Source organism: Streptomyces sp. NBC_00386 (assembly GCF_036063235.1).
Classification (GTDB): domain Bacteria; phylum Actinomycetota; class Actinomycetes; order Streptomycetales; family Streptomycetaceae; genus Streptomyces.
This window is the reverse complement of sequence record NZ_CP107950.1, coordinates 5809906-6040591: the sequence shown is the minus strand read 5'-3', so window position 1 is coordinate 6040591 and position 230686 is coordinate 5809906. Positions and strand designations below refer to the sequence as shown.

Sequence of the window (230686 nt, the reverse complement as noted above, 5' to 3'; positions counted from 1 at the left end):
GAGACGGAACCGCTCGGCTCCCCAGGGGTCGTTCTGGCCGTAGACGAACAGCATGTGGTGCGCGTTCCGGCGGACCCAGCCGTCCACGTCACGCATCGCGGAGGGCTGGAACCTCATCGGGATGGAGCGCGGCACGAAGGTGCGCGGGGCCTGGTAGCCGTAGCGGACGTACTTCTTCTCGATGTGCGGGAAGTGGATGGTGGGCGCGCCCAGTTGGGTGCCCGCCTGGTAGTAGTACGGGGTGTACGGCTCCAGGCCCTGGTCGGTGTAGAACGAGAAGCCGGAGATCGCGTCGACGGAGTTCCAGATGTCGTCGTCGCTCGCGTGCGCGGCGTCCGCGGGGATCGTGTCGCAGTCCTTCAGCAGGCTGTACTGCCAGAAGCCCCACACGTAGTCGAGCACGACCGCCTCGTACGCCTTGTCGAGGCTGCCGACCGTGGTGAAGGTGTAGCCGTTCTCGGCGGCGTAGTCCGCGTACTTCTTCTCCAGCGGCTCGCGGCGCACGAGGGCCTCGCGCTGCACGGCGTTCAGCCTGTCGCGGCACTCCTTGGTGCCGACCGACGCGAAGAAGCGGTCGTACGCCGAGTCCTCGTCGTTCACGACGTCGTTGGGCGCGACATAGGCGACGACGCCGTCCATGTCGTGCGGGTAGAAGCGCTCGTAGTACGTGGCGGTCATGCCGCCCTTCGAGCCGCCGGTGGAGATCCACTTCTTGCCGTAGACCGGCTTGAGGGCCTCGAAGATGCGGTGCTGGTCACTCGCCGCCTGCCAGATGTCGAGCTTGGACCAGTCGGCCGGGTCGGGCCGGGACGGCGTGAAGTAGCGGTACTCCATGGAGACCTGGTTGCCGTCCACGATCTGGGTCGGCTCGCGTCGGCTCGGTGTGGTCGAGACGTTGTAGCCGCCGGTGTAGAAGACCGTCGGGCGCGAAGTGTCCTTGTGCAGCAAGGTGATCCGCTGCTGGAACGTGCCCTTGGACGGGTGCCGGTGGTCGACCGGCTGGGTGAAGTTCAGGACGAAGAACCGGTATCCGGTGTACGGCTTCTCCTGGACGAGGCTCATGCCCGGAATCGCGAGGAGCCGGTCCAGGATGTCCTTGCCCTCGTCGGCCGTGCTGGTTGCTCCTGTGGTGCCGTGGGCCTCCGGCTGGACAGCGGTGGCCGTCCCCGCCGTGCTCAGCGTGCCGATGAGCACCGTGAGCACGAGCAGCCCTCTGAGCGCCTTGCGCATGCACCCTCCCCTGGGAACACTCGGTTGTCCGCCGGAACCTAACGGAGCAACTCCCGTGACGCCAGGGGGTCTTGGGTCATCTGCGGTTCAGCACAGGATCCAGCCGGAACTCACCGATCCCGAGCCGACCGAGCCTTTGACCCGGACACAGCGATGGCCCGCGTACAGGGTCACCGGGCCCGCGTGATGCGCGAAGCGTCCGGAGTTCACCACCGGCCGGCCGCCGCGCGCCTGCACGCTGACGGACATCGGCTTGCGTGAGCCCCGCGCCCCGGGGAAGGTCACGGCGCAGACATAGCCGCTGCGCTTGTACACCTGGACGGAACCGGTCGTGAAGGGCAGCGTGCGGACCTTGCGGCCCGAGCAGGAGGAGGCGGCGGCCTGCGCGCTGCCCGCACCCGTGAAGGCGAGCAGTCCGGCCGCGGCCAGCACGGCCAGGCCGAGCGCCATCCGCCTGCGTATCGCACCACTGTCCACTGTCGTCCCTCCCGCGCGGCAATCAGCGTACTGGTGTACGGACGCAGGACGTACGGCGGATGGTTGCGTACCGCTACGGCCTCAAGGGCGGGCGCATCCCACCCTTGCGAGGTTTTTGCCTTTTTTGAAGACAACCGTGCCTGTTTCTCCCGGGTCCAACTGGCCAGGAAACGAAAGGCGGTTCTTCATGTCCGGCATCAAGTCCACTCTCACGCCCGGCCGCGCGGTCATCGCCGCGGCCCTTCTGATCGCCGCCGGCGCCTCGGTGCCGGCCGTCGCGAGTTCCACCGCCGCGCCGCCCGCGCGCAGCGGAAGCAACGGTCCCGCCTACGACCGCGTGGCCGACTTCTACGGCGCCTACGTGGACGCCGTGACCGACGAGGGTTCCGGCCGCCTCAGCACCCGGCTGCGGTCGTTCTACCTGACCCCTGGGCTGCGCACCCAGCTGGCCCGCTGGGAGAACCGTCAGCACGCGGACGGGGTGCTGCGCGCCCAGAACGTGCCGAGCGCCTGGAAGGTGACGGCGGGCGACAGCGGCGCCGGGCACACCTGGTCGACGGTCCGGCTCACCTGGGGCTCCGCCGCGCACCCGACGTACACCTATCTGACGGTGCAGTCGGATCTGGCGACGAAGAAGATCTCCGGCATCAAGCCGAGGAGCTGACCGGCTCCTCGGGCTCGGGAGCGCCCACGAAGGTCCGCCACAGTGCCGCGTAGCGGCCGTCCTGGCGGAGCAGTTCCTCGTGGGTGCCGTCCTCGGCGACCCGGCCGTGGTCCATCACCACGACCCGGTCCGCGCGGGCGGCCGTCGTCAGCCGGTGGGCGACCACCAGCGTCGTACGGCGGCCCGCGAGCCGGTCGGTGGCCTGGTTGACCAGGGCCTCGGTCGCCAGGTCCAGCGCCGCCGTCGCCTCGTCGAGCAGCAGCACGTCCGGGTCGACCAGCTCGGCGCGGGCCAGCGCGATGAGCTGGCGCTGGCCGGCGGAGAGATTGCGGCCACGCTCGGCGACCTCGTGGAGATAGCCGCCCTCCAGGGTGGCGATCATGTCGTGCGCTCCGACCGCGCGGGCGGCGGCCTCCACCTCGGCGTCGCCGGCGCCCGGACGGCCGTAGGCGATGGCGTCGCGGACGGTCCCCTGGAAGAGGTAGGCCTCCTGGGGGACGACACCGAGGCGGTGCCGGTAGGAGGTGATGTCCAGGTCGCGCAGATCCGTGCCGTCGACCGTCACCCGCCCGGCCGTCGGGTCGTAGAACCGGGCGACCAGCTTCACGAGCGTCGACTTGCCCGCGCCGGTCTCGCCGACGAAGGCGACGGTCTGCCCGGCGGGGATGCGCAGGGACACGGCGCTGAGCGCCTCTTCGGCCTCGCCCGCGCGGCCGTAGGCGAAACCGACGTCCTCGAACGCGATCTCGCCCCGCAGCGACGTGACGTCCTGCGGCACGTCGGCGGACTTCGTCGAGGTCGGCTCCCGGAGCAGTTCCTGGATGCGGCCGAGCGAGACGGTGGCCTGCTGGTAGCCGTCGAACACCTGGGAGAGCTGCTGCACGGGCGCGAAGAACAGGTCGATGTAGAGGAGATAGGCGACCAGCGCGCCGGTGGTGAGCGTGCCGGAGTCGATCCGGTGGGCGCCCACGATCAGCACGGCCGCCGCGGCCCCCGAGGCCAGCAGCTGGACGAACGGGAAGTAGACGGAGATCAGCCACTGTCCGCGGATCCGGGCCCTGCGGTAGCTGTCGCTGCCCTCCGCGAACCGCCGCCCGCTCGCGTCCTCGCGCCGGAACGCCTGGAGGATCCGCAGCCCGGACACCGACTCCTGGAGATCGGCGTTGACCACCGACACCCGCTCGCGGGCCAGTTCGTACGCCTTGACGCTCGCCCTGCGGAAGAAGAACGTGCCGACGACCAGCGGCGGCAGCGTCACGAAGACGACCATCGCGAGCTGTACGTCGATCACCAGCAGGGCGGCCATGATGCCGAAGAAGGTGACGACGGAGACGAACGCGGTGACGAGCCCGGTCTGCAGGAACGTCGACAGGGCGTCGACGTCGGTGGTCATCCGGGTCATGATCCGGCCCGTGAGCTCCCGCTCGTAGTAGTCGAGTCCCAGGCGCTGGAGCTGCGCGAAGATCTTCAGGCGCAGCGCGTACAGGACCCGCTCGCCGGTGCGGCCGGTCATCCGGGTCTCGCCGATCTGCGCGGCCCACTGCACGAGCACGGTGACCAGTCCGAGCGCGGCCGCCGCCCACACCGCGCCGAGCGCGAGCCGGGTGACGCCCTGGTCGATGCCGTGCCGGATCAGGATCGGCAGCAGCAGCGTCATCACCGCGTCGACGGCGACCAGGGCGAGGCTGATGAGCAGCGGGGCCCCGAAGCCGCGCAGCAGCCGGCGCAGTCCGTAGGAGTCCTCGGCCCGGACCGCGCGGGCCTCGTCGACGTCCGGGACGTCGGCGGCCGGGGGCAGCGCCTCGACCTGGGCGAGGAGTCCGGGGGTGGCGGGCATCCCTTCGAGCGCGTTGTCCCGGGGCTCGCGGTCACCGGTCCACAGGTGCGGGGTCACCCCGCGCTCGGCGTCGAACTCGGCGTCCAGCTCCTCGCGTACGGAGGTGTCCTCCCGCGGCGCGGCCGGCACGGCGTGTCCCGGGGAGACTCCGCCCAGCTCGTCGGGGTCGGTGAGCAGCCGCCGGTAGAGGGCGCAGCGGTCCTGGAGTTCCTCGTGGGTGCCGATGTCGGCGAGCCGGCCTCCGTCGAGGACGGCGATGCGGTCGGCGAGGTTGAGGGTGGAGCGGCGGTGCGCGATCAGCAGGGTCGTACGGCCCTGCATGACCTGCCCGAGCGCCTCGTGGATCTCGTGCTCGACCTGGGCGTCCACGGCGGAGGTGGCGTCGTCGAGAACGAGCAGCCGCGGGTCGGTGAGGATGGCGCGGGCGAGCGCGACGCGCTGGCGCTGGCCTCCGGAGAGGGTCAGGCCGTGCTCGCCGACCTTGGTGTCGTACCCGCCGGGCAGCTCGGCGATGAACCGGTGCGCCTGGGCGGCGCGGGCGGCGGTCTCGATCTCGTCCTGGGTGGCGTCCGGGCGGCCGTAGGCGATGTTGGCGCGAATGGTGTCGGAGAAGAGGAAGGAGTCCTCGGGGACGAGCCCGATCGCGGCGCGCAGGGACTCGGTCGTCAGCTCGCGGACGTCGTGCCCGCCGATCAGGACGGCGCCGTGCGTCACGTCGTAGAAGCGGGGCATCAGCAGCGAGACCGTCGACTTGCCCGAGCCGGAGGAGCCGACGACGGCGAGGGTCTCGCCGGGCCGGATCTCGAAGCTCAGCCCGTCCAGGACGGGCCGGTCCTTGGTGTACCCGAAGGACACGTCGTCGAACTCGACGGTGGCGGGCGCGTCGGCCGGCAGGGTCTTGGTGCCGTCCTTGATCGACGGCTCGGTGTCGATGAGCTCCAGCACGCGCTCGGCACCCGCGCGGGCCTGCTGTCCGACGGTCAGCACGACGGCCAGCATCCGTACCGGTCCGACGAGCTGCGCGAGGTAGGTGGAGAAGGCCACGAAGGTGCCCAGCGTGATCTGGCCGCGCACGGCCAGCCAGCCGCCGAGCGCGAGCATCGCGACCTGGCCGAGGGCGGGCACGGCCTGGAGGGCCGGGGTGTACCTGGCGTTGAGCCGGATGGTCCGCAGCCGGCCCGCGAAGAGCCTCCGCCCGACCTGGCGCAGTTTGCCGGTCTCCTGCTCCTCCTGTCCGAAGCCCTTCACCACACGGACGCCGCTGACGGCGCCGTCGACGACACCCGCCACGGCGGCGGCCTGCGCCTGCGCGTACCAGGTGGCGGGGTGCAGCCGGGAGCGGCTGCGCCTGGCGACGAACCACAGGGCCGGGGCGACGGCCAGCGCGACCAGGGTGAGCGGCAGGGACAGCGCGGCCATGATCCCGAGGGAGATCAGGAAGAGCAGGACGTTCCCGATGGTCATCGGGAGCATGAACAGCAGACCCTGGATGAGCTGGAGGTCGCTGGTCGCACGGCCCACGACCTGCCCGGTGGACAGCTCGTCCTGGCGCCGCCCGTCCAGCCGGGTGATCGTCCCGTACATGTCGGTCCGCAGATCGTGCTGGACGTCGAGGGCGAGCCGGCCGCCGTAGTAGCGGCGGATGAAGGTGAGGGCGTAGACGAGGACGGCGGCGCCGAGCAGTGCGCCCGCCCAGGGGGCCATGCCCCGGCTGTGGTCACCGATGACGTCGTCGATGATCACCTTGGTGATCAGCGGGACCACCGCCATCAGGGCCATGCCGCCCAGCGAGGAGCCGAGCGCGAGCACCACGTCCTTCGGGTACCGCCAGGCGTACCCGGCCAGCCGCCGCGCCCATCCCCGTTCCGTCGCCACTCCGGTGCCTTCCGTAGATCTCACTCCGCCGGAAGGAACCAACACCGAGCGAAGCGGATTTCATCCCTCCGCAACAATCGTCCGCCCGGCAGCGCGACAGACGTCCGCCCGCCGGGCACGGTGGCCGGGCGGGCGGACGACGGAGTACGGAGGTGACGGCGCGGGGTACGCGGCCCCGGTCAGCTCGCCGGGACGGCCGGGAAGGCTTCCGTCGGCTGCGAGGTCGGTGTGAACCGCTGGGGTGCGACGGTCGTCGGCACGAGGTCCTTGTGGATGACCTTGGCGACGGCCTGGATGGTGGCGACGCCGTAGTCCATGGTGCTGCTGCCGACGGTGAGCACCGACATCATGTAGTCGCGGCCGCCGCCGTTGAAGGTGCCGAGGCTGTGCACCCGCCACGCGTTCGAGGAACGCGAGAGCCAGCCGTTCTTGACGTGCACGGTGACCGTCGACGGCGCCCCGGCCGGTGTCCCCCAGCGCTGCGAGGAGACGACCTTGTTCATGAGCTTCAGGATGTAGGCGCGGGAGCTGTCGCTCAGAACCGTGTTCTTCGCCGTGACGAGTTTGAGCAGCTTCTGCTCGTCGGTGACGTTGATCTGCGTCAGACCCCAGTAGCCGCCGGTGCCGGGCGTGGTCTTCGTCATCCCCGCGGCGGTCAGGAAGCCCTTGATCTTCGTCAGACCGAGCTGGTTCCACAGCTTGGTGGTCGAGGCGTTGTCCGACTGGGTGATCATCTTGGTGGCGAGCGACGTCTCGGTGCTCGTCAGATAGCGGTTGTGCTTCTTCGCGTCCCACAGCAGCGCGGCGAGGACGGTGACCTTCACCGTGCTGGCCGAGTCGAACGAGGTGGTGGCGCGGAGTGTGCAGGTGGTGTTGGTCGAGCGGTCGTAGAGACCGACCGCGACCGTGCCCTTGCGGGTCGCGAGCGCCGCGGTGATGTCCTTCTGAAGCTTGGCGGCCAGACCGGCCTTGCCCGACGTACAGCTGACCGTCGGCGCCGGCGCGGCACCGGCGGGGGCTGCGGCGATCGCGATCGGCAGGATCACCGCGGCACCGAGGCTCGTTGCGAGCACACGGGCAGCCCGGGATATCCGGTGAGTCATGGAGGCTTCCCATCCCCTTGAAGCGATACGAACGCGCCCTGGGCGCGCTCGCATCGAATGACTCACAGGAACGCCCGATAGTTGTACGGGTGTTCTAGGGACTGGGATCCGGATCACCGGGGGTGCCGGAAGACCCTTCCTCACTCACAGGCCGCTCACGGGCCGCTCACAGGCTCGGCGCCGTCCGGCCGGAAGCCGCTCATGGCGTCAGGTGAGCCGTTCCGTCATGTCCCGCACGCGGCAGCGGAGTTGTTGAATCCCGACACAGAACCGACACCTTCCCTTAACCCCATTGACCGCATGTCCATGTCACCCTCCCGGTTATCCCGCTCCATTCAACCCGCGTAGAACGGACACCCCACGATGCCCGCCACGCACACAGGCCGCTGGAAGACCCTGGCGCTGAGTACCTCCGCGATCCTCATCGGCCTCACCCTGCCGACGATGACCGCGACCCCCGCGAGCGCCACCACCACCGCGTACGACAGCACGTACTACAAGAACGCGGTCGGCAAGTCCGGCACCAGCCTGAAGTCCTCGCTGCACACCATCATCAGCAGCCAGACCAAGATCTCGTACTCCGCGGTCTGGAACGCGCTGATGGCCACCGACCAGGACCCGAACAACAGCAGCAACGTGATCCTGCTGTACAGCGGTGTCTCGCGCGCCAAGTCCCTCAACGGCGGCGACGTCGGCGACTGGAACCGCGAGCACACCTGGGCCAAGTCGCACGGCGACTTCGGCGAGGTGACCGGCCCCGGCACCGACCTGCACCACCTGCGCCCGGCGGACGTCCAGGTCAACAGCATCCGGGGCAACCTGGACTTCGACAACGGCGGCAGCGCCGTCACCAACGGCGGCGGCAGCACCGTCGACTCCGACTCCTTCGCGCCTCGCGCGGCGGACCGGGGCGACGTGGCGCGCATGATCCTCTACATGGCCGTGCGCTACGAGGGCGACGACGGCTTCGCGAACCTGGAGCCCAACGAGAAGGTCGGCAACGGCAGCAACCCCTACATGGGCAAGCTCTCCGTCCTCAAGGCCTGGAACGAGGCGGACCCGCCGAGCGCCTTCGAGGAGAAGCGCAACCAGGTCATCTACGACACCTACCAGCACAACCGCAACCCGTTCATCGACCACCCGGAGTGGGTCGAGGCGATCTGGTAGACGGGCGGGCCCTGCCCTTCCCCGTGTCCCGGGGCCTCTTCCTGGAGGGAGAGGCCCCGGGGTGGCTCCCGGCCCCGGCGAGGGCCGGTCCTCAGTCCAGGTGGGTCGGCGCGAACATCCGCAGCAGCGCCGGGAGGACGACCACCGAGGGGCCGGGCGTGGCCAGGGCCTTGGCCAGATCCTCCTCCAGCGTCCCGGGGGTCGTCAGGACACCCGGGACGCCGAAGGACTCGGCGAGGGCCACGTAGTCCGGGCGGGACAGTTCCGTGGCGGTCGCCTGGCCGAAGGCGTCGGTCATGTACTCGCGCAGGATGCCGTAGCCGCCGTCGTCGACGATCAGCCAGGTGACGTCCAGGCCGTACTGCCGGGCCGTGGCGAGTTCGGCGATCGAGTACAGCGCGCCGCCGTCGCCGGAGACCGCGAGGACGGGGTGGGTGGGATCGGCCGCCGCCGCGCCCAGCGCCGCCGGGAATCCGTAGCCGAGACCGCCCGCGCCCTGGGCGGAGTGCATGGTGTTCTTCCCGCGCGGGTCGAAGGCCGACCACGCCCAGTACGCCAGGATCGTCATGTCCCAGAAGGACGGCGCGCCGGCCGGCAGGGCCCGGCGGACGGACGCCAGCACGTCCTGTTCCAGGGTGAGTTCCTGGGCGGCGATGCGCTCCGCCACCCGCGCCAGGACCGTGCTCACGCGCCCGGCCGCCGACGGGTCGGGGCGTTCCCCGACCGTCTCCAGCAGCGCGGACAGCGCGAGACGGGCGTCCGCGTGGATGCCCAGCGCCGGGTGGTTGGACTCCAGTTTGCCGAGGTCGGCCTCGATCTGGATCACCCGGCCGCGGGGCTTGAACGTGTGGTAGTTCGAGGACAGTTCACCGAGGCCGGAGCCGACGACCAGCAGGACGTCCGCGTCCTCCAGGAAGTCCGTGGTGTGCCGGTCCTCCAGCCAGGACTGGAGCGAGAGCGGGTGCGTCCAGGGGAAGGCGCCCTTGCCGCCGAACGTGGTGACGACCGGCGCGTTCAGCTTCTCCGCGAGGGACTTCAGCTTGCCGGACGCGTCCGACCGGACGACACCGCCGCCCGCGATGATCGCGGGACGGGCCGCCGAGGACAGCAAGTGGGCCGCCAGCGCGGTCAGTTCGGGGCGCGGGACGAGGTCCTCGGGGGTCGCGTCCATCGCCGTGACCTGGGGCAGAGAGGTCTCGGCGAGCAGGACGTCCTGCGGGATCTCCACCCACACCGGTCCGTGCGGGGCGGTCAGCGCCGACTCCCAGGCCGCCGCGACGGCGGAGGGGATCTGCGACTGCGTACGGACCGTGTGGACGGACTTGACGACACCCCTGAACGACGCCTGCTGGTCGGGGAGTTCGTGGAGATAGCCGTGGCGGCCGCCGCCGAGTCCCGCGGTCGGGACCTGGCTGCTGATGGCGAGGACGGGGGCCGAGGCGGCCCGCGCCTCCTGGAGCGCGGCGAGCGAGGTCAGCGCCCCGGGACCGGTGGACAGCAGCAGCGGCGCGGCCTCGCCGGTGATCCGGCCGTAGGCGTCCGCCGCGAATCCCGCGTTGTTCTCGACACGCAGCCCGATGTACCGGAGCGAGGAGCGGCGCAGCGCGTCGAACATGCCGAGCGCGTGCTGGCCCGGCAGTCCGAAGACGGTCGTCGCGCCGAGACCGGAGAGGGTCTCCACGACCAGGTCTCCGCCGTTGCGGCCGGGGGGCGGGTTGAGCGCGGCCTCCGTCTGCGCCGCCGAGGGACGGAGAACCAGGTCGTGGTCGTGGGTCACTTGTTCCGGGCCTCCGCGATCTGGCGGGACATGATGGTGGTCAGTTCGTACGCGGTGTGGGACGCGGCCACGGCGGTGATCTCGGCGTGGTCGTACGCCGGGGCGACCTCGACGACGTCGGCCGAGACCAGGTTGCAGGACGAGAGTCCGCGCAGGATCTCCAGGAGCTCGCGGGAGGTCATGCCGCCCGCCTCCGGGGTGCCGGTGCCGGGCGCGTGCGCCGGGTCGAGGCAGTCGATGTCGATGGAGATGTAGAGCGGGCGGTTCCCGATGCGCTGGCGGAGCTGGTCGGCGACCTCGTCGGCGCCACGGCGGTAGACGTCCGCCGAGGTGACGATGCCGAAGCCCATCTTCTCGTCGTCGGTGAGGTCCTGCTTGCCGTACAGCGGGCCGCGGATGCCGACGTGGGAGAGGGCCGAGGTGTCGAGGATGCCCTCCTCGACCGCGCGGCGGAACGGGGTGCCGTGGGTGTACTCGGCGCCGAAGTAGGTGTCCCAGGTGTCGAGGTGCGCGTCGAAGTGGAGCAGCGCGACCGGGCCGTGCTTCTTGGCGACCGAGCGCAGCAGGGGCAGCGCGATGGTGTGGTCGCCGCCGAGGGTCATCAGGCGGGCTCCGGTGCCGAGCAGTTCGTCGGCGGCGGCCTCGACCGTCTCCACGGCCTCGTTGATGTTGAACGGGTTCGCCGCGATGTCACCGGCGTCCGCGACCTGCGCGAGGGCGAACGGGGAAGCGTCCTGCGCCGGGTTGTAGGGGCGCAGCAGCCGGGACGCCTCGCGGATCGCGTTGCCGCCGAAGCGGGCGCCCGGCCGGTACGAGACGCCGGAGTCGAACGGCACACCGACGACGGCGACGTCGGTGGTGCCGACCTCGTCGAGGCGCGGCAGCCGGGCGAAAGTCGCGGGGCCGGCGTACCGCGGGACGCGGGACGAGTCGACGGGGCCGCGGGGCGTCTCGTTGCTGCTCATGAGGTATTGCCTTCTTTCCTACGCTTTGTCGCGTATGTACAACTAAGTACAAGTAACACGACTCTACTGGTGAACCGGGACCGGTTCGGACACGGGTTCGGCGTCGCGGCCCGCGAGCCGCTCCCGCCAGGTGGCCAGCACCGCGGCGTCGGTCGCCGGCGTGGCCAGCGAGACGATCACGTACGCGGCCAGGGAGAGGAGCAGTCCGTAGTAGACGGGCTGGTTCGCGAGGATGCCGTAGGCCGCCATCAGGCCGATGACCGCGAGACCGCCGACGACGACGGAGGCGAGGGCGCCGTGGACCGTGCCGCGCTTCCACAGCAGACCGCCGAGGATCGGGACGAGCAGACCGCCGACAAGCAGGTTGTAGGCGACGGTCAGCGCCTCGACGACGTTGTTCAGCGCGATCGCCGTGCAGATCACGGCGATGCCCATGACGAGGATGAAGACGCGGTTGCCCTTGACCTCGTCGCGCTCGCGTTCGTGCCCGTCCTCGGTGCGGCGCACCGCGCCGCGCAGCCGCGACCAGATGTCGTTGTTGGCGACGGTGGCACAGGCGATCAGGGCACCGGAGGAGGTGGACATCACGGCGGCGAGGGCCGCGGCGAGCACCAGTCCGCGCACACCGACCGGGAGTTCGTCCTTGACGATGGTCGCGAAGGCGGTGTCGGCACTGGGCAGCTTCGGGTAGAGGACCTTGGCCGCCGTGCCGATGACGGCGCCGGCCAGGGCGTACACCAGGCAGTAGGTACCGGCGACGGTGCCGCCCCACTTGGCGGTCCGGTCACCGCGCGCGGTGAACACGCGCTGCCAGATGTCCTGGCCGATCAGCATGCCGAACGTGTAGATCAGCACGTAGGTGAAGATCGTCTCGCCGCCGATGCCCAGCGGGTCGAAGTACTCGGTGGGCAGCTTGGCCTTCATCTCGGAGAAGCCGCCCGCCTTGACCACGGCTATGGGAAGCAGCAGGAGCAGCACGCCGATCGTCTTGACGACGAACTGCACCATGTCGGTGAGCGTGATCGACCACATGCCGCCGAGCGTCGAGTACGCGACGACGATCGAGCCGCCGAGGACGATCGCGAGCGTCCGGTTCATGTCGAAGAGGACGTCGAAGATCGTGGCGTACGCGATGGTCGAGGTGACCGCGAGCATCAGGGTGTACGCCCACATGACGACGCCGGAGATGACTCCGGCCCGGCCGCCGTAGCGCAGGTCGAGCATCTCGGAGACGGTGTAGACCTTCAGGCGCGCGATGCGGGCGGAGAAGAAGACGGACAGGGCCAGCAGGCCGAGGCCGATGGTGAAGACCATCCAGGCTCCGGAGAGGCCGTACTGGTAGCCGAGGCCGACACCGCCGATGGTGGACGCGCCGCCCAGGACGATCGCGGCCATGGTGCCGGAGTACATGACGGGCCCGAGCCGCCGCCCCGCGACGAGGAAGTCGCTCTTGGACTTGGCGCGGCGCATGCCCCACCAGCCCATGGCCAGCATGCCGGCCAGATAGACGACGATCACTGTGTAGTCGACGGCCATGGGTCTCCTTCAGGCATTCGGTGGCGTGTCGTGCTGGGATGTGGCGGACGAGCCGAACCGGCAACTGATCGCGGGGACATCCGCCCGTACCCGCGGCTGCCGGTCGGGACGACACTAGGTGGCCGGAAAGCGGCTGCGAAGTGTACGTTTCATCCATTCGATCCGAACGGGATGGAGGAATCGTCCATCGTGCCGGACTCACCGCCACCGTCCGTCCCGGCCGTGTCCGTCCCGGCCGTGCCGCCGACCCCTCCGGTGCCGCTGTCGGCGCTGCTGGCCCGCGAGGACCTGGCCCTGCGCCTGATCGCCGGGCCCGCGGAGCCCGACACGGTGATCCACTGGGCCCACACCTCGGAGATGGCCGACCCCTATCCGTACCTGCTGGGTGGCGAGCTGCTGCTGACAGCCGGGGTCCACGTGCCCGCCGCGGCCGGTCCCGGTGAGGACGCCCCCGGCCCCGAGGACTACTTCGACGGCTATGTCTCCCGGATCGTCGCGGCGGGCGGCGCGGCCCTGGGGTTCGGCCTGGCGCCGGTCCACGACACCGTCCCGCCCGCCCTCGTCACGGCCTGCGACACCTACGGGCTGCCGCTGCTGGAGGTCCCGCCCCGCACGACGTTCTCCGGCGTCGCCCGCGCGGTGTGGCAGCTCATGGCCCAGGCCCGGCTGGCCGAGCTGCGCCGGGTGACGGAGGCCCAGCAGAGTCTGGCGGCGGCCGCCGCCCGCCCGGATCCGGTGCCGGCGGTACTGCGGCAGCTCGCCCGGCGGGTGAACGGCTGGGCGGTGCTGTACGGCCCGGAGGGCACGGAGCTGGCCCGGGCCGGAACCGTCCCGCCGCCCCGCCCACCGGAGGCACCCCGGCCCGGCCCGGCCGCCCCCGCACCCCACCCGCCCCCGGGAAACCCGGCGCCTGCGCCTCCGGGAAACCTGGCGCCTCCCGACAGCCCGACGGCTTCCGCCCGACCGGCGGGTCCGGGAAACCCGGCGCCTCCCGACAGCCCGACAGCTCAGGCAGACTCGCCGACTCCCGACAGCCCTGCGGCTCCCGGCCGCCCGACGGCTCCGGCCGACCCGGCGGCTCGCGTCGGCCCTCTCCGTGGGGGGTCTCCCGAGGACGTGCTCGGCGAGCTCGCCGGTGTCGTGCGGCCGCGTAAGGCCCAGGGCCCGGCCCCGGCCTCGGCCACCGACACCGTGGACGGTGTCCATCTCACGGCGTACGCGCTCGGCAGCGGCCAGGGCTTCGTCCTGGGCGTCGCCTCGCCGCGCCGCGATCCCGGCGACCACACGATCGCCTCCGTCGCGTCCGTGCTGCTCTCCCTCCTCACCGGGGAGCACCAGAGCGCGAGCGGGGCCGCGCGGTCGGCGGCCCTGGTGCGGCTGCTGCTCGGGGCGGCACCCGAGGCGGTGGCCCCCCTTCTCGGCGGTGACCAGTGGGTGGTCGTGCACGCGCGCCCCGCCGGGGACGGCCCCGCCCCGGACGCCGTCTCCGCGTCCGCGCTGGCCGCCGCGCTGGGCTCCGCGCTGGTGGACGCCGGCGGCGACGTCGTCCGCGTCCTCGTCCCCGGTGACCGCGTGCCCGCCGCGCAGCCGGGCTGGACCTGTGGGATCAGCGCGCCCGCGAGCCCCCACGGATGGGCGGCCGCCGACACCCAGGCGGCCCGCGCGCTGGCCCGCGCCCGCGCCACCCGGGCGGCCCTGGTCCGGCACGGCGACCGTCCCGCGCTCGCCGACCTCGTCCCCCCGGCGGACGCCGAGGACCACGCCCAGGCCCTCCTCGCCCCCGTCGCCGGGACTCCGGCCCTGACCGAGACGCTGCGCACCTGGCTTTCCCTGCACGGCAGTTGGGACCGCACCGCGGTGGCCCTCTCCGTCCACCGCAACACCGTCCGCCAACGCATCGCCCGCTGCGCCGCGTTGCTGGACACGGACCTCGACGACCCGGACGTACGGATGGAGTTGTGGTTCGCGCTCAGGGAGGACGGAACGCGGGGCGCGCCGAACGGCCCCGCGGCCCGAACACCCGAGTGACGCACGTCCCAGCGACGGGGACGGCCGCACCCGGGGCCCGAGGGCACCGGCACAATGGTGGTATGCCGATACCCGGGACGCCCAGCCGCGCCGAACTCGTCGACCATCTCGTGAAGACCCGTATCGCGGGGGATGTCGCCACGCCCCGCGAGAACAACCTCTCCCACTACCGCAAGCTGGCGAACGGCGAGCGCAACTGGTGGCTCGGACTGGAACTCGGCGACCGCTGGGCCGACGAGCAGGACGTGCTCGCGGTGATGGCGGAGCGGGTCGGCGTCAACGACGACCCCGAGTACCGCTACGGCCAGGACACCATCGACCCCGAGCTGACCGTGGACGCGCTGGACCGTCTCGCGGGCCGGCTGCGCAAGGCGGCCGAGGACCGTCAGCGGGTGCTGTTCGCGACCGGTCACCCCGGCGGGCTGCTGGACGTGCACCGGGCCACGGCCGCCGCCCTGCGCACCGCCGGCTGCGAGATCGTGGTGATCCCGGACGGCCTCCAGACCGACGAGGGCTACGTCATGCAGTTCGCGGACGTGGCGGTGCTGGAGCACGGCGCCACGCTGTGGCACACGCACTCGGGCGAGCCGATGCGCGCGATCCTCAACGGCCTGGAGCGGGAGGGCCGTCCGCTGCCCGACCTGGTCGTGGCCGACCACGGCTGGGCCGGTTTCGCGGGCCAGCGGGGTCTGGACTCCGTCGGATACGCCGACAGCAACGACCCGGCGCTCTTCCTCGCCGAGTCGGAGGGCACGCTCCAGGTCGTGGTCCCGCTCGACGACCACGTCCTCAGCCCGCGCCACTACGACCCGATGACGGCGTATCTGCTCGGCGAGGCGGGCCTGGCCTGAGCCCGGAGCCCTCGGACACCGGCCCGGATCCCGGCGGCCGGCCCGGGGGCGCGCCCGGCGCGGGCGGGCTCCCGGACGGCGTTCGCCGTGCCGCGCCACCGGACCGCGCGGCGCGGGCCCCGCTCACGGCCAGGGGTTCAGCCCCTCGGACCGCCGCTGGGTGTGGCCCGGTGTCGGGTCCAGGTACACCCTGCTCACCGAGGGGAGCACCGACCGGATCCGCTCCTCGGCCCGCTCGCAGGCCCACTCGATCTGGGCCGCGGTCGACGCGTCCCGGAAGTCGACCTTGGCCGCGACGAGCGCCTCGCGCGGCCCCTGTACGAGCGTGATCAGCTCCAGTACGGCCTCCACGTGCTCCACGTCCAGCAGCTCCGCCCGGATCCGCTCCCGCATCGCCCGGGGCAGCGGCCGTCCGATCAGCAGCTCCGCGTTGGAACGGCCGAGCACCCAGGCGACGTAGAGCAGCAGGAGTCCGATGAGCAGCGAGGCGACGCCGTCCCAGACGCCCGATCCGGTGAGCTGGCCCCCGAGCAGGCCACCCGCGGCGAACACCAGGCCGACCAGCGCGGCCGAGTCCTCCATGACGACGGCCTTCACCGCGGTGTCGGGGGTGCGCCGGAGGTAGGTCCTGAAGGGGGCGTCGAGACGGGCGGCCTCACCGCGCGCCTGCCGCAGACCCGTCCGCAGGGAGAAGCCCTCCAGCAGGAAGGCGACGGCCAGCACGATGTACGACACGAGGGGGTCGCCGAGCTCCTCGCCCGCGACCAGCGTGTGGATGCCGTCGTAGATCGAGAAGACCGCGCCGCCGACGAAGGTGGCGACGGCGGCGAGCAGCGCCCAGATGTAGCGCTCGGGTCCGTAGCCGAGCGGATGGTCCTCGTCCGCCGGCTTCTCGCTCCGTTTCAGCGCCGTGAGCAGCAGCAGCTCCGTGACGGTGTCGGCGACGGAGTGGGCGGCCTCCGACAGCATCGCGCTGGAGCCGCTGATGACACCGGCGACCGCCTTGGCGATGGCGATCCCGAGATTGGCGGCCGCGGCGACGATCACCGTGAAGACGCTCTCGCCGCTGCCGGAGTCCTGCGCTGCGTCGGTCATGCCCCAGTCTTACCGGGCCACGCCTACCGGGGTACGCGGACCACGCCCTCCTGGATCACCGAGATGGCCAGCCGGCCGTCCTGGGTGTAGATGCGGGCCTGGCCCAGGCCCCGGCCGCCCGAGGCGGACGGCGACTCCTGGTCGTACAGCAGCCATTCGTCGGCGCGGAAGGGGCGGTGGAACCACATCGCGTGGTCGAGCGAGGCGCCGACGACGTCGCCGGTCACCCAGCCGCCGCGCCCGTGCGCGAGCAGGATGGAGTCGAGGAGCGTCATGTCCGAGACGTAGGTCGCGAGGACGACGTGCAGCAGCGGGTCGTCCGCGAGCTTGCCGTTGGTGCGGAACCACACCTGGGAGCGCGGCTCGCGGGCCTCGCCGACGGTGGCGTACGGCGGCGCGTCGACATAGCGCAGGTCGACGGACTCCCGGGCCTCCAGGATGCGCTCCACGACCTCGGCGTCGGTGAAGACGTCGGCGTACAGGGGAAGCAGTTCGGCGGCCGTGGGCAGCGTCTCCGGGTCGGGCGCGGGCGGCATCGGGGCCTGGTGCTCCATGCCCTCCTCGTACGTCTGGAAGGACGCGGAGAGGTGGAAGATCGGCTGTCCGTGCTGGACCGCGACCACCCTGCGGGTGGTGAAGGAGCGGCCGTCGCGGATGCGGTCCACGGAGTACACGATGGGTGCGCCGGGGTCGCCGATCCGCAGGAAGTACGCGTGCAGGGAGTGGGCGAGCCGGTCCTCGGGGACCGTGCGCCCGGCGGCCACGAGGGCCTGCGCCGCCACCTGCCCGCCGAAGACCCGGGGGACGACGGCGGACCGGGAACGGCCGCGGAAGATGTCCTCCTCGATCCGCTCGAGGTCGAGCAGATCGAGGAGGGACTGAAGTGCCTCGCTCATAAGGCAGTTGTACCGCGCAGTCTTTTCTCGGACCTTACAGGCCCATGTCCTTGGCGATGATCGTCTTCATGATCTCGCTGGTGCCGCCGTAGATGCGGTTGACCCGGTTGTCCGCGTACAGGCGGGCGATCGGGTACTCGTTCATGAAGCCGTAGCCGCCGTGGAGCTGGAGGCAGCGGTCGATGACGCGGTGCGCGACCTCGGTGCAGAACAGCTTGGCGCTGGCGGCCTCGGCCGGGGTCAGCTCACCCGCGTCGAGGGCCTCCAGGGCGCGGTCGGCGACGGCCTCGGCCGCGTCCACCTCGGCCTGGCAGGCGGCCAGCTCGAACTTGGTGTTCTGGAAGGAGGCGACCGACTTGCCGAAGACGGTGCGCTCCTGGACGTACTCCTTGGCGAACCGGACGGCGGCCTTGGCCTGCGCGTAGGCGCCGAAGGCGATGCCCCAGCGCTCGGAGGCGAGGTTGTGGCCGAGGTAGTAGAAGCCCTTGTTCTCCTCGCCGAGCAGGTCCTCGACGGGCACCTTCACGTCGACGAACGCCAGCTCGGCGGTGTCGGAGGTCCTCAGGCCGAGCTTGTCGAGCTTGCGGCCGATGGAGTAGCCCTCGGACTTGGTGTCCACGGCGAACAGGGAGATGCCGAAGCGGCGGTCCTCGGCGGTGGGCGCGGAGGTACGGGCACAGACGATCACGCGGTCGGCGTGGACGCCACCGGTGATGAAGGTCTTGGAGCCGTTGAGGACGTAGTGCGTGCCGTCCTCGGAGAGCTTGGCGGTGGTCTTCATGCCCGCGAGGTCGGAGCCGGTGCCCGGCTCGGTCATCGCGAGGGCCCACATCTCCTCGGCGCTGACGAACTTGGGCAGGAAGCGCTTCTTCTGCTCGTCGGTGGCGAGCGACTTGATGTAGGGCAGGCCGAGCAGCACGTGCACACCGGAGCCGCCGAACTGGACACCGGCGCGCGCGGTCTCCTCGTACATCACGGCCTCGAACTTGTACGAGTCGATGCCGGCGCCGCCGAACTCCTCGTCCACGCGGATGCCGAAGACGCCGAGCTCGGCGAGCTTGTAGTAGAAGTCGCGCGGCGCCTGGCCGGCGGCGAACCACTCGTCGTAGACCGGGACGACCTCGGCCTCGATGAAGGCGCGCAGGGTCTCCCGGAACGCCTCGTGGTCCTCGTTGAACACAGTACGGCGCACCGCCGCCACCTCCGCCTGGATACCTTGGGTTATTTCTAAGCGCTTGCTCAGATACGAGGTTACCCGTCGGTCACGAGCGCCGTCCAGGGGTCGCCCCCCGAGACGCTCGTCACGCCCCGGGAGCCACGGGAGCCTCGGAGACCACGATGGCCGCCTCGGGAACCGTGGCCGCCGCGCCGAAGGCCCCCCGCGCCATCCGGTGCAGCAGCTCGGCGGTCCCCGCGCGCCCCGGGAGCGCACCCGGCCGCCCCAGGTGGGGGGTCGAGTTCAGCAGACCGAAGACCGAGTGCACGGCCGAACGGGCCGCGGGCTCGGTGAGCTCCGGGTACACGTCACGGACCACCTCCACCCACAGCTCGACGTACTGGCGCTGGAGCTGGCGCACGAGCTTGCGGTCACTGTCCCGCAGGCGGTCCAGCTCGCGGTCGTGCAGGGTGATCAGAGGGCGGTCGTCGAGCGCGAAGTCGATGTGCCCCTCGATGAGCGAGTCGAGGAGCGTCTCCGCGCCCCCGCCGTCGGCCTCCGCCACCCGCAGCCTGCCACCCGTGAGCAGCTGCCCGCTGATCCCCACCAGCAGTTCGGCGAGCATCGCGTCCTTGCCGGCGAAGTGCCGGTAGAGACCGGGGCCGCTGATGCCGACCGCCGCTCCTATCTCATCCACTCCCACACCGTGGAAACCACGCTCGGCGAACAGCCGGGCCGCTTCCCTGAGGATCTGCTCGCGCCGGGTGGGGGCGTCGGTTCTGGTGGCCATGAAATCAATTCTAGACAGGCGGGTTAGCGGTCGTTAACCTGAAGGAGTTGCGTTAACGCTCATTAACTGGTCGACCACTGGTGAGGGGACCGCAGGATGCAAGAGGCACCGGAGCTGACGAGCGCGGCAGACCCCGCGTCGGAGGCCTGGAGGGCCAACGAGGCGGCACACCGCGCGCTGGGCGAGGAGCTGCGCCACAAGCTGGCCGCGGCGCGGCTCGGCGGCGGCGAGAAGGCACGCGCGCGGCACACCGCGCGCGGCAAGCTGCTGCCCCGCGACCGTGTGGACGCCCTGCTCGACCCCGGCTCCCCGTTCCTGGAGCTGGCGCCGCTCGCCGCCGACGGGATGTACGACGGGGCCGCCCCGGCCGCCGGTGTCATCGCCGGGATCGGCCGGGTGAGCGGGCGCGAGTGCGTGATCGTCGCCAACGACGCCACCGTCAAGGGCGGCACGTACTACCCGATGACCGTGAAGAAGCACCTGCGCGCCCAGGAGGTGGCGCTGGAGAACCGTCTGCCCTGTCTGTATCTCGTCGACTCCGGGGGTGCCTTCCTGCCCATGCAGGACGAGGTGTTCCCCGACCGCGACCACTTCGGGCGGATCTTCTACAACCAGGCGCGGATGTCCGGCGCCGGGATCCCGCAGATCGCGGCCGTCCTCGGCTCCTGCACGGCCGGCGGCGCGTACGTGCCGGCGATGAGCGACGAGGCCGTGATCGTCCGCAACCAGGGGACGATCTTCCTGGGCGGTCCCCCGCTGGTGAAGGCCGCCACCGGTGAGGTGGTGACCGCCGAGGAGCTGGGCGGCGGCGAGGTCCACTCCCGGATCTCCGGCGTCACCGACCACCTCGCCGAGGACGACGCGCACGCGCTGCGGATCGTGCGCACCATCGTCGCCACGCTCCCGGCGCGCGGGAAGCTCCCCTGGGAGGTCACCGCGGCGGCGGAGCCCAAGATCGACCCGTACGGGCTGTACGGCGCGGTGCCGGTCGACTCCCGCACCCCCTACGACGTGCGCGAGGTCATCGCGCGCGTGGTCGACGGTTCGCGCTTCGCCGAGTTCAAGGCCGAGTTCGGGCAGACCCTGGTCACCGGCTTCGCGCGGATCCACGGGCACCCGGTCGGGATCGTCGCCAACAACGGCATCCTGTTCTCCGAGTCGGCCCAGAAGGGCGCCCACTTCATCGAGCTGTGCGACCAGCGCGGCATCCCGCTGGTGTTCCTCCAGAACATCTCCGGGTTCATGGTGGGCCGCCAGTACGAGGCCGGCGGCATCGCCAAGCACGGCGCCAAGATGGTGACGGCCGTCGCCTGCACCCGCGTACCGAAGCTGACCGTCGTGATCGGCGGTTCGTACGGCGCGGGCAACTACTCGATGTGCGGCCGGGCGTACTCGCCGCGCTTCCTGTGGATGTGGCCCGGCGCCAAGATCTCCGTGATGGGCGGCGAGCAGGCCTCTTCGGTCCTCGCGACCGTCAAGCGCGACCAGATCGAGGCGCGCGGCGAGTCCTGGCCCGCCGCGGACGAAGAGGACTTCAAGGACCCGATCCGCCGGCAGTACGAGCAGCAGGGCAGCGCCTACTACGCGAGCGCCCGGCTCTGGGACGACGGAGTGATCGACCCGATGGAGACCCGGCAGGTCCTCGGACTCGCCTTGACCGCCTGCGCCAACGCGCCCCTGGGTGACCCCCAGTTCGGCGTCTTCCGGATGTGAGGGGACCCACCCATGTTTGACACGGTGCTTGTGGCCAACCGGGGCGAGATCGCCGTACGCGTCATCCGCACCCTGCGCGCGCTCGGCGTGCGCTCGGTGGCCGTCTTCTCGGACGCGGACGCGGACGCCCGGCACGTCCGGGAGGCCGACACGGCGGTGCGGATCGGACCGGCGCCCGCGTCGGAGAGCTATCTGTCGGTGGATCGGCTGCTGGAGGCGGCGGCCCGCACCGGCGCCCAGGCGGTGCACCCGGGGTACGGCTTCCTCGCCGAGAACGCCGCCTTCGCTCGGGCCTGCGCGGAGGCCGGACTGGTCTTCATCGGCCCGTCCGCCGAGGCGATCTCCCTGATGGGCGACAAGATCCGCGCCAAGGAGACGGTGAAGGCGGCCGGAGTCCCGGTCGTCCCCGGCTCCTCGGGCAGCGGTCTGACGGACGCGGAGCTGATCGCGGCCGCCCGCGAGATCGGCGTCCCGGTGCTCCTGAAGCCGAGCGCGGGCGGTGGCGGCAAGGGCATGCGCCTGGTGCGGGACATCGGGGTCCTGGCCGACGAGATCGCCGCCGCCCGGCGCGAGGCTCGGGCCTCCTTCGGCGACGACACGCTTCTCGTCGAGCGCTGGGTCGACCGGCCCCGGCACATCGAGATCCAGGTCCTGGCGGACGGGCACGGCAACGTCGTGCACCTGGGCGAGCGCGAGTGCTCCCTCCAGCGCCGCCACCAGAAGATCATCGAGGAGGCGCCCAGTGTGCTCCTCGACGACGCCACCCGGGCCGCGATGGGAGAGGCGGCCGTCCAGGCGGCCCGTTCCTGCGGCTACCGGGGCGCGGGCACGGTGGAGTTCATCGTCCCCGGCGGCGACCCGTCCTCGTACTACTTCATGGAGATGAACACCCGCCTCCAGGTGGAGCACCCGGTCACCGAGCTGGTCACCGGCCTCGACCTCGTCGAGTGGCAGCTCCGGGTCGCCGCCGGCGAGCACCTGCCGTACGCGCAGGAGGACATCAGCCTCACCGGGCACGCGGTGGAGGCCCGGATCTGCGCCGAGGACCCGGCGCGCGGCTTCCTCCCCTCCGGGGGCACCGTGCTCGCGCTGCACGAGCCGGGGGGCGACGGGGTGCGCACCGACTCGGGCCTCTCGGAGGGCACCGAGGTCGGCAGCCTCTACGACCCGATGCTCTCCAAGGTCATCGCGTACGGCCCCGACCGCCCGACGGCGCTGCGCAGGCTCCGGGCCGCCCTCGCCGACACGGTCACCCTCGGCGTCCAGACGAACGCGGGCTTCCTGCGCCGCCTGCTGGCCCACCCGGACGTGGTGGCCGGCGACCTGGACACCGGTCTGGTCGAGCGGGAGGCCGACGGACTGGTCCCGGACGGGGTGCCGGAGGAGGTGTACGAGGCGGCGGCGGCCGTCCGGCTCGCCGCCCTGGCCCCGGCGGGTGAGGGCTGGACCGACCCGTTCTCGGTGCCGAGCGGATGGCGGCTCGGCGGCACGCCGAAGCCGGTGGGCTTCTCCCTGCGCGTCCTCGACCCCGTGGAGTACACCCCGCGCGGCACCCACACGGTGACCGCCGACCGGGTCGCGGTGACGCTCGACGGGGTGCGGCACACCTTCCACCGCGCCGCCGACTGGATCGGCCGCGACGGCGACGCCTGGCACGTGCGCGACCACGACCCGGTGGCCGCCTCGCTCACCGGAGCCGCGCACGCCGGTGCCGACTCGCTGACCGCGCCCATGCCCGGCACGGTGACCGTCGTGAAGGTCGCCGTCGGCGACGAGGTGACCGCCGGACAGAGCCTGCTCGTGGTCGAGGCGATGAAGATGGAGCACGTCATCTCCGCGCCGCACGCCGGGACCGTCAGCGAGCTGGACGTCACACCGGGCACGACCGTCGCCATGGACCAGATCCTGGCGGTCATCACCCCCGTGGAGGAGGCGGAGACGGCATGAGCACTTCCGAACTTGGCCTGCCGATGGCCGTACCGGCGCAGGACCTGCCCGCGCGGGTGCGGATCTACGAGGTCGGCGCGCGCGACGGGCTCCAGAACGAGAAGGCGACCGTGCCCACCGAGGTGAAGGCGGAGTTCATCCGGCGCCTCGCGGACTCGGGGCTGACCACGATCGAGGCGACCAGCTTCGTCCACCCCAGGTGGGTTCCCCAACTGGCCGACGCGGAGCAGCTGTTCCCTCAGGTGGCCGACCTGCCGGTGGCGCTTCCGGTGCTGGTGCCGAACGAACGCGGGCTGGAGCGGGCGCTGGCGCTCGGCGCCCGGCACGTGGCGGTCTTCGCCAGCGCGACGGAGTCCTTCGCGAAGGCCAACCTCAACCGGACGGTCGACGAGTCGCTCGCCATGTTCGAGCCGGTGGTGAGCCGCGCGAAGGACGCCGGACGCGCGGTCCGCGGCTATGTCTCGATGTGCTTCGGCGACCCGTGGGAGGGACCCGTCCCGATCCATCAGGTCGTCCGCGTCTGCAAGGCGCTGAGGGACATGGGCTGTGACGAGCTGAGCCTCGGCGACACGATCGGCGTGGCGACGCCGGGCCATGTGCAGGCCCTGCTCGCCGAGCTGAACGAGGAGGGCGTGCCCACCAGCGCGCTCGGCGTGCACTTCCACGACACCTACGGCCAGGCGCTCTCCAACACCCTGGCCGCTCTCCAGCACGGCGTCGCCACCGTCGACGCCTCCGCGGGCGGCCTCGGCGGCTGCCCGTACGCGAAGTCCGCGACGGGCAACCTCGCGACGGAAGACCTCGTGTGGATGCTCCAGGGCCTCGGTATCGACACCGGGGTCGACCTCGGCCGCCTCACCGCCACAAGCGTGTGGATGGCCGGACAACTGGGCCGACCCAGCCCGTCCCGCACCGTCAAAGCACTCGGTAAAACGACTCAGTCCCACCAGGAGTGATCCGCATGTCTCTGGACCACCGCCTCTCCCCCGAGCTCGAAGAACTCCGCCGCACGGTCGAGGAGTTCGCCCACGACGTCGTGGCGCCGAAGATCGGCGACTTCTACGAGCGGCACGAGTTCCCCTACGAGATCGTGCGGGAGATGGGCCGCATGGGCCTGTTCGGGCTGCCGTTCCCCGAGGAGTACGGCGGCATGGGCGGCGACTACCTCGCGCTCGGCATCGCCCTGGAGGAACTGGCCCGGGTCGACTCCTCCGTGGCCATCACCCTGGAGGCGGGCGTCTCGCTGGGCGCCATGCCCATCCACCTCTTCGGCACCGATGAGCAGAAGCGGGAGTGGCTCCCGCGGCTGTGCTCCGGGGAGATCCTGGGCGCCTTCGGCCTGACCGAGCCGGACGGCGGCTCGGACGCGGGCGCGACCCGCACGACGGCACGCCTCGACCCCGAGACGAACGAGTGGGTCATCAACGGCAGCAAGTGCTTCATCACCAACTCCGGCACGGACATCACGGGCCTGGTGACGGTCACCGCGGTGACCGGCCGCAAGCCCGACGGCAAGCCGCTGATCTCCGCGATCATCGTCCCCTCCGGCACCCCGGGCTTCACGGTCGCGGCCCCGTACTCGAAGGTCGGCTGGAACGCCTCCGACACCCGTGAGCTGTCCTTCGCGGACGTGCGCGTCCCGGCGGCCAACCTGCTCGGCGAGGAGGGCCGCGGCTACGCGCAGTTCCTGCGCATCCTGGACGAGGGCCGCATCGCCATCGCGGCGCTGGCCACGGGTCTCGCGCAGGGCTGTGTCGACGAGTCGGTCAAGTACGCCAAGGAGCGGCACGCGTTCGGACGCCCGATCGGCGCCAACCAGGCGATCCAGTTCAAGATCGCCGACATGGAGATGAAGGCCCACATGGCCCGCGTGGGCTGGCGCGACGCCGCGTCCCGTCTCGTGGCGGGCGAGCCCTTCAAGAAGGAGGCGGCCATCGCCAAGCTGTACTCCTCCACGATCGCCGTCGACAACGCCCGTGACGCCACCCAGGTCCACGGCGGCTACGGCTTCATGAACGAGTACCCGGTCGCCCGCATGTGGCGCGACTCCAAGATCCTGGAGATCGGCGAGGGCACGAGCGAGGTCCAGCGGATGCTGATCGCCCGGGAGCTGGGGCTCACGGGCTGATCCCGGCACCGCGCCCGCGGCTCCCGGACACCACCGGGGGCCGCGAGGGGCGCGGGGCACGGGGCGCCCGGCCGGATGCCAGGTCTGGCCTGGTGCGGTCTGGCCTGGTGCGGTCTGGCCTGGTCCGGCCCGATCCCACGGTCGGCGCGGCCCCGTGACCGCCGGCGCGATCCCCTGCCCGTATCTGCCCGCGTTCGCCCTCCAGGACTTACGGCCGGTCAACTCTCACTGGTGCACGGGTTGTCGAGGAATCCGGCGAGACGGTGGAGGGAGCTCGACAACCGATATCGGCAGGCGCGCGCGCCTGCCTGCGACACGGCGGGTCCGGCACCCGGACCCGGTGGCGGAACCCGCCCTCTGGACATGAGCTGAGGTTAGGCTAACCTACCTTCGAACTGATCCGGCGGAGCTTCACCGCCCCATGTCGAAAGCAGCCACACTCATGCCCAACGCCCGTGCCACCCGCCTCTCCCGTCGCGGCGTCCTCGCCGCCGGCGGCGCCCTCGGCCTCGGTGCCGTCCTCGCCGCCTGTGGCGACGACGACGCTTCGAAAAACGGTGGCTCGGACGCGACGAAGGCTGCCGCGAAGTCCGGCCCGTGGACGTTCAAGGACGACCGCGGCACGACCGTGAAGCTGGACAGGACCCCGGCGAACATCGTCGCCTTCACCGGTGTCGCCGCCGCCCTGTTCGACTACGGCGTCGAGGTCAAGGGCGTCTTCGGCCCGACCACGACCAAGGACGGCAAGGCCGATGTCCAGGCCGGCGACATGGACGTCAGCAAGCTGACGGTCCTCGGCAACGAGTGGGGCCAGTTCAACATCGAGAAGTACGCGGGCCTCGCCCCCGACGTGCTGATCTCCACGATGTTCGACACCGCGGGCACCCTCTGGTACGTCCCCGAGGAGTCCAAGGACAAGATCCTCAAGCTCGCGCCGAGCGTCGGCATCTCCGTCTACGACCGCCAGATGCCGCAGTCCCTGGAGCGCATGTACGCGCTGGCTGAATCCCTCGGCGCCGACGTGAAGTCCGCGAAGACCGTCGAGGCGAAGAAGAAGTTCGAGGCGGCCGCCGAGCGGCTGCGCAAGGCCGCCAAGGCGCGCCCGGAGATCAAGGTGCTGGCCGGCTCCGCGAGCCAGGACATCTTCTACATCTCCGGCTCCAACCTCTCCATCGACCTGGAGTACTTCAAGGCGCTCGGCGTGAACATCGTCGAGCCCTCCGCCAAGGCCCTGAAGGCCAGTGGCGGCTGGTTCGAGAACCTGAGCTGGGAGAACGTCGACAAGTACCCGGCCGACATCATCATCATGGACGACCGCAGCGCGACCATCCAGCCGGCCGACATCACCGAGGCCACCTGGAAGAAGCTGCCCGCCGTCAAGGCCGGCCAGGTCATCGCCCGCACGCCCGAGGCGATCCTGTCGTACGACAAGTGCACCCCGATCATCGAGCGCCTCGCCGAAGCCATCGAGAACGCCAAGAAGGTCGCCTGACACCCTCCGCGGTGACCCCCTGACGATCACTCAGGAGCACACATGACGACGGCCGTAGCCGCCCCGTTCCGCTTCTTCACCCTCCGGGTCGTACGGACGAGGCGGCTCGGCCCGTCTCTGCTCCGGGTGACCTTCGGCGGACCGGACCTGGTGGACTTCCACTCCGACGGGCGCGACCAGTCCCTGTCGCTGTTCCTCCCGCACCCCGGTCAGGACGAGCCGGCCGTACCCATCGAGCTGGGCGACGGCTGGTGGCAGGCCTGGCGCGAACTGCCCGACGACGTACGGGCGGTGATGCGCTCGTACACCCTGCGCGAACTGCGCCGCGATCCCGACGAGATCGACATCGACTTCGCGCTGCACGGCCTGGAGCCGGGCGCGGCCGTCCCCGCCGGGCCCGCCGCGCGCTGGGCGTCCGGCGCGCGGGCCGGTGACCGTGTCGTGCTGCTCGGGCCCGCCATGGCGGACAACCGGGCCATCCGCTTCAGGCCGCCCGCGGACACCGACCTCGTGGTCCTGTGGGGCGACGAGACGGCCCTTCCCGCCGCCTCGGCCATCCTCGAATCACTGCCGGCGGGGCTGCGCGTCCTCGCCTGGCTTGAGGTCCACCACGCCGCCGACATCCAGGATCTGGCGACCTCGGCCGACGCCGAGATCACCTGGCTCGTACGGGACGAACTCACCGCCGGGAGTTCCCCGTTGGCCCTCGACGCACTGCGGAACACCCAACTTCCGCCGGCCCGGGCCCCGTACGCCTGGATCGCGGGCGAGTCCGGCCGCGTGAAGGAGCTGCGCCGCCATCTCGTGCGCGAGCGCGGCATCGACCGCAGGCGGGTCACCTTCGTGGGCTACTGGCGGCAGGGTCTGAGCGAGGAGCAACTGCGGGAGCAGGGCGAGTAGTTCGCGGGCACCCGCAGGCGCCTCCCGGCAGTCCGGACCGAGGCGTGCGTCACGAAAGACACAGGTGGGGCGGGGTCGCACGGTTAACTTAGGTTAGGCTAACCTTAGTTGAACGTCGCGACTCCGCCCTTCTCCTGTCCCGCTCGGACTCTCCCCCCGCACGGAGGACCCCCACATGCGCTCGCACCTGCTCAATGACACCACCGCGGACCGGTACCGCCGATCCGTGACCGAAGGGGTCGAGCGGGTGGCGGCCAGACTCGCCACCACCGACCGCCCGTTCACGGGTGTCACGGTCGACGACCTCGCTCCCCGCATCGAGCGGATCGACCTCGACAAGCCCCTGCACGACACCACGGCCGTCCTCGACGAGCTGGAAGAGGTCTACCTCCAGGACGCGATCTACTTCCACCACCCCCGCTACCTCGCCCACCTCAACTGCCCGGTCGTCATCCCGGCCGTGCTCGGCGAGGCCGTCCTGTCCGCCGTCAACTCCTCACTGGACACCTGGGACCAGTCGGCCGGCGGCACCCTCATCGAGCGCAAGCTCATCGACTGGACCAACGAGCGGATCGGCCTCGGCCCTGCCGCCGACGGTGTGTTCACCAGCGGCGGCAGCCAGTCCAACCTCCAGGCCCTGCTGCTGGCCCGCGAGGAGGCCAAGCCCGGCGGGGAGGGCTGGGAGGGCTGGGAGGGCGAGGGAACGAGGGCCGACCTCGGCAGACTGCGGATCTTCGCCTCCGAGGCCGGCCACTTCAGCGTCAAGAAATCGGCCAAACTCCTCGGCCTCGCCCCCGACGCCGTCGTCTCGATCCCCGTCGACCACGACAAGCGCATGCAGACCGTCGCCCTCGCCCACGAGCTGGAGCGCTGCCGGCAGGACGGCCTCGTCCCCATGGCCGTCGTCGCCACCGCGGGCACCACCGACTTCGGCTCCATCGACCCGCTGCCCGAGATCGCGGAGCTGTGCTCCCAGTTCGGCGCCTGGATGCACGTGGACGCGGCCTACGGCTGCGGACTGCTCACCTCGCTGAAGAACCGGGACCGCATCGACGGCATCGAACGGGCCGACTCCGTCACCGTCGACTACCACAAGTCCTTCTTCCAGCCCGTGAGTTCCTCGGCCGTACTGGTCCGCGACGCCACGACCCTGCGCCACGCGACCTACCACGCGGAGTACCTCAACCCGCGCCGCATGGTCCAGGAGCGCATCCCCAACCAGGTCGACAAGTCCCTCCAGACCACCCGCCGCTTCGACGCGCTGAAGCTGTGGATGACGCTGCGCGTCATGGGCGCCGACGGCATCGGCGAACTCTTCGACGAGGTCTGCGACCTGGCCGCCGAGGGCTGGAAACTGCTCGCCGCCGACCCGCGCTTCGACGTCGTCGTGCAGCCCTCGCTGTCCACCCTCGTCTACCGGTACATCCCGGCCGCCGTCACCGACCCCGCCGAGATCGACCGCGCCAACCTGTACGCCCGCAAAGCCCTGTTCGCCTCCGGTGACGCCGTCGTCGCGGGCACCAAGGTCGGCGGACGCCACTACCTGAAGTTCACGTTGCTCAACCCCGAGACCACGACGGACGACATCGCCGCCGTCCTCGACCTGATCGCCGGCCACGCCGAGCAGTACCTGGGAGAGTCCCTTGACCGCGCTTGCTGAATCCACGAACACGACCTACGACTTTGTGGGCATCGGGCTCGGGCCCTTCAACCTCGGCCTCGCCTGCCTGACCGAGCCGATCGCCGAACTCAGCGGCGTCTTCCTGGAGTCGAAGCCCCACTTCGAGTGGCACTCCGGCATGTTCCTGGAGGGTGCGCACCTCCAGACCCCGTTCATGTCTGACCTGGTCACCCTCGCCGACCCGACCTCCCCCTACTCCTTCCTCAACTACCTGAAGGAATCGGGCCGTCTGTACGCGTTCTACATCCGCGAGAACTTCTACCCGCTGCGGGTCGAGTACGACGACTACTGCCGCTGGGCCGCGGACAAGCTGAGCAGCGTCCGCTTCTCCACGACGGTCGCGGAGGTGACGTACGAGGACGAGGTGTACACCGTGCGGACCGAGGCCGGCGAGGTGTTCCGCGCCCGCCACCTGGTCCTCGGCACCGGCACCTCGCCCCATGTCCCGGACTCCTGCGCGGACCTCGGCGGCGACTTCATCCACAACTCCCGCTACACGCAGCACAAGCAAGAGCTCCAGGCCAAGGACTCGATCACCCTGATCGGCAGCGGCCAGTCCGCCGCCGAGATCTTCTACGACCTGCTCGGCGAGATCGACGTCCACGGCTACCGGCTGAACTGGGTGACCCGCTCGCCGCGCTTCTTCCCCCTCGAATACACCAAGCTCACCCTGGAGATGACCTCCCCGGAGTACATCGACTACTTCCACGCGCTGCCCGAGGCGACCCGCTACCGCCTCCAGTCGGAACAGAAGGGCCTGTTCAAGGGCATCGACGGCGAGCTGATCAACGAGATCTTCGACCTGCTCTACCAGAAGAACCTCGGCGGCCCGGTTCCCGCCCGGCTCCTCACCAACTCCTCGCTGGAGAGCGCGCGGTACGACCAGGGCACGTACACCCTCGGGTTCCGCCAGCGGGAGCAGGGCAAGGACTACGAGCTGAGCTCGGCGGGCCTGGTGCTGGCCACCGGCTACCGCTACACCGAGCCCGCGTTCCTCGCGCCGGTCCGCGACCGGCTCCGCTACGACACCCAGGGCAACTTCGACGTGGCCCGCAACTACGCCATCGACACCACCGGGCGCGGGATCTTCCTGCAGAACGCGGGCGTCCACACCCACTCGATCACCTCGCCGGACCTCGGCATGGGCCCGTACCGCAACGCGTCCATCATCCGTGAGCTGCTCGGCACCGAGTACTACCCGGTCGAGAAGACCATCGCGTTCCAGGAGTTCGCCATATGACCACCTCCACCGCCATCGGCACGTTCACCGTCCAGCCCCTCGACCCCGTCGAGGACGCGCCGGTGCTGCACCGGTGGGTGACCCACCCCAAGTCCGCCTTCTGGATGATGCAGGAGGCGAAACTGCACGACGTGGAGCGCGAGTACATGGCCATCGCGGCCGGCGAGCACCACGACGCCTACCTCGGACTGCTGGACGGCGAGCCCGTCTTCCTGATGGAGCGCTACGACCCCCGGTACGTCGAACTCGTCGGCCTGTACGAGCCGGAGCCGGGCGATGTCGGCATGCACTTCCTGGTCGCCCCGAGCGACACCCCCGTGCACGGCTTCACCCGGGCCGTGATCACCACGGTGATGGAGCACCTCTTCGCCGACCCGGCGACCGAGCGCGTCGTCGTCGAGCCCGATGTGAGCAACACGGCCGTGCATGCCCTCAACGAGGCCGTCGGCTTCGTGCCCGTGGGGGAGATCCAGAAGCCCGAGAAGAAGGCGCTGCTGAGCTTCTGCACCCGGGAGCAGTTCACGAAGGCGGTGGCCGCGTGAACCTCGCCGAGAGTGTCGCCCACCTGTCCCCCGAGCGCTGGGCCCTCGCCAACCGCCTCCTCGTCCGCAAGGCGCTCGCCGAGTTCGCCCACGAGCGGCTGATCGCCCCGCGGACCCTGCCGGACGGCCGGTACGAGGTCCGCGGCGACGACGGCCTGACGAGCTACCGGTTCACCGCGACCAGGTGGTCCCTCGACCACTGGCAGGTGGCCGCCGAGTCGATCACCCGGCACCGTGACGGCAACGAACTCCCGCTGTCCGCGATCGACTTCTTCGTCGAGCTGAGGAAGTCGCTCGGCCTGAGCGACGAGATCCTGCCCGTCTACCTGGAGGAGATCTCCTCCACCCTCGCGGGCACCTGCTACAAGCTCACCAAGCCGCGGATCCCCGTCCGAGAGCTGGCCGGCTCCGGATTCCAGGCCATCGAGACCGGCATGACCGAGGGGCACCCCTGCTTCGTCGCCAACAACGGGCGGCTGGGCTTCGGTGTGCACGACTACCTCGCCTACGCGCCCGAGACCGCGAGCCCGGTGCGGCTCGTGTGGCTGGCCGCCCACCGCTCACGGGCCGCCTTCACGGCGGGCGTCGGCATCGCGTACGAGTCCTTCATGCGCGACGAGCTGGGCGCGGAGACGGTCGAACGGTTCGACGGGATCCTGCGCGAGCGCGGGCTCGACCCCGAGGACTACCTCCTCATACCCGTCCACCCCTGGCAGTGGTGGAACAAACTGTCGGTGACGTTCGCCGCCGAGGTCGCCCAGCGACGCCTGGTCTGTCTCGGCGAGGGCGACGACGAGTACCTGGCCCAGCAGTCCATCCGGACGTTCTTCAACACGACCAGCCCCGAGAAGCACTATGTGAAGACGGCGCTGAGCGTGCTGAACATGGGCTTCATGCGGGGCCTGTCCGCCGCCTACATGGAGGCGACCCCGGCCATCAACGACTGGCTGGCCCAGCTCGTCGAGAACGACCCGGTGCTGAAGTCGACGGGTCTGTCGATCATCCGTGAGCGGGCGGCCGTCGGCTACCGGCACCTGGAGTACGAGGCGGCCACCGACCGGTACTCCCCGTACCGCAAGATGCTCGCCGCGCTGTGGCGCGAGAGCCCGGTCCCCTCGCTCCAGGAGGGCGAGTCCCTGGCGACGATGGCGTCCCTCGTCCATGTCGACCACGAGGGCGCCTCGTTCGCGGCCGCGCTGATCGAGCGGTCGGGCCTGACGCCGGTGGAGTGGCTGCGCGGCTATCTGCGCGCCTACCTCACCCCGCTCCTGCACAGCTTCTACGCGTACGACCTGGTCTACATGCCGCACGGCGAGAACGTCATCCTCGTCCTGAAGGACGGCGCCGTGCGGCGGGCGGTCTACAAGGACATCGCCGAGGAGATCGCGGTCATGGACCCGCAGGCGGTGCTGCCGCCCGCGGTGGAGCGGATCCGGGTCGAGGTCCCCGAGGACACGAAGCTGCTGTCCATCTTCACGGACGTCTTCGACTGCTTCTTCCGTTTCCTGGCGGCCCAGTTGGCGGACGAGGGCGTCCTCGGCGAGGAGGACTTCTGGCGGACGGTCGCCGAGTCGGTGCGCGCCTACCAGGAGGCGACGCCCGAACTCGAGGACAAGTTCCGGCAGTACGACCTGTTCGCGCCCGAGTTCGCGCTGTCCTGCCTCAACCGGCTCCAGCTGCGCGACAACCGGCAGATGGTCGACCTGGCGGACCCGTCGGGCGCGCTCCAGCTCATCGGCACCCTGAAGAACCCGATCGCCGGGTTCTGAGCACCGGGCTCCTGGTGCGTTCCAGGAGCCCCCGAGACGGGCGGGCGCCCCGGAGACGGTCCTCCGGGGCGCCCGTCGGCATTCCGTCTAGCCCGCGGGCCAGGGGACCTGGGGCGAGCGGTAGTAGCCGATGCCCAGGGCGTCCCAGCGGGGCGCCTGGGCGGCGAGGCGCACCTTGTAGGTGTCCCAGTCGTGCGTCGAGGCGGGGGACCAGCCGAGTTCGGCGGCCCCGGGCAGCCTCGGGAAGGCCATGACGTCGATGTCCGCGGAGCTCTGGATCGTCTCCGTCCACAGCGGCGCCTCGACGCCCCTGACGGCCGAGGCGGGCACCCCGGGAAGGTAGCTGCCCGGGTCCCAGTCGTAGGCCCGCCGCACCTCCACCAGACCGGCCCAGTCCTGGCCGAGCGGGGTGTCGGCGGTGTACTTCATGTCAAGGTAGAGCCGGTCCGCGGGCGACAGCACGAGCCCGGTCCCGTTCCGCGCGGCCTCGGCGACCTGCGCCTTCTCCTCGGCACCGGTGTCGTCGAGACCCCAGTACTGCGCGAGGGCGCCCGCCGCCGGGGTGGCCCCGGTCAGCTGGTGCCAGCCCATCACCTTCTTGCCGTACTTGGCGACCAGCGGCTGCACCTTGTCCATGAAGGTCACGTAGTCGGCGTGGCTGGTGGAGTGTGCCTCGTCGCCGCCGATGTGGAGGTACCCGCCGGGGGTGAGCGCGGCCAGCTCCCGGATCACGTCGTCCACGAAGGCGTACGTCAGCGGCTTGCCCACGCACAGCGAGCTGAAGCCGACCTCGGTACCGGTGTAGAGCGGCGGCGCGACCCCGTCGCAGTTCAGTTCGGCGTACGAGGCGAGGGCGGCGTTGGTGTGCCCGGGCATGTCGATCTCCGGGACGACCTCCAGATGGCGCGAGGCGGCGTACCGGACGATCTCGCGGTAGTCCGCCTTGGTGTAGAAGCCGCCCGGTCCGCCGCCGACCTCGGTGGAACCGCCGTGGGCCGCCAGCCTCGGCCAGGAGTCGACGGCGATGCGCCAGCCCTGGTCGTCGCTCAGGTGCAGATGCAGCTTGTTGACCTTGTAGAGCGCGAGTTCGTCGATGTAGCGCTCGACCTGGGCGACGGTGAAGAAGTGCCGGGAGACATCGAGCATGGCGCCGCGGTAGGCGTAGCGCGGGGTGTCCCTGATGGTGCCGCCGGCGATCAGCCAGGGGCCTCGCTGTACGGACTTCCTCTCGACGGCGGCGGGCAGCAGCTGACGCAGGGTCTGGACGCCGTGGAAGAGGCCCGCGGGCCTGCCGGCCGTGATGGTGACGCCCGAGGCGCCGCTGTCGAGCCGGTAGCCCTCGTCACCCAGTCCCTTGCCGCCGAGCCGGAGCCGGATCGCTCCCGCGCCGTGCGAGCCGACCGGCAGCCGGTAGCCGGTCGAGGGCCGCAGGATGCCGGCGAGGTACTCGCCGACAGCGCGGGCCGCGCGCGAGTCGTCGACGCGGATGCGGGTGTCACCGGTGATGCGGTACGGGGCTCCGCCCGGCTCGACGGAGGCGGGGGCCGGGACGACGCGGCCCAGCGGGGTGGCGGTCCCGGTGTGCGGTGCCGCGCCGACGAGGGAGAAGCCGGCCGTCGCCACGAGCAGCAGCGTACCGAGAAGGCGGGGCGTTCTGTGGTGCTGTCTCACATGCGCTCCCTTCGGTGCCCGGCGAAAATCCCGGCCCGTCCTCGGCCTCGTTCTTTCGCCGTGCCCTTCGATCTGGTCGAGACCTCTGATTGGTCGAGACCACTCTGCCGCAGACGGGGTGGAACAATCCCCCGCATGGCGGAAATCATCCAGCGGGACGGCACGTGGATCTTCGACGGCGACACTCTGCGACTGACGCCGGGGCGGGACAAGAACGTCAGCCTGCTGCGCCGGACCCTGGGTGAACTCACCGTGCCGCTCGGCGCGTTGGCGGGTGTCTCGCTGGAGCAGGGAAAGAAGGCCGGGCGGCTCAGGCTCCGGCTGCGCGACGGCGCCGACCCGCTGCTCCAGGCGACCGGCGGCAAGCTCGCGGAGCCGAACGACCCGTATCAGCTCACGGTGGAGGCCGATCGTCTCGGGGTCGCCGAGTACCTCGTGGACGAGGTGCGGGGCGCACTGCTCCTCGACCAGGTCCCGACCGGTCCGGTCGACGGCTATCTGGTGCCCGGCCCGGCGGTGCCGCTGTCCGCGTCCGCGGGTGACGGTACGGCGAGCTTCGACGGCGAGCGCGTACGTCTGGAGTGGAACTGGAAGACGGAGGAGGCGAAGTCCGCGGCGGGTGCCCGGACGCTCGCGCTCGTGGACATAACGGCCGTCGAGTGGCGGCCCGCGGCCGGGCTGGAGAACGGCTGTCTGCGCTTCACCGTGCGCGGCGCCGACACCAAGGCGCCGCCGAAGTACGACCCCAACTCCGTGGAGCTGTGGGGCTTCAAGCGGGACCCGCTGATGGCGCTGGTCGCGGCGGCCGTGCAGGCGAGGCTGCCGCATCCGGCGGCGGCGGTGGAGGACCGTCCCGCCGAGGAGCCGGACGGGGTCCCGGCCCTGGGGCCGGGGCCCGAGGCCGACCACGACGCCCTCCTGCGCAGGCTGCGCGAACTGGGCGAGCTGCACAAGGAGGGCGTCCTGACGGACGAGGAGTTCGCCCTGGCCAAGCAGGCGGTCCTCAAACGCCTGTAGAAACAGGCGGGCGAGGACCGCCGCGCGGGGGCCGGCCGCCGGTCAGGGAGGCGGTACGCCCCGCCTTCCGGGCGTACCTGGTTCCTGGGGGCCGGCGGTACCCGGCGCGTCCGGGCAGGGGCCCGGGGGCTACTTGGCCCGGCGCGCGATCGTGAAGTGGTCGACCTCCGCACCGGTCTCGGCGATACCGCGGACCTTCAGCGTGGCCAGGCGTCCCTTCGGGGCCGGCTGGACGTCGACGCGCAGGAACGAGTAGTTGAGGTAGCGCACGCGCGACCAGGCGACCGTCTCGTTCTGCCTGCCCTCCTTCAGGTTGACGAAGGAGGCGACGGACTCGACCTCGTTCTCCTTGCCCTCGTAGGACTCCGGGGCGCTGAACGCGTACAGGCTGCGGCCGGCCGCGCCCGCCGTCACGTACACGACACCGTCGGTCTCGGTGTACGCCGTGCCGCCGATCGGCAGCTTCTTGGTGACGGCGTTCGCCTTGATGACGTCCGTGCGCTCGTACTGGTGGTTGTGGCCGTTGATCACCAGGTCGACGGTGTACTTCTCGAACAGCGGCACCCACTCCTGTCGCACGCCCCCCTCCGAGGCGTGCGCCGTGGAGGTGCAGTACGCGCAGTGGTGGAAGAAGATCACGACGAAGTCGATGTCCCGCGCGGCGCGGTACTTCTTGAGCTGCGCCTCCAGCCACTTGGTCTGGGTGCCGCCCGAGATGCCGAGGTTGGCCGGGATCTCGAAGGACACGTCGTTGGCGTCGAGCGAGATGATCGCCGTGTTGCCGTGGACGAAGGAGTAGACGCCGGGCAGGTTGGCCTTGTCGGGGCCGTTGTCCGGAAGCGTCCAGCGGGCCTCCTCACCGCCGTAGCCGTTGGGCGAGTACCAGGCCTCCATGTCGTGGTTGCCGTACGCCGGCATCCACGGGACCTGCTTGGCGACCGTCTCGGTCTGGGCGAGGAACTGGTCCCAGATGCGCGAGTCGAAGCCGGTGTCGGCGGTCTTGCCCTGGCCCGCCGGGTCCGCGTACGCGATGTCGCCGGCGTGCAGGTGGAAGGCGGGGTTCTGGGCGAGCAGCAGGGCGTCGTTGGCGAGGCCGTGGTAGCCGACGCCCTCGTCGCCGAAGGCGGTGAAGGTGAAGGGCTCGGCGCGGTCGGGCGCGGTGGTGAAGGTGCCGAGCGTGCCGAGGAGGTGCGGCTGGGCGGGGTCGAAGCCCGCGTGGCCGACGCCGTAGTAGTACGTCTTCCCGGGGCGCAGGTGGGTGAGTTTGGCGTGCAGGTAGTACTGGGTGTGGTCGCCGCTCGCGCCCACGCCGGCCGGGGTGTAGAGGGTGCGGACCTCGGCGTCGATCTTGCGGGAGAGGTCCCAGGGGTGGGCCCCGATGCGGATGTAGGGCTTGGCGACCGCGGCCGGCACCTGCCAGGAGACGGTCATCTCGGTGCGCGGGTCGTTGCCGAAGGCGAGGTGGCGGCCGAAGGGGGCGACGAGCGCGCCGTCGACCTTCTCCGCCGAGGCCGGGGCGGAGGTCCGCTGCGCCGGGGCGGCGGCCTGTGCGACGCCGGGCACGAAGGCGCCGCCCGCGACGGCGCCGAGGGTCACGGCGCCGCCTCTGATCATGTTGCGCCGCGAGAACTTGGCGCGAAGGTACTCGTGCTGCTCGGCCATGGTCATCTTCTCGGCGAGCCGCTCGGGTACGCCCATGCGTGGAATGTCCATGGTTCCAGAAGTTGCTCCGGGCAATCGACGGGACGCAAGACGCCGGATGGACAGCCTGCAAACAGCACACCATGAGAGATTCAACAAGCACTTGCCCGATATCGGGCAGGATTCTTGCGAATCGTCTTCCGGTACCTCAGGATCAACGGGTGCACGACGAACTCGTTGATCATTTGACGCGGTCGACCCCCCTGAACCGGGGTGAGGCGCTGCGGGTGATCCAGGACGTTCTCGCCTATTTCGACGAGACGACCCAGGAGTTCGTCCGCCGCCGCCACCGCGAGCTCCAGGCCCAGGGCCTGGTGAACGAGTCGATCTTCGAACGGATCGAGGCGGACCTGAAATATCGCGCGGTCGCACCGCCGGAGCTCACGCTCAGGCAGCTCCGCCGCATCGTCTATGGCTGAGGGAATCTACCTGTATGTGCGGAATCGTCGGATACATCGGCAGGCGTGATGTGACCCCGCTGCTCCTCGAAGGCCTTCAGCGCCTGGAGTACCGCGGCTACGACTCGGCGGGCATAGTCGTGACCTCCCCCAAGTCGGCCGGCCTGAAGATGGTCAAGGCCAAGGGCCGGGTCCGCGATCTGGAGGCCAAGGTCCCCAAGCGCTTCGCCGGCACCACGGGCATCGCCCACACCCGCTGGGCCACGCACGGCGCCCCCTCCGACGAGAACGCGCACCCCCACATGTCCGCCGACAGCAAGGTCGCGGTCGTCCACAACGGCATCATCGACAACGCCTCCGACCTGCGCAAGAAGCTCGAGGCCGACGGCGTCGAGTTCCTCTCCGAGACCGACACCGAGGTCCTCACCCACCTCGTCGCCCGCTCCCAGCAGGAGAAGCTGGAGGACAAGGTCCGCGAGGCGCTGCGCGTCATCGAGGGCACCTACGGCATCGCGGTCATGCACGCCGACTTCCCCGACCGCATCGTGGTGGCGCGAAACGGCTCCCCCGTCGTGCTCGGCATCGGCGAGAAGGAGATGTTCGTCGCCTCGGACATCGCCGCCCTGGTCACCCACACCCGCCAGATCGTCACGCTGGACGACGGCGAGATGGCCACGCTCAAGGCCGACGACTTCCGTACGTACACCACCGAGGGCACGCGGACGACGTCCGAGCCCACCACCGTGGAGTGGGAGGCCGCGTCGTACGACATGGGCGGCCACGACACCTACATGCACAAGGAGATCCACGAGCAGGTCGAGGCCGTGGACCGCGTGCTGCGCGGCCGCATCGACGACCGGTTCTCGACGGTCCACCTCGGCGGCCTGAACCTGGACGCCCGCGACGCGCGCGCCGTGCGCCGCGTGAAGATCCTCGGCTGCGGCACCTCGTACCACGCGGGCATGATCGGTGCCCAGATGATCGAGGAGCTGGCCCGTATCCCCGCGGACGCCGAGCCGGCCTCCGAGTTCCGCTACCGCAACGCGGTCGTCGACCCCGACACCCTGTACATCGCGGTCTCCCAGTCCGGTGAGACGTACGACGTCCTCGCTGCCGTGCAGGAGCTCAAGCGCAAGGGCGCGCGGGTCCTCGGCGTGGTCAACGTCGTCGGTTCGGCGATCGCCCGCGAGGCGGACGGCGGCATGTACGTGCACGCGGGCCCCGAGGTCTGCGTCGTCTCGACGAAGTGCTTCACCAACACCACCGTCGCCTTCGCGCTGCTCGCCCTGCACCTCGGCCGCACCCGCGACCTGTCGGTCCGCGACGGCAAGCGGATCATCGAGGGCCTGCGCAAGCTCCCCGCCCAGATCGCCGAGATCCTGGAGCAGGAGGACGAGATCAAGAAGCTGGCCGAGCAGTACGCCGAGGCCCGCTCGATGCTCTTCATCGGCCGCGTCCGGGGCTACCCGGTGGCCCGCGAGGCCTCGCTGAAGCTCAAGGAGGTCTCGTACATCCACGCCGAGGCGTACCCGGCCTCCGAGCTCAAGCACGGTCCGCTGGCGCTCATCGAGCCGGCGCTCCCCACCGTCGCGATCGTCCCCGACGACGACCTGCTGGAGAAGAACCGCGCCGCCCTGGAGGAGATCAAGGCCCGCAGCGGCCAGATCCTCGCCGTCGCGCACCGGCACCAGGAGAAGGCCGACCAGACGATCGTCGTCCCGAAGAACGAGGACGAGCTCGACCCGATCCTGATGGGCATCCCGCTCCAACTCCTCGCCTACCACACGGCGCTGGCGCTCGGCCGGGACATCGACAAGCCGCGCAACCTCGCCAAGTCGGTCACCGTCGAGTAGTCACCACCGGGCGGCGGTCCGCCGCCCCTTCGTCGCCACGCAAGTCCCTTGCCGGCGGCCGGACATGAACGATCCCCGTGCGCACCACCCGCGCACGGGGATCGTTCTTCGAGGGGCCGGAGCCGCCCAATACCCCGGCCCGCGCCGAGGTCAGCCGGTGGCCGTCACCCCCCGGCCGGCGGCGCGTCGCGGAAGCGCGGTGGGCCAGTGGGCGAGAGCCGCGGTGGCCGCGTACCAGGCGACCGCGCCGGCCGCGACGGCGAACCAGCCGCCGGCCTTGCCCAGGCCGGTGCTGTCCGCGAAACGGCCGACGGCGAGGAGCAGCAGGGAGACGAAGAACAGTCCGTAGGTGCCCTGGCCGAGGGTGCCCCCGCCCGCGAGGGCGAGCGAGAGCACGACGAGTGCGAAGAGCAGCAGGAAGAGTCCCGCCGCGTTGTCGGAGACCTGGCCGCCGGCCGAGACGGCCCAGGTGAACCAGAGGGCCCCGAGTCCCGTGAAGGCCGTGCCGTCGGCCGTGTCACGGTCGCGGAAGGCGAGCAGACCGGCGACGAACAGTGCGACGCCGCCTACGTAGTGGGCCAGTGACACGGCGTCGGCCGCCGTCACCCCGTCGATCAAGTCGGTGTACCCGAGGCCGAAGGCCAGCAGGGTCACGCCGAGCGCGAGTCTTCCTACGATGGTGGTGGTGCTTCCCGCAGAGACGTCGTTGTCCACGGCGGGCTCCCTTCATGCCTGTGCAGTTGTGCTGCGCCGTACCGGTCGCCGCGTAGGACCGGCGTCCCGTATATGCCCTTCACAAAGGCACAAACACCTCTACGCGCCGGTAGGTTCACTCACCGCACAGAGAACGCCGCCGGTCGCGCGCGGCGCGGCCGGACCGCCCCGTAAGGGACGGGGCGTCAGGGAATGACGATGACAGGGCGCTTGGCGCGCTTGGCGAGCCGTCCCGCGACCGAGCCGAAGATGCGCCCGACGATGCCGTGCGTGGATCCCACGACTATCGCGTCCGCCTCGTACTCCCGGCCCACTTCCTCGAGTTCGTGGCAGATGTCGCCGCCGCGCTCGACCAGGATCCAGGGCACCTCGGAGAGGTATTCGGCGCAGGCGAGTTCGAGACCCAGCACCTCGGTGCGGTGGTCCGGGACGTCGACGAAGACAGGCGGCTCGCAGCCCGCCCACACCGTGGTGGGCAGCCGGTTGGCCACATGGACGATGATCAGGCCGGAGCCCGAGCGGTGCGCCATCCCGATCGCGTAGGCGAGGGCACGCTCGCTGGACGTCGAGCCGTCGAAACCGACGACGACGCCGTGCTTGAAAGCGGGATCGCAGGAGTGGCGGGGTTCTTCCGCCGCCAGGGGCTCGGCCGCCGTGGGATCGGCGAGCGGGCGCTTGCGGTCCGCGGGATCGAAGAATTCGTGACCGGCCATGGGTGTCTCGGCGTTTGGATCCTCGTGGTGGGGACGACAACGAACGGCAGAGCTGTGTCTGGGAAACATCTTCCCAACCCCATACCCCCAAGGGTACGGCGGCACGCCTCCTCTGCCCAGATCCCGCGCGCCTTACGCGGCATTCCAGGGAGCATGCACGAGAGGGTGCCCGTAACGCAATGGTTGCTGCCCTGTACAGGTGGTTTGCGCAGGGCCCCCTGTGAATTTGCACCGGCTCCCCGGGAACGGGGAGTCCGTCGGCGGACGGGGCCGGGCCGCCCCCTTCCGGACGCACACCCCCGCGGGCCGGGCAGTGACCGGCGGGTCGAACACGCGTTGAACCGGTCGCAGCCGCCGCGGAGAAGGCACGCCATGGAGATCACATGCCGTGCGGAGCGCGGAGAACACCGGAGCGCCAGGGAGCAGAACGTGTCCGGACCCGACACCGCCCCCCGCTCCTCCACACCCTTCGTACCCTCCGCCCCACCGGCCCGCCCCGCCCGTTCCGCGTCGCCCGCGGCACCCCCCGGAGCGCGACCCGGATCACACTCCGGATCGCGATCGGGAACATGCTCCGGTTCGCGCCCCCCGGCTCCTCCCGCGCCGGACCCGGTGAGCGACGTGGTCCGCTGGGCGGCCTTCAGCTGCGTCCTGGTCCCGGTGGTTCTCCTCTGGTGCGGCAGCTCGCTCGCCGGCGCGGCCGGTACGGCGCTGGGTCTCGCGGCCGTGACGGGAGTCTGTGTGATCCTGCTGCGCCAGTCCGAGCGGGGGGCGGCGCTCCTGGCCGACGAGCAGCGGAGCACGTCACGCCCGCGCCGACGCGTCCCGCGGCAGCGCGGACGGCACGGGAGGACCTGCACGGGGAGTACGGGAGCCACGGGGATCACGGGGTACGGGAGCGGAGCGGGCCCGAGGGTCGTCCCATGGGGCGGAAGCGGCACGGGAGTTCACCGAGGCGCTCGTCACACTGGGGGGAGCAAGTCGGTCGACTGACCGGTTTGCGCGTACACCTACGCTTCTTTTCAGCCAACTTCCGGCAGTGGCACATCCCTTGCTCGAACGACCCCCCAACCCCCGTTCGACCTGCACCTAAAGGGGTACGGAGGCCGCGCGCACCCTATGTGGATTGGCCACTGCCACGAGGCGCACTTCCCTGCGGCGCCCACGAGTGCAACGCTTCGTGATCGAATGCTTCACGCCAAGTTGCCATGTCGACATTCTGCGGAGTACCGAACTGGTCACCCTGGCGTGACGGGACACAGTAGATTCGATCTTGTCTTACGGCGGGGGACTCGTGCAGGACCGAGGGGAAACGTGCAGGAGCGACACAACCGAGGAGCCGCGACCACCGAGGGGGGCTTAGCAGGATGAGCCACGACTCCACTGCCGCGCCGGAAACCGCGGCCCGGAAACTGTCCGGGCGACGCCGCAAGGAGATCGTCGCGGTGCTGCTGTTCAGCGGCGGCCCCATTTTCGAGAGTTCCATTCCGCTGTCGGTGTTCGGGATTGACCGCCAGGACGCCGGCGTGCCGCGCTACCGCCTTTTGGTGTGTGCCGGCGAGGAAGGCCCGCTGCGGACCACAGGGGGCCTGGAACTCACCGCACCACATGGCCTGGAAGCGATCTCCAGGGCAGGCACGGTCGTCGTGCCCGCCTGGCGGTCGATCACCTCGCCACCACCGGAGGAGGCGCTCGACGCACTGCGCCGTGCCCATGAGGAAGGCGCCCGCATAGTCGGGCTGTGCACCGGCGCCTTCGTGCTCGCCGCGGCCGGCTTGCTGGACGGCCGTCCGGCGACCACCCACTGGATGTACGCGCCGACGCTGGCCAAACGCTATCCGTCGGTGCACGTCGACCCCCGCGAGCTCTTCGTGGACGACGGCGACGTCCTGACATCGGCGGGTACGGCGGCCGGAATCGATCTCTGTCTCCACATCGTGCGGACGGACCACGGCAACGAGGCGGCCGGCGCGCTCGCCCGGCGTCTGGTGGTCCCGCCGCGGCGCAGCGGAGGCCAGGAGCGCTATCTCGACCGGTCACTGCCGGAGGAGATCGGCGCCGACCCCCTCGCGGAGGTCGTCGCCTGGGCGCTGGAGCATCTCCACGAGCAGTTCGACGTCGAGACGCTGGCGGCTCGCGCCTACATGAGCCGCCGCACCTTCGACCGCCGGTTCCGCTCGCTCACGGGAAGCGCTCCCCTGCAGTGGCTGATCACTCAGCGCGTACTGCAGGCGCAGCGCCTCCTGGAGACGTCCGACTACTCGGTGGACGAGGTCGCGGGCCGCTGCGGCTTCCGTTCGCCGGTCGCGCTGCGGGGCCACTTCCGGCGGCAGCTGGGTTCGTCCCCGGCCGCGTACCGGGCGGCGTACCGCGCCCGCAGGCCGCAGGCCGAGCGGACCGCGGATCCGGACGGCCCTTCGGGTCCGGTCGGACCGCCGACGTCACTGCACCAGGAGCACTCGGGCCCGGTCCCGATGCAGACCCGCCGCACCGCGGCGGCCGGCCTGGGCGCGGCGGCGTCGCTCTCCGCGGAGGCGATGCGGGAACGGGCGGAGCTGTACGCCACGGGCAGGCCGAGCCTGCCCGGACAGCGCAGCGCGCCGTAGGTCCGGCGGCAGCCGGCAGGACACGCGGGGCCCGCACCTTCGGGTGCGGGCTCCTTCGCATGCGGACCTCTTCACCCGCGGGCCCGGACCCGGTGCGATGCGCCGCCCCGGCGGGGCGCACGGGCGGGTCCGCCGGAGGGAGGCTGGCCGTAGGGTGAGACGCATGAACGATCGCATGGTGTGGATCGACTGCGAGATGACAGGACTCTCGCTGTCGGAAGACGCGCTCATCGAAGTGGCCGCGCTGGTCACCGACTCTGAGCTGAACGTGCTCGGCGAAGGGGTGGACATCGTGATCCGCCCGCCGGACACGGCCCTGGAGACGATGCCGGACGTGGTGCGCCAGATGCACACGGCCTCCGGCCTGCTGGAGGAGCTCGCCGGGGGCACGACCCTGGCGGACGCCGAGGAGCAGGTCCTCTCCTACGTACGTGAACACGTCAAGGAGCCGGGCAAGGCCCCGCTCTGCGGGAACTCCGTCGGAACGGACCGCGGTTTCCTGCTGCGCGACATGCCGACGCTGGAGGACTACCTCCACTACCGCATCGTGGACGTGTCCTCCGTCAAGGAGCTGGCCCGCCGCTGGTACCCCCGGGCGTACTTCAACAGCCCGGAGAAGAACGGCAACCACCGCGCCCTGGCCGACATCCGCGAGTCCATCGCCGAGCTCCGCTACTACCGCGAGGCGATCTTCGTCCCGCAGCCCGGCCCGGACTCTGACACCGCCCGCACCATCGCGGCCAAGCACGTCCTGCCCACCGAATAGGCCTTTGACGGGGCCCGGATGGGCCCCGGAAAAAGCTGTGCGCGAGCACCCCTTCAGACCCTGTACACTTTTTCTCGGCCGGTCAGGAGAAACACGAAGACCGGACATGGTGGGTGTAGCTCAGTTGGTAGAGCACCTGGTTGTGGTCCAGGTGGCCGCGGGTTCAAGTCCCGTCACTCACCCTGAGCGATCAGCCGGTGACCTGTTGAACAGGTCACCGGCTGATTGCGTTCCCGGACCCCGCGGCCCGTACGCTCCCCTGGTGTCCCACCCCACGAAGCCCCTCGCCACCACCCGGCTCGATCTCCTCCCGTTGCGGGCCGAGCACGCCGAGGAGATGGCCGCGGTACTGGCCGATCCGGCGTTGCACGCGTTCATCGGCGGGACGCCGGACACTCCACAGGCGTTGCGGGTCCGGTACGAGCGCCTCGTCGCGGGCTCTCCGGATCCGGACGTCCTCTGGTGCAACTGGGTACTGCGGGAGCGGGCCCTGGGATGCCTGGTGGGGACGGTGCAGGCGACCGTCTCGAAAGAGACCGCGGAGGTCGCCTGGGTCGTGGGCACACCCTGGCAGGGCCGGGGATACGCGGTGGAGGCGGCGAGGTCACTGGTCCGGCATGCGGTCCGGGCGTTCCCCGTCCGCACGGTCGTGGCCCATGTGCACCCCGCTCACCACGCCTCGGCCGCCGTCGCCGCGGCCGCGGGACTCACCGCGACCGCCGAACTCCAGGACGGCGAGGTCCGCTGGGAGCTGACGGTACGACGGTGACCCCACCCGTTTCCGGGCCGGACGGCGAGGTCCGCCGGGAGCTGACGGTACGACGGTGACCCCACCCCGTCCCTGGCGTGAGGCACGGAACCGGAACGGTCCGACGGACGGCACCCCTGAGCCGCCGTCCGGCGTCGCGGGGCCTCCGTGCGGCACCGCGAGGGTGCCCTCCGGGCGAAGCCGCCCCGGAGGCCGGCTCCGAGAGCCGCCCCTCGCACGCCTCAGGACGAGGCCCGCACCACCAGTTCCGCGGGCAGCACCAGCTGACGCTTCTCCAGCCCCCGGGAGGCCACGGGCCGGCGGTCCGCGATCTCTCCGAGGAGGAGGTCGATCATGGCCCGGCCCATCTCCTCGATGGGCTGGCGGACGCTGGTCAGGGGCGGATCCATGTGACGGGCTATGGCGGAGTCGTCGTAGCCGATGAGCGCCACGTCGTCCGGGATGCGCCGGCCGCTCTCGCGCAGCACCTGCCGGGCACCCGCCGCCATGACGTCGGAGCCGGCGAAGACCGCGTCGAGGTCGGGGAAGCGCTCCAGCAGCAGGGTCATGGCGCGCCGGCCCCCTTCCTCGGTGAAGTCGCCGGGGACGATCAGCCGGTCGTCCACCTCGCGGCCGGCGTCCCGCAGACCCTGGCGGTAGCCGTCGACGCGTCGCTGGGCGCCGTAGACGTCCATACGGCCGGCGAGGTGGCCGATTCTGCCGCGGCCCCGGGAGACGAGATGTTCCACGGCCGCGCGCCCGCCGCCGTAGTTGTCGGAGTCCACCGACGGAAGCGTCTCCTCCGCCGAGCGCCGGCCGCTGATCACGGCCGGGATCTCCAACTGGGAGAGCAGGTCGGGGAGCGGGTCGTCGGCGTGCACCGAGACCAGCAGGACGCCGTCCACGCGGTGCGCCGCCAGATACTGGGCCAGGCGCTGCCGCTCCCGGTCGCTTCCCGCGAATATCAACAGCAACTGCATCTCGGTCTCGGAGAGTTCGGCACCGACACCGCGCAGCATGTCCGAGAAGTACGGTTCCGCGAAGAAACGCGTCTCCGGTTCGGGGACGACCAGGGCGATCGCGTCCGTGCGGTTGGCCGCGAGGGCGCGGGCCGCCGTGTTCGGAACATATCCGAGCTCCGCGACCGCCGCCTCGACCGCCGCCCGGGTCGCGTCGCTGACCCGCGGGGAGCCGTTGATCACCCGGGAGACCGTGCCACGGCCCACTCCCGCGCGCGCGGCCACCTCTTCGAGGGTCGGCCGCCCACCGCTGCGGCCCCGCGCTCCGTGGACTGCCATGGCCTCCGCCTCCCGTTGAAACCAAGTTGGCCTGGAATCTAACAGCCTCGTCCGGCGAGGCTCGCGCCGCTGGGCCGCCGCCCAGGAGGCGTCACCTCGCGAACCCGCCGCCCTTCGGGCACCGGACGCACCATGAGACGCTTCCGGCCATGTGGCGGAATGACATCTTCAGCTAACAGGCCGATAACTGAACGCATCTCTCCGCTCCTTCACCCTTGACACCCCCGCCGGAACCGACGACTCTTCAACACATCACCTGTGGGAGCGCTCCCACAGTACCTGACACATACACATCCCGCACGTTCCCCGCCCGAGCCGCAGCGAGAAACAACGGGCGCCACCAATGCAGTTGGCCGGGGGGTCGGCACGTCAGGCAACAGGAGGACGCAATGCGCACGAGTACCCGCCGGTCCCGCAGGCTGGGGGCCATCGCGGTCGTCGCCGCGCTGGCTACGGGACTGCTGGCCGGCTGTTCCAGCGACCCGGACAACGGCTCGTCGGACAACAACGGTGGAAGCGGCAAGGGCAAGACGACCCTGACCATAGGCACCTTCGGCGTCTTCGGATACAAGCAGGCCGGCCTCTACGACGAGTACATGAAGCAGCACCCCGACATCTCCATCAAGGAGAACGTCACCACCCGTACCGACGTCTACTGGCCCAAGACGCTCACGCGTCTCCAGGCCGGCTCCGGCACCGACGACATCCAGGCGATCGAGGTCGGCAACATCACCGAGGCCGTCCAGACCCAGGCCGACAAGTTCGTCGACCTCGGCAAGGAGGTCGACAAGTCGCAGTTCCTGCCCTGGAAGGTGTCCCAGGCCACCACCAAGGACGGCAAGACCATCGCGCTCGGCACCGACATCGGCCCGATGGCGATCTGCTACCGCAAGGACCTCTTCGAGAAGGCCGGTCTGGAGACCGACCGCACCAAGCTCGCCGAGCAGTGGAAGGGCGACTGGGCGAAGTACGTCGCGCTGGGCAAGGACTACATGAAGAAGGCGCCGAGCGGCACCAAGTTCGTGGACTCCGCCTCCTCGGTCTACAACGCGGCCCTCGGTGGCGAGAGCCAGCGGTACTACGACAAGGACGGCAACGTCATCTGGGACAAGTCCACGGGCGTGAAGAAGTCCTGGAACACCGCGATGACCGTGGCGACCAGCAACATGTCGGCGAAGCTGAAGCAGTTCGACCCGACGTGGGACCAGGGCTTCGCCAAGGGCTCGTTCGCGACCGTGGCCTGCCCCGCCTGGATGATGGGCTACATCCAGGAGAAGTCCGGTGACTCGGGCAAGGGCAAGTGGGACGTGGCCGCCGCGCCGACCGCGGCCAACTGGGGCGGCTCGTTCATCGGTGTGCCGGTGGCGGGCAAGCACCAGAAGGAGGCCATCGCGCTGGCCAAGTGGCTGACCGCGCCCGAGCAGCAGGCGAAGGTCTTCGCCAAGCAGGCGAGCTTCCCGTCGACCCCGTCGGCCTACTCGACCCTGACGCCGGCCGCCGCCACCACGGAGTACTTCTCCAACGCGCCGATCACGCAGATCTTCGGTGACTCGGCGAAGACCATCCCGGTCCAGTACTTCGGTACCAAGGACCAGCCGATCAACACCGCGATCTCCGACGTCGGCATCCTCCAGGTCGAGCAGAAGGGCAAGTCCCCCGACCAGGGCTGGAGCGCGGCAAAGGCTGAGATCAAGGACGTGCTCGGCCAGTGACCAGCTCCAAGCAGGCTCTCGCGCACCCCGCGACGAGCGCCGACGCCGCGCCCGGCTCTCAGCCGGGCGCGGCCCGGGGCGCTCAGGGTCGCGGTACGCCGCCGCAGGACCCGGGGTCCTGGCGCAGTCGGCTGTACCGCTGGGACATGAAGGCGTCGCCGTACGCATTCATCGCCCCCTTCTTCATCGTCTTCGGGGCCTTCGGGCTCGTACCGCTGCTCTACACGGCCTGGTACTCGCTGCACAATGTGCAGCTTTCCGGTCTCGACCACCAGACCTGGGCCGGTCTGGACAACTACAAGAACCTGCTGTCCTCGGAGTTCTTCTGGAACGCCCTGGGGAACACCTTCACCATCGGTGTGATCTCCACGGTGCCGCAGCTGCTGATGGCGATCGGCATCGCCCACCTGCTCAACTACCGGCTCCGCGGCTCGACCGTGTGGCGGGTCGTGATGCTCACCCCGTACGCCACCTCGGTGGCGGCGGCGACGCTGGTCTTCACGCTGCTGTACTCGTGGGACGGCGGCATGATCAACTGGCTGCTGCACTTCGTCGGGGTGGACCCGATCAACTGGCGCGAGTCCGACTGGGGCGGTCAGTTCGCCGTCTCCTCGATCGTGATCTGGCGGTGGACCGGCTACAACGCGCTGATCTATCTCGCGGCGATGCAGGCGATCCCCACGGACCTGTACGAGTCGGCCGCCCTCGACGGCGCCGGCCGCTGGCAGCAGTTCCGCCACGTGACGATCCCCATGCTGCGGCCGACGATCCTGTTCACGGTCGTCGTGTCCACGATCGGCGCGACCCAGCTCTTCGGTGAACCGCTCCTGTTCGGCGGGGTCAGCGGCTCGAAGGGCGGCTCCGCGCACCAGTACCAGACGCTCGGCCTGTACATGTACGACCAGGGCTGGAACATCGGCAACCTCGGCAAGGCGTCGGCGATCGCATGGACGATGTTCCTGATCCTGCTGATCATCGCCGCGATCAACCTGCTGATCACCCGACGGCTGAGGAAATCCCAATGACCACGACTGAACTGACCGCCTCCCCGGCAGACGCGAGGCCGACCCCGGACAAGCGCGAGCCCGGACGCCGCCGGGTGCTCGGCGCGGGCAAGCAGCTCCACGCGGGTCCGGTCACCTATCTCGTCCTGATCGTGTTCGCGCTGGTCTCGCTCGCACCGCTGGTCTGGACGGCCGTCGCGGCCTCGCGCAACAACACCCGGCTGGCGCAGTCTCCGCCGCCGCTGTGGTTCGGCGGGAACCTGTTCAAGAACCTCGAGGCCGCGTGGGAGCAGGCCGGGCTCGGCACCGCGATGGTCAACTCCACGATCGTCGCCGGGACCATCACCGTCGGCACGGTCGTGTTCTCCACGCTCGCCGGATTCGCCTTCGCCAAGCTGCGGTTCAAGTTCTCCGGACTTCTGCTGCTGCTGACCATCGGCACGATGATGATCCCGCCGCAGCTCGCCGTCGTGCCGCTGTATCTGTGGATGAGCGACCTGGGCTGGTCCAACCAGCTCCAGACGGTCATCCTGCCCACCCTGGTGAGCGCCTTCGGTACGTTCTTCATGCGCCAGTACCTGTTGCAGGCCCTGCCCTCCGAGCTCATCGAGGCGGCGCGGGTCGACGGCGCGAACAGTCTGCGCGTGGTGTGGCACGTCGTCTTCCCGGCGGCGCGCCCGGCGATGGCGGTGCTCGGCCTGCTGACGTTCGTGATGGCCTGGAACGACTTCCTGTGGCCGATCATCGCCCTGAACCAGCAGGAGCCGACCGTGCAGGTCGCCCTCAACGCGCTGGGCACCGGCTACATCCCCGACCAGGCCGTCATCATGGCTGGCGCGCTGCTCGGCACCCTGCCGCTGCTCATCGCCTTCCTCCTGTTCGGCAAGCAGATCGTGGGCGGGATCATGCAGGGCGCGATCAAGGGCTGACAGCCCTTCCAGGGGCCGGGCCAGCGCCGCCTCGGCCCCTTTGTCCCGCCTCTACTTCCCCACCTCCAACTCGTCGGTCTTCACGACCCCCTTGGGAGCGCTTCCATGCCTGAGTCCGCAACACCCGTGACTTTTCCTCCGGCCTTCCTCTGGGGTGCGGCGACCTCCGCCTACCAGATCGAGGGTGCGGTGCGGGAGGACGGCCGAACGCCGTCGATCTGGGACACCTTCAGCCATACACCTGGCAAGACGGCCGGCGGCGAGCACGGTGACATCGCTGTCGACCACTACCACCGCTACCGCGACGACGTGGCGATGATGGCGGACCTCGGACTGGGCGCGTACCGCTTCTCCGTCTCCTGGTCGCGGGTGCAGCCCACCGGCCGGGGCCCCGCCGTGCAGCGCGGCCTGGACTTCTACCGGCGTCTGGTCGACGAGCTGCTGTCACACGGCATCAAGCCGGCCGTCACCCTCTACCACTGGGACCTGCCGCAGGAGCTGGAGGACGCGGGCGGCTGGCCCGAGCGCGAGACGGCGCTGCGCTTCGCGGAGTACGCGCAGATCGTGGGCGAGGCGCTGGGTGACCGCGTCGAGCAGTGGATCACGCTGAACGAGCCCTGGTGCAGCGCCTTCCTGGGCTACGGCTCCGGTGTGCACGCCCCCGGCCGGACGGACCCGGCGGCTGCGCTGCGCGCGGCTCACCACCTGAACCTCGCGCACGGGCTCGGCACCTCGGCGCTCCGTTCCGTCATGCCGTCCCGCAACTCGGTCGCGGTGAGCCTCAACTCCTGCCCGATCCGGCCCCTTTCGCAGGACCCGGCGGACCTGGCCGCGGTCCAGCGCATCGACGACCTGGCCAACGGCGTCTTCCACGGCCCGATGCTGCACGGCGCCTACCCGGAGACCCTGATCACGGCCACCCGGTCGATCACCGACTGGTCGCACGTCCAGGACGGCGATCTCGCGCTGATCCACCAGCCGCTGGACGCCCTCGGCCTCAACTACTACACGCCGACGCTGGTTTCGGCCGCCGCGGCCGTCTCGGACGGTCCGCGCGCGGACGGTCACGGCTCCAGCTCGCACTCCCCCTGGCCGGGCGCGGACGACGTCGCGTTCCACCAGACCCCGGGCGAGCGCACGGAGATGGGCTGGACGATCGAACCGCAGGGACTGCACGAGCTGATCATGCGGTACACCCGTGAGGCTCCGGGCCTGCCCCTGTACATCACGGAGAACGGCGCGGCCTACGACGACAAGCCGGACCCGGACGGCCGCGTCCACGACCCCGAGCGCGTCTCCTACCTGCACGGCCACCTGTCCGCCGTGCACCGCGCGATCGCCGACGGGGCGGATGTCCGCGGCTACTACCTGTGGTCCCTGATGGACAACTTCGAGTGGGCCTACGGCTACGAGAAGCGCTTCGGCGCGGTCTACGTGGACTACGCGACCCAGGTCCGCACCCCGAAGACGAGCGCCCACTGGTACAGCCAGGCGGCCCGCACGGGAACGCTGGCACCGGTGACGCCCGCCGAGTAGGCCGGCACCCGAAGGACACGGGGGACACGGGGGACACGGGGGACACGGGGCGCGACACCCGAGGGGGGTGCCGCGCCCCGGCACGTTCCGGGGGCGTCCCGGCACCTTCGTGGGGCGTCCAGGACCCGGCTAGCGAATGAGTCCCGCGACGATCGTGGTCAGGGTCCGCTCGACCACCGCGTCGCGCTGGTCCGGGGGCAGGAGGGCCAGCGGGCCGTCGAGGATGAGCAGGGACAGGCCGTGCACGGTCGCCCAGGCGGCCGCCTCGGCGGCGGGGCGGTTCTCCGGTCGCATCCGGCCCGTCGCGACCAGCGCGTCGAGGGTGTCGGAGAGTTCCCTGAACGCGGCGAACTCGGCCCCGGCGTCCGGTGCTTCGATGCCGGTGAAGTCGTGTTCCGCCGCCGCCTCGGTGCGACAGAAGGCGGTGCGGTAGAGGCCGGGGTGCTCGATCGCGAAGCGGACGTAGCCGCGCCCGACGGCCTCGGTCCTGCGCACCGCCGCCTCGCCCGGGTCGTCGGACGCGGGCAGGGCGCGTACGGCCTCCATCATCGAGGCGGCGAGGGCCTGCTGGCCGTGGATCTTCACTTCCTCCAGCAGTTCCCCCTGGCCCCCGAAGTGGCGGTAGGCGGCGGTGGGCGACACCCCGACACTGCGGGCGGCCTCCCGCAGCACGACCCGCTCCGGGCCGCCCTCCGTCGCGAGTTCGACCGCGGCCTCGATCAGGGCGTTGCGCAGGTCGCCGTGGTGGTACCGGGACCGGCCGCCCGTCCGCGTGCGGGCACCCGCTGTCCGCCGCTCGTCCGCGCCCGCGTCGCCGCCGGTGTCCGCCGCGCCGTCCGTGATCGATTCCATGACTCCATCCTGCCCGAATCGGTGGTTCCACCCGCACCCCCGTTCCGGTCCTCCGGCCTACCTCTCCCTGTCCCCACGCTTTGAAGTTGACGCCGTTAACATCCTATGCCATCGTCGATGTTAACGGCGTAAACATTCGGAGGCGATCACCGTGTTCGACCGCATCGCACAACTGGCCCTCCATCGGAGCCGGCTTCTGCTCGCCCTCGCCGCGGTGGCCGTCGTCGCCATGGCCGCTGTCGGACTCGGAGCGTTCGGCAAGCTCCAGAGCGGCGGTTTCGAGGATCCGAGCACACCCTCGGCCCGCGCGCAAACCCTCATCGACCAGAAGTTCGGCGGCGAGAGCAACCTCGTCCTGCTCGCCCGGTCCGACGACGGCGGGGCCATCGGCTCCCCCGCCGCCGACCGCGCCGGGCGCGACCTGACCTCCCGGCTCAAGAACGAGCCCGCCCTGTCGAACGTGATCTCGTACTGGGACACCGGCGCCTCCGCGCTGACCTCCCGGGACGGCAAGCAGGCCCTCGTACTGGCGCACGTCAAGGGCGACGACACCCAGCGGGGCGACAACGCCTCGGCGGTCATCGGCCGGTACACCGGCGACCGGAACGGGCTCACCGTGCGGGCCGGTGGTGAGGCCGCGGTCGGCGACGAGGTGCCCACCCAGGTCGCCAAGGACCTGGCGGTGGCCGAGGCCATCGCCGTACCGCTGATCCTCGTCCTGCTGGTGATCGCCTTCGGCAGTTTCGTCGCGGCACTGCTGCCGCTGGTCATCGGGCTGATCGCGATCGTCGGCACCTTCGCCGAGCTCTACGTACTGGGCAGCCTCACGAACGTGTCGGTGTTCTCGATCAACCTCACCACCGCGCTGGGCCTGGGTCTCGGCATCGACTACGCCCTGCTCATGATCAGCCGGTTCCGTGAACACCTCGCGGAGGGCGCCGAGGTTCCCGAAGCCCTGCGGCACACGGTCCGCACCGCGGGACGCACCATCACCTTCTCCGCCGCGACCGTCGCCGCCGCACTCGCCGCGCTGCTGGTCTTCCCGCAGTTCTTCCTCCGCTCCTTCGCCTACGCGGGCATCGGCGTGGTGGCCATCGCCGCCCTGAGCGCGCTGCTGGTCATGCCGGCCCTGCTCGCCCTGCTGGGCCACCGCGTCAACAAGGGCCGGCTGCCCTGGGCGCAGACGGTCCGCAGCGCCGAGGCCCCGCTCTGGGCCAGGCTCTCCCGCACGGTGATGCGCAGGCCCGCCCTGACCGCGCTCCCGGTCCTGGCCGTCCTGCTGCTCGCGGCCTCCCCGCTGCTCGGCGTCGTCTTCGGCACACCCGACGAACGGGTCCTGCCCGAGAGCGCGCAGAGCCGGCAGGTCGCCACCGCCGTCCAGCACGACTTCACCGGCAGCGACGAGTCGGCGGTGCAGATCGTGACGACGGGCCCGGTGTCACCGGGCGCGCTGAGCACGTACGCGACCACGCTGTCGCGGCTCGACGGCGCGGCCCGCGTCGAGACCTCCGCCGGCACCTACACCGACGGCCGTTCCGGTCCGCCCGGACCGGCCGCCGCCTCGCTCGGCCGCCCCGACGCCCAGCGGATCAGCGTCGTCACGGGCCTCACCCCGAAGTCGGACCAGGCCCAGGGACTGGTCAAGGCCGTACGGGCGGTCGACGCGCCCGGCGGGACCGAGGCGCTGGTCGGCGGCACGGATGCCCGGCTGGTCGACTCCAAGTCCTCGATCGCGGACCGGCTCCCGGCCGCCATCGGCCTGGTGGCCGGCAGCACCTTCCTGATCCTGTTCCTCTTCACCGGAAGCGTGGTCCAGCCCCTGCGGGCCCTGGTCCTGAACGCCGTCAGCCTCACCGCGGCCATCGGTGTCATGGTGTGGATCTTCCAGGACGGTCATCTGTCCACCCTGCTCGGCTTCACGCCGCAGCCGATGGACACCTCGATGACCGTGCTGATGTTCTGCATCGCCTTCGGTCTGTCCATGGACTACGAGGTGTTCGTGACCAGCCGTATCAAGGAACTCCACGACGCGGGCGCCGACACCGAGACCGCGGTCACCAGCGGGCTCTCGCACACCGGACGGATCGTGACCATGGCCGCCGGGCTGCTCGCGGTCAGCTTCTTCGCCTTCGGCACGGCACACGTCAGCTTCATCCAGATGTTCGGTCTCGGCAGCGGTCTGGCGATCCTGATCGACGCGGTGGCCGTACGGGGAGTGCTCGTCCCGGCCGCCATGCGGCTGCTGGGCCCCGCGGCCTGGTACGCGCCGAAGCCCCTGCGCACGCTGCACGGACGGCTCGGACTCAGTGAGGGTTCGTCCCCCTCGGACGACTCCGCCGCCTCTCCCGGGCGGTCACCCGCGAAGGTCTGACCGTCCCAGCTCGAACCAGGTCGCCTTTGCCCCGCCCCGGCCCGTGCCCGCACACGCCCCAGGCGTCGGCGCCCCTGGAGATCAACTGCATCCCCCGGCCTCCCTCCTCATCGGGGCCGGGGGTACGGCAGTCGGGACGGCCCGGGGCCTCGTCGTGCACGAGGACACGCAGGCGGCGGGGGCCCGCCCAGCCGGCATGCAGCGTGACCGGGGCCGAACAGCCCTGACCAGTACAGGCGTTGACAGCATTGGTGACCGCCTCGGAGGTCAACAGCACCGCGATGTCGGTGAGTTCGGGCCGGTGGGACGCGGCAAGGAGGGTACGGACGGTCTCCCGGGCGGTGCGCACCCAGACGGGGAGCGGCGGAAAGACGAGGGAGACGTCGGTGGGGCGTGGGGGGTCCTCCATCGGAGGGGGCTCCTTCACGTTGCGCGCGACCGTGGTGACCAGGTCCGGGGGTCTCAACTCCGTTGAGGGTGGGGGTACTTACGCGGGCGCGGGGCGGATGGATCGCTTCGACGGTACGGTCATCCGTGATCTGAGTTCAATCGTGACCGCCACATATGACCCATGTGGGTGACCTCTGAGGCAACAGGGTGCCGCCGCCGATGTGATCGCGGCACACTGCGCACGGCTAAAGGGAGGGAACATGCCACCAAGGAGCAGGCCCAGCGAGCGCCAGCGGCGCTTGGGCGCCGAGCTGCGCAAACTCCGACTGCGCGCACGGATGTCGACCGATGACGCCGCCGAACTGCTGGAGGGCGAGCGCTCGCGGGTCAGCCACATCGAGGCCGGACGGCTGAACGTCTCCCACAACCGGTTGTACGGGCTGCTCCGCGAGTACGGCTGCCCGGCGGGGGCGCACTTCGACGAACTCATGAGCATGGCCCAGGCGAGCGGAAAGGGCTGGTGGGACGAGTTCGACGACACGATCGGCCCCGCGGCACGGAATCTGGCGGAACTCGAATCCCGTTCCGCCGTACTGCGCACACACGAACCGCTGTTCATCCCCGGGATGCTTCAGACCGAGGAGTATGCGTATGCGGTGCTCAGCGAGACCGAGGAGGACCCTCAACGAGCCGTCCGCTACGTCGAGTTCCGCCTCGCGCGGCAGCGGGCTCTGCTCGGCGACGATGCGGTGACGTACCGAGCGGTCATCCACGAAGCCGCGTTGCACGCCCAGGTCGGTGGCCCACAGGTCATGCGGCGCCAGCTCCTCCGCCTGATCGAGGTCTCCCGACTGCCCAACGTGACCGTGCAGATCTTCCCGTTCGCGGGCGGCGGGTACTCCGCGTACAGCCGCAGCTTCGCCATTTTCGGGGGCGTGGCACCGGAGCTGGACACGGTCTACTTGGAGCACCCGATGACTTCACTCTTCCTCAGCGATGGAGAACACCTCGCCGAGTACGCCAAGATGTTCGAGCGGCTCACCGAGTTGGCCCTCGCTCCGGTCGACCCGGAGTCGGCCCCGGAAAGCCACGCGTCGCGAGACTCGCTGAGCCTGCTGCAACACGTCATGTACGCCCTCTGAGAGGAACCGAGATGCCCCGACTCTCCTGGCAGAAGTCGTCCTTCAGCGGTGGCGGCGAGGGCGAGTGCGTGGAGCTGGCGGCGACCGCGGCCGGTCGCGTCCACCTCCGGGAGAGCGATCGGCCCGGTGACGTCGCCAGCTCCACCCCTCGCGCGCTGGCGAGCCTGCTCCTCGTACTCAAGGACGGCTCCTGGGGGCCGGGTCGAAGCCGGTGAGAAAGGAAAAGGGGCCTGGGCCGCGTCCGGAAGATCACCGGACACCGCCCAGGCCCTTTTCGTGGTCCGACTACGACGCCCCGGCCGGGTGGGGGGTGGAGAAGTCCGGCCGGGGCGCGCAACCCCCGTTCTCGTGATGGCTACTTGAGAGCGGCGAACGCCTTGGAGAAGGCGCCGTCGCTCTGGACGATGGAGCTGCAGACCGCGTCCGCGGTGTTCTTGGCCCCGCCGGCGCACTGCTTGTCACGGGCGGCGGACCACATCGAGAGCCAGCCGATGCCCTTGGACTGCGCGAAGGTCACGAGCTGCGAGGCGTCGTCGACCTTGAAGATCTCCGAGGACACGTCGTTGACGCCGATCATCGGGGTGATGGCGACCGTCTTCCACGCGGCACTGTCGGAGAGGCCGAGGACGCTCTTGATCTGCGCCTGCGTGGCCGTGGCGGCCTGCTGGGCGAGGTCGCCCATGTCACCGCTGAACGCGGGGCCGTAGTCCATCGCCATGATGTTCACGGTGTTGATCTTCACGCCGTTGGACTTGGCGTCGGAGAGCAGGTTGACGCCGTCCTGGGTGAGGCCCTGGGGCAGGACCGGCAGGGTGAAGGAGACGTCCAGGCCCGGGTGCTGCTGCTGGAGCTTGGCGATGGCCTTCGCGCGGTTGGAGTTCGCGGCCGTGTTGGGCAGCGCGCCGCCCTCGACGTCGAAGTCGACCTTCGTGAGCTTGTACGCGTCCACGGCCTTGCCGTACGCGGCCGCCAGCGCGTCGGCCGAGGAGCAGGTGGTGGCCAGCTCCGAGCCGGAGGCCCCGCCGAAGGAGACCCGGACGTCGCCGCCCTTGGCGCGCAGCGCGCCGATCTGCGCCGCCACCGCGTCACTGGCGAGGTCGCTCACGCCGCCCCACTTCGGCGTACAGCCGCCGCCGTCGGTGACGAACGCGAGGTTGTAGTTCTTCACTCCGGTGGCGTCGGCCGCCTTGAGCAGGTCGAAGGCCGGGAAGAGAGAGGTGTCGACGTAGGGCGCGAAGCCCGCGGTCGTCGTGGTGCCGCCGCCCGAGCTCTGGGTGGGGGACGGGGTGGCGGTGGCGGTGGCCGTCGGCTTCGGGGTCGCGGTCTGCGTCGCGCTCGCCGTCGGAGTGGGCGCGGCCGTGGGGGTCGCGGTCTGCGTGGGGCGGCCGCTCGGTTCGGGCGTCGCTCCGTCCACCGAGCACTTGGTGCCGTCGATGACACAGCCCGTCGGGTTCGCGGTGCCGTTCACGACGAAGCCGACGGTGACGGACTCACCGGCCGCCAGACCGTCCTTGTCCCAGGACGGCGGCGTCACGGTGACGTGCTGCCCGCTCACCGACGACGTCGCGTCCCACAGCGAGCTGAGCTTGGAGCCCGAGGGCAGGTCGAACTCCAGCTTCCAGTCGGGCTTCCGCTGGCCCGTGTCGTTGGAGACGACGTACTGCCCGGTGTACCCCGTGGACCACTCGCTGGTCCTGGTGTAGGCCGCGCCGACGCTCGACGCGTTCGCGATGCCGGTGAACACGAGGGCGCCACCACCGGCCACGGCTGCCGCGACGATGCCGCCTATCGCCTTGTTCCTGCCACTGACCTTGCGCCGGTGCGTGCTGCTCATCGCGTGTGCCTGCCTTCGCGGAATCACGGGGGTTCGCTGGGGGTCGTCCCAGGGAGGTGCGGGCATCACGCTAGCGATCCGGAATCGGTCAAACCGACTGTTCCGGACGGCGGTTGAGGATCTTAGGGTCCGCTTAAGGAAGGCATCGGGAGGCGTTAAAGGTCGAGACCAATGTGGGCGGTTTGGCACGTGCCGGGTGCCTTCTCGGCGCAGGCCCGCGGGCGTGCTCGGCGCAGGTCACGGATCCCGCTCGGCGCAACGGGCAAACCCGGCTCAGCGGGGTACGCAGGCCCAGTCAGAACACCAGATCGCCCATGGCGTGTCAGCGCACGCCCACGCCGCGCCTTCGGCGCCGTACGCTGCCGCGGTGTCCGCTGCGGACCGGCGCCCTGCCGTCCAGCTGGATCCAGATGCGCACCTCGGTTCCGCCCAGCACGGAGGAACCGATCCGTACGTCCCCGCCCGTCGACTCCGCGAGCCGTCGCACGATGTCGAGGCCGAGGCCCGTCGACCCGTCGTTGCCCGAGCCCCGTCCGCGGGCCATCGCCGCCTCCGGATCCACGATTCCGGCACCCGCGTCCGACACCAGCACGATCACGGCGTCCTCCGCGTTGTGCACGTCGACCGCGAAGGCCGTGCCCTCGGGGGTGTGCCGGAAGACGTTGCCGAGGAGGGCGTCGAGCGCGGCGGCGAGATCGGCGCGGGCCACGGGTATGCGGCACGGCCGGTCCACACCGGCCACCCGCACCTTGCGTCCCTCGTCCTCCGCGAGCGCCGACCAGAAGTCCATGCGCTCACGGACGACCTCGGACGCGTCGCACCCGGCTCCGGCGCCGATCGCCGCGGTCTGCGGCTTGGCCTCCCGGGCCGTTCTGATGATCGTGTCGACCTCGCGCTCCAGTTGCTCGACGGCGGCCCGGGTCTGCTCGGCGGCCGGCCCGTCGCCGAGCGAGGCGGTGTTGAGCCGGAGCACGGTCAGCGGGGTACGCAGGCGGTGCGAGAGGTCGGCGGCGAGTTCTCTTTCGTTGGCGAGCAGTTGGACGACCTGGTCGGCCATGGAGTTGAAGGCGACGGCGGCCTGCCGCAGTTCGGTCGGCCCTTCCTCGGGCACACGGGAGCCCAGCTTCCCCTCGCCCAGCTCGTGCGCGCTCTCGGCGAGGCGCTGTGCGGGCTGCACCATCCGCACGCCCAGCCGGTCGGCGACCGCGACCGAGCCGACGATGAGGGCGGCTCCGACCGCGGCGAGGACCGCCCAGGCCGTGCCGACACCGTTGCTGACCTCGGCCTCGGGGACGTACACCTCGATGACCGCGATCTCGCCGGAGCTGAGCGCGACGGGCTGGAGCAGCGCGGAGCCGCCGGGCACCTCCGCGGTGGAGGCCCGGCCCAGCCGCCGGGTCATGACAATGTCCTTGGCGACGGCGCGCCGCTCGCCGATCTCCACGGCCGGCTTGCCGTCGGCGGCGGGGATGTGCACGGCCATCTGCGCGTCCGATCCGGCAGAGGCGACGACGCGCTCCAGCTCGTCCCGGTCGGTGGTGATGGAGAGCGCGGGCGCGATGGCGGCGGCCTGCCGCTCGGCGTTCGAGAACGCCCGGTCGCGCGCCATCTCCTTGATCACCAGGCCGAGCGGGACCGCGAAGGCGACGACGACCATCGTCGTCACCGCCACACACACCTTGACCAGTGCCCACCTCACAGCGGACGCTCCGCTCTCGGCGGCTCCAGCTTCACGCCGACGCCCCGCAGGGTGTGGAGATAGCGCGGGCGTGCCGCCGTCTCCCCCAGCTTCCGGCGCAGCCACGAGAGATGGACGTCTATGGTCTGGTCGTCGCCGTAGGCCTGCTGCCACACCTCGGCGAGCAGTTCCTTGCGCGGCACGACGACACCGGGGCGGCCGGCCAGGAAGGCGAGCAGGTCGAACTCGCGCCGGGTCAGGTCGAGTCGTACGCCTTCCAGTTCCGCCTGGCGGCGCAGCGGGTCGATGGCGAGCCCGCCGACGCGGATGACCGTCGACACGGGGGCCTCGCCCACGGTGGTGCGCGAACGGCGCAGCACCGCCGCCATCCGCGCGGACAGGTGCTCGACCGAGAACGGCTTGGTCAGATAGTCGTCCGCGCCGGCGTTCAGGAGCCGGACGATCTCCGTCTCGTCGTCCCGCGCGGTGGCGATGATCACCGGGACGTCGGTGATACCGCGCAGCATCTTCAGTGCCTCGGACCCGTCCAGATCGGGCAGTCCGAGATCGAGGATCACGACGTCGAAGGAGAAATGGGCGACCTCGCGCAGCGCCTCCAGGGCGGTGCCGACGCTGCGCACGATGTGCGCGGCCTCGGTCAGATGCCGGATGAGCGCCGAGCGTACGAACTGATCGTCCTCGACGACGAGCACACTTGCCATGGGCGGCACCGTACGCCATCCGGGCGCGGCCGTCCGGAGCCTGTGGACAACCCCCGTGCGGCACTTGTGGACAATCCCGGACCGTTCCCCGGGACATTCCGGATCTTGGCAGGGCCGGGAGACACCCGTGGTGCTCGTGGTGCAGTATGGCCGCGATGCGCAGAGGACTCGTACACGTACTCGCGTGGTTGCTCGCCACGGGCGCGGCGGTCACGCTGTCGTGGTGGGGTGTCCACACCGTCATGACGGGGACGGCCTACGACCCGCCGCGCGCTCTGCCCATCACGGTGGCGGGCGCGACGGCGGAGGAGACGAGACCCCTGGCGTCCTCGACCCGGCGGGCCGAGCCGTCCAGGAGTGCTCCGAACAGGCCGTCCACGAGCCCGGAGCCGAGCTCGGCGCCCTCGAAGTCCCCGTCGGCGAGCGGCAGTCCGTCACCGGCCCCGTCGGCTTCGACGACGTCTCCGCCCGCCTCCGGACAGGTCAAGAGCTACGACTCCGACGGCGGCCGGGTGGTCTTCGACATCGCCGCCACGTACGGGACGCTGGTGTCCGCGACGCCGAAAGCCGGCTGGTCGATGCAGGTGTGGAAGTTTGACACCTATATTCGCGTGGAGTTCACCTCTGGCGCCGACCGGGTGTCGGTGTTCTGCGACTGGCACGACGGGCCTCCGCACGTGGACATCGGGACGTACTGAACCGACGCGTGCGGCGAGCGGGCGTCCGGGCGGCCCGCCGGGGCGCGCTGACGCCGGGTCAGCGGAACACGGACGGCGGCGGTGCCGGTGAGGCGACCGCCACCGCGTCCGTGACCGGTGCCGCGCCGCCCGTGAAGTCCAGGAGCTCCCTGCCGTGTTCGACCCGGGCGGGATGCGGGTCGGAGGCGGCGCGGCGGGTCAGTTCGGCGATGGGCAGGGGTCGGCCGGAGGCGACGAGGACGGCGTTCCCGAAGCGTTTGCCGCGCAGCACCGTCGGGTCGGCGACCAGGGCGAGCTCGGGGAAGACGGAGGCGACGGTGGCGATCTGGCCGCGGAGGTGCGCGAGCGGGGGTCCGTCGGCGAGGTTCGCGGCGTAGACCCCGGAGTCCTTCACGGCCCGGCGGACCTCCGTGACGAACTCGGCGGACGTCAGGTGGGCCGGGGTGCGCGCACCGCTGAAGACGTCGGCGATGACCAGGTCCGCCCAGCCGTCGGGCACCTTGGCGAGGCCTTCCCGCGCGTCCACGGAACGCACCCTGATCCGGGCGTTCGGGTCCAGTGGCAGTTCGCGGCGCACCAGTTGGACGAGGGCCGCGTCGCGCTCGACGACCTGCTGGGTGGACCGGGGACGCGTGGCGGCGGTGTAGCGGGCCAGACTGAGGGCGCCGCCGCCGAGGTGGACGACCTGCACGGGCCTGCCGGGCGGGGCGACGAGGTCGATGACATGGCCGAGGCGGCGCTGGTACTCGAAGCTCAGGTACGCGGGGTCGTCGAGGTCGACGTGGGACTGCGGGGCGCCGTCGATGAGCAGGGTCCAGCCGCGGGCCCGGTCGCGGTCGGGCAGCAGTTCGGCGAGCCCGCCGTCGACGGCCTCGACGACCGCCTCGGCCGGCCCGCGCCGTCCACCCCGTCCGGTGTCACTGCCGTCGTCCGCCCGCTGTTTCCTCGCCCTTGCCATCTGGCCATTATCGGGGCGCGGGGACGGGTCGGCTCAGCGACCGGTCCCCGGGGTGCGCGCCCGCTCACCGGCAGCCGTCGGCCGCCTCGATCAGCCGCGCGGCCTCGCCCAGCGCGGCCCGCAGCACCGCCGGATCGGTCGCGAGGTCCGCGTCACCGGGCGGGAGCAGCCAGTCCGAGCCCTCGACCGGAGGCTCGGGGGCCGGCCGCAGGCCGCGGCCGTCGGTCTGCGTACAGGTGCTGCCGGGCACGTCCCAGGCGTCGGCGGTGCCGGGCGGCACCAGGAAGCCGAGGGTGTCGCGGCCGCCGTCGTGCAGGACGGGCCCCACGAGGTCGGCCGCGCCCCGGCGCAGGATGTCGACCGCTTCCAGTCCCTGGCGGGCCGGAACGGTCACCAGGTCGCACTCGGCGGCCGGCCGCGGCGGGACGCCGCGCTCCGGGGACGGTCTGTGCTGCGCGGTCGACGGCGGCGTACGGAACTCGATGCTCTGCGTGATCTGCATCCCGGCCTCCAACGGAACCCCTCCTCATGACGAGTGGGTCGGGAGTTCGGGCGGCTCCCGGTCCACCCGGTTCAACGCGCCAGGACGTCAACGGCTACGGCGGAACTCCGCCACAAAGGATGGCAGTTCATGGCAGATCGTGGATGAGATATCCGGTTTGTAGCCAAACCCAGCGTGGCGGCGTTGTCACAGCAGGTACGTTCTTGCCCCGCCGGAAGCAGGCACCTACCGGGCACAACCCGGTCAAGTCAGTCTCGGTTCCGGCGTGGTTCACGGTTCGCAAGAGAGGGCCCGGCCATGGCGTCGTCATCGGTGACCTCGTCCCCGTCCCCCCGGCCACCACGGCCGAATCTCGCCTTCCGGAGGCTGCGCGGCCAGCGCTCCCCGGGCGAGTTCGCCGCGCTGGTGCGGAGGGCCGCGCGCGAGATCGGCGAGCGGGTCAGCTGCGACGCGCGCTACATCGGGCGCGTCGAGGCGGGAGAGATCCGCTGTCCCAACTACGCGTACGAGCGGGTGTTCCTGCACATGTTTCCCGGCCGCACGCTGACGGACCTCGGTTTCACGCCCCGCTCATGGGTACGCGGACGTGGGGCGCGCGACACCGGGGAGCCACCTCTCGCGCATTCCACGAACCTCCCGCACGCCCCGCACGAGGATGAGTCGGACGGGGCGCACGAGACGTATGAGACGTCGGGTCCGTTCCACGTCCCGGCTCCGTACGGCCCGCGCACCGCGCACCACACGGACAGCCCGCACGATCCGTACAGCCCGCACGATCCGTACGACCCGCACCACTTGTGCGATCCGTACGACCCGTACGACAAACGCGATCAGAACCACGAGGAGAGCGACGTGCAGCGTCGCGCATTCATGACCGGAGGCACCGCCACCGTGGCGGCGGCCTCACTGGGACCCTTCGGCGGCAGCGCATCGGCCGCCGAACGACGCGTCCACCGGGCCGGTACGTCCGAGGCGGGCGCCCTCGAAGAGGCCGTCCGCCGGATCCGGCTGCTCGACGACAGACACGGGGCCGACGGGCTCTACCGACGCGCGGCGGCCCCCCTGCGCACCGCGTACGAGCTGCTCGACGCGGGCACCACCCGGCAGACGACCGCCGACCGGCTGTACTCCGGAGCCGGCGAACTGGCCATCTCGGTGGGCTGGCTGGCACACGACTCCGGGCGCTTCGACGACGCGCGCTCGCACTACGCGGAAGCCCTCGCGACCGCCCGGATGGCGGGCGACGCGGGCCTGGAGGCCCACGCCTTCTGCAACACGGCGTTCCTCGCCCGCGACGCGGGACGCCCGCGCGAGGCCGTACGCGCGGCCCAGGCCGCCCAGCGCGCCGCACGTGCCCTCGGATCCCCCCGGCTGCTCTCCCTGCTCGCGCTGCGCGAGGCGGGCGGCTGGGCCGGACTCGCCGACCGCCGGGGATGCGAGCAGGCGATGGCCCGCGCACAGGCCCTCTACGGACGCGGCCCCTCGGAGACCGACCCCGAGTGGATGACCTTCTACGGAGAGGCCGAGCTGGAAGGGCTCGAGGCGCAGTGCTGGTCGACGCTGGGCGACTGGCCCCGGGCCGCCCGCCACGCACGCCGCGCCGCCCACCTGCAGGACCCGCACTTCACCCGCAACATCGCCCTCTACACCGCCGAACTCGCCGACGACCTCGCCCGCGGCGGCCGCCCCGACGAGGCCGCCGTCGCCGGTCTGCGCGTCCTGGACCTGCTGAACGAGGTCCAGTCCTCCCGCATCCAGACCATGCTGGCGGCAACGGCCCGCGTACTGCTGCCGCACCGCCGGGCCTCGGGCGTCTCGGCGTTCCTCGACCGGCACGCGAGCCTGCCCCGCACGGCGTGAGGACGGCCCGGGGCGCCGGTCAGGCGCTCAGGTGCCCGCAGTCGTTCCACACCTCGATCGCGGGTTCCCCGTAGGCCCAGCCGAGCACCGACAAAGAGGTCGGGTTGAGGCGGATACGGGCCGCGAAGTCCAGGGGAAGGCCCAGCCAGCGGGCGCCTATGGACCGCAGGATGTGGCCGTGGGCGAAGATCAGCACATCGCGGTCCGCGGAGCGGGCCCACGAGACGGCCTCGTCCGCGCGCGCGGTGACCTGCTCCAGGGTCTCCCCCTCGGGGACCCCGTCGCGCCAGATGAACCAGCCGGGGCGGATGTCCTGTATCTCGGCCGGGGTCATGCCCTCGTAGGCGCCGTAGTCCCACTCCATGAGCGCGTCCCAGGCCGTCGCCCGCTCCCCGAAGCCGGCGAGTTCGCACGTCTCGCTCGCGCGCGAGAGCGGGCTGGTCCGCACCTCGGCGGCGGGCAGCGAGTCGAACGGTGACCGGTGGAGCCGCTCGCCCAGCAGTTTGGCTCCGCGCCGCCCCTCCTCCAGGAGGGGGATGTCGGTCCTGCCGGTGTGCTTTCCGGACAGCGACCATTCGGTCTGTCCGTGCCGGGCCAGCAGGATGCGCGGTGCCATGACGAGGAGCCTTTCCGGGACGGGCGGCACGGACGAGGGGGTCGGCTCACCCGTGGACGACTGAGGAGTGGGTCACTCCATCATCGCTCACGTCCGCTCCGGGCAACCCGGAGGGCGATCTCCGCGTCTTTGACATCCGGGGCGCCCCTTCGGGGCATTCGCGTACATCGTAAAATCCCCGGGTGACCACGAACCGGGGTCACCGCGAACGAACAAGCACGAGCAGTTGGGGGAGGGCGATCGGATGCCGCAGACCGATGCACCGCGTACCGAAGCGGCACCGCGCGCCCGGTCGGGCCGGTGGGGCGCCCTGCGCGCGTCCACCGCGTCGCAGGCCCGTCTGCGCTGGTGGACCGAGGTGCCGCTGATCCTGCTCGTGTACGCGGCGTACACCGCGGGCCGGCTGCTCGCCCGGGGCAACACCTCCGGCGCGACAGACCACGGCCTGGAGATCCTGCGCCTCGAGAAGGCCCTCCACCTCAACGCCGAACATCCGCTGAACCGCCTGTTCACGCGGGAGGCCTGGCTCGGTGTGCCCGCCGACTTCGGGTACGCGTCGCTGCACTACGTGGTGACGCCGGCGATCCTGATATGGCTCTTCCGCTCCCGGTCCGTGCGCTACCGCGCGGCCCGCACCTGGCTCTGGACCTCCACGTTCATCGGTCTGATCGGCTTCACCCTGCTGCCGACCTGCCCGCCCCGGCTGCTGTCGCCCGAGCACGGCTTCGTCGACACGATGGCCCAGTACAGCGATTACGGCTGGTGGGGCGGCGAGGCGAGCGCGCCGCGCGGCATGGGCGGGATGACGAACCAGTACGCGGCGATGCCGAGCCTGCACGTGGGCTGGGCGCTGTGGTGCGGGGTGATGCTGTGGCGTCACGGCCGTACTCCCGCGGCCAAGGCCGCCGCCGTCATCTATCCGCTGTTCACCACGATCGTCGTGATGGGCACGGCCAACCACTACTTCCTGGACGCCGTCGCGGGCGTCGCCGTGATGGGGGCCGGCCTGCTGCTGACCCCGTTCGTGATGCGGGCGGCGGACCGTGTGCGGACGCTGCTGAACGTCGTCGTCCCGTGGGGCAAGGGTGCCTCGGGGGGCGAGGGTTCCGCGATTGTCAGTGCGGGGTGCCAGACTTCCCCGGGTGAACGAATTCCCCGACAGCGCGAGCCCCGTCCCGGGCCGGGAGCCGAGCCGGATTCCGCCGCCACGGACGCGGGCGACAGCGCTGCGACAGCAGCTCGCTGAGCTGCGCGGTCCGGACATCGCGCCGAAGGCGCTGGACGCGCGGGCCCTCGCGGCGCTCGCCGCCAACCCCGGCTGCGACCGGCGCGCGCTGCTGGACGGCGTGGGCGTCGACAAGGCGAAGCTGGCCGGCGCGCTCGGCGCGCCGTCCGCGTTCGGGATGTCGCAGTTCGCCTTCATGCGGGGCAACGCGTTCGAGGCGCGGGTCAAGGCCGACGGCGGCGCCGAGCTGCTGCGGCTGGTGCACGAGAAGCTGGACCCCGGGGCCGCGCCGCCCGGCGCCGGTGCCGTGCCCGACCTGAGCGCGATCGGCCCCGAGGGACGCACGGAACGCACGGCACGGGCGTTGCGCGAGGCCACCGGGACCGGCGCCTGGACCCTGCTCGACCACCCCATGCTCGCCCTGGACGTGGCGGGCTCCCCGGCCTTCCTGGAACCGGACGCCGTGGTCGTGCATCCCGACGGGGACTGGACGGTCGTCGAGATCAAGTCGTTCCCGATGCTCGACGGCTCGGCCGACCCCGCCAAGGTGGGCGCCGCCGCCCGGCAGTCCGCGGTGTACGTCCTGGCCCTGGAGGAGGTCGCGGCCGGCCTCGACCCCGCTCCCGAGGTCCACCACCGTGTCCTGCTGGTCTGCCCGAAGGACTTCTCCAACCTCCCTGCCGCCTCTGCCGTCGACGTGCGCAAGCAGCGCGCGGTCACCCGCCGCCAGCTCGCCCGGCTCACCCGGGTCGAGGACATCGCGGCCGCCCTCCCCGAGGGCACCTGTTTCTCCCCCGGCCTTCCCGCCGAGGAACTGATCACGGCCGTCGAGGCGCTCCCCGCCACCTACGCCCCCGAGTGCCTGTCCGCCTGCGAGCTGGCCTTCCACTGCCGGGCCCGCTCGCGCGCCGAGGGCGCGGTGACCTCGCTCGGCCGCTCGCTGCGCGCGGAGCTCGGCGCTCTGACGACCGTCCCGGACGTCCTGGCCGCGGCGCGCGGGAAGGCGGGCGACCCAGAGGACCCCGCCGTCGCGGCCCTCAGGAGAGCGGCACTGCTGCGGGCGGAGGCCCTGCGCGGGACGGCCGCGCAGACCCGTGCCCCGGCCGGGGAGGCCCGGGTGCCGGTCGCGGTGGCAACGCGGGCCCGGGTGCCGGAAGAGCTCGCGGCCACCGTGCCCGCCCCCGGCTCACCCGCCCCGCAAGCCGGCACCCCCGGGTCCGGCACACACGGGACGCCCGTGCCGGACCTCCCGGAAGGCCGGGAGGCGGGCGCATGTCGCTGATCACCGCCCTCGCCCGGCTGGAGGCCGTCGAGAGCGGCCGGGCGCAGCCCGCCGCCACCGTGCTCCACCGCCATCTCGTCGAACGGCCGCTGGTGTTCGTGCCGCTCACCACCGCGGGCGAGGCGGGAGCCCCGCTCGGCGCGCTCGTCGGCACGGACCGGGACGCGCCCCGGCTGCTGGTCGTGCCGCAGCCGCGCGACCGCGACCTGCGTTTCGCCTTCCTCGCCGAACTCGCGGACGTCGTCCTGCCCTACATCGACTCGTTCGCGGACGTGGTCGAGGCGGCCGAGCGCAGCGAGACCGACCCGGAGACCGGCAAGCGCGTCAAGGTCGAGGTCGAGCTGTGCGCGGACGCTCCGCAGCTGATCGTGCCGGGCCGGGCCGGCATCGAGTTCGTCCGCCTCCTCGGGCGCTCCACCCGCTTTCGCCGCACCGCCGAGCAGGATCCCGAGACTCCGCATCCGGCGCCTCCCCGGGTGCCGCTGTTCGGGCGCTGGCTGACCCACTTCGGGGAGCGCGCCCGGGTGCCCGGCTCCGCCCTGCTCCTCGCCCTCACCGACGTGCTGTCCCGGCACTGGGCCACCGGCCAGAGCAGCCTGGAGGACCAGCATCTGGGCGCGCTGCTCGCCTGGCTCGATCCGCCGGGCGGCGAGCCGGGCGCCGAGGCGGCGGTGCGGGCCGAGCTCCAGCGGGACGCGCGCGGTCAGCTCGTCTGCCCGCCCGCCGGACCGGCCACCGACCCCGCCTTCGACAACGAGCTGCTGGCCCCCGCGATCGAACGCTACGACCGCGCGCGTACGGCGCTGGCCGCCGCCGAGGACGGCATCGAGGCGGACGACCGGTTCGGTGAACTCACCGCGGCCGAGCGGAAGATCCGCGACCTGGTCGAGAGCGTCACCCGGCCCACCTGGGACGCGGTCTGGCACGGGCTCGACCTGCTGCGGGCGCTGCCGGAGGGGGCACATGCCGCCGACCGGTGGACCCGTGACCGCTGGTCGTTCACCGGACACCGCGGCCGGGTGGTGGCGGGCGAGCCGCCGCAGCCGCGCCGCGACGACGCGGTCACCGCCGCGAACAAGCTGGCCACGCGGGAGCGGGAGCAGGCCCGGCTGGAGGCGCAGGAGGCTCTCGACGACCCGCTGGTCATGGCCGGCCGGCGGCTCGCCGGAGAGGCGTTCGCCGGAGAGGTCACCGAGGTCGTGACGGCGTACAGCGAGGGCAAGCGACCCAGCCCCCGGCCACTGGTGACCGTCCGCACGGCCGACCGCCCGCACCTGGGGGAACGGGCCAGGGTGTACCGCTCTCTCGGCGGGAAGCCGCAGGCCGCGGAGTTCGTGGGGTACGACGACGAGGGCGCGGCCGTGGTGCTGCGGATCGTCGACAAGATGGGGCGCGGCAAGGAACCGGAGGCCGGGTCCGTGCCGGAGAAGGGGGATGCCGTCTGCTTCACGCTCTTCGAGCACGAGCAGCGCGGCGGTGCCAAGCTGCCCGACCCGGAGGAGACGCCGTGGACGCACGGAGGGCCGCCGGGTGAGCCCGACGCGCTGCCGCTGCCGGACCCGGTGACCGAGGAGGACGTCCTTTGACCACCGTCTTCGACCCGGGCGCCGAGGCCGCCCGCGCCACCGACGCGATCCTGCGCGACACCCTGCACGGCACCGACCGCGGAGTCGTGGTCGACTCCCCGCCGGGCGCCGGCAAGTCGACCCTCGTCGTCCGCGCCGCTCTCGAACTGGCCTCCGCCGGGCGCCCGTTGATGGTCATCGCGCAGACGAACGCCCAGGTCGACGATCTGGTGCTGCGGCTCGCGGAGAAGGCACCGGAACTGCCCGTGGGCCGGCTGCACAGCAGCGACTCCGACCCGTACGACAAGGCGCTCGACGGCCTGGACCAGGTCCGCAAGTCCGCGAAGGCGGCCGACCTGGCGGGCCTGGACGTCGTCGTCTCGACCGCCGCGAAGTGGGCCCACGTCAAGGGTGTCGAGCCCTGGCGGCACGCCATCGTCGACGAGGCGTACCAGATGCGCTCGGACGCGCTCCTCGCGGTCGCCGGGCTCTTCGAGCGGGCGCTGTTCGTGGGCGACCCGGGGCAGTTGGACCCGTTCGCGATCGTCGGTTCGGAGCAGTGGGCGGGACTGTCCTACGACCCGTCCGCGTCCGCGGTGTCCACGCTGCTCGCGCACAATCCGCAGTTGCCGCAGCACCGGCTGCCGGTGTCCTGGCGGCTGCCCGCGTCGGCCGCGCCCCTGGTCTCGGACGCCTTCTATCCGTACACGCCGTTCCACAGCGGCACCGGTCACGGCGACCGGCGGCTGAACTTCGGTGTCCCGTCGGACGGTTCGGGCACCGACCGGGTCATCGACGAGGCGGCCGAGTCCGGTTGGGGGTTGCTGGAGCTGCCGGCCCGGCACACTCCGCGCACGGACCCGGAGGCGGTCCACGCGGTGGCCGGGGTCGTGCGGCGGCTGCTCGACCGGGGCGGCGCGGCCACGTCGGAGCGGGCGGAGGATCCGGTGCCCCTGACGGCCGACCGGATCGCCGTCGGCACGGCGCACCGCGACCAGGCCGCGGCCGTGCGGGCGGCGCTGACCGGTCTCGGCGTCACGGACGTCACCGTGGACACGGCGAACCGGCTCCAGGGACGGGAGTTCGACGTCACGGTCGTCCTGCACCCGCTGTCGGGACGGCCCGACGCCACGGCCTTCCATCTGGAGACCGGACGTCTGTGCGTACTCGCTTCCCGGCACCGGCACGCGTGCATCGTGATCTGCCGGGAAGGAATCACGGAGTTGCTGGACGACCACCCGTCGACCGAGCCCGTACAGCTGGGGGTGACCGTGAAGTTTCCGGATGGCTGGGAGGCCAATCATTCGGTGCTGTCGCATCTGGCGGAACACCGGGTGACCTGGCGGCCCTGAGCCCGCGGGCGGCCCGCTCCGACGGCCCCGCGATCCGGCGAGGTCCGGGTCCCGCGGGGCGTGCTCGACCCTGCGGGCCCACTTGCGCGGGCGCGAGACAATGGACGGTGGCCCTTTGCCGAGAGGGGCCCCGAACCGTACGAGGAGGAAAAGACATGGCGGAGCCCACGCCGCGTCGGAACGAACCGCGGCTACGCCCCGCGCCCCTGCTCTTCGAGCCCGCGGAAGCCGCCGGGGATCCGGAGCATTTCTTCGACCTGGAGTCGATCGACGATCCGCGCGCGCTGCTGGACCGGTCCACGGAGCTGGCGCACGCGTTTCGCGCCGCCGCCGACCGGGCCGTCGAGTTCCAGGCCATCGCCGCCGCGCAGCTCGCCGATCCGCGCCGTTTCGACCGGCTGACCACCGCCTCGATCGCCGAGCGGGCCGAGTGGACCGAGGACTACGCGAAGAAGATGGTCGAGTTCGGCCAGGACCTGCTGCGGGGCACGGAGGGCAACGGACACGGTCACGGGGTGACCGACCCGCTCTGACGCGGACACCCGGGACGACCAGGACGCCCGGAACCAGGGCGGCCGGGACCAGGACCCTCGGAATCAGGGCGGTCGGAACCAGGGCGGTCGGCGACCCCCGTCAGAGCGGGCCGGTCACCCCTCCCTGGCATATGCCAGCCGGGCAAGATACTCCACCTCACCCCTGCCTGTCCCGGTTTCGGGCAACCCTCCGGAACGGGACGCTCACCGCCGGTAGATGTATGCGGCATGAGCAGCACACGGAACCCGCCGAGCAGCAGCCCGCACAGCCCCGGAGCGAGGTCGTCCGAGGGGCTGGACGTCTCCGGCGTCACGGCCGAGGGCGCCGCCTGGCTCGCCTCCGCCGGAACGTATCCGCGCAGCACGCTCGCCCTGTGGCGCGAACGGCCCGACGCCCCGGTCGTCCTGCTCTGCGGCAGCGCGTTCGACGTCGTCAGCGCCTCGGCCCTGTTCGGGCGGCGGATGCTCGACCGGCTCTGGGACGAGGGGCCGGGCTCGGGCCCGGTGGCGGCGTACCGCGGACGGATCCTGCTGTTCGCCGCGCCCGGCACCGCCCAGCGGCTCCCTTCGCTCATGGAGTGGGAGGAGTGGGGCGTCGGCACCTCCCCGGGACCTACGGGCACCTCGCCGGAACGTGCGGGTGCCCTGGAGCGGGGTGGGCGCCCGGCGACCGGAGCCGTCGCGGGGTCCGGCGGCCCCATCGACCCTCACGGCTCCGCGGGCCCGGGGCACGGCGTCCGGGCGGGGCGGTGCCGGGAGGTTCCACCGCTGCTCTGTCACGGCACGGGAGACGCGGTCACCGTGCCCCCGCTGGCCCCCGGGAGCGGCGGACCGGCGGCCGTCCGGACCGATTCCCGCTGGCTGGTCGCCCCCGACACGCGGCGGCCCTGGCTCCCCGGCCCCGAGATCCTGCTCTGGGCGGCCGTGCGGGCGGCCCGCGCGGCGGCGTCGGCGGCGGTACGGATATCGATTTTTCCTCGTGCCGATCAGGATGCTAAGGTCTACGACGTCAGCAGGCGCCGCTAGCTCAGTTGGTTAGAGCAGCTGACTCTTAATCAGCGGGTCCGGGGTTCGAGTCCCTGGCGGCGCACGCCAACGAGAGCGGGATGATTCGCGGAAACGCGAGCGTCCCGCTCTCGTCGTTTCCGCGATCGCGGAGCCGGCTCAGCCCGTTGTGATCCGCACCGTCCAGGCCCCCGAGGCGCTCCGGTCCTCCACCTGGACCCGGACGTCCGCGCCCGGCACCTTGAAGCTCTCCCCGAGGCGCACCGGGGCGTCCGCGAGCGGCGGGTACACCGAGTCCTCCCAGCAGGACTCGGAGCCGGGGTGCGCGTCGAGGACCTGGATGGGCCCGCTGCCCGACTCGGTCCGGCTGCGGACCCGGTAGACGAGGACGCCCCGCTCGCACGTCGACCTGTCGTTGCCCGCCGGCCCCCTGGCCTCGAAGGCGATCGCGCTGTCCGGGCCCGTGGGGACCACCGCCAGCTTGGTGCCCCGGCCGACGCCGACGGTCTGCGATCCGGGGGGCGCCGCCACACCCACCGCGTTCGCGGACGTGCCCGGCGCGCCCGGACCACGCACGGACGTCCGCAGCCCGCCCGAGGGCACCCGCGGCCCCTGCCACGCCACCCCCGCCCCACTCGCCCCGGTCCTCCCACTCGCCCCGCTCGTCCTGGTCCTCCCGCTCGCCCCGCTCGACGCGGCCGCACCACTCGCCGCCGACGCGGCCGGGCCGGTGGCCAGCACCCCGGCGCCGGCGGCTTCCCGGGCGCTCGCGCCGGCCGAACCGACCGTGGAGTGCGCGGGTCCGGCCTCCAGCGGCTCCAGCGTCAGCCGGGTGGTGCCGGAGCCCAGTACGCACGCCACCTGGTGCGGTTCCAGCCACCCCAGCCGCCACTTGTGCCAGCCGAAGAGGTCGGGGGCGAGGCCGAACTGGCTGCCCATGAGGTCCCAGTCGCCCACATAGGTGTCCCAGTCGCCCTTGCCGTCGGTGGGGCGGTGATAGAGGTCGGGCAGGTCGAAGACATGGCCGGTCTCGTGCGCGAGGACGAGACGGTCCGGCGGATGCTTCTCGAAGACCGTGACGACGCGCCGGATGTCCTTGCCGTCCGCGTGCAGAGGCGTGTCCAGGTTGACGACCTTCGTGGCGTCCGAGTCGACGCCCGGGGCGTCCGGGTCCGCGATGAAGTAGACGACGTCGTAGCGCGAGAAGTCGACCCGCGGGTCGGCCACGGCGAGGGCGTCGCGCAGATAGGCGGCACGGTCACCGGCGTTCCAGTCGCGCTGTATGGCGTACGAGGTGGAGGCGTGCGGCATCTGGATCCAGGTGCGCCGGGGATGCGGCCTAACCGTGAACTTTCCGTACGAGGCCTGCTCGAAGAAACGGCTGGTGGCCGGGAAGTAGTCGCCCGTCAGCTCGGCGGGCGTGGTGCGCGGGGCGGAGTCCGGGAAGGACAGGAAGACCATCACGGCGTCGAGGGGGCGGGTGGGCCGCTCATAGGCGGTGTTCCAGGTGTCGGCGCCCTCCGAGTGGTGCGCCCCTGTCCGCGTCAGGGCGCAGGGCGACGCGAGGGGTTCGGCGAGCGCGTGGCCCGGCCCCAGGGAGGTCGCCGCGAGCGCGGTCATCGAGGTGAACATGGCCGCGGTGCTGCGCCAGCGGGGCGCCCCGTCGCGGGCGGGACCACGCAGGAGCCCGCGAGCGAGAACCCTCAAGGGGAGCGGACGCGGCACGTCGACCTCCGGATGCGGTTGTGGGCCACCGCATCCAGCCTGATTGAATTTGTACTATTTCGCCCTGTTTGTCTGCACCGGAAGAGTGAGTGCCGGAGCGGTCCGACACCCCCGGACATGCACGGAACGTCACGTGCGGTCGACGGGACGGGGAACCGTCCCGATAACAGGCAGAAACGATCTGTCAGAACAGGTGGTTGTTCCTGGACACTGGACAGTGGCTGCACCGTTTCGGGGGCAGCCACTATGATCGGCACACTTTCCTGCACGGACACGGCTTGTGCGGCCGCCCATCACCGGCCGACCGCCCCGAAAGACCCATACGAAGAACGAGTGCACTGCGGGAGCGAGCGGTGAGCGGAACGTCCGAAGGGCCGGCGCCCGCGGGAGACCTCGTCCGGCCGGCCGTCACAGAACGTCACGTCGACACGTCTTCTCGTACGTCCGCCGGAACCTCTCCCGGCCCACCCGCCCCCTCCGTACCGTCCGTGGCGCCGGGGCCGCCTTCCGGGACGCCGGCACTCCTGGCGGTTCCCGACGGAACGTCACTCCGTACCTTCCACGCGGCCTTCGCCACCGCTCCCCTCGCGATGGCCGTCGTCGACCGCGAGGGTCTCGTCGTCACCGCCAACGAGGCACTGGGCACGCTGCTCGGCGCCGAGGCGCGGACGTTCACCGGGCGGGCCGCCGCCGACCTGGTGGACCTGGCCTCCGACGCCCGCACCTGGCACGCGTACCGCGAGATGCTGGGCGGCAGCCGGGCCCGGTTGCGCTGCACCCGCCGGCTCAAGCATCCAGACGGCCAGGTGATCTGGGCGCAGGTCACGATCGCGCCACTGCCCCCGCAGGAACGGGCGGTGCTGATCTCGATCACCGACATCGGCGCGCGGCGTGAACTCCAGGCGCGGCTGCGCCACTTGCAGATGCACGACCCGGTGACCCGGCTGCCCAACCGCACCCTGTTCTTCGAGCGCCTCTCGGCGGCGCTGGAGGCGGAGGCGTACGAGGAGTGCGGCACCGGCCGGATCGGGCTCTGCTATCTGGACCTGGACGGGTTCAAGGCCGTCAACGACACACTCGGCCACCGGGTCGGGGACCGGCTGCTCGCGGCGGTCGCGGAGCGTCTGACGCGCTGTGCCGAGGAGGCCGGCCTCACGCGGGCGGCCAGTCCCCTGGTGGCCCGGCTGGGAGGGGACGAGTTCGCGCTGCTCGTCGAGGACTCCACGGGCACCGACCAGCTCGCGGATCTCGCCGAGTCCGTGCTGAAGTCGCTCCAGGCACCGTTCGACCTGTCGGGGCAGCGGCTGTCCCTGTCGGCGTCGATCGGGGTCGTCGAGCGGCGCGCCACCGGCACCACGGCGACCGGTCTGATGCAGGCCGCGGACACCACGCTGTACTGGGCGAAGGCGGACGGCAAAGGCCGCTGGACGCTCTTCGACCCGGAGCGCAACGCGCACCGCATGACCCGCCAGGCCCTGTCGTCCACCCTGCGCGCGGCCGTCGAGCGGGGTGAATTCGCCCTGGAGTACCAGCCGTTGGTGGGGATGGAGGACGGCGGTGTGCACGGGGTCGAGGCGCTGGTGCGCTGGAACCACCCGAGGTTCGGGACGCTGACCCCGAACCGGTTCATCGGACTGGCCGAGGAGAACGGCTCGATCGTCCAGCTCGGCCGCTGGGTGCTGGCCACCGCCTGCCGCCAGGCACGCCGTTGGCAGCTCGACCGTCCGGACGCCCCGCCGATCTTCGTCAGCGTCAACGTCGCCGTGCGCCAGGTCTGGGACTCCGACCTGGTGGCGGACGTGGCGAAGATCCTGGCGGAGACCGGACTGGCCCCGCATCTGCTCCAGTTGGAACTGACGGAGTCGGCGGTGATGGGTTCGGCGGGCCGTCCGCTCCAGGCGTTGCAGGCACTCAGTGACATGGGGGTCCGCATCGCCATCGACGATTTCGGCACCGGCTACTCGAACCTCGCCTACCTGAGCAGGCTCCCGGTGTCGGTGCTGAAGCTGGACGGCTCGTTCGTCCGCGGCTTCCAGTACGAGAACGCCGACGGTTCGTCCGCCCACCCCAACCCGGCCGACGAGGTCATCGTCGAGGCGCTCATCCAGCTCGCCCATCGGCTCGGCCTGACGGTCACCGCCGAATGCGTGGAGACGGCCTCGCAGGCGTCACGGCTGCGCGGGATCGGCTGCGACACCGGCCAGGGCTGGCTGTACTCCCGGCCGGTGGCGCCGGAACGCATCTCGGCGCTCCTGATGTCGGCGACCTGTCCTCAGGCCTGAGCGGTCCGCGCCCCCGGCAACCCGTAGGCGTCCGCGATCAGTTCGTACGAGCGCAGCCGTACGTCGCCGCCGTGCGCGTTGCCCGTGATCATCAACTCGTCGGCGCCGGTGCGCTTCTGGAGGTCGTCGAGGCCGGCGCGCACCTCGTCGGCGGTGCCGTGGATGACGTTGGCGTTCCAGGATCCGATGAACTCCCGCTCCATCGGGCTGAATTCGTAGGCCTCCGCCTCCTCCGGGGTGGGCACGAGTCCGGGACGCCCGGTGCGCAGGCGGACCATGCTCAGCGCGGCCGACAGCACCTGGCGGCGGGCCTCCTTCTCCTCGTCCGCGGCGAGCGCGGAGACGCCGATGAGGGCGTAGGGGGCATCGAGGACCGCGCTCGGCCGGAAGGACTCGCGGTAGAGGTCGAGCGCCGGGACGGTGTTCTGCGCCGAGAAGTGGTGCGCGAAGGCGAACGGCAGACCGAGGGCCCCGGCGAGGCGGGCGCTGAAACCGGAGGAGCCGAGCAGCCAGACCGGAGGCCGGTGCGGGGACTGGACGCCGCCCGGTGAGGTCGCCTGGACGGGCCCGGGAACGGCGTGGATCCGGGCGTAGGGGTGGCCGTCGGGGAAGTCGTCGTCCAGGAAGCGGGTGAGTTCCGCGAGCTGTTCGGGGAAGTCGTCGGCGCCCTCGGCCGGCCGCTGGGTGCGGCGCAGCGCGGCGGCCGTCGCGCCGTCCGTGCCCGGGGCCCTGCCGAGGCCCAGGTCGATGCGGCGCGGGGCCATCGCCTCGAGGGTGCCGAACTGCTCCGCGATGACCAGCGGGGCGTGGTTGGGGAGCATCACTCCGCCGGAACCCAGGCGGATGCGGTCCGTGTGGGCGGCCAGGTGGGCGAGGATCACCGCGGGCGAGGAGCTGGCCACGCCGGGCATCGAGTGGTGTTCGGCCACCCAGTAGCGGTGGAAGCCGCGGGACTCCGCGAGGCGGGCGATCTCGACGCTGGTGCGCAGCGCGTCGGTCGCGGTGCGGCCCGCGCCCACGGTGACCAGGTCCAGTACGGACAGGGGCACGGGGGCGGTGCCCTGTGCCGTACCTCGGATCTCGTCCGTCTCGGCCGTCTCGTCCACCGGGGTGCCTCCTGTTGCGTACGCGATGGTGTCCTCGACGTACGAACAGGAGGCTGTCTCCGCTTATTCCCCCGGCCACCCGTCCCGTCCTCGGGGGCTCCGGACCCCCGCTCCTCGAACGCCGGAGGGGCTGGAGCTTTCACTCCGGAGGGGCTGGATCCTTCGGGACCGGATCCTCACGCCTGGACGATGGGTTCCCTGGTGAAGAGGGTGCCGAGGGCCGGGGCGTTCACGCGGCGGCCCGTCAGGCGCAGGGCCTCCCAGACCGTGACCTGGTTCGCGGTGAGGACCGGTTTGGCGAGCTCCTTCTCCAGGGCCGTGAGATGGGAGGCGGTGTGCAGGGCCGTGTCGGGGAGGAGGATCGCGTCGGCGTCCGGGTGGTCCGCCTCCCGGGCCAGCGTGAGGACCTCGCCGTAGTCCCAGCCGGCGGCCTCGGCGGCGGTGACGACACCGGAGCCGCGCACCGCGGCCACCTCCGTACCGGTCTCCTTCAGGAACCCGGCGAAGAGCGCGGCCACGTCGTCGGGGTAGGTCGCCCCGATCGCGACCCGCCGCGCCCCGAGCTCCCGCGCCGCGTGGGTGAAGGCGAAGGACGTCGAGGAGGCGGGCAGCCCGGCCGCCCTGGCGAGGCCGCGGACCTGCTCGTGGGCGCCCTGCACCCCGAACACGAAACTGCCGCTCGTACACGCCCAGACCACGGCCTCCGCGCCGGACAGGCGCAGCTCCTCGACGCCCGCCGCGAGGCGGTGTGCCGAGCCCGTTTCGAGGAGCGCGTCCACGCGGTGGGCGTCCTCCCCCATGTCCGTGTGGACGACGGTCAGGCGGATGTCGCTGCCGAGGAGCTGCTCGATGCGCGGGTAGTCGTCCTCGGCCGAGTGGCCCGGGTAGAGGAATCCGAGTGCGGTCATGCCCAACCTTCCTGTTTCTTCGGGAAGTACGGGTCCCCGGCGGGCGGCCTGATCAATCAGCCGCTGATAGGGGCCCACCGCCCGGGTACCCAGTTGGCGCAACGCCGCCCACATCGTCACCTGGTTGGCCGAGATCACCGGTATCCGCAGTTCCGCCTCCAGCTGGGGGATGACGTCGTACGTCGGGAGGTTGGTGCGGCTCACGAAGAGGGCCTCCGCCGCCCCGCGCGCGGCCCGGCGGGCCATGTCGGCCACCTCGCGGTACGGGACCTTCCAGATGTGCCTGGTCAGACCCATGAAGGCGCGTTCCGTGACGGTGATGCCGGCCTCCGCGAGGTACTCCTCCAGGGACCGGGTGACCGAGACCGGGTAGGGGGTGACCAGCGCGATCCGGCGGGCGCCGAGCTCCTCCAGCGCGGCGAGGAGGGCTCCGGAGGTGGTGAGCGGGGGCAGCGCGCCCGCCCGCGTCATCGCCTCGCGCATCGCCCGCTCCCCGGCGAGCCCGCCGACGAAGCTGCCGGACGTGCACGCCTACGCGACGACCTCGGGCGCGACCGCGTGCAGGGCGCGGACCGCGTCGGCGAGCGTCTCGTGCTCGGAGACCAGCCGGGCCAGCCGGGCCAGGTCCAGGCCGACCTCGACGGGCACGAACGGGGTGCGGGTCAGATGCGGGGAGACGTCGTCGGGCACCCATCGCCACAGCTCACGGTCGAGGGCGAGTCGAACGGCGCGACGACCCCGACCCCGCGCTGCGGATGCGGACCGCCGAGAAAGGAGACGTCCATGGCAGGCACCGGCCTCGAAGAGGGGAACGGGCGGCAACGGACCGTATGCGAGCCCGTGTTGACGAAGGTATGTTCGGGTGCGAGCGTGGTCAATCCGCCCATCTCGGACGGCTCGGATCCCGTTCGCCCGCACGTCTCCCCGGTCATTTCGCCCCAGGATCTCCCAGAGAAGCGGACTCCCCTTGCGAAACGGTTTCCTCCGATGAACGCCCGTGTGTCCCCCGGCGCGTCCGGCCCGTCGGACCGGACCACGCTGCTCGTCCTGGACGCCGACCCGCTCCCCCGGCTGGGCCGGCTCACCGGCCGGGTACGGATCGAGCACGCCGACGAGTCCACGCTCGCGGAGCGGCTGCCGCACGCGGACGTGCTGCTCGTGTGGGACTTCACCTCGGGGGCCGTACGCCGTGCCTGGCCGGGCGAGGGGCCCCGGCCGCGCTGGGTGCACACCGCGAGCGCGGGCGTGGACCATCTGATGTGTCCCGAGCTCGCCGCCTCCGACACGGTGGTGACCAACGCGCGCGGCGTCTTCGACCGGCCGATCGCCGAGTACGTGGCCGCTCTCGTCCTCGCCATGGCGAAGGACCTTCCGCGGACCTGGGACCTCCAGCGGCGGCACGAGTGGCGGCACCGCGAGTCGCAGCGAGTGGCCGGGACCCGCGCCTGTGTGGTGGGGTCGGGGCCGATCGGGCGGGCGATCGTGCGCACCCTCAAGGCGCTCGATGTCACCACGGCGCTGGTGGGACGCGTCCCGCGCACCGGCATCCACGGTCCCGGGGAGCTGGACCGGCTGATGGCGCGCGCCGACTGGGTGGTGTCGGCGGCGCCGCTCACCGCGGAGACACGCGGCATGTTCGACGCCCGGCGCTTCGGGATGATGCAGCCCTCGGCCCGCTTCGTCAATGTCGGGCGCGGGCAGCTCGTCGTCGAGGAGGCGCTCGCCGAGGCGCTGTCGAAACGGTGGATCGCGGGCGCGGCCCTCGATGTCTTCCAGCACGAACCGCTCGGCCGCGACAGTCCGTTGTGGGACGTCCCGGGTCTGATCGTGTCGCCGCACATGAGCGGGGACACGGCCGGCTGGCGCGACGAGCTGGGTGAACAGTTCGTGGAGCTGTACGAGCGCTGGGCGGCGGGCAGGCCGCTGTCGAACGTGGTCGACAAGAAGCGCGGGTACGTGCCCGGACACTGAACCGCCCCTGGGAGGGACCGATGCCGAACTCACCGAACTGACGGCCGTACAACTCGTCGACGGGTACCGCAAGGGCGAATTCGGCCCCGAGGACGCGACACGCGCGGCCCTGGAGAGAGCCGGCCGCGTGCAGCCCGCCGTGAGAACGCGTTCGTCGTTCTTCTCGCGGACGAGGCCCCGGCCCAGGCACGGGAGTCGGCGGACCGCCGGCGGCGGGGCGAGCCCGTGGGCCTGCTGGACGGCGTGCCCGTCACGGTGAAGGACATCCTGCCGCTGCGCGGGCACCCGACCCTGCGCGGCTCCAGGACCACGAGCGCGGGGGGCCGTTGGGAGGAGGACGCGCCGTCCGTGGCCCGGCCGCGCGAGCACGGCGCGGTGTTCCTGGGCAGGACGACGACGCCCGAGTTCGGCTGGAAGGGCGTCACGGACTCACCGCTGTCGGGGGTGACGCGCAATCCGTACGCCGTCACGCGCACCGCGCCCGACCAGCGAGACTTCGATGAATCGAGCAGCCATGCGTTCCATGGTCCCGCGGCGGTCAAGAGCCCCTCGGCCGCACGGGACCGGAACCGGCCCGCATACAACGCATGGTCTCGGGTAGCCGCGCGGCCATGGCTCCACCACTTGAGAACGCACGTGCGAACACAACGGGAAACGAGAGACATCCGTCCGGGACGACCCGCCGGTCGCTGCTCGCGGGGGTCGCGGCGCTCGGCGCGCTCGGCGCCGCCGGCTGCAGTCGCGTGGCCACGGCGTCGTCGAGGGACGGCGGAGATCTCCTCGACCGGCTGAAGGCGCAGGGCGTCGTCCGTCTCGGCATCGCGGGCGAGATCCCCTTCGGCTACATCGACCGGGACGGCGAACTGACCGGCGAGGCACCGGAACTCGCCAAGGCCGTCTTCGAACGGCTGGGCGTCGACCGGGTCCAGCCGGTGCCGACCGAGTTCGGATCCCTCATACCCGGGCTCAACTCCCAGCAGTTCGACGTCGTCTCCGCCGGGATGTACATCAACGCCGAACGCTGCGAACAGGTCATCTTCGCCGACCCCGACTACCGGATGCTCGACGCGTTCATCGTGCGCAAGGGCAACCCGAAGGGGCTGCACGACTACAAGGACGTCGTGGCGAAGAAGGCCAGGTTCGCGACGGGGACCGGCTACGCGGAGATCCAGTACGCGGTCGAGGCCGGGTACAAGGAGAGCGAGATCCTCATCGTGCCCGACCAGGTCGCCGGCCTGAACGCGATCGAGGCGGGGCGCGCCGACGTCTTCGCGGGGACCGCGCTGACCGTCCGCGAGGTGGTGAGGAAGTCCTCCGAGGCGGAGAGCACGAAGCCCTTCGCGCCGCTGGTCAAGGGCAAACCGCACGTCGACGGCGGCGGCTTCGCGTTCCGTTCGCCGGAGACGAAGCTGCGTGACGCCTTCAACGTCGAGCTGCGGAAGATGAAGGAGAGCGGCGAACTCTTCCGCATCCTGCGGCCGTTCGGCTTCACCAAGGCCGAGATGACCGACATGACCGCGAAGGAGCTGTGCCGCGGATGACATCGGGACTCTGGAAACTCGTCCTCGAAGGGATCTGGGTCACCGTCCAACTGCTTTTCTTCAGCGCCTTGTTGGCCGGAGCCATGTCCTTCCTGGCAGGAATCGCGCGTACGTCGAACCGGTGGGCCGTCCGCTTCCTCGCGGGCCTCTACACCGAGGTGTTCCGCGGCACCTCCGCGCTGATCATGATCTTCTGGGTGTACTTCGTGCTGCCCCTCGCCTTCGGCTGGCAGCTCGTCCCGCTGTGGGCGGGCACCCTGGCGCTGGGGCTGACCTACGGGGCGTACGGCTCCGAGATCGTGCGCGGCGCGCTGAACGCGGTCGACCCGGCCCAGCGCGAGGGCGGTATCGCGCTCAGCTTCACCCCCGGGCAGCGGATGCGGCTGATCCTGCTGCCGCAGGCTGTACCGGAGATGATCCCGCCCTTCTCCAACCTGCTGGTCGAACTGCTCAAGGGCACGGCTCTCGTCTCCGTGATGGGGATGGGCGACCTGACCTTCAGCGCCAACCTGGTGCGGCTCGCCCTCCAGCAGAGCGCGGAGGTCTACACGTACGTCCTGCTCATCTACTTCGTCATCGCCTTCCTGCTCACCCGGCTGATGCGCGGCCTGGAGAAGCGGCTGAAGGCCGGGGTCGGCAGGGCACCGGACAGCAGGCCGGCCCGCGAGGCGAAGCGGGCCGCGACGACCGGTGCGGGCGCCGGTGCAGGTGCCGCCGCGGGCGGAGGTGCCTCATGAGCGCCACGCCCCTCACCTCGACGCCCCTCAGCGCCACTTGCCTCAACGCCACACCCCTCAGCACCACGCCCCTCATCAAGACGCCCCTCATCAAGACGACGATCGGCGGTGCCTCGTGACCTGGGACTGGAACGCCGTCGGCGACTTCATGCCGCACTTCCGGGACGGTCTGCTGGTCACCCTTGAGGCGCTGGCCCTCGGCTCGGTGATCTCGTTCGTTCTCGGCCTGGTGTGGGCGCTGCTGATGCGGGCGCCGACGCGCTGGGTGCGCTGGCCGGTCGGGGTGGCCACCGAGTTCGTACGCAACACCCCGCTGCTGGTGCAGCTGTTCTTCCTCTTCTACGTGCTGCCCGAGTGGAACATCACGTTCTCCGCGCTGACCACCGGTGTGATCGCGATCGGGCTGCACTACTCGACGTACACGATGCAGGTCTACCGGGCCGGTATCGAGGGCGTGCCCGCCGGCCAGTGGGAGGCGGCCACGGCGCTCGGCCTGCCCGCGCGGCGCACCTGGACGGCGGTGATCCTGCCGCAGGCGGTCCGCCGTGTGGTGCCGGCGCTCGGCAACTACGTCATCGCGATGCTCAAGGACACCCCGATGCTGATGACGATCACCGTGCTGGAGATGCTGGGCGAGGCGCGGCTGTACTCGCAGCAGCACTTCCAGTTCACGGAGCCGCTCACGGTCATCGGCGTGGCCTTCATCCTCATTTCCTACCCGGCTTCCCTGCTGCTGCGAGCCCTGGAGCGACGCCTTGTCCGCTGACACGAACGCTGCCACGAACACCGGTCCGAACGCCGGACCCGACACCGGGGCTGCCCCCTTGAAGGACCTCGCCAACCCCCCGGTGGACGGCAGCGAGCTGATCCGCTTCGACAAGGTCACCAAGCGCTTCGGGGACAACACCGTCCTCGACGGGCTCGACTTCCGCGTCGACTCCGGCAAGCACGTCACGCTGATCGGCCCGTCCGGTTCCGGCAAGACGACGATCCTGCGGCTGCTGATGACCCTGGCCCGGCCGGACGAGGGCACGATCACGGTCGCCGGGGACCGGCTGTTCCCCGCGCAGGGGAAGCAGGTCCGCGAGGTCCGCAAGAAGATCGGGATGGTCTTCCAGCAGTTCAACCTGTTCCCGAACATGAGCGTGCTGCGCAACGTCACCGAGGCGCCCGTGACCGTGCTCGGCCTGTCCCGGGACGAGGCCGAGGAACGGGCCCGGGAACTGCTGGACCTGGTCGGTCTCGCGGACAAGTGCGACGAGCGGCCGGGCCGGCTGTCCGGTGGCCAGCAGCAGCGCGTGGCCATCGCCCGCGCGCTGGCGATGCGGCCGCAGATTCTGCTGCTGGACGAGGTGACGTCCGCGCTCGACCCCGAACTCGTCGCGGGCGTCCTCGACGTCCTGCGTGACATCGCTCACACCACGGACATCACGATGCTCTGTGTGACCCACGAGATGAATTTCGCCAGGGACATCTCGGACCAGGTGCTCATGTTCGATTCTGGCCATGTCATCGAATCCGGCCCGCCGGAGCGGATCTTCGGCGACCCGGAGCACGAGCGGACCAGGGAATTCCTCGGCGCGGTGCTCTGACGCCCGAGAGCGAACGAGGGGCGGAGGGACGGCGCGCACGGCAAGGCGCGAGGTCCGGCCGGTGGGGCATGCCCGAAGGTTCATGCCATTGGCATATGCCAGGGTGGTGCGCTCCTGCTGAGAGGCGTGGAGCGCGCCATCAATCTCGTCAACAGACCGCCACAGATGGCGTCTTGGCCGTTATCGTGTAGTGAGCCCAGGTGTCCGGGCCGACGTCATTTTTGAGCCGGACCATGAAGCGCAGGGGGAAACCGTGGCGCTGATGAACGAGCCGACCGCGCCGTACCACTCGGCCCAGGACGCGCTGCGCGTCCTGGAGACCGTGTCGCAGCACACGACCGGCGTCACCGCGAACGAACTCGCCCGCCAGGCCGGCCTCGGCGCCGACCGGCTGACCGCACTGCTGCGCATGCTGCGCCGGGAGGGCTACGTCGAGCAGGTCACGGACGGCGCGTACGTCACCGGCGCCGCCCTCGGCCGTCTCGGTTCCGCCCACGGCCGCGAACAGGCGCTGCGCGACAAACTCCAGCAGACGATCGACCGGCTCCGCGACTCGGTCGGCGCCGCGATCTACATCAGCCGCTACATCGACGGCGAGGTGCACGTCACCCAGTACGCGGAGAGCCCGTCCACCCCCGCGGTCAACGAATGGGTCGACTTCCGCTCCTCCGCCCACGCCAGCGCGGTCGGCAAGAGCCTTCTCGGCCAGCTCGACCACAACGGCCGCCGCGACCATCTCGCCCGCCACAAGATGGCCCGGCTCACCTCGCGGACCATCACCAGCGAGCGGCTCCTGCTGTCCCGTCTCGACTCCCAGCCGGCCACCGTGCCCGTCCTCGACCTCCAGGAGTACGCGATCGGCACGGTCTGCGCGGCGGTCCCGATCACCGCCGGCTCCTCCGTCGGCTGCCTCGCCCTCTCCCTGCCGGTCGAGCACGCCCATCGGCTCCGCCGCGCCGCGGACACGCTGAACCGCGGGGCGACCCCGGTGCTGCTCTCCCTCGCGATCTGACAGCCGTCACCGGGCCCGTACGAGGTCCGCACGCGTGGTCCGCGCGAGCGGTGCGCGCGGCTGGTCGGAAGCACCGCCGCGGACCAGGTAGTATTTCTTTCGTCGCCGACCGCGAAAGCGGAAGGCGAGAGTCATGCGCCGCTAGCTCAGTTGGTTAGAGCAGCTGACTCTTAATCAGCGGGTCCGGGGTTCGAGTCCCTGGCGGCGCACATCGGTGAAGGCCCTCCACTTCGGTGGGGGGCCTTTCACGCATGTCCGGACAACCTCAGGCGCCTCCGGTCACCCCGGTCCGCTCCGCCGTGACGAACTCGGTCAGCACCCGCGCCAGCAGCTCCGGGTCCCGTGCCCCGCACAGTTCACGCGCCGAGTGCATCGACAGCCCGGCCACCCCCACGTCGACGGTCGTCACGCCGAGGCGGGCCGCGGTGACCGGACCGATCGACGTCCCGCACGGCATCGCGTTGTGGGAGACGAAGGGCTGCCACGGCACCCCGGCCCGTTCGCACGCGGCGGCGAAAGCGGCGACACCGACGCCGTCGCTGGCGTACCGCTGATTGACGTTGACCTTGATCACGGGGCCGCCGTTGGGCAGCGGACGGTGGTCCGGATCGTGGCGTTCGGTGTAGTTGGGGTGGACCGCGTGGGTCATGTCGGAGGAGACGCACAGAGCGTCGGCGAGGGCACGGTCGAAGTCCTCCGGCCCGCCGCCCCTGGCGGTCACGGCGCGGCCGAGTACCCGTTCCAGGAAGGGGCCCTGGGCGCCGGACTCCGATCCGTTGCCGACCTCCTCGTGGTCGAAGGCGGCGAGCACCGGTATGAACGCGGGCGGCCGTTCCGAGCCGGCCGCGGCGACCAGGGCGGTGACACCCGCGTGCACCGAGATCTGGTTGTCGAGGCGCGGCGCGACGATGAACTCCTCGTCCGCCCCCAGATATCCGGGCGGCTGGATGTCGTGCAGCATGAGGTCCCAGCCGAGGACCTCCGCGGCATCGGCGCCCGCCTCGTCCGCGATCCGGCCGAGCAGGGCGCCGGGCGCGGAGCCACCGAGCCCCCACAGCGGGGTCATGTGCCGCTGCCGGTCCAGGGCGAGCCCCTCGTTCACGGCCCGGTCGAGGTGGATGGCGAGCTGCGGCACCCGCAGCAGCGGCTTGTCGACGCGGACCAGCCGGGTCGAACCGTCCCGCAGGGCCAGCCGCCCCGAGACACCCAGGTCCCGGTCGAGCCAGGTGTTGAGCGGCACTCCGCCGTAGATCTCCACGGCGATCTGCCGCCACCCCGCCGAGCCGGTGTCCGGCGTGGGCTTGACCCGCAGGTTCGGTGAGTCGGTGTGGGTGCCGACGATCCGGAACGGGGTACCGGCCGGGGCGCCCGGCGGGACGTACCAGGCCACCAGCGCTCCCCCGCGCACGACGTAACGGCCTCCCTCGGCTCCGGCCGTCCACTCGTCCCGCTCCCGCAACTCCGCGAAACCCGCCTTCTCCAGGCGCTGCGCCGCGCTCGCCACCACGTGGTACGGCGAGGGGCTGGCTCTGACGAAGCTGAACAGGTCGTCATTGTGTCCGCGGTCGAGCGTGTCATGCGTGGGGGACATGATTGCCTTTCGGGAGCCGTCGAGGGGGTGGGGGTGGGGGCGTCGGACCGCCCCGCCGGGCACGCGGTCCGACCGGGGCGACGGTCCTTGCCGGGGGCGGCCTGGGACCCAGGGGCATGACACCCTCCCGACCGGGTCCGGGCCTCGGGACACGCGGCACCGCCGAGGTCACGCACACCACCGAGGTCATGGACACCACCGACGTCACCGACGTCACCGGCGCGGACGTGGGCCGGGGCGGCAGCGCCCCGCGGCTTCCGTGTCCGCGACCCGGATCAGGCAACGCAACGCCCTTCTTCCCTCGGTTCGGGGCTCTGGCGCACAGACCCCTCGGCACACGTGCCCGGATATCCTCCCCGCGGAAAGCGGCCGGGATGCCTCATGTCCCGACCGTTCGCAAGACATCACCGGACACCACGCCCGCCCCGCGCCCGCCCCGCTGGAGTGGCGGTCTCCCGAACCGGCCCCGCGGTCAGCGCGTCAGCAGTTCCTCCCGCCCGTGCGCCCGGTACTGGGCCACCAGCCCGGCCACGTCCGCCGCCGTCAGTCTCCGGTAGGTCTCCTCGCCCGGAGGCCGCCACCACACCGGGTCGGCGCAGTGGAAGCCCTCGCGCCTCAGGGCCACTCGGTGGATCTTGTTGGTGGCGGTGACGGGCATCCGCTCCACGAGACGCAGGAACCGGGGTGCCATCTTCGTGCCCAGATCCGGCTGGGCGCGCAGGAACGCGGCGAAGGGCGGGGGACCGAAGCGCGCGCCGTCCTTGAGGGCCAGTGCCGCCATCACCTGGTCGCCCGCCACCGGATCCGGTACGGCGTACACCGCGACGGCGGCGGCATCCTCGTACCGGGCCAGGATGTTCTCGATCATCGCGGCGGCGAGGTTCTCGCTGTCGACGCGCAGCCGGTCGTCGGCCCGTCCGGCGAAGTAGAGGAAGCCGTCGGCGTCGCGGTAGAAGAGGTCACCGGTCCAGTACCAGCCCTCGCCCGCCTCACCGCTCCCTTTCCCCGCTTCCCCTGCCCCGCCGTGCCCCGCGCCCGCCTCCCCCGGCCCTGCTGACGCCCCCCGGCGCCGGGCCGTCTCGGCTCCGGGATTGCGCCAGTACCCCTCGAAGAGACTGGCGCCCCGGTTCACCAACTCCCCTATCGCGTGCTCGCCGTTGAGCAGACGCCCGTCCCCGGCGAAGACGGCAGGCGGGCACTCGCGCCGGGTGTCCGGGTCGAGCACCGCGAGGTCGTCGGCGGGCGCCGCCCGGCCGATCGCCCCGGCCGGGGTGCCGGGCGTGCGCTGGATGGCGGCGCCGCCCTCCGAGGAGCCGTACCCCTCGACGAGCCGTACCCCGAACCGCTTCTCGAAGGCGGCCGCGTCGACCGCTCCGGCCTCCGTCCCGAACCCCAGGCGCAGCGGGTTGTCGCGGTCGTCGGGGCGGGCGGGCGTGGCCAGCAGATACTGCACGGCACGGCCGACATAGGTGAAGTACGTGGCCCCGCAAGCCCGTACGTCGGGCAGGAACCCGGAGGCCGAGAAGCGGCGCCGCAGCGCGATCCCCGCGCCGGCCGCCAGCGCGGGAGCCCAGTCGGCGATCACCGCGTTGCCGTGGAACATCGGCATGCAGATGTAGTGGGTGTCGTCCGCGCGCACCCCGAAGTGGTCGACGAGCGACCGTCCTGCCGCGGCGATCCTGCCCTGGGTGCAGATCGCGGCCTTGGGCGCGCCGGTCGAACCGGACGTGAACAGCAGCAGGAAACGGCTGTCCGGACGCGCCCCGCCGTCGTCCGGACGCGCGCCCTCGTACGTCCTCAGGAGCTCGGCGTAGGCGTCCGTATCGGTCACCAGGACGTGCAGGCCGGGCAGTTCGAGTCCGTCGAGAAGCGGCAGACGGGCCCGCTCGGTGACCAGGACGCGGCACTCCGTGTGCCGGATGTCCCGGGCCAGTTCGGGTCCGCGCCGGGTCGGGTTGATCCCCGCGACGGCGGCACCGGCGAGGGCGGCCGCGCCCAACCACAGCGGATACTCGGGGGTGTTGTCGAGCAGCACTCCCACATGCGGTTCCGCGCCCGGCGGCAGCAGCTCGGCGAGCAGCGCCGCGCGCGCCGCCGCGCCCTCCGCGACCTGGTGATGACTGATGACCCGGCCCTCGAACCACAGTCCCGGCCGGTGGTCACCCCACCGCTCCCGCACGAGCTCCCCGACGGTACGCCTCCTGGACTCCATGGAGACGTAAGGTAATTGACGGTCCGTCAGATAGGGAGCCCCGTGCGCGGCGCGCACACCCGTGTCAGCTCCCGAAGAACGCGTCGCCGGCGAGCGCCTCGTGGTAGGTGATCATGAAGCCGACGCAGAAGCTGACTATCACGCCGTAGAACACCAGCATGCCGAGGGTGCCCGCGGCCACCTTCGCCCGGCTCGGAGGGTACGCCGTGGCCTTCTCGGGGTGACGGGCGGTGTAGTACGCCGGGACGATGTCGCCCTCGACGACCGTCGAGGGGCCGTTCGGCTCCTCGAAGCGGATCGTCCGGCCGTCGCGGGTCGTGAACTCGTAGACGTGGTGCATGGTCGTGGTGACGTGCGTGTCGTTGCCTCCGCCGCGGACCGTCGTGTACGAACGCAGACAGCGCGCCTCCGCGGTCAGTCCACTGTTCCAGGCGCTGCGCAGCTCCAGCGAGCGGCGCACGGTCCTGGCCGCCACGAACAGCACAAAGACGATCATCAGGCTGGGCAGGGCATAGAAGAAAGCACTCATGACGGTCCCCCGGTGTCGGATACTGTTCCCCGCACGTCGACCTGGTCATGTCGACGTGCGGGGACCATACCCGCACCGGCGCCGTCAGCGCCTCAAGGGAGGCTCAGAATTCGGGCCTCAGAACGTGACGTCCGCGCAGGAGTAGAACGCGTTCGTCGTGTCCGCGACCGTCCACACCCCGAGGATGACGTGGTGTCCGGTCCTGCCGCCGGGCAGGGTGCCGGTGTGCGAGAGCGTGGACGGGGGGCGCTGTCCGTTGTAGGGGACCGTCAGGAACGGGGTGGTCTCCAGGTCGGCGCGGGTCAGCGCGTGGTTCTGGTTCCAGCCGGTCTTGGTGATGAAGTACTTGAAGTCGGTCGTCGCGTGCATCGCGGTGAACTGCCAGCGGAAGGTGTAGGTCTGGCCCGCGGTCACCTTGGTCGTCGGCCAGGCCGTACCCGCGGGGGTCTTGGGCTGGTCGAGCTGGCCGAAGTTGGTGTGGTTCGCGGAACAGATCCGACCATCGGCCGGGCCCGCCGCCGGGAAGCCCTTGAGGCCCTCGACGCTCTGCGGCTCCCACTGGATGTCACCGCAGTTGGCCACGATGCCACCGTTCGCGGCGCACATCTTCTGCCGGCTGAGGGGCTGGTCGGTGTAGCCGTGGGCGTTGGCTCCGCCCGTGGAGAGCACGAAAGTACCCGCCGTGGCGAGACCGAGCGCCGCCGCGTACAACTTCACTTTCCCGCCGGTGCGGGACCGGCCGGTGAGGTTCTGGTTCGTCCGTTTGCGCATGCTGCCGCTCCTGGAGGACGTGGGGGATGTTCCCGTGAGCCGTGCGCGCGAGGTTCAGGTCTAGACCAAGTATCAGATTATTGCGGGTAGTTGAACATGTCCATACCAATGCCCGACCCGACCGGCCGGCCCGCCCGAGCCACGCGAGACGCCCGAGCCGCCTGAGCCACGCGAGACGCCCCCACGGTCCGCAAGGGCATGAGGAGTACGAGAAGTACGAGGATGGCAAGGCCTACGAAAGTGCGAGGCCTACGACGACACCTCCCCGCGCCCCGTGCAGAACGCCACCGTCAAGTCCTTCACCAACGCCTTGCGTTCGTAGTCGTCCAGTTCGACCAGCCCGCGCAGGGTCAGCCGGGTCACCGTGTCCTCGACCGAGTCGACGACCGAGCCGAGCACGCTGTCGCGGTGCTGGGCGTCCAGGGCCGCGATCCGGCGGCGCTGCATCACGGCGGCGATCTCCGGCGCGTACTCGATCCGGGTGGGCTGCGCGGAGAACACCTCCAGGCCGACGGGGGCCGTGTCCGCGGCCACCATCCGGGTCAGCGCCTCGCCGACCGCGTCCGTGTTGCGCAGGGTCAGATCCCTGATCACGGCGGGCGGCAGCTCGGCCGGCAGCTGGGAGAGCACCCGCGAGAGCGCCGCCTCCACGCATTCGCGCAGATACGTCCGGTGGTCGTCGACCGCGAGGGTGGCCCGCGCGGTGTCCTTGACGCGCCACACCACGAGCACGACCACCCGCAGCTCGACCCCGTTCGCGTCGACCACGGACATCGGCTCGCTGCGCCAGTGCCGCAGCCTCACATCGACCCGGCGGCGCAGCACCAGCGGGTTGACCCACATCAGACCGGTGCGCCGGACCGTACCGCGATAACGCCCGAACAGACCGAGCACCCAGGCCCGCCCGGTCCGGCCGCGCGCGAGACCGCCGAAGCCGAACAGACCCAGCGCGCCCGCCCCGGCGTACGCGGCCCATTGCGCGGGGCCGAGTCCGGTGCCCGCGTGGCCGTGCAGCTCCAGCGCCGCCAGCACGGAGGGCGGCAGCAGACCCGCCCACCAGGTGGTGAGGGCGCATCCGGCCGCACCACAGGCCCCGGCCAGCACACCCGCCGCGCCGGGCAGCACCCGTGCGGGCCGTTCGACCAGCTCGGGGTCGGCCTCCGGCACGGGGCGCGGAGGCCGGCCGGGCGTGGGCCGCCGGATTCTCGGCTGCTCCCCGGTACCGCGCCGACGGCCCACGACGGCGGGCGCGAGCGGCACGGACACCGGGTCGGGGTCGTCGCGGAAGAGCAGGTGAACGGGGATCTCGGTGGTGGCCTCGTTGTGGATGAGCCGGGCGGACCGGTGACTGCCGCCGCCCTCGGCCCCCGCACCGGACCGCTGGCCGCCGCCGTCGTCGGCCGCCGTGTCGGGCCGGGCTTCCCCCGGAGGTGCTCCCTCGGACTCCGGGGTGTCTGACGTCGTCGTACTCATAGCTGCCTCCATGCCTCCGCGCCTGGAAGTGTGTTCACGGGCCGTGGGGAACCCGGCCGCTCAGGAGAAGAGCCGCCGCCAGGTCTCCGGTCCCGGGTAACCGTCCGCCGCCCCGCCCCGCCAGCCCTGGGCCCGCTGGAACGCCTCGACGTTGCGCCGGTCCGCCTCGCCCCAGCGCGACCCCGGACCGGACGTGTAGTACGTGCCGAACCCCTTCTTGACCAGCTGCTTTCCCAGCGCGGTCACATGGGCGTCGTTCGCTCCGGGCCGGAACACCGCGCGTCCCGGATAGCCGGGCACGGTGTGCGGGGAACCCGGGCCGGCCGTCACGGCGGGGATGTTCCTGCCCTTCTTGCCCACCAGGTACGACCAGGTCGTCGGCCCCGGCAGCCCGTCCGCGTCGGCGCCCTTCCAGCCCTGCGCCCGCTGGAACGCCTGAGTGGCCCGCTTGTCCGCGGCCGACCAGCGCGGTCCCGGCCCCTTGGTGTAGAAGCGGCGCCCGCCCCGGTCCACCAGGAGCCGGCCGAGCTGGGTGACGTACGCGTTGTTCGCGCCGGTCCCGAAGTACGCGGCCCCCGGATAGCGGGTCGACGTGGACGGCGGCGAACCGCCCGCGCCCTCCGTGATCCCCCGGTAGCGATAGGGCACGTAGTGGTCCGAGTTCGTCCAGTACGCGTACGGGGTGGACTGCTTCCTGGCACGCGGCGGGCTCTGCTCGTAGGCGACGTACTGGGTGTGCGTGTAGTCCGTCCAGCCGCCGAAGATGACGACGTGCGAGCCCTTCTCGGGGCTGTCGGGGTTGTGGAAGAGCAGGATGTCGCCCGGCTGGAGCCGGTCCCGGGTGATCCGCACCCCGAAGCTGTCGAGGCTGCCGGTCCACTCGTTGCCCGGCAGGTTCCAGGCCATCGAGACGAAGCCCGAGCAGTCCTGCCGGTACCCGTCCCGCCAGTAGTCGTCCGTGCTGTACGGCACCTGCGCGTCGATCCATGCCGTGGCACGGCTGATGATCGCGGCCCGTGTGGTGGTGGGCGCCCGCACCGTCTGCCCCGGTCCGGCGGGCAGCGCGGGCTTCCCCGCCGGGCCGTGCAGCGGCGCCCGGCGGCCCTGGGGGGTGCCGTCGTGTCCGTCGGCCGGGGGTAGACCGGGCCTGACGGGTCCGTGCACGGCGGCGACCGCCGGGACCGCGCCGAGGGCGGTGCCCGCCGTGGCGGCCAGCGCGAGCGCCATGGGGGTTCGCGCGACCCCCGCCAGGCCGATGGCATGGGCACGGGCCGCCGGATGCCCCAGGGGGCCGGACGGCCCGAGCCGCGAGGAGAAGGGCAGGACCCGCCGCCGGTGAACGCATCCGGGGCAATCACAGTCACTCGCGGGATCGACCTCCTCGAACACCGGAGTCTTCATGCGACGCCCCTCACACTCCAGATTGAAATGTCCGCAGTTCTGCACATTCGTCAGTTTCTCAACTGACATCCGGCGCCGCACGCTGACGGTCCGAATGATGTACGGGACCGCCCCCACCTGCCCCGGAGCCACCCACCTGGTCGGGAGCACCCCCGAGGGTCGGGTAGAGTTTTCCCGTCAGCAGGCGCCGCTAGCTCAGTTGGTTAGAGCAGCTGACTCTTAATCAGCGGGTCCGGGGTTCGAGTCCCTGGCGGCGCACCGACCGGAGGGCCTCCTCGTGAGAACGAGGGGGCCCTTCGTCATGTCCTGAGACCGCGGTGCGGACGCCGCGAGGGGCAGGGGCCCGGCGCCGTCCGTCGCGGAATTGGCGTCAAACAGTCTAGGAACCGCGGCACTTACCCGTTCTAGGGTGACCTCAAGTGGCCTTCAGACCAGGTCAGTCGCTCCGGCCCGGCCGCGGCACTCCGGTGTGCGGGCCCCGAACCTCCCGCGCCGACGCCGGGCTACTCCCGCAGCCCGTGCGCGCGCGGTGGAGGACCAGCCCGGTCGGCGGCTTCGGGGGAGCCGGCCGTCGACCGGGCCCGGTACCACCCACGGGGCACGCCCCGCCTCACCACCCGACCCAACGAACACGCTCCGGCCCACAGCTGACCCCACGAGCGCGCTCCGGCTCACGGCCGACCCCGGCCGAACCCCCTCCGCCTCACACCCCGCTCCCCGTGAGGTACGCCGAGACGACCACGTTCGCCGTGTAGCTGCCGTCGGCCCGGTCGAAGGTTCCGCCGCAGGTGATCAGCCGCAGCTCGGCCCGCCCGGACTCCCGTACGCCGTAGGCCTGCCGGGCATCGAAATGGTCACGCGGCAGAACCTGGACGTCGTCCACGGTGAACTCGGCGACCGTCCCGTCGTCGCGCATGACCCGGACGGTGTCACCGGGCTTGACGGTGCTGAGCCGGTAGAAGACCGCGGGCCGGGTCTCGGTGTCGACGTGGCCGACCATCAGCGCCGTCCCCGCGGCCCCCGGCTTCGACCCCGACGCGTACCAGCCGACGACACCCGGCTGGTCGAACGGCGGCGGATCGATGGCACCCCGCCCGTCGAGCCCGCGGGCCACGACGGGCGCCTGCACGCCCATCGAGGGGATGTCGACGCGCTGCGGACGGGCGCTGCCGAGGGGCTTGAGCGCGGGGGGCAGCCGCACCTCCGGCGGCCGGCCGACGGCGGCGATGTCCCCCGTGGTCGGCGCCGACGTCCCCAGCCGCAGATCCGTCACCTCACGGCCCCACAGCCACAGCCCGAGCAGCAGGACCAGCCAGGCCACACCGGTCAGCAGACGGCCGGTGCCGGGGGAACGCTCCCGTTCGGACATGTCAGTCGCGGCCGTCGTTGCCCCGGCGCGTGCCGCGGACCGCCACGGCGATCGCGGCGACGCTCGCGAGGACCAGGCCGACCACGGCCTGCCTGGTGCCGGGTCCGGCCGCGTGGGCGTCGTCCGCCGCGGCGAGGCGGGCGGTTCCGCCACCGCCCGCGTTCACCGGCGCGACCGGCGAGGCGGGCGAGGCGGGCGAGGCGACGCTCGGGGAGGAGTCGCGCGCCGGGACGGTGAGCGTGCCCTTGACCCGCTCGTGGTGACCGTCGCAGTCGACCCGGATGCCGTAGTCGCCGGGCCGCAGCGCGGTACGGACGCGGGTGTCACCGACGAGTCCGCCACCGCCCCCGCCGGTCAGCCGCGCGTCCGAGACGAACGCGTCCGACGCCGCGGTGCCCGTCCGGCCCGCACAGCCCATGGCCCGCAGCCGGATGTCGCTGCCCGCGGCCGGGGACGCCGGGTTCACGGAGACACCGGCCGGTCCCGCGTCGGCCGCGTACGCGGCGGGCGTGAACGCCGCGGCGACCGCCGCCCCGGCACAGAGAGTGAGTCGCATCGAGCGCATCGTGAAACCTCCAGACAACTGGAGACTCCCCCTCGGAGCGGCGGCCCGCATCTTCAGGGGGCCGCCACTGCTCCGTACGGGTCTGTGCGCGGCGCCGGGGGTTTGGGACCGGCTCGGCGCGGTCCCGAACCCGGATCGCCTGCTCAGACGCGGTCGACGAGGTCCGCGATCGAGTCGACGATCTTCGACGGCCGGTACGGGTACCGCTCGATCTCCTCGGGCGTGGTCAGCCCGGTCAGGACGAGGAAGGTCTGCATCCCCGCCTCCAGACCGGCCAGCACGTCGGTGTCCATCCGGTCGCCGATCATCGCGCTGGACTCCGAGTGCGCGCCGATGGCGTTCAGGCCGGTCCTCATCATCAGCGGGTTCGGCTTGCCCGCGAAGTACGGCTGCTTGCCGCTGGCCTTGGTGATCAGCGCGGCGACCGCTCCGGTGGCCGGCAGCGGGCCCTCGGTGGACGGGCCGGTCTCGTCCGGGTTGGTGGCGATGAACCGGGCGCCACCCTTGATCAGCCGGACCGCCTTGGTCATGGCCTCGAAGGAATACGTACGGGTCTCGCCGAGGACCACGTAGTCCGGCTCGTGGTCGGTCAGGACGTACCCGATGTCGTGCAGCGCGGTGGTCAGGCCCGCCTCGCCGATGACGTACGCCGTGCCGCCGGGCCGCTGGTCGTCCAGGAACTTGGCGGTGGCGAGGGCGGAGGTCCAGATGTTCTCGACCGGCACGTCCAGGCCCATGCGGTTGAGCCTGGCGTGCAGGTCGCGCGCCGTGTAGATGGAGTTGTTCGTCAGGACCAGGAAGGGCTTCCCGGACTCCCGCAGTCTCTTGATGAAGGCGTCGGCGCCGGGGATGGGCACACCTTCGTGGATGAGGACGCCGTCCATGTCGGTGAGCCACGACTCGATCGGCTTGCGCTCTGACATGTGCTGGGTCTCCTGCCGTCCTGGCGTACGTACGCACTCCAACCGGGGCTGCCGGAACGACGCTGTGCCGACCCGCCCAGCCTAGTCAGGACGACACGCCCGCGGCCGGGGCTCCTTGACCACGCTCCTGACCATGGCTCGATGACCACGCTCCTGACCATGGCTCGATCACGCACGCTCCTTCGCACTCCGTGCCACGCCGTCGGCCACCGGAGCCGACCCGGCCCCCGGTCCCCGCCACCGGCTTCCCGGTTCCCGGTGTCAGCGCCGGACACCGCTGCCGCACGTCAGCACCGGCCACCGTTCCAGGAGTCAGCGCCGGCGCATCCGCCGGGCCAGGGCGAACAGTCCGGCTCCGAAGGCGACGAGGACGAGCGCGAGCGCGGCCAGTGCCGGCCGGTTCGCTCCGCCGGGTCCGGTGCTGGCGAGCTGGTCGGCGGACGGCGCCGTCGTGCCGGTCCCGGTGGTGGTCCCACTGTCCGTGTCCGTACGGGCCTCACCGGTACCGGTGGTCCCGGTACCGGTACCGGGACTCAGACCGGCGTCGGCACCGGTGTCCGCGGTGCCGTCCTGGTCCGCGCCCGTGCCGGTCTCCTCGCCCGACCCCGGGCCCTTGTCCCTGACGGCGCCCTCGATCCGGAAGCGGTAGGCGTTCGACTCTCCCACCCAGTCGCCGTCGTCGTCGTGCTTCTGCACGACGGCCGCGTTCGCGACGACGGAGTTCGGGGCGCTCGCGCCGGAAGCCAGGGAGAGTCGCACCTTCACCGTCAGGGTGCGGCCGGGGGCGACGGTGAAGCCGGGGAAGCCGTCGTCGAACGGTCCCACGTTCTCGGCCTCGTCGCTCCGCTCGAACCTCACCGCATGGGCCCGCTCCCCCTCGTAGAACTCCAGCCGCGCCTGCTCCGGCCGCAGCGTCCGCTTCTCGTCCACGAGGACGACGACCGGATGGATCGCGCCGCAGGGGTGCGCCGTGGTGTTGGTGAGGTCGATGTACCAGGTCCCGGAGCCGCCGCCCGCCTGGTAGGCGTCGGGGCCGCCGTGGATCCGGGTCTTGATCGGGAAGTCGTGGGTGTCGGACGAGACACAGTCCGGGCGGGGTTCCAGCACGTGCGCCGGGGCCGGAGTGAATGTCACGAACAGGGCGAGAGCGGTCGGGGCGAGGGCGGTCGGAGCGAGCGGATGAGACGTACGCAGTCGCATGAGGAGCCTTTGGCCGATCGGGAGGGGGCGGGGATCGGGAGGATCGAAAGCGTCAGTCGGTACCGGGCAATGGCCTCGCGACCCTGCCACGCCGCACCCCCGCCGCCGGACCGCCAATCGGGCAGTCACCCCCGTTCGGCCCCCGGAATCCCACCGTCCGGCGGCACCCCCACCGATCCGGACCCCCGCCGCCCCGGCGACCCTGCGGATCTCGATGAGCCCACGGATCTCGGCGACCCCGCGAACCTCGTTGAACCCACAGATCTCGTCGAGGCTGCGAACCTCGTTGAACCCACAGATCTCGGCGACCCCGCGAACCTCGTTGCGCCTGCGGATCTCGTCGAGGCTGCGGGAGGTGACGATCGAGGCCGTCCCGAGCACGGGCCGCCACAACCGAAGCAAGCCCCCGGCCTGCCTCCCCGCCCGCGCGTCCCCACCCACCCGAACAGCCGAGCCGGCCCGGGTCGGCCCGCCGCGGCCGGAGCACGCACCGCAAGCGGCCCCCCGCTCACCCCTCCCCGCGCCCGAACAGCGGAGCCAGCAGAAGTTGGGCCGCGCCCTCGGCCACCCCTCGTGCTCCGCCGGGGGCCACCCGGACCGGCACCGCCGGACCGCCTCCCTCGCGCCGGGCGCGTTCCGCCAGGACGGCCCCGACACCCTGGAGGAAGACCTCCTCGTGAGCCGCGACCGTGCGCCCTCCCAGCAGCACGAGGTCGATGTCGAGCAGCCCCACCAGATTCGCCGCTCCGGCGCCGAGCACCCGAGCGGCCTCGGCCACGGTCCCCCGCCCCACCGCGTCCAGGCACAGCACCTCGATGCAGCCACGGTTCCCGCACTCGCACATCGGCCCGTCCAGCTGGATGACCTGGTGCCCGAACTCCCCGGCCCCGGTACGGGCCCCCCGGTGCACGGCCCCGCCGATCACGAGCCCGGCGCCCAGACCCGTACCGAGATGGAGATACGCGAAGGACCCGCCGCCCCCGACGCCGGGGCCGGACCGGGCGCCGGCCCCCACCGCGACCCCGAGCGCCGCCGCGTTGGTGTCCTTGTCCACGACCACCGGCAGCCCGAGCCGCCCGGCCAGCGCGGCCCGCAGGGCGAACCCGTCCCACTCGGGGAAACCCGTCACCCGGTGCAGCACCCCCAGGCTGTGGTCGAGCGGCCCCGGGAGCGCGACCCCCACACCCAGCGGTGACACCCCGCCGAGCAGGGCGGAGACCTCGCCGGCCGCCCCCTCGACCACCGCGTCGGCCCCGGCCCCCAGATCGAGCGGGGCGTGCCGCTCGGCCACCACGGCCCCGGTGAGATCGCAGAGCACCGCGGTCAGCTCGTCCCGGTCGAGATGCAGCCCGACCGCGTGCCCGGCATCGGGCACGAGCCGCAGCACCGTACGGGGTTTGCCGCCCGTGGACGCGAGACGCCCCGCCTCTGTCGCCAGGCCGTCCGCCCGCAGCCGCGCGGTGATCTTGCTGACGGCCTGCGGGGTCAGCCCGGTCCGCTCGGCGAGTTCCAGACGGCTGATGCCGGAGGCCCCCGCCGTGCGCAGCAGATCGAGCACCAGCGCGGCGTTGTGACTGCGCAGGGCGGGCAGGTTCACCCCGGCCGCCCCGGTGCCCGCACCTCCGCCAGAACCCGGATTCCCGGGACCACCCTGGTTCACGAAGACGCCGGAAGCCCCGCCCGCGCCGTTCCGACCGGAAGCCCCGCCCACGCCCTGACGGCCAGAAGCCCCGCCCACGCCGTGACGGCCGGAGGCGCCGACCTCCCCGGCCTCGTCCTGATCCGCGCATTCTCCCGAGGTCCGGGGTACACCTGGATTCCCGGGCATCCCCTGCGTCCCGGCCCCACCCGCATTGGTCCTGTTCACATCACCCATTGTCCCCCGCGCTTGCACTTTGGCAACAGCGTTGCGAAAGTAGGACGCATGACAGGCATGACTGGTACTGGTACGCCCCTTCGCGTGGGTCTCGTCGGCTACGGCCTCGCGGGTTCCGTCTTCCACGCCCCGCTGATCGCCACGACCGAGGGGCTCGCCCTCGACACGGTCGTCACCTCGAACCCGGAGCGCCAGGCGCAGGCCCGCGCCGAGTTCGGCGACGGACTCCGCTTCGCCGCGACGCCCGACGAACTGCTGGACCGCGCCGACGAACTCGACCTGATCGTCATCGCGTCCCCGAACAAGACCCACGTCCCGATCGCGACCGCCGCCCTGAAGGCCGGCCTCCCCGTGGTCGTGGACAAGCCCATCGCCGGTACGGCGGCGGAGGCCCGCGAACTGGCCGCCCTGGCCGACGAACGCGGCCTGCTGCTCTCCGTCTTCCAGAACCGCCGCTGGGACAACGACTTCCTGACCCTGCGCAAGCTGTTCGCCGACGGGGAGCTGGGCGACGTCTGGCGCTTCGAGTCCCGTTTCGAGCGCTGGCGCCCGCAGCCGAAGGGCGGCTGGCGCGAGTCCGGCGACCCGGCGGAGATCGGCGGTCTGCTCTACGACCTCGGCAGCCACCTCGTCGACCAGGCGCTCGTCCTCTTCGGCCCCGCGGCCTCGGTGTACGCGGAGTCGGACGTCCGCCGTCCGGGCGCGCTGACCGACGACGACACGTTCATCGCGATCACGCACGAGAACGGGGTCCGCTCCCACCTCTACGTCTCCGCGACGACCGCCCAGCTCGGCCCGCGCTTCCGCGTCCTCGGCTCGCAGGCGGGCTACGTCAAGTACGGCCTCGACCCGCAGGAGGCCGACCTGCGCGACGGCAAGCGCCCCGGCGCCGGCGCCGAGTGGGGCGTCGAGCCGGAGGCCCTGTGGGGCCGCGTCGGCTCCGGCGAGTCCCCGCTGACCGGTGGCGGCCGTCCCGAGCCGACGGTTCCGGGCACGTACCCCGCGTACTACGCGGCCGTCGCCGCCGCCATCCGTGACGGCGGCCCGAACCCGGTCACCGCCCACGAGGCCGCCGCCGCCCTGGACGTCCTGGAAGCGGCCCGCCGCTCCGCCCGCGAGTCCGTGGTGGTGTCCCTGTGAACGCGCCCGTCGCACCGGAGATCGCCGAACTCATCGCCGAGCTGGAGGAGCAGGAGCGCCGGCTGACGCTCCCGGGCTTCACCCACGACGACGCCTGGACCCTCGGCACGCTCCTCGTCGGACTCGCCCGCGAGCGCGAAGCGCCGGTCGCCGTCGACATCCGACGCGGTGGCCAGCAGCTCTTCCACGCGGCGCTGCCGGGTTCCACCCCGGACAACGACGCCTGGATCGACCGCAAGCGCCGCGTCGTCGAGCGGTACGGATGCTCCTCGCTGCTGGTCGGCTCGCGCTTCCGCGCCAAGGGCACGACCTTCGAGGAGTCCTCGCGCCTCGACCCCGACACGTACGCGGCCCACGGGGGCGCGTTCCCGATCGCCGTGACGGGCGCGGGCGTCATCGGCACCGTGGTGGTCTCGGGCCTGCCCCAGGTCGAGGACCACAAGATGGTGGTGGAGGCCCTGGAGACACTCCTGGCCCAGTAGCGCATCGGTCCCCGCGCCCGTAAGAGGCGCGGGGAGCGAAGCCCCGTCAGGGACGCGGGGAACGGCGCGAGCAACCACAACGCACCGCCGGCGAACAACGCACAGCACAGCCCCGTCAGGGGCGCGAGGAACTGCGCGAGCAACCACAAGGCACCCGCGGCGAAGAACGCCCCCCGCCCCCAACGGACCCGAACCGCGAACCAAGCGGAGCGCTCACGCGTCGGCGAGCTCCTGTCGCTGCCGCCCCAGCCCGTCGATCTCCAGCTCGACGACGTCACCCGCCCGCAGGAACGGCTTCGGTTCGGGCCGGCCGAGCGCCACCCCGGCGGGCGTGCCGGTGTTGATGACGTCCCCCGGGTACAGGGTCATGAACTGGCTGACGTACCGGACGACCTCGGCGACCGGGAAGATCTGCTCGGCCGTCGTACCGTCCTGCTTGAGCTCCCCGTTCACCCAGAGCCGCAGCGACAGCGCCTGTGGGTCCGGGACCTCGTCGGCGGTCACCAGCCACGGCCCCAGCGGGTTGAACGTCTCGCAGTTCTTGCCCTTGTCCCAGGTGCCGCCGCGCTCGATCTGGAACTCTCGCTCGGAGACGTCGTGCGCCACCGCGTACCCGGCGACATGCGCGAGCGCCTCCTCCCCGGACTCCAGGTAGCGGGCGGTACGGCCGATGACGACGGCCAGCTCGACCTCCCAGTCGGTCTTCACCGACCCGCGCGGCACGAGCACCGTGTCGTTCGGCCCGACCACGGTGTCCGCGGCCTTGAAGAAGATCACCGGCTCGGTGGGCGGCTCGGCCCCGATCTCCCGGGCGTGGTCGTGGTAGTTCAGCCCGATGCACACGACCTTGCCGATCCGGGCCAGCGGCGGTCCCACGCGCAGTCCGTCCGCGTCCAGCGCGGGCAGCTCACCGACCGCCGCGGCGGACCGGATCCGGCCGAGCGCCGCGTCGTCGGCGAGCAGCGCCCCGTCGATGTCGGCAACCAGTCCCGACAGGTCCCGAAGGATCCCCTCGGCGTCGAGCAGCGCGGGCCGCTCCGCCCCGGCCGTACCGACTCGCAGCAGCTTCATGGTCACCGTCTCCCTCGGTCGCGGGCTGTCCGACCGACGGGTGCGGCCGTCGGAGGACCGTGCGATCCTCCAAGCTCACGGTCCAGTCCGCAAGACCCCGTTCACGGACTGGACCGACGACGGAAGGCTCCGTCAGGCGAGTACCGCGGCCGCGGGCGCCGCCCCCGGCATGTCCCGGTAGAGCACCGCCCGCTCCACCGCGCTCCAGGTCGCGCTGGTCACCACGTACAGCGCGGCCGCCAGCGGCACCACAGCCACGGTGAACAGCGTGAAGAAGGACATGAACGGCATGATCTTGGCGACCGAGGCGAGAGCGGCCGCCTGCTCGCTCCCGGCCTCACCCGCCGCGGGCGCGGCGACGACGGTCGTCCGCTTCGTGCGCACGTAGTTGAAACCGGCCACGGCCGTGACGACGGCGAAGAGGGCCAGGTAGACGAGGCCGGCCGGCCCGAAGAGCCCGCCGTCGCCGAGCGCGTCCGCCCACCGGTCCCCGAGCGGTGCGGCGAACAGCTTGTGCCCGAGCAGGGTGTTGGCCCCGCCGCCGATCGTCGAGCTGGAGAACAGGTGGTAGAGGAGGAAGAAGGCCGGCATCTGGAGCAGGCTGGGCAGGCATCCGGACAGCGGCGACACCTTCTCCTCGGCGTGCAGCTCCATCAGCGCCTTCTGGAACTTCTCGCGGTCCTTGCCGTGCTCCTTCTTCAGCTCGGCGATCCGCGGCCGGAGCGCCGCCTGCGCCCGCTGTCCGCGCGCCGCCGCCCGCGACAGGGGATGCACGAGCAGGCGTACGAGCGCGGTGAACAGGACGATCGCCGCGGCGGCCGCCGAGCCGTGGAACAGCGGCTGGAGCAGGTCGGCGATGTGCTCGACCAGGTGCGCGAAAACGGACATGAACGTGGACATGTGTGAGCCCTCCGGGGGTCTCGTCGTGCCGGGAGTACGGAATGCGGCATGACGACCCGCGCGGGTCACCCGTGACGGAGTACCACTCGGGGTGGACCACCGGAAGTCTCGGGGTGGGTCACCAGGAGCGGGAAGCCACCCGGGACGGAAGCCGCCGGAGTGGAGTGGAGGGGGTGCCTACGCGGTCGCCGGGAGGGCGTGTCCGGGCGCCCTGGGGCGCGGCCGTCCGCTGGCGTCGGGATCGCGTTGCGGCAGGAAGGCCGTGCGGCGGTCGCGGTCGCGGATGGCCGTACGGACCCGGGTGGGCGGTACGACGGGCGCGCAGCGCGCCACGATGAGGGAGCAGGCCACGAAGGCGGACCCGGCCGCGGCCGTCGCGGCGACCGCGACGGTGGCGGTGAGGGTGCCCGTGTCGAGCAGGGCGACCTGAAGGAGCAGGAGCAGCAGTACGGCGGCGGGGCGGGCATCGGCCCAGGTCCGGGTCATCGACCGCTCCTCCTCTCGTACGTGGCGCACGTGTCTCGTACGCGGTGCGCGTGTCCCTCCGTTCGTTATACAGGATGGTTCTCGGCGGACCGCCCGGGTCCGGACGCGGCGTCCGCCACACCGTGCGGACCACGGTCCGTGTCGACCGGCTCCAGCAGCCGCCTCGGCCCGAGCAGGGCCCGGCTGACCGGATCCGCCGGGTCCCGGTCGAGTCCGGGGCCCGGCGTCATCTCCACGTCCGGGACGGGCACGACCACGGCGCAGCGGGGGCATTCGCCGTACGGGCCGAGTTCCGTGCCGCAGGCCGCGTGCCGGAAGTAGCGCAGCCTGCTCTCGCCGAAGTGCTCGCGGCCCCACAGGCCGAGCGATCGCAGCGTGGGCCACAGGGCGACACCGCGGTCGGTCAGGACGTACTCGTCACGCGGCGGCGACTCCTGATAGCGGCGCTTCTCGAGGATCCCCTCGGCGGTGAGCGCCTGGAGACGGGCCGCGAGCACGGCCCTCGGGATGCCGAGGTGCACGAGGAAGTCGTTGTAGCGCCGTACGCCGTAGAGCGCGTCGCGGATGACCAGAAGGGTCCAGCGTTCGCCGACGACCTCCAGCGCGCGGGCGATCGAGCACTCCTGTGTCGCGTAGTCCTTGCCCAGAGCCATGACCCCACTGTAGCCACTTTCCGACACCTAGGTTCATTGAACGAACCTAGGTGTTATCGTCTACGCAGACCCAAGGTTCAATGAACGAACCCACCGCACGGATCGACCCGACCGGCCCACCCGAACCCGACGAGGCCGGCCAACCCGCCCGATCGAACCGACTGAACCGACGACCCGCCCCAACCGACCCTCCCGAACCGACCGAACCGACCGAACCGACCCACGGAAGCGAAGACAGCCCATGACCCGGCTCGACCGGCCCGACACCAGCACGCGGCCCGCACACGCCACCGGCGTCTCTCCGGCCGCCCCGGCGAAAACCGCTCCGCGGGCCACCCCGACCCTCGCCCTCACCAGCGCCGCCACCGCCGTGGCCCTGATGACGTACACGGCCCCGATGGTCACGCTCCCCGACACCGCGGCCGCGCTGCACACCTCGGTCTCCGCCCAGGCCTGGCTGCTCAACGGCACCCCGCTGGGCCTGGCCGCGCTGCTCCTGGTCGCGGGCAGTCTCGCGGACGACTACGGACGCCGCCGGATCTTCCTCGCCGGCACCGTCGCCCTCGGCCTCACCACCGCCCTGGGCGCGCTCGCGGGCTCCACCTGGCTGTTCACCCTGACCCGCATAGCGCAGGGAGCGGCGAGCGCGGCGATCCTCGCGAGCAGCCTGGGCCTGATCGTGCACGCCTTCCCGACCCCGCACGGGCGGCTGCGGGCGACGGGGGTGTGGGGCGCGTTCGTCAGCGGCGGAATCGCTGCGGGCCCGCTCCTCGCGGGTGCCCTGGCAAGCTGGAACTGGCGGGTGGCGTACGCCGTCCTGGGCGCCGCCGCCCTGGCCGTCGCCCTCCTCGGAACCCGCGCCCTGACCGAGTCCCGCGCACCACGCGGCGGCCGGCCCGACCTCGCGGGGGCGCTGACCTTCGGCCTCGCGCTGGTGTCGCTGGTGGCGGCGCTGACGCTCGGCCGCGACGGCTGGCTGCGCGCGCCGGTGGGGCTGCCGGCAGCGGCGTTCCTCGTCCTGATGGCCGCGTTCGTCGCCGTCGAACGCCGCAGCGGGACTCCCATGATCGACCTCGGTCTGCTCCGGCACCGCCGCTTCCTCGTCTCGTCGGCGGGCGGGCTCTTCACGGGCCTCGCGGTGATCGGCCTGTTCAGCTTCCTGCCGGCGCTGCTCCAGCGGACGCTCGGGATGTCCGCCATGGACACGGCGTGGCTGTTCCTGCTGTGGTCCGGCCTCGCCTTCACGGTCGCCCTCCAGGCCCGCCGTCTCGCCGGCCGGGTCTCGCACCGCCATCAGCTCGCCCTCGGTTTCGCGCTGCACGCGGCCGGTGTCCTGACGATGCTCGGCGCGATCGGCTCCGGCTCCTGGCTCCGCCTGCTCCCGGGCTTCGTGCTCTCCGGGGTGGGCAGCGGCCTGCTGAACGCCGCGCTGCCCCTGCTGGCCGTCGAATCCGTGCCCGCGACCCGCGCCGCGATGGGCTCGGGGGCCCAGCAGACGTTCCGCTACATCGGTTCATGCGCCGGGGTCGCCCTCACGATCGCCCTGGTCACCACCACCGGCGGACCGGCGCACGGCGCGAACATCGCGATCGTCGTGTCGGCCGGGCTCGCCGCGCTGGCCGCGGCGAGCGTTCTGGTCCTGCGCGAGCGGGCATGACTCGGCCGTACCTGGCGGAACCCGCGTTCGGCGGTGACGAAGCCCGGCGGGCCTTACCGGTGAAGCCCGGCCGACGTGACCGGGGCGGAGCCCGTGTTCGTTAGCGGGGCCGCATGGAGGTGAGCTTCCCCCACACCGCCATGCGGTACCGGGAGGTGTAGTCGGGGGTGCACGTGGTGAGCGTGATGTAGTACCCGGGCTGTGTGTACCCGTACGACGGCCGGACGGTGCTGCGCGGCACCGGGCGGATCACCCCGACGTCCCGCGAGGAGGTCTGCGGAAGCGTCCGGTCGACGGTGTACGTGTAGACGGCGGCCTTCGTCTCCACGGTGATCGTGTCACCGCGCCGGAGCCTCGGGAGGTACCGGAACGGCTCCCCGTGCGTGTTCCGGTGTCCGGCGAGCGCGAAGTTTCCGGCCTGACCCGGCTGTTGAGTTCCCTTGTAGTGGCCGACGTAGCCCTTGTTGAGGACGCCCGCCTTGCTGACGCCCTCCGCGACCGGTACCCGCAGGGAGAGCCGCGGAATGCCGAGGACGGCGTAGGCCTGTGACCAACGGGGTTGCTTCTGGGCGCTGTCGCCACCCCCGGATCCGGACGAGGAGTGCCGCCCCGCCGGCTGTCCCGCGCCGCTCTTCCCGTCGTCGGCCTCGCCGCCCCCGGTCCCCCCGGCACCGGAAGCGGCGCTCGTGTCGGGGTCGGCGCTCCCGGGCGCCGGGGTCCCCCACTCCCGCTCCATCGCCTGCACCTTGCGCTCGGCGCCGTGCCGCGCCTGCCGGTTGGTCCACCACAGCTGGTGCGCGACCAGGAGGAGCAGCACCACTCCGACGGTGACGAGCACCTCGGCGCCGCTCCAGACCGCTCGCCGGTACGCGGCCCGCCGTCGCCGCGTGCCGTGGTGCACGATCCCCGGAGCCCGCATCCGTACGCCCCCTTCGCCGGGCGCACGATAGGCGTCGGCCCGTCAACTCTCCAGCCCCGCGCGGATCCTGTCTGTACAGGCACTCCTCCGGCACCCTTCGGCGCCCCCTGCCGAGGCTTCCTCCACCGGTTTTAGAAAGGGCTGTCACAACCCTCGACAACCTCAGGCGCCACACCCGATGCTTCCTGATGGCATCAGCGGAACGGGCAAGCGCCGGCGGGAACGCCCCGGCGACCGAGTTCGAAGTCGAGTCGACAGCTACGGCCAACTCCATTGCGATCAGCGTGAGTTGTGCCGAGACGGACGGAGAAGCCAGCCATGATCCGACGCAGAACACTTCTGGCCGCCGCGGGCGGTACGGTCCTCGGCGGCGCCCTGGCGACGGGCACGGCCCGCGCGGACGCGACGATCGCCGTCAACCCGGCCACGACGTACGGGAAATGGGAGGGGTGGGGAACCTCCCTGGCGTGGTGGGCCAACGTCTTCGGCGCCCGCGACGACTTCGCCGACCTCTTCTTCACCACCAAGTCGACGACGTACAACGGAACTTCGCGCCCGGGTCTCGGACTGACCATCGCCCGCTACAACCTGGGGGCGTGCAGCTGGAACACCGTGGGCGGCGAGACCATGACCGCCTCCGCCGGCATCCCCTCCTTCAAGCAGATCGAGGGCTACTGGCAGGACTGGAACAACGAGGACCCGACGTCCTCGGCCTGGAAGTGGACGGCGGACGCCACCCAGCGCGCCGCTCTCACCAAGGCGACGGCGCGCGGCGCGACGAGTGAGCTGTTCGCCAACTCCCCCATGTGGTGGATGTGCCTGAACCACAACCCGTCGGGCGCGTCCGGCGGCGGCAACAACCTCCAGTCCTGGAACTACCGCCAGCACGCCTCCCACCTCGCGGCGGTCGCCCTCTACGCGAAGACGAACTGGGGCGTGAACTTCGCCACCGTGGAGGCGTTCAACGAGCCCTCCTCCAGCTGGTGGACGTCCACCGGCACCCAGGAGGGCTGCCACATGGACGCCTCCGTCCAGTCGGCCGTACTTCCCTACCTCCGCAGCGAGTTGAACGCACGGGGCCTCACGTCCACCAGGATCTCCGCGTCGGACGAGACGAGCTACGACCTGGCCCGTACGACGTGGAGCTCCTTCAGTTCGACGACCAAGGCCCTGGTCAACCGGGTCAACGTGCACGGGTACCAGGGTTCGGGCGGCCGCCGGGACCTTCTCTACACGGATGCCGTGACGTCGTCCGGCAAAGCCCTGTGGAACTCCGAGTACGGCGACGGGGACGGCACCGGCCTGACCCTGGCGAGCAACCTCCTCCTCGACTTCCGCTGGCTGCACCCGACCGCCTGGGTCTACTGGCAGGTGATGGACCCGACGGCGGGCTGGGGCATGATCAAGTACGACGCGAGCACCCTGACGGCCGGCGCGGTCGAGACGAAGCTCTACGTGATGGCCCAGTTCAGCCGCCACATCCGCCCGGGCATGACGATCGTGGACACGGGCGTGGACTACGCGGTGGCGGCGTACGACGCGACGGCGAAGCGCCTGGTGATCGTCGCGGCGAACAAGGCGACGTCGGCCCAGACCTTGACCTTCGACCTCTCCCGCTTCACCACGGTCTCCGGCGGCACGGGCGGCCTGGTCCCCCGCTGGAACACCCTGACGTCCGGCGGCGGCGACCTCTACACCGCCCACTCGGACACCTACCTCGGCGGCAAGTCCCTGGCGGTGCCGTTCGCGGCGGGGGCGGTGCAGACGCTGCAGGTGGACGGGGTCGTGGCGTGAGGCGGGGCTGAGGGCCTCGGCGGCCGGGCCGCGGTGGCCCGGCCGCGGTGGCCCGGCCGCGGACGGCCTACCGCCACCCGGGCGACGCGTCGAAGCGACGAACACAACGTGAAATATGCCATCGGGGACTCCCGCGTCTCTGGCCAGCAGGTCTCTCTCCTTGGTGGCCCGGCGGCAGTACGGTGTCCCCCATGCGCCCCGACACGCCTGCCGAGAACGTCGACCACACCGCCGAAGCGGCTCGCCTGGAGCGGACCGCCGGCCTGTACCCGGAGGACGCCGAGCACCTGCTCCTGCAGGCCGCGGCTCACCTCGAACTGGCCGGCGACCGCCCCGGCGCCACCACCCTCTACGACCGCCTGCTCGCCTCGGACACTCCCCTGGAGAAGCCGTATCTGGTCCGCGCCCTCAAGGCGTCGAACCTGTGGGAGTACGACCACGAGGCCGAGGCCCGCGCGATCATCGACGGAGTCCGGGCGGCGGCGCCCCGCGACCCGGCTCCCTGGGTGATCGTGGCGGAGGCCCTGGAGTCGCACGACGAACTGGAGGCGGCACAGGACACCTTCACCGAGGGAACGACCCTGCTCCTGACGGACGTACCGGAACCCCCCTACTCCACGCTCCCCCTCCTCTTCGGCCGTCACCGCGTGCGCCGCATGCTGGGCGCGGCGCACGACGAGTGGGACGCCCTGGCCGACACCCTGCACTCGTCCCCGATCTCCCTGGACGAACTCCACGACCCGAAGCGCGTCTGGTCCCTCGGCTCGGACAACCCGGCGGAACTCCAGGCCGAGATCAGCCGCCTCCAGGCCGAACTGGGCACCTACCGCGAGGCCTTGTCGCGCCCCTTCCCGGTGGCGGTCCTGCACTGGTCGGCCCCCGAACTCACGGAACTGACCACCGCGTACCCGGACCTCACCGCCGAGTACCCGTCCCACGACGAGCACCTCGCGACGATAGAGGCGTCCCTGCGCGAACTGGCCGGCTCCGGCACCCCGAACCTCGGCATCGTCACCGCCACGGTCCCCTCCTACGAGGCCTTCGCCGCCTCGGAGGCCTCCTCCCCCTCGGACACGACCCTGCTCCCCCAGTACGCGACGACTCTGGCCGCCCGGGGCCTGGCGGTGGCATGGCCGCCGCAGCGGACGAGCGAGTGCTGGTGCGGGTCGGGGGTCACTTATGGGGAGTGCCACGGGGCATAGGAACGCTTCGCGTCGACCCAATGATGCGGCCCCAGAAACTACGACGCTGGACCGAGGATCAGTGACAACGGTGGAAACCACACCCGAGACTCGCGCACGTATGAGCCGGCAGCGCAGCCGGGACACCGAGGTGGAGATGGTGTTGCGGCGGGCGCTGCACGCTGCCGGACTGCGGTATCGAGTGCACCGCCGCCCCATCAAGGGGGTACGCCGAGAAGCCGACATCGTGTTCGGGCCCGCCAAGGTGGCGGTGTTCGTGGACGGTTGCTTCTGGCACGGGTGTCCGGAGCACGCGACCTGGCCCAAGCGCAACAGCGACTTCTGGCGGACGAAGATCGAAGGGAATCGACGACGGGACCTCGACACGGACGCGCGTCTGGCGGCCATAGGGTGGCTGGCGGTGCGAGTCTGGGAGCACGAGGAACCGCTCAGGGCGGCGGACCGGGTGCGGGGCATCGTGGAATCACGTCGGCCTCGCCCCGGGCACCCGTAGAACCCGGGGTACGACGGCCACGACGACACCCAGGGCGGCCGAATCGGCATGCACCACGCTTGTCGACTTACCGCCTTCAAAGCGACTGTTAATCTTGGCGTTCGGCTTCGCCGTCTGATTCAGTCCTGTCCCAGGAGGCACTCTCCACGATGCCTGCCCCCGTGCCGCCCGCCCCCGACGGGGAAACCTACAGCTCGTGGCTGAGGCGCCGACTCGAACACCTCTCCATGTCCCAGACGGACCTGGCCACGATGGTCGAGAGAACACCGGCCGCCGTATCGGCCTGGGTGAACGGGCGTTCCGAGCCACGCGGCGACCTCAAGGACATCATCTCGGGATTCCTCGACCCGGAGCGCACGGATCCGTCGCCCCGTGCCGACGGCCTCGCGGAGCAGACGCCCATGCCCATATCGATCAGTCACGAGCACACACCGAACCTCACGTCGTCCGTGCGCTGGCATCATCGTCCAGCGCACCACGACGGTGGCCGGGAGTACGGCAACGCGGCCGCGTTCGCCTTCGACGCCGATCTCTCGGTACTCGCCCGGGAGGCGACCCAGAACTCGTTGGACGAGCGCAGGGACGACCAGGCTCCCGTCCGCGTCCACTACACACTGCACGAGCTGGACGGGACCCACCTCGACGACTTCCTCACGGCCCTTCGTTGGGAAGAGGTCCTCCCCCACTACGAGGAGGCCTGCCGGGGAGACCAGAAGGTCTCGCGCAGCCTGCGATCCGCGCTCGACGATCTCTCCCGGGAGCGTCGGCTCAGACTGCTGCGCGTCGACGACTACAACGCCTCGGGGCTGACAGGCCCCGAGTACGGCGACGGGCGGTTCGCGGCGGTCGTGCGTCGTCAGCTCGACAGCCACAAGCTCACCGGTGGCCGTGCGGGCGGTTCGTACGGACTGGGGAAGGCCACCCTCTGGGCGACCAGTCGGTTCGGCCTGGTCCTCATCAATTCGACGCTGTCCGAACCGTACGAGGGGCGGCAGGCCGGTCGGGTGATCGGTCGTCTGGACCTACCCTGGCACGAGGTGGGCGGCAATCCGTACGCGGGACCGGCATGGCTCGGGACCCCGGACACCGATCCCGAACACGAGGGAGTCTCGCGTTCCTGGTGGGCCGACCACGACACGCTGCGCGGCCTTCATCTCGACCGCGGCGCCGAGGAGCCCGGCACCTCCTTCCTCGTCGTCGGGGCGCACGACGCCTCCGGCGACGCCGAATCCCTGGAGGACATGCACGACAAGCTCCTGCGGTCGCTCGCGGACGGTTTCTGGGCCGCGATGGTCGGTGGACGTTCGGCCGGCCCCTTGCTGGAGGTGAGCGTCACCACGCTTCGCAACGGGCAGGTGCACATCCCCGAGCAGCGTGTCGACCCACATGCGTACCACCCCGCGACCAGCAGAGCTCTTCAGGCCTACCTCGACGGAACCACGGTCGACGAACTGACCACGGCACACGAGGTCGTCCGAGCCGATGTTCCCTTGATCGTGACGCCGTTGAAGGGGCAGGGCCGGTCGCGCGACAAGGGGCGCGAACACCTGGCCGTCCTGCTCCTCACCCCGGCGGACGAGAACGACACTCAGGTCAACCGAGTGATCTGCATGCGGGGCAACCGCATGACGATCACCGCTCATCGTCCTCGCGAACTGCCCCTCGGGACAACCGGCTTCCAGGCCGTGCTACTGGCGGGCTACGCCACCGGTCGAGCCGACGAAGAGGTACGCCTGGCCGAGGCGTTCCTTCGCGCTTCCGAGCCGCCGGAGCACGATCGGTGGGACCGCACCGAGGAGTTGACCACTTCCTACGAGCGGGGTGCGCTGAGCCGCCTGAAGGAGTTCCGAGCGGACATCGACACGACGGTTCGTTCACTGTTGGGGAAGCGGCGCACGACCTCTTCCGTCGGTCCGGCGGTACTGCGGGAGTTGCTGAAACTGGAGGTGCCCGGCAGGGCCGCAGCCCGGCGAACGCAATCGTTCCCGACGGTGCGCGACGTCCAGGCCACCGTGGACGAACGCGGTGCCTGGCATGTGACCGTACGTCTGCGTCTACCAGAGGCCGACGACCCCTGGGTGCTGGCGCCCGTCGCGAAGTTCGACGTGCGTTCCGGTGGTCGTCCCTCGGTGAAGTGGGAACTGCTCGTCGGCTCGGAATCGTGTCGTGCGGAGAACGGAACGATCGTCGTGGAACCCGGAGTAAGGCTCGCCGAGTTCAGCGGTGTCACGGATCCCGACACCCACCCCGTGCGTGGCGCATACGCGCGGCTGGCGATCGACGTGCCCAAGGCCCGGGGAGGCGCGACGTGAAGGCGGTCTTTCCCTACCCGACGCTGCTGGGTGACGTGAGGTGCGAAATCGTCGCCGTGCGCGTGGACGGCAAGCCGCTGCCGTACACGAACGTCTCGAAGGACGAACGCGTCGTGGCCTTGCACCAGTCCGGGCGGGCCCGATGGGAGGAAGCCGTCCTCGACGTCTCCATACGTCTTCCGGAAGACGAGCTGGACACAGGCCCTTGGCGGAACGTGACCTGCGTGGCCGTGCTCGCCGAGAAGGCCACCAACACCAGGGTCACGGCTCCCCTGCGCCTCGGACCCGACGGAGCCCGCACCGGGTCGATCGTTCTGGCGCGTCCCTCGCATCTGCGGCGGGCAACGCTTTCCGCCCTCGTGGTCGCTACTGTGGACGGCATCGCGGGGCGGCTGATCGGCACCTGTGAGGAGGACTGGTACGTCGACCTCGTCGAGGCGACGCCCGTACGGCAGCGTGACATCGAGATCGTTCAGGTCGATTTCGCCGACGCCACCCACGACTGGCTGCGCCCGTACAAAGAGTCGCCGTGGGTCGTCGAGACCTCCGGGGAGATGCCGACCGTGTACCTCAACACCACCGCCGTCGAAGGTCTCGTCGAGCTGCTGTCCGCATCGGGAGGCAGCCCGGCCGAACGGATCGTGAGAGAAGTGACCGCGTCGCAAATCGCCCAGGACGCGTGGACGGCCATGTTCCACAGCGCGGTGAGCGACCTCGACGTGGACGAGGACGGAACCCCGGTCATGCCGAGCGGCTGGCGAGAGTCGGTCCTGCGCGCCATGCTTCCCGACGTTCTTCCGGGCCGACAGCTCACCGATGCCCTGTACGACATCAACGAGCGACGCACGCAAGGATTCGGTTGGTCCGAACTCCAGACCGGTATCCAGTTCGCCGCCGGACGGCGGGCACAAATCGGCAAGAAGCTGACGCTCGCGGTCCGTACGGCCGACCGCGCCGAAAGGAGTTCCAACTGATGTCGCGCCGCACGTCGTTCGATGTCCCTGAGGTTCTGGGGCTGCTCCCGGACGCGACCGTGGCGAAGCACCTGAGTCGCGGCATGCAGTCCGGGCAGGAGTTTCCGCCGCAGGTCGCGCTGCGCAAGGCGAGTACCACGCTCGGGGAGGGCGATGCGCGAGGGCGTTCCCAGCCGATCCGGGAGCTGCTCGAAGAGGCGATGGAACGCTTCGCGGACCGTCGGACCGAAGCGGACGGCTGGCTCGCTCCCCGCCTGCACGCCACGCTCCGTCTGACCCGCGCCGAAGCAGGGGACACTCGGCTGTGGAACCACCTGGCAATGCTGGTGGCTCCGGACTACGTGGTGTGGCGCCATAAAGGCAAGGAAATCGCGGAGGGTTCGCGTTTCTCGGGCCCGCACCACACCCAGTGCTTCGCCCGTCTGTGGTGGGCGGCGGAGCTGTTCCGCGACGGTCGGGACTACACGCCGGTCACACTGGCCTGCAGTATCCAGGACGTCCTCAATACCACGCTGCGACTGGACGTCGTCGACCACCGTCCCACCGCGCAGGCCTTCCTGCGGGTTCTCGCCGGTCTCGTGGCGGCCGGTACGCCGCGTCCGGGCGACCACGTCAACGCACTGTCGTCCGCGATCAACAGCGCGGCCAGCACGCTGGTCTACGACGTCCTCGCCCCGGACTCGCCGCCTTTGGTGGACGAACTTCAGGACTGGATCGCGGACGCCGCAACGGCGAAGGCAGCCCCCTGGGAACGGCTTCCGGACGGTCCCGACGACGGCCGAGTGCTCCCGTCCTCCGTGGACGCGCTGTTCCCACTCTTCGAGCAGTTGCGAGCCGAAGCCCCGGTGCGCCGCCGCGGTCGTACGGCGGACGGCACCGGCGCGCCACTGGAGGTTTCCGAGGTTCCGGTCCAGCGGACCGGCGTGAGTCTGGACAAGGTCCTTCCCCCCGGAATGGGGTAGCGCCGGCGGCGTGATCAGACGCGAGCGGGGAGCGCCGCCAGGGCGTCGACCGGAACGGCGGCTTCTCGCGCACGCGCGTTCGGCAGCCGCTGCTCGTGTGGCTCGATCGGGGCGTCTTCCCGCCGAGAAGGTTGCCAGGCCAGGAGTTTCTCCCAGACGGCTTCGTCCGGTGCGCCCAGGCCCAGGGCCGCGCACAGGATGTGGACGCCAAAACGCGGAGGCACCGCGTTACCGATCTGCTGGGCTTGATCGTTGCCGCTCCACGGATAGCCGTACGGGAAACTCTGCAGGACACCGGCTTCGGGGATGCTCAAACGGCGCATCTCCGTCTCGTGCGCGTCCGTGCTGACGATGCGATTGCGCGCCCATTTGCCGGTGATCGTCGCGGAGGGCAGGTCGGAGTCGCGTCGGCCGCGCGCTTTGGGGTCGCCACCGCTGCCGTAGTTCGACACGACGCGGAAGGGCGTGGGTCGACGACGAGCTTCGGGGAACCGCTCGTAGACGGCCGCCATGGCGCTTTCCATCGACACCCATTGGTCGAACAGGCCGTCGGCCGGAGCCACTCCCTTGCGGTATAGCTGATGGGTCGGCGCCGGCATCCGCACCGGCTCGTCGCTCCGTCGAGCGACGAGGACGGCCCGGCGGCGGGTCTGCGGAACCCCGTACTGCTCCGTGTGGAAGACCTTGGCGGCGGTCTGGTAGCCGACGCTGCGCAGGACGCGTTCGTAAGCGTGCCACACCTCGATCACGGCGGGGACCTGCTCCAGAATCACGACCTCGAACGGCACAGGCTTGTCTCCGCCGTCCCGGGGACGCAGCAGCGCCTGGAAGATCCAACGAAGCGGCTGCAGGACCAGACCGGTGCGGACGTCCTTGAGATCGTCGAGCGCCTTCTGGATGTCGTCCCAGGTCTCGCCTTCCTCACCGGCGGACTCTCGCTCGTACCACGCATGGGTCCGGTCGATGAAGCCGAGCACTTCGTCGAGGGCTTTGCGGCCCGTGCCGCTGCCCGCGATGGAGAAGGTCTGGCAGGGCGGCCCGCCGGCAAGCACGTTGGCCTCGCGAAACGGCTCGTCCCCGGGTCCAAAGTCACGTACGTCGCCGTGCACCGTAGGGAGGTTCGCGGCATTGCGGGTCTCGACCGCGTCCGCGTCCCACTCGATGCCGATCGACGGAACACCCAGCACCTCGGCCGCCACATCCAGACCACCAGGTCCGGCAAAAAGGTCAACAACGGCAAATGGTGATTTTCGTTGCTGATGAGGCGGCGTTCCAGTCATGGTGCGGAAGTCTATCGTCGATCAGAGGGTCGAAGCGGGGTGACGGAACGGGCGCCCACTCCCGGGTCACCGACCGTGGTCAAGGCGTCGTACATCGCCGCGCCGAGCGCGTGGGCCAGGGGCGGTGGTGTGGCGTTCGCGACTTGGCGGTAGCGCTTCGTCTTGTAGCCGGCGATCGTCCACTCGGGCGGGAAGCCCTGCAGCAAGGCGACCTGCTGCACGGTGAGGGGAACGAGACCGTAGCGCCCCAGGTTCGGATCGAGCACGAAGTCGGTGTCCGGGACGGCGTCGGCGATGGTGCCTCCGTCCACACCCAGCCGCGCCCACTTCCGTTTGGCACCGGTGGGTCCAAGGTCGGCGCCTCCCCGCTCCCAGGACCCTCCGACGACCGTCGGAGCGATCTCGTCGGCGAGCTCCGCCCAGGCGTCGACTCCGTTCCACCCACCGGAACCCATGGTCTCGCGCAACGCCTCCCCCAGGGTCGGAGGCGGTGAAAGCAAAGGCTCGGGCCAGGCGAACCGGTCGATCAGGTCGTCCTGGAAAGCGACGAGCAGACCGACCTCCCGGTTCTGCGGAACACCATGATGCGCGGCGTTCATCACACGCCAGTGGAGCCGATAGCCGAGGTGATCCAGTTCGTCGGCCACGAAGGCACGGATCTCGTCGTATGCGTCCTTGCGGACCAGGTCCGGCACGTTCTCCAGCATGACCGCTCGAGGCTGGACGGCGTGGATCATGTCCACGGCGGCGCGCAGGACGGCCAACTCCTGGTCGTCGCCGCGGGCGCGCCCCGCAGTCGCCGACGACTTCACCCGTGGCAGGCCCCCGGATAGGAGATCGACGTCGTAGACGTGGCGCGCGGTGTCGGGATCGAATGTCAGAAGGTCGACCTCTCTGACGTCCCAAGCCGGCCGGTTGAGGCGGAGAGTCTCACACGACACGTCCCGATTGTCGATCAAAAGGACGGGATCGAACCCGGCCCGCTCCAAGCCCAGGGCGAGTCCTCCGGCGCCGGCACAGATCTCGAATGACGTGAGGCGAGTCGACAGCACCCCGGCGTCTCGGCTCTCCGCTGCCACGTTGTTCTCCCTGCCCATCGCGCTGACGCTCCCGCTGCCGTCCTCGATGAGGGCCGCCCGGGCGAGAGGTGTCCGGGCGGCCGGAGGTCACGAGGAACGAGCCTAGCGATCGGCCGGGCGCGGTGAGCCGAATCAGTCGGCGTCGATGATCGCCTGGTCCTCCTTGGCCGAATCGACGGTGGTGAAGCGCACCACCCGGCCGTCCGAGCGGCGCGCGGTCGCGGGCGCCACGAAGGAGAACGTCATGACGACCTTCTCGGGGGCGAGGTTGCCGTCGGCGTCGATGTCGGCGCGGTGGGCGCGCTCCACCACGGGATAGACGATCACGACACCCGTCCGTGGCCCGACCAAGGCCTCGGTGGCGGGGTTGCCCGGGTCGGCCAGGGATCCCGCCATACGCAGCGGGACCGCGCGATGCTTCGGTTCGCTGATGGCGCCGAACAGCGGGCCCCGCCTGCGTTCACGGCCGAACCAGGAGAAGGCACCCGGCCTTCCTCCGAGACTCAGTCGCTGCCCGGCCTGCGCGTGCTGCGGGGCGAGGACGACCCAGTCGTCCACGTCCGGCGCGGGCCCCTCCGTGATGGCCGTCAGATAGGCCCGATGTGGTGCGAACTGCGTGGGCGTCACCCAACGAACGTCACGGGCGAGACCGAGGAATTCATCCGGGGTCAGTCGACCGACGAGCGCGTCGAAGTGATGTGTGACAGCGCTGCGCGACCCCTCGGCCGGGAAGTGGTACGAGAACGTCGTCGGTTCGTTCGACAATCGCGCCAGCACAGGCAGCCACAGTGCGGTGTTGTGCCGAAGGTCCGCGACCTTGGTCGGATAGGCGGTGGGCTCCTGCCACTGTCCCGGCGAACGGATTTCGACAAGGCGGGCGTTGTACATCTTGTCCGGGCTCGTGGGCTTCAGCCACGGCAGGTGTTGGGAGACCAATGGCGGCACCTGCGCGGGAGTCACCTGAGGCTTCCCGTCGACCATCGTCGCGTACTGCTTCAGCTCTGCCCGGAAGTTTTCCTCGTCGAGGCAGATCGCTTCGAAGGCGGCGTAGAGGTCGATCTCCTTGGCCCCCATGGTTTCCGCCCGGCCGAGGAACAGCCTGACGAGATCGCGATAGCCCTCACGGAATCCGAACCAGCGGCCCATCTGCATGAGCGTGGAGGCATTCCCCGCGCGTCGTCGGAAATACGAGACGGTGAGGCCCTCGACCGTGAATCCGCGGGCGAGTTTCTGCCCACCGATGAGCATCTTCCAGATGGAGCGCTTGTCGAAGTCCGCCTCCCCTGTCTCCAGATCGGTGTCACTGTTGACCACCACGATCGGCTTGTCGTCACCCCCGATACGAGTGACGGCGGGACCCACGTAGGGGGCGAGCGCGTCGTAGGACGGCGGGACCGCGTGACCGTCCGCGCGAACAGCAGAGACAGGTGCGACGTCGGTGTCGAACAACTCCCGAAGACGGGCGTGCCCGGCAGGGCCCATGTAACCGCCGTTCCACCACAGACGGGTCGCTCGGACCAGCAGCTCGCGTTGTTCGGCGGTGCGCACCGACTCGTGGATGAGCATGGTGTGGTGCTGGAAGTACCGGTCGCCCAGTCCGCCCTCCTGTTCCCGGTACAGTTTCATGGCCGCCGTGAGGACGAACATGTCGATGGCTCTCTGCAGACACACGTCGTCGTCGCCGTTCTCCTCCTTGACGTTGATGTCCCGCACATGCGCGAGTTCGTTGGAGTTGGCGTAGGTGCGACCGTCCTCCGGGACGGGTGAGTCCAAGTCGTGGAAGTCCCGAGCGCCCATGTACCCGTCGGGCCGCGGCAGCGAGACGATGAAGTCCTTGGGAAAGATGTCCTGGGTGTCGCTGGGGTCGATGAAGACATTGGCGAACGGGGTCGCCGTGTAGCCGACGTACTGGGCTCGAGGCAGCATCCCCAGCAAATCGGAAATGGCCTTGTTGATTGCCGTACGCTCGGCGTCCGGCTTGGCGGGATTCGAGGTGTTCACAGACGCCTCATCCGACTCGTCGTCGATGATCAACACCGGGATCTCGGACAGCGGGGTCTTGATCTTTCCAAGATCCTTGACCAGCTTGCTCAGAACCGACTTGTTCTTCTTGACCACCATCAGCCGCGCGGAGGACCGATGGAGGTTGCGCGGGTCGAACAAGGGAAGCGCGGGCTCGTGCTTCTCGAACTCCAGGGCGGTGATGCCCTGGAGCAGGCTCTTGTAGTCGTCGTCTCTGGTGGTCAGGCGCACGATGTCGAATGCGCCGAGCGTCGACGGCAAGGCTCCGAACGTCGCGAACCTGCCCTGACTCCAGGCAGGGTCGGTCGCGTAGTCGGACTCGAATTCGCTCGCCCCGCGCAGGATGTTCTCACGCCCGACGAGTTCCATGTCGATGCGTCGCTGGGTTTGGGCGCGCAGCATGTTCAGAGTGCCACCGAGGACGATGACCAAGCGGTAACCGGCGTCCACCGCCTTGGCGATGACGCCGGCGAAGTTGGCGGTCTTGCCGGACTGCACGTACCCGACAACCAGCCCCTTGGACTGGTAGGGCAGGGCCTGTGTCGGGTCCGCGAGTCGCTCCACCACCGCGTCGGTGGCGACATCGAGACCGGCAACGGCCTCCGCCTTCCAGCTCTTGCTCTCCAGGTACTTGCGATAGGAGGGCCAGTACCAGGTCCGGCCCTGCTGCGATTGCGGCGTGTACCAGGGAACGAATTCGTCCGTGATGACGACCGGCCCCTCCGCCTTGGAGACGGGTACCAGATCGTCGAGCAGTTTCCGCGTTTCCTCGGACAGGCTCAACAGCGTGTAGACCGCACGACGTCGGTCCTCGGTACGCTCCACTGTTGCGGACCACTCCGGGGAGGACACGAAATCCCAGTCGGTGAGCTGCTTGCGCCAGACCTCGACCAGCCGATCGGTGGAGCGGGCAGACTCCAGAGCTTCCCGGAAGCACCGCTCGTTCGCGAGGCCCTCCGCTTCGGGCGTCAGATCCTCGGCCTGGTAGACGAGAGCTCGGACCAGCTTCTTCGGACGACTGGTTCGCATGTCGGACAGAGCCGCGTTGTGCAGTTGCAGCAGAAGGTCGATGGGAGCGCTGCTGGTCATGATCTTCCTTGTGTTCCGAACGGGTGGGCGGTGACTCCGAGCCCGAGAGTGGTCAGAGGAGGCCGAGGTCGCTCAGGTCGACTGGCGGCGCGGCGGACGCAGGCAGTCCGGTGACGTCGACGACGTAGGTGACACGGGTGATGCGTCCGTCGTTGGCGGGAAGGTCGTCCTCCGTGAGACGCGGCATGGTCGAGGCCCGCATCACCAGAGGGCTGTCCCTCGGGGTCCAGCGCTCGTCGTCGGGCTGGTCGGGATCGTAGCCGGAGGCCGTGAGCCCTCGGTCCATTCGTCGCCCCAGGGCGATGTTCTCGGCCGCCGCCGCGTCTCGGGCGGCCTTGGCCGACTCACGCAACGTACGACCTGTCGCACCTCCGCGGGTGAGGCGCAGGGACGCGAACCACAGCGGTCGCCCGGCGGTCTCGGCGAGCTGCCCGAGCCCGTGAACCGTGTGCCGTCGCGCCTCGGACGCCGTGGTCTTGATCTCCAGGTCGACCTCAGAGAGCGCGAAGTCGTGTTCCTCGCCCTGTGGACCCACCCAGGCGTCCAGGGCCGTACCCCAGCCGTGGCTCTGCGCCAACCGCCCCAGAACGGCCAATTCGCCGTGCAGACCGAGACGACGCTCCAGCGACAATCCGCGTGGACGTCCCAGCAAAGCGCTCCAGGCGTGCACCGTCTCGTCGAAGGCGCGGTCGAAGGTCAGCCCGTCGCCGACCATGCGGTCCGCGACCGCCAACAGGAGGTCGTGGAAGTCTCGTACGAGATCCGCCTCCGTCGTGGCGAGACGTGCCATGCGGCGGCCTTCGTGCACGATCGGATCGATGCGAACGGCGGGCAACGGCGAGATGGGCGGACGATGAGTGCCCGCCAGCTCCACGTGCAGGGCGACGCCTCGACCACCACCCTGGATCTCATAGGAGACGAGCGGCCTGCCGACCTCCGACAGGCGATAGCTGGCGCCCAGACCGCGTCCGAGATAGTGCTCGACCGTGGTCCAGGGGAGCGCCGCCGAGGGAACGTGCGCGGCTGCGGGTACGCCGCCCAGAGCCCCGGACTCATTGACGCCGACGCCGGTCACGAGTCGGCCATCCGGTCCAGCTCGGCGCGGGCGGCGGCCACGAGGACCGACTGCCACAGCTCGATGTTGTCCTTGAGCCGGCTGCCTATACGTTCGCGTTGGAAGGCGTCCTGCATGAGGAGGTACATGAGGGCCTTCACCACAGGGGCGTCGTTCAGGGATCCCGCGCGTCCTCCGAGCAGAGCGGCACGATAGTGCTGGTTGAGCAGGAGCACCTTGTCTTCCTGATCGATCTCGAAGAACGTGTCGGTGGGAAGCTTCTGCCAGCGAAACTGCAGAGGGCCTTCGTGGGCGAGCATCGGCAGTTCCTCCTCCACGACCTGGCGCACCTGTGGATCCATGCCACGCCCCGGAGGGACGGCGGCCTTGCGCGCGATACCGGCGTGCCTGCGTACCTCCCGGTACACGCGTTCCGCGTCGACGAGATAGGCGGCGAACACACGCTCCTCGGCATCGGGGGCCGTGTCGAGCGAGTCGGCGAATTCGGGTGAGGCCTGCACTCCGTCCTTCTTGACCGTCAGGCGGAACACCTTGCCGTCGGGGTCGTCGGGCAGATCCACGGCCACCCGAGCCAGGGCCAAATGCTGCTCCGGTTGCCGGTAGTTGTTCCAACCGCCCGCTTGGACGAGTCGGTCGTTTCGGTAGAAATAGAAGCCCGCTCGCTCCAGAACCGTCCCGAACGCCTTGTACTCGTCGAGCGACGAGCGCGGCGGCCAGATATGGGACTCCATGAGGACAGGTCCCAGCCCGGGGATGTCCGCACTGAACGTGCGCGGATAGTCCGGATCGCCCGAGACGGGGTAGGCGAAGGGGTCGAGCGGCACCACCCCGTAGTTGGCATACTCGATCCCGGTCCTCACGTCTTGGACCGAAATGGTGATGTGGAAGTCGTTCCGAGCCAGAAAACGGTGAAGGTGCAATCCCAGATGCAGGCCGAGCTTGTTGACGGTGCGGTGCAGATAGCGGTCCGTCTGGCCGCCACCACCGTGCTGCGGGAAGTCCCTTACACCGTCCCAGCGAACGATGGTGCCTTGGAAGGCGATCGGACACCCTTGATAGAAGTCGATGAAATCCTGGGCGTACGTCGGGTCGATGATGTCGCACTCGAAACCGTGCTTGGCGCGCTCCATGAGCCACCGCCGCCCGACGGGGCGACTTCGCTTGGTTCGGCTCACCACGGTCACCGATTCCGCGTGACTGAGCGACGCGGACTTCAGACCGGTGCCGAACATGCCGAGGGCCTTGGCGTCGTATCCACGACGGCCACCCACCGTCATCGCCACGTCCAGTTCGCCCTCGTCCATACCCTTGCCGTCGTCGACGATCACGAGGCTGACGAGGCTGTCGCCGTCGCGCAGGAAATGGACCAGAACGTTCTCGGCTCCGGCATCGATGGAGTTGTCGATCAGGTCGGCGATGGCGGCCTCGAAGCCGTATCCCTGACTGCTGAGCGCTTCCATGTAGCGTCCGTCCGGTGGCAGGCGCTTGCTGCCTGCCGTGGGGATGTCGAACTGCCACTGACTGACCATGTCCTGCCTTTGCCGTGTCCACTCGATCGCGACCGAGATCGAGCATCATGATGCAACGCAGACAAAACGGTAGTCCATGCCTGAGGCAACGGTCTGCGAAAGGGCATCTTCGACCCGACGCCCTCCGCCTCCGCCTCGTGTACGTGATGTCCGCGAGAACTCATGGGCAGTGGAGGGCAGTCATCGAGCGTCCGACAGCACGTCCCCCATCAACGGATACCCGATGGTTCCGGCTGCCACGGCGACCGACTCGACCGGGGCCGACGGGTTGAGTGCGATGATCTGGGGCAGCCCGAGCGGACGCAGGTCGTAGATGTGGCGAAGTGCCTCGATGTCCACCGGCACCTCGTAGTAGTCCTCGGCGAACGCCTGGAACGCCTCCGGGGTCGGGGTGAGCAGGAGCTCGAAGAGCCAGGCCGAGCCGTCGGGGTCCGGGTGGTCGTCGGGGAAGGTGATCCGGCCCGTCTGCCAGGACGGGGCGCCCGTCTCGCGCCACAGGCACGCCGTCATCACAGGGCAGCCGTCCTCGTCCGTGAAGGCGGGCTCGTCGACGTAGCGGCGGAAAGCCTCGGGCACCGAGTCCAGCACTCCTGGCCAGGGCTCCGGCACGTCCTCGTGCCGGTACGGGCTCAAAGGGGACTCGTGGTCGAAGCCGCGGATGTATGCCCCGACGGGAGCGAAGACGCTGTCGAACTCGTCGCCCGAGCCGTTGCGCATGGAGGCCACCTGCTCGGTCTCGGACCACTCGGCGCTGTACGAGTAGAAGCGCTCGCCGTCCGGGTTCAGTATCGCCTCGGCCATGGCCATCGATCGGCAGAGATCCTTCAGGGAGTCGATGTCGGGCAGGGCGGCGGCGATGTCTCGGGCTGTCATACGGCCATCCAATCGAGTGCCACCGAGAGTCGGTTCGGGGCGGCCCCGGACCCGCGGTCCGGTGTCACCCCGCCCGCGGCCACCCGCGCGCCCGTCGGGCTCGGACCGGGGGTTAGCCTCGGAGAACGAACAAGGAGGCAGTAATGGCGAAGGTACCGGCCTCGATGGTGGCCGCCGCGGGGCTTGTCGGTGGGTACGGCGTCGCCCGGTGGACGAGGAAGCGGCAGCTCGGCGGGGTCGTGCTCGCCGCCGCCGGTGTCACCGCCGCGCGGCAGTGGAAGCAGGAGGCCGGCGGGGTGGCCGCCGGGGTGCTGACCGCCGGGTACGTCGCCGCGTTCGCCGGGTCGCATCCGCTGGCCAAGAAGGTGGGCGCCTGGCCCGCCGTCTTCGGTGTCGCCGGTGCCATGGCCCTCGCCTCCTGGGCCGTGGCCGACCGGCGCGCCTGAGCCGAGCGCCGGTCCCGGCTCAGACCCGGTCCACGGGCCGGGGCATCTCATACCCAGGGCCCCACGCACTGCGTCACGCCCAGGACCGGAGCCACGCCCAGTGCCGCCTCCCTGCCCAGGGTCACACCCATGCCCACGCTTCAGGAGGCCGGCTCCTCCACCCCCCGGAACGCCCGCCGATACGCGTACGGGCTCGTCCCCACCACCCGTTTGAAGCGGTCCCGGAAAGCCGTCGGGGAGCCGAAGCCCGCCTGGGACGCGATGCGTTCGACCGGGTACGTGGTCGTCTCCAGGAGGTACTGGGCGCGGCGCACCCGGGCCCGGTGCAGCCACTGGAGCGGTGTCGTGCCCGTCTGTTCGCGGAAGCGGCGGTTGAGGGTGCGGGTGCTCATGCCGGCGTGGACCGCGATGTCCTCCAGGGTCAGCTCCCGGTCGGCGTTCTCCTCCAGCCAGCCGAGCAGCGGCTCCATGGCCGTGCCCGCCGGTACCGGCGGCTGGGTGTGGACGATGAACTGGGCCTGGCCGCCCTCCCGTTCGAGGGGCATCACGGACATCCGGGCGGCGTGTGCGGCGACCGCCGAGCCGTGGTCCTTGCGGATCATGTGCAGGCACATGTCCAGCGCCGCCGACGCGCCCGCCGAGGTCAGGAACTGGCCGTTGTCGACGTAGAGCACGTTCGGGTCCACGGTCACCGCCGGGTGCCTGGCCGCCAGCTCCCCGGCCGCGACCCAGTGCGTGGTCGCGCGCAGTCCGTCCAGCAGGCCGGTGGCGGCGAGGACGAAGGCGCCGACGCAGATCGAGACGATCCGGGTGCCGTTCGCGGCCGCCGCGCGCAGCGCCTCCGCGACGCCCGGAGGGAGAGGTGCGGACGGGTCGGCGACGCCGGGCAGGACGATCGTGTCCGCGTCGGCCAGCGCCTCCAGGCCGTACGGGGCGCGCAGCGTGAACGCTCCCGCGCTCACCTCCGCGTCCGCCGTGGCCGAGCACACCCGGGTCCGGTAGGCCGGGCGGCCGTCGGGCAGCCGGGCCCAGCCGAAGGCGTCGATCGGGGCGGCGAGATCGAACGGGATGACCTGGTCGAGTGCCAGTACGGCCACGGTGTGCATGGCCAGAGCGTAGGCATACACCGGGTTCTCGTCATACCGGGTTCTCGTCATGCCAGGTTCTCGTCATGCCAGGTTCTCGTCATGCCGTACGCCGGGCTACGTAAGCCCGTGGCCGTGCGACCGCCGCACCCTCCCCCCGGGTGGGGCTGGCCGACAGGCTCTGGCCGGAATCCGTTGCCCCCTGGCAAAAGTGCCACTTCTCCATGATCCGCCCGCCCTCTACCGTCACCCCGTGACCAAGTTCCTCCTCGCCGTCCATGTCATCGCCGCGATCGTCGCCATCGGGCCCGTCACCGTCGCCGCGAGCATGTTCCCGCCGGCCGCGCGCAAGGTTCTCGAAGCGCCGGACGACCCGAGCGCCCTCGCCACCGCCCGGCTGCTGCACCGCATCTGCCAGGTGTACGCCGTGGCGGGCGTCGTCGTGCCCGTGTTCGGGTTCGCCACGGCGAGCGACATGGGTGTGCTCGGCGACACCTGGCTGATCGTCTCGATCGCGTTGACGGCGGCCGCGGCCGTGGTCCTCGCCGCACTGGTACTGCCCCGGCAGAGCGCGATCCTGGAGGGCGCCGGGAACGCGGGTGCTCAGCAGGGCGGCCGGGAGGCGGCCCTCCCCGAAGGCGTGCTCCAGGAGGGGACGCTCCGCGAGACGGCCGTGGACCGCGCGGCGACCGTCCGGCTCGCCATGTTCACCGGGATCTTCAACCTGCTGTGGGCCACCGTCACCGTCCTGATGATCATCCGGCCGGGGTCCACGACGGGCGCCTAGCCGATCGGCCCCGACGGCCGGCTCCCCCGTCCGCCTCACCCGGTCCGACACGTCGGCTCCCCTGACCGGAACCCCGCCCACCCGTTCCGGTCGGTGTCCCGGGACCCTAGGATCCCCGCCATGGACGCGAACCAGCAGCAAACCGCACCGGGCACCTATCTGACCTTCCTGGAGCGGCAGCTGACCGCCGACGGATGCGCCACGCGCTGGGAGGACTGGGCCGGGGTGCCCGTGCTCGTGGGGCGGCGGGCCGAGTTCCGGTTGCGCTGGATGGGGACGAAGCTACATCTGTTCACGGTGGCCGCGGCCGTCCCGGAGATAACCGTGCAGACCATCTCCGGCTTCACCGACCAGGTGATGAAGTACGCCAAGGACACCAAGGGCGGTCTGCCCGTCGGCTTCCAGAACGGCATCGGCGCCTTCCCGCTGCTGGTCAGCGACAGGGTCGATCCGGCGGCCGTGCAGTGGGCGGAGGCCCAGCAGCGGGTCAAGTTCGCCTGTATGACCCGGCCCGTCGTGGTCGACAGTTCGCGTCAGTACGTGGGGATGTACCGCGGCAAGCCGGTGCTCGGGCGCATCTACGCCTCGTACTTCAACGAGAAGAGCTCGCGGTACTTCTACGGCCGATGAGCGCGCCGGTGCCGCCTGGCCGGCCTGCGTGTCCCACCGTCAGCCGGCCAGGACCAGTTCCTCCTCCAGGGCGTCCGCCAGGTCCGTCCTGAACTGCCGTGCCACCGCGCTCGTGACCAGGACGGCGGCGGCCCCGAGCAGCGTGACGGCGGCCCAGGTCAGCGGCCACACCTGGGCGAAGCCGTCCGGGGGGCCGGGATGGGTCCGCAGCGACATGTGGAGCAGGGCCGCCGGGGGTGCCGCGACCAGGAGCAACGGCCAGGCCAGCGCGTCCCGAAGTCCGAAGTGGACGGCCAGGAGCAGCAGGATCGCGGCGAGGGCGAGGACGCCGGTACCCGTCACCGGGGTGGTCTCCGCGGCGGAGCCCGGCGTCTCGGGGCGGTTGCGCAGGTCCCAGGGGAGGCAGAGAAGGTACGCCGCGCAGGAGAGGGCGGCGCCGAGGACACGCGTCAGCCAGCGTTCCGGCCAGGGGCGCGTTCGCAAGGGGCGGAGCAGTTTCTCGGTCATGCGTAGGAGGGTTCCGCGCCCGGCGGTGCGGCGACAGAGTACGCGTACTCAGAAACGGCACCCCTGAAGGAGCTCGTACGGGCCTCTCGTGCCGGTCGGTCTTACCGTGGCGCACTTCAGGGAAGCGTCGATCTGGAACGCGAGCGCGGACGTGGGTGCCACTCTTCGTCGAGCGAACCTCGCCCGGGTTCCCTCTCCGGCGAGCGAGGCCCCGCCCAGGTTCCCCCTCCGTCGGGCGAGGCCCGCCCGGGTTCCCGGCCTCCGCCCGCTTACGCCCCCAGCGCCCGTGACACCACGTAGATCAGCAGTCCGGCCAGCGAGCCGACCACCGTGCCGTTGATCCGGATGAACTGCAGGTCACGGCCGATGTTCGCCTCGATCTTCCTGGTCGTGTGCTCGGCGTCCCAGCCCGCGACCGTGTCCGTGATGAGCGAGGTGATCTCCTTGCGGTACGTCGTCACGACATACACGGCGGCACCCTCCACCCAACTGTCCACCTTGGCCTGGAGTTTGGGTTCGGTGGCCATCCGGGCGCCGAGGGACAGCAGGGAGGCCCGCACGCGCAGCCGCAGCTCACTGCGCTCGTCCTCGGCAGCGGACACGATCATCGACCGTACGGCCGTCCAGGCGGAGGCGATCAGGTCCTGGACCTCGCCACGGCCCAGCACCTCGCCCTTGAGTCGCTCCACGCGCGCGCGGGTGTCGGTGTCGGACTGCAGATCGGAGGCGAAGTCGGTGAGGAAGCGGTCGAGGGCGCCGCGGGCCGGGTGGGTCGGGGAGTCGCGCATCTCGGTGACGAAGCGGAGCAGTTCCTTGTAGACCCGCTCGCCGACCTTCTTGTCGACGAACCGGGGGGTCCAGCCGGGCGCGCCGCCCTGGACTGCGTCCATCACCTGGACGTCGTGGAACACCAGCCAGTCGTGCGCGCGGGAGACCACCAGGTCGACGAACCGCTTGTGGCCGCCGTCCACGACGATCTTCTCCAGCATCTTCCCTATGCCGGGCGCGATCTCCTGGGCGTCGGCGCGGCGGGTGATCGCCTCCCCGACGACGGCCTGGACGTCGGAGTCGCGCAGCACGGTCAGCGCGCCTCTGAGCGCGGCGGCCAGTTCGGCCGTGACCCGGTCCGCGTGTTCGGGATCGGCGAGCCAGGCGCCCAGTCTGCTGCCGATGCCCACCGCGCGCAGCCGCTGGCGGACGACGTCCTCGGAGAGGAAGTTCTCGCCGACGAACTCGCCCAGCGAGACGCCCAGCTGATCCTTCTTCTTGGGGATGATCGCTGTGTGCGGGATGGGCAGGCCGAGCGGGTGCCGGAAGAGGGCCGTGACCGCGAACCAGTCGGCCAGCGCGCCGACCATGCCCGCCTCGGCGGCCGCCGCGACATAGCCGGCCCAGGCGCCCGCGCCCCCGTCGGAGGCCCATTTCGCCAGGACGTAGACGAGGGCGACGAAGAGCAGCAGGCCGGTGGCGGTCGCCTTCATCCGGCGCACCCCGCGGCGCTTCTCCTCGTCGGCGGGGCTGAACGTGTTCATCGCCCGGCCCGGCGCCGCGGCGGGCCTCCGGTCGTTCTCGGCTCCGGCGGCCTTCGCTGCACCGGTCGCCTCCGCGGCGTTCGCGGCACCAGTTGCCTGTGCGGCCTTCGCGGCAGCGGCACCGGCGTCCGCCGCCTCCGTGGCGCCGACGGCCTTCGCGGCATCCTCCCCGGCGGTCACGGCCTCGGCGGCGTTCGCGGCGTCGCCGGGACGGGCATGCTGCTCCGTGCCGTCCTCGTCACCCGAATTCGTGCGTCCCATTCACTCCACCCGTTCGCAGGCCACGTCACGCACCGTACCCATTGTCCCTTTCTCCCTCTCTTCCTCACCGACTCCTGGAACGACACAGGAGTTCCCGGCGTCTGTTCGGATGGGGAATCGACCAGGGGGTCCCCTAGGGGTGCGTCGGAGTCCTCGCGCTCCATGACGCATCATGGAGTGATCACATCGGAGCCTCGGGCTCCCTCGCCCGAGGAGACACGCACCGCATGACCAAGCGTCACGGTTATGCCCTGCTCGCCGCGATCCTTGCCGTGGTCGTGGTCCTTTCCGCCGCCATCTACATCGGTGTCTCGGCGGACGACGGCAGCGACGCCAAGGCGGCCGTCGCCAGTGGCCGCACGTCGCACGACGCCGCTCCCGCCTCCACCGGGACCTGGGTCGGCGCCTGGTCCGCCTCCCCGGTCGGACCCGAGCCCGGCACGGAGCCCGGTGGACTGGTGGGCCGCTCCGTGCGCAACGTCGTGCACACGGCCGCCGGGGGTACGAGTGCCCGCATCACGCTGTCCAATCTCTACGGGCAGAAGCCGCTGGTCATCGCGCACGCCACGATCGCCGTCGCCGCGACCGCGAACAACGCCGCCGCCACGGCCGACACCATGCGCCGCCTCACGTTCGGCGGCGCCACGACCGCCGTGATCCCGGTCGGCAGGCAGGTGATGAGCGACGCCGTACGCGTGCGCATCCCGCACGGCGTGGACGTCCTCGTCACGACGTACTCGCCGACCCCGTCCGGCCCGGTCACCTACCACCCGCACGCCCAGCAGATCTCGTACGTGGCCGACGGCGACCGCACGGAGGACGTGAGCGCCGACCCGTACACCGAACAGAGCCCGTACTGGCGCTACCTGACCGCGCTCGACGTGCTCAGCGACGACGCCACGGGCACCGTCGTCGTCCTCGGCGACTCGCTCACCGACGGCATCACCTCCACCGTGGGGGCCAACCGCCGCTGGACGGACGTCCTTTCGGAGCGGCTGAGCGCCTCGGCCGGATCCGGTGACACACCCCGCTACAGCGTCGTCAACCAGGGCATCAGCGGGAACCAGGTCCTCGCCGCCGGGCTCGGCCGGCCGGCCGACAACCCCAGCGGGCTGAGCCGGTTCGGCCGCGACGTGCTGGGCCGTACGAACGTCAAGGCCGTCGTCATCGACCTCGGCGTCAACGACATCCTGCGCAACCCCGCCCAGGTCGATCCGAACACCGTGACCGACGGCCTGCGGACCCTGGTGCGGCAGGCGCACGCCCGCGGGCTGCGGGTCATCGGCGCCACGCTGATGCCCTTCCAGGGGCACCGCGGCTACACCGACGCGCGGGATGCCGTACGCCAGGCCGTGAACGCCGAGATCCGGGCCGGGAAGGTGTACGACGCCGTCGTCGACTTCGACGCGGCGCTGCGGGACCCGTACAACCCGCGCCGACTGCGGCCCGACTACGACTCGGGCGATCATCTGCACCCCAGCGACAAGGGGTTCCGGCGGATGGCCGAGGTGTTCGACCTGAGAGAGCTGAAGGGATCGGTCCCGGCGGAACTGTGATCCGCCGGCGGTCCCGGCGGAACTGTGAACCACCGCCGGTTCAGGCGGAACCGTGATCCGCCGACGGCCCGGGCAGCACAGCCGAAAGGCCCACCGCCCCGGCGGTGCCCGGGAGTTCAGAAGTCGCCGTCGCGCCGCCGGTGGCGGTCCTCCCGGCGGTCGCGGTGCCGCTCACGGCGCTCCTCGTGGCGCAGGCGGCGCTCCTCATGACGATCACGGCGCTCCTCGTGGCGCTCGCGTATCAGGTCGCGGGCCTCGTCGAGCGCGTCGAACATGTCACCGAGACCCTCGCCCCGCGACCCGTCGAGCTCCTTGCGGGCCTCCCGGCGCTCCAGCTTCTCCTGCCGGCGTTCCTCCTTGAGACGCTGACGCTCGGCACGGGTGAGCTTGCGTTCCACGCCGACACCGCCCCAGAAGGCGAAGCCCGTGACGACGACCCGGGGTGCGCCGGGATCGCCCGGCCGGCCCTCCTCGCGGTGGTCGAAGCCGCCCATGACGCCGATGCCACGGACCACGACCTCGACACCCGGCGGCACCATGACGTTCAACCCGCCCATCACCGCGACACAGTTGATGACGACCTCACGGTCCGCGAAGTTCGCCTCGCGCAGGTCGATCTCGCCGCCGCCCATGAAGGCGAAGCAGTTGAAGCGCTTGGGCACCGTCCAGCGGCCCTTGCGCTCGAAGCCCGACAGAACCGCCACACCCCACGAGGACGAGCCCTCACCGCCGACGATACGAGAACCCCAACTGCCGTCGTCCAGGGGCTGCTTGACCATGGAGACACGAGCCGTCCCCACCGCGCCCGGCAGATCGCGGGTGATCGGCGTCAACTCCCCGTAGGTACGGGCCGCGTACGTCGCCTCCAGCCGCTCCTCGAACTCCTCCATGTCGAGACGGCCCTCCGCGAGGGCGTCCCTCAGCTGTTCGGCGACTCGTTCACGATCGGCGTCGGAGGCACGCAGCTCCGGGAGTTCGTCGGTCATGGGCAGCAGCCTACGAGGTCCCCCGCCCGCGGGCTATCCGGCCCGCCTTCGCGGCGGTCTCCCTACGGCACCCTCCTCCCGGCGTACATACGGCTGATGACCGCCTCGATGTCCGGCTCCCGTACCGAAAGGTCCACCAGCGGATATTCCGCCGCGATCCGGGCCACCAGCGGAGCCGCCGACAGGCCGGCGGGGAACGCCAGCCACTGACGCGGCCCCTCCACCTTCACCACCCGCGCCGACTCCAGCTCGATCGGAGGCAGTTCCCGCTCCAGGTCCACGACCAGGGTCCGCTCGCTCTCCCCCACCGCGTGCAGCCCGCTCAGAGCGCCGTCGTACATCAGCCGCCCGTGGTCGATGACCATCACCCGCCGGCACAACTGCTCGATGTCGGTGAGGTCGTGCGTGGTGAGCAGAACGGTCGTACCGCGTTCGGCGTTCAGATCCCGCAGGAACTCCCGGACCCTCACCTTGCTGACCACGTCGAGCCCGATCGTCGGCTCGTCGAGATAGAGCACCTCGGGGTCGTGCAGCAGGGCCGCCGCGATGTCGCCGCGCATCCGCTGCCCCAGCGACAGCTGCCGCACGGGCACGTCCAACAGCGCCCCGAGCTCCAGGAGTTCGACACAGCGGTCGAGGTTCTCCCGGAACCGCGCGTCCGGCACCCGGTACATCCGGTGCATGAGCCGGTACGAATCGATCAGCGGGAGGTCCCACCACAGCGTCGTACGCTGCCCGAACACGACCCCGATCCGGCGCGCGACACGGGTGCGCTCGCGGGACGGGTCCAGACCGGCGACCCGCAGCCGGCCGGCGGACGGGGTGAGGATGCCGGTGAGCATCTTGATCGTGGTCGACTTGCCGGCGCCGTTCGGGCCGATGTAGCCGACCATCTCCCCGCGCCCGACCGTGAACGAGATCGAGTCGACGGCCCGCACCTGCCGCCGCTCACCGCGCAGGAACCCCGTCCTCCTGCGCACCTCGAAGACCTTCTCGACCCCGTCCAGCTCGATGAAACCGGCCCCCGGGCCCGGTTCCCCGCCCGGACCGGCCGATTCCCTGTCTGCGGCGATGGCCACACCCATTCCCCTAACTTCCCGTACTCCGGTAGGCGCGCAGCCCCGCGCGCCAGGCGAGCCCGGCCAGCGCGCAGCACAGCGCCGCCACGACCGGTGACGCGAACGCGACCCACGCCGGCAGGTCGAGCGGATAGGGCCGCCCCAGCACGTACAGCGCGGGCAGCCAGTTGACGAAGGCGAGCGGGAGGACGAACGTCACCCCGCGCAGCATGTCCTTGGCGAAGACGGTCGGCGGGTACTGCAGCAGCGTATTGCCGCCGTACGTGAAGGAGTTCTGCACCTCGGAGGCGTCCTGCGCGACGAACTGGAACGCCCCGCCCGCCACGAACACCGCCGAGAAGATCGCCGCACCGCCGAGCAGCATCATCGGCATCATCAGCACCTTGAGCGGCGTCCAATGGATGTCGAGGACGGCGAGGGCGTACCCGAGGACGAGCAGCCCCTGGGTGATCCGGCCGAGCCGGCGCAGCGCGAAACGGTCCGCGGCGACCTGCGCGAGCACCGGCACGGGACGCACCAGCAGGGTGTCCAGCGTGCCGTCGCGCACCCGGCGCCCCAGCCTGTCCATCGAGCCGAGCGCGAGGTCCGCGAACCCGAACGCGACACCGGACACCCCGTAGAGCAGGGCGACCTCGGGCAGGCTGTAGCCACCCAGCCGGTCCACCCGGGAGAACATCAGCAGGATCGCCACGAAGTCGAGGGCGGTCGCGGCGAAGTTCCCGAAGGCGGTCATCGCGAAGGAGGCCCGGTAGGCCATCGTCGAGCGCACCCACATCGCGGTGATCAGCCGGTAGGCGCGCAGCCCGTCCCGCAGCCGCTCGTACGCCCCCTGCCGTTCGAACGGCTCGAAGTCCACCGCCCGGACCGCCGTCGCACGGCCCGGCCCGGCCACGACCCCCTCCCGCGCCGGACCCGCCACGACCCCCGCCCCCCGCTCCACCGGGTCAGCCACCCTGCACCACCACCCTCCGAGTCGCCACCGACTGGACCAGCCGCCCGGCCGCCAGCAGCCCGGCCGCCCAGGCGGCCTGCACCGCGTACGTACCCAGCGGATCCGCCGTGCCGAGCAGGACGTCCACGGGCGCCTGGATCAGCGACGACCAGGGCAGCGCCCGTACGACCTCACCGAGCGCGCCCGGAAAGACGTTCAGCGGCAGCAGCATCCCCGAGCAGAAGATCCCCGCGATGGAGGTCAGCTGCGCCACCCCCGCACCGTCCATTAGCCAGAACGCGGACAGGGCCACCAGGAAACGGATCGCGAACCCGACGACCACCCCGAGCGCGACCGCGACCAGGAAGGCGAGCCAGGTCAGCGGATCAGAGGGCAGCGCCAGGTCGAAGACCAGCGCGCCGAACAGGAGCGGAACCACTCCGCGGCCCAGCAGATGGAACAGCGCCCGGCCCATGTCCTGGGCGAGCCACCACATCTGGAGGTCGGCCGGCCGGTACAGGTCGATCGCGATGTCACCCGTACGGATTCGTTCGATCAGTTCGTCCTCGAAGCCGCCGCCCATCATCGCGACCACCATCAGCAGCCCCTGGCTGACCCACACATAGGTCAGCGCCTGCGCCTGGTCGTAGCCGCCGAGGTGCGGCTTGCTGTCCCACAGGGCGATGAACAGGTACGCCAGGATCAGCCCGAAGACGGTGTTGGTGAAGACACCCGCGGCGGTGGCGATCCGATAGGTGGCGTACCGCCGGAACCCGCTGCCCGCGACAGCCGCGTACAACCGCGCCGTGCCCACAACCCGTCCCTTTCCCCAGCGTTGAGCCAAAGCGCAGGAGCCTAGTCCGGGCCCGGCACGGCCCGCCAGGCATTTTCCGGCGCGACGCGTGCCGGGATCGGGGAACGGAACACATGGTGCGAGAGTCTTCATAAGGGGCGCACCAGGCGTACGAGGGCGTACGACGCGAAACAGGAGTCCGGCGAACAGATGAGCGACGAGCCGCAGCAGCGCAGCCAGGGCTGGGCACCCAGGGAACCGGAAGCGGGCCCCCGCCCGAACCCGGCGCCCGCGGCGGGACCGCAGACGGGCCCGCGGTCGGGGCCGGGAACAGGACCGGGCGGGCCCGGCGCGAAACAGAACCCGAAGCAGAGCCCGCAGCAGAACCCGAAGCAGAAGCGGAAACAGCGGCCGAAGCGGACGGGCCTGCGCAGACTCGTCCCCACCTGGCGCATGCTGCTCGGCACCGTCCTCGGCACGGCACTGCTCCTGGCCGGACTCTTCGCGCTCGGCTACTTCCTCGTCAGGATCCCCTCCGCGAACGCCGCCGCGGTCAAACAGAGCAACGTCTTCCTGTACGCCGACGGCAGCCAGCTCGCCCGCGACGGCGACGTCAACCGCGAGAACGTCGCCCTGGAGCACATCTCCAAGGACGCCCAGCACGCCACCCTCGCCGCCGAGGACCGCGACTTCTACAGCGAGTCCGCCGTCGACCCCAAGGCGATGCTCCGCGCCGGCTGGAACACCGCCACCGGCAAGGGCAGACAGTCCGGCTCGACCATCACCCAGCAGTACGTCAAGAACTACTACCTGGGCCAGGAACAGACCGTCACCCGCAAGGTGAAGGAGTTCTTCATCTCCATCAAGCTCGACCGGGAGAAGAGCAAGGACGACATCCTGGAGGGCTACCTCAACACCAGCTACTACGGCCGCAACGCCTACGGCATCCAGGCCGCCGCCCAGGCCTACTACGGCGTCAACGCCAGGGACCTCACCGTCGGCCAGGGCGCCTACCTCGCCGCCCTGCTCAACGCGCCCAGCGAGTACGACGTGATCGCGCACCCCGAGAACAGGGCCGGGGTCCTCGCCCGCTGGAACTACGTCCTCGACGGCATGGTCGAGCAGAAGTGGCTGACCCGCGCCGCACGCGACCGGGTCACCTTCCCGACGCCCAGGCAGGCCAGGGGGTCGGCGGGCCTGTCGGGCCAGCGCGGCTACCTCGTCCAGGCCGTGACCGCCTATCTGACCTCGAACAGGATCCTCGACGAGGACACCCTCGGCCGCGGCGGCTACCGCATCACCACCACCCTCCAGAAGTCCAAGCAGGACGCCTTCGTGAAGGCCGTGAACGACCAGGTGATGGACCGGCTCGACAAGAAGAACCGCAAGGCGGACACCTACGTCCGCGCCGGCGGCGTCGCCATCGACCCCACCGACGGCAAGGTCCTCGCGATGTACGGAGGCATCGACTACACCAAGCAGTACGTCAACAACGCCACCCGCCGCGACTACCAGGTCGGCTCCACCTTCAAGCCGTTCGTCTTCGCCTCGGCCGTCCAGAACGGCTCACAGACCCAGGACGGCCGCACCATCACCCCGAACACCGTCTACGACGGCACCGACCAGCGCCCCGTGCGGGGCTGGAACGGCACCACCTACGCACCCGAGAACGAGGACGGCGAATCGTACGGGGACATCTCCGTGCGCACCGCCACCGACAGGTCGGTCAACTCGGTGTACGCGCAGATGGCCGTCGACGTCGGCCCCGCCCGCGTCGAGAAGACCGCCGTGGCCCTCGGCCTGCCCGCCGACACCCCCGACCTGACCGCCTCCCCCTCCATCGCGCTCGGCCCGGCCACCGCCAGCGTCCTCGACATGGCGGAGGCGTACGCCACGCTCGCCAACCACGGCCGGCACGGCACGTACACGCTCGTGCGGAAGATCACCAAGGACGGCTCGGAGGACGTGCCGCTGCCGGCCCCGGACGACGACCGGCAGGCCGTGAGCCGCGAGGCCGCCGACACGACGACCACCATGCTCCAGAGCGTCGTCGACGGCGGCACCGGGCAGGCCGCGCAGAACGCCGGCCGGCCCGCCGCGGGCAAGACCGGCACGGCCGAGGAGGACACCGCCGCGTGGTTCGCGGGCTACACCCCCGACCTCGCCACCGTCGTCGCCGTGATGGGCCAGGACCCCGACACCGGCGCCCACAAGTCCCTGTACGGCGCCCTCGGACAGTCCCGCATCAACGGCGGCGGCTACCCCGCGCAGATCTGGGCCCAGTTCACCGGGGACGCCCTGGAGGGAACGGAGGTGTCGGACTTCGACCTCCAGCTCCAGCCGGGTGCCGAGGAGATGTACGACCCCGGCGACGAGACCGACGACCCGGACGCCACCGGCGAACCGGACGACGACGGTACGGACGGCGGCGAGGAGGTGGGCGGGGCGGGCGGCAGCGCACCGGCGACGCCGAACGGCCGGACCCCGGGCCAGAGCCACACCCCGGGCCGGACCGACGGCCACACCCCGGGCCACACCGACGGCGGCACCTCCGGCGGGACCACGGCCGGCACCACCGGTGGCACCCCCACGGACGGAGGCGCCACCGGAACCACCACGACCGGCGGCACCACAGCCGGCACCACGACCGGCGGAGACCCCACGGACACCGGCACCACGGGCACCACGGGCACGACAGCGGGCCAGGGACCGCTGAGCGGGCTCACCCCCAGGAGGGAGAAGCGCTGAGCGGGGTGGTCACGAGACGGCCGGGCGCCGGACCGGTGATCAGGTCCGGCCGCGGGAGCCGGCGGTCAGGCCCGGTGGTCAGAGGCGGTGACCGGACCGGCGGTCAGCGGTGACGGTCAGATCCCCAGGTCCTTGATGATCTTCGCCACGTGTCCGGTCGCCTTCACGTTGTACAGCGCCCGCTCGACCTTGCCCTCCTCGTCCACGACCACCGTGGAGCGGATGACACCGACGACCGTCTTGCCGTACAGCTTCTTCTCGCCGAAGGCCCCGTACGCCTCCAGGACCGTCTTGTCGGGGTCCCCGACCAGCGTGACCTTCAGGGACTCCTTCTCACGGAACTTGGCGAGCTTCTCGGGCTTGTCCGGGGAGACACCGATCACGTCGTAACCGGCGCCCGCCAGCAGGTCCAGGTTGTCCGTGAAGTCGCAGGCCTGCTTCGTGCAGCCCGGAGTGAGGGCGGCCGGGTAGAAGTAGACGATGACCTTGCGGCCCTTGTGATCGGCGAGGGAGACCTCGTTGCCGTCGGCGTCGGGCAGGGTGAAGGCGGGGGCGGTGTCGCCGGGCTGGAGTCGCTCGCTCATCGGAACCTCACGTGGCCGGGGGATGGAATGGATACGGAACGAGCGTAATGGGGGGTGCCGAGGGGTGCGGTCCGGTACGAACTGACAGACTGTCCGAATCAGGGAGTCACTACACGACCACGGAGGCAGCGCGGTGTCGGATACGTCGAGAACGCCGGATACCAGGACTCCGGCGCAGATCGAGGCGGACATCAAGCACCGCCGCACAACGCTCGCCGACACGCTCGACGAGATCGGCGTACGGGTGCACCCGAAGACCATCGTCGGAGACGCCAAGGCGAAGGTCGCCTCGAACATCGACCACACCCTGGGGCGCGCCTATGTCGGCGTCAACCGCGTCGTCGGCGATGTGAAGGGCCAGTTCGTCACGGAGGACGGCGCGCCCCGGCTGGAGCGCATCGTGCCGGTGGCTCTGGTCGCCGTGGGACTCGTCGGGCTGCTCGTCGTGGGCTCGCGACGCCGCAAGCGCTGACCGGCGACCCACCCGCGTACGAAACCGGCCGGGACAGGTAGGTTCAGGGCGTGAGCGCCAACCGTGAAACGCACAGCACCCATGACGACAAGCTGCCCATCCGGATGCTGCACGACCGCGTGCTGGTACGGCAGGACGCCGCCGAGGGCGAGCGGCGCTCCGGCGGCGGCATCCTGATCCCCGCGACGGCGGCCGTCGGCCGCCGTCTCGCCTGGGCCGACGTCGTCGCGGTCGGGCAGAACGTCCGTACGGTGGAGCCCGGAGACCGGGTCCTGTACGACCCCGAGGACCGGGCCGAGGTCGAGGTGCGCGGGACCGCGTACGTGCTGATGCGCGAGCGGGACCTGCACGCCGTGGCCGCGGACCGCTTCGAGGGGTCCGAGGACTCGACCGGCCTTTACTTGTAGGGCATACGCACCCCGAAGGGGCTGGTGACCATGGTCACCGGCCCCTTTCGCCGTTCCTTGCTACGGTGGAGGGACCCCGACGAGACGCGCCGTACCGGGCTCAGCAAAGACGACGCAGCCCGAAACGCCGTCGTCTCCCGGAGGTACCTCCCATGGCCTGGGTCCTGCTGATCGTCGCCGGACTGCTCGAAGTCGGCTGGTCGATCGGAATGAAGTACACCGACGGTTTCACCCGCCCGGTCCCCAGCATTCTGACGGGCGCGGGCATCGTGGCGAGCATGCTCCTGCTGTCACAGGCGGCCAAGTCGCTCCCGATCGGCACCGCGTACGGCGTCTGGGTCGGCATCGGTGCGGCGGGCGCCGCGATCCTCGGCATGACCCTCCTGGACGAACCGGCGACAGCCGCCCGCATCTTCTTCATCTGCCTGCTCCTGGCATCGGTGGTGGGCCTGAAGGCCACGTCGGGCCACTGACCCCACCCGGAACCCGACCCGCCCCCTCACCGGGCGTAACCGTCCGATTAACGGTTCGTTAGTCCGTACGAGGTCGCGAACGCGCGATCGGAAACGGAGGGGGTACATGAGCGTGCGGAGTGCGGCGGAATCGGTAGCGCCGGCCACCCCAAGTCAAGTGGTGCCGGACTCAGACCCGTACCGCAGGGAACGCCTCGCACCGGTCGTCGCCGAGGCACGCAATTGGACCGATCTGATGCGGCGGCTCGGCCTCAAGCCGAGTGGAGGCCAACGCCGTGTGCTCCAGGAGAAGGTGGTGAGCCACGGACTCGACACGCACCACTTCGCCAAGCGCAGCCCATGGCGCAAGTACCCCGATGCCGCCATCGCCGAAGCCGCCGCCTCTTCGTCCTCCCTGCGCGAAGTGGCCTTGAAACTGGGCGCCACACTGGCCACGGGAACGCTCTCACACATCCGACGTCGCATCAGCGCGGCAGGCATCGACATCAGCCACTTCCCGGGCATCGATCGCTCCGAGCCGAACCTGCCCATCACCCCTGAAGAACTGCGGAAAGCAGCAGTCACAGCCTCCAGCATGCGTGGCGTGGCACGCGCGCTGGGGGTCCCGGACGACAGCCGCTCGCGAGCGACCCTGGGCCGCATGCTGGCGGCCCAGGGCGTCGACATCGGACACTTCTCACACCGGCGCGCACGGATTCCCGAGGGCGAACTGCGCGGTCTTGTAGCACGTTGCACCAGCTACGCCGACGTCATGCGCGGGCTCGGGATGGACGTCACGGACACCAATCACCGGCGGGTCCGGCGCACAGCATCCCGCCTCGGTCTCGACACCAGCCACTTCAAGCGCCGTGCCTGGGGCAGGCCGGAGAGAGCCGCCCCCACGCCGACCGCTCACCGCGTGCTCGTCGTCCTACCCGAGCACGCCGGTCGAACCAACAGGGCCCAACTGCACAGAGCCCTGACAGAAGTCGGAGTGCCGTACGCATGCGCGAGTTGCGGCAACACTGGTGAATGGTTGGGGCGCCGCATCACCCTGCAGATCGACCACATCAACGGAGACTGGCACGACAACCGCCGGGAAAACTTGCGGTATCTGTGCCCGAACTGCCACGCGCTGACGGATACGTGGTGCCGGCAGAAGGAAACACTGCCGCTCGCCGGATAGCCGCGGATCACCGTACACTTGCACCCGCCCGTCACGCTCGACGACGGGCAGGCCAGCGGCCTTGGCGGAACGGCAGACGCCTCGCGTTTAGGGCGCGATGGGAGAAATCCCGTGAGGGTTCGAATCCCTCAGGCCGCACCCGGTTTCACTTGCAAGGTCCGGCTTGCGACTTCCGCAAGCCGGACCTTGCCGGTACGTGGTGCGCATCCCTCAGCCCAACAACTCCCGCACCACCGGCACCAAGGCCCGGAACGCCTTGCCCCGGTGGCTGATCGCATTCTTCTCCTCGGCCGACAGTTCCGCGCAGGTGCGGGTGTCGCCGTCCGGCTGGAGGATCGGGTCGTAGCCGAAGCCGTTCGTGCCGGCGGGGGTGTGGCGGAGGGTGCCGAGGAGTTGGCCCTCGACCACGCGTTCCGTGCCGTCCGGCAGGGCCAGGGCCGCCGCGCAGGCGAAGTGGGCGCCCCGGTGCGGGGCGTCGATGTCGGAGAGCTGGGCGAGGAGCAGGTCCAGGTTGGCCCGGTCGTCGCCGTGGCGGCCGGCCCAGCGGGCGGAGAAGATGCCGGGGGCGCCGTTCAGGACGTCGACGCACAGGCCCGAGTCGTCGGCGACGGCGGGCAGGCCGGTGGCCTGGGCGAGGGCGTGGGCCTTCAGCAGGGCGTTCTCGGCGAAGGTGACGCCGGTTTCCTTGACGTCGGGGATGTCGGGGTAGGCGTCCGCGCCGACGAGGTCATGGGTGAGCCCTGCGTCGGCGAGGATCGCCTTCAACTCGGTGAGCTTTCCGGCGTTGCGGGTGGCGAGGATCAGGCGGGTCATGGTCGCCAGTATCTCCGAGTCCGCCCCTGAGCCGGGCTCAGGCCGGGTCCCGGCGGGGCCCTACGGCGTGCACACCTTCGTCAGTTCGCCCGCCGCGGCCGTGACGGGGCTGATGTCGGGGGTGGTGTCGCCGTTCTTGACGGCCGTGCGGACGTTGGCGACGGCCTTGTTCAGCTCGTCGACCGCCTTGTTGACGTCGGCGTTGTCGGTCTTGTCGCCGATCCTGTCGAGGTTGTTCTCGATGGCGTTGAGGGACGCGTCGGTCTGCGTCGGGTCGTTCGCCGCGTTCTCGACGGCCTGCTGGAGGTCGGTGACGCTGTCGGCTATCGAGTCGGCGGTCTGCACGCAGTCGAGCGCCTTGCTGACGGCGTCGCAGCCGACCACCGCCGGCAGGACGACGAGTGCGGCGACAACGGTGAATGCGGCGGTACGGCGGCGATTGCGGTGGCGCGCGGCCATGGAACGGTCCCTCCCCGTGGACGTGGTGTGGTGCGGCCGCACCGACCGCATCGCACCGGTCCGCTGTGCGGTCGGCCCGATCCGCCCGGAGGGGCCGGCGGGCGCACGGCTGGACCGTACGCCCGTACCCATAAGAACGCCAAGGGTTAACTCGCGGTTGCCTCTGAGGTCGATTCGAGTACCGCGCGCTGGATGGCGGCGAGTTCGTCGCAGCCCGCGACGGCGAGGTCCAGCAGGGCGTTGAGTTCCTTGCGGTCGAAGGGCTCGGCCTCGGCGGTGCCCTGGACCTCGACGAAGCGGCCGTCGCCGGTGCACACGACGTTCATGTCGGTGTCGGCCTTGACGTCCTCCTCGTAGCGGAGGTCGAGGAGGGGGACGCCGCCGACGATGCCGACGGAGACGGCGGAGACGGTGCCGGTGAGCGGCTTGCGGCCGGGCTTGACGAGCTTCTTGCCCTGGGCCCAGGTGACGGCGTCGGCGAGGGCGACGTACGCGCCGGTGATGGCGGCGGTGCGGGTGCCGCCGTCGGCCTGGAGGACGTCGCAGTCGAGGACGATGGTGTTCTCGCCGAGCGCCTTGTAGTCGATGACGGCGCGCAGCGAGCGGCCGATGAGGCGGCTGATCTCGTGGGTGCGGCCGCCGATCTTGCCGCGGACGGATTCGCGGTCGCCGCGGGTGTTGGTGGCGCGGGGGAGCATGGAGTATTCGGCGGTGACCCAGCCCTCGCCGCTGCCCTTGCGCCAGCGGGGGACGCCTTCGGTGACGGAGGCCGTGCAGAAGACCTTGGTGTCGCCGAAGGATACGAGGACGGAGCCCTCGGCATGCTTGCTCCAGCCACGCTGGATGGTGATGGGGCGCAGCTGTTCGGGGGTGCGGCCGTCGATTCGAGACATGGCGTCGAGCCTATCCGCACAGGCGTGAGGGACTGCCCGCCGGTGGCGGAATCAGCCCCTCACGGGTGAGCCGGTGCGGCTCCTGAAGCGGTGTGCGGCCCGCTCGGGGGCCGGGGTGGCTTCAGTGGGTCCTGCCGGTCACATCATGTCTTCGATCTCGCCGGCGATGGGGTCCGCGTCGGTTCCGATGACGACCTGGATGGCGGTGCCCATCTTGACGACGCCGTGGGCGCCTGCGGCCTTCAGGGCGGCCTCGTCGACGAGTGAGGCGTCACGGACCTCGGTGCGCAGGCGGGTGATGCAGCCTTCGACCTCTTCGATGTTGTCGATGCCGCCGAGCCCGGCGACGATCTTCTCAGCCTTGGTGGCCATGTCCTACTCCCTGATCAGAACCGCTTTGTCGCAGTAACCCACAGTTGGCCCATCTTCGCGAGCGGTCATGTCGTGGGTGCCGAAGGATGGCGATCACGACAGGGCGACTCGTCGCCGACTGGTCTACACCAGTTGGCGGGCGGTCGCCAAACCGGCCCGCCCGGAGGACGCCCATGAGTGCCGTAAGTGATGTGTCTCCAGCGCGTGCCCGCTGGCACAAGGCGTTCCAGGGGCTGCAGAAGATGGGCCGCAGCCTGCAGTTGCCGATCGCCGTGCTGCCGGCCGCGGGCATCTTGAACCGGCTCGGGCAGCCGGATGTGTTCGGCGCGGACGGACTCGGCTGGGACAACCTGTCGAAGGTGATCGGCGCGGCGGGTGGCGCGCTGCTGGACGGCAACCTCGGGCTGCCGATGCTGTTCTGTGTCGGCGTGGCCATCGGCATGGCGAAGAAGGCGGACGGCTCGACGGCCTTGGCGGCGGTCGTGGGTTTCCTCGTGTACTACAACGTGCTGCGCGCGTTTCCGGAGACCTGCCCGGGCGGGAGCATCCAGATCAAGCTGGGCTGTCAGCTGGAGGACAGCTCGGTCGTCGAGTTCACCTACCAGAACCCCGGGGTGTTCGGCGGTATCGCCATCGGGCTGATGTCGGCGTACTTCTGGGCGCGCTACCACCGGACGAAGCTGGTGGACTGGCTCGGCTTCTTCAACGGGCGCCGTCTGGTGCCGATCATCATGGCGTTCGTGGCCATGGGGTTCGCCTCGCTGTGCCTGTGGGTGTGGCCGCCGATCGGTGACGGGCTGGAGAACTTCAGCGACTGGCTGGTCGGGCTGGGGGCGTGGGGTTCGGGTGTGTTCGGTCTGGCGAACCGGGCTCTGCTGGTGATCGGTCTGCACCAGTTCCTGAACGTGCCCATCTGGTTCCAGTTCGGCAGTTTCACCAAGCCCGACGGCCAGGTCGTGCACGGCGACATCAACATGTTCCTGGCGGGCGACCCGAACGCGGGGCAGTTCCTCACGGGCTTCTTCCCGATCATGATGTTCGCGCTGCCGGCGGCCGCGCTCGCGATGACGCACACCGCGAAGCCGCATCGGCGCAAGGAGATCGGCGGTCTGATGCTGTCGGTGGCGCTGACGTCGTTCGTCACGGGCATCACCGAGCCGATCGAGTACTCGTTCCTGTTCATCGCGCCGCTGCTGTACGCGATCCACGCGGTCCTCACGGGTGTGTCGATGGCGGTGACGTGGGGGCTCGGTGTGCACGACGGCTTCAGTTTCTCCGCGGGTCTGATCGACTACGTCATCAACTGGAACCTGGCGACGAAGCCGTGGCTGATCATTCCGATCGGGCTGTGCTTCGGCGCGGTGTACTACGCGATCTTCCGGTTCGCGATCACGAAGTTCGATCTGAAGACTCCGGGGCGGGAACCGGAGGAGGACGTCGAGGACACGACGAAGGCGTAGCTCCCCGCCGGGCCGCAAGCCCTGCACATGGAAAGGCCCCTGGACCAGTCGGTCCGGGGGCCTTCGCCATGACCGGAATCATCTGTTCCCGTTATGGCCCAGGCCACAAAATTCGTGGGTTCCTTATCTGGCCTTCACCGTGCTAGAAACAGGTCTACACCACTGGTGGTGTAGACCACATGGTCGCTGCCGACCCCTGTCCCACCTTTCCCGTCCCCCGGCAGCGCCCAGCGCATGGAGGAACTATGAGCACCGCCACCGTCTCGGCGGCACCCGCGAAGAAGCGGGGATCCGGCCTGTTCCAGGGCCTGCAGAAGGTCGGCCGCAGCCTGCAGCTGCCGATCGCCGTGCTTCCGGCGGCGGGCATCCTGCTCCGCCTCGGCCAGCCGGACGTGTTCGGCAAGGACGGCCTCGGCTGGAACAAGGTCGCCGCCGTCTTCGCCACCGCCGGCGACGCGGTGTTCAGCAACCTGCCGCTGCTGTTCTGCGTCGGCATCGCCATCGGCTTCGCCAAGAAGGCCGACGGCTCCACGGCACTGGCCGCCCTTGTCGGCTTCCTGGTCTACAAGAACGTGCTGACCGCGTTCCCCATCACCGACGCCAAGGTGACCAAGGGCGCGGACATCGCAGCGACGTACAACGACCCGAAGGTCCTCGGCGGCATCGTCATGGGCCTGATAGCCGCCGTCACCTGGCAGCGGTTCCACCGCACCAAGCTGCCCGACTGGCTCGGCTTCTTCAACGGCCGCCGCCTGGTGCCGATCCTGATGGCCTTCATCGGCACCGCCGTCGGCGTCTTCTTCGGCCTGGTCTGGGAGCCCATCGGCGACGTCATCACCAACTTCGGTGAGTGGATGACCGGTCTCGGCGCTGTCGGCGCGGGCATCTTCGGTGCGATCAACCGCGCGCTGCTCCCGGTCGGCATGCACCAGTTCGTCAACACGGTCGCCTGGCAGGAGATCGGCTCGTACAAGGACCCCTCGGGCGCCCTGTGGCACGGTGACCTGCCCCGCTTCTTCCACGGCGACCCGACCGCCGGTCAGTTCATGACCGGTTTCTTCCCCATCATGATGTTCGCGCTGCCGGCCGCCGCCCTGGCGATCACGCACACCGCCCGCCCCGAGCGCCGCAAGGTCGTCGGCGGCATGATGATGTCGCTCGCGCTCACCTCGTTCGTCACGGGCATCACCGAGCCGATCGAGTTCGCGTTCATGTTCATCGCGCCGGTCCTGTACGTGATCCACGCGGTCCTGACCGCCCTGTCGATGGCGATCACCTGGTCCCTGGGCGTGCACCACGGCTTCAGCTTCTCGGCCGGTGCGATCGACTACTTCCTGAACTGGAACCTGGCCACCAAGCCCTGGATGATCATCCCGATCGGTCTGGTCTTCGCGGCGGTCTACTACGTGGTCTTCCGCTTCGCGATCACCAAGTTCAACCTCCCCACCCCGGGCCGTGAGCCCGAGGAGGAGGTCGAGGACCTCACGAAGGCGTGAGTCGTCCTTCCCTACGGCCGAAGGCCCCCGGAACCGCCTGGTTCCGGGGGCCTTCGTGCACGCTGAGCCCGTCAGATCTCGTACGTCGCCCCCGGTACCGCCAGATCCACCGGGCCCTGGTACGCCGAGCGGGCGTCCGTCAGGTTGGTGTCGGCGTCCGTCCACGGGGGGATGTGGGTGAGGACGAGGCGGCGGGCGCCCGCGCGGGCGGCGGTCTCGCCGGCCTCCAGGCCGTTGAGGTGGAGGCCGGGGATGTTCTCCTTGCCGTGGGTGAACGCGGCCTCGCACAGGAACAGGTCCGTGTCGCGCGCGAGTTCGTCCAGGGCCTGGGTCACCCCCGTGTCACCGGAGTACGTCAACGACCGTCCGCCGTGCTCCACCCGGATGCCGTACGCCTCCACCGGGTGCGCCACCCGTTCGGTGTGCACGGTGAAGGGGCCGACCTCGAAGGTGGACGGCTTGACCGTGTGGAAGTCGAAGACCTCGCTCATGGACGAGGCGCTGGGGGTGTCGGCGTAGGCCGTGGTGAGCCGGTGCTCGGTGCCTTCGGGGCCGTAGACCGGGAGCGGGTCGCAGCGGCCGCCGTCGTGCCGGTAGTAGCGCGCGACGAAGTAGGCGCACATGTCGATGCAGTGGTCGGCGTGCAGATGGCTCAGGAAGATCGCGTCGAGGTCGTAGAGACCGCAATGGCGCTGCAGCTCGCCCAGGGCACCGTTGCCCATGTCGAGAAGCAGCCGGAAGCCGTCGGCCTCTAGGAGGTAGCTCGAGCAGGCCGATTCCGCGGACGGGAACGACCCCGAGCAGCCGACGACGGTGAGCTTCATAAAGCAGAAACCTCCGCTGGCGGGTAACAGCTGGAAACGGGGAGGACGGGGGTCGTGCGGTCCGTCGAGCGTAAGGCGCAAAAGGACGGGTCGCTCCTCCGCCAGGGGCCGTTGTGGGCGAACTCACCTGTGCTGTCACCGGTTCGGATGGACCTGAGGAGTGGTGTTTGGATCAGTTCGGACAGCCCCTCGGGCGCCGGGGTCGTCCCAGGGCGGGCGCGGTCACGCGCGCGCCGGTACCTTCTTTGCTGTGGACACGTCCTGGTGGCTCGCGTTGGCGGCGGTGGTGCTGCTCGCGCTGGTCGTGACGCTGGTGGACGGCTGGGGGCGCCGCGGGCGCCGGCCGGCCGGGCGGACGCGTCCGCCGGGCCGGGGCGGACCGCGCCGGGGCGGACCGCGGCGCGAGGGGCAGGCGCCGCGGGCGGCGGAGATCTGGTGGGCGAACGTCCCCTACGAGGACGGGCCGGGGGCCAAGGACCGGCCGTGTCTGGTGCTGGTGGTGCGCGGGAAGCGGGTGACCGTCGCGAAGATCACCAGCAAGTACCACGACGAGCGGCCCGGGGTGATCCCGTTGCCCCCGGGGACCGTGGGTGACGCCCAGGGGCGGCCGAGCTTCCTGGAGACGGACGAGTTGCGCGAGGTGCCGGTGGGCGACTTCCGGCGCCGGGTCGGTGTGGTGGATCCGGTTCTGTGGGACCAGGTCCGTTACCTGGCCCGCTGAGCCGCTCTCTGGCCCGGGTGGAGAACGCGAGAACGCGGAAGGGCGCGGGGACCGTCGATCGGTCCCCGCGCCCTTCGTCGCGGCTGGTGCGGCCGGTGCCGTGTCCGGGCTACGCCCAGAGCTGGCCCTGGAGTGTCTCGATGGCCTCTTCCGTCGTCGCCGCCGTGTAGACACCGGTGGACAGGTACTTCCAGCCGCCGTCCGCGACCACGAAGGCGATGTCGGCCGGCTCTCCGGCCTTGACGGCCTTGTTGCCGACGCCGATCGCGGCGTGCAGCGCGGCTCCGGTGGAGACGCCCGCGAAGATGCCCTCCTGCTGGAGGAGTTCCCGGGTGCGGGTGACCGCGTCCGCGGAGCCGACGGAGAAGCGGCTGGTGAGGACGGAGGCGTCGTACAGCTCCGGTACGAAGCCCTCGTCCAGGTTCCTGAGGCCGTAGACCAGGTCGTCGTAGCGCGGCTCCGCGGCGACGATCTTGACGTCCGGCTTGTGCTCGCGCAGGAAGCGGCCGACGCCCATGAGGGTGCCGGTGGTGCCGAGTCCCGCCACGAAGTGGGTGATGGACGGGAGGTCGGCGAGGATCTCGGGGCCCGTCGTGGCGTAGTGGGCGCCGGCGTTGTCCGGGTTGCCGTACTGGTAGAGCATCACCCAGTCCGGGTGCTGCGCGGACAGTTCCTTGGCGACGCGGACGGCGGTGTTGGAGCCGCCGGCGGCCGGGCTGGGGACGATCTCGGCGCCCCACATGCCGAGCAGGTCACGGCGTTCCTGTGAGGTGTTCTCGGGCATCACGCAGACCATGCGGTAGCCCTTGAGCTTCGCCGCCATCGCCAGGGAGATGCCGGTGTTGCCGCTGGTCGGCTCCAGGATCGTGCAGCCCGGCGTCAGACGGCCGTCCTTCTCCGCCTGCTCGATCATGTGGAGGGCCGGCCGGTCCTTGACGGAGCCGGTCGGGTTGCGGTCCTCCAGCTTCGCCCAGATACGGACGTCCGCGGACGGCGACAGCCGCGGCAGGCGCACCAGAGGGGTGTTGCCCACCGCGGCGAGCGGGGAGTCGTAGCGCATGGGTGACCAGGGTCCGATCAGACCATGCCGCCGGCGACGGCCGGCAGGATCGTGACGCTGTCGCCGTCGGTCAGCTTGGTGTTGATGCCGTCGAGGAAGCGGACGTCCTCGTCGTTGAGGTAGACGTTGACGAAGCGGCGCAGTTCGCCGTCGTCCACGATCCGGGCCCGGATGCCCGCGTGACGGGTGTCGAGGTCGGTGAACAGCTCGGCAAGGGTCGCCCCGCCGCCCTCGACGGCCTTCTCGCCGTTCGTGTAGGTGCGGAGGATGGTGGGGATGCGGACCTCGATGGCCATGGTTGCGGGCTCCTGTCGGAAGGAAAGTCAGGTCGGACGACGCGCGGCAGCGCGGGCAGGGCAGGGGGTACGCCGGTTGCGGAGCCGCGGCTCTCCGGCCGTACGCGGCGGCGGGTCAGCGCGTACAGATGGCGCTCTGCAGCCTGCACAGGTCGACGTGCAGCCGCGCGACGAGCAGCATGCCCGGCGTCTTGTCGCTCACGTCGTTCAGAACCATGGGCTCATCGTATCGATTCCCTGTACGGGCCCCGGACTGTGATCTCGCATTCCGGACGCTTTTTGGTCGATGGGTGAGATCAGTAGCTCTCCACGACCTTGACCTCCTCCTCCGTGACCTCACCCTCCACGATCCGGTACGAGCGGAACTGGAAGGGACCGGCGTCGTCGGTGTCCGCCGTGGAGACCAGGACGTAGTGCGCGCCGGGCTCGTTCGCGTACGCGAGGTCGGTGCGGGAGGGGTAGGCCTCGGTCGCGGTGTGCGAGTGGTAGATGACGACGGGCTCCTCGTCGCGGTCGTCCATCTCGCGGTAGAGCTTGAGCAGATCGCCGGAGTCGAACTCGTAGAACGTGGGCGAGCGGGCGGCGTTGAGCATCGGGATGAAGCGCTCGGGGCGGTCGGTGCCCGCGGGCCCCGCGACGACGCCGCACGCCTCGTCGGGGTGGTCCTGGCGTGCGTGGGCGACGATCTGGTCGAACAGGGCCTCGGTGATGGTCAGCATGCTGGTCAGGATAGACAGAAGGGCCGTCCCGTACCGAGGCGTGGTACGGGACGGCCCGAATGCCGGACGTCCTGAGCGGTGGCCCGGGGGCCGGACATCCGTGACGTGGTCAGCCGACCTTCTCGAGCTCCGGCTCACGGCGTTCGGTGACCTGGGGGTTGCGCGCCTTGAGGATCGCCCAGCCGATGGCCAGGGCGGCGGCCCAGACGGCCATCACGTACAGACAGATGCGGGAGTCCGCGTCGTAGGCGATCAGGCCGGTGACGAAGAGCAGGAACGCGACCGCGACGTAGCTGCACTTCGCGCCGCCGGGGGCGGGGAAGGACGAGGCCGGGAGCCGGCCGGCGTCGACCGCGCGGCGGTAGAGGATGTGGCTGGCCAGGATCATCAGCCAGGTCCAGATGCCGGCCGCGGTGGCCACCGAGGTGACGTAGCCGAAGGCCTTCTCGGGGACGACGTAGTTGAGGATCACGCCGATGCCCATGAAGAGCACGGAGATGGTGATGCCGAGTGCGGGCGTCTTGGTGGAGGACAGCTTGCTGAAGACCTTCGGGGCCTCGCCGCTGTCGGCGAGGTTCCGCAGCATGCGGCCCGTGGAGTACATGCCCGAGTTGCAGGAGGACAGGGCGGCGGTGAGGACCACGAAGTTGACGATGCCCGCGCCGGCCGGGATACCGATCTTCGCGAAGGCCTCGACGAAGGGGCTCACCTTGGGTGCGAACTCCGTCCACTTCACGACGCAGAGGATGACGGTGAGGGCGCCGACGTAGAAGAGGGCGATGCGCCACGGGAGGGTGTTGATGGCCTTCGGGAGGGTCTTCTCCGGGTCCTCGGACTCGCCCGCGGTGACGCCGACGAGCTCGACGGCGAGGTAGGCGAACATGACGCCCTGAAGGGTCATCAGGGACGAGCCGATGCCGTTGGGGAAGAAGCCGTCGAACTGCCAGAGGTTGCTGACGGAGGCGGTGTCACCGGCGGAGCTGAAGCCGAAGGTCAGGACGCCGATACCGATGATGATCATGCCGAGCAGGGCGGTGACCTTGACCATCGAGAACCAGAACTCGATCTCGCCGAAGAGCTTCACCGAGATCAGGTTCGCCACGAACAGGACGACCAGGAAGACCAGTGCCGTCACCCATTGGTGGATCGCGGGGAACCAGTAGTGGACGTAGATCGCGGCGGCCGTGAGCTCGGCCATGCCGGTGACCACCCACATCAGCCAGTACGTCCAGCCGGTGAAGTAGCCGAAGAACGGGCCGAGGAACTCGCGGGAGTACTCCGCGAAGGAGCCCGAGACCGGGCGGTAGAGCAGGAGCTCGCCGAGCGCCCGCATGATGAAGAAGATGATCACGCCCGCGAGGGCGTACATCACGATCAGGCTGGGTCCGGCCTTGGCGATGTTCGCCCCGGCTCCCAGGAAGAGGCCGACGCCGATGGCGCCGCCGATCGCGATCATCTGGACCTGACGGCTGCCGAGCCCGCGCTCGTACCCCTCTTCGGGGGCGTCGCCGCCCACGGCCTCACTGCCGTCGTACTGCTTGTCGACCTGCGATGAGGTCATGTCTGGTGCGCCTTTCTCCATACCGGAACGAGCCAGTCCCTCGGCTTCGAATCGGCTTCCGATCCCCCCGGACAGGTGGAGCTTGTGCCTGGCCGGCGGTCCGCCGGCTCGGTGGCGCACCCGGCGGGACATGGGTGGTGTCCTGCCGGGCGGTCGTGAAGATTTATCACGGGGGCGGCGTTGATCGGTTGAGGCTGATGTTGCGCAGACCACAGAAAGAACCGGACAAACAGTCGAACCGCGCCCCAAAGGGCGCGGTTGCGGTGACGTGATCGTTATCCGGATTTGAGCGTCCTCTGAGCGAACACACAGGCCGGTGTGCTCGACGACAGGTCGGGACGGGTCAGGGCAAAAGGGTGGCGACGAGGGTCTCCTGGAGGCCGCCGAGCCAGAGGTAGGCCATCACCATCGGCTTGCGGGGGTCCTCGTCGGGGAGGCGGTAGAGGAGGTCGGTGTCCTCCTCGTCGACGACGTCGAGCCGCGAACCGATGGCCAGACGCAGGTCGTTCAGGGCGCGCAGCCACTGCTCGGACTGCGCGGTGGTCAGTTCCAGGACCGCTCCGCCGTCGCCGCCGGGCGTCAGCGCGTCCAGCGAGCGGATCACCGCGAGGGCGTTCTCGCGCTTGCCCGCGCGCAGGTCGTTCTCGGTGAAACGGCGGAACTCGGCGGAGTGGGCGTGCTGCTCCTCGGCCTGCTCGGGCGTGTCGGCCTGGACGCCGGGGCCGCTGTAGGCGTCGGGGAACAGGCGCTTGAGCACCGGGTCGCTCGGCGGCTCGCTGGGGCCCTCGGCGAACAGCTCGGCGAGCGGGTCGGCGGAGGCGTTCTCCGCGGGGCCGGGACCGATGAGTTCCAGGAGCTGGACGGCGAGGGAGCGGATGATGGAGATCTCGACCTCGTCGAGCGCGACGGCCGCGCCGCCGCCGGGGAGCGGTTCGAAGTGTCCGGGCATGGAGTGAGTTCGCTACTTCCGGTCCTGCGGGCGGTCGGTTGACAGGGGGCCGGCTACTTCCGGTCCTGCTGAAGGGTGGCCCACAGACCGTAGCCGTGCATGGCCTGCACGTCGCGCTCCATCTCCTCGCGCGTGCCGCTGGAGACGACGGCCCGGCCCTTGTGATGGACGTCCATCATCAGCTTGGTGGCCTTGTCCTTGGAGTAGCCGAAGTACGTCTGGAAGACATACGTCACATAGCTCATGAGGTTGACCGGGTCGTTGTGGACGATCGTGACCCAGGGGACGTCCGGCTCGGGTACGGCGAAGACCTCCTCCGCCGACTCGGTCTTCTCGATCTCTAGAGGTGCGGGAGCCGTCACATCGCCCATGCTCCCACCAGAGGGGGTCACCCGCATAAACGGCCCCCGGAACAGGTGCTCGGGCGCTCCGGGAATCGCCGGCCGATAGAAATCGTCAAACTGACGAAATGGGGGTACGATCGCCGCCATGAACACAGCGGACCTTGGGCTGCCGGTGGAAGTTCCCTCTACGGCGCTCTTCACCGACCAGTACGAGCTGACGATGCTGCAGGCCGCGCTCGCGGCCGGGACCGCCGAGCGGCGCTCGGTCTTCGAGGTCTTCACCCGGCGGCTGCCCGAAGGACGGCGCTACGGAGTCGTCGCGGGCACCGGACGCGTCCTCGACGCCGTCGAGAACTTCCGGTTCGACCCGGACGTCCTCGGCTTTCTGCGCGAGCGCGGGATCGTGGACGAGCCGACCGTCGAGTGGCTCGCCTCCTACCGCTTCGGCGGGGACATCTGGGGCTACCCCGAGGGCGAGGTGTACTTCCCGGGCTCGCCCCTCCTGCGGGTCGAGGGCAGCTTCGCCGAGTGCGTGCTCCTGGAGACGGTGGTCCTCTCGATCCTCAACCACGACTCCGCCATCGCGGCCGCCGCCTCCCGGATGTCCTCCGCCGCGGGCAGCCGGCCGCTGATCGAGATGGGCGCCCGGCGCACCCACGAGCTGGCCGCGGTGGCCGCCTCGCGAGCCGCGTACGTCGGCGGGTTCACCAGCACCTCCGACCTGGCCGCCGGTTTCCGTTACGGCATCCCGACCGTGGGCACCTCCGCGCACGCCTTCACCCTCCTGCACGACCACGAGCGGGACGCCTTCCGGGCCCAGGTGGACTCGCTGGGCCGCGGCACCACGCTGCTCGTGGACACCTACGACGTCGCCGAAGCGGTCCGCACGGCCGTCGAGGTCGCCGGGCCCGGACTCGGCGCGGTGCGCATCGACTCCGGCGACCTGCTGCTCGTCGCCCACCGGGTGCGCCGGCAGCTCGACGAGCTGGGCGCGACCGAGACGAAGATCGTCGTGACCTCCGACCTCGACGAGTACGCCATCGCCTCGCTCGCGGCGGCCCCCGTGGACGCGTACGGCGTCGGCACCCAGCTCGTGACGGGATCCGGCCATCCGACGTGCTCGATGGTCTACAAACTGGTCGCCCGCGCCGAGTCGGCCGACCCGGAGGCACCGCTGGAGCCGGTGGCCAAGAAGTCCACGGGCGGCAAGACCTCCATCGGCGGCCGCAAGTGGGCCGCGCGACGGCTGGACGGGCAGGGGGTCGCGGAGGCCGAGGTGATCGGCGTCGGGCCGGTGCCCGCCGAGCTGGCCGACCGGCAGCTCCTGGTCCAGTTGGTCAAGGGAGGACAGGTCCTGGCCCGCGAACCGCTCGACGTCGTACGCGACCGGCACGCGGCGGCCCGCGCCCGGCTGCCGCTGTCGGCGACCCAGCTGTCGCGCGGCGAGCCGGTGATCCCCACCGAATACCTCTGAGACGCCCGGGGCGGATGGTGCGGGTGTTACCGGGGTGGCACCGCGCATGAACCCTCGGTGAGCGGGAATGCAACGGCAGCGGGCCCCCGCGGGCCCGCGAAGCCGAATACCCCCTCCCGCACGACCCCGGAATTCTCTAGGCTCGGAAGTTCAACGGCCGGGCCCGCACCCTTGTCTGCCGCCCCCCATAGCCGAAGGACACAGCCCATGCGCCGCGCCTTGATCGTCGTAGACGTGCAGAACGACTTCTGCGAGGGAGGCAGCCTCGCCGTGGCCGGGGGCGCCGACGTGGCCGCCGCCGTCACGGAGCTGATCGGGCAGGCCCCGGCCGGCTACCGGCACGTGGTCGCCACCCGCGACCTGCACATCGCTCCGGGCGGCCACTTCGCCGACAACCCCGACTACGTGCACTCCTGGCCCGCACACTGCGTGGCCGGCACCGAGGGGGTCGGCTTCCACCCGAACTTCGCCCCGGCCGTCGCCTCCGGCGCGATCGACGCGGTCTTCGACAAGGGCGCCTACGCGGCGGCGTACAGCGGCTTCGAGGGCACCGACGAGAACGGGCTGGCCCTGGGCGACTGGCTGCGCGCCCGCGAGATCGGCGAGGTGGACGTGGTCGGCATCGCGACCGACCACTGCGTGAAGGCGACCGCCCTGGACGCGGCGCGGCAGGGCTTCCGCACGACCGTCCTGCTGGACCTGACGGCCGGGGTGGCGGAGGAGACGACACAGCGGGCGCTGGAGGAGCTGCGCGCCGCCGGGGTCGAGCTCACGGGCAAGCCCGTGGTCTAGCCGGCCGCCGCACGCCCGCTATACCCGCCGCACCTGCCACGTCCGCCGCACCCGTCACAACGAGTCACGGCGATGCGCAACACGTCACGCCGAGTCGCACCGGGCGCCACCGGGTCATGCCTCGGCCCGTCCCGGCCCGCCTCCGCGCGGTCACGGCTGGGGTGCCGGGCGTCTGAGCAGCGTCCTGACCGGGTGCCACAGCTCCTGGCTGAGCTCGGTGCAGCCGGTCTCGGGGGCCATGCGCCATATGAGCCCGTCGGGGTGGTGCAGGACCGCGGTGATCTCGTCGGGGGTCGGCGGGGCCTCGTTGCCCCGCAGGTAGACGGCGCGCATGCCCAGGTTGCGCAGCCGTGTCAGGGCGCGGGCCCGGTTCGGGGCGACGACCAGGAAGCGCACGCAGCCGCCCGCCCCACCCGCCGGACTGGGCAGGTTCAGCGCCACGACGACGCTGCCATTGGGCAGTCTGCAGAAACCTCCTGCGGCCATTCGGTCACACCCCCGTGCGCGTCGGTGTCGATGTCGGTGTCAATAAGCCAGGCACAGGAGGCACCTAAACACGATCGGCGGCAACCCGCCAGGGGCTGCCGCCGATATGCTTCTGACCTGCGGAAATGCTGTTACTTCACCGCGGGGCCGACCTTGAGGGAGATCGTCGAGCCATCCTTGGCCTGCTTGACGATCTCGATCTTGGTGTTGGTGTCAGTGATCTTGACACCGCCGGTCGGGTTCCGGTTGTCGTAGTAGTCGCTGGTGTGGTCGTTGAAGACCGACACCCCCTTCGACGACGGGATCTTCGTGGCGACGTCCGCGCTGTGCAGCGTGAGACCACCCGTGCGGTACAGGCTGAACGGCGAGTCGTAGGCCTGGATGCGGTTGCGCATCAGCGTGCCGTTGTCCCACCACAGAGCCTTGGGGTGCGAGTCGACCGGAAGCGCGAGGCCGACACCCGGGTGCTGGCTGGTGTTGTTGTCCGCCTGCGAGGTGTCCCACTTCCAGATCAACAGGCCGGTCTGGTACGGGTAGTGCTCCACCCAGTCCGGACGGGTCGTCGAGAAGCCGAAGTTGTACGGGCCGACCTTGAGGGTCTTGTCGTACGAGACGTACTGGCGGTTCTCCGCGAGGTAGTACTGCGCGTAGTCCTTGGTGAACGAGGCGCCGATGCGGGAGAAGCCGGCGGCGGTCCAAGCGGCGTCGGCCGACTCGGCGTTGTCCGAGAAGAGCGCGGTGCCGTCGGCGGTGACGCTGATCTCGTCGGCCGCGAAGCCCTTCAGTGCCACACCGCCGTCGCTCTGGTAGCGGAAGCGGACGTCGATCTTCTTGCCCGCGTAGGCGTCGAGCGGGTACGCCAGCTTCGCGTACGCGTCGATGGTGCCGGTGAGGACGGGCTTGTCGCTGCCGTCACGCGGGATGGCGGCGCCGTTCACCGTGCCGTCCAGAGCGGTCCAGTTGGCGCCGCCGTCGGTCGACACCTCGGTGTAGAGGTAGTCGTAGCCGGCCTCGATGTCGTACCAGCCGTCGAGGGTCAGCTTCGCCGACGACTTGCCCGTGAGGTCCACGGACCGGGTCAGCGTGTTCTTCAGGTTGTCACCGCTGCCGCTCCACCACTGGGACGAGCCCTGCGCGGGGTTCACGACCGTGGTCGTGACCGCCTTCTCCGGCAGGGAGACGACGAGCGCCTGCTTGTCGAAGGTGTTGTACTCGGCGACGCCCAGCTTGTGCGTGGACTGCTTGCCGGCCTTGGCGGTGTCGTAGTTCAGCCAGCCGAGCTGGAGCTTGTCCCAGGCGTTGAAGTCGCCGGGGAGGTCCCCGATGGACTGCTTGCCGGTGCCGAGCCAGGAGCCCGAGGACATCAGGGTCCAGAAGCCGGTGGAGTTGTCGCCGCCGGCGGTGTCGTAGTGGTCCGGCAGACCGAGGTCGTGGCCGTACTCGTGGGCGAAGACGCCGAGTCCGCCGTTCTCCGGCTGGATGGTGTAGTCGCCGACCCAGATGCCGGTGTCGCCGATCTGGGCGCCGCCGAGCTTGTTGTCGCCCGGACCCGTGGCGCCCGCGTCGGTGCCGAACGCGTACCAGCGGTGCGCCCAGATGGCGTCCTCGCCCTGAACACCGCCGCCCGCGGACTCGTCCTCACCGGCGTGCACGATCTGGAAGTGGTCGATGTAGCCGTCGGGCTCGTTGAAGTTGCCGTCGCCGTCGAAGTCGTAGCGGTCCCACTGGTCGAACTGGGTCAGGTCCGCCTTGATGGCCGCGTCGGTCCGGCCGGCCGCCTTCTGCTGGGCGACCCAGGCGGTGACGCCGTCCTTGACGACGTTCCACACGCTCGGGCAGTTCGTGCTTCCGCAGGCGTTGTTGCCGTAACGGGCCTCGTTGTAGGGCACCTTGACCCAGTCGGCGACCTCGCCGTCGACCGAGTAGCGGCCCGAGGACTGCGTCTCGTAGAACTTCTTCATCGACTCGACGTTCTTGCCGGTGCCGAAGTAGAGGTTCTGGAAGTGCTTCTGGTTGTAATCCGCCTGCCAGGCCGTGCTGTTGTCCTTCTTGCGGTCCGGCGCGGCGATCGTGTTGTGCGCGGGACCGGCGGTGCCGCCGAACTTGGGGTCCGTCTGGTCGCCGAACTCGACAAGAATCGTGAAGATCTTGTCGGTCTTCTCGCGGCCGAGCTCGACGTACTTGCTGTCGCCCTTCTTGGACTTCAGCTGGACGACCTGCGAGCCGTTGCGCTTCTGCACCTTGGCGTCGCCGGATATCACCTGGTTCAGCGCCTCCTGGCGCTGGGCGTTCTGGGTCTTGCTCAGCGGGCCGTCGAGGTCGTGATCGACCGTGTTCCTGACCGGCTGCGGGTCGTGGCGGTCCACGACCGGTGAAGCGGCGGCCGAGTCGGCCTGCGCCACGGCGTACGTCGAGAACGTGGCGGTGGCCGCCGCGAGGGCGACGCCCACCGCTGCTGCTCTGAACGTCCATGGTCTGTTGGTCACTTGATGTCCTCCCCCGCGCACGTTCACGCGGAGGGGGTTCCGGGTCATGGAGGTCCGCGAGCGTCTGCGCGATTCAAGTGACGACATTTGACCGGAGTTACGAAAGAAAAAACAGATCTTGACTTGAACCTGGCAAGTGCATTATGCGGAGCCCCCGTTCGGTATCCGGACGGCGCCGAAACCTGCCAACAGGCGCGCCTTCCGGCCTACTTGATGAGCCCGATGACTCCGTGCGCCCCCTGTGCACCGGCACCGTGGGTAAGGTCACGCTTACCGGACGTTCCACTCGGGCATGCAGGCGAATAGAGTCGATTGGCGAAGCGTCGGAAGCCGGCGGGCAGCCACGTCGACACCGTTGTCCCACCACCGACATCTATCCGCACCCTCCCCCATCGCGAGAGGCACCGGGGGGAGAACCCCCATCCGAGGACACGATTGCCATGCCTCGTCCGACCGCCGCACAGCTCGCCTACGGTTCCTGCACCGTGATCTTCTCCACCCTCGCCATGCTGCTGCTGTCACAGACGAGTTCGAGTCTGGGGATCGTGCTGATCACCCTCTCGGCGCTCGCTCTCGGACTGCTGGTGGCCATGACCGTCCCGCTGCCGAAGCACTCGCCGTCCGCCGCGGCGGCCGTCGTGCGCGAGCGGGTTCCGGAGCGGCGCGAGACCGCGTCCGTGCCCGTGTCCTTGTCGGCGTCCGTGCCCGCGTCCATGTCGGCGTCCTCGGCGCCCGAGCCGGTGCGCGAACCCGCGGGGCCCTGAAGTCGCGTACACGAGCCCGCGCTCCCCGGTTCCCCGGCGGGCCGCCGGCACCCCGGACGCTCCGGCCTCGTACCAGAACGGCGGGCCCGTGAACCACGGACCCGCCGTTCTGGTGTGCGCACTCGCCGCCCGGCCCGTCGTCCGGCCGCCGTCCCGTACGGCGATGCCGTCCACCGGCCGTCAGCCGGTGTCGACCACCACCGTCTTGGCCGCCTTGTCGTGCAGGCCCTGCTTGTAGGGCTTGTCGAAGAAGCTCCAGCCGCCCGCGATCGCCGTCCAGATGCAGGCGCAGCAGAACGCGAACGGAATCCACAGCACCAGGGCGCGGACCAGCGACGTCTGCACGGAGGGCGTCGAGCCGTTGTCGAGGTTGGCGACCCGGTGGTTGAACAGCCGCTTGCCGAGGGTCTGTCCCGTCTTGCTGATCATCACGGTGTCGTAGGAGACGTAGAGCACGGCGACCACCAGGGACTGCCCGAGCGACTTGCCGTACTCGATCTTGTTCGAGTCCATGTTGTACTCGGTGACCCCGAACGCCCAGGACAGCAGCCACGCCACGATGCCCACCAGGATCATGTCCAGGATCCTGGCCAGCACCCGCTTCCCGCTGTCCGCGAGCGGCGGCATGCCGGCGAGCGGGTCGCCGCCGTAGGGGCCGCCACCGCCGTACGGGTCTCCGCCTCCCGGGTGAGGTCCGCCGCTTCCCGGATACGGGCCGCCGCCCTCGCCGTAGGGGCCGCCGAACGGGGGCGGCTCGCTGCCGTACGGCGGGGTCCGATCGCCCGACGGAGGCGGCGGGTCGTACGGGGAGCCCGTGCCCTCACCGGGCGGGGGCTGCTTCCTGAACGGGTCGTCGTCCGGTGGCCCGCCGGGGGCCGGGGGCGGCGGTTCGCTGCTCATGGCCCGAGTCGACCGCGAAGCCCCCGGCTCCGCATCCGGCGAAGGGCCGTCCGGGGGACGGGACTACCGGGCCGGCCCCGCCACGAAGGTGTGCGCCGCCTTGTCGTGCCAGCCCTGGCTCCAGGGCTTGTCGAACAGGCACCACACGACACCCGCGAGACCGACGACCAGCAGACACGGCACGCTGAGGACGAGCCAGCGGGCCAGGGCCCGTCCGAAGGCCGGCGGTTCGTGACCCTCGATGTCGCGCACCTCCAGGCCGCACAGCTTCTTGCCGAGGGTGCGGCCCCACCTGACGGTGGGCAGGACCTCGTAGAGGACGCCGAAGACGAGCAGTACGGCGAGGACGGCGCCGAGGCAGGAGACGGTCGTGCCGTCGAGGAGCCAGACGGTGACCTTCTCGCCCGACAGTTTGGCCGCGTCGATCTTCTCCTCGATATGGTCGACCGCCCTGGTGCCCAGCGGCACGGCGGCAGCCGCGGTGACACCGGCGATGACGACGGTGTCCAGCAGCCGGGCGACCAGCCTTCTGCCGAGCCCGGCCGGGCGGGCCGACGCCTGCCGGCGCGCGGCCGCCTGGAACACATCGTCGACCGGCGGCTTCCACGGCGGGACGCGCTGTCCGTCCTCGGCCGGGTCACCCGCGAGCTGGTGCACCTGCTGGGCCCAGGAGGGCTGACCGCCACCGGCCCCGGATTCCACGGGGGTGGAGCCACCGGGCTGTTGGGGGACGGCGGGAGCGGGTGCGGGTGCGGGAGCGGGTGCCGGGGCGGGTGCGGCCTCCGACGCCTGCGCGGCGGCGCCCGCGGCGGCCAGCCAGGCTCCGAAGTCGTCTCCGGCCGGTGCGGTGGACGCCGCGGGCGGCACGGAGGGGCCGGGTGCGGCCGTCGGGCGGCCGGTCGCGGCGGGTGCGGTCGACGGGCCGGACGGGGTGGACACGCCCGGCGCGTCCGCCGAACCCGTGCCCCCGCCCTGCCGCTCCGTACGCGGGGAGGGCGCACGGAACGCCGTGTCACCCGCGGCGGGCACGGGGGCCGGTGTTCCCGGAGTGGCCGTGAGGTGTCCGGCGCCGGACGGCGCCGTGCCCGGGGCGGCTCCTGTCCCGGGCCCGCTCCGGCCGTCTGCTCCGCCCGAACTCGCCTCGCCCGTACGGCTCGTGGCGCCCGTGCCGTCCGGCCCCGCGGACGGCACCGGACCGGTGGGGCGGCGGAAGACCATGGGACCCGCGGCCGCCGGGGGCCGGGAGGCGGTGCCGGAGTCCGAGACGGGCGGAATCGTCGTCGTGCCGTCCGTGCGCGCAGAGGCCCCGTCGGGCCGGCTCACCGCGTCGGCGGGTCCCGCGGCACGCGGGTCGGACCCCTTCGGCGCGCCCCAGGACACCCGGCGGTCCTGGTCCCCGCCGAAGCCGGACTGCCGGGAGCGGTCGGCGCCCCACGAGGCGGCGGGTTCGGGCCGGCTGCCGTGCTGGGACTCGGCGGGGGCGGGTTGCTGGGGCTGCGCGGGAGCCGGTTGCCCGGGCTCGGCGGGGGCGGGGTGGTGGGACTGCGGGTCCTCGTCGAAGAAGTGCGGACCCGTCTCCTCCGCTGCGGGGGTGCCCGTCCGCCCGCGGGAGGACGTGAATTCGGGGGAGGACGCAGGAGCGGGCACATGCGCGGAACGCACGGCGGCCGGCGGGGCGAGCGCCTCGCCGCCCGCCGGCGCCGGGCGGCTCGTGCCCGGCACCCAGGCGGCGCCGTTCCAGTACCGGACGTATCCGGGGATGGAGGGGTCCGGGTAATAGCCTTCGCGGGGCTTGTCGTCACCGGGGGCCGGAGTTGGGGCGCTCATGTCCGTCGTCCCGTATCTGCTCGGGGGTCGTGTGGGAGGTCCACATCTACCAGACCGGCGCACGCGTCACGGCCGGTCCCGCCGTACCCACTCCTTTCGGGCAAGGTTCCTTCCCCCTCTTGCGGCCGGACGTCCGAGGCTGTTCGCGGTGTGCCCGAAGGGGGCCGAAGCGGGCCCGAAAGAATTCTCCGAACCCGCGTAATGGTCGCGGCGCGAGGCGCTCTCCACTCGTACGGGCACGTCCGCAGGAGCCCGTACGACGAAAGGAAGCGCATCGACATGCACACCGTGGTGGAACGCGAGCTGGAGCTTCATCTCGTCCTGTCGCCCGAACACAGCATCCCGGTCCCGGCGCGTCTGAGGTACCGCGCCGACGACCCGTACGCCGTCCGCATCACCTTCCACGTCGGATCCGATCATCCCGTCAACTGGACATTCGCCCGTGAGCTGCTCGTCGAAGGGGTGTTCCGGCCCTGCGGTCACGGCGACGTACGGGTGTGGCCGACGAAGGTCGGCGGCCGCGGCGTCGTCCTGATGGCGCTGAGCTCGCCGGACGGCGACGCGCTGCTCGAAGCGCCCGCCGCGCAGATCACCGCCTGGCTGGAGCGCACCCTCAGGGCGGTCCCCCCGGGCACCGAGACCGGGCAGCTCGGCATCGACGCCGGTCTGGCCGAGCTGCTCACGCCGTCCCCCGGGCTGTCGGCCCCGCCCGACCGGACGGGAGCGCCGTCCCCCGACGATCTGTGGCTGCGCGACCCGTGGCCCTCGGACGAGTCGGCGGACGGTGAGCGGTCCTGACGGGCCGGCGCCGGACCGGTCCCGGATCTCAGAACAGCTTGTCCGGGTTCAGGAGGCCCAGCGGGTCGAACGCCGCCTTGATCGCCCGCTGCATCTCCACACCCACCGGGCCGATCTCGCGGGCGAGCCACTCCTTCTTCAGCACGCCCACGCCGTGCTCACCGGTGATCGTGCCGCCGAGTTCGAGGCCGAGGGCCATGATCTCGTCGAAGGACTCGCGGGCGCGCCGGGACTCGTCGGGATCGGTTGCGTCGAAGCAGACGGTGGGGTGCGTGTTGCCGTCGCCCGCGTGCGCGCAGACGCCGATGGTCAGGGCGTACTTCTCGGCGACGCGTTCGATGCCGTCGAGCATGTCGCCGAGCCGGGAGCGCGGTACGCACACGTCGTCGATCATCGTGGTGCCCTTGACCGCTTCGAGCGCGGTGAGCGACAACCTCCGTGCCTGGAGCAGGAGTTCGGACTCGGCCGCGTCCTCGGCGGGGACCACCTGGGTCGCGCCGGCGGCCTCGCAGAGGGCGCCCACCAGGGCGAGGTCGGCCGCCGGGTCGTGGGTGTCGAAGGCGGCGAGCAGCAGTGCCTCGGTGGTCTCCGGGAGGCCCATGTGCGCGAGGTCGTTGACGGCCTTGACGGTCGTACGGTCCATCAGTTCGAGCAGGGACGGGACATGCCCGCCCTCCATGATCTTGCAGACGGCGTCGCAGGCGGCTCGCGCCGACCCGAACTCGGCCGCGAGGACGAGCTGTTGGGGCGGCTGCGGCTTCAGCGCGAGCACGGCCCGTACGACGATGCCGAGCGATCCCTCGGAGCCCACGAAGAGGCGGGTGAGGTCGTAGCCGGCGACACCCTTGGCGGTTCTGCGCCCGGTGGACATCAGCCGCCCGTCGGCGAGGACGACGTCCAGGCCGAGGACGTACTCGGCCGTCACCCCGTACTTCACACAGCACAGGCCGCCGGAGGCCGTGCCGATGTTGCCGCCGATGGTGCACATCTCCCAGCTGGAGGGGTCCGGCGGGTAGTACAGGCCGTGTTCGCCCACGGCGCGGGAGAGCGTGGCGTTGACGACACCGGGCTCGACGACGGCGATGCGGTCGACGGGGCTGATCTCCAGGATGCGGTCCATCTTCACCAGAGACAGCACCACACAGCCGTCGGTGGCGTTGGCCGCTCCGGACAGGCCGGTGCGGGCGCCCTGCGGGACGACGGGGACGCGCAGTTCGGTCGCGACGCGCATGACGTGCTGGACCTGCTCGACCGTGCGCGGCAGGACGACCACGGCGGGTGTGCCCGCCTCGCAGAAGCTCGCCATGTCGTTGGCGTAGGAGGCCGTGACGTCCGGGTCGGTGAGGACGGCCTCGGCCGGCAGGCCGCTCAGCAGACGGTCGAGGAGGCTGCCGGTCGCTGCCGTGTCCTCATCCCGCGGGGCTTCGATACGGCTCATGATCACAGGGTCGCACCCGGGGCCATCGGTGTGAACCCCATTCGCGCGAGGCTTCGTGTGCCGGGGCGCGGTCTTCGTATTGACGCACAGTGAACGGCATGGAGATCGAAGAGCGACAGCCGGTGCCGCCCGGGTCCGGGCACCCCGTGCCCGGCGGTCCGCGGTCCGAGGAGCCCGTCGGCGAGCGGTCCGAGGAGCTCTCCGGCGCGCGCCGCTCCCCGCTCGACCGGCGTCCGCTGATCGCGGCGGTCGCCGGCTGTGCCGTGCTCGGCGGTGTGCTGATGCTGCTGCCCTCGGCGGGCGGGGGCGGGGCACCGCGGCCCGCCCCGGGTCCGGCGGCGCGGGCGGTGAGCGCGGTGGGAGCCGGAGCGCCCGCGGCGCTGTCCGATCTCGCCGCGCTCATCGACGACCGCGAGTCCCGGGTGCGGGCCCGTCCGCGCGACGACGTGTCGTGGGCCGTGCTGGGTGTCGCGTACACGGAGCGGGCCCGGCGAGCGGCGGCAGACGCGTTCTACCCGAAGGCCGAGAAGGCGCTGCGCACCTCGCTGAGGCTGCGGCCCACGGACAACACGGCGGCGCTGGAGGGGCTCGCCTCCCTCGCGGGCGCGCGGGGCGACTTCCGGGCCGCGAAGCGGTGGGGCGAGGCCGCCTCGAAGCTGGCGCCGAAGCGGTGGACGACGTATCCGGTGCTCATCGACGCGTACAACGGGCTCGGTGACTACAAGGCCGTGGACAGGACCCTCGGCAAGCTGCTGGCCCTGCGTTCCGGGCCGGCGGCGCAGGCCGTCGCGTCGCGCGTGTACCGGGACCGCGGGCGGCGCGAGGACGCGGCGGCGGCGATCTCGGACGCGGCGGCGGGCGCGGCCACCCCGTCCGAGCAGGCGGCCTTCCTCACGCAGGGCGGAGACCTGGCGTGGGAACGCGGCGACCGCCGGGCGTCCCTGGACCACTACCGGGCCGCGGTGAGCACCGACGCCGACGCGTACGACGCCCTGGCCGGGCAGGGGCGCGCGCTGGCGGCGCTGGGACGCGTGCCGGAGGCGCTGCGCGCGTACCGGGCGGCGCTCGCCGAGCGGCCCGTGCTGCGTCACGCGCTGGAGCTGGGTGAGCTGTACGACAAGCTCGGGCTCGGCGCGGAGGCGCGCGCGCAGTACGGCCTGCTGCGGGACGTGGTGCGGCGGGACGGTGCCGCGGGTGTGGACGACGAGCCGGTCCTCGGGCTCTTCGAGGCGGATCACGGCGATCCGCGGGCCGCGGTGATGGAGCTGCGCGCCGCGTGGCAGCGGCGGCCGGGCATCGCGGTGGCGGACGCGCTGGGCTGGGCGCTGCACCGCGCCGGGAACGACCGGGAGGCGCTCGGCTTCGCCGTGCGGGCCACGGACAAGGAGCACGGGGGCGGTGTGCGCAGCGCGCTGTACGCGTACCACCGGGGGCAGATCGAGCGTGATCTGGGGCTGTCCGGTCCGGCCCGCCGGCACCTCACCGAGGCGTTGCGGATCAATCCCTACTTCTCGACGCTGCTGGTGCCCGCGGCCCGGGAGGCGCTGACCGCGCTGGGCGAGCCGCCTGCCGGGGGCCCGGCGGAGGAGTCGGGGGACGAGGACACGGAGGCGCCGCCGGCCCCTCCGGCCGCCCCGGGGCAGACCTCGGCGCGCTGAACACCGGCATGAAAAGCACCGGTACGAAAAACGTGTCCGGGGGACGCCGATGCGGCGTCCCCCGGACACATGGGGCCCGACAGGCCTTCGAGGAAGGCCCGTTCGAGGGCCTCAGAGGTTGCCGCGCTTCTCCTGCTCGCGCTCGATCGCCTCGAAGAGGGCCTTGAAGTTGCCCTTGCCGAAGCCCATCGAGCCGTGCCGCTCGATCATCTCGAAGAAGACGGTCGGACGGTCCTGGACCGGCTTGGTGAAGATCTGGAGCAGATAGCCGTCCTCGTCGCGGTCGACGAGGATCTTCAGCTCGCGCAGGGTGTCGACGGGGACGCGGGTGTCGCCGGCCCACTCGCCGAGCGTGTCGTAGTAGGAGTCGGGGGTGTCGAGGAACTGGACACCGGCCGCGCGCATGGTGCGTACGGTCGCGACGATGTCGTTCGTGTTCAGCGCGATGTGCTGGACGCCCGCGCCGCCGTAGAACTCCAGGTACTCGTCGATCTGGGACTTCTTCTTGGCGATGGCGGGCTCGTTGATCGGGAACTTGACCTTGAGCGTGCCGTCGGCGACGACCTTCGACATCAGCGCGCTGTACTCGGTCGCGATGTCGTCGCCCACGAACTCCTTCATGTTCGTGAAGCCCATGACCTTGTTGTAGAAGGCGACCCACTCGTTCATCCGGCCGAGTTCGACGTTGCCGACGCAGTGGTCGATGGCCTGGAAGGTGCGCTTGGCGGGCGGCTCGACGATCGGCGCGGCGGCCACGTACCCGGGCAGGTAGGGGCCGTCGTAGCCGGACCGCTCGATGAGCGTGTGGCGGGTCTTGCCGTACGTGGCGATGACGGCGAGGACGACCGTGCCGTTCTCGTCCTTCATCTCGTACGGCTCGGCGATCGAGCGGGCGCCGTGCTCGACGGCGTACGCGTGGGCGGCGCGCGCGTTCGGGACCTCGATGGCCAGGTCGACGACGCCGTCGCCGTGCTCGGCCACGTGTTCGGCCAGGAAGTGGCCCCAGGTGGTGGCGGGCTTGATCACCGAGGTGAACACGAAGCGCGCCGAGCCGTTCTCGAGGACGTACGACGCCGTCTCGCGGCTGCCGTTCTCCGGTCCGGAGTACGCGACGAGCCGCATGCCGAAGGCCGTGGAGTAGTAGTGCGCGGCCTGCTTGGCGTTGCCGACGGCGAAGACGACCGCGTCCATTCCCTTGACCGGGAAGGGATCGGCCTGCCGGGCGGTGTCGGGAGTGTGGTGTGTGGTCTGCGTCATGGCCGCAGGCTCCCTCCGTTCCGCAAGGTGCGCAATAGTTCGCCTGTCGACTGAACAATGTGTGCAGTGAAAGACCTGGGACAGCGGGCTTTCTGTACATGATGACCATCTCGGAGGCCCGCATGGCGATCGATCATCTGGACGGGCGACTGCTGTTGCTGCTGGCGAAGGAGCCGCGTATCGGGGTCCTGGAGATGTCGCGGCGGCTGGGGGTCGCACGGGGGACGGTGCAGGCCCGGCTGGACCGTCTTCAGTCGAACGGAGTCATCCGGGGCTTCGGTCCGCAGGTCGACCCGGCGGCGCTCGGCTATCCGGTCACGGCGTTCGCCACGCTCCAGATCCGGCAGGGGCAAGGGGCGGACGTACGCGCCCATTTGACGACCGTGCCCGAGGTGCTGGAGCTGCACACGACGACCGGCAGCGGGGACATGCTGTGCCGGCTGGTGGCCCGTTCGAACGCCGATCTCCAGCGGGTGATCGACCGGGTTGTCGGTTTTGATGGCATCGTCCGGGCCTCCACGGCGATCGTCATGGAGAACCCGGTCCCACTGCGGATCATCCCGCTCGTGGAACAGGCGGCGACCGAGCGCTGAACCGAGGAGCGGGGTGATGGCGTGAACTTCTGGCAGTACCTGGGCAGCCGCCACGAACAGCTCCTCACGGACACCTACCAACACGCCAGCGCGGTCTTCCAGTGCATGGTGGTGGCGACCGTCATCGGCGTACTGATCGGCGTCGTCACCTACCGCAGCGACTGGGCGGGCAACCTCGCCACCACGACGACGTCCGCCATCCTGACCATTCCCTCGCTGGCCATGATCGGTCTGCTGATCCCGATCGTGGGCCTCGGCGTTCCGCCGACCGTGATCGCCCTGACGCTGTACGGGCTGCTGCCGATCGTGCGCAACTCGATCGTCGGCCTGCGCGGTGTCGATCCCTCGCTGGTGGACGCGGCCAGGGGTATCGGCATGTCGCGGACGTCGCGCCTAATGCGGGTCGAACTGCCGCTGGCCTGGCCGCCGATCCTGACCGGTATCCGGATCTCCACCCAGATGCTGATGGGTATCGCGGCCATCGCGGCCTACGCCTCCGGGCCCGGCCTCGGCAACGAGATCTTCCGCGGCATCAGCTCGCTGGGCAGCAAGAACGCGCTCAACCAGGTGCTCGCGGGCACGGTCGGGATCATCATCCTCGCGCTGCTCTTCGACGCCGCCTACGTCCTGCTCGGCCGGCTGACCATCCCGAGGGGGATCCGTGCCTGAGACCGCAGAGACCTCAGAGGGCCCCGCGGACACCGAGGGCCCCGCCGGTGCGCCGGGCGGCGGGGTCGGCGACGGCGGCGCGCGCGGGAGCACCTCGGCCACCACGGGCGCCACCATCGAGCTGGAGAACCTCACCAAGCGCTACCCCGGCAGCCGCGACGCCGCCGTCGACAGCGTCAACATGGAGATCAAGGCGGGTGAGCTCGTCGTCTTCGTCGGCCCGTCCGGCTGCGGCAAGTCGACCACCCTGAAGATGATCAACCGGCTGATCGAGCCGAGCGGCGGCCGCATCCGGATCGGCGGCGAGGACGTCACCGACATGGACCCGGTGAAGCTGCGCCGCAAGGTCGGGTACGCGATCCAGTCGTCCGGCCTCTTCCCGCACATGACGGTCGCCCAGAACATCGCGCTCGTACCGAAGATGACCGGCTGGCCGAAGGGCCGGATCAAGGCGCGGGTCGAGGAGATGCTGGACCTGGTCGGGCTCGACCCGGGCGAGTTCCACGGCCGCTATCCGCGCCAGCTCTCCGGCGGCCAGCAGCAGCGCGTGGGTGTGGCGCGGGCGCTGGCCGCGGACCCGCCCGTGCTGCTCATGGACGAACCGTTCGGAGCGGTGGACCCGATCACCCGCGACCATCTCCAGGACGAGCTGATCCGGCTCCAGCACGAGCTGCACAAGACGATCGTCTTCGTGACGCACGACTTCGACGAGGCCATCAAGCTGGGCGACCGGATCGCGGTGCTGCGCGAGCACTCGCACATCGCGCAGTTCGACACCCCGGAGGCGATCCTCACCAACCCGGCCGACGACTTCGTGTCGGGGTTCGTGGGCGCGGGCGCCGCGCTGAAGCGGCTCAACCTCAGCCGCGTACGGGATGTGGAGATCACCGACTATCCGACGGTCACCGTCGACGATCCCCTCCAGGAGATCTTCGGCAAGCTCCGTTCCAGCGGTACGAACGAGATCCTGCTGCTCGACAAGCGGCGCCGCCCCTACAAGTGGTTGCGGCGCGGCGATCTGATGCGGGCCAAGGGCTCGCTCGCACGGGCGGGCACGCTGGTGCACGACACGGTGACCAGGGACGCCACCCTGCGCGACGCCCTGGAGGCGGTGCTCACGGACAACTCCGGCCGGGTCCCGGTGACCGGGCGGCGCGGCGAGTACACCGGGGTGGTCGACATGGAGACCCTGATGAACTCCGTGCACGAACTCCTTGAGGCCGACCGGCTGGAGGCGATGGAGCACCAGCACGAGCTGGAGGAGGCGCGCGCCCATCAGACACAGTTCGAGCAGGAGGGCGTCGACGGCGGGGAGGCGAAAGCGTGAGCACGCCGCCCGCGGCCCGGCGTCCCGAGGGCGAGCACGAGGTCAAGGGGGTGGCCTTCCGCGACGACAGCGAGGGGGACGGCACGGGCGAGCGGGAAGCTCCGCCGCCGCACGCGCCCCCGAGGCGGCGGATCAGCTGGCAGAAGCTGACCTTCCTGCCCGCCGTACTGATCGCGCTGCTGCTGGCCACCTGGATCTGGTTCCAGCAGGCCGACCTCGACGCGATCTCCAAGAACGCCCTGTCCAACGGCCAGGTGTCCAAGGCCCTGTGGCAGCACATCCAGCTGACGGTGATCTCCACGTTCTTCGTGCTGATCATCGCCATTCCGCTGGGCATCCTGCTGACCCGCAAGGCCTTCAGGAAGCTGACGCCGATCGCGATGACGGTCGCCAACATGGGGCAGGCGACCCCGGCGATCGGCTTGCTGGCCCTGCTCGTGATCTGGCTCGGCACCGGCGAGAAGTCGGCCCTGATCGGCATCACGATCTACGCGATCCTGCCGGTCCTGTCCAACACGATCGCCGGTCTGAAGGCCAACGACCCGACCCTGCTGGAGGCGGCGCGCGGCATCGGCATGTCACCGCTGGGCGTGCTCACCCGGGTGGAACTGCCCCTGGCCGTACCGCTGATCCTCGCCGGCGTCCGTACGGCGCTCGTCCTGAACGTGGGCACCGCGACCCTCGCCACGTTCGGCGGAGGCGGCGGCCTCGGCGTCCTGATCACCACGGGCATCACCACCCAGCGCATGCCGGTCCTGGTCCTCGGCGCGATCCTCACCGTGGCGCTCGCGCTGCTTGTCGACTGGCTGGCGTCGCTGGCGGAACTGCTGCTGAGGCCGCGTGGGCTGGAGGTGGGGACATGAGAGGGGTGCGCGCCCACGCGGCCCTGGCCGCCGTCCTCGTCATGGTGTCCGCGTGCGGGCTGACCAGCGGCTCCCCCATGACCGACAACGTCGAGCCCGGGTCCATCGGGCAGGGCGAGCCGCTGAAGGGCGCCACTCTCACGGTGGCGTCGAAGGAGTTCACCGAGCAGCTGATCCTCGGCGCGATCATGGGCATCGCGTTCCAGGGGGCGGGCGCCAAGGTGATCGACCGCACCGGCATCCAGGGGTCGATCGGCGCGCGCGAGGCCATCAAGAACGGTGACGCGGACGCCATGTACGAGTACACGGGCACCGCGTGGATCACCTACCTCGGCAACAGCGAGCCGATCCCGGACCCGCAGAAGCAGTGGCAGGCCGTGCACGACGCCGACCCGAAGAACGGGGTCACCTGGCTGCCGCCGTCCGCCCTCAACAACACCTACGCGCTCGCCATGAACCAGGCCAACTTCAAGAAGTACGGCACCACGACGCTGTCCGACGTGGCCGCGCTGTCGAAATCGGACCCGGGCGCCGTCACCCTGTGCGTGGAGAGCGAGTTCGCCAACCGGGCCGACGGACTGCCGGGCATGGAGAAGGCGTACGGGATGGACATCCCCGCGAAGAACATCACGCAGATGGACACCGGGATCATCTACACCCAGGTACAGAAGGGGAGTTGTACGTACGGGGAGGTGTTCACCACCGACGGGCGCATCAAGTCGATGAACCTGGTGGTGATGAAGGACGACAAGAAGTTCTTCCCCAACTACAACGCCGCGCCTGTCATCAACTCCAAGGCCCTGAAGAAGTATCCGCAGATCGCCGAGGTCATCGAGCCGGTCACGAAGAAGCTGAACAACACGGTGGCGCAGGACCTGAACGCGAAGGTGGACGTCCAGGGCCAGGACCCGCACGAGGTGGCGCTGGACTGGATGACACAGGAGGGCTTCGTCAAGCAGGACTGATCCCGCGAGCCCAATCCAAAGAACTGGTTGCAAAGAAGTAGTTGCAAGGGATTCTTTGCAACGCTATCTTTGTACGCATGACGGAGCAGCCCCCACTTCCCCCCGAACCGCCAGACCTTCCGGACCTTACGGACCTTCCGGATGCCGACGGTCCCCCGGTCCCGCCGGACCCGCCGGAGGTTCCAGGTCCCCCCGTTCCCCCGCTCCCGCCCCTCCCGCCGGAGCCCCCACAACACCGCCGCCTTGACGCCCGCTCACTGCGCGGGATCGCCCATCCCCTGCGCATGGAACTGCTGAGCAGCCTGCGTCAGAAAGGGCCGGCCACCGCGTCGATGCTCGCCGAGCGGCTGGGCGAGTCCAGCGGAGCGACCAGCTACCACCTGCGCCAGCTCGCCGCACACGGCTTCGTCGAGGACGCCCCCGAGCGGGGCAAGGGTCGCGAGCGCTGGTGGCAGGCCGTTCACCAGGGCCTGGGCTTCGACGAGGAGCTCCTCAAGGACCCGGACCCGGCGGTGCGCGGCGCGGCCGACATGTTCCTGCACGAGGTGGCCACCCTGCACGCCCGTGAGCTGTCGACCTGGCTGGGCACCCGGGACGACTGGTCCGAGAAGTGGGCCGGCGCCACCGACATGAGCGACTTCAAGATGCGCCTCACCCCGGCACAGACCCGTGAGCTCATCCAGAAGATGCACGACCTGCTCGACAGCTACTGCGCTGTCGAACGTCCCGCGGACGATCCCGAGGCGGAGGAGGTGCGCTTCCACACGCACGCCTTCCCGCAGGCTTCCGGCTGATCCACCCGGTCGGACATCGCGCACGACTCGATCACACCGAAGAGAGGTCACTCCGATGCATCCCGAGACCCACCTCCAGTTGCAGCACGTGCGCGCCGCCGATCTGCGAGCGGAGGCGGACTCCTACCGGCTCGCCACCGAGGCCGGGAACCCCGGCCGGCTGCGTACCCGTGTCGGCTGGACGCTCGTGGAGGTCGGCCTCCGGCTGGCCTCCGCGCCGCGGCCGGCCGTCGCCGCCTGCTGACCGGCCGCGCTCCCGGCCGGCGGCACCCCCGGCCGGAAGGACTCAGCAGCTCGGGACCGAGCCCTTGTTCTTCTCCAGGGCCACCAGGGCGTTCACCGCTCCGTCGAGGTCGGTCACCGGGATCAGCCGGAGCCCCTTCGGCAGCTCCGCCTTCGCGTCCGAGCACTCCGCCTTCGGAACCAGGAACACGGTCGCGCCGTCACGGTGGGCCGCCTGCGTCTTGAGGCTGACGCCGCCGACCGCGCCGACCTTGCCGTCGGGGTCGATCGTCCCCGTACCCGCGACGACACGGCCGCCCGTGAGGTCGCCGCCGCTGCCGTCGCCGTCCAGCTTGTCGACGATCCCGAGCGAGAAGAGCAGTCCGGCGCTCGGTCCGCCGACGTCGGCGAGCTTGAGCGTGACCTTCACGTCGCCCTTCTCGTGCAGGTACCCCAGGGCCGCCTCGGTGGCGCTGTCCTGGGACTCCTTCATCTCGTTCGCGTTGTGCTGCTCGATCTCCTTGACGCTGCCACCGCTCGGGTACACCGAGTCGCGGGGCATCACGGCCTTGTCCGTGGCGAACCAGGCGCCGAGCACGTCACCGAGGGAGACGCTCGCGTCCGGGCCGGTGGCCTCGATCGTCGTCATCCGCAGCTGTCCGCTGGTGTTCCGGGTGGGCGCCCCGCTGATGGTGATCACCGGCTCGCCCTTGTTCTCGCCGAGGACGTTCGCCGTCAGACCGGGCTGCGCCAGGGAGAACGGCAGCGGCGCGAACACCGCCGTGGCGAGCAGGGCCACGACGGGAAAGGCGCAGACGGCGACGGCCTGGGGGCGCGTGAGGCGAGAGAGCACGGGGTCAATCTAACGTCACCACCCGACGGAACCTCCGTACAGGTCCCACGGCCTCCGTACAGGACCCCGGGCCCGGGGTCACGGACCGGGCCCGCACACGGGTTCGGGGCCTGTCGGGCTTCGGTCCGGGCCCAGGACGACCTTGTGGGCCCGGTCAGCGCAGGGCGTCCGCCACCTCACGGGCCGCGTCGACCACGCGCGGGCCGACCCGCTCCGGTACGGCGTCCGCCAGCATGACCACGCCCACGCTGCCCTCGACCCCCGTCACCCCGACCAGCGGCGCCGCGGCCCCGCACGCTCCGGCCTCCAGCTCTCCATGGGTGAGCGTGTATCCGGGCTCCCCCACCGGTGCCTGCCGGGCGGCGAGGATCGCGCGGCCCGCGGCCCCCCGGTCCAGGGCGTGCCGGAAACCGGCGCGGTAGGCGACGTGATAGTCCGTCCACGTAGGCTCGACGACCGCGACGGCGAGCGCCTCCGTCCCGTCGACCAGGGTCAGATGAGCCGTCGCGCCTATGTCCTCGGCCAGCGCCCGCAGCGCGGGCAACGCGGCCTCCCGGACCAGCGGATGCACCTGGCGGCCCAGGCGCAGCACGCCGAGTCCGACCCGGGCACGGCCGCCCAGATCACGGCGTACGAGAGCGTGCTGCTCCAGCGTGGCGAGCAACCGGTACACCACGGTCCGGTTGACGCCCAGTTTGCTCGAGAGCTCGGTGACGGTCAGCCCGTGATCGGTGTCGGCGAGCAGCTTGAGGACCCGCAGTCCCCGGTCGAGCGTCTGAGAGGTCTCCGCGGTCACGACGCCCACTCCTTAGTGGTGAGGTCGACGGCCCTCGTACGGCGGATGCGGCACCGAGTCCCGTCGGCGACGCGCTTCAGAGGCCGCCGGTCGGCCGGCGCCCCGGGCTGTTCCCGGGCCGCAGTCGCTTCACGGCTGCGCTCCGCGGCGGCGCTGCCACGGGGCGTGTGCGTAGCCGGACAGTAGCGAGCAGGTCCGCTGAGCGGAAGTCTCCGTCCAGAATCCGGGCATCCGCCGGTGCGAAGTGATTCCGTTTGTCCCGGAACGCGGGGCGCGCGCGACTCGGCGTACACCGCTCGTATACACAGCGCACGGGCCACGGCACACGCCTGTCCGAACACGACACGCCCCCTCGGTACGGCTTCAGCGGCCCGCGGCCCGGGTTCCGGATACCGCCGCCGGCCGCGGAGGCGACCGGCTCACCGTGCCGCCCCGACGGTGGGACGCCCCGGGCACGCCCCCCGGTTCCCCGCGGACGCCACCGCGTCCGCACGCTCCGTCGCGCGGGCGTCACCGCATCCGGGTGGCCCACTCCTGGACCTTGGCTATCCGCTGCCGGAGCTGTCCGGCCGTGGCCTCCGCGCTCGGCGGACCACCGCAGACGCGGCGCAGCTCGGTGTGGATCACGCCGTGCGGCTTGCCGCTCTGGTGGACGTACGCGCCGACCATGGTGTTGAGCTGCTTGCGCAGTTCCAGCATCTCCTTGTGGGAGACGACGGGGCGGCGCTCGGCGGGAAGTTCGAGGAGGTCCGCCTCCTCGGCCGGCTTCTTGCGGCTGTGCGCGATCTGCCGGGCCTGCCGCTTCTGGAGCAGGAGCTGGACCTGGTCGGGTTCGAGGAGCCCGGGGATGCCGAGGTAGTCCTGCTCCTCCGCGCTTCCCGGGTGGGCCTGCATGCCGAACTCGGCGCCGTCGTAGAGGACCCGGTCGAAGACGGCCTCGGACTCCAGCGCCTCGAAGGAGAACTGCTCCTGCTCGCCGGTGTCCTCGTCCTGCTCCTTGTTCGCCTCCTCCATCTCCTTCTCGGACTCGGCGTACGGGTCCTCCTCGCCCTCCTTCTTGGGCTTGTCGAGGGCGTGGTCGCGCTCGACCTCCATCTCGTTGGCGAAGGTGAGGAGGTCGGGGACGGTCGGCAGGAACACGGAAGCCGTCTCGCCGCGCCTGCGGGACCGTACGAAACGGCCGACGGCCTGGGCGAAGAAGAGGGGGGTCGAGATGGTGGTGGCGTACACGCCGACGGCCAGGCGGGGCACGTCGACGCCCTCGGACACCATGCGGACGGCGACCATCCACCGGTCCTCGCTCGCAGCGAAGTCGTCGATCCGTTTCGAGGCGCCGGTGTCGTCGGAGAGCACGAGGGTCGCCTTGGTGCCGGTGATCTCGCGGATCAGCTTGGCGTAGGCGCGGGCCGAGTCCTGGTCGGAGGCGATGACGAGCGCCCCGGCGTCCGGGATGCCCTTGCGCACCTCGGTGAGGCGCTGGTCGGCGGCGCGCAGCACGCTCGGCATCCACTCGCCGCGCGGGTCGAGCGCGGTGCGCCAGGCCTGGCTGATGGCGTCCTTGGTCATCGGCTCGCCGAGCCGGGCGGCGATCTCGTCGCCCGCCTTGGTGCGCCAGCGCATGTTGCCGCTGTAGGAGAGGAAGATGACGGGCCGCACGACGTGGTCGGCCAGCGCGTTGCCGTAGCCGTACGTGTAGTCGGCCGAGGACCGCCGGATGCCGTCCCTCCCCTCTTCGTACGTCACGAAGGGGATGGGGTTGGTGTCGGACCTGAAGGGCGTACCGGTGAGCGCGAGCCGGCGGGTGGCGGGCTCGAACGCCTCCAGGCAGGCCTCGCCCCACGACTTGCTGTCTCCGGCGTGGTGGATCTCGTCGAGGATGACGAGGGTCTTGCGCTGCTCGGAGCGGTTGCGGTGGAGCATCGGCCGCACACCGACGCCGGCGTACGTGACGGCGACGCCGTGGTACTCCTTGCTGAGGGGCCCGGCGCTGTACTCGGGATCGAGCTTGATCCCCACCCGCGCGGCCGCCTCGGCCCACTGCTTCTTCAGATGCTCGGTCGGCGCGACCACGGTCACCTGCTGCACGACGTGGTGGTGCAGCAGCCAGGACGCGAGGGTCAGCGCGAACGTCGTCTTGCCGGCGCCGGGGGTGGCTACGGCGAGGAAGTCGCGCGGCTGCTCCTGGATGTACCTCTCCATCGCCCCCTGCTGCCAGGCGCGCAGCTTGTTGGCGGTACCCCAGGGGGCTCGTCCGGGGAACGCGGGCGAGAGGTGGTGGGTGTGCGAGGAGGCGCTGGCGGCGGTGGTAGTCACGGTCTCCGGTCTGGGTGTCGATTGGGAGCGTCCGGGTCCGTGCGCGGCGCGTCGAACGGGCGTGACGGCAGGCGCGCGGGCGGCTCGGCTACGTATGACAACCGGGCCACCCTACCGGCGCCCGGCCCACGACGACGTGCGGACGAGGCCGGGCCGGCGGTGGATGGGACTGACGTCACACGGCCTCGTGCAGCGCCCTCAAGCGCGATGCGATGAGGGCCACATCCGCCAGTTGTCCGGCCGCCACCTCGATGACGAGCTTGTACGCCTCGTCCTGGTCGACGTCGAGCATCCCGGTGCCGTTGAAGTCGAGGAAGACGACGGTGCACATCCACGCCGTGCGCTTGTTGCCGTCCACCAGGGGGTGGTTCGAGGCAAGCGACTGGAACAGCGCCGCGGCCTTCTCGAAGAGGTCGGTGTACGCCTCGACGCCGAACATCCGCGACTGCGGACGGTGCAGTGCCGAGCTGAGCAGACCCAGGTCACGCACGGCGACCGGCGTCCGCTCCCCGCACGCCAGTTCCGCGAGGTCCAGGGCCTCCTGGACCGTGAGGTACTTCATCTACTCCCCCAGCCTCCGCAGCAGGTCGGCCTGGCCCGTCGCGTACTTGGCCCCCAGGCGGCGGACCGTGGCCCGGTCCGCCTCCTGCTCCAGATACCGGTCGATCGCCTGAAGCACTATGGCGTGCATGCTGCGCCCCTCTTCCTCGGCTCGCAGCTTGAGCGCCTCCTGCTGGTCGTCGCGCAGACGAAGGTTCATAGCCATACCACAACGGTACCGGAAGTGGGGTCAAAGCAGTACCACTTATCGTTCCCGCAGCCGGGTCGTCACCCATGCCCCCAGCAGTGCCACCCCTGCCATCGGCAGGAACACCGCGGCGAAGGCGGCCGGGTGGGAGGGGTGGGCGCCGGATGCCGCGACGCCGGCCGCGTCGGCGACCGCGCCGCCGCCCAGGGCCGCGAAGGCGGCTCCGCCGAGGGCGAGCAGCAGCACGTTGGACAGGGCGTCGGAGATCTGAAGGGCGGCCGAATTGGCGCCGGCCTCCTCGGGCGCCGAGAGGTGGAGCAGCAGCACGCTGGTCGAGGCGATCACCAGGCCCATGCCGAAACAGCCGAACCCCCAGGCCACGGCGACGGTCCACACCGGCACGGCCGGGATCAGCACGCTCGGCGCGGCGGCGACGGCCGCCGCGACCAACAGCATGCCGAGGAACATCAGACGGTCCCGGTACGGCTCCACGCGCGGCCGCGCCTGCACCCAGGAACCCAGCGCCCAGGTCCCGCCGCCGGCCGCGAGCGAGAGCCCGGCGAGCGTCGGCGACAGGCCCCTCTGGGTGACCAGCATCAGCGGCACGAAGGACTCGGCGGCGATGAAGGCACCGGCGGAGACCCCGCGCAGCAGCACCACGGAGGGCAGCCCGCGGGCCGCCCGGCAGGTGCCGCGGGGCAGCAGCCCACGCACGGCCGGGACGAGCAGTGCGGCACCGGTCGCGGCGGGTACGAGGGAGAGCGGGCGCAGATCCTGCGCGGCGTACTGGAGCAGCCCGGCGCCCAGCGCGATCCCGAACGCCAGCCGGATGCGCCGCCGGTCCAGCGGCGCGCGGGCGCCCGCCCGGGCGGGCCCGGACGCCCGCCGCCGTATCTGCGGCAGCGCGAGCGCGAGCGGAACACCGACCAGCGCCGGGATCCCGATGAAGACCCAGCGCCAGCCGAGGTGCTCGGTGACCGCGCCCGCCGCGAGTGGTCCGACCACGGACGGCACCACCCAGGCCGCCGCGAACGCGGCCATGATCGCGGGCCGCAGCCGCTGCGGGTAGGCCCGCCCGACCACGACGTACAGCGCGACGATGACGAGCCCGCCGCCCAGTCCCTGGACGGCCCGCCCGAGGATGAACATCCACATCCCGCCGGCCGTCCCGGACAGCAGCAGTCCCGCGGCGAACGCGCCGATGCCCGAGGCCAGCGAGGTCAGCGGCCCGTCGCGGTCGGACAGCTGCCCGGCGAGCACCATCCCGAACAGGCTCGTCGTGAAGTAGCCGGAGAACGCGAACGCGTACAGGGCGACCCCGTCGAGGTCCCGCGCGGCGACGGGCATCGCCGTGCCCACGGCCGTCGCCTCGAACGCGATGACCAGCACCACGGACACGATCCCGACGGTGAGCGCCCGGTGGGTCCGGCTGAGCACCCCGCCGTCGCCGTCACCCTCGGGCGAAACCGTCGCGACCTCGCTCACTTCCACTGCTGTCATGCCGGTCAGCGTAAGGTGCGCAGCTTTCGGTGACTCCTGTCGGTAGTCGGTGATCAGGCAGTCCTTTGGACCTAGGACCACTCCCCCGGGCCGTCGCGCGACCCCGTTCCCTGCGGGCCGCCCGCCGTTCGTGAACGGCGTGTGGCAGTCGCGTTGCAGCCGCCCCGGAACCCTTGAGCCCCTCCCCGCACCCGCCTACGGTCGGTCCATCAGGTTCGGAACGAGTGAGCCGTGCCGCACCTGAGAACGGCCGTGTGCCCGAGTGGTTCAGGGGCTCGATTGCAAATCGAGTTACGTGGGTTCGATTCCCGCCACGGCCTCCATGCAGGGTCGGCCGTCCCGGTTCGGGGCGGCCGACCTGTTTTCCGCCCGGTCGCCGGGCGGCCGGGGCCGTCAGGGTCTGTCGTTTGGACCATGCGGCGGGACGCGGGGCAGGGCACCTGCCTCGGCGCCACCTGATCCAAACGGCAGACCCTACGCGTACAGCATGCCGACGGACCGGTCCTCGAATATCTCCGGCCAGTGGCGGCGGCCGTCGTCGCCCGGGAGGGCCGGCGTGTGGTCGCAGGCGCCGGGATCGACGGTGGCGAGCGTCTGGGTCAGGGTGGCGGCGAGCTGTTCGTAGCAGTCGCTGAGGTGGTGGGCCGCGTCCACGGACCTTTCGCGGTGCAGGAGCCAGAGGGTGAAGGCCAGCGTGGAGATGTCCGCGTTCAGCGGGCGCAGGGTCAGGTCCGGCTCGCTCCAGGCGAGCACGGCGCCCGTGGCGCCGTCCACCACCAGGCTCGTGTCCTCCAGGAGGCGGCCGAGGCGTATCAGGCGGTCGGCGGCGGCCGGGAGCAGGCCGGCGGTGAACTCCTCGGGGCGTTCGTCCGCGTAGTACTCGGTGAGGGCCGGAAGCGGCATCTCGGTGTCGAGCTGGAAGAGGAATCCGTCCTCGGGCAGGCCCGACTCCCGCAGGAAGCGGCGGGTCGGCTCGTGCGTCAGGGCGGGCGGGAAGTCGACGTCCTCGAAACGCATGATCACGCCCGCGCCGAACTCCTCGTCCAGCAGCCGTTTCGGCAGGCCGAGGACGAGCCCGTCGCCGGGTCCGGCGATCCGGGCGAGCGGGCGGATCAGGGCGGCCATCCGCCAGTACGGCGGCACGTCCTCACCGGTGGTGCCCTCGAAGACGGCGCTCAGCCGGTCCGACACCTGCGCGACCGCCTTCGGGCCGAACGGACCGGAGCGGCCGCGGGACAGGGTCAGTTCCTCGGTGGCCGCCGCGAAGCGCAGCAGGGCGTCCAGGGAGGGAGCCAGGGGCGAGAGGTCCAGGTGGGCGGGGTTCCGCCGGACGTACGCCGAGGAGACCTCGCCCGTCGTCCCGTCGAGCACGATCGACTCCAGGTCCCGGTCGAGGCTGCGCAGCGCCCCGATGACGAGCTGGTCGCGCAGTTCCCCGGCGAGCTTGTCGGCGTCTCCGGCCAGGTCGGCGACCGTGCGCAGGCCGTGCTCGCGCAGGGCGCCGAAGGCGAGCAGCGCGCCGCCCGGGGGCAGTCCGGGACCGGTGAGCCGGTCCCGGGTGCCCGGGTGCGTGACGAACGGATCCAGCTCGTCGCCGGTCAGCGTGATCGCGCCGCCGACCTCGGTGTCAGTCGTACTCATGGCTCCCCCGCGCATGTGAACGCTCCGTGCTTCCCCCGGGAGGGAACGGCCGGTGGTTCCACGGCAGTTCCCCATCGAGCCAGAACGATACGCCGCCCCACTGACAACGCCAGAGACGCGCCGGAAAGGGCCGTGCGCGGATGCGGAACCGTCCGCTCAGGTGCCGCGGCGGGCGTCAGGTGAGGTAGACGCCGCCCAGGACGACGACCACGGCCGCCAGCACGAACAGCAGCACCCAGACCAGCAGTTTCCCCACGCCGGGCGGGGGTTCGTACCGCGGCTGCCCGGTCTCGGCGCCGGAGAACGGCGGGGCGGAGCCGTCCGGCGAGGGTTCGCCGGACGGCTCCTCCCGCTCGGTCACGAGGTCGTCACCACGGCCGCCTGCGGGCGGATCGGCAGACGGTTGACGGGCCGGCCGGTGGCCGCCCGTACGGCGGAGGCGATGGCCGCCGGCGAGGTCACGACCGGCACCGCGCTGACCGCCTTGGCGCCGAAGGGTGCGACGACGTCGCGCTCCTCGACCAGCTTGACGATGCGGATCTCGGGCGTGTCCAGGGCGGTCGGCAGGGCGTAGCCGGTGAGGTCGGGGTGACGGACCAGGCCGCGGTTGGTCCGCAGGTTCTCGGTCAGCGCGGCGCCCACGCCCTGGGTGACGCCCGCCTCGATGCGGGCCCTGAGCTGTGCCGGGTTGAGGATCCGGCCGACGTCCTGGGCGAGCGCCAGCTCCACGACCCGTACCGAGCCCAGCTCGATGTCGACGTCGACCACCGCGCGGATGGCGCAGAAGGCGAGGCCCACGAAGGCGTCGCCCTGGCCGGCCTCGTCCAGCGGTTCGGTCGGGTGCGGGCGGCACTGCGCGGTCGCCCACAGCTCCTTGCCGTCCATCGCCTCGGTGACCGTGGTCGACAGGACCCCGTCGTACGACGTGATCTTGCCGTCGGTGATCTGGAGCAGCTCGGTGGACATGCCGAACTTGTGCGCCAGGGGCTGGAGCAACTGGGTGCGGACCATCTTGGCCGCGCGCTCCACCGCTCCGCCGGACACCCAGGTGTGCCGGCCCCGGCAGCTCGGACCGGCCGGCGGCTGGTCGGTGTCGACCGGGGCCACGTGCACCTCGTCGATGCCGAGGGTCTCCTGGACGATCTGGCGGGCCAGTGTGGTGAAGCCCTGGCCGGTCTCCACGGCCGCGCAGAGCACGGTGGCGACGCCGTCGTGGACCTTCACGGTGGCCGTCGAGACCTCGTCGGCGCCCTCGGCGCCGAGCATGTGCACCATGCCGAGTCCGTAGCCGACACCACGGCGCACGGCACCGGGTTCGCCCGCGCCCTCGGGGCCGCCGGGCAGCAGCCACTCGTCCTCGGGCGTGTCCTTGGGGAGGGCCGGCAGCGGGTAGTCGCGTACGGCCTGGAGCAGTTCGGCGACGGGCGCCGGGCAGGTCACCGTCTGGCCGGTCGGCAGGACGTCGCCGGTGGCCATGACGTTGCGCAGGCGCAGTTCGGCCGGATCGACGCCGAGCTTCTTCGCCAGCTTGTCCATCTGGGCCTCGTAGGCGGCGCAGACCTGGAGGGCGCCCTCGCCGCGCACATGGCCCGAGGGCGGGTTGTTGGTGCGGACGGCCCAGCCCTCGATGAAGGCGTTCGGGACGACGTACGGGCCGCAGGCGAAGGAGACCGCGGCGGCCAGCGACTCGCCGGAGGTGTCGGCGTAGGCGCCCGCGTCGAGCAGGATCTGCGCCTCGACCTTGACCAGGTTGCCCTCGGCGTCGGCGTGGTGCCGGTAGCGCAGCAGGGTCGGGTGCCGGTGGGAGTGGCCGAGGAAGGACTCCTCGCGCGTGGCGGTGAGTTTCACCGGGCAGCCGGTCGCCAGGGCGAGCAGGCCGAGCGCGAGCTGGAAGCCCTGGTCCTCGCGGTCGGCGGTGGCTCCGGGGACACCCGTGACGACGACCTTCACGCGCGCGGGTTCGAGGCCGTAGCAGGCGGCGGCCGCGTCGCGGTCGCTGTGCGGGTCGGTAGAGGCGATGTAGAGCTCGACGCCGCCGTCGGGGCGGGGCACGGCGAGTCCGGCCTCGGCGCCGATGGGGGCGGGGTCCTGGCGGCCGATGCGGTACTGGCCCTCGACGACGACCTCGCCGACGGCGTCCGGGTCGCCGTGGCGCAGCGGGATGTGCCGGATCAGGTTGCCGTCGGGGTGCAGCGGTTCGGCCTCGAAGGCGTGCTCCGGGTCGGTGACCGGTTCGAGGATCTCGTACTCGACGATGACGGCGGCGGCGGCCATCCGCGCGGTGTCCGGGTGGTCGGCGGCGACGGCCGCGATGGGCTCACCGTGGTGACGTACGACGTCGGAGGCGAACACCGGACGGTCGGCTCTGCCGCGGCCGTGCAGCGGGGTGCCGGGCACGTCCTCGTGGGTGATGACGGCGCGTACGCCGGGCATCTCCCGCGCGTGGCTGGTGTCGATGGACACGATGCGGGCGTGCGGGTGCGGCGAGCGGAGCACGGCGGCCCACAACAGGCCCTCGGCCCACAGGTCGGCGGCGTAGGGGAACGTGCCCTCGGTCTTGGCGCGGTCCTCGGCGGCGGGCAGCGAGACGCCCAGCCCGTGCGGCAGGGGCTCGGGGCCCGTCTCGGGCGCCTCCGGTGTCGCGGTCGCGGCTTGGTTGGTCACGCCTGGCCTCCGTCCTGGCCGTACGGCTGTTCGTGCTGTGCCGGTGAACCGTAGGCGGCGCCGTCCTCGTACGCGGACGGGTGGATACCGCCGGCGCCGGGTCCGGCCTGGTGCGGGATGCGGGCCGTGTCCGTCTCGGGGGCGGCCTCGGCCGCGGCGGCGGAGTGCGCCTCGCGTTCGGCGACGACCTCGCGCACGGCGTCCAGGACACCGCGGTAGCCGGAGCAGCGGCACAGGTTGCCGCAGAGGGCCTGGCGGGTCTCCAGCTCGGTCGGCGCGGGGTTGCCCTCCAGCAGGTCGTGCAGGGTCATCGCCATGCCCGGGACGCAGAAACCGCACTGCACGGCACCGCACTTGGCCAGCGCCCGCTGGACGTCGGAGGACTGCCCGTCGGCGGCCAGGCCCTCGACGGTGCGCACCTCGCTGCCGGCGGCGGTGACTCCGGGCACCAGGCAGGACGCCACGAGCCGCCCGTCCACCTGGACGTTGCAGGCGCCGCACTCGCCCTGCGAGCAGCCGTCCTTGGCGCCCGCGAGGCCGAGCCGCTCGCGCAGGACGTAGAGCAGCGACTCGCCGACCCAGGCGTCCGTGACCGGCCGGTCGGCGCCGTTGACGCGCAGGACGTAGGAGGCGAGGGGGTGATCGTCGTGTCCGGCCTGGGCCGGGAGGTCCTCGTCCGGCGTCTCGCCGTCCGTCACGGCGGCCTCGTGCGCCGGATGCGGCTCGGCCACCCCGTGTGTCCCCGCGGTCACCGGCCCGGGGCCGGCGGCGGACTCGGCGGCCTCGCGGGCGGGCTGCGCGGGCCCCTGGGCGGCCTGCGCGGGCGATTCGGCCCCCGACTGCCCCGCGGGCCCGGCGAGGGCCTCAGCGGCCGCTTCGTGCGTGTCGGCGGTCCAGGGCTGCCCGATCTCGCCGACCCAGGGCGCGGCCGCGCCGCCGGGGAGCGTGGCGGGCGGTGTGCCGCCCCACTGCTCGACGAGCGCCGACGTGGTGAACTCGCCCGATTCGTCCGGGAGGTCGCCTGCGGCCAGGGGGATGGACCACTGCCCGGTCACGTCGTGTCCGGGGTCCTGCGACCGGCCCTGTCCCGCACCGTCCTCGAACTGCCACTGCCCGGTGGACCCGGGGTGGTACGCGAACCGGTCGTCGTGGGCGCCGCCCCGCGGCTGCGCGGCGCCGGGATCCGGCCACTGCGTGTTGCCGCCCTGACCGGCCCAGGTTCCGCCGGCGTCCGGGTCCGCCGCCGCGGGCGGGGCGGGGGTCACGTTGATCTGCGGGGGCACATAGCCGTGTCCGGGCGCGGCGAGCGGCTCCCGGGCGGCGAGGAGGGCCTCTATGCCCCCCTCGGGGAGTTTGACGAAGGCGGTGGCCCCGTCGTCGTAGTCGCCCTGGGGCAGCGGGTCCCAGCGGCTCCCGCCGCGCGACGCGCCCTGTTCGTGCTGGTCGTCGGTCACGACAGTGCCCTTCCAAGTGCTCGTCGGGCCAGCGCGGCGACGGTGCGTCGCAGGTGCAGTACGGCGGGCGGAAGCGGTGTGAGGGTTCCGTCCTCGGCGGGGACGGGGTCCGGGATGCAGGCCGCGGCCACGTACTCGCCGAAAGCGGTCAGCGCCTCCGGGACGATCGCGCGGTTGTTGTCCCAGTCGATGAGCTGGGCCACCCAGGCCTCGGCGTCCAGCGGTCGCAGCGGCATGGGCGCTATGGCGCCGACGGCGCAGCGGACACCGCGCCGGGCCGGGTCGAGGACGACCGCCACGGAGGCGATGGCGCGCCCGGGTCCGGTGCGGCCGGTGGCCTTCAGGAAGACCTGCGGGGCGTGCAGCAGCGGCACACGCACGTAGCCGATGAGCTCTCCGCCGCGGAGCATGTCCACGCCGGCGAGCAGGTGCGACACGGGGATCTCGCGGCGGGCTCCGCCCGGCCCCGCGATGATCAGCGTGGCTTCGAGGGCGGCCAGTACGGGCAGCGCGTCCCCCGTGGGGGCGGCCGAGGCGACGTTTCCGCCGAGGGTGCCCGCGTTGCGGATCTGCGGCGGTCCGGCCGCCCGCGCGGCGGCCGCGAGCGCCGGGATCAGGGCGGCGAAGTCGGGGCGGCCCATGCGGGCGTGCGTGAGGCCCGCGCCGAGCAGCGCGTGGCCGTCCTGGTACTGCCAGCCGCGGATCTCGGTGATCCGGCCGAGGCCGACGAGCGCGGCCGGCCTGAGCTGCCCGGAGTTGACCGCGGCCATGAGGTCCGTGCCGCCTGCCACCGGAACGGCCGTGGGCATGGCGGACAGTGCCGCCACCGCCTCGTCCAGCGAGACGGGCAGCGTCACGGCCTTCGCCGTCTGCGGTGCGTGCGTGGTCAAACCGGTTGCCCCTTCCCGCTGCCCCACCTGGTCCCACCTGGTCCCACCTGTGCTGCCGTACGGTACGTGCTGACAGGGCGGACGTGGCAACTCTGGCACATCTTCCCGGGCCCTCGACGCGGGGGTCCGCTAGGAGGCATTCGCCCGTCTCACCAGGGATGTGGCCTGTTTTCGCACGGCATCACCGGTGGGAGCCGATTATCACTCTTCGGTGACCCTTGGGGGCCTTTTTTCCTTGCGGTGCAAAGGCTCCGGGGCACCGCGGACGGAGCCGGGCGACCGTGAGCGGTCTCACACGTTCGGGGGCGCCCCCTCGATCGGGCGTCCGAGCACCCCCGGCCGCCGCTGCCACGGCCGTGGACCCGAGGGTGCGCGGTAGGCCACGCCGAGGGCGTCGAGCCGCCCGTAGTGGGCGTTCATCCGCCGCTCGAAGGCGGCGAAGTCCCGTTCCGCGGGGGCCGGCAGACGGCTCCAGGCGACCTCGGCGAAGGCGGCGAGCCTCGGGAACGCCTGGTAGTCCACGCGCGTGTGGTCCTCCAGCACCTCGGTCCACAGGTTGGCCTGCGTGCCCAGCACGTGCCGCGCCTCCGCCTCGGTGAGCTGCGGCGGAACGGGCTCGAAGCGGTAGACGTCCTCCAGGGTGCGCACATAGGCGATCGGCACCGGTTCGTCCTCGCCCGCGGCCTGACGGTAGTCCAGGTACACGTGCTGCTCGGGGCACATGACCACGTCGTGGCCCGCGCGCGCGGCCGTGACGCCGCCCTGGTAGCCGCGCCACGACGACACCGCGGCGCCCGGCGCGAGACCGCCCTCCAGGATCTCGTCCCAGCCGATCAGCCGACGTCCTCGCGCGGACAGCCAGTCGTCGAAGTGCCGGATGAACCAGGCCTGCAGCCCGTCCTCGTCGGCGAGCCCGAGTTCCCTGATGCGCGCCTGTGCCGTGGCCGACTGCTTCCACTGGTCCTTGGCGCACTCGTCGCCCCCGATGTGGAAGAAACCGGAGAACTCCGGGAAGCGGGCGGGGTCCGCCGGGAACAGGTCGAGGAGTTCCTCGAAGACCCCCTCGTAGAAGCGCAGGGTGTTGTCGGTGGGGGCGAGTACGTTTTTGGAGACGCCCCAGTCGTCCCAGACGGTCAGGGAGGTCGTGTCGATGACGTCGGTGTTGCCCAGTTCCGGATACGCGGCGATGGCCGCCTGCGAGTGGCCGGGGATGTCGATTTCGGGGACGACGGCGATATGCCGCTCGGCCGCGTACGCGACGATCTCCCGGATGTCGTCCTGGGTGTAGAAGCCTCCGTGCGGCTTCTCCTCCCACAACGGCGAGGCCCGGTGGCCGAATTTGGTGCGCGCCCGCCAGGAACCGATCTCCGTCAGCTTCGGGTAGCGATTGATCTGAACACGCCACCCCTGATCGTCGGTGAGATGGAAGTGGAAGACGTTGAGTTTGTGCGCGGCCAGCAGATCGAGGTAGCGCAGGACGCCTTCCTTGGGCATGAAGTGCCGGGCGACGTCGAGCATCAGGCCGCGCCAGCGGAATCGGGGCGCGTCCTCGATGGTGCCGTACTCGATTTCGTACGCCGTCCGCGGACGGACCGGGGCCCGGCGGAAAGCGTCGGGACCGAGCAGCTGACGCAGTGTCTGGGCGCCCCAGAAGACCCCGGCCGCGTCGCCGCCGCGGATCTCGACACCCTCGCCGCCGACGGCGAGCCGGTACGCCTCCGGCCCCAGGGTGCCGTCGAGGAGCAGACGTACGGCGCGCGGAGCGTCCTGGGGCCCAGGTCGCAGGGGCAGTCCGAGTGCGGCGCCGAGCGTCGAGCCGAGCCAGCGTCCGGTGGTGTCCGTGCCGGGCGCGGCCCACAGGACGGTGTCCGCGTCCAGTGTGAACCGCCCGTGCGCGGCGCCGTCGACGACGAGCGGCGCGGGAATCAGGCCCGTATCCATCATGTCCATCCGTCCTTCAGTCCATTTCCGCCACAGGGGCCGGAGACGGGTCTCCGGGGTTCGCGTACGAAGAAGATCGGCTGGTGAATGCTCATCACCGTGGAGACGGCGATGAGCATCACCGGGGTGACGGCCGCCATACCGTCCGGTCGGGCTCTCCGGCTCGCGCTCCGCGGGCGAGGACATCCGCGCGGACCGCGCGCGACGGCGCCGGGGAGAAGGGACCGGGGAACGCGAACCCTTCACTGCCGGCGTGCGCCGGAAAACGTCCCGGCGGCCGCGGGACAGGGGAAGGCGGCCACGAAAGGGAGCCGCCGGAGAAATCGCGTGCGGCGCGCTCCGGCGGGTTCGCGGCCGCCTTCCGCGCATCCCCGACGGCCTCGGTGAAACCGCGTGGCATCGGGGTCGCGAAGGGCCGCGGGCAGGCCGCGCACGGCAGGGTCCTCGAACTCGTCGTGTTCGGCCGGCCGGAGTCCCGCGGGAAGCGGAAGCCGGGTTCGCCGGAACCTCGGCGGACATCGTCCGGGCGGCCGGGAACATGATCGGCGAGGTGGCCCGGAATCGACGGCGGAATCATTCCCGCAGGGCCGCCGGAAAGAATCCGATGAGCGCGGGGTCGACCGCGACGCGGGCCGCCGTGAGAAGCCGTCCGAAGAACCGGCGGGCGAATTCCCGCCGCCCCGTGACGCCGTGACGCGTGACACGCGGGAAGGATCCGCGGGGCCGCGGTCTCCGGGGCGGGGACGCGGCGGACCCTGCGCCGCCGGCCCGCCGGAGGGCGTCGGGCGCCGCCCGGCAGGGAGGCGGTCACCGTCCCGGCCACGCCGGCGAGGGGGTACTGGACTTCATCGATGCCCTCCGGAGCGCGTTGCGTTGTGCGCAATGACGGTTTCGCATCGCACAACACTCCGGAGGCTAAGGAGTTCCGAGACCCGCCCACAAGAGGTCTACACCACTCTGTGATCACGGGACACTGTGAAAAACCGCCCGCCCCGGACGTGACACAACCCCACCTGGAGACGACACAGCCGGGCCCCGCGCACGGCACAGCCCGGCCCGCGCCCGCGGCACGCTCCCGGAACCCGGACACGACACGGCCGCGGCGCCCCTCGCCGGGGGCGTCGCGGCCGTGGTCGGTCTGCGCGGCGTGCACCGCGCCGGGGGCGGAGCCCCGGCGCTACTTCTTGTCGCCGCCCTTGCCCTGGTCGCCGCCGGCGCCCATGGACTCGAAGATCTCCTTGCACATGGGACACACGGGGTACTTCTTCGGGTCGCGGCCCGGCACCCACACCTTGCCGCACAACGCCACCACGGGCGTGCCGTCCAGCGCGCTCGCCATGATCTTGTCCTTCTGGACGTAATGGGCGAAGCGCTCGTGGTCCCCGTCACCGTGCGACACCTGCGGCGTCGGCTCTACGAGGGTCCCCGTCCCCGTGCCTCGCTGGGGCTGGGTCTCAGGCTCAAGAGTGCTCATGAAACCAAGGGTACTGGGGCTCGCGCCCATCAGTTGAGGGAAGGGGCGCGCGCCGTCGGCGCACGGCTCGGGGCCGGCGCGCCGGTCAGTTGAGGGAGGGGTCGTCGGGGTAGGTGGCGACCATCGCCAGTTCGCTGCGCTGGCGGCGCAGGACCTCGCGCCACAGACGCTCCGGCGACGGGGAGGAGACGTCACCGGGCTCGGACTCGACGACGTACCAGGCGCCGTCGACCAGTTCGTTCTCCAGCTGGCCCGGTCCCCAGCCCGCGTACCCGGCGAAGATGCGCAGGGAGCCGAGCGCCGAGGCGAGAAGCTCGGGCGGGGCCTCCAGGTCCACCAGACCGATCGCGCCGTGCACCCGCCGCCAGCCGAGGGGCGCGCGCTCCCCCGCCATGCCGCCCGGGATGACCGCCACCCCCAGCGCGGAGTCCAGCGAGACGGGGCCGCCCTGGAAGACGACACCCGGTTCCCCGGCCAGACCGGCCCAGTTCTCCAGGATGTCGCCGACACCCACCGGGGTCGGGCGGTTGAGGACGACACCGAGGGAGCCCTCCTCGTCGTGGTCGAGGAGCAGCACCACCGCACGGTCGAAGTTCGGGTCCGCCAGGGCGGGCGTGGCCACGAGCAGCCGCCCTGTGAGCGAGGACACCTCGGTCATGCCAGACATGATCCCGCACATTCCCTTCATGTGGGGAGCCAATGCGCGTACGGGAGTGAACGCAGCTCAGGGCGCAACGAAGCGTTGCCCGCGCACACCCGCGACGGTGACCCCGTGTGCCCGGCGAGGAACGGCTCGTGTTGTGGCCAAGCTATGACCGAGCTGAGTCCTCCTCGGGCTTCCTGCGCCGGGGCGGACGGCCATTACCCTTGCTGTTCGGCTCCCGTACGACCGGCCTGCCGACGACCCATGCCTGCCCAACTCATCGGAACGCGAGATACATGACCGTCAACGACGATGTCCTGCTTGTCCATGGCGGAACCCCGCTTGAGGGCGAGATCCGTGTCCGCGGTGCGAAGAACCTCGTACCGAAGGCCATGGTCGCCGCCCTGCTGGGCAGCGGGCCGAGCCGGCTGCGCAATGTCCCCGACATCCGCGACGTCCGTGTCGTACGCGGGCTGCTGCAGTTGCATGGTGTGACCGTCCGTCCGGGTGAGGAGCCCGGTGAGCTGATCCTCGACCCCTCGCACGTCGAGAGCGCGAACGTCGCCGACATCGACGCCCACGCGGGCTCGTCGCGCATCCCGATCCTCTTCTGCGGCCCGCTGCTGCACCGGCTGGGCCACGCGTTCATCCCGGGTCTCGGCGGCTGCGACATCGGCGGCCGGCCGATCGACTTCCACTTCGAGGTGCTGCGGCAGTTCGGCGCGAAGATCGAGAAGCGGGAGGACGGCCAGTACCTGGAGGCCCCGCAGCGGCTGCGCGGCACCAAGATCCAGCTTCCGTACCCGTCCGTGGGCGCGACCGAGCAGGTGCTGCTGACCGCGGTCCTCGCGGAGGGTGTCACGGAGCTCTCGAACGCGGCCGTGGAGCCGGAGATCGAGGACCTGATCTGCGTCCTTCAGAAGATGGGCGCCATCATCGCGATGGACACCGACCGGACGATCCGCATCACCGGTGTGGACTCGCTCGGCGGTTACACCCACGCGGCGCTCCCGGACCGCCTGGAGGCCGCCTCCTGGGCTTCCGCGGCGCTGGCGACCGAGGGCAACATCTACGTCCGCGGCGCTCAGCAGCGGTCGATGATGACGTTCCTGAACACCTACCGCAAGGTGGGCGGTGCCTTCGAGATCGACGACGAGGGCATCCGCTTCTGGCACCCGGGCTCGCAGCTCAAGTCCATCGCGCTGGAGACGGACGTCCACCCCGGCTTCCAGACCGACTGGCAGCAGCCGCTGGTCGTGGCCCTGACGCAGGCCACCGGCCTGTCGATCATCCACGAGACGGTGTACGAGTCCCGGCTGGGCTTCACGTCCGCGCTGAACCAGATGGGCGCGCACATCCAGCTCTACCGCGAGTGCCTCGGCGGCTCCGTCTGCCGCTTCGGCCAGCGCAACTTCCTGCACTCCGCGGTCGTTTCGGGCCCGACGAAGCTCCAGGGCGCCGACCTGGTCATCCCCGACCTGCGCGGCGGCTTCTCGTACCTGATCGCGGCGCTGGCGGCGCAGGGCACGTCCCGCGTCCACGGCATCGAGCTCATCAACCGCGGCTACGAGAACTTCATGGAGAAGCTCATGGAGCTCGGCGCGAAGGTCGAGCTGCCGGGCAAGGCACTGGGCTGACCCGAGCCTCTCCGCTCCGGCGCCGGCAGCGTCTTCCGGCTGGGGGTCCGGGGGCCCGCGGCGAAGCCGCTGATGTCACAGCCCCCGGGTAGGCACAGCATGGAGAAGCTCGTGGAGCTCGGCGCGAAGGTCGAACCGCCGGGCAAGGCACTGAGCCAGGAACCGAGGCGGCGCCGGGCAAGGCGCTCGGCCGGCACGCGGCGGACCGATCCGCGTACGACGATGGGGCGGCCCCCCTGAAAGGGGCCGCCCCATCGTCGTTGCCGGCCTTGTACGCGTCCCGCGTCCCGCGTCCGAGGGGAACGTACCGGCGCCAGGACTAGTTGCCCTTGGCGGCTTCCTTGAGCTTGCTGCCCGCGGAGACCTTCACGCTGAAGCCGGCCGGGATCTGGATCGGGTCGCCGGTCTGCGGGTTGCGCGCGGTGCGAGCGGCACGGTGGGTGCGCTCGAAGGTCAGGAAGCCGGGGATGGTCACCTTCTCGTCGCCCTTGGCGACGATCTCGCCGACGGTCTCGGCGAAAGCGGCCAGAACGGCGTCGGCGTCCTTGCGGGTCACCTCGGCGCGGTCGGCCAGCGCGGCCACCAGCTCACTGCGGTTCATGTTGTTACTCCCGTGTTCTTCTTGCTGTTGAGGCGTGCCAGGCGGCGGAGCCGCATATCGGGCACAGTGAAGCCGATGCTGCCAGGGTCCTCGGTCGGCTCCCGGACCCGGGTCCGTGGCCAGACCGTCGCGCCCGAAGACGCATCCTGCCCCCACCTGCGGCGGGAAAGCCAATCCGGCACCCCTGGGAGTCACACGAACACCCTTGGGGGTCACACGAAGAGGCCCCTGCGAGGCCTGAACCTGGCCGCCACCCTAGAGGCGGCCACGGGCCCCGCGTTCCGCGACGCGCCGGGTTCCGGGCGGTCGTGGCGCCCGTCACAGACGGGACATCGCCGTGTACGGCACGGGCGCGCGGCCCGGCTCGACCCGTGCTACACGCTCGTGTTGGCCGCGTCGGCCGCCCCCGCCGCCTTCGCAGCGTCACGCACCGCTCCGGCGACCGCGCCCGCGACCTTGTCGTTGAAGACGCTGGGGATGATGTAGTTCGGGTTGAGCTCGTCCTCGGTCACCACGCTCGCGAGCGCGGCCGCGGCGGCCAGCATCATGTCCGTGTTGACGGTACGCGACTGGGCGTCCAGGAGGCCACGGAAGACACCCGGGAACACCAGCACGTTGTTGATCTGGTTGGGGAAGTCGGAGCGGCCGGTGGCCACAACTGCCGCCGTCTGACGGGCGATTGCCGGGTCGACCTCGGGGTCGGGGTTCGCGAGCGCGAACACGATGGACTTCTCCGCCATCGAGGCCACGTCGGCGCCGTCGATCACGTTCGGGGCCGAGACACCGATGAACACGTCGGCGTCGCGCACGGCCTCCTTCAACGTGCCCGTGAGGCCTTCGAGGTTGGTGTTGTCGGCGATCCAGCGCAGCGGCGAGTCCGCGGCGGCGTCGACGAGGTCGGCGCGGTCGGCGTGCACGACACCGTGGATGTCGGCGACGACGGCGTGCTTCACACCGGCGGCGATCAGCAGCTTGAGGATGGCCGTACCGGCCGCTCCCGCACCCGACATGACGACCCGGATGTCGCCGATCGCCTTGCCCGCGACGCGAAGTGCGTTGGTCAGGGCGGCGAGGACGACGATGGCCGTGCCGTGCTGGTCGTCGTGGAAGACGGGGATGTCGAGGGCCTCGCGCAGCCGGGCCTCGATCTCGAAGCAGCGCGGCGCGGAGATGTCCTCCAGGTTGATGCCCGCGAAGCCGGGGGCGATCGCCTTCACGATCTCGACGATCGCGTCGGTGTCCTGGGTGTCCAGACACAGCGGCCAGGCGTCGATGCCGGCGAACCGCTTGAAGAGGGCCGCCTTGCCCTCCATGACGGGCAGCGCGGCCATCGGGCCGATGTTGCCGAGGCCCAGCACCGCGGAGCCGTCCGTCACGACCGCAACGGAATTGCGCTTGATGGTGAGGCGGCGGGCGTCCTCGGGGTTCTCGGCGATCGCCATGCACACCCGGGCCACACCCGGGGTGTAGATCATGGAGAGGTCGTCACGGTTGCGGATCGGGTGCTTGGACTGCATCTCGATCTTGCCGCCGAGGTGCATGAGGAACGTACGGTCGGAGACCTTGCCGAGGGTCACGCCCTCGATCTGCCGGAGCTGCTCGACGATCTCGTCGGCGTGCGAGGTGGAGCTCGCCGCGATGGTGACGTCGATCCGGAGCTTCTCGTGGCCGGACGCGGTCACGTCGAGGCCGGTCACCGAGCCTCCGCTGGACTCCACGGCCGTGGTGAGCTGGGAGACCGCGGTTCCGCTCGCGGGCACCTCCAGCCGGACCGTCATCGAGTAGGAGACGCTGGGCGCCGTTGCCATGGCCGACTTCCTCTGCTTTCACCGAGTCACTGCTTGTGCCGTCCGATCGTCGCACCTACCCCTGAGTACGCGGTAGTCGCCCCGGATTGCGGACGTTTTGTTCACCAGAGGTCGCGTCTTCGGAAAGCCGATTCCACTTTACGAGAGAGAGGTCCGCCCGGTGAGAGCGGGCCGGGTGACGAAAGAGGCCCACGTCACGGGGTGACGTGGGCCTCTTCAGGTCCTTCGGTGAAGGACGACGGTCAATGACACCGACCCGCCATGCTCGCCTCGCGGCAAGTGGTCGCTCGTAGCGACGAAGGTTGGGCCCGGGGGCTTGGATCGGGCCGGTGTCACGTCAAAGGTAACAAAGGATTCCCGTAGAGCAATTCCCGTCCCGGGAGTTCTTTTCGGCCGGGACGGGAAGCGGGGCCGACGGGGGCGGGTGCCCGTGCTCCGGGCGGGTGACGCGGAGCACGTCAGTCCCGCAGGAGGTCGGGGACCCCGTTCGCGTCGGGTTCGTCGCGGTCGCTGGAGACGACGGTGAGCTGCTGCGTGGCCCGGGTCAGGGCGACGTACAGGACACGCAGTCCGGCGGGCGACTCGTCGGCGATCTCCGCGGGCGACACGACCACCGTCGCGTCGTACTCCAGGCCCTTGGCCTCCAGGCTTCCCAGGGCCACCACGCGGTCCCCGAGCCCGGCGAGCCAGCGGGCGGCCTCCTCGCGCCGGTTCATGGCGACGACGACGCCCACGGTGCCGTCGACCCGGTCGAGGAGATGGGCGGCCTCGGCGCGCACGGTCTGCGCGAGGGAGTCCCGTACGACGGCGAACCGGGGCTCGACGCCAGTGGACCGTACGGCGGACGGCGACTCGGAGCCCGGCATGGCGAGGGCGAGGACCTTGGCGGCCAGCTCCGCGATCTCCGCCGGGTTGCGGTAGTTGACGGTGAGCGTGAAGCGGCGCCGGGGGCGGGTGCCGAGCGCCTCGTCACGGGCCTCCGCCGCCTCGTCGGGGTCGGACCACGAGGACTGGGCGGGGTCGCCCACGACCGTCCAGGTGGCGTGGCGTCCGCGCCGGCCGACCATCCGCCACTGCATGGGCGTGAGGTCCTGCGCCTCGTCGACGATGACGTGCGCGTACTCGGTCCGCTCCAGCGCCAGCCGCTCGGCGCGTTCGCGCTGCGTCTCCTCGCGGTGGGGCATGAGCTCCTCCAGACCGGTGAGGTGGTCCAGCGGGTCCGGATCGCGGCGCTTCCTGGGCCGGGCGGGTGCCCCGACGATCGCCTCCAGCTCGTCGAGCATCGCCACGTCGTGCACGGAGAACCCGTCCCGCTTGAGCGAGCGGGCCACCCGGCGGACCTCACCGGGGTTGAGGATCCGACGCGCCCAGCGCCCGAGCCGCCGCTCGTCGGCCATGGCGGCCAGCACCCCGCGCGGGGTCAGCTCCGGCCACCAGGCGTCCAGGAACGCCAGGAAACTGTCCTCGGAGGTGACGTCCTCGTCGAACGACGACCGCAGCTCGGCGGACAGCGCCGGGTCCGAGTGCCGGGTCCCGGCACCCGACCGCGCCCACAGCGCGTCGAGCAGCAGTCTGCGGGCACGCGGCCGCAGCAGGTTGACCGGCGCGGTCCCGCCGAGCGCGTTGTTCTTGATGCGGTCCAGCTCGGCGGACTCCAGCTCGATACGGCGCCCGAAGGCGACGACCCGCAGCCGGGTGGGGGGACCCGTGGGGGCCTCGTCCGGCTCCCCGAGGGCGAGATGGCCGGAATTCCCCCTGGAGACGCCGGCCGGTGCCTCCAGCGCCCCGCGCGCCGCCTTCCGCAGCACCCTCAGCATCCGGTACGAGCCCTTGGCCCGGGCCACCGCCGGTGAGTCGTACAGCGTGGCGCCCACGCCGTCGACGAGCGAACCGATCGCGCGGATCGCGACCTGCCCCTCCTCGCCGAGCGAGGGCAGCACGCCCTCGGTGTAGGCGACGAGCAGCGGGGTCGGCGAGACGATCAGGATGCCGCCCGCGTACCGGCGGCGGTCCTGGTAGAGGAGATAGGCGGCCCGGTGCAGGGCCACCGCCGTCTTGCCGGTGCCGGGTCCGCCCTCGACATAGGTCACGGACGCGGCGGGCGCGCGGATCACCATGTCCTGCTCGGCCTGGATGGACGCCACGATGTCGCGCATGGTGTGGCTGCGGGCCTGCCCGAGCGCGGCCATGAGCGCGCCGTCGCCGATGACCGGCAGCTCACGGCCGTCGAGGGAGGCCTTCACCTGCGGGCGCATCAGGTCGTCCTCGACCCCGAGGACCCTGCGGCCCTTGGAGCGGATGACCCGGCGGCGTACGACCCGGCCGGGGTCGACCGGGGTGGAGCGGTAGAACGGGGCCGCGGCGGGCGCCCGCCAGTCGATCACCAGCGGCGCGTAGTCGGCGTCCAGGACGCCGATACGGCCGATGTGGAGCGTCTCCGCGATGTCGGCGGTGTTGTCCTCGCGGACCGCGCCGTCGGCGGGTTCCACGGCGGTGTAGGCGCCGTCGGGCCCCTTCACGCCGTCCTTCCCGCGGAGCAGGTCGATCCGACCGAAGAGGAAGTCCTCGAACTCGTTGTTGAGACGGTTGAGGTGGATTCCCGCGCGGAACACCTGGGCGTCGCGCTCGGCGAGCGCCCCCGGTGTGCCGACGTGACCGCGCTGGGCGGCGTCGTGCATGAGGAACTCGGCCTCGTGGATCTTCTCCTCGAGGCGCCGGTAGACCCGGTCCAGATGTTCCTGTTCGACAGCGATCTCAAGGTCCCGTACGGAGTCGTCCTTGACGGAGTCATTCTGTACGGATGTACGGACCGAGCCGAGCGCGGTTTCCTGCTGAGCCTGAGCGGCCACCGGGCGCCCCCTTCTGACGTGCTGGGCAGCCGTCAACCGTACGCGAAGGGAGGCCCGCCGGGCTACGTCCGCGCCCGGAGTCCGCTCACGCCTTCACCTCGACGAGACGCTTCCCACTGAAGGTCATGACCTCGAAGTGGTCGATCTGGTTCGGCTCGAAGGCCGCGCCGCCGTGGACGTAGAGGGGCTGCTTGGCCTCCTCGGTCTTGGCGTTGGGAGTGCCGTAACCCCACTCCGGGACCGACCAGGAGGTCACCGTCTCGCGCTCGCCGTTCTTGCCGACGGCGATCAGGGAGCACTTCTCGGGACCCGTGACGTTCTTGAGCTGGAGGACCGCGTGGGTGCCCCAGTCCTTCGGCTCGATCGCGACGACGGCGTTGACCTTGGTCTTCGCGTCCGTGGCCGACGACTTGTCGGTCATGACCTCGAAGGCGGCCTTGGCCGGGCTGGTGGAGTGCGCCAGCGGCGGGGTCGCGCCGCTGTCGTTGCCTCCGTTGACCGCCATGACGGTCAGCGGGCCACCGATGATCAGCGCGGCCGCGGCCGCCACCAGGTACATGCCGCGCCGGCGCTTCTGGGCACGGCGTGCCGAGACCTCGTCCACCAGCCGCTCCGCGAGCCGTGGGCTCGGGCGGGCCGAGAGGGACTCCGCGATGGCCGGGCTGCCCTGCGAGGCGGGCAGGTCGGCGAGTGCCGCGAGCATCGGTTCCATCCCGGCGAGCTCGTCGAGCTGCTGGGCGCACCACTCGCAGGAGGCGAGATGCTCCTCGAAGGCCGTCGCCTCGGCGTCGTCGAGGATGCCGAGCGCGTAGGCGCCGACAGTCTCGTGAATGTTGTCCCCGGACCCTTGCTGTCCTCGTGGACCTTGCATGGCTCCCGGACCACCTGTTCCGTAACCCCCGTACGTGTTCATGCCGTCACCCCCCGCTCCTCCAGCGCAAGCTTCATCGACCGCAGGGCGTAGAAAACCCGTGAGCGCACAGTGCCGCTGGGAATGCCGAGCGTTTCGGCCGCCTCATTGACGGTACGCCCTTTGAAGTATGTTTCGACCAATACTTCCCTGTGAGCAGGGGTCAGGTCGTCCAGCGCGTCCGACAGTGTCATCAGCCACAACGCCTTGTCGATCTCGTCCTCCGCGGGGATGACCTCCAGCGGCGACGGGTCGACCTCCTGCGGCCGGGCCTGCCGACTGCGGTGGCCGTCGATGACGATGCGTCGGGCGACCGTCACCAGCCAGGGGCGTACCGAACCGGTCGCTCGATTGAGCTGGCCGGCGTTCTTCCAGGCACGGATGAGTGTTTCCTGTACGACGTCCTCGGCGCGCTGCCGGTCTCCGGCCACCAGGCGCAGCACGTAGGCCAGCAGGGGCCCCGCGTGTTCCCGGTACAACGCACGCATCAGCTCCTCGTCGGGTTCGGTCGACGAGGACTGCTGAGACATGCGATGTCGGGCCCTTGGCCTGTGTTCATCAGCCACGGCTGAATCCTTGCGCACGCCTACCTCCGGTGTCCGGGGGTTCCCCCAGTCGGTCGCTCATCACCGGGTACGTGTGCCGGTACGCGAGTGTTCAAAGTGTTCAGGATTTTTTCTGGTGAAGATGTGTAGACAGCGAAAAGAATGCATACCGATCACCTAACGTCACTGGTACATCACTGACGGATGTGATCAGGCGCGGGCCAGAGCCGCCCGGCGCCGGTGCCGGGCCACTCGCTCCCGATTGCCGCACACCTCACTGGAGCACCAACGGCGGCGTCGGCCGCGCGAGGTGTCCAGATAGACGATCGGGCAGTTGTCACCCTCACACTGTCTCAGACTCGCACGCGCGTCCGGGTCGGTGAGCAGATCGAGGGCGTCCCGGGCCACCAGGGAAAGAAGTTCACAGCAGCGGGGCGGGGCATTCAGCCCCCGGCACAGTGAGCCGTCGGCGGCACGGACGGCCCAGGGGGCGGGCGGGGCCGCGAGGGCAACGGCGTTGACGCGGGCGAGCGCGCCGTCCGCGGGCCGCCCGTCCAGCTCTCCGCGTACCAACTGGGCGATATGTCCGCGCAGTTCCTGGAAGCCGAGCAGCCACGAGGCGTCCGCGGCGGCCAGCGCGGTGCCGGCGGGTACCAGCCCGGAGGCGACGACCCAGGCGCTCAACCGGGCGGCCGAGTCGAGGCGTTCGTCGGGATGGGTGGTCGCCGTCAGGTCCAGGCAGATACGCCCGGAGTCGAACCGCAGCTCGTACGAGGCTGTGGCCATGCCCGATGCCATGCGCCTGTCACCGCCTTGGGGTCACCTGCCGTGGTACCCCTACAGTGCCTCCCCCAGCGCCCCGCCGGAAGACTCGGCACCGGTCCCGTACCGGATGCGTACCCGGCGCGCACCGGACGGGGTCCGCGGCGCGTCGTGGACGCCCGCGTATGCGGCCGCGCTCCTCGGCCATGTCACCCGCTCCGGACCGCCGGTTGACTGAGGGACATGACGGACAACAGCACGGAGCGGCGTGACGCCGCCGCGGGGGTACTGGGTGCGGCCACGGTGGCGACGGGTCTGGTCGCCGGGGCCTTCTACGTCTTCGCCTGCGCGGTGATGCCGGCGCTGGCACGCAGCGACGACCGCGTCTTCATCGAGGTCATGCAGAACATCGACGAGGTCATCCAGAACCCCGTCTTCTTCCTGGGTTTCCTGGGCGCGCCGGTGCTGACGGCGGTCGCCGCCCGGCAGTCGCGCGGCGCGCCGGAGAGGTGGTGGGTGCTGGCCGCGCTCGCCGCGTACGCGCTCGCGTTCGTGGTCACCGTGGCCGTCAACGTCCCGCTCAACAACGGTCTCGCGGACGCGGGCGCCCCCGGCCGGATCGCCGATCCGGCCGCGGTGCGCGACCGGTTCGAGGACCCGTGGGTGGCGTGGAACGTCGTACGGGCACTGCTGTCGACGCTGGCGCTCGCCTGCCTCGCCCGTGCCCTGCTGCTGCGCCGGCGGCCTCAGGCGTCGGCGTACTTGGCGTCCGCGGCCGGGTCGAGCGCGAGGCGGTAGCCCCGCTTGACGACCGTCTGGATCAGCTTGGGCGCGCCGAGTGCCGTACGCAGCCGGGCCATCGCCGTCTCCACGGCGTGCTCGTCGCGGCCGGATCCCGGCAGCGCGCGCAGCAGTTCGGCCCGCGCCACCACCCAGCCGGGCCGCCGCGCGAGGGCCCGCAGCAGCGACATCCCGGCGGGCGGGACGGGCCGCAGCGACCCGTCCACCAGCACGGCGTGCCCCCGGATCTCCACTTGGCGCCCGGCGACGGGCAACACCCGTGCCCGGCCGGGCAGCTCCTGGCAGAGGAGCTGCACGAGTGGACCGAGGCGGAAGCGTCCGGGCTGAACGGTGTCGATGCCGAGGGCCTGCAACGGCAGCGCGGTGACCGGGCCGACGCAGGCGGGCAGGACGTCGTGGTGCAGCGTGGCGAGGAACTCCGCGCGCAGGCCCCGTTCCTCGGCCCTGGAGAGCAGGGAGGCCGCGGCGGGGGCGCTGGTGAAGGTGATCGCGTCCAGGCCGCGGGTGAGGGCCGCGTCGAGCAGCCGGTCGACCGGGCCGATGTCCTCCGGCGGCATCCACCGGTACACGGGCACGAGGACGACCTCGGCACCGGCGGCCCGCAGCGACTCGACGAATCCGGGCAGCGGTTCGCCGTGCAGCTGTACGGCGATACGGCGGCCGTCCACCCCTTCTTCGAGCAGCCGGTCGAGCACCTCGGCCATCGACTCGGAGGACGGCGACCACTCCTCGGTCAGCCCCTGGGCCCGGACCGCGCCCTTGACCTTGGGCCCCCGGGCGAGCAGTTCCACGCTCCGCAGCCGCTCCAGCAGTTCCTCGCCCATGCCCCAGCCGTCGGCGGCCTCGACCCAGCCGCGGAATCCGATGGCGGTGGTGGCCACCACCACGTCCGGCGCGTGGTCGACCAACTCCTTCGTCGCGGTGAGCAGTTCGCCGTCGTCGGCGAGGGGCACGATCCGCAGGGCCGGCGCGTGCACGACGGTGGCCCCGCGCCGCTGGAGCAGCGCGCCCAGTTCGTCTGCCCGGCGCGCGGCGGTCACCCCCACGGTGAATCCGGAGAGTGGACCGTGCTCGGGTCGCTGCTGTTCGTCGTGCATGCGGTCTCGTCTCGCGCTCGTCGAGTCGTCGTACGGGTCAATGCTGTGTCGTACGTCGTGGCGGATCCGAGCCTGTCAACGGACCGTGACAGGCTCGGATCAAGGTGATGTCGGGCGTGTTACGTCACACCTCGGCGTAGCTGAGCTGGGCCTTCGCCTCGGCGGTGGCACTCGCCCGGGCCGGGGCGGCCGGGCGGCGAAGGTATACGACCCAGGTGACCGCGAAGGCCGCCGCGTAGAAGACGAGGAACGTGACGAAGGCGCCGGTGCCGGAGCCGGAGTCGAGGAACGACTGGCGGAAGGCGAGGTTGATGCCGACACCGCCGAGCGCGCCCACGGCACCGATGAGCCCCATGGCCGCGCCGGACAGGCGCCGTCCGTGGCGGGCGGCCTCTTCCCCTTCGAGCCCCGCTTCCAGGGCCTTCCTCTGGAAGATGCCGGGGATCATCTTGTACGTCGAGCCGTTGCCGAGCCCGCTGAGCACGAAGAGCACCACGAAGACCGAGACGAAGAGCGGCAGCGACTTCTCACTGCTGGCGTAGACCAGGACGCCGGTCGCCGCGGCCATGGCGACGAAGTTCCAGAGCGTGATCCTGGCGCCGCCGTAGCGGTCGGCGAGCCGGCCGCCGACGGGCCGGATCAGCGAACCGAGCAGCGGGCCGATGAAGGTGAGGTAGGCGGCCTGGAGCGGTGTACGCCCGAACTGGACCTGGAGCACCTGTCCGAACGCGAAGGCGTAGCCGATGAACGACCCGAAGGTGCCGATGTAGAGGAACGACATGATCCAGGTGTGCGCGTCCTTCGCGGCGTCCAGGGCGGCGCCGGTGTCGTTCTTCACGGAGGCGATGTTGTCCATGAAGAGGCCGGCGAGGACGGCGGCCACGACGATGAGCGGGATGTAGATCCCGAGGAGCAGCCGGGGCCCGCCGCTCGCCCCGATGATGGCGAGCGCCACGAGCTGGATGACGGGGACGCCGATGTTGCCGCCGCCCGCGTTGAGGCCGAGCGCCCAGCCCTTCTTCCGCAGCGGGAAGAAGGCGTTGATGTTGGTCATGCTGGAGGCGAAGTTGCCGCCGCCGACACCGGCCAGCAGACCCACCACGAGGAACGTGTCGAACGAGGTGCCCGGCTCCATCACGACGAACGCGGCGACGGTCGGCACGAGCAGCAGCGTCGCGGACACGATCGTCCAGTTCCGGCCGCCGAAGAGCGCGACGGCGAAGGTGTAGGGGACCCGCACCACCGCGCCGACCAGCGTCACCATCGAGGTGAGCAGGAACTTGTCGGCCGGGGTGAGCCCGTACTCGGGTCCCATGAACAGGACCAGCACCGACCACATGGTCCAGACGGAGAACCCGATGTGCTCGGACAGCACGGAGAAGAGCAGGTTGCGCCGGGCGACCTTCTCGCCCTTCTCCGCCCAGAAGACCTCGTCCTCCGGATCCCACTCCTCGATCCAGCGACCGCCCCGCGCGGGGGCCGTACTCGTGGCTGGGGCAGTCATGTCACGCCTCCATTGGTTCTCCGGGCTTACTGGCCTGCTGTTTCCCGAAGGTAGGGAGGGCTCGTTTCCGCGCTGTGGCTGTGAGTGACCTGAAGGGAACGTTGCTCTCACCCGGCCCCGGACCCGGCGGTGAGGACGGGCCGGGGACCGGGTGAGGTTCGTACGGCGGGCTCGACCGCCGGGCGGGTTCCTACGGCGTGCTCGCCTGCCGGGCGGGCGAGGGCGTACGGCGGGCTCGTCGGGCGTACGGCGGGCTCGTCCGGGTCCGTCAGACGGCCGCGTTGTGGTACGAGGTGATGGCCCAGGTCGCGTCGGCGGGATCGCGGACGAGCACCCAGGTCGCCCGGTGCTGCCGGCCGGCGGGCACCTCGCTCTCCCCGGCCAGGAGAATCCCGGCCTCGCTGACCACGACGGCGGTGCCGGGGCGCGGGAAGCGGATCCGCCGGGGCTCGTCGAGCGGCCGGGATCCCTTCAGCGGTCCCTCGAACGCGGCCGCGATGTAGGCGCGGATCTCCTCCCGCCCGTCGTTGAAGACGCCCGGCATCACGACGGTCGCGTCCTCCGTGTAGAGAGCGGCGAAGGCGTCGGCGTCGTAGTCGGCCCACGCGGAGTAGAGACGGTCGAGGACGCTGCGGATGTCCTGGATGTCGTCGGTGGTGGTGCTGGTCATGATGGTTCCTTCCCTCGAACGGGTTCGACGCCGGTATGTACTTCCGCGCCACCCGGAAGTCATCGGTGCCGGGACGATGAGTCCGGGCGGGTTCGGAGGTAGGTACCGGTGACGGACGGGGCTCGACGAGCAGGGCCCCGTGGAGCCGGACCGCCGACACGGCCGAGGAGCAGACCATGGAGACGCGTGACGACGGGCGATTCGACGGGAACGGCGAGGGCTTCGACGGGAACGACGGGCGCGACGACTTCGAGAGGCGGACGGCGCCCTATCGCCGCGAGCTGCTGACCCACTGCTACCGGATGCTCGGCTCGGTGCACGAGGCCGAGGATCTGGTGCAGGAGACGATGCTCCGGGCCTGGCTCGCGTACGACCGTTACGACGCCGGCCGCGCGTCCCTGCGCACCTGGCTGTACCGCATCGCCACCAACAGATGCCTGACCGCGCTGCGCGGCCGCACCCGCAGACCCCTGCCGTCGGGCCTGGTGGGCGCGCTGGAGGATCCGGGCGCGCCGATGGCTCTGGGGGCGGAGGTGCCGTGGCTCGAACCGTTTCCGGACCGGGGCGCGACCGGGCCCGTCCTCGGCGCCGGGGCCGCGGCCGGGGATCCCGCGGGCGTGGTCGTCGCCCGGGGCAGTCTGCGCCTCGCGCTGATCGCCGCGCTGCAGTTGCTGCCCCCACGCCAGCGGGCCGTCCTCATCCTGCGTGACGTACTGGCCTGGCCGGCGAGCGAGGTGGCCGAAGCCCTCGGCGCGTCGACGGCCTCCGTGAACAGCGCGCTCCAACGGGCCCGCGCACGACTCGGCGAGGCCGGTCTGACGGAGGACGAGGTGACGGAACCATCGGACCAGGAGCAGCGCGCGGTGATCGACCGCTATCTGCGCGCCTTCGAGGACGCCGACCTCGACGCCCTGCGCGCCCTGCTCACCCAGGACGTCGTCCTGGAGATGCCCCCGGTGCTCAACTGGTACGTCGGCCCGGACGCCTATGTCGCCTTCATCGCCCGCGTCTTCGCGATGCGCGGCACGGACTGGCGCCTGCGCCCCACCACGGCGAACGGCCAGCCCGCGCTGGCGGCCTACGTCCGCGCCCCCGGCGACGACACCCACCGCCTGCACACCCTCCAGGTCTTCACGGCGGACCACGGCGCGGTGAGCCACACGGTGGTCTTCCAACTCCCGACGGTCTTCACGGCGTTCGGGCTGGCGGAGGCGTGGGAGGGATAGCCGCGCCGGGCTGGACCGGGGACTACTGGGGTGGTCGCGGCTACGGCTGCGGTGGTACGGGGCCGGGCTGGGCGGCGTACGGGTTGCCGGGCCCGCCCGGGGCGGGGACGGGAGGCTGCTGGGAATAGGGGCCGGGAACCTGCGGAGGCTGACCGCCGTAGGGGGCCTGGCCCGGGTACGGGGCCTGCGGCGCCTGAGCCGGGTAGGGAGCCTGGCCCGCGTACGGGGCCTGGGGAGCTTGACCGGCATACGGGGGCTGGGCGGCCTGCGGAACCTGACCGCCGTACGGCGCCTGGCCCGCGTACGGGGCCTGCGGAGTTTGACCGGCATGCGGGGAGTAGGGGCCGTACGGGCCGGTGGGCCGGCCGGCGTACCCCACCGTCGGCGGCAGGTACCGCACCCGCCCGCCCTCCTCCGTCACGGGCGCGAACCCGGCCGCCCCCAGCAACGCCGCGAACTTGGCGTTCCGCTTGCGCGTGACGACGAGACCGACGCCGAGGACGACCATCATCACGGCCCACAGGACGCCCGCCACCGTGAAAGCGACGGAGTCACCGCCCGCCCGTACCGCGAGGACGACGCACCCGACGCTGAGACCGATCCCCGCGTACACCATCCGCTTCTCGGCGTTCTTGCCGGTGAGGTCGAAGTTGATGCGGGCCTTGAGGAGTTCCAGGGCGTCGGGGACGACGGGCGGCAACGAGACCCCGTCGCCGGCCTTCGGGTACTGCGCCCAGTTCTGCGCGGCACGCGCCTGAGCCTGCGGGCCGGGGTCGGGCACGATGAGCATCGTGAGCGCGTTGTTGCGGCCGGCGCCCTGACGCACGTCCGCGTACTCGTAGCCGAACTGCTGAGCGATGAAGGCGAGTCGGGCCAGCTTCTTCACGGAGGCCATGGGGCTCGTGAGCTGTACCGCCTGGCCCTGAGCCATCAACCGGAACATCTTCCGGATCTGCCGTTTACTCACGTGACCCCCAACTCCCCACCGGACCCGCCCGTTCACACCAGCAACGGCCCAACCTTTTCACGCACGACATCTCCGCAGAACAGCCGGGCATTTCCGTTTACCGGCGCTTGACTCGACCTTGCCGGGTCCGTGGACGGGCCGGGCTCAGCGGTTGATGGACTGGATCTCCTGCACGACGACGTCCTGGTCGGCTCCGAAGGTGCCGTCCGGCAGATTCCGGGCGGCGGGTACGCCGGTGCCCGTCCAGTGGATCTTCCAGGTGATGGTGGCCCTCAGCTTGTACGAACCGTCGCCCGACGAACGCAGGTACTTCACCCCGCAGGGCGGCGTCTCCTTGGCCTTGCCCTTCGCGTACGCCTCGCCGATGTGATCGCCCGTGATCTCGCAGACGCCCGAGGCGGGATACGTCTGCGCGTCCGCCGTACCGGGCTCGATCTTCAACGAGACCGGCTCCGCGGTCGTCGTGGCGGTCACGTTCAGCAGGGGAACCGACGCGGTCACCGACACCGGCTCGAACTTCGCCGCGTCCAGCCACGCCCACGTCGGCAGATTCACCTTCGTCGTCCCCGCCGGAGCCAGGTCCACCCTCGTCGACGGCACCCGTATCTCCGCGTAGGCGAGCTGCGCCAGCATCTCCGGCGTGATCGCCTCCGGAATGTCCGCCGGCGGGGCCTTACCCGTGTCCACCCAGAAGATGCCCTTGGTGCATTTCAGCGCGCCGGGGTCGCCCTCACGGCCCGGCGTGACGTACGAGTCCCACCAGTAGCCCTTGCCGGTCTTGTCCTTGTTGAAGTCCTTGGCCTCGCCGCCGTTGACGTACTTGTCACGCTGCGTCTGGTCCCAGTCGGAACCGGTGGACTCGGCATTCCAGATGGGCTCCAGGTACTTCTGCAGCTCGTCCGGCGTGTACTTCGGAGCGTAATAGCAGGCGGGTGGCGTCCAGTTACCGGACGAGGAGGTCACCGGACCGGAGGAATCACCGGACCCGTTCTTCGAACGATCGAACACAACGGCACCGGCTGTGGCGGTGACCTTCTGGTCCTTCTGGCTGCCGTTCACCTGCGTTTCGGACCCCGACCCCTTACCGCCCGGAACAAAGTCCGCCCAAGCGTCCGGGGCACTTCCGACCAGCAGAATGCCTGCCAGCAGAGTGGCACGAACGGTGTTCCTCGCTACGGCTGACACTGAGCCGCCCCCCTTGTGGAAATGATCTGCGATGTCTGCCACACACCTGCCGCGCTTTTGTCCAAGCGCGTGTTGTAAAGGACGTAGCTGTTCTTGGTGGCCGGGGTCTTGTTGACCTTGTTGGTCTTCTTGTCCTTGGCGTAGCCCTTGCTCTCGTCCGCACAGAATGTGAGCGAGGCAGAGGTCTTGCCGTTGAGGGCCACGGTCCGGTCGTAGTACCGCGCCTCACCCGTGAGGGTCGAACCCGCGTCCTTGAACTGATTGACCCAGGTCAACGCGGCTTCGAGAGCCTTGCCGGTGTTGTAGTACCCGAGCGCCTCGCCCTTGGGGTCCGTCCCGGTGATCGCCGCGTCAACGGCCCGCATCCGCTCCGCACTGTCGGCGAGGACGGCGTCCTTGGTTTCGTCGCCGGTCTTCGATCCTTCGAAGGTCAGCGTGAGATCCGACGGCAACTCGATCTTCGGTCGGCCCGTCGGCTGGGGGGCGCTGGTGCTGGGTGAGGCCGAAGCCTTGTCACCGGTGTCCGCGCCGGCGATCTTGTCGTTGGCCTTCGGCTTGTCACCACCCCCACCGCAGGCAGTCAGAACCAGCACGGCTGACGCTCCGACAGCGGCTGTGGCAAGCAGGCGGGAACGGCGGTTCACGGCAGACTCCTGTGCGGCATGGGGTTCGGAAGGGCACCAACACGCTAGCGGGGGCCTGTGCGACAACACCACAGCGAATGGTGCCAAGCGAGTAACAGCCGTTGCCCATAGATGCCGATAGCGTGCTCAACCGGCCGTCCGGAGGCTTCGATTCAGCGACAGCCCCCGGAATCGCGGTTCACCCAGTTGCTCTCCGCAAAGCCCTCAGCCCCCGTCACGGCACCCCGGGGCAGGCCGGACGCAGCGGGCTGTCGAAGGAGGCCAAGGACGCGATCCGGCGAAGGATCGCACGGTACTGCTCGCTCCGGTCGACAGCGGCCGTGCTCAGCGTGAACACGGCCAGCCGCCTGCAGTCCGGATGCGGCAGGTGAGCGCGGAACTGGACCAAGGGCATCCGAGGGATCCCGCTCACGACTCCGGGAGTGTGAACGGTCTCGCTGAACGTGACCGGTCCACATGGGAGTTCGGCGAACTCGATGCGTGCCTGCGCGTCGAGCCCGCTCACCGCACGCGCTGCCGTCACGGCTCGTGGTGAGACCGCCGTTGCCCGCCAGGAGACGGTGAAGAACGACAACAGCGGCCGGCCACAGCTCACCGCCCCCGCATCGACATCATCCCGGTGCAGTCCGATGGAGCAATGGACGGTTCCTGCCTCCGTCAGAGCGCCGAGCAGTTGCTGCCCCTGAGCGAACTGGGCGATGAACCGCTGTCGTACCACCCCGTCAAGAGCCGCATCGAGAATCGGCGCGAGTGCGGTACGCAGATCATCCGCCGCCTGGGAGCCCGGTACGGGCAACAACGCGTCGAGGGGCACCGCGGTGAAGCCCGCGGGTTCCGCGAACCAGATATCGGCGTCGGGGTCTTCGGCCGAGTCGGCGACGGTGAAACGGTGGGCCGTAGTCATCGGATCCTGCCGGGTACGAGTCAGTGAGGGTGCGAGTGCGGGCGCACCGCGTCGGGGATATGAGCACCGGAACGGCGGGCCCGTTCAAGGGCGGCAGGGCTCGCGTTCCAGTCGGTCGGCTCGATGCCCCGGCGGCCCGTGGCCGTGCGCTGATAGAGCAGGTGCAGCCTCTTGGGTGCCTCACCTTTCCGCCTGGAGGCCGCGATGACGGCGATGAAGCGGGGGTCACCGGCGAACCAGAGCGGCTCGATCTCGGCCTTCAGCTCCGGTTTCGTACGAGCGGTACCGAACCGTCGCATCCACCAGAAGGTCCGCATACCAGAAAGAAACAACAGAGGAATCCGCTCCCCCGGCTCCTCAGGATTGGGCAACTCCAGCCACATCTCGTCCTCCTGAACCATCGGATGCCGGTTCCGGCCCCGGGGGACATCGGTGAGGAGTTGCCAGGGGTACTGCCAGAGGACGCGCTGGATGTAGACGGAGGGACGGATGTAGGCGAGTTGGAGGACGGCTCGGAAGGTTGCATAGACGAGGAGAACGAGGAACAACCAACCGATCCAACGCGGTAACGCCACAATAAGGAAGAGACTCCCAGCCCAGACTGCGAGCCAACCGATCAGACGCCCCGCAATCATGATCATGTGCTGAAACCAGGCACGCCTGGTTGGCGGGTGATCCCAAGCAGTGCGGTAGTTCGTTGGATCCATAGGGCAAGCTCTTCTCTCTGTTCCGACTCAGAAGACGTGACGGGCAAGGCTGACAAGGCCACCGGCATCAAGGCCGAGTCGGGCTCCGTCAATGCTCGCCACGGAACCGTCCTTGAGCCCATCGTCATCAGCGTCAACGGCAGCCATGACTAGGCCGAACCCGGCCGTACCTACACCGATCGAGGCCGAAGTGACTTCCACCGCCTTGGCAATAGGCGCAGCCCGAGCACCCCGGACCGTGAAACCGAGCAGTGCGTTGTCCAGGTCCGCGATGGACTTGGCGTGCTCCATGGTTTCCGTCCCGAATCGGGCTGCCCTTTGGGCGAGCGTCAAAGCTTCTCCCGCTTCACCTGTAGCTCGAACCGCGATTGTGGCTCCCTTGCCTACCGCTCCGACTCCGGGAAGCACTCCGAGCGCATCGCCACCGACGGTGACAATGTTGCTCCAGAAGTCGATGTCAAACTCACCCTTGGTAAATCCGTCCCACAGAGATTCGCGCAGCGTTGGGTTACCAAAGACCCGCAAAGCCAAAGCCGTCCCGCTCAATGCCGCAGTAGCCAGTAAGAGCGCCGCTGCCACCGTGCCACCCGACACGACAAACAACGCGACCAAGCCGATGACCGCCCCCAAAGTGCTCAAGATGTCCGGCAAGTTCTCGGTGACCCAGTCCAGTGCCGAGTCGAACCAGCCCGGTTCATGGGGCGTCAGTTTCTTCGTGGCGTCGCGGATCTTGCCGGCTCGAAGCCGGGCCTGGTGCTCGTGTTCCTCGGCGAGTTCGCGCGCCTTGCCGCGAACTCTGCGCAGCACGTCCTCGGCGTCGTCCACCGCCGATTCCGCCTTGGTCAGTGCCTTCCGTGCCTCGTCGTGCGCGGCGCCCTTCCCCTCCAGGTCGGGGCTGTCGCCCGCCTTCGTGGCGTGCCCCTTCGCCCGGTCCACGGCGGCCTGGGCTTCCTTCGCCTCCTGTTCCAGCCGCTTCGCCCGCCGCTGGAAGTCGTCGAGTTCGCCTTCCCAGCGGTCGAGTTGTCGGGCCGCCTTGCGAATGGAGTGCGCCGCGTTCTTCAGGTTCAGGGGAAGCGGTCCGCCGTCCAGCTGCTCGCGGAAGGCGACGGCCGCGTCGCCCTTCCAATAGCTGCCGTCCATCAGCTTGGTGACGAGCTCATGCGTCTCTTCGAGGACCTTCGCGCACCCCGTGAGCTTCTTACGGAGGCCGCTCACGGTCTCCGTACTGCCCGGCACCGGATCGAACCCGAGATGCGGGTAGTCGGGGTTGGGGATACGCGGGGCCGACTTGAGTCCCTGCGGCTTGTCGCGGTCGGCGAGGGACCGCGGGTCCATCGCCGCTCCCGTGTCCTCGGGCTCGTAGGTCACCTCGTACCCCCGCCCCCGCCGTTCCCGGCCTTCTTCAGAGCCTGCTCCAGTGCTTTGTCCACCTCGCGGTAGCTGTCCCTGCTCTTCCCGATGATCTCGGCCAGGCCCTCGGTCTGCTCGCCGATCTGGTCGGCTCCGTACTTCCAGTTGTCCTGGAACTCCTCGCAGGCGCAGTCGAGGTCGTCCGTTCCCAGACCGGTGACCGTGGCGTCCTCCAACGCTCTGCGCAGACCCTGCAACGACTCGGTTGATTTCCGGAGCATCTTCATGAAGTGCGACAGCTCATCGCCGTCGACAGCAAGCCGTTCCGCCATGCCCTCTGCTCGTTCCGGATCTCAGGGAGTCCGGGGGGCCGGACTCAGTGGTTGACGGACTGGATCTCCTGCACGACGACCTCCTGGTCGGCGCCGAACCTGCCGTCCGGCAGGCTCCGTGGCACGGGTATGCCGGTGCCCGTCCAGTGGATCCGCCAGGTGAGGGTGGCCTGCAACCGGTACGAGCCGTCGCCCGAGGAACGCAGGTACCGCAGCCCGCAGGGCGGCGTCTCCCCGGCCTTGCCCTTCGCGTACGCCTCGCCGATGTGATCGCCCGTGATCTCGCAGACGCCCGAGGCGGGATACGTCTGCGCGTCCGCCGTACCGGGCTCGATCCTGAGGGAGACCGGCTCGGCCGTCGTCGTGGCGGTCACGTTCAGCAGGGGAACCGACGCGGTCACCGACACCGGCTCGAACTTCGCCGCGTCCAGCCACGCCCACGTCGGCAGATTCACCTTCGTCGTCCCCGCCGGAGCCAGGTCCACCTTCGTCGACGGCACGCGCATCTCCGCGTAGGCGAGCCGCGCCAGCATCTCCGGCGTGATCGCCTCCAGAATGTCCGCCGGCGGGGACGCGCCCTTGTCCACCCAGAAGGGGTCCTCCGTGCATGTGGAGGCGGCGGGGTCGCCCTCGCGGCCTTCGGTGACGTACGAGTCCCACCAATAGCCCTTGTCGGCCTTGGCCTTGTTGAAGTCCTTGTAGGGATGACCGTTCACGTAGGTGTCGCGCTGTTTCGCGTCCCACTGATACCCCGTCGATTCGACCGCCCAGATCGATTCCTTGTACTTCCGCATCTGGGCCGGGGTGTACTTCGGGGCGTAATAGCAGGCGGGCGGAGTCCAGTTGCCCGACGAAGGGGTCACCGGACCGGAGGAATCACCCGACCCGTTCCTCGACCGGTCGAACACAACAGCCCCCGCCGCGGCAAAGAGGTTGCCCTTGCCGTCCGCATTCCCAGAAGCTTTCACGCTGGGAGGGGGTGTCTGAGCACCTCCGCCGATCTCGTTGTCGGCCACTGCGGGCGCTGCGTTCAGACAGAGGGAACCGATCATCGCTGCGGAGATCAAACCTCCCCAACCGGTGCTCAGGGCTGGCACTTTGTGCTTCCCCTCCGAGAAAGGAGCTTCTCAATGACCCAGACGCCCTTGCCGTTCTTGTGCAACTGGGTGTTGTACAGAACGTAGCTGTTCTTCGTGACGGCTGTTTTGTCGATTCTTTTCGGCTTCAGGTACATGTCGTACGCCTTGCTCTGGTCCTCGCAGTAGACGAGCGACGCGCTGTCGGCGCCGTTCACCTTCACTGCTGGGGCGTAGTAGCGGTACGCGCCCGTTGTACGAGCCTTGGCGTTGACGTATGCCTCGATGAACTTCTGGGTCTCCGCGGCGGCTTCGCCCTCGTAGTAGAAGAGGTATGCCTTGTCGACGGCATCTTGGTTGACGATGGCCAGGTCGACGGCCTTGATGGACTGCTCACTGTCCCTGAGCACCGCGTCCCTGTCCTTGTCGCCCGTCTTGGGCCACTCGAACGTGTAAGTGAGATCCGACGGCAACTCGATCTCCGGTCGCCCCGCCGATGGCACCGCACTCCCACCCGCCGAAGCCGACATCGCACCCCCCGCCCCCGCGATCTCGCCATGCCCCTTCGGCTCGTCGGCGCCCCCGCCGCAGGCGGTCAGGACGAGCAGTGCGGCTGTCGCTCCGGCGGCGGCCGTGGGAAACAGGTGGGGGCGGCTGGTCACGGGGGCTCCTGGCGGCGTGGGGGGAGGCAGCGGCACGTCACGCTAGCGGGGCCCTCGCGGCGGCACCAGGACGAAGGGCGCCGAGCAGGTGGATATAGAGGTTCATAGCATGACCAAACGGCCACCCGGAAACCTTCGATTGAGTGACATCGCGGGATGAACGGGACGGAGGTGCCCCGGCAAATCAGTGCGGCAAAGCGGCGCGGCAAAGCGGCGCGGTGAAGCGCCGGCTCGCCGGGGCACCCCCCGTCGTGCAGCCGCCGCCAGGCCTCGGCCCCCTCCCAAAAGCCGCCGCTAAGCCTTGGTCCGGCGCCCCCGGGACGTCGAACGGACCTTGGGCTTGGGGCCCTTGGACTTGCGGACCTCGGACTTCCGACCCTTGGACTTGCGGACCTTGGCTCCGTTCGGCCAGAGGCGCGGGCTTCGTTTGGCCGCGATGTCCTCGATCCAGCCGAAGGCCAGGATGGTCAGGCCTATCAGCGGCCACACCAGGACGAGCATCCACAGGGTGTAGGTGGCGTCGAGGGCCGCCGTCGCCCCGTCGTTCTCCATGAAGGGGAGGTTGTAGAGCTGGTCGAGGATCGGGACCGTGGCCATGATGAGCATGTTGTGCCACAGGTAGATCGTGACCGCGCGGTTGTTGGACAGCGTCACCAGCTTGTCCCACCGGGCGAGGCGGCCCGGCAGTTCCTGCCAGGACGGGCTGTACTGGAGCAGGATCACCACGAAGCCGAAGGACCACAGCGCGTCGGCCAGCGGGATGTCGTTCAAGTCCCAGCCGTCGGGGCCCAGATGACCCGAGGCCCACCACAGGCCGAAGGCCATCATCAGGGCCGAGCACGAGATGGCGATGTAGCGCGGGACCTTCACGAGCATGCCCTCGTGGTGGGCGAAGCCCAGGATCCAGCAGCCGCCGTAGACGGCGAAGTCGGTGACGGCGTTGCCGGTCTCACCGGGGATGGTGACCAGCCCGGTGCCGACCACCGCCGTCAGGGCGAGGGGAGCCGACACGGTCACCCACGGAGCACGGCGGAACGCCCACAGCATGAGCGGGGACGCGACCACGAACCACAGGTACGCGCGCAGGTACCAGAGCACACCCGCGCTCTGGACCGCCCAACTGTCCTCCAGCAGACCCGACTTGGAGCCGATGCTCCAGGGGAACGGCGGGGCGCCGACCGGGACGATGTAGTTGAGCAGGTCGACCAGGCCCCATGTGCCGCCGTGGTCGGGGTCGTGCCAGGGGTTCCAGCCGCCCGCGAACATCATGGCCAGCGCCACCGCGCTGAAGGCCCAGAGCGGGGGCAGCAGACGCCGTACGCGTCCCCTGATCACGCCCAGCGGCGGCCGGCTCAGTGAGCGGGCCATCAGGGAGCCGGCCAGCGCGAACATCACGCCCATGGAGGGGAAGACGACCGTCAGCCAGCCCCAGCCCATCAGGTGGTACACGACCACGCGGACCAGCGCCATGGAGCGGAGCAGGTCCAGGTAGCGGTCGCGGCCGGGGCGGCTCGGGGCCGGCTTCCGGCCCGGATCCGCCCCTTCGGCTGTCTCGGGAAGCGGGCTCGTCCCGGACAGCTGTCCCGGGTCGGACAGCGATCCCGTCCCGGGCGGCGGTGCCGGGTCCGTACCCGTCTGCGGCTGCGGGCGCAGCCAGTCGTCCGCGGGCGCTCCCGGGTACGTACGCGGACGCGGGACCGCCGGCTTCGGTGTGCCCAGCGGCGGGGTCGCCCCCACCGGGTACTCGTGCGTGGTCATCCGACCGGCCTCCGTTCGTTCCCGCTGTCCGACGCCCGCTGCTGCGGGACGGCTCCCGGTGCCGCCCCCACGACGCCGGTGCGGCGCAGCTTCTGCCAGCGCAGCCGGCCGCCGGTGAGGGCGGTGATCCAGGACTGCAGCAGGACGACGTACATCAGCTGCCGGTAGAGGACCTGCTGAAGGGGCAGCGAGATCAGATGGGTCATGCGTTCCTTGTCCAGGCGGAACGCGTACGCCGCGCACACCGCCTGGATGGTGAGGACACCGAGCCAGGCGACGATCGTCTTCTGGGTCGGGCCGAAGACGACGCCGTACAGCAGGAAGACGTCGATCAGGGGCGCGAGGAGCGGGGCCAGGACCATGAAGAGGGAGACCAGGGGCAGGCCGACCCGGCCGAAGCGGCCCGACGGGCCCCGTTCGACCAGGGCGCGGCGGTGCTTCCAGATCGCCTGCATGGTGCCGTAGCACCAGCGGTAGCGCTGGGACCACAGCTGCTGGACGGACTCCGGGGCCTCGGTCCAGGCGCGCGCGTTCTCCGCGTAGACGACCCGCCAGCCGTCGCGGTGCAGGGCCATCGTGATGTCGGTGTCCTCGGCGAGCGTGTCGTCGCTCATGCCGCCGACGCGCTCAAGTGCCGTACGGCGGAAGGCTCCTACGGCGCCGGGGATGGTCGGCATGCAGCGCAGCAGGTCGTACATGCGGCGGTCGAGGTTGAAGCCCATCACGTACTCGATGTGCTGCCAGGCGCCGATGAGGGAGTCCCGGTTGCCGACCTTGGCGTTGCCCGCGACCGCGCCGACCTTGGGGTCGGCGAAGGGCTGGACGAGTTCGCGGACGGTCGCCGGCTCGAAGACCGTGTCGCCGTCCATCATCACGACGATGTCGTGGCCCGCGTTCGCCAGACCCCGGTTGAGGGCCGCGGGCTTGCCGGCGTTGGCCTGGCGTACGACGCGTACGTTCGGCACGTGCATGTCCTCGACGATGCGGGCGGTGCCGTCGGCCGATCCGTCGTCGATGACGATGATCTCGATGGGGTGCTCGCTCGCCATGAGGGAGGTCACGGTGTTCTCGATGCACTTGGCCTCGTTGTACGCCGGGACCAGCACCGTCACCGGTTCGGTGACCGGCGCCGCGCCCCAGCGGAAGTCCTTGCGGCGGACCCGGCGGGCGTGCAGCGCGGAGAGCAGGAGCATCATCCCGAAGCGGGTGAAGACCAGCACACCGATGATCGCGATGCCGACGACCAGGACGTCGGTGGTCTTCTCCGAGGCCTGCACCAGGAAGATCCAGGCCTTGCCCTTCCACAGGTCGAGGCCGGTCACCGGGGTGTTCGCGCTCGGCGCGTCGAGTGCCTCGGTGAGGTTCTGGAACTCGTAGCCCTGCCGCTGGAGCCGGGGCAGGAACTCGGCCAGTGCCTGCACGGTCTGATGGCGGTCGCCGCCCGAGTCGTGCATGAGGACGATGGCGCCCTTGCCGCCCTTGGGCGTGGCCCGCCGGATGATCTCGTCGACGCCCGGCTTCTGCCAGTCCTCGCTGTCGGTGTTGTTGACGACGGTGATGTAGCCGCGGGTTCCGACGTACTGCGTCACCGGCCAGGACTTGTCGTCCATGGCGTCGGCGAACGAGGAGTACGGCGGGCGGAACAGGGAGCTGCGGATGCCCGCCGCGCCCTCCAGTGCCAGCTGGTTCTGCGACAGTTCCCAGTCGATACGGCTCTTGGACTGGTACGACAGGTCGGGGTGGCTGAAGGTGTGCAGGCCGACCTCGTGGCCCTCCTTCACCATCCGTTCGATGAGCTCCGGGTGGCGCGAGGCCATGGTGCCGGTGACGAAGAAGACCGCGTGGGCGTGGTTCGCCTTGAGGACGTCCAGGACCTTGGGGGTCCAGGCCGGGTCCGGGCCGTCGTCGAAGGTGAGGACGAGACGGTGGTCCGGGACGCCGAGACTGGTCGTGCGTCCGCCTCGGGTGTCGATGACCGGGCCGCCGTCGAGGATCTCCTGCGGCACCTTGTCCGTGGCCGCCTCGGGCCGGACGCGGTGGTCCGCGAGGATCTCGCTGTGCACGTAGCCGCGCAGCATCAGCATGCCCATCATCGCGAGCAGGATGACGAGAGGCAGCAGGAAGCGCAGGGGAAGGCGGCGGCGCCGGGCGTCGCGGTTCCGGCGCGGGGCGGTGCCGGAGCCATGACGCGGCGTGCTGGGCGCGGGACCGTGGCGGCTGGTGCGGGACATCAGAGGAGGGTCTCCGGGAGCGAAGGGGAGAGGGAGTACGGGGAACTGAGGGGGCGGCTCGGCCGCCCGGACGCCGCGGACGGGTCCTCTACGAGCGCCGCCACCGCGCCGGGCGCGGTGGCGGATGCGTGTTTCCGCCCGGCGGGCGCGCGCCGGCGAAGGTCGCTCATTCGGTGCCGGTCCCCGCTCCGGTGGAGCCTGTGGTGCCCGTGCTCTCCGTGGGAGCGGCCGTGCTGCCGGGAGTGGTCGCCGGGGCGGAGGGCGTGGGCTGGCCGTCCGCGGAGGAGGTCGGTTCGGGGTCGGGGTCCGGGTTCTTGGTGGTGACGCCGGGATTCGGCTTCTTGGTCGGCGACGTGCTGGGCTCGGGGTCGCCGGAGGCGCCGGTGGCGGTGGCCTCGGCGGAGGCGCCGGCCGTGGCGGTCGAGCCGGGTGAGGGCGTCGTTCCGTCGGCGGCCGTGGCCACCGCTCCCGGTGCGGTGGCGGCGCCCGTGCCGGAGGGTTTCACCGACTGCGCGGGCAGCGGCGAGGTCTCGACCTGACCGGCGGGGGTGTCCTCCTCCTGGCCCGGAACCGGGAGCCAGGGTGCGTTCGAGTTGCCCGACAGGAGCGTGGCGACGATGACGACGGCGTAGACCGCGCAGGCCACGGCGACGAGCATGCCGAGGCGGCGGAAGCGGCGGCTGCGGCGGCCGGACTCGTCGACGAAGACGGGGCCGTCGGAGACGTCGGCGCTCGCCGGGACGTCCTTGCCCGGCACGTCGTCCGCCCTGCTCGCGCTGTCGAGCTGGATGGTGGTCTCGTGCCGGTCGTGGCCGACCGACGGTTCGCCGGAGTCCTCCCGGGAAGCGGGAAGCGGGCGGCCCGGGTCCGGCGCGACTCCGGGGAGCAGCTCGGTCGCCGGACCGTCGTCGAAGACCGGTCCGTCGTTGAAGAGGGGTCGTACCGGGACCGTACGGGTCAGGGACGACGCTCCCGCCGTCACCGTGCCTGCGGAGGCGGGCCACGCCCCCGGTTCCCGCTCGGACGCCGAGGCAGGCTCGGGACGCCGGCCGGACAGCACGTCCGTCTCCGTCACGCGACCGACGAGCAGTTCGGTCTCCGGCTCCGGGGTTCGCTCGGGACGCCCGCCGGCTGCTCGCTCGACGCGTCCCCCACGCTCAGGACTGATGCCAACTCCCATATCCGGCCACGAAATCGTTCTGCCGGCCTTCGGCCGGGAGATCGGTTTCCCGGCTTCTTTCCCAGGTGACGGATCGACTCCGCGTCCGTCCCGCCGACCGTTTTCCCGATCAGCCGGTTGGGCGTCTTTCCGCCAGTTCTCTACGCGCACGTGCATCCCCCCACGGGACTGTTCACGGGTGCGCGACGACTCCGGGCAAATAATCTCTATGCCGTCAGGACCGGGCCCCCACCCGGTCTGAGCGCCCCCCAATATCACACCGCGCCCGGACGAAAAATGTAGCGGCGGCGGGACTCGTGCGCTGACGCCTCATCCGCGTTTCATGAAAATGAGGGCGTCGGTGGCTGGAATCCACCCTCTCCGGGGACTCAGGAGCCACTTTTCGTCGCTTGCGAGTTCGACAGCAGCTCGTATTAGCGCATCAATTCCTGGATGAACGAGTCCCTTGCGCCACACCAGTGACACTGGCGAGAGGGGAACGGGGTCGATGAGGGGTCTCGACACCGAACCGGGCATGGCCGGAAACTCCACCACGGCCAGGACCGGAGTCCGCCACTTCGCCATGATCCGCCGGAATTCCTCGGGTCCGACCGCCACCGGTGCGGGTGATGCGAGTCGGATACCCCGTCCCTCGAACAGGTGACGCGCCAGATCGGTCCACTCCAGCGTCCGGGGGTTGCCCGCCCCCGCGTACACCGTCTCGCCCGCGAGCGCGGCCAGCGGCACCGCGTCCAGGGCGGCGAGGTGATGGTCCTCGGGCAGGACGACGGCCATCGGCTCGTAGCGCACGAGCCGCTGCTCCAGCCGGGCCCGCACGGCCGGGTCGAGTCCCGCGAACCGGCCGAACGACACGTCCAGGCGGCCGGCGAGCAGATCCGCCGCCGCACCGGTGAGCCCGGTCTCGTAACGCGCCATCAGTTCGCTGCCGGGGGCGAGTTCACGGGCCCGGTCGAGGATGCGGCTGGAGACCAGGCCGGGCGTGTTGACGTCGACGAGCAGCGGTCGCTCCTCGCCGCCGGGCCGTGCGAAGGCGTCCAGCAGAGCGTCGTGCGCCTCCAGCACGCGGCGCGCGTACGGCAGCAGCCGCTCGGCGTCCAGCGTCGGCGTCACCTGCCGGGTCGTCCGCACGAACAGCTCCGCCCCGAGCTCCCGCTCCAGCCGGCGGATGTCACGGCTCAGGGACTGCTGGGCGACGTACAGGCGGGCGGCGGCGCGGGTGAAGTGCAGTTCCTCGGCGACAGCGAGGAAGGCGCGCAGCAGACGGGGGTCCAGATGACCGGGAAAGGGCCGGTGATCGGGAAGGGGGCGTTGACCAGGCATCACGTGAACCTACAACCCAAGTGCGTCAATCGCGACGGAGTAGGTGTTGGACCGCCCCCGCCACGCCGGGCGACGGTTCACCCATGTCACCGTTGACCCCGTACCGCCGTCTCTTCGCGCTGCCCGGCACCCGCGCCTTCACCCTCGGCAACCTCGTGGCCCGGCTGCCCATGGGGATGTTCAGCGTGAGCGCGGTCGTCATGATCGCCGGGGCGCGGGGTTCGTACGCGCTCGCCGGTGCCGTCACGGCGACGGGTCTCGCCACGACGGCCGTGGTCGCCCCCTGGACCGCGCGGCTCGTCGACCGCCACGGACAGGCCCGGGTGGCCGTGCCCGCCACGGCCTTCTCGCTGCTCGGCGCGACGGGACTGGTGGCGTGCGTGCGCTTCGGCGCGCCCGACTGGACCCTGTTCGCCGCGTACGCCGCCACCGCCACGACCCCCAACACGGGCGGCATGTCCCGCGCGCGCTGGGCCCACCTCCTCGAAGGGGACGCGGCGGCGCTGCACACCGCGAACTCCTTCGAGCAGGCCGTGGACGAGCTGTGTTTCATGCTGGGCCCGGTGCTCGCGGCCTTCCTGTGCGGGACGGTCGCCCCGGAGGCGGGCATGCTCGTGGGGTCCGCGCTGCTGATGACGGGTGTTCTGCTCTTCACGGCACAGCGTTCGACGCAGCCGCCGCCCCGGCCGGTCACCGCGTCCGGGTCGCCCGTGCTCGCGCCCGGAATGCCCCCGCTGCTGCTCTCCTTCCTCGCCACCGGAGCGGTGTTCGGCGCGATGGAGGTGGCCACGATCGCGTTCGCGGACGAGCGGGGACACCGGTCGGCCGCGGGCGTGGTGCTCGCCCTCCAGGCCGCGGGGTCGTGCGTGGCGGGCCTGGTCTTCGGCGCGCTGCGGCGGGGCGCTCCGTCGCCCGGACGCACGGCTCCCGCCGACCGCGCGGCGGGTTCTGCCGGGTACGTCGAACCGTTCGACGCCGAGGCGCTCGCCGCGCGGCGGTACGCGGTGTGTGTCGGCGCCATGGCTGTTCTGCTGACGCTTCCGCTCCTCGCCGTCCGGCTCTCCGGCTCGCTCCCGGTTCTCGCGGGTGCGCTGCTCGTGGCCGGCATGGCGACCGCTCCGACCATGGTCACCGGCATGACTCTGGTCCAGCGGCGCACACCCGAGGGCCGGCTGAACGAGGGCATGACGCTCGCGGTGACCGGCCTGCTGGGCGGGATAGCCGGCGGCTCCGCGGCGGGCGGATGGATGGTGGAGCGCTGGTCGCCGGCCGCCGCGTACACGGTCCCGGTCGTGGCGGCGACGACCGCGCTGGTGATCGCCGCGCTGGCTGCGAGAACGGGTACGGCACGGCGCCGGGAGCTGCGCCTCGGACTCGACCCGGCGAACACCGCCTGAGCTCCGGGCCGGCACCGCCGCCGTCCGGCCCGTCGAACCCCTGTCCCGATTCCGGTTCAGCCCATTGACGTGTTCACGGCTCCCACCTACCTTCCCCCGTCGAAGCGCTTCGACGTCATGCATCGAAACGATTCGACGACGGTGCATGACGGCCCGATACCCATCCGACTCCTCTGGAGGCAGTGGATGCTGACGAAACGACGGCGTGGGGCGGCGGCGGTGGCGGTGGCCCTGGCGGGCGCCCTGCTGGCGACGTCCTGCGGCGGCTCGGACAGCGGTTCCCCGGACGGCAAGACACTGAAGCTGTGGCACTACGAAGGTCCGGACAGCGCGATGGGGGTGGCCTGGAAGGAGGCCATCAAGGAATTCGAAGCGCAACACCCGGGCGTGCAGGTGAAGTTCGAGGAGAAGGGCTTCGAGCAGATCCAGAAGACCGCGCCCATGGTCCTGAACTCGAACGACGCCCCCGACATCATGGAGTACAACAAGGGCAACGCGACCGCCGGACTCCTGTCCAAGCAGGGGCTGCTGACCGATCTCACGGCCGAGGCCACCCGGCGCGGCTGGGACAAGAAGCTCAGCGCCGGCGTGAGGACCACGAGCCAGTACGACACGAACGGCGTCATGGGCTCGGGCAAGTGGTACGGCGTGCCCAACTACGCCGAGTACACGATGGTCTTCTACAACAAGGACCTCTTCGAGAAGTACGGGATCGCGGAGCCGACCACGTACGACGAACTGGTCTCCGCGATGGACGCGTTCGCGGCGAAGGGCGTCACCCCGCTCGCCAACGCGGGCGCCGAGTACATGGCCCAGCAGTACCTCTACCAGCTCGCCCTCTCCAGGGCCGACCGCTCCTGGGTCGACACGTACGAGCTGTACAAGGGCAAGGCCGACTTCCACGACACGGCCTGGAGCTACGCGGCGGACACCTTCGCCGACTGGGTGAAGAAGGGGTACATCTCCAAGAAGTCCAGCGGCACGAAGGCCGAGGACGCGGGCGTGTCCTGGATCCAGGGCAAGTCGCCGATCCTCTTCTCCGGAAGCTGGTGGTACGGACGCTTCGAGTCGGAGGCCAAGTTCGACTGGGACTCCGGCCTGTTCCCGGGCTCGAACCTCACCCTGGGCTCCGGCGGCAACCTGTGGGTGGTCCCCAAGGGCGCCGAGAACAAGGAACTGGCCTACGACTTCATCGACATCACCATGTCGAAGAAGATCCAGAACCTGCTGGGCAACAAGGGCGGTGTCCCGGTGGCCGCGGACACCTCCGCGATCACCGACGCCAGGACCAAGACCCTGATAGCCGACTACAACACCCTCTCGGGGCGTGACGGGCTCGCCTTCTATCCGGACTGGCCGGTGGCGGGCTTCTACGACACCCTCGTCTCCGAGACGCAGAAGCTGATCACCGGCAGCGAGAAGCCCGACGCCTACCTGGACAACCTCCAGAAGGCGTACGACAAGGGCGTACCGCAGCGATGACGGTGACCGCCGAACGCGGCGGGCGGGTGACCGGCCGGCAGGCCGAGGCCGGTCACCCTCACCGTCCGCGCACCTCGTACGCACTGTTCCTGCTGCCCGGAGCGGTGGCCTTCACGGCCGTCATCGTCGTGCCGTTCCTGATGAACACCGGGCTCGGCTTCACCGACTGGCAGGGCGTCGGCACCCCTTCGTGGACCGGGCTCGCCAACTACCGTGCCCTGGTGGACGACAGCGAGTTCTGGGCGTCGTTCCGGCACAGCCTGTTCATGGTGCTGGCGATGGCCCTCCTCCCGACGGCGATCGGACTCGTCCTGGCCGCGGCCCTGTTCGACTACATCGGCAGGCATTTCGGCAGCAGGATCGTGGCGGTGCTGCGGGCCTGCTACTACCTCCCCCAGGTACTGCCGATCGCGGTCGCCGGAATCGTGTGGAGCTGGATCCTCGCCCCCGACAACGGCTCGCTCAACGCGCTGCTCAAGGCCGCCGGTCTCGGCTCCTGGCAGCAGGACTGGCTCGGTGACCCGGACTTCGCGCTGTACAGCGTGATGGGGGTGATGGTCTGGGTGCAGCTCGGCTTCCCGCTGGTGGTCTTCATGGCGGGTCTCCAGCGCGTCGACCCGGAACTGCACGAGGCGGCCGAACTGGACGGCGCGGGCTGGTGGCGGCGGTTCTGGCACATCACGCTGCCGCAGATCCGCCCGGAGATCTCGGTCGTCCTGCTGTGGTGCACGATCGCCGCGCTGAAGGTGTTCGGGGCGGTCTACGTCCTGACGAAGGGCGGTCCGGGCGGAGCCACCGACGTGCCGTCGTACTTCTCCTTCGCGACCTTCTTCGAGAAGACCCAGGTCGGCTACGGCGCGGCCGTCTCCACCGTCCTGACCGTGATCATCCTGGCGCTGGCGCTGGTCGGGCTGAGGTTCCAGACCCGCGCCGAGGACGCCGAGGAAGGGGTCCGCGCATGACCGCCCTCCGCCGCTACCCGGTGCTCGTGGCGCTCGTCATCGGCGCCCTGTTCATGGTGCTGCCCTTCGCCGTGGTCGCCCTCAACGCGGTCAAGTCGCCCGCCGAGTACTCCGCGCACGGCCCCCTCAGCCTTCCGCGCGGCCTCTACCTCGACGGTCTCAGGGACTTCTGGCAACGTGTCGACTTCGGGCGGAAACTCCTCAACTCGGTCCTGATCTCCGGGTCGGTGGCGGCCCTGGCGGCCGTCCTGTCGGTCCTCAACGCGTACGCCATCGGCATCGGCCGGATCAGGGGCCGCACCTGGGTGCTCGCCTTCTTCGTCCTCGCCAACACACTGCCGCAGGAGGCGCTGGTCTACCCGCTCTACTACCTGAGCAAGCAGGCCGGCCTCTACGACACCAGGCTCAGCGTGATCATCGTGTTCGCGGTGATCCAGACGGCCTTCGGCACCTATCTCCTCTCCGCCGTCCTCGGGCGGTTCCCGCGCGAGATCATCGAGGCCGCTCGCATCGACGGGGCGAACCGGTGGCAGGTGCTGTGGCGGATCGTCGTCCCGGTCAGCCGCCCCACGATCGGTGTGCTGCTCGTCTTCTTCTTCGTCTGGACGTGGAACGAGTTCCTGCTCCCGCTGGTCATGCTGATCTCCAACGACAACCAGACCGTGTCGGTGGCCCTCGGCGTCCTCCAGGGACAGCGTCTGATGGACGCCACGATGACGAACGCGGCGGCCCTGCTGGGCGTGCTGCCCGCCGTCGTCTTCTTCCTCGTCTTCCAGCGGACCCTCACCCGCGGCATCGCCGTCGGCGCAGTGAAGTAAGGGGTAAGACAGTGAAGTTCACGGACGGCTACTGGCTGCTGCGCGAGGGCGTCACCGCGGCCCATCCGGTCGAGGTCCTCGATGTGACCTCGGGCCCCGGCGGCCTGGAGATCCACGCGCCGACACAGCCCATCCGGCACCGCGGGGACCTGCTGAAGGGACCGGTCGTGACGATCAGCGCCCACGCGCCGATGCCCGACGTCATCGGCGTCACGTTCACCCACTTCCAGGGCGAGGAACCCCGGGGCCCCCGGTTCGAGCTGCGCGAAACGGAGTTCACACCGCACACGGAGTACGACGACAGCCACGCGACCCTGACCTCGGGCGCCCTGTCCGTCCGGGTCGCCCGCACCACTCCCTGGCACATCGACTTCCTCGCGCACGGCCGCGTCCTCACCAGCAGCGGCCCCAAGGGCATGGGCATCATGCGGGACACGACCGGCGCCCACTATCTGCGCGAGCAGCTGGACCTCGGCGTCGGCACCCAGGTCTACGGCCTCGGCGAGCGGTTCGGGCCGCTCGTCAAGAACGGCCAGGTCGTGGACATGTGGAACGCCGACGGCGGGACCGCCACCGAACAGGCCTACAAGAACGTGCCGTTCTATCTGACGGACGCGGGCTACGGTGTCTTCGTCGACCATCCGGGCCGGGTCTCCTTCGAGGTCGGCTCGGAGGCGGTCTCCCGGGTCCAGTTCAGCGCCGAGGCCCAGCAGTTGACGTACTACGTCATCCACGGCCCGACCCCGAAGGACATCCTGCGCAAGTACACGGCGCTCACCGGTCGACCGGCCCTGCCGCCCGCGTGGTCCTTCGGCCTGTGGCTGTCGACGTCGTTCACCACCTCCTACGACGAGGACACCGTCACCTCCTTCATCGACGGCATGCGGGAACGCGAACTGCCGCTGTCCGTCTTCCACTTCGACTGCTTCTGGATGCGCGAGTTCAACTGGTGCGACTTCCGGTGGGACCCACGGGTGTTCCCCGACCCGGAGGGAATGCTGACGCGGCTGAAGGACAAGGGGCTGCGGATCTGCGTCTGGATCAACCCGTACATCGCGCAGCGCTCACCGCTGTTCGCGGAGGGGCGGGCCCTCGGACATCTGCTGCGGCGGCCGGACGGAAGCGTGTGGCAGTGGGACCTGTGGCAGCCGGGCATGGCGCTGGTCGACTTCACCAGCCCGGCCGCCCGGGACTGGTACGCCGGGAAGCTGGAGGCGCTGCTGGAGCAGGGCGTCGACTGCTTCAAGACGGACTTCGGCGAGCGGGTCCCGGTGGACGTGGCCTACGCCGACGGCGCCGACCCGGAGCGGATGCACAACTACTACACGTACCTCTACAACCAGACCGTGTTCGAGGTGCTCCGCAAACACCGGGGGGAGCAGGAGGCCGTCGTCTTCGCCCGTTCGGCGACCGCGGGGAGCCAGCGGTTCCCGGTGCACTGGGGCGGCGACTGCGAGGCGACGTACGCGTCGATGGCCGAGTCGCTGCGCGGCGGGCTCAGTCTCGGCATGTCGGGGTTCGGGTTCTGGAGCCACGACATCGGCGGCTTCGAGGGGACACCGACACCCGCCCTGTTCAAGCGGTGGATCGCCTTCGGGCTGCTGTCCTCGCACAGCCGGCTGCACGGCTCGTCCTCGTACCGCGTGCCCTGGCTGTTCGACGAGGAGGCCGTGGACGTCCTTCGGCTCTTCACCCGGCTCAAGCTCGGTCTCATGCCGTATCTGTACGAGGCCGCCCGCACCGCCCACGCGGAGGGGGTGCCGATGATGCGGGCCATGGTCCTGGAGTTCCCGGACGATCCGGGGTGCGCGCATCTGGAACGGCAGTACATGCTCGGTCCGGATCTGCTCGTCGCGCCCGTCTTCAGCGACGAGGGGGACGTCTCGTACTACGTGCCCGAGGGCACCTGGACCCCCTACCTCGGCGGACCGCCGGTGACCGGACCGCGCTGGGTGCGCGAGCGGCACGGGTTCCTGAGCGTGCCGCTGCTGGTGCGGCCTGGCGCGGTGATCCCGGTAGGCGCGGTGGACGACCGCCCCGAGTACGACCACGCCGACGGGGTCACCCTGCGCGCGTACGGCCTGAAGCGGGGTGCGCGGGTGACGGTGCCGGTCGGCCCGGTCATCTTCACCGTCGTGCGCGAGGGGAACACCCTGCGCGCGTCCTGCAGCGACCCGTCCGCGCCCTGGGGGCTGGCCGCGGACGGACGCGAGGTCCGGGCCCGCGCCGGGACGGGCTTCCTCTCCGTCGAGCTGGAGTCCGAGTGATGGTCAAGATCACCGATGTGGCGCGGCACGCCGGGGTGTCCCCGAGCACCGTCTCCTACGCCCTCAGCGGCAAGCGGCCGATCTCCGAGGCGACCCGGCAGCGCGTCGAGGAGAGCATCCGCCGGCTGGGCTACCGGCCCCACGCGGGGGCCAGGGCGCTGGCCAGCAGCCGGTCGAACGTCCTGGCGCTGGTCGTGCCGCTGCGGACGGGCATCCATGTGCCGGTGGTGATGCAGTTCGCGGTGTCGGTGGTGACGGCGGCCCGGCTGCACGACCACGACGTCCTGCTGCTCACCCAGGAGGAGGGCGAGGAGGGACTGCGCCGGGTCGCGGACACCGCGCTGGTGGACGCGCTGATCGTGATGGACGTCCAGCTCCACGATCCCCGGCTGCCGTCGCTGCGCGCGCTGGACCGGCCGTCGGTGCTCATCGGCTTCCCGGCCGCCCCCGACGGGCTCACCTGCATCGACCTGGACTTCAAGGCGGCCGGTGAGCTGTGCGTGGAGCGGCTCGCGGGGCTCGGGCACCGGGTCGTCGCGCTGGTCGGCTCGCCGCCGGAGGTGTACGTGCGGGGCACGGCGTTCGCGCAGCGGGTGGTGCAGGGGTTCACGGCCGCCGCCGACCGGAACGGCCTGGCCTCGTCCGTCCACCCCTGTGAGGCCTCGCCCGCCGCCGCACGCCGGGTGGCCGAGCAACTCCTGCGCGAACAGCCCGCGTTGACCGGTGTCGTGGTGCACAACGAGCCGGTTCTGGAACCGTTGATCGAGGCCTTCGAACAGCTCGGTCTGCGGGTTCCGGCGGATCTGTCCGTCACCGCGATCTGTCCGGACGAGCTCGCCGGGAGTCTGCGTGTCCCGGTCACCTCGATCGCCCTGCCGTCCGCCGAAGTGGGCGCGCGGGCGGTCGACCTCCTGATGAGAAAGCTGAACGGCACACCCTGCCCCGAGGCGACCCTGCTCACCCCCAGGATGACGGAGCGCGCCAGCACGGCACCCCGCACGCTGAATTCCTGACGACACGACGAAGGCCCCGCTGCCGGAGCAGCGGGGCCTTCGTCACGATATTCAGTTAAAACATGGGATGAGTGGAGATGGCGGGAATCGAACCCGCGTCCAACGGTGCAAAATCAGGGCTTCTCCGTGTGCAGTTCGCTGCGATTTTCTCAGCCCCGGCGATCACGCGAACAAGTCGCCGACGGGCTCAGTCACTGTTTGATTTCCCACCGAACCCCGTGACCGGGCTCGGTGGTTTAGTCCCCTAGATTATGCCAGGATCCGGGTCGGGAACACTCCCGGGCTGACACCCATTAAGGGTCCCTCACTCACTGCTTATTAGGCAGCGAGGGCGAAGGACTGGGAATCGCTCTTGGAATTGGCGATTATTTTTTGCGACATATGGTTTACGAGATCATTGCCGCTTCCTCGACACGCTTCCCCTGCTTCAACAGCCGCTGTCGAAACCGATCATCCCCATGTTGATTTTTCAAAGCTCGGCCCCTCCGAGGAGGAACCCCGCACCCGCTGTGAGGTGCATTGCCATCCTACGTGACCAACGCACGACGGTGCCAGCCTATTCCGCGGGCCCCGCCCGCCGTGCCGCCCGGCCTTCCCGGGCGTCGCTCGCCTGGCCGCCCGGCGCCCTACTCGCCGCGCTGCTTCCGCTTGGCCGCCGCGATCACGCGGTCCGACTCGCGCCGGTCCTGCTTCTCGCGCAGGGTCTGCCTCTTGTCGTACTCCTTCTTGCCCCGGGCGAGCGCGATCTCCGCCTTCGCCCGGCCGTCCTTGAAGTACAGGGCGAGCGGGACGATCGTGTGACCCGTCTCCTGGGTCTTCGCCTCCAGCTTGTCGATCTCCTCGCGGTGCAGGAGGAGCTTGCGCTTGCGGCGCACGGTGTGGTTGGTCCAGGTGCCCTGGCTGTACTCCGGGATGTGGGCGTTGTGCAGCCACGCCTCGTTCCCGTCGATCTGGACGAAGCCGTCCGCCAGCGAGGCGCGGCCCTGGCGCAGCGACTTGACCTCGGTGCCGGTCAGGACGAGCCCGGCCTCGTAGGTGTCGATGATCGCGTAGTCGTGCCGCGCCTTCTTGTTCTGCGCGACGATCTTGCGCTTGCCGTCCTTGACCTTGCCGGAGGCCTGGCCGCCCTGCTTGGGCTGGGACTCCTTCGGTACGTACATTCCCTTGCTCATAGTGCTGGCCATTTTCGCACTACAGGGGGGCTCGGGGGAAAGCCGATTACCGGGTCCGCGGTCCGCGGGTCAGGGAAGGTCCCCGAGACCGCTCACTACGGTCTCGGCGCGCTTCAGCGGCTCCTTGTCCGCCTCCAGGTCGGGGGTGATGCCCCGGCCGTCGACGGAGCGGCCCGCGGGGGTGCGGTAGTGGCCGACGGTCAGCTCGGCGACGGAGCCGTCGGGCAGCCGGCTCGGCATCTGCACCGAGCCCTTGCCGAAGGTCCTGGAACCCACGACGACCGCGCGCCCGCGGTCCTGGAGGGCCCCGGTGAGCAGCTCGGCCGCGCTCATCGTGCCGCCGTCCACGAGCGTGACCAGGGGTCTGGCGGTGTCGCCGCCGGCGTCCGCGTGCAGGGCGCGCTGGGCGCCGTTCACGTCGTACGTGGCCACGAGGCCGCCGTCGAGGAAGGCCGAGGCGGTGGTGACGGCCTCGGCGACCAGGCCGCCGGAGTTGCCGCGCAGGTCGAGGACGATCCCGGCCCGGGCCGGTGCCCTGCCGACGGCGGTCCGTACGGCGTCGCCCACGCCCTTGGTGAAGGCGTCGACCTTGATCAGGGTGACCCGGCCGGGAAGGCTGCTGACGGTCACGGAGTCCGTGGAGAGTCTGGCGCGGCGCAGGGTCCGGCTCCACGACTGCGTGCCGCGCTCCAGCCCGAGGGAGACCTTCGTGCCGGCGGTCGCCGCGTCGGCGTCGCCGCGCAGTAACGAGACCACCTCGGTGACCGGCCGGCCGTCCACCTTCGCGCCGTCGACGGTGCGCAGCAGGTCGCCCTTGCGGATGCCCGCGGCGGCGGCGGGTGAGCCGGCGCTGACGCGGGTGACCTCGATCCGCCCGTCGCTCTCGCGGCGGGCCCACAGGCCGACACCGGTGTACTGGCCGTCCAGGGCCTCCTCGAACTCCTCGTACTCGCCCTGGGAGTAGACGGCGCCCCAGCGGTCTCCGCTGCGGCTGACGGCCCGTTCGGCGGCCTCCATGGGGGATTTGCCGTCGGCCATCGCCTCGGCGGCGGCCTGGGTGACCTCGTCGTGACGGCGCGCCGAGGCCGAACCGGGCGTCGGGTCAGTGGTCTTCCGGACGGAGTCGGAGAACGATCCGGTGGCCGCACCGGCGACGAGGACACTCGCGAACACCAATGTCAGGGCCGCCCCGCGGCGGATGCGGCGGGGCTCGCAGAACAGGTCACGGCCTGACATGCCGGTGAGTCTAGGACAACGCGAAGGGCCGCACCGCCGGTTGACGGTACGGCCCTCTTGGGATGCGTCACACCTTCAGGTACTTGCGCAATGCGAAGAACGCGGCCAGCGCGGGCATCAGCAGGCTCGTCGCGAGGATGAGCGGGAGCTTGGTCAACACGGCGTCCCAGCCGATGAAGTTGATCAGGTTGAGCTTCTCGGACAGCGCCAGGCCGTGGTCGATGATGAAGTACCGGGCGATCAGCAGGAAACCGCAGGCGACACCGCCGCCGATGAGTCCGGCGACCGCGGCCTCCGCGATGAACGGCGCCTGGATGTAGAAGCCGGAGGCGCCGACGAGCCGCATGATGCCGGTCTCGCGCCGCCGGCTGAACGCCGAGACGCGCACCGTGTTGACGATCAGCATCAGGGCGACGACGAGCATCATCGCCATCACCGCGCGCGCGGCCCAGTTCATGCCGTTGAGCAGCCCGAACAGGTTGTCCAGGATGCCCTTCTGGTCCTGGACGGACTGCACGCCGTCCCGGCCGTCGAAGGCGGTCGCGATGACCTGGTACTTCTCCGGGTCCTTCAGCTTGATCCGGTACGACTCCTGCATCTGGTCCGGCGTGAGGGAGCTGGCCAGCGGGGAGTCGCCGAACTGCTCCTTGTAGTGCTTGTACGCCGCGTCCGAGGACTCGTAGGTGACCTTCTGGACGACCGTGGACATCTTGCCCAGGTCGGCGACGATCTGCTTCTTCTGGTCACTGGTCACCGCGCCCCTGGCGCAGTGCGGGTCGGACTCGGCGTCGCTCTTGTTGCAGAGGAAGATCGAGACGTTGACCTTGTCGTACCAGTAGCCCTTCATGGTGTTCACCTGGTCGCTCATCAGGAGCGAGCCGCCGAACAGGGCGAGCGAGAGGGCGACCGAGACGACGACCGCGAAGGTCATGGTCAGGTTGCGTCGGAGACCGACACCGATCTCCGACAGAACGAACTGCGCGCGCATGGCGTCTTCCTCAGACCTTTCCGTGGACGATGATCAGTGCTGGTAGCCGTAGACGCCGCGCGCCTGGTCGCGGACGAGACGGCCCTTCTCCAGCTCGATGACGCGCTTGCGCATCTGGTCCACGATGTTCTGGTCGTGCGTCGCCATCAGGACCGTGGTGCCCGTCCGGTTGATCCGGTCGAGCAGTTTCATGATGCCCACGGAGGTCTGTGGGTCGAGGTTTCCGGTCGGCTCGTCGGCGATGAGGAGCTTGGGCCGGTTCACGAAGGCTCTCGCGATGGCCACACGCTGCTGCTCACCACCGGACAGCTCGCCGGGCATCCGGTCCTCCTTGCCGCCCAGGCCGACGAGGTCGAGCACCTGGGGCACGGACTTGCGGATCTCGCCGCGGGACTTGCCGATGACCTCCTGGGCGAAGGCCACGTTCTCGGCGACCGTCTTGTTGGGCAGGAGACGGAAGTCCTGGAACACGGTCCCCAGCTGGCGGCGCATCTGCGGCACCTTCCAGTTGGAGAGGCGCGCGAGGTCCTTGCCCAGGACGTGCACCTGGCCTTGGCTGGTCCGCTCCTCGCGGAGGATCAGCCGCAGGAAGGTGGACTTTCCGGAGCCGGAGGACCCCACGAGGAACACGAATTCTCCGCGCTCGACCTCCAGGGAGACATCCCTGAGAGCGGGGCGGGTCTGCTTGGGGTAGACCTTGGAGACATTGTCGAATCGGATCACAGGTGCACCACGGGTCGCCGGGGGTAGGTGTGCGTGACCATACGCGAACCGGGTGTACGAGCGCAGTCGGCGTACGGGGTTGCGTACGGCTTGCACGATTTGTCACGGATCCGAGACGCGATTCACACCCGGCCGGACGGGCTGAGAGTACTCCGGGCGGGGCAGGACAAGGGGGGCCGCGCCGAATTCCGCGGAACCTGGCACAGTGGTAGGGGAACGGTTGCGTTCGCCGCAGCGTTAACAGAGCGATGTGTACGCGTGAGTGCTGCGTACGCGGAGACGTCGCAAGGAGGGCCGGCGCATGACGTACGACCGACTGGTATGCGCTAACTGCGCGGCACCCGTCAGCGAGGGCCGCTGCCGCGTCTGCCGCGCGAACCGGGAGCGGCTCCAGCAGGAGAGCCCCTTCGCGGGACTCAACCCCATGGCACTGATCGCCCTGCTCGCGGTACTGATCGCGGCACTGGCACTGGTGGCCCACCAGACGGTGTGAGAGCCGCCGGGACGGTCCGGCACGGCCGCCGTCACACCTGACACGGGAAGGGCCCGGAGCGAGCTGCTCCGGGCCCTTCGTCGCACGGGCGCGTGTCAGACGGCGGCACCGCCGCGGCCGCCGGCGAGACGCGGCATCAGACGGAAGCCGATACCACCGGCGATCATCGTGGCGGCACCGATGAGCAGGAACGTGGTCTGACCGGCACCGGTCTCGGCCAGCGCGCCGTCCTTGCCCTGGGCCTGGGTGTCCGAACCGGTGTCGGTGAGGGCGGAGGAGCCCTCCTCCTGGGCGCTGGATCCACCGTTGGGGTCGGCGTCGTTGCCGCCGCCACCGGTGCCGCCCGTGCCGTTCTCCGCCGGGGCGGAGCTGCTGCCGGTGCCGGGTTCCTCGGTCGGGTCCGGGTCCTCGGTCGGCTCGGTCGCGGTCGGGGCCGGCTCGGTGGGCTCGGTCTCCGTGGGCGCCGGCTCGGTGGGCTCGGGCTCGGTCGGCGCCGGGTCCGTAGGCGCCGGGTCCGTCGGGGCCGGGTCCGTCGGGGCCGGGTCCGTCGGGATGCCGGTCGGGTCCGGGGTCGGGTCGGCGGTGGTCGCCGTGAGACCGACATTGAGGTCGAGCGCCGAGGCGGCACCAGCCGCCGTCAGTGAGGCACCGGCGGCGATCACCGCGCCGGCGGCTATCCGCGCCGCGCGGATCCGCGTCTTCTTGGTCATGTTCCTGCTACCCCCAGTAGCTGATCGTCAATGGAGCAGCGCCCGGAGCCACGGCGTCACAGGAGATTGCGTTCGACCCCCCGGTTCACATGCGCCCCGGTGATACGCATGCCACCCGTCACCCTTCCCAGTTTTCAAAGCAGCGTCAAGGTCGTTGCGTACGCGATGTCCGGAACACCATCGTTTGCCTGGCCTGAGGACATGTGACTGTGACGGAAAACCCATACAGCCCATACAAACGAAGGCAACTGCCGCCCGGTGGGCGGCAGTTGCCTTGTCGACAAAGAGATTTCAGCGGGGGCGGAGAACGTCCGCCCGCACCGCTTCTGTCGTGTGCTTACTTCTCCTGCTGCTTGCGCCAGCGAATTCCGGCCTCCAGGAAGCCGTCGATCTCGCCGCCGAACACGGCCTCGGGGTTGCCGACTTCGAACTCCGTGCGCAGGTCCTTGACCATCTGGTACGGGTGCAGGACGTACGAACGCATCTGGTTTCCCCAGGAGTTGCCGCCGTCGCCCTTGAGGGCGTCCATCGCGGCCTGTTCCTCCTGCCGGCGCCGCTCCAGAAGCTTGGCCTGCAGAACGTTCATGGCCGAGGCCTTGTTCTGGATCTGCGACCGCTCGTTCTGGCACGAGACGACGATGCCGGTGGCGAGGTGGGTCAGGCGCACCGCGGAGTCGGTGGTGTTGACGCCCTGGCCGCCGGGGCCGGACGAGCGGTACACGTCGATCCGGAGCTCGGACTCGTCGATCTCGATGTGGTCGGTCTGCTCGACGACCGGCAGGATCTCGACACCGGCGAAGGAGGTCTGGCGGCGCCCCTGGTTGTCGAACGGCGAGATGCGCACCAGGCGGTGCGTGCCCTGCTCCACGGAGAGCGTGCCGTACGCGTACGGCACGTGGACGGCGAAGGTGGTGGACTTGATGCCCGCCTCTTCCGCGTACGAGGTCTCGTAGAGCTCCGTCTTGTAGCCGTGGCGCTCGGCCCAGCGCAGGTACATGCGCTGGAGCTTCTCGGCGAAGTCGGAGGCGTCGACGCCTCCGGCCTCGGCACGGATGGTGACGACGGCCTCACGGGAGTCGTACTCGCCGGACAGGAGGGTACGCACCTCCATCTCGTCCAGCGCCTTCTTGACGGCGACGAGCTCGGTGTCGGCCTCGGCGCGGGTGTCCGGGTC

203 protein-coding genes, 6 tRNA genes, 1 other RNA gene, 2 pseudogenes and 1 riboswitch (2 of these 213 running past the window's edge) are annotated in these 230686 nt (G+C 70.8%); of the genes and pseudogenes, 93 read left to right on the top strand and 119 right to left on the bottom strand.

What is annotated here, in order from left to right; translation table 11 throughout:
• Positions 1-1230, bottom strand: the 5' portion of a protein-coding gene (locus tag OG780_RS26570; RefSeq protein ID WP_328452226.1) for a S28 family serine protease. 234 nt of this gene lie to the left of the window's left edge; 1230 of the gene's 1464 nt are visible here — the first part of the coding sequence; it begins with the start codon at positions 1228-1230; the stop codon falls past the left edge of the window.
• Between the two features lie 87 nt (positions 1231-1317).
• A complete protein-coding gene (locus OG780_RS26565; RefSeq protein ID WP_328452224.1) occupies positions 1318-1707 on the bottom strand; it encodes a hypothetical protein in 390 nt (129 codons plus the stop codon).
• Positions 1708-1894: 187 nt separating this feature from the next.
• Between OG780_RS26565 and OG780_RS26560 the strand changes: the two genes are divergently transcribed.
• A complete protein-coding gene (locus tag OG780_RS26560) occupies positions 1895-2371 on the top strand; it encodes a hypothetical protein (protein WP_328452221.1) in 477 nt (158 codons plus the stop codon).
• On the opposite strand, the gene OG780_RS26555 is transcribed toward OG780_RS26560, so the two are convergent.
• Positions 2355-6083 carry an ABC transporter ATP-binding protein gene (locus tag OG780_RS26555; RefSeq protein WP_328458405.1) on the bottom strand — a complete coding sequence of 1243 codons (3729 nt, stop codon included), beginning with the start codon at positions 6081-6083 and terminating at the stop codon, positions 2355-2357. The two genes, OG780_RS26560 and OG780_RS26555, sit on opposite strands and share 17 nt — an antisense overlap.
• Positions 6084-6262: 179 nt before the next feature.
• On the bottom strand, positions 6263-7186 hold the full coding sequence (locus OG780_RS26550) for a serine hydrolase (RefSeq protein ID WP_328452219.1): 924 nt from the start codon (positions 7184-7186) through the stop codon (positions 6263-6265).
• Positions 7187-7549: 363 nt separating this feature from the next.
• Between OG780_RS26550 and OG780_RS26545 the strand changes: the two genes are divergently transcribed.
• Positions 7550-8353 carry an endonuclease I family protein gene (locus OG780_RS26545; protein WP_328452217.1) on the top strand — a complete coding sequence of 268 codons (804 nt, stop codon included), beginning with the start codon at positions 7550-7552 and terminating at the stop codon, positions 8351-8353.
• A gap of 91 nt (positions 8354-8444) precedes the next feature.
• Here the strand turns inward: OG780_RS26545 and OG780_RS26540 are convergent, their stop codons facing one another.
• From OG780_RS26540 to OG780_RS26530, 3 genes are all read right to left on the bottom strand, one after another.
• Positions 8445-10130 (bottom strand): thiamine pyrophosphate-binding protein, encoded by a 1686-nt coding sequence (locus tag OG780_RS26540; RefSeq protein WP_328452216.1) that lies wholly within the window; start codon positions 10128-10130, stop codon positions 8445-8447.
• Complete coding sequence (gene speB, locus OG780_RS26535) at positions 10127-11095, bottom strand: agmatinase (protein ID WP_326787619.1); 969 nt, start codon at positions 11093-11095, stop codon at positions 10127-10129. Before speB ends, OG780_RS26540 begins: the two co-directional genes overlap by 4 nt.
• A gap of 63 nt (positions 11096-11158) precedes the next feature.
• Positions 11159-12631, bottom strand: coding sequence for a sodium:solute symporter (locus OG780_RS26530; RefSeq protein ID WP_328452211.1), 1473 nt, complete (start codon positions 12629-12631; stop codon positions 11159-11161).
• 171 nt (positions 12632-12802) lie between these two features.
• On the opposite strand from OG780_RS26530, the gene OG780_RS26525 reads away from it, so the two are divergent.
• Positions 12803-14659 (top strand): helix-turn-helix domain-containing protein, encoded by a 1857-nt coding sequence (locus tag OG780_RS26525; RefSeq protein ID WP_328452209.1) that lies wholly within the window; start codon positions 12803-12805, stop codon positions 14657-14659.
• A gap of 62 nt (positions 14660-14721) precedes the next feature.
• A complete protein-coding gene (locus OG780_RS26520) occupies positions 14722-15510 on the top strand; it encodes a phosphatase (protein WP_328452207.1) in 789 nt (262 codons plus the stop codon).
• Between the two features lie 123 nt (positions 15511-15633).
• On the opposite strand, the gene OG780_RS26515 is transcribed toward OG780_RS26520, so the two are convergent.
• The 4 genes from OG780_RS26515 to OG780_RS26500 form a co-directional block, all read right to left on the bottom strand.
• A complete protein-coding gene (locus tag OG780_RS26515; RefSeq protein WP_328452205.1) occupies positions 15634-16605 on the bottom strand; it encodes a cation diffusion facilitator family transporter in 972 nt (323 codons plus the stop codon).
• Between the two features lie 23 nt (positions 16606-16628).
• On the bottom strand, positions 16629-17501 hold the full coding sequence (gene tesB / locus OG780_RS26510; protein ID WP_328452203.1) for an acyl-CoA thioesterase II: 873 nt from the start codon (positions 17499-17501) through the stop codon (positions 16629-16631).
• A 34-nt stretch (positions 17502-17535) separates the two neighbouring features.
• Positions 17536-18693 (bottom strand): acyl-CoA dehydrogenase family protein, encoded by a 1158-nt coding sequence (locus OG780_RS26505; protein WP_328452201.1) that lies wholly within the window; start codon positions 18691-18693, stop codon positions 17536-17538.
• A gap of 109 nt (positions 18694-18802) precedes the next feature.
• Positions 18803-19447, bottom strand: coding sequence for an SACE_7040 family transcriptional regulator (locus OG780_RS26500; RefSeq protein WP_328452199.1), 645 nt, complete (start codon positions 19445-19447; stop codon positions 18803-18805).
• Positions 19448-19543: 96 nt separating this feature from the next.
• On the opposite strand from OG780_RS26500, the gene OG780_RS26495 reads away from it, so the two are divergent.
• From OG780_RS26495 to OG780_RS26450, 10 genes are all read left to right on the top strand, one after another.
• Positions 19544-21160: a carboxyl transferase domain-containing protein gene (locus OG780_RS26495; protein WP_328452197.1), complete on the top strand. Its 1617-nt coding sequence runs from the start codon at positions 19544-19546 to the stop codon at positions 21158-21160.
• Positions 21161-21172: 12 nt separating this feature from the next.
• Positions 21173-23107: an acetyl/propionyl/methylcrotonyl-CoA carboxylase subunit alpha gene (locus tag OG780_RS26490; RefSeq protein WP_328452195.1), complete on the top strand. Its 1935-nt coding sequence runs from the start codon at positions 21173-21175 to the stop codon at positions 23105-23107.
• A complete protein-coding gene (locus OG780_RS26485) occupies positions 23104-24063 on the top strand; it encodes a hydroxymethylglutaryl-CoA lyase (RefSeq protein ID WP_328452193.1) in 960 nt (319 codons plus the stop codon). The genes OG780_RS26490 and OG780_RS26485 overlap by 4 nt, the downstream gene beginning before the upstream one ends.
• Before the next feature lie 11 nt (positions 24064-24074).
• Positions 24075-25235 (top strand): acyl-CoA dehydrogenase family protein, encoded by a 1161-nt coding sequence (locus OG780_RS26480; RefSeq protein ID WP_328458403.1) that lies wholly within the window; start codon positions 24075-24077, stop codon positions 25233-25235.
• Between the two features lie 442 nt (positions 25236-25677).
• Positions 25678-26727, top strand: a complete 1050-nt coding sequence (locus tag OG780_RS26475) for an ABC transporter substrate-binding protein (protein WP_328452190.1) — start codon at positions 25678-25680, stop codon at positions 26725-26727.
• 42 nt (positions 26728-26769) lie between these two features.
• The gene (locus OG780_RS26470) at positions 26770-27627 is read left to right on the top strand and encodes a siderophore-interacting protein (RefSeq protein ID WP_328452189.1); all 858 of its coding nucleotides are present in this window, start codon (positions 26770-26772) and stop codon (positions 27625-27627) included.
• A 175-nt stretch (positions 27628-27802) separates the two neighbouring features.
• A complete protein-coding gene (gene desA, locus OG780_RS26465) occupies positions 27803-29287 on the top strand; it encodes a lysine decarboxylase DesA (RefSeq protein ID WP_328452188.1) in 1485 nt (494 codons plus the stop codon).
• Positions 29271-30548, top strand: a complete 1278-nt coding sequence (locus OG780_RS26460; RefSeq protein WP_328452186.1) for a lysine N(6)-hydroxylase/L-ornithine N(5)-oxygenase family protein — start codon at positions 29271-29273, stop codon at positions 30546-30548. The genes desA and OG780_RS26460 overlap by 17 nt, the downstream gene beginning before the upstream one ends.
• A complete protein-coding gene (locus tag OG780_RS26455) occupies positions 30545-31090 on the top strand; it encodes a GNAT family N-acetyltransferase (RefSeq protein WP_328452184.1) in 546 nt (181 codons plus the stop codon). The genes OG780_RS26460 and OG780_RS26455 overlap by 4 nt, the downstream gene beginning before the upstream one ends.
• Positions 31087-32859, top strand: a complete 1773-nt coding sequence (locus OG780_RS26450; protein WP_328452182.1) for an IucA/IucC family protein — start codon at positions 31087-31089, stop codon at positions 32857-32859. The genes OG780_RS26455 and OG780_RS26450 overlap by 4 nt, the downstream gene beginning before the upstream one ends.
• An 87-nt stretch (positions 32860-32946) precedes the next feature.
• On the opposite strand, the gene OG780_RS26445 is transcribed toward OG780_RS26450, so the two are convergent.
• Positions 32947-34530 carry a beta-N-acetylhexosaminidase gene (locus OG780_RS26445; RefSeq protein ID WP_328452180.1) on the bottom strand — a complete coding sequence of 528 codons (1584 nt, stop codon included), beginning with the start codon at positions 34528-34530 and terminating at the stop codon, positions 32947-32949.
• Positions 34531-34665: 135 nt separating this feature from the next.
• Between OG780_RS26445 and OG780_RS26440 the strand changes: the two genes are divergently transcribed.
• Positions 34666-35547 (top strand): DUF4429 domain-containing protein, encoded by an 882-nt coding sequence (locus tag OG780_RS26440; RefSeq protein ID WP_328452178.1) that lies wholly within the window; start codon positions 34666-34668, stop codon positions 35545-35547.
• A gap of 129 nt (positions 35548-35676) precedes the next feature.
• Here the strand turns inward: OG780_RS26440 and OG780_RS26435 are convergent, their stop codons facing one another.
• Positions 35677-37245, bottom strand: a complete 1569-nt coding sequence (locus OG780_RS26435) for a purple acid phosphatase family protein (RefSeq protein ID WP_328458402.1) — start codon at positions 37243-37245, stop codon at positions 35677-35679.
• A 164-nt stretch (positions 37246-37409) separates the two neighbouring features.
• Here OG780_RS26435 and OG780_RS26430 point away from each other — a divergent pair, with 164 nt between their 5' ends.
• Together OG780_RS26430 and glmS are read left to right on the top strand one after the other, a co-directional pair.
• Positions 37410-37667, top strand: a complete 258-nt coding sequence (locus OG780_RS26430; RefSeq protein ID WP_326787600.1) for a hypothetical protein — start codon at positions 37410-37412, stop codon at positions 37665-37667.
• Between the two features lie 14 nt (positions 37668-37681).
• Positions 37682-39499, top strand: a complete 1818-nt coding sequence (gene glmS, locus OG780_RS26425) for a glutamine--fructose-6-phosphate transaminase (isomerizing) (protein WP_328452176.1) — start codon at positions 37682-37684, stop codon at positions 39497-39499.
• Between the two features lie 150 nt (positions 39500-39649).
• On the opposite strand, the gene OG780_RS26420 is transcribed toward glmS, so the two are convergent.
• Both OG780_RS26420 and OG780_RS26415 read right to left on the bottom strand, forming a co-directional pair.
• The gene (locus tag OG780_RS26420) at positions 39650-40213 is read right to left on the bottom strand and encodes a GPR1/FUN34/YaaH family transporter (RefSeq protein WP_328452174.1); all 564 of its coding nucleotides are present in this window, start codon (positions 40211-40213) and stop codon (positions 39650-39652) included.
• Between the two features lie 185 nt (positions 40214-40398).
• Positions 40399-40926 (bottom strand): universal stress protein, encoded by a 528-nt coding sequence (locus tag OG780_RS26415; protein WP_037619095.1) that lies wholly within the window; start codon positions 40924-40926, stop codon positions 40399-40401.
• A 1367-nt stretch (positions 40927-42293) separates the two neighbouring features.
• Here OG780_RS26415 and OG780_RS26410 point away from each other — a divergent pair.
• The 4 genes from OG780_RS26410 (at position 42294) to OG780_RS26395 (ending at position 45067) form a co-directional block, all read left to right on the top strand.
• Positions 42294-43532 carry a helix-turn-helix domain-containing protein gene (locus tag OG780_RS26410; protein WP_328452171.1) on the top strand — a complete coding sequence of 413 codons (1239 nt, stop codon included), beginning with the start codon at positions 42294-42296 and terminating at the stop codon, positions 43530-43532.
• 163 nt (positions 43533-43695) lie between these two features.
• Entirely contained in the window at positions 43696-44298 is a 603-nt protein-coding gene (gene orn / locus OG780_RS26405) for an oligoribonuclease (protein WP_328452169.1), read from the top strand.
• Positions 44299-44407: 109 nt separating this feature from the next.
• Positions 44408-44480, top strand: a tRNA-His gene (locus OG780_RS26400).
• A 77-nt stretch (positions 44481-44557) separates the two neighbouring features.
• The gene (locus tag OG780_RS26395; RefSeq protein ID WP_443062331.1) at positions 44558-45067 is read left to right on the top strand and encodes a GNAT family N-acetyltransferase; all 510 of its coding nucleotides are present in this window, start codon (positions 44558-44560) and stop codon (positions 45065-45067) included.
• A gap of 221 nt (positions 45068-45288) precedes the next feature.
• Here OG780_RS26395 and OG780_RS26390 read toward each other — a convergent pair whose 3' ends face one another.
• Positions 45289-46344: a LacI family DNA-binding transcriptional regulator gene (locus OG780_RS26390; protein WP_326787592.1), complete on the bottom strand. Its 1056-nt coding sequence runs from the start codon at positions 46342-46344 to the stop codon at positions 45289-45291.
• A gap of 389 nt (positions 46345-46733) precedes the next feature.
• On the opposite strand from OG780_RS26390, the gene OG780_RS26385 reads away from it, so the two are divergent.
• The 4 genes from OG780_RS26385 (at position 46734) to OG780_RS26370 (ending at position 51525) form a co-directional block, all read left to right on the top strand.
• Positions 46734-48056, top strand: a complete 1323-nt coding sequence (locus OG780_RS26385; protein ID WP_328452164.1) for an ABC transporter substrate-binding protein — start codon at positions 46734-46736, stop codon at positions 48054-48056.
• Positions 48053-49081, top strand: a complete 1029-nt coding sequence (locus OG780_RS26380; RefSeq protein ID WP_328452162.1) for a carbohydrate ABC transporter permease — start codon at positions 48053-48055, stop codon at positions 49079-49081. Before OG780_RS26385 ends, OG780_RS26380 begins: the two co-directional genes overlap by 4 nt.
• Positions 49078-49989, top strand: a complete 912-nt coding sequence (locus OG780_RS26375; protein ID WP_328452160.1) for a carbohydrate ABC transporter permease — start codon at positions 49078-49080, stop codon at positions 49987-49989. The genes OG780_RS26380 and OG780_RS26375 overlap by 4 nt, the downstream gene beginning before the upstream one ends.
• A gap of 105 nt (positions 49990-50094) precedes the next feature.
• The gene (locus OG780_RS26370) at positions 50095-51525 is read left to right on the top strand and encodes a GH1 family beta-glucosidase (RefSeq protein WP_328452158.1); all 1431 of its coding nucleotides are present in this window, start codon (positions 50095-50097) and stop codon (positions 51523-51525) included.
• Between the two features lie 129 nt (positions 51526-51654).
• Here the strand turns inward: OG780_RS26370 and OG780_RS26365 are convergent, their stop codons facing one another.
• Positions 51655-52377, bottom strand: a complete 723-nt coding sequence (locus OG780_RS26365) for a TetR/AcrR family transcriptional regulator (protein ID WP_328452156.1) — start codon at positions 52375-52377, stop codon at positions 51655-51657.
• A gap of 151 nt (positions 52378-52528) precedes the next feature.
• On the opposite strand from OG780_RS26365, the gene OG780_RS26360 reads away from it, so the two are divergent.
• A complete protein-coding gene (locus tag OG780_RS26360) occupies positions 52529-54748 on the top strand; it encodes an MMPL family transporter (protein ID WP_328452154.1) in 2220 nt (739 codons plus the stop codon).
• Here OG780_RS26360 and OG780_RS26355 read toward each other — a convergent pair.
• Positions 54681-55157 carry an ATP-binding protein gene (locus OG780_RS26355; protein ID WP_328452152.1) on the bottom strand — a complete coding sequence of 159 codons (477 nt, stop codon included), beginning with the start codon at positions 55155-55157 and terminating at the stop codon, positions 54681-54683. The genes OG780_RS26360 and OG780_RS26355 overlap by 68 nt on opposite strands.
• A gap of 241 nt (positions 55158-55398) precedes the next feature.
• On the opposite strand from OG780_RS26355, the gene OG780_RS26350 reads away from it, so the two are divergent.
• Both OG780_RS26350 and OG780_RS26345 read left to right on the top strand, forming a co-directional pair.
• A complete protein-coding gene (locus OG780_RS26350; protein WP_328452150.1) occupies positions 55399-56280 on the top strand; it encodes a helix-turn-helix domain-containing protein in 882 nt (293 codons plus the stop codon).
• 11 nt (positions 56281-56291) lie between these two features.
• Positions 56292-56495, top strand: coding sequence for a DUF397 domain-containing protein (locus tag OG780_RS26345; protein ID WP_328452148.1), 204 nt, complete (start codon positions 56292-56294; stop codon positions 56493-56495).
• A 140-nt stretch (positions 56496-56635) separates the two neighbouring features.
• On the opposite strand, the gene OG780_RS26340 is transcribed toward OG780_RS26345, so the two are convergent.
• The 3 genes from OG780_RS26340 to OG780_RS26330 form a co-directional block, all read right to left on the bottom strand.
• Entirely contained in the window at positions 56636-58114 is a 1479-nt protein-coding gene (locus OG780_RS26340; protein WP_328452146.1) for a glycoside hydrolase family 18 protein, read from the bottom strand.
• A 322-nt stretch (positions 58115-58436) separates the two neighbouring features.
• The gene (locus OG780_RS26335) at positions 58437-59813 is read right to left on the bottom strand and encodes a HAMP domain-containing sensor histidine kinase (RefSeq protein ID WP_328452144.1); all 1377 of its coding nucleotides are present in this window, start codon (positions 59811-59813) and stop codon (positions 58437-58439) included.
• The gene (locus tag OG780_RS26330; RefSeq protein WP_326787583.1) at positions 59810-60514 is read right to left on the bottom strand and encodes a response regulator transcription factor; all 705 of its coding nucleotides are present in this window, start codon (positions 60512-60514) and stop codon (positions 59810-59812) included. The genes OG780_RS26335 and OG780_RS26330 overlap by 4 nt, the downstream gene beginning before the upstream one ends.
• 155 nt (positions 60515-60669) lie before the next feature.
• Here OG780_RS26330 and OG780_RS26325 point away from each other — a divergent pair, with 155 nt between their 5' ends.
• The gene (locus tag OG780_RS26325; RefSeq protein ID WP_328452141.1) at positions 60670-61212 is read left to right on the top strand and encodes a hypothetical protein; all 543 of its coding nucleotides are present in this window, start codon (positions 60670-60672) and stop codon (positions 61210-61212) included.
• A 58-nt stretch (positions 61213-61270) separates the two neighbouring features.
• Here OG780_RS26325 and OG780_RS26320 read toward each other — a convergent pair whose 3' ends face one another.
• Positions 61271-62170, bottom strand: coding sequence for a spermidine synthase (locus OG780_RS26320; protein ID WP_328452139.1), 900 nt, complete (start codon positions 62168-62170; stop codon positions 61271-61273).
• 64 nt (positions 62171-62234) lie between these two features.
• Positions 62235-62672, bottom strand: a complete 438-nt coding sequence (locus OG780_RS26315; protein WP_328452137.1) for a hypothetical protein — start codon at positions 62670-62672, stop codon at positions 62235-62237.
• A 297-nt stretch (positions 62673-62969) separates the two neighbouring features.
• On the opposite strand from OG780_RS26315, the gene OG780_RS26310 reads away from it, so the two are divergent.
• Positions 62970-64532 (top strand): hypothetical protein, encoded by a 1563-nt coding sequence (locus tag OG780_RS26310; RefSeq protein WP_328452135.1) that lies wholly within the window; start codon positions 62970-62972, stop codon positions 64530-64532.
• Between the two features lie 19 nt (positions 64533-64551).
• Here OG780_RS26310 and OG780_RS26305 read toward each other — a convergent pair whose 3' ends face one another.
• A complete protein-coding gene (locus OG780_RS26305; protein ID WP_328452133.1) occupies positions 64552-65148 on the bottom strand; it encodes a histidine phosphatase family protein in 597 nt (198 codons plus the stop codon).
• A gap of 244 nt (positions 65149-65392) precedes the next feature.
• Between OG780_RS26305 and OG780_RS26300 the strand changes: the two genes are divergently transcribed.
• From OG780_RS26300 to OG780_RS26270, 7 genes are all read left to right on the top strand, one after another.
• Positions 65393-66394 carry a phosphatase PAP2 family protein gene (locus OG780_RS26300; RefSeq protein ID WP_328452131.1) on the top strand — a complete coding sequence of 334 codons (1002 nt, stop codon included), beginning with the start codon at positions 65393-65395 and terminating at the stop codon, positions 66392-66394.
• A complete protein-coding gene (locus tag OG780_RS26295) occupies positions 66345-67655 on the top strand; it encodes a hypothetical protein (RefSeq protein WP_328458400.1) in 1311 nt (436 codons plus the stop codon). The genes OG780_RS26300 and OG780_RS26295 overlap by 50 nt, the downstream gene beginning before the upstream one ends.
• Complete coding sequence (locus OG780_RS26290) at positions 67646-69241, top strand: hypothetical protein (RefSeq protein WP_328452129.1); 1596 nt, start codon at positions 67646-67648, stop codon at positions 69239-69241. Before OG780_RS26295 ends, OG780_RS26290 begins: the two co-directional genes overlap by 10 nt.
• The gene (locus tag OG780_RS26285; RefSeq protein WP_328452127.1) at positions 69238-70572 is read left to right on the top strand and encodes an AAA family ATPase; all 1335 of its coding nucleotides are present in this window, start codon (positions 69238-69240) and stop codon (positions 70570-70572) included. The genes OG780_RS26290 and OG780_RS26285 overlap by 4 nt, the downstream gene beginning before the upstream one ends.
• A gap of 155 nt (positions 70573-70727) precedes the next feature.
• On the top strand, positions 70728-71105 hold the full coding sequence (locus tag OG780_RS26280; protein WP_328452125.1) for a hypothetical protein: 378 nt from the start codon (positions 70728-70730) through the stop codon (positions 71103-71105).
• A gap of 228 nt (positions 71106-71333) precedes the next feature.
• A complete protein-coding gene (locus tag OG780_RS26275; RefSeq protein WP_328452123.1) occupies positions 71334-72131 on the top strand; it encodes a bifunctional DNA primase/polymerase in 798 nt (265 codons plus the stop codon).
• A tRNA-Lys gene (locus OG780_RS26270) sits at positions 72122-72195 on the top strand. Before OG780_RS26275 ends, OG780_RS26270 begins: the two co-directional genes overlap by 10 nt.
• 74 nt (positions 72196-72269) lie before the next feature.
• On the opposite strand, the gene OG780_RS26265 is transcribed toward OG780_RS26270, so the two are convergent.
• Complete coding sequence (locus OG780_RS26265; protein WP_328452121.1) at positions 72270-73835, bottom strand: M6 family metalloprotease domain-containing protein; 1566 nt, start codon at positions 73833-73835, stop codon at positions 72270-72272.
• 353 nt (positions 73836-74188) lie between these two features.
• On the opposite strand from OG780_RS26265, the gene OG780_RS26260 reads away from it, so the two are divergent.
• Positions 74189-76117 (top strand): putative bifunctional diguanylate cyclase/phosphodiesterase, encoded by a 1929-nt coding sequence (locus OG780_RS26260; RefSeq protein ID WP_328452117.1) that lies wholly within the window; start codon positions 74189-74191, stop codon positions 76115-76117.
• On the opposite strand, the gene OG780_RS26255 is transcribed toward OG780_RS26260, so the two are convergent.
• The 3 genes and pseudogenes from OG780_RS26255 to OG780_RS26245 form a co-directional block, all read right to left on the bottom strand.
• Complete coding sequence (locus OG780_RS26255) at positions 76108-77223, bottom strand: LLM class flavin-dependent oxidoreductase (RefSeq protein WP_328452115.1); 1116 nt, start codon at positions 77221-77223, stop codon at positions 76108-76110. The genes OG780_RS26260 and OG780_RS26255 overlap by 10 nt on opposite strands.
• 176 nt (positions 77224-77399) lie before the next feature.
• The gene (locus OG780_RS26250; RefSeq protein WP_328458398.1) at positions 77400-78131 is read right to left on the bottom strand and encodes a maleate cis-trans isomerase family protein; all 732 of its coding nucleotides are present in this window, start codon (positions 78129-78131) and stop codon (positions 77400-77402) included.
• Positions 78132-78140: 9 nt separating this feature from the next.
• A pseudogene (locus OG780_RS26245) lies at positions 78141-78916 on the bottom strand (maleate cis-trans isomerase family protein); the annotation flags it as partial.
• A gap of 202 nt (positions 78917-79118) precedes the next feature.
• Between OG780_RS26245 and OG780_RS26240 the strand changes: the two are divergent.
• The 9 genes and pseudogenes from OG780_RS26240 to OG780_RS26200 all read left to right on the top strand — a co-directional run bounded on the left by OG780_RS26240 (position 79119) and on the right by OG780_RS26200 (position 85193).
• Positions 79119-80102: a D-2-hydroxyacid dehydrogenase gene (locus tag OG780_RS26240; RefSeq protein ID WP_328452113.1), complete on the top strand. Its 984-nt coding sequence runs from the start codon at positions 79119-79121 to the stop codon at positions 80100-80102.
• A 7-nt stretch (positions 80103-80109) separates the two neighbouring features.
• A pseudogene (locus OG780_RS26235) lies at positions 80110-80582 on the top strand (amidase family protein); the annotation flags it as partial.
• Positions 80583-80713: 131 nt separating this feature from the next.
• Entirely contained in the window at positions 80714-81643 is a 930-nt protein-coding gene (ehuB, locus tag OG780_RS26230; protein ID WP_328452111.1) for an ectoine/hydroxyectoine ABC transporter substrate-binding protein EhuB, read from the top strand.
• A complete protein-coding gene (gene ehuC / locus OG780_RS26225; RefSeq protein WP_328452110.1) occupies positions 81640-82380 on the top strand; it encodes an ectoine/hydroxyectoine ABC transporter permease subunit EhuC in 741 nt (246 codons plus the stop codon). Before ehuB ends, ehuC begins: the two co-directional genes overlap by 4 nt.
• A complete protein-coding gene (locus tag OG780_RS26220; RefSeq protein ID WP_328452109.1) occupies positions 82377-82499 on the top strand; it encodes a hypothetical protein in 123 nt (40 codons plus the stop codon). Before ehuC ends, OG780_RS26220 begins: the two co-directional genes overlap by 4 nt.
• A complete protein-coding gene (gene ehuD, locus OG780_RS26215) occupies positions 82496-83146 on the top strand; it encodes an ectoine/hydroxyectoine ABC transporter permease subunit EhuD (protein ID WP_326787562.1) in 651 nt (216 codons plus the stop codon). Before OG780_RS26220 ends, ehuD begins: the two co-directional genes overlap by 4 nt.
• A gap of 58 nt (positions 83147-83204) precedes the next feature.
• Complete coding sequence (gene ehuA, locus OG780_RS26210; RefSeq protein WP_328458396.1) at positions 83205-83972, top strand: ectoine/hydroxyectoine ABC transporter ATP-binding protein EhuA; 768 nt, start codon at positions 83205-83207, stop codon at positions 83970-83972.
• Between the two features lie 253 nt (positions 83973-84225).
• Complete coding sequence (locus tag OG780_RS26205) at positions 84226-84984, top strand: IclR family transcriptional regulator (protein WP_326787561.1); 759 nt, start codon at positions 84226-84228, stop codon at positions 84982-84984.
• Positions 84985-85119: 135 nt separating this feature from the next.
• Positions 85120-85193 (top strand) — tRNA-Lys (locus OG780_RS26200).
• 56 nt (positions 85194-85249) lie between these two features.
• Here the strand turns inward: OG780_RS26200 and OG780_RS26195 are convergent.
• The 6 genes from OG780_RS26195 to OG780_RS26170 all read right to left on the bottom strand — a co-directional run bounded on the left by OG780_RS26195 (position 85250) and on the right by OG780_RS26170 (position 92961).
• Entirely contained in the window at positions 85250-86575 is a 1326-nt protein-coding gene (locus OG780_RS26195; RefSeq protein WP_328452108.1) for a M18 family aminopeptidase, read from the bottom strand.
• A gap of 472 nt (positions 86576-87047) precedes the next feature.
• On the bottom strand, positions 87048-88787 hold the full coding sequence (locus OG780_RS26190; RefSeq protein WP_328452106.1) for an AMP-binding protein: 1740 nt from the start codon (positions 88785-88787) through the stop codon (positions 87048-87050).
• Between the two features lie 64 nt (positions 88788-88851).
• Positions 88852-89316, bottom strand: coding sequence for a DUF3592 domain-containing protein (locus OG780_RS26185; protein WP_328452104.1), 465 nt, complete (start codon positions 89314-89316; stop codon positions 88852-88854).
• Between the two features lie 117 nt (positions 89317-89433).
• Positions 89434-90087 carry a lytic polysaccharide monooxygenase auxiliary activity family 9 protein gene (locus OG780_RS26180; protein WP_328452102.1) on the bottom strand — a complete coding sequence of 218 codons (654 nt, stop codon included), beginning with the start codon at positions 90085-90087 and terminating at the stop codon, positions 89434-89436.
• A gap of 249 nt (positions 90088-90336) precedes the next feature.
• A complete protein-coding gene (locus OG780_RS26175) occupies positions 90337-91560 on the bottom strand; it encodes an SPFH domain-containing protein (RefSeq protein WP_328452100.1) in 1224 nt (407 codons plus the stop codon).
• 60 nt (positions 91561-91620) lie between these two features.
• Positions 91621-92961 carry a peptidoglycan-binding protein gene (locus OG780_RS26170; protein WP_328452098.1) on the bottom strand — a complete coding sequence of 447 codons (1341 nt, stop codon included), beginning with the start codon at positions 92959-92961 and terminating at the stop codon, positions 91621-91623.
• Between the two features lie 184 nt (positions 92962-93145).
• On the opposite strand from OG780_RS26170, the gene OG780_RS26165 reads away from it, so the two are divergent.
• Positions 93146-93219: transfer RNA gene (locus OG780_RS26165), tRNA-Lys, on the top strand.
• A gap of 445 nt (positions 93220-93664) precedes the next feature.
• Here OG780_RS26165 and OG780_RS26160 read toward each other — a convergent pair.
• The 5 genes from OG780_RS26160 to OG780_RS26140 all read right to left on the bottom strand — a co-directional run bounded on the left by OG780_RS26160 (position 93665) and on the right by OG780_RS26140 (position 98678).
• Entirely contained in the window at positions 93665-94330 is a 666-nt protein-coding gene (locus OG780_RS26160; RefSeq protein WP_328452096.1) for a class F sortase, read from the bottom strand.
• Position 94331: 1 nt separating this feature from the next.
• Positions 94332-94895: a hypothetical protein gene (locus OG780_RS26155; protein WP_328452094.1), complete on the bottom strand. Its 564-nt coding sequence runs from the start codon at positions 94893-94895 to the stop codon at positions 94332-94334.
• Positions 94896-95038: 143 nt separating this feature from the next.
• On the bottom strand, positions 95039-95818 hold the full coding sequence (locus OG780_RS26150) for an HAD-IIA family hydrolase (protein ID WP_328452092.1): 780 nt from the start codon (positions 95816-95818) through the stop codon (positions 95039-95041).
• Positions 95819-96130: 312 nt separating this feature from the next.
• Entirely contained in the window at positions 96131-97018 is an 888-nt protein-coding gene (locus OG780_RS26145; RefSeq protein ID WP_328452080.1) for a hypothetical protein, read from the bottom strand.
• 508 nt (positions 97019-97526) lie between these two features.
• The gene (locus tag OG780_RS26140; RefSeq protein ID WP_443062210.1) at positions 97527-98678 is read right to left on the bottom strand and encodes an ROK family transcriptional regulator; all 1152 of its coding nucleotides are present in this window, start codon (positions 98676-98678) and stop codon (positions 97527-97529) included.
• A 264-nt stretch (positions 98679-98942) separates the two neighbouring features.
• Here OG780_RS26140 and OG780_RS26135 point away from each other — a divergent pair, with 264 nt between their 5' ends.
• Entirely contained in the window at positions 98943-100034 is a 1092-nt protein-coding gene (locus OG780_RS26135; protein WP_328452076.1) for a Gfo/Idh/MocA family oxidoreductase, read from the top strand.
• Positions 100031-100516, top strand: coding sequence for a heme-degrading domain-containing protein (locus OG780_RS26130; protein ID WP_328452074.1), 486 nt, complete (start codon positions 100031-100033; stop codon positions 100514-100516). Before OG780_RS26135 ends, OG780_RS26130 begins: the two co-directional genes overlap by 4 nt.
• A 213-nt stretch (positions 100517-100729) precedes the next feature.
• On the opposite strand, the gene OG780_RS26125 is transcribed toward OG780_RS26130, so the two are convergent.
• The 4 genes from OG780_RS26125 to OG780_RS26110 all read right to left on the bottom strand — a co-directional run bounded on the left by OG780_RS26125 (position 100730) and on the right by OG780_RS26110 (position 103626).
• Complete coding sequence (locus OG780_RS26125; protein WP_328452072.1) at positions 100730-101587, bottom strand: fumarylacetoacetate hydrolase family protein; 858 nt, start codon at positions 101585-101587, stop codon at positions 100730-100732.
• 132 nt (positions 101588-101719) lie between these two features.
• Complete coding sequence (locus tag OG780_RS26120; protein ID WP_328458394.1) at positions 101720-102475, bottom strand: YidC/Oxa1 family membrane protein insertase; 756 nt, start codon at positions 102473-102475, stop codon at positions 101720-101722.
• Between the two features lie 189 nt (positions 102476-102664).
• Positions 102665-102973, bottom strand: coding sequence for a DUF6412 domain-containing protein (locus OG780_RS26115; protein WP_328452070.1), 309 nt, complete (start codon positions 102971-102973; stop codon positions 102665-102667).
• A 65-nt stretch (positions 102974-103038) separates the two neighbouring features.
• Complete coding sequence (locus OG780_RS26110) at positions 103039-103626, bottom strand: winged helix-turn-helix transcriptional regulator (protein ID WP_328452068.1); 588 nt, start codon at positions 103624-103626, stop codon at positions 103039-103041.
• Positions 103627-103867: 241 nt separating this feature from the next.
• Here OG780_RS26110 and OG780_RS26105 point away from each other — a divergent pair, with 241 nt between their 5' ends.
• Positions 103868-105283: an MFS transporter gene (locus tag OG780_RS26105; protein ID WP_328452066.1), complete on the top strand. Its 1416-nt coding sequence runs from the start codon at positions 103868-103870 to the stop codon at positions 105281-105283.
• Positions 105284-105383: 100 nt separating this feature from the next.
• Here the strand turns inward: OG780_RS26105 and OG780_RS26100 are convergent, their stop codons facing one another.
• Positions 105384-106202 (bottom strand): class E sortase, encoded by an 819-nt coding sequence (locus OG780_RS26100; protein WP_328452064.1) that lies wholly within the window; start codon positions 106200-106202, stop codon positions 105384-105386.
• Positions 106203-106520: 318 nt separating this feature from the next.
• Between OG780_RS26100 and OG780_RS26095 the strand changes: the two genes are divergently transcribed.
• The 6 genes from OG780_RS26095 (at position 106521) to OG780_RS26070 (ending at position 113939) form a co-directional block, all read left to right on the top strand.
• Positions 106521-107996, top strand: coding sequence for a glycoside hydrolase (locus tag OG780_RS26095; protein WP_328452062.1), 1476 nt, complete (start codon positions 106521-106523; stop codon positions 107994-107996).
• Between the two features lie 191 nt (positions 107997-108187).
• On the top strand, positions 108188-109198 hold the full coding sequence (locus OG780_RS26090) for an SEC-C domain-containing protein (protein WP_328452060.1): 1011 nt from the start codon (positions 108188-108190) through the stop codon (positions 109196-109198).
• Positions 109176-109691, top strand: coding sequence for a very short patch repair endonuclease (locus OG780_RS26085; protein ID WP_443062209.1), 516 nt, complete (start codon positions 109176-109178; stop codon positions 109689-109691). Before OG780_RS26090 ends, OG780_RS26085 begins: the two co-directional genes overlap by 23 nt.
• A gap of 149 nt (positions 109692-109840) precedes the next feature.
• Positions 109841-112003 carry a helix-turn-helix domain-containing protein gene (locus OG780_RS26080; RefSeq protein ID WP_328452056.1) on the top strand — a complete coding sequence of 721 codons (2163 nt, stop codon included), beginning with the start codon at positions 109841-109843 and terminating at the stop codon, positions 112001-112003.
• Positions 112000-112977 (top strand): hypothetical protein, encoded by a 978-nt coding sequence (locus OG780_RS26075; RefSeq protein WP_328452054.1) that lies wholly within the window; start codon positions 112000-112002, stop codon positions 112975-112977. Before OG780_RS26080 ends, OG780_RS26075 begins: the two co-directional genes overlap by 4 nt.
• Entirely contained in the window at positions 112977-113939 is a 963-nt protein-coding gene (locus tag OG780_RS26070) for a DUF6339 family protein (protein WP_328452052.1), read from the top strand. Before OG780_RS26075 ends, OG780_RS26070 begins: the two co-directional genes overlap by 1 nt.
• Before the next feature lie 14 nt (positions 113940-113953).
• Here the strand turns inward: OG780_RS26070 and OG780_RS26065 are convergent, their stop codons facing one another.
• The 6 genes from OG780_RS26065 to OG780_RS26040 all read right to left on the bottom strand — a co-directional run bounded on the left by OG780_RS26065 (position 113954) and on the right by OG780_RS26040 (position 122886).
• Entirely contained in the window at positions 113954-115219 is a 1266-nt protein-coding gene (locus OG780_RS26065) for a DNA cytosine methyltransferase (RefSeq protein ID WP_328452050.1), read from the bottom strand.
• A gap of 11 nt (positions 115220-115230) precedes the next feature.
• The gene (locus OG780_RS26060; protein ID WP_328452048.1) at positions 115231-116316 is read right to left on the bottom strand and encodes a DNA cytosine methyltransferase; all 1086 of its coding nucleotides are present in this window, start codon (positions 116314-116316) and stop codon (positions 115231-115233) included.
• Between the two features lie 114 nt (positions 116317-116430).
• Positions 116431-119409: a Z1 domain-containing protein gene (locus tag OG780_RS26055; RefSeq protein WP_328452046.1), complete on the bottom strand. Its 2979-nt coding sequence runs from the start codon at positions 119407-119409 to the stop codon at positions 116431-116433.
• Between the two features lie 52 nt (positions 119410-119461).
• The gene (locus OG780_RS26050; RefSeq protein WP_328452044.1) at positions 119462-120484 is read right to left on the bottom strand and encodes a PD-(D/E)XK motif protein; all 1023 of its coding nucleotides are present in this window, start codon (positions 120482-120484) and stop codon (positions 119462-119464) included.
• Entirely contained in the window at positions 120481-122013 is a 1533-nt protein-coding gene (locus tag OG780_RS26045) for an ATP-binding protein (protein WP_328452042.1), read from the bottom strand. Before OG780_RS26045 ends, OG780_RS26050 begins: the two co-directional genes overlap by 4 nt.
• A 180-nt stretch (positions 122014-122193) precedes the next feature.
• Entirely contained in the window at positions 122194-122886 is a 693-nt protein-coding gene (locus tag OG780_RS26040) for a hypothetical protein (protein ID WP_328452040.1), read from the bottom strand.
• A 143-nt stretch (positions 122887-123029) separates the two neighbouring features.
• Here OG780_RS26040 and OG780_RS26035 point away from each other — a divergent pair, with 143 nt between their 5' ends.
• Positions 123030-123332, top strand: coding sequence for a hypothetical protein (locus tag OG780_RS26035; protein WP_326787525.1), 303 nt, complete (start codon positions 123030-123032; stop codon positions 123330-123332).
• A gap of 140 nt (positions 123333-123472) precedes the next feature.
• Here the strand turns inward: OG780_RS26035 and OG780_RS26030 are convergent, their stop codons facing one another.
• A complete protein-coding gene (locus OG780_RS26030) occupies positions 123473-124438 on the bottom strand; it encodes a GlxA family transcriptional regulator (protein WP_328458392.1) in 966 nt (321 codons plus the stop codon).
• A gap of 232 nt (positions 124439-124670) precedes the next feature.
• Between OG780_RS26030 and OG780_RS26025 the strand changes: the two genes are divergently transcribed.
• Together OG780_RS26025 and OG780_RS26020 are read left to right on the top strand one after the other, a co-directional pair.
• Positions 124671-125204 (top strand): hypothetical protein, encoded by a 534-nt coding sequence (locus tag OG780_RS26025; protein ID WP_328452037.1) that lies wholly within the window; start codon positions 124671-124673, stop codon positions 125202-125204.
• A gap of 120 nt (positions 125205-125324) precedes the next feature.
• Positions 125325-125834: a levansucrase gene (locus OG780_RS26020; protein WP_328452035.1), complete on the top strand. Its 510-nt coding sequence runs from the start codon at positions 125325-125327 to the stop codon at positions 125832-125834.
• 39 nt (positions 125835-125873) lie between these two features.
• Here OG780_RS26020 and OG780_RS26015 read toward each other — a convergent pair whose 3' ends face one another.
• Together OG780_RS26015 and OG780_RS26010 are read right to left on the bottom strand one after the other, a co-directional pair.
• Positions 125874-126341 (bottom strand): hypothetical protein, encoded by a 468-nt coding sequence (locus OG780_RS26015; protein ID WP_328452034.1) that lies wholly within the window; start codon positions 126339-126341, stop codon positions 125874-125876.
• A 269-nt stretch (positions 126342-126610) separates the two neighbouring features.
• A complete protein-coding gene (locus tag OG780_RS26010; protein WP_328452032.1) occupies positions 126611-128134 on the bottom strand; it encodes a DUF445 domain-containing protein in 1524 nt (507 codons plus the stop codon).
• Positions 128135-128361: 227 nt separating this feature from the next.
• Here OG780_RS26010 and OG780_RS26005 point away from each other — a divergent pair, with 227 nt between their 5' ends.
• Positions 128362-129690, top strand: a complete 1329-nt coding sequence (locus OG780_RS26005) for an SGNH/GDSL hydrolase family protein (RefSeq protein WP_328452030.1) — start codon at positions 128362-128364, stop codon at positions 129688-129690.
• A gap of 116 nt (positions 129691-129806) precedes the next feature.
• Here OG780_RS26005 and OG780_RS26000 read toward each other — a convergent pair whose 3' ends face one another.
• The 4 genes from OG780_RS26000 to OG780_RS25985 form a co-directional block, all read right to left on the bottom strand.
• A complete protein-coding gene (locus OG780_RS26000; RefSeq protein WP_328452029.1) occupies positions 129807-130676 on the bottom strand; it encodes a DUF1707 SHOCT-like domain-containing protein in 870 nt (289 codons plus the stop codon).
• A gap of 62 nt (positions 130677-130738) precedes the next feature.
• Positions 130739-131761, bottom strand: coding sequence for an ABC transporter ATP-binding protein (locus OG780_RS25995; protein ID WP_443062208.1), 1023 nt, complete (start codon positions 131759-131761; stop codon positions 130739-130741).
• 4 nt (positions 131762-131765) lie between these two features.
• Positions 131766-132611, bottom strand: a complete 846-nt coding sequence (locus OG780_RS25990; RefSeq protein WP_328458388.1) for an ABC transporter permease — start codon at positions 132609-132611, stop codon at positions 131766-131768.
• An 88-nt stretch (positions 132612-132699) separates the two neighbouring features.
• Positions 132700-133500, bottom strand: a complete 801-nt coding sequence (locus OG780_RS25985; protein ID WP_328452027.1) for an ABC transporter permease — start codon at positions 133498-133500, stop codon at positions 132700-132702.
• Positions 133501-133689: 189 nt separating this feature from the next.
• Between OG780_RS25985 and OG780_RS25980 the strand changes: the two genes are divergently transcribed.
• The gene (locus OG780_RS25980) at positions 133690-136227 is read left to right on the top strand and encodes a transglycosylase domain-containing protein (protein ID WP_328452025.1); all 2538 of its coding nucleotides are present in this window, start codon (positions 133690-133692) and stop codon (positions 136225-136227) included.
• Between the two features lie 116 nt (positions 136228-136343).
• On the opposite strand, the gene bcp is transcribed toward OG780_RS25980, so the two are convergent.
• Entirely contained in the window at positions 136344-136811 is a 468-nt protein-coding gene (gene bcp / locus OG780_RS25975; protein WP_037619171.1) for a thioredoxin-dependent thiol peroxidase, read from the bottom strand.
• 133 nt (positions 136812-136944) lie between these two features.
• Between bcp and OG780_RS25970 the strand changes: the two genes are divergently transcribed.
• From OG780_RS25970 to OG780_RS25950, 5 genes are all read left to right on the top strand, one after another.
• Positions 136945-137283: a DUF3618 domain-containing protein gene (locus OG780_RS25970; RefSeq protein WP_328452023.1), complete on the top strand. Its 339-nt coding sequence runs from the start codon at positions 136945-136947 to the stop codon at positions 137281-137283.
• A 104-nt stretch (positions 137284-137387) separates the two neighbouring features.
• Positions 137388-137690 (top strand): GroES family chaperonin, encoded by a 303-nt coding sequence (locus OG780_RS25965; protein WP_326790934.1) that lies wholly within the window; start codon positions 137388-137390, stop codon positions 137688-137690.
• A 49-nt stretch (positions 137691-137739) separates the two neighbouring features.
• Positions 137740-137809: riboswitch (guanidine-III (ykkC-III) riboswitch) on the top strand.
• Positions 137810-137842: 33 nt separating this feature from the next.
• Complete coding sequence (locus OG780_RS25960) at positions 137843-138163, top strand: DMT family transporter (RefSeq protein ID WP_328452021.1); 321 nt, start codon at positions 137843-137845, stop codon at positions 138161-138163.
• Between the two features lie 106 nt (positions 138164-138269).
• A complete protein-coding gene (locus OG780_RS25955; protein WP_328452019.1) occupies positions 138270-139328 on the top strand; it encodes an HNH endonuclease signature motif containing protein in 1059 nt (352 codons plus the stop codon).
• Positions 139329-139383: 55 nt separating this feature from the next.
• Positions 139384-139466, top strand: a tRNA-Leu gene (locus OG780_RS25950).
• Between the two features lie 72 nt (positions 139467-139538).
• Here OG780_RS25950 and rdgB read toward each other — a convergent pair.
• From rdgB to OG780_RS25930, 4 genes are all read right to left on the bottom strand, one after another.
• On the bottom strand, positions 139539-140141 hold the full coding sequence (gene rdgB, locus OG780_RS25945; RefSeq protein ID WP_328452017.1) for an RdgB/HAM1 family non-canonical purine NTP pyrophosphatase: 603 nt from the start codon (positions 140139-140141) through the stop codon (positions 139539-139541).
• 60 nt (positions 140142-140201) lie between these two features.
• Entirely contained in the window at positions 140202-140600 is a 399-nt protein-coding gene (locus OG780_RS25940; protein WP_328452016.1) for a hypothetical protein, read from the bottom strand.
• A gap of 146 nt (positions 140601-140746) precedes the next feature.
• The gene (gene rph, locus OG780_RS25935) at positions 140747-141493 is read right to left on the bottom strand and encodes a ribonuclease PH (protein ID WP_328452015.1); all 747 of its coding nucleotides are present in this window, start codon (positions 141491-141493) and stop codon (positions 140747-140749) included.
• 138 nt (positions 141494-141631) lie between these two features.
• Entirely contained in the window at positions 141632-141865 is a 234-nt protein-coding gene (locus OG780_RS25930) for a PTS glucose/sucrose transporter subunit IIB (protein WP_328452014.1), read from the bottom strand.
• A gap of 173 nt (positions 141866-142038) precedes the next feature.
• Between OG780_RS25930 and OG780_RS25925 the strand changes: the two genes are divergently transcribed.
• Positions 142039-143325 (top strand): PTS transporter subunit EIIC, encoded by a 1287-nt coding sequence (locus OG780_RS25925; RefSeq protein ID WP_328452012.1) that lies wholly within the window; start codon positions 142039-142041, stop codon positions 143323-143325.
• A gap of 245 nt (positions 143326-143570) precedes the next feature.
• Positions 143571-144821, top strand: coding sequence for a PTS transporter subunit EIIC (locus OG780_RS25920; RefSeq protein WP_328452010.1), 1251 nt, complete (start codon positions 143571-143573; stop codon positions 144819-144821).
• A 71-nt stretch (positions 144822-144892) separates the two neighbouring features.
• On the opposite strand, the gene OG780_RS25915 is transcribed toward OG780_RS25920, so the two are convergent.
• Positions 144893-145645, bottom strand: coding sequence for an MBL fold metallo-hydrolase (locus OG780_RS25915; protein WP_328452008.1), 753 nt, complete (start codon positions 145643-145645; stop codon positions 144893-144895).
• A gap of 250 nt (positions 145646-145895) precedes the next feature.
• Between OG780_RS25915 and OG780_RS25910 the strand changes: the two genes are divergently transcribed.
• The gene (locus OG780_RS25910) at positions 145896-146366 is read left to right on the top strand and encodes a type II toxin-antitoxin system PemK/MazF family toxin (protein ID WP_328452006.1); all 471 of its coding nucleotides are present in this window, start codon (positions 145896-145898) and stop codon (positions 146364-146366) included.
• 109 nt (positions 146367-146475) lie between these two features.
• Here the strand turns inward: OG780_RS25910 and OG780_RS25905 are convergent, their stop codons facing one another.
• The 7 genes from OG780_RS25905 to clpS all read right to left on the bottom strand — a co-directional run bounded on the left by OG780_RS25905 (position 146476) and on the right by clpS (position 151322).
• Entirely contained in the window at positions 146476-147426 is a 951-nt protein-coding gene (locus OG780_RS25905; RefSeq protein ID WP_328452004.1) for a PLP-dependent cysteine synthase family protein, read from the bottom strand.
• A gap of 17 nt (positions 147427-147443) precedes the next feature.
• Positions 147444-147722 (bottom strand): MoaD/ThiS family protein, encoded by a 279-nt coding sequence (locus tag OG780_RS25900; protein ID WP_328452002.1) that lies wholly within the window; start codon positions 147720-147722, stop codon positions 147444-147446.
• A 115-nt stretch (positions 147723-147837) separates the two neighbouring features.
• Positions 147838-147939 (bottom strand): putative leader peptide, encoded by a 102-nt coding sequence (locus OG780_RS25895; RefSeq protein ID WP_326787503.1) that lies wholly within the window; start codon positions 147937-147939, stop codon positions 147838-147840.
• A 79-nt stretch (positions 147940-148018) separates the two neighbouring features.
• Positions 148019-148441, bottom strand: a complete 423-nt coding sequence (locus OG780_RS25890; protein ID WP_328451999.1) for a M67 family metallopeptidase — start codon at positions 148439-148441, stop codon at positions 148019-148021.
• A 109-nt stretch (positions 148442-148550) separates the two neighbouring features.
• The gene (locus tag OG780_RS25885; RefSeq protein WP_328451997.1) at positions 148551-150002 is read right to left on the bottom strand and encodes an amino acid permease; all 1452 of its coding nucleotides are present in this window, start codon (positions 150000-150002) and stop codon (positions 148551-148553) included.
• Between the two features lie 343 nt (positions 150003-150345).
• Positions 150346-150951, bottom strand: coding sequence for a DUF2017 domain-containing protein (locus OG780_RS25880; protein WP_328451995.1), 606 nt, complete (start codon positions 150949-150951; stop codon positions 150346-150348).
• Between the two features lie 53 nt (positions 150952-151004).
• Positions 151005-151322 (bottom strand): ATP-dependent Clp protease adapter ClpS, encoded by a 318-nt coding sequence (gene clpS, locus OG780_RS25875; RefSeq protein WP_037619207.1) that lies wholly within the window; start codon positions 151320-151322, stop codon positions 151005-151007.
• 118 nt (positions 151323-151440) lie between these two features.
• Here clpS and OG780_RS25870 point away from each other — a divergent pair, with 118 nt between their 5' ends.
• The gene (locus OG780_RS25870; RefSeq protein WP_328451992.1) at positions 151441-152769 is read left to right on the top strand and encodes a nicotinate phosphoribosyltransferase; all 1329 of its coding nucleotides are present in this window, start codon (positions 151441-151443) and stop codon (positions 152767-152769) included.
• Positions 152770-152976: 207 nt separating this feature from the next.
• Positions 152977-153561, top strand: a complete 585-nt coding sequence (locus OG780_RS25865; protein WP_328451990.1) for an isochorismatase family protein — start codon at positions 152977-152979, stop codon at positions 153559-153561.
• 150 nt (positions 153562-153711) lie between these two features.
• Here OG780_RS25865 and OG780_RS25860 read toward each other — a convergent pair whose 3' ends face one another.
• Complete coding sequence (locus OG780_RS25860) at positions 153712-154047, bottom strand: hypothetical protein (RefSeq protein WP_328451988.1); 336 nt, start codon at positions 154045-154047, stop codon at positions 153712-153714.
• Positions 154048-154178: 131 nt separating this feature from the next.
• Positions 154179-156533 (bottom strand): immune inhibitor A domain-containing protein, encoded by a 2355-nt coding sequence (locus tag OG780_RS25855; RefSeq protein ID WP_328451986.1) that lies wholly within the window; start codon positions 156531-156533, stop codon positions 154179-154181.
• A 440-nt stretch (positions 156534-156973) separates the two neighbouring features.
• Here OG780_RS25855 and OG780_RS25850 point away from each other — a divergent pair, with 440 nt between their 5' ends.
• Complete coding sequence (locus OG780_RS25850; protein WP_328451984.1) at positions 156974-157297, top strand: hypothetical protein; 324 nt, start codon at positions 156974-156976, stop codon at positions 157295-157297.
• 180 nt (positions 157298-157477) lie between these two features.
• Here the strand turns inward: OG780_RS25850 and OG780_RS25845 are convergent, their stop codons facing one another.
• On the bottom strand, positions 157478-158197 hold the full coding sequence (locus OG780_RS25845) for an RDD family protein (protein WP_328451982.1): 720 nt from the start codon (positions 158195-158197) through the stop codon (positions 157478-157480).
• Between the two features lie 63 nt (positions 158198-158260).
• Positions 158261-160024: an RDD family protein gene (locus tag OG780_RS25840; protein WP_328451980.1), complete on the bottom strand. Its 1764-nt coding sequence runs from the start codon at positions 160022-160024 to the stop codon at positions 158261-158263.
• 279 nt (positions 160025-160303) lie between these two features.
• Here OG780_RS25840 and OG780_RS25835 point away from each other — a divergent pair, with 279 nt between their 5' ends.
• On the top strand, positions 160304-160822 hold the full coding sequence (locus OG780_RS25835) for an SsgA family sporulation/cell division regulator (RefSeq protein WP_328451978.1): 519 nt from the start codon (positions 160304-160306) through the stop codon (positions 160820-160822).
• Between the two features lie 28 nt (positions 160823-160850).
• Here OG780_RS25835 and OG780_RS25830 read toward each other — a convergent pair whose 3' ends face one another.
• Positions 160851-162266 carry an FAD-binding oxidoreductase gene (locus tag OG780_RS25830; RefSeq protein WP_328451976.1) on the bottom strand — a complete coding sequence of 472 codons (1416 nt, stop codon included), beginning with the start codon at positions 162264-162266 and terminating at the stop codon, positions 160851-160853.
• Between the two features lie 92 nt (positions 162267-162358).
• Here OG780_RS25830 and OG780_RS25825 point away from each other — a divergent pair, with 92 nt between their 5' ends.
• Positions 162359-163918, top strand: coding sequence for a tetratricopeptide repeat protein (locus OG780_RS25825; RefSeq protein ID WP_328451974.1), 1560 nt, complete (start codon positions 162359-162361; stop codon positions 163916-163918).
• Between the two features lie 111 nt (positions 163919-164029).
• On the opposite strand, the gene hppD is transcribed toward OG780_RS25825, so the two are convergent.
• Entirely contained in the window at positions 164030-165175 is a 1146-nt protein-coding gene (hppD, locus tag OG780_RS25820; protein WP_328451972.1) for a 4-hydroxyphenylpyruvate dioxygenase, read from the bottom strand.
• Positions 165176-165297: 122 nt separating this feature from the next.
• On the opposite strand from hppD, the gene OG780_RS25815 reads away from it, so the two are divergent.
• The 7 genes from OG780_RS25815 (at position 165298) to OG780_RS25785 (ending at position 170630) form a co-directional block, all read left to right on the top strand.
• The gene (locus tag OG780_RS25815) at positions 165298-165768 is read left to right on the top strand and encodes an Lrp/AsnC family transcriptional regulator (RefSeq protein WP_328451970.1); all 471 of its coding nucleotides are present in this window, start codon (positions 165298-165300) and stop codon (positions 165766-165768) included.
• 21 nt (positions 165769-165789) lie between these two features.
• A complete protein-coding gene (locus OG780_RS25810) occupies positions 165790-166437 on the top strand; it encodes an ABC transporter permease (protein ID WP_328451968.1) in 648 nt (215 codons plus the stop codon).
• Positions 166430-167764, top strand: a complete 1335-nt coding sequence (locus OG780_RS25805; RefSeq protein ID WP_328451966.1) for a betaine/proline/choline family ABC transporter ATP-binding protein — start codon at positions 166430-166432, stop codon at positions 167762-167764. The genes OG780_RS25810 and OG780_RS25805 overlap by 8 nt, the downstream gene beginning before the upstream one ends.
• A complete protein-coding gene (locus OG780_RS25800; RefSeq protein WP_328451965.1) occupies positions 167761-168627 on the top strand; it encodes an ABC transporter permease in 867 nt (288 codons plus the stop codon). The genes OG780_RS25805 and OG780_RS25800 overlap by 4 nt, the downstream gene beginning before the upstream one ends.
• Positions 168624-169592, top strand: coding sequence for a glycine betaine ABC transporter substrate-binding protein (locus tag OG780_RS25795; protein WP_328451963.1), 969 nt, complete (start codon positions 168624-168626; stop codon positions 169590-169592). Before OG780_RS25800 ends, OG780_RS25795 begins: the two co-directional genes overlap by 4 nt.
• Before the next feature lie 257 nt (positions 169593-169849).
• On the top strand, positions 169850-170386 hold the full coding sequence (locus OG780_RS25790) for an ArsR/SmtB family transcription factor (RefSeq protein ID WP_328458384.1): 537 nt from the start codon (positions 169850-169852) through the stop codon (positions 170384-170386).
• Between the two features lie 55 nt (positions 170387-170441).
• Positions 170442-170630 carry a hypothetical protein gene (locus OG780_RS25785; protein WP_328451961.1) on the top strand — a complete coding sequence of 63 codons (189 nt, stop codon included), beginning with the start codon at positions 170442-170444 and terminating at the stop codon, positions 170628-170630.
• A gap of 42 nt (positions 170631-170672) precedes the next feature.
• Here the strand turns inward: OG780_RS25785 and OG780_RS25780 are convergent, their stop codons facing one another.
• From OG780_RS25780 to OG780_RS25755, 6 genes are all read right to left on the bottom strand, one after another.
• On the bottom strand, positions 170673-171461 hold the full coding sequence (locus OG780_RS25780; RefSeq protein WP_328451959.1) for a YlbL family protein: 789 nt from the start codon (positions 171459-171461) through the stop codon (positions 170673-170675).
• A gap of 154 nt (positions 171462-171615) precedes the next feature.
• Positions 171616-172257, bottom strand: coding sequence for an IclR family transcriptional regulator (locus OG780_RS25775; RefSeq protein ID WP_328451957.1), 642 nt, complete (start codon positions 172255-172257; stop codon positions 171616-171618).
• A 510-nt stretch (positions 172258-172767) separates the two neighbouring features.
• Entirely contained in the window at positions 172768-174570 is a 1803-nt protein-coding gene (locus OG780_RS25770; protein WP_328451955.1) for a DEAD/DEAH box helicase, read from the bottom strand.
• A 175-nt stretch (positions 174571-174745) separates the two neighbouring features.
• On the bottom strand, positions 174746-175132 hold the full coding sequence (locus OG780_RS25765) for a type II toxin-antitoxin system death-on-curing family toxin (protein WP_328451953.1): 387 nt from the start codon (positions 175130-175132) through the stop codon (positions 174746-174748).
• A complete protein-coding gene (locus OG780_RS25760) occupies positions 175133-175330 on the bottom strand; it encodes an Arc family DNA-binding protein (RefSeq protein ID WP_328458382.1) in 198 nt (65 codons plus the stop codon).
• A 45-nt stretch (positions 175331-175375) separates the two neighbouring features.
• Complete coding sequence (locus OG780_RS25755; protein WP_328451951.1) at positions 175376-176818, bottom strand: MFS transporter; 1443 nt, start codon at positions 176816-176818, stop codon at positions 175376-175378.
• A 248-nt stretch (positions 176819-177066) separates the two neighbouring features.
• Between OG780_RS25755 and OG780_RS25750 the strand changes: the two genes are divergently transcribed.
• A tRNA-Cys gene (locus OG780_RS25750) sits at positions 177067-177141 on the top strand.
• A 151-nt stretch (positions 177142-177292) separates the two neighbouring features.
• On the opposite strand, the gene OG780_RS25745 is transcribed toward OG780_RS25750, so the two are convergent.
• From OG780_RS25745 to OG780_RS25710, 8 genes are all read right to left on the bottom strand, one after another.
• On the bottom strand, positions 177293-178459 hold the full coding sequence (locus OG780_RS25745; protein ID WP_328451949.1) for an SUKH-4 family immunity protein: 1167 nt from the start codon (positions 178457-178459) through the stop codon (positions 177293-177295).
• 175 nt (positions 178460-178634) lie between these two features.
• Positions 178635-178820 carry a hypothetical protein gene (locus OG780_RS25740; RefSeq protein WP_328451946.1) on the bottom strand — a complete coding sequence of 62 codons (186 nt, stop codon included), beginning with the start codon at positions 178818-178820 and terminating at the stop codon, positions 178635-178637.
• A complete protein-coding gene (locus OG780_RS25735) occupies positions 178817-181123 on the bottom strand; it encodes a xanthine dehydrogenase family protein molybdopterin-binding subunit (protein WP_328451944.1) in 2307 nt (768 codons plus the stop codon). The genes OG780_RS25740 and OG780_RS25735 overlap by 4 nt, the downstream gene beginning before the upstream one ends.
• Complete coding sequence (locus OG780_RS25730; protein WP_328451942.1) at positions 181120-182577, bottom strand: 2Fe-2S iron-sulfur cluster-binding protein; 1458 nt, start codon at positions 182575-182577, stop codon at positions 181120-181122. The genes OG780_RS25735 and OG780_RS25730 overlap by 4 nt, the downstream gene beginning before the upstream one ends.
• Positions 182574-183467 carry an FAD binding domain-containing protein gene (locus tag OG780_RS25725; protein WP_328451940.1) on the bottom strand — a complete coding sequence of 298 codons (894 nt, stop codon included), beginning with the start codon at positions 183465-183467 and terminating at the stop codon, positions 182574-182576. Before OG780_RS25725 ends, OG780_RS25730 begins: the two co-directional genes overlap by 4 nt.
• A 291-nt stretch (positions 183468-183758) precedes the next feature.
• Positions 183759-185417: a beta-N-acetylhexosaminidase gene (locus tag OG780_RS25720; RefSeq protein ID WP_443062207.1), complete on the bottom strand. Its 1659-nt coding sequence runs from the start codon at positions 185415-185417 to the stop codon at positions 183759-183761.
• Positions 185418-186585: 1168 nt separating this feature from the next.
• Complete coding sequence (locus OG780_RS25715; RefSeq protein ID WP_103554931.1) at positions 186586-186882, bottom strand: DUF3039 domain-containing protein; 297 nt, start codon at positions 186880-186882, stop codon at positions 186586-186588.
• An 85-nt stretch (positions 186883-186967) separates the two neighbouring features.
• Positions 186968-187540 (bottom strand): YqgE/AlgH family protein, encoded by a 573-nt coding sequence (locus OG780_RS25710; RefSeq protein ID WP_328451933.1) that lies wholly within the window; start codon positions 187538-187540, stop codon positions 186968-186970.
• 281 nt (positions 187541-187821) lie between these two features.
• On the opposite strand from OG780_RS25710, the gene murA reads away from it, so the two are divergent.
• A complete protein-coding gene (gene murA / locus OG780_RS25705) occupies positions 187822-189162 on the top strand; it encodes a UDP-N-acetylglucosamine 1-carboxyvinyltransferase (RefSeq protein ID WP_328451931.1) in 1341 nt (446 codons plus the stop codon).
• Positions 189163-189481: 319 nt separating this feature from the next.
• Here the strand turns inward: murA and OG780_RS25700 are convergent, their stop codons facing one another.
• The 6 genes from OG780_RS25700 to OG780_RS25675 form a co-directional block, all read right to left on the bottom strand.
• On the bottom strand, positions 189482-189763 hold the full coding sequence (locus OG780_RS25700) for an HU family DNA-binding protein (RefSeq protein ID WP_037619258.1): 282 nt from the start codon (positions 189761-189763) through the stop codon (positions 189482-189484).
• Between the two features lie 374 nt (positions 189764-190137).
• A complete protein-coding gene (locus tag OG780_RS25695) occupies positions 190138-191571 on the bottom strand; it encodes an NAD-dependent malic enzyme (protein WP_328451929.1) in 1434 nt (477 codons plus the stop codon).
• 458 nt (positions 191572-192029) lie between these two features.
• Complete coding sequence (locus tag OG780_RS25690; RefSeq protein WP_328451927.1) at positions 192030-194420, bottom strand: HelD family protein; 2391 nt, start codon at positions 194418-194420, stop codon at positions 192030-192032.
• Between the two features lie 85 nt (positions 194421-194505).
• Positions 194506-195291: an anti-sigma factor family protein gene (locus tag OG780_RS25685; protein WP_328451925.1), complete on the bottom strand. Its 786-nt coding sequence runs from the start codon at positions 195289-195291 to the stop codon at positions 194506-194508.
• Between the two features lie 38 nt (positions 195292-195329).
• Positions 195330-195860, bottom strand: coding sequence for a sigma-70 family RNA polymerase sigma factor (locus tag OG780_RS25680; RefSeq protein WP_037619265.1), 531 nt, complete (start codon positions 195858-195860; stop codon positions 195330-195332).
• Positions 195861-196085: 225 nt separating this feature from the next.
• Positions 196086-196673: a CGNR zinc finger domain-containing protein gene (locus OG780_RS25675; protein WP_328451923.1), complete on the bottom strand. Its 588-nt coding sequence runs from the start codon at positions 196671-196673 to the stop codon at positions 196086-196088.
• 207 nt (positions 196674-196880) lie between these two features.
• On the opposite strand from OG780_RS25675, the gene OG780_RS25670 reads away from it, so the two are divergent.
• Positions 196881-197435: an anthrone oxygenase family protein gene (locus OG780_RS25670; protein WP_328451921.1), complete on the top strand. Its 555-nt coding sequence runs from the start codon at positions 196881-196883 to the stop codon at positions 197433-197435.
• Here OG780_RS25670 and OG780_RS25665 read toward each other — a convergent pair.
• The 3 genes from OG780_RS25665 to OG780_RS25655 form a co-directional block, all read right to left on the bottom strand.
• Positions 197384-198535 (bottom strand): uroporphyrinogen-III synthase, encoded by a 1152-nt coding sequence (locus OG780_RS25665; RefSeq protein WP_328451919.1) that lies wholly within the window; start codon positions 198533-198535, stop codon positions 197384-197386. The two genes, OG780_RS25670 and OG780_RS25665, sit on opposite strands and share 52 nt — an antisense overlap.
• A 124-nt stretch (positions 198536-198659) precedes the next feature.
• Positions 198660-200039: a nitrate/nitrite transporter gene (locus OG780_RS25660; protein ID WP_328451916.1), complete on the bottom strand. Its 1380-nt coding sequence runs from the start codon at positions 200037-200039 to the stop codon at positions 198660-198662.
• Positions 200040-200307: 268 nt separating this feature from the next.
• On the bottom strand, positions 200308-200709 hold the full coding sequence (locus OG780_RS25655) for an SgcJ/EcaC family oxidoreductase (protein WP_328451914.1): 402 nt from the start codon (positions 200707-200709) through the stop codon (positions 200308-200310).
• A 176-nt stretch (positions 200710-200885) separates the two neighbouring features.
• Between OG780_RS25655 and OG780_RS25650 the strand changes: the two genes are divergently transcribed.
• Positions 200886-201935, top strand: a complete 1050-nt coding sequence (locus OG780_RS25650; protein WP_328451912.1) for an RNA polymerase subunit sigma-70 — start codon at positions 200886-200888, stop codon at positions 201933-201935.
• Positions 201936-201975: 40 nt separating this feature from the next.
• Here the strand turns inward: OG780_RS25650 and OG780_RS25645 are convergent, their stop codons facing one another.
• The 13 genes from OG780_RS25645 to OG780_RS25585 all read right to left on the bottom strand — a co-directional run bounded on the left by OG780_RS25645 (position 201976) and on the right by OG780_RS25585 (position 216251).
• Positions 201976-202902, bottom strand: coding sequence for a hypothetical protein (locus OG780_RS25645; RefSeq protein WP_328451910.1), 927 nt, complete (start codon positions 202900-202902; stop codon positions 201976-201978).
• A gap of 144 nt (positions 202903-203046) precedes the next feature.
• Positions 203047-204051 (bottom strand): hypothetical protein, encoded by a 1005-nt coding sequence (locus OG780_RS25640; RefSeq protein ID WP_443062330.1) that lies wholly within the window; start codon positions 204049-204051, stop codon positions 203047-203049.
• A 23-nt stretch (positions 204052-204074) separates the two neighbouring features.
• The gene (locus OG780_RS25635; RefSeq protein ID WP_328451908.1) at positions 204075-204731 is read right to left on the bottom strand and encodes a hypothetical protein; all 657 of its coding nucleotides are present in this window, start codon (positions 204729-204731) and stop codon (positions 204075-204077) included.
• A gap of 214 nt (positions 204732-204945) precedes the next feature.
• Positions 204946-205635 (bottom strand): hypothetical protein, encoded by a 690-nt coding sequence (locus OG780_RS25630; RefSeq protein WP_328451906.1) that lies wholly within the window; start codon positions 205633-205635, stop codon positions 204946-204948.
• Between the two features lie 20 nt (positions 205636-205655).
• Positions 205656-206183, bottom strand: a complete 528-nt coding sequence (locus tag OG780_RS25625; RefSeq protein ID WP_328451905.1) for a hypothetical protein — start codon at positions 206181-206183, stop codon at positions 205656-205658.
• A gap of 186 nt (positions 206184-206369) precedes the next feature.
• On the bottom strand, positions 206370-207710 hold the full coding sequence (locus tag OG780_RS25620) for a putative T7SS-secreted protein (RefSeq protein ID WP_328451903.1): 1341 nt from the start codon (positions 207708-207710) through the stop codon (positions 206370-206372).
• Entirely contained in the window at positions 207707-208024 is a 318-nt protein-coding gene (locus tag OG780_RS25615; protein ID WP_328451901.1) for a hypothetical protein, read from the bottom strand. The genes OG780_RS25620 and OG780_RS25615 overlap by 4 nt, the downstream gene beginning before the upstream one ends.
• A 44-nt stretch (positions 208025-208068) precedes the next feature.
• Positions 208069-209121, bottom strand: coding sequence for a hypothetical protein (locus tag OG780_RS25610; protein ID WP_443062206.1), 1053 nt, complete (start codon positions 209119-209121; stop codon positions 208069-208071).
• A complete protein-coding gene (locus OG780_RS25605) occupies positions 209109-209762 on the bottom strand; it encodes a hypothetical protein (RefSeq protein WP_328451897.1) in 654 nt (217 codons plus the stop codon). The genes OG780_RS25610 and OG780_RS25605 overlap by 13 nt, the downstream gene beginning before the upstream one ends.
• A gap of 294 nt (positions 209763-210056) precedes the next feature.
• The gene (locus tag OG780_RS25600) at positions 210057-211520 is read right to left on the bottom strand and encodes an acyltransferase family protein (RefSeq protein WP_328451895.1); all 1464 of its coding nucleotides are present in this window, start codon (positions 211518-211520) and stop codon (positions 210057-210059) included.
• Positions 211517-213751: a glycosyltransferase gene (locus tag OG780_RS25595; RefSeq protein WP_328451893.1), complete on the bottom strand. Its 2235-nt coding sequence runs from the start codon at positions 213749-213751 to the stop codon at positions 211517-211519. The genes OG780_RS25600 and OG780_RS25595 overlap by 4 nt, the downstream gene beginning before the upstream one ends.
• A gap of 166 nt (positions 213752-213917) precedes the next feature.
• Complete coding sequence (locus OG780_RS25590) at positions 213918-214826, bottom strand: hypothetical protein (protein WP_328451891.1); 909 nt, start codon at positions 214824-214826, stop codon at positions 213918-213920.
• A 414-nt stretch (positions 214827-215240) separates the two neighbouring features.
• A complete protein-coding gene (locus OG780_RS25585) occupies positions 215241-216251 on the bottom strand; it encodes a LysR family transcriptional regulator (protein WP_328451889.1) in 1011 nt (336 codons plus the stop codon).
• 83 nt (positions 216252-216334) lie between these two features.
• On the opposite strand from OG780_RS25585, the gene OG780_RS25580 reads away from it, so the two are divergent.
• The 6 genes from OG780_RS25580 to OG780_RS25555 all read left to right on the top strand — a co-directional run bounded on the left by OG780_RS25580 (position 216335) and on the right by OG780_RS25555 (position 224190).
• Positions 216335-217648: an MFS transporter gene (locus OG780_RS25580; RefSeq protein ID WP_328451887.1), complete on the top strand. Its 1314-nt coding sequence runs from the start codon at positions 216335-216337 to the stop codon at positions 217646-217648.
• A 186-nt stretch (positions 217649-217834) separates the two neighbouring features.
• Positions 217835-219130 carry an extracellular solute-binding protein gene (locus OG780_RS25575; protein WP_328451885.1) on the top strand — a complete coding sequence of 432 codons (1296 nt, stop codon included), beginning with the start codon at positions 217835-217837 and terminating at the stop codon, positions 219128-219130.
• Entirely contained in the window at positions 219127-220092 is a 966-nt protein-coding gene (locus tag OG780_RS25570) for a carbohydrate ABC transporter permease (RefSeq protein ID WP_328451884.1), read from the top strand. Before OG780_RS25575 ends, OG780_RS25570 begins: the two co-directional genes overlap by 4 nt.
• Positions 220089-220910, top strand: a complete 822-nt coding sequence (locus OG780_RS25565) for a carbohydrate ABC transporter permease (RefSeq protein WP_328451883.1) — start codon at positions 220089-220091, stop codon at positions 220908-220910. Before OG780_RS25570 ends, OG780_RS25565 begins: the two co-directional genes overlap by 4 nt.
• Positions 220911-220921: 11 nt before the next feature.
• A complete protein-coding gene (yicI, locus tag OG780_RS25560) occupies positions 220922-223177 on the top strand; it encodes an alpha-xylosidase (protein WP_328451881.1) in 2256 nt (751 codons plus the stop codon).
• Complete coding sequence (locus tag OG780_RS25555; protein WP_328451879.1) at positions 223177-224190, top strand: LacI family DNA-binding transcriptional regulator; 1014 nt, start codon at positions 223177-223179, stop codon at positions 224188-224190. Before yicI ends, OG780_RS25555 begins: the two co-directional genes overlap by 1 nt.
• A gap of 69 nt (positions 224191-224259) precedes the next feature.
• On the opposite strand, the gene ssrA is transcribed toward OG780_RS25555, so the two are convergent.
• The 5 genes from ssrA to ftsE form a co-directional block, all read right to left on the bottom strand.
• Positions 224260-224648: a transfer-messenger RNA gene (ssrA, locus tag OG780_RS25550) on the bottom strand.
• 168 nt (positions 224649-224816) lie between these two features.
• On the bottom strand, positions 224817-225362 hold the full coding sequence (smpB, locus tag OG780_RS25545; RefSeq protein WP_328451877.1) for an SsrA-binding protein SmpB: 546 nt from the start codon (positions 225360-225362) through the stop codon (positions 224817-224819).
• A gap of 69 nt (positions 225363-225431) precedes the next feature.
• Complete coding sequence (locus OG780_RS25540; RefSeq protein WP_328451875.1) at positions 225432-226598, bottom strand: S41 family peptidase; 1167 nt, start codon at positions 226596-226598, stop codon at positions 225432-225434.
• Between the two features lie 67 nt (positions 226599-226665).
• Complete coding sequence (gene ftsX / locus OG780_RS25535; protein ID WP_328451873.1) at positions 226666-227586, bottom strand: permease-like cell division protein FtsX; 921 nt, start codon at positions 227584-227586, stop codon at positions 226666-226668.
• Between the two features lie 33 nt (positions 227587-227619).
• On the bottom strand, positions 227620-228309 hold the full coding sequence (gene ftsE / locus OG780_RS25530; protein ID WP_037619290.1) for a cell division ATP-binding protein FtsE: 690 nt from the start codon (positions 228307-228309) through the stop codon (positions 227620-227622).
• Positions 228310-228610: 301 nt separating this feature from the next.
• Between ftsE and OG780_RS25525 the strand changes: the two genes are divergently transcribed.
• Positions 228611-228802 (top strand): hypothetical protein, encoded by a 192-nt coding sequence (locus tag OG780_RS25525; RefSeq protein WP_326787440.1) that lies wholly within the window; start codon positions 228611-228613, stop codon positions 228800-228802.
• Between the two features lie 95 nt (positions 228803-228897).
• Here the strand turns inward: OG780_RS25525 and OG780_RS25520 are convergent, their stop codons facing one another.
• Both OG780_RS25520 and prfB read right to left on the bottom strand, forming a co-directional pair.
• Positions 228898-229512 (bottom strand): hypothetical protein, encoded by a 615-nt coding sequence (locus OG780_RS25520; protein WP_328451869.1) that lies wholly within the window; start codon positions 229510-229512, stop codon positions 228898-228900.
• A gap of 337 nt (positions 229513-229849) precedes the next feature.
• Positions 229850-230686 carry the 3' portion of a peptide chain release factor 2 gene (gene prfB, locus OG780_RS25515; protein ID WP_328451867.1) on the bottom strand. The gene runs 270 nt beyond the window's last position, so the window shows 837 of its 1107 coding nt (coding positions 271-1107); the start codon falls outside the window, past its right edge; it ends in the stop codon at positions 229850-229852.

What these genes read in the sequence shown, in the direction of transcription:
- OG780_RS26305 (WP_328452133.1), bottom strand. Translation starts at nt 65,148, where the DNA reads ATGGCACCGCGCATCCTGCTGGCCCGGCACGGACAGACCGAATGGTCG.
- OG780_RS25930 (WP_328452014.1), bottom strand. Translation starts at nt 141,865, where the DNA reads ATGGCCACCAAGGCTGAGAAGATCGTCGCCGGGCTCGGCGGCATCGAC.
- OG780_RS26090 (WP_328452060.1), top strand. Translation starts at nt 108,188, where the DNA reads ATGCGCCCCGACACGCCTGCCGAGAACGTCGACCACACCGCCGAAGCG.
- OG780_RS26240 (WP_328452113.1), top strand. Translation starts at nt 79,119, where the DNA reads ATGAACGCCCGTGTGTCCCCCGGCGCGTCCGGCCCGTCGGACCGGACC.
- OG780_RS25540 (WP_328451875.1), bottom strand. Translation starts at nt 226,598, where the DNA reads ATGTCAGGCCGTGACCTGTTCTGCGAGCCCCGCCGCATCCGCCGCGGG.
- OG780_RS26070 (WP_328452052.1), top strand. Translation starts at nt 112,977, where the DNA reads ATGTCGCGCCGCACGTCGTTCGATGTCCCTGAGGTTCTGGGGCTGCTC.
- OG780_RS26135 (WP_328452076.1), top strand. Translation starts at nt 98,943, where the DNA reads ATGACAGGCATGACTGGTACTGGTACGCCCCTTCGCGTGGGTCTCGTC.
- OG780_RS25960 (WP_328452021.1), top strand. Translation starts at nt 137,843, where the DNA reads ATGGCCTGGGTCCTGCTGATCGTCGCCGGACTGCTCGAAGTCGGCTGG.
- hppD (WP_328451972.1), bottom strand. Translation starts at nt 165,175, where the DNA reads ATGACGCAGACCACACACCACACTCCCGACACCGCCCGGCAGGCCGAT.
- OG780_RS26330 (WP_326787583.1), bottom strand. Translation starts at nt 60,514, where the DNA reads ATGGCAAGTGTGCTCGTCGTCGAGGACGATCAGTTCGTACGCTCGGCG.
- OG780_RS26120 (WP_328458394.1), bottom strand. Translation starts at nt 102,475, where the DNA reads ATGTCCGTTTTCGCGCACCTGGTCGAGCACATCGCCGACCTGCTCCAG.
- OG780_RS25600 (WP_328451895.1), bottom strand. Translation starts at nt 211,520, where the DNA reads ATGACCACGCACGAGTACCCGGTGGGGGCGACCCCGCCGCTGGGCACA.
- OG780_RS26290 (WP_328452129.1), top strand. Translation starts at nt 67,646, where the DNA reads ATGTCGCTGATCACCGCCCTCGCCCGGCTGGAGGCCGTCGAGAGCGGC.
- OG780_RS25900 (WP_328452002.1), bottom strand. Translation starts at nt 147,722, where the DNA reads ATGGCCATCGAGGTCCGCATCCCCACCATCCTCCGCACCTACACGAAC.
- OG780_RS25995 (WP_443062208.1), bottom strand. Translation starts at nt 131,761, where the DNA reads ATGGGTGTGGCCATCGCCGCAGACAGGGAATCGGCCGGTCCGGGCGGG.
- OG780_RS26275 (WP_328452123.1), top strand. Translation starts at nt 71,334, where the DNA reads ATGAGCAGCACACGGAACCCGCCGAGCAGCAGCCCGCACAGCCCCGGA.
- OG780_RS25795 (WP_328451963.1), top strand. Translation starts at nt 168,624, where the DNA reads ATGAGAGGGGTGCGCGCCCACGCGGCCCTGGCCGCCGTCCTCGTCATG.
- OG780_RS26525 (WP_328452209.1), top strand. Translation starts at nt 12,803, where the DNA reads ATGGAGGAATCGTCCATCGTGCCGGACTCACCGCCACCGTCCGTCCCG.
- OG780_RS25815 (WP_328451970.1), top strand. Translation starts at nt 165,298, where the DNA reads ATGGCGATCGATCATCTGGACGGGCGACTGCTGTTGCTGCTGGCGAAG.
- OG780_RS26320 (WP_328452139.1), bottom strand. Translation starts at nt 62,170, where the DNA reads ATGGCAAGGGCGAGGAAACAGCGGGCGGACGACGGCAGTGACACCGGA.
- OG780_RS25755 (WP_328451951.1), bottom strand. Translation starts at nt 176,818, where the DNA reads ATGACAGCAGTGGAAGTGAGCGAGGTCGCGACGGTTTCGCCCGAGGGT.
- OG780_RS25915 (WP_328452008.1), bottom strand. Translation starts at nt 145,645, where the DNA reads ATGAAGCTCACCGTCGTCGGCTGCTCGGGGTCGTTCCCGTCCGCGGAA.
- OG780_RS26300 (WP_328452131.1), top strand. Translation starts at nt 65,393, where the DNA reads ATGCCGCAGACCGATGCACCGCGTACCGAAGCGGCACCGCGCGCCCGG.
- OG780_RS25680 (WP_037619265.1), bottom strand. Translation starts at nt 195,860, where the DNA reads ATGTCTCAGCAGTCCTCGTCGACCGAACCCGACGAGGAGCTGATGCGT.
- OG780_RS26065 (WP_328452050.1), bottom strand. Translation starts at nt 115,219, where the DNA reads ATGACTGGAACGCCGCCTCATCAGCAACGAAAATCACCATTTGCCGTT.
- OG780_RS26080 (WP_328452056.1), top strand. Translation starts at nt 109,841, where the DNA reads ATGCCTGCCCCCGTGCCGCCCGCCCCCGACGGGGAAACCTACAGCTCG.
- OG780_RS25840 (WP_328451980.1), bottom strand. Translation starts at nt 160,024, where the DNA reads ATGAGCGCCCCAACTCCGGCCCCCGGTGACGACAAGCCCCGCGAAGGC.
- OG780_RS26560 (WP_328452221.1), top strand. Translation starts at nt 1,895, where the DNA reads ATGTCCGGCATCAAGTCCACTCTCACGCCCGGCCGCGCGGTCATCGCC.
- OG780_RS26005 (WP_328452030.1), top strand. Translation starts at nt 128,362, where the DNA reads ATGACCAAGCGTCACGGTTATGCCCTGCTCGCCGCGATCCTTGCCGTG.
- OG780_RS26015 (WP_328452034.1), bottom strand. Translation starts at nt 126,341, where the DNA reads ATGACCGAGAAACTGCTCCGCCCCTTGCGAACGCGCCCCTGGCCGGAA.
- OG780_RS25895 (WP_326787503.1), bottom strand. Translation starts at nt 147,939, where the DNA reads ATGGTTCTGAACGACGTGAGCGACAAGACGCCGGGCATGCTGCTCGTC.
- OG780_RS25555 (WP_328451879.1), top strand. Translation starts at nt 223,177, where the DNA reads ATGGTCAAGATCACCGATGTGGCGCGGCACGCCGGGGTGTCCCCGAGC.
- OG780_RS25570 (WP_328451884.1), top strand. Translation starts at nt 219,127, where the DNA reads ATGACGGTGACCGCCGAACGCGGCGGGCGGGTGACCGGCCGGCAGGCC.
- OG780_RS26370 (WP_328452158.1), top strand. Translation starts at nt 50,095, where the DNA reads ATGCCTGAGTCCGCAACACCCGTGACTTTTCCTCCGGCCTTCCTCTGG.
- OG780_RS26470 (WP_328452189.1), top strand. Translation starts at nt 26,770, where the DNA reads ATGACGACGGCCGTAGCCGCCCCGTTCCGCTTCTTCACCCTCCGGGTC.
- OG780_RS26060 (WP_328452048.1), bottom strand. Translation starts at nt 116,316, where the DNA reads ATGGGCAGGGAGAACAACGTGGCAGCGGAGAGCCGAGACGCCGGGGTG.
- ftsX (WP_328451873.1), bottom strand. Translation starts at nt 227,586, where the DNA reads ATGCGCGCGCAGTTCGTTCTGTCGGAGATCGGTGTCGGTCTCCGACGC.
- OG780_RS25925 (WP_328452012.1), top strand. Translation starts at nt 142,039, where the DNA reads ATGAGTGCCGTAAGTGATGTGTCTCCAGCGCGTGCCCGCTGGCACAAG.
- OG780_RS26110 (WP_328452068.1), bottom strand. Translation starts at nt 103,626, where the DNA reads ATGGCTCTGGGCAAGGACTACGCGACACAGGAGTGCTCGATCGCCCGC.
- ehuB (WP_328452111.1), top strand. Translation starts at nt 80,714, where the DNA reads ATGGCTCCACCACTTGAGAACGCACGTGCGAACACAACGGGAAACGAG.
- OG780_RS26180 (WP_328452102.1), bottom strand. Translation starts at nt 90,087, where the DNA reads ATGCGCAAACGGACGAACCAGAACCTCACCGGCCGGTCCCGCACCGGC.
- OG780_RS26345 (WP_328452148.1), top strand. Translation starts at nt 56,292, where the DNA reads ATGCCCCGACTCTCCTGGCAGAAGTCGTCCTTCAGCGGTGGCGGCGAG.
- OG780_RS25760 (WP_328458382.1), bottom strand. Translation starts at nt 175,330, where the DNA reads ATGAACCTTCGTCTGCGCGACGACCAGCAGGAGGCGCTCAAGCTGCGA.
- murA (WP_328451931.1), top strand. Translation starts at nt 187,822, where the DNA reads ATGACCGTCAACGACGATGTCCTGCTTGTCCATGGCGGAACCCCGCTT.
- OG780_RS26520 (WP_328452207.1), top strand. Translation starts at nt 14,722, where the DNA reads ATGCCGATACCCGGGACGCCCAGCCGCGCCGAACTCGTCGACCATCTC.
- OG780_RS26085 (WP_443062209.1), top strand. Translation starts at nt 109,176, where the DNA reads ATGGGGAGTGCCACGGGGCATAGGAACGCTTCGCGTCGACCCAATGAT.
- OG780_RS25880 (WP_328451995.1), bottom strand. Translation starts at nt 150,951, where the DNA reads ATGCCCGGACACTTCGAACCGCTCCCCGGCGGCGGCGCGGCCGTCGCG.
- OG780_RS25700 (WP_037619258.1), bottom strand. Translation starts at nt 189,763, where the DNA reads ATGAACCGCAGTGAGCTGGTGGCCGCGCTGGCCGACCGCGCCGAGGTG.
- OG780_RS26055 (WP_328452046.1), bottom strand. Translation starts at nt 119,409, where the DNA reads ATGACCAGCAGCGCTCCCATCGACCTTCTGCTGCAACTGCACAACGCG.
- tesB (WP_328452203.1), bottom strand. Translation starts at nt 17,501, where the DNA reads ATGAGCGAGGCACTTCAGTCCCTCCTCGATCTGCTCGACCTCGAGCGG.
- OG780_RS25665 (WP_328451919.1), bottom strand. Translation starts at nt 198,535, where the DNA reads ATGCACGACGAACAGCAGCGACCCGAGCACGGTCCACTCTCCGGATTC.
- OG780_RS25745 (WP_328451949.1), bottom strand. Translation starts at nt 178,459, where the DNA reads ATGAGTACGACTGACACCGAGGTCGGCGGCGCGATCACGCTGACCGGC.
- OG780_RS25920 (WP_328452010.1), top strand. Translation starts at nt 143,571, where the DNA reads ATGAGCACCGCCACCGTCTCGGCGGCACCCGCGAAGAAGCGGGGATCC.
- OG780_RS25520 (WP_328451869.1), bottom strand. Translation starts at nt 229,512, where the DNA reads ATGACCAAGAAGACGCGGATCCGCGCGGCGCGGATAGCCGCCGGCGCG.
- OG780_RS25595 (WP_328451893.1), bottom strand. Translation starts at nt 213,751, where the DNA reads ATGTCCCGCACCAGCCGCCACGGTCCCGCGCCCAGCACGCCGCGTCAT.
- OG780_RS25695 (WP_328451929.1), bottom strand. Translation starts at nt 191,571, where the DNA reads ATGGCAACGGCGCCCAGCGTCTCCTACTCGATGACGGTCCGGCTGGAG.
- OG780_RS26250 (WP_328458398.1), bottom strand. Translation starts at nt 78,131, where the DNA reads ATGACCGCACTCGGATTCCTCTACCCGGGCCACTCGGCCGAGGACGAC.
- OG780_RS25615 (WP_328451901.1), bottom strand. Translation starts at nt 208,024, where the DNA reads ATGGCGGAACGGCTTGCTGTCGACGGCGATGAGCTGTCGCACTTCATG.
- OG780_RS26045 (WP_328452042.1), bottom strand. Translation starts at nt 122,013, where the DNA reads ATGGTCAGTCAGTGGCAGTTCGACATCCCCACGGCAGGCAGCAAGCGC.
- OG780_RS26375 (WP_328452160.1), top strand. Translation starts at nt 49,078, where the DNA reads ATGACCACGACTGAACTGACCGCCTCCCCGGCAGACGCGAGGCCGACC.
- OG780_RS26385 (WP_328452164.1), top strand. Translation starts at nt 46,734, where the DNA reads ATGCGCACGAGTACCCGCCGGTCCCGCAGGCTGGGGGCCATCGCGGTC.
- OG780_RS25765 (WP_328451953.1), bottom strand. Translation starts at nt 175,132, where the DNA reads ATGAAGTACCTCACGGTCCAGGAGGCCCTGGACCTCGCGGAACTGGCG.
- OG780_RS25675 (WP_328451923.1), bottom strand. Translation starts at nt 196,673, where the DNA reads ATGGCATCGGGCATGGCCACAGCCTCGTACGAGCTGCGGTTCGACTCC.
- OG780_RS26150 (WP_328452092.1), bottom strand. Translation starts at nt 95,818, where the DNA reads ATGTCAGAGCGCAAGCCGATCGAGTCGTGGCTCACCGACATGGACGGC.
- OG780_RS25525 (WP_326787440.1), top strand. Translation starts at nt 228,611, where the DNA reads ATGACGTACGACCGACTGGTATGCGCTAACTGCGCGGCACCCGTCAGC.
- OG780_RS26095 (WP_328452062.1), top strand. Translation starts at nt 106,521, where the DNA reads ATGATCCGACGCAGAACACTTCTGGCCGCCGCGGGCGGTACGGTCCTC.
- OG780_RS26365 (WP_328452156.1), bottom strand. Translation starts at nt 52,377, where the DNA reads ATGGAATCGATCACGGACGGCGCGGCGGACACCGGCGGCGACGCGGGC.
- OG780_RS25630 (WP_328451906.1), bottom strand. Translation starts at nt 205,635, where the DNA reads ATGACTACGGCCCACCGTTTCACCGTCGCCGACTCGGCCGAAGACCCC.
- OG780_RS26495 (WP_328452197.1), top strand. Translation starts at nt 19,544, where the DNA reads ATGCAAGAGGCACCGGAGCTGACGAGCGCGGCAGACCCCGCGTCGGAG.
- OG780_RS26325 (WP_328452141.1), top strand. Translation starts at nt 60,670, where the DNA reads ATGCGCAGAGGACTCGTACACGTACTCGCGTGGTTGCTCGCCACGGGC.
- OG780_RS25940 (WP_328452016.1), bottom strand. Translation starts at nt 140,600, where the DNA reads ATGGCCGCGCGCCACCGCAATCGCCGCCGTACCGCCGCATTCACCGTT.
- OG780_RS25660 (WP_328451916.1), bottom strand. Translation starts at nt 200,039, where the DNA reads ATGACTGCCCCAGCCACGAGTACGGCCCCCGCGCGGGGCGGTCGCTGG.
- OG780_RS26355 (WP_328452152.1), bottom strand. Translation starts at nt 55,157, where the DNA reads ATGGAGGACCCCCCACGCCCCACCGACGTCTCCCTCGTCTTTCCGCCG.
- OG780_RS26550 (WP_328452219.1), bottom strand. Translation starts at nt 7,186, where the DNA reads ATGACTCACCGGATATCCCGGGCTGCCCGTGTGCTCGCAACGAGCCTC.
- OG780_RS26515 (WP_328452205.1), bottom strand. Translation starts at nt 16,605, where the DNA reads ATGACCGACGCAGCGCAGGACTCCGGCAGCGGCGAGAGCGTCTTCACG.
- OG780_RS25585 (WP_328451889.1), bottom strand. Translation starts at nt 216,251, where the DNA reads ATGCCTGGTCAACGCCCCCTTCCCGATCACCGGCCCTTTCCCGGTCAT.
- OG780_RS25710 (WP_328451933.1), bottom strand. Translation starts at nt 187,540, where the DNA reads ATGACCGAGGTGTCCTCGCTCACAGGGCGGCTGCTCGTGGCCACGCCC.
- desA (WP_328452188.1), top strand. Translation starts at nt 27,803, where the DNA reads ATGCGCTCGCACCTGCTCAATGACACCACCGCGGACCGGTACCGCCGA.
- OG780_RS26030 (WP_328458392.1), bottom strand. Translation starts at nt 124,438, where the DNA reads ATGCACACCGTGGCCGTACTGGCACTCGACCAGGTCATCCCGTTCGAT.
- OG780_RS26190 (WP_328452106.1), bottom strand. Translation starts at nt 88,787, where the DNA reads ATGGAGTCCAGGAGGCGTACCGTCGGGGAGCTCGTGCGGGAGCGGTGG.
- OG780_RS26105 (WP_328452066.1), top strand. Translation starts at nt 103,868, where the DNA reads ATGACCCGGCTCGACCGGCCCGACACCAGCACGCGGCCCGCACACGCC.
- OG780_RS26155 (WP_328452094.1), bottom strand. Translation starts at nt 94,895, where the DNA reads ATGCGCTCGATGCGACTCACTCTCTGTGCCGGGGCGGCGGTCGCCGCG.
- smpB (WP_328451877.1), bottom strand. Translation starts at nt 225,362, where the DNA reads ATGAGCAAGGGAATGTACGTACCGAAGGAGTCCCAGCCCAAGCAGGGC.
- OG780_RS25850 (WP_328451984.1), top strand. Translation starts at nt 156,974, where the DNA reads ATGCCTCGTCCGACCGCCGCACAGCTCGCCTACGGTTCCTGCACCGTG.
- OG780_RS25980 (WP_328452025.1), top strand. Translation starts at nt 133,690, where the DNA reads ATGAGCGACGAGCCGCAGCAGCGCAGCCAGGGCTGGGCACCCAGGGAA.
- clpS (WP_037619207.1), bottom strand. Translation starts at nt 151,322, where the DNA reads ATGGGCGATGTGACGGCTCCCGCACCTCTAGAGATCGAGAAGACCGAG.
- OG780_RS26000 (WP_328452029.1), bottom strand. Translation starts at nt 130,676, where the DNA reads ATGACCGACGAACTCCCGGAGCTGCGTGCCTCCGACGCCGATCGTGAA.
- OG780_RS26440 (WP_328452178.1), top strand. Translation starts at nt 34,666, where the DNA reads ATGGCGGAAATCATCCAGCGGGACGGCACGTGGATCTTCGACGGCGAC.
- OG780_RS26125 (WP_328452072.1), bottom strand. Translation starts at nt 101,587, where the DNA reads ATGAAGCTGCTGCGAGTCGGTACGGCCGGGGCGGAGCGGCCCGCGCTG.
- OG780_RS25785 (WP_328451961.1), top strand. Translation starts at nt 170,442, where the DNA reads ATGCATCCCGAGACCCACCTCCAGTTGCAGCACGTGCGCGCCGCCGAT.
- OG780_RS25955 (WP_328452019.1), top strand. Translation starts at nt 138,270, where the DNA reads ATGAGCGTGCGGAGTGCGGCGGAATCGGTAGCGCCGGCCACCCCAAGT.
- OG780_RS25655 (WP_328451914.1), bottom strand. Translation starts at nt 200,709, where the DNA reads ATGACCAGCACCACCACCGACGACATCCAGGACATCCGCAGCGTCCTC.
- rdgB (WP_328452017.1), bottom strand. Translation starts at nt 140,141, where the DNA reads ATGACCCGCCTGATCCTCGCCACCCGCAACGCCGGAAAGCTCACCGAG.
- OG780_RS25565 (WP_328451883.1), top strand. Translation starts at nt 220,089, where the DNA reads ATGACCGCCCTCCGCCGCTACCCGGTGCTCGTGGCGCTCGTCATCGGC.
- OG780_RS26220 (WP_328452109.1), top strand. Translation starts at nt 82,377, where the DNA reads ATGAGCGCCACGCCCCTCACCTCGACGCCCCTCAGCGCCACTTGCCTC.
- OG780_RS26435 (WP_328458402.1), bottom strand. Translation starts at nt 37,245, where the DNA reads ATGGGCGTACCCGAGCGGCTCGCCGAGAAGATGACCATGGCCGAGCAG.
- OG780_RS25860 (WP_328451988.1), bottom strand. Translation starts at nt 154,047, where the DNA reads ATGGCCGCAGGAGGTTTCTGCAGACTGCCCAATGGCAGCGTCGTCGTG.
- OG780_RS25715 (WP_103554931.1), bottom strand. Translation starts at nt 186,882, where the DNA reads ATGAGCACTCTTGAGCCTGAGACCCAGCCCCAGCGAGGCACGGGGACG.
- bcp (WP_037619171.1), bottom strand. Translation starts at nt 136,811, where the DNA reads ATGAGCGAGCGACTCCAGCCCGGCGACACCGCCCCCGCCTTCACCCTG.
- OG780_RS26485 (WP_328452193.1), top strand. Translation starts at nt 23,104, where the DNA reads ATGAGCACTTCCGAACTTGGCCTGCCGATGGCCGTACCGGCGCAGGAC.
- OG780_RS26040 (WP_328452040.1), bottom strand. Translation starts at nt 122,886, where the DNA reads ATGACAGCCCGAGACATCGCCGCCGCCCTGCCCGACATCGACTCCCTG.
- OG780_RS26115 (WP_328452070.1), bottom strand. Translation starts at nt 102,973, where the DNA reads ATGACCCGGACCTGGGCCGATGCCCGCCCCGCCGCCGTACTGCTGCTC.
- OG780_RS26500 (WP_328452199.1), bottom strand. Translation starts at nt 19,447, where the DNA reads ATGGCCACCAGAACCGACGCCCCCACCCGGCGCGAGCAGATCCTCAGG.
- speB (WP_326787619.1), bottom strand. Translation starts at nt 11,095, where the DNA reads ATGAGCAGCAACGAGACGCCCCGCGGCCCCGTCGACTCGTCCCGCGTC.
- glmS (WP_328452176.1), top strand. Translation starts at nt 37,682, where the DNA reads ATGTGCGGAATCGTCGGATACATCGGCAGGCGTGATGTGACCCCGCTG.
- OG780_RS26010 (WP_328452032.1), bottom strand. Translation starts at nt 128,134, where the DNA reads ATGGGACGCACGAATTCGGGTGACGAGGACGGCACGGAGCAGCATGCC.
- OG780_RS25965 (WP_326790934.1), top strand. Translation starts at nt 137,388, where the DNA reads ATGCTGCACGACCGCGTGCTGGTACGGCAGGACGCCGCCGAGGGCGAG.
- OG780_RS25650 (WP_328451912.1), top strand. Translation starts at nt 200,886, where the DNA reads ATGGAGACGCGTGACGACGGGCGATTCGACGGGAACGGCGAGGGCTTC.
- OG780_RS26170 (WP_328452098.1), bottom strand. Translation starts at nt 92,961, where the DNA reads ATGAAGACTCCGGTGTTCGAGGAGGTCGATCCCGCGAGTGACTGTGAT.
- OG780_RS26415 (WP_037619095.1), bottom strand. Translation starts at nt 40,926, where the DNA reads ATGGCCGGTCACGAATTCTTCGATCCCGCGGACCGCAAGCGCCCGCTC.
- OG780_RS25825 (WP_328451974.1), top strand. Translation starts at nt 162,359, where the DNA reads ATGGAGATCGAAGAGCGACAGCCGGTGCCGCCCGGGTCCGGGCACCCC.
- OG780_RS26390 (WP_326787592.1), bottom strand. Translation starts at nt 46,344, where the DNA reads ATGGCAGTCCACGGAGCGCGGGGCCGCAGCGGTGGGCGGCCGACCCTC.
- OG780_RS26315 (WP_328452137.1), bottom strand. Translation starts at nt 62,672, where the DNA reads ATGCAGATCACGCAGAGCATCGAGTTCCGTACGCCGCCGTCGACCGCG.
- OG780_RS26340 (WP_328452146.1), bottom strand. Translation starts at nt 58,114, where the DNA reads ATGAGCAGCACGCACCGGCGCAAGGTCAGTGGCAGGAACAAGGCGATA.
- OG780_RS25685 (WP_328451925.1), bottom strand. Translation starts at nt 195,291, where the DNA reads ATGCAAGGTCCACGAGGACAGCAAGGGTCCGGGGACAACATTCACGAG.
- OG780_RS26195 (WP_328452108.1), bottom strand. Translation starts at nt 86,575, where the DNA reads ATGTCCCCCACGCATGACACGCTCGACCGCGGACACAATGACGACCTG.
- OG780_RS25575 (WP_328451885.1), top strand. Translation starts at nt 217,835, where the DNA reads ATGCTGACGAAACGACGGCGTGGGGCGGCGGCGGTGGCGGTGGCCCTG.
- OG780_RS25845 (WP_328451982.1), bottom strand. Translation starts at nt 158,197, where the DNA reads ATGAGCAGCGAACCGCCGCCCCCGGCCCCCGGCGGGCCACCGGACGAC.
- OG780_RS25865 (WP_328451990.1), top strand. Translation starts at nt 152,977, where the DNA reads ATGCGCCGCGCCTTGATCGTCGTAGACGTGCAGAACGACTTCTGCGAG.
- OG780_RS26475 (WP_328452190.1), top strand. Translation starts at nt 25,678, where the DNA reads ATGCCCAACGCCCGTGCCACCCGCCTCTCCCGTCGCGGCGTCCTCGCC.
- OG780_RS25905 (WP_328452004.1), bottom strand. Translation starts at nt 147,426, where the DNA reads ATGCGCTACGACTCCCCGCTCGCCGCGGTGGGCAACACCCCTCTGGTG.
- OG780_RS25870 (WP_328451992.1), top strand. Translation starts at nt 151,441, where the DNA reads ATGAACACAGCGGACCTTGGGCTGCCGGTGGAAGTTCCCTCTACGGCG.
- OG780_RS25890 (WP_328451999.1), bottom strand. Translation starts at nt 148,441, where the DNA reads ATGCTGACCATCACCGAGGCCCTGTTCGACCAGATCGTCGCCCACGCA.
- OG780_RS26410 (WP_328452171.1), top strand. Translation starts at nt 42,294, where the DNA reads ATGAGCCACGACTCCACTGCCGCGCCGGAAACCGCGGCCCGGAAACTG.
- orn (WP_328452169.1), top strand. Translation starts at nt 43,696, where the DNA reads ATGAACGATCGCATGGTGTGGATCGACTGCGAGATGACAGGACTCTCG.
- OG780_RS26160 (WP_328452096.1), bottom strand. Translation starts at nt 94,330, where the DNA reads ATGTCCGAACGGGAGCGTTCCCCCGGCACCGGCCGTCTGCTGACCGGT.
- OG780_RS26035 (WP_326787525.1), top strand. Translation starts at nt 123,030, where the DNA reads ATGGCGAAGGTACCGGCCTCGATGGTGGCCGCCGCGGGGCTTGTCGGT.
- OG780_RS25835 (WP_328451978.1), top strand. Translation starts at nt 160,304, where the DNA reads ATGCACACCGTGGTGGAACGCGAGCTGGAGCTTCATCTCGTCCTGTCG.
- ehuC (WP_328452110.1), top strand. Translation starts at nt 81,640, where the DNA reads ATGACATCGGGACTCTGGAAACTCGTCCTCGAAGGGATCTGGGTCACC.
- OG780_RS26020 (WP_328452035.1), top strand. Translation starts at nt 125,325, where the DNA reads ATGGACGCGAACCAGCAGCAAACCGCACCGGGCACCTATCTGACCTTC.
- OG780_RS26455 (WP_328452184.1), top strand. Translation starts at nt 30,545, where the DNA reads ATGACCACCTCCACCGCCATCGGCACGTTCACCGTCCAGCCCCTCGAC.
- OG780_RS25580 (WP_328451887.1), top strand. Translation starts at nt 216,335, where the DNA reads ATGTCACCGTTGACCCCGTACCGCCGTCTCTTCGCGCTGCCCGGCACC.
- OG780_RS26145 (WP_328452080.1), bottom strand. Translation starts at nt 97,018, where the DNA reads ATGCGACTGCGTACGTCTCATCCGCTCGCTCCGACCGCCCTCGCCCCG.
- OG780_RS26310 (WP_328452135.1), top strand. Translation starts at nt 62,970, where the DNA reads ATGGCGTCGTCATCGGTGACCTCGTCCCCGTCCCCCCGGCCACCACGG.
- OG780_RS25885 (WP_328451997.1), bottom strand. Translation starts at nt 150,002, where the DNA reads ATGACCTCATCGCAGGTCGACAAGCAGTACGACGGCAGTGAGGCCGTG.
- rph (WP_328452015.1), bottom strand. Translation starts at nt 141,493, where the DNA reads ATGTCTCGAATCGACGGCCGCACCCCCGAACAGCTGCGCCCCATCACC.
- OG780_RS26280 (WP_328452125.1), top strand. Translation starts at nt 70,728, where the DNA reads ATGGCGGAGCCCACGCCGCGTCGGAACGAACCGCGGCTACGCCCCGCG.
- OG780_RS26100 (WP_328452064.1), bottom strand. Translation starts at nt 106,202, where the DNA reads ATGCGGGCTCCGGGGATCGTGCACCACGGCACGCGGCGACGGCGGGCC.
- OG780_RS26490 (WP_328452195.1), top strand. Translation starts at nt 21,173, where the DNA reads ATGTTTGACACGGTGCTTGTGGCCAACCGGGGCGAGATCGCCGTACGC.
- OG780_RS26530 (WP_328452211.1), bottom strand. Translation starts at nt 12,631, where the DNA reads ATGGCCGTCGACTACACAGTGATCGTCGTCTATCTGGCCGGCATGCTG.
- OG780_RS26545 (WP_328452217.1), top strand. Translation starts at nt 7,550, where the DNA reads ATGCCCGCCACGCACACAGGCCGCTGGAAGACCCTGGCGCTGAGTACC.
- OG780_RS25670 (WP_328451921.1), top strand. Translation starts at nt 196,881, where the DNA reads ATGACGGACAACAGCACGGAGCGGCGTGACGCCGCCGCGGGGGTACTG.
- OG780_RS26185 (WP_328452104.1), bottom strand. Translation starts at nt 89,316, where the DNA reads ATGAGTGCTTTCTTCTATGCCCTGCCCAGCCTGATGATCGTCTTTGTG.
- OG780_RS26175 (WP_328452100.1), bottom strand. Translation starts at nt 91,560, where the DNA reads ATGAGTACGACGACGTCAGACACCCCGGAGTCCGAGGGAGCACCTCCG.
- OG780_RS25720 (WP_443062207.1), bottom strand. Translation starts at nt 185,417, where the DNA reads ATGGACATGATGGATACGGGCCTGATTCCCGCGCCGCTCGTCGTCGAC.
- OG780_RS26350 (WP_328452150.1), top strand. Translation starts at nt 55,399, where the DNA reads ATGCCACCAAGGAGCAGGCCCAGCGAGCGCCAGCGGCGCTTGGGCGCC.